The sequence below is a fragment of the Pseudorhodoferax sp. genome, assembly GCF_047601025.1.
Lineage (GTDB): Bacteria > Pseudomonadota > Gammaproteobacteria > Burkholderiales > Burkholderiaceae_C > Pseudorhodoferax.
In genome coordinates this window covers 5,229,543-5,416,728 of record NZ_JASGJZ010000001.1, presented here as the reverse complement: position 1 = coordinate 5,416,728, position 187,186 = coordinate 5,229,543, and the positions used below count along the sequence as shown (strand labels likewise).

The following is a 187,186-nucleotide window of genomic DNA, read 5'->3' as shown; positions in this document are numbered from 1 at the left end:
GCCTTCTTCGCCGAGCGCGAAACCGCCAAGATCCCCGAGGCCAAGGCCGCGGCGCCGCGCGCCATCGGCAAGATCGCCGTGATCGGCGGCGGCACCATGGGCGCCGGCATCACGGTGGCGGCGCTGGATGCGGGCCTGCCGGTGACCATGATCGAGCGTGATGCCGAGTCCATCGCGCGGGGCCAGGCCCATGTGGAGAAGGTCTACGACGGCCTGGTCGCCAAAGGCCGGATGACCGAACAGCGCAAGGCCGCCATCATGGCCCGCTACACGCCCAGCACCCGCTACGACGACATCGCGGACGTGGATCTGGTGATCGAGGCGGTGTTCGAGGACCTCGAGGTCAAGAAGGCCGTGTTCAGGGAGCTGGACCGCGTCTGCAAGCCCAGCGCCGTGCTGGCCACCAACACCTCGTACCTGGACATCGACGCGATCGCCGCCTCCACCTCCCGCCCGCAGGACGTGATCGGCCTGCACTTCTTCAGCCCGGCCAACATCATGAAGCTGCTGGAGATCGTGGTGCCGGCCCAGGTCGCGCCCGACGTGGTGACGACGGCGTTCGAGCTGGCCCGGAAGATGAAGAAGACCCCCGTGCGCGCCGGCGTGTGCGACGGCTTCATCGGCAACCGCATCCTGGCCGTGTACAAGCAGGCGGCCGACTACATCATGGAAGACGGCGCCAGCCCGTACGAGATCGACCAGGCCGTGCGTGCCTTCGGCTACCCGATGGGGCCGTTCCAGGTGACCGACCTGGCCGGCGGCGACATCGGCTGGGCCACGCGCAAGCGCCGCGCCGCCACGCGGGACCCGAAGGCGCGCTACGTCGAGGTGGCCGACCGCATCTGCGAGCGCGGCTGGTTCGGCCAGAAGACCGGGCGCGGCTTCTACCTGTATCCGCAGGGGGCCCGTACCGGCCAGCCCGACCCCGAGGTGCTGGCCATCGTCGAGGCCGAGCGCGTCCGCAAGGGCATCACCCCGCGCCGGTTCACGCCCGAGGAAATCATGCGCCGCTACATGGCGGCCATGGTCAACGAGGGCGCCAAGGTGCTGGAGGAAGGCATCGCCCTGCGCCCGCTGGACATCGACGTCACCTTCCTGTCCGGCTACGGCTTCCCGCGCTGGCGCGGCGGGCCGATGAAGTACGCCGACATGGTGGGTCTGCCGACGATCCTGGACGACATCCGCGCCTTCGCCAAGGAGGACCCGTTGTTCTGGAAGCCCGCGCCGCTGCTGGAGAAGCTGGTGGCCGAGGGCAAGGATTTCTCCAGCCTCAACCAGCCCAGGGGCTGAACCCCGAGCAACCCGCACCGCCATCCCCGACGCCCGGGGAGGGGGGTCTTCATCCCGATTTTCAAGGAACAGCTCCATGCGCCAGGCCGTCATCGTTTCCACCGCCCGCACGCCGCTTGCGAAGTCGCACCGCGGCGAATTCAACATCACCCCCGGTCCCACGCTGGCCAGCTTCGCGGTGCGCGCCGCGGTCGAGCGCGCAGGCATCGACCCGGCGCTGATCGAGGACGCCGTGCTCGGCTGCGGCTACCCCGAGGGCATCACCGGCCGCAACATCGCGCGCCAGGCGGTGATCCGCTCGGAGCTGCCGCTCAGCATCGCCGGCACCACGGTCAACCGCTTCTGCGCTTCCGGCCTGCAGGCCATCGCCATCGCCGCGGGCCGCATCGTGGTCGAAGGCGCGCCGGCCATGATCGCCGGCGGCGTGGAAAGCATCTCCGGCATCCGTACCCGCGAGGACGGCAATTCGGGCATGGACCCGTGGATCGTCGAGCACAAGCCCGCGCTCTACATGGAGATGATCGACACGGCGGACGTGGTGGCCCAGCGCTACGGCATCAGCCGCGAGGCGCAGGACCATTTCTCGGTCGAGAGCCAGCGCAGGACCGCCGAGGCGCAGCAGGCCGGCCGCTACGCCGAGGAAATCGTGCCCGTGACCACCACCATGGCGGTGAAGAACAAGGAGACCGGCGCGGTGACCCAGCAGCAGGTGACGCTCGACCGCGACACCTGCAACCGCGCCGGGACCACCTACGAATCGCTGGCCAGGCTGGAGCCGGTCAAGGGGCCCGGACGGTTCGTCACCGCGGGCAATGCATCGCAGCTTTCCGACGGCGCCAGTGCCTGCGTGCTGATGGAGGCCAAGGAGGCGGAGCGCCTGGGCCTGGCGCCGCTGGGTGCGTTCCGCGGCATGGCGGTGGCGGGCTGCGAGCCCGACGAGATGGGCATCGGCCCGGTGTTCGCCGTGCCCAAGCTGCTGGCGCGCCATGGCCTGAAGGTCGAGGACATCGACCTGTGGGAACTGAACGAGGCCTTCGCCTCGCAGTCGATCTATTGCCAGCAGCAGCTGGGCATTCCCGCGGAGCGCCTGAACGTGGACGGCGGTGCCATCTCCATCGGCCACCCGTTCGGCATGACGGGCGCGCGCCTGGCCGGGCACATCCTGCTCGAAGGCCGCCGGCGCAAGGCCGCGGGCCAGCCGGTGAAGTGGGGCGTGGTGACGATGTGCATCGCCGGCGGCATGGGCGCGGCCGGCCTGTTCGAGATCTTCTGAGAAAGGGCACGCCATGGATTTGCAGTTCACTGCCCAGGAACTGGCCTTCCGCGACGAGGTGCGCGCCTTCCTGAAGGCCAGGCTGTCGCCCGAACTGGCGCACAAGGTCAAGAGCGGCGAGATCCTGACCCGGCAGGAGATGACCGACTGGCACGCCACGCTCAACGAGCGCGGCTGGCTCGCCAACCACTGGCCCCGGGAATGGGGCGGCCCCGGCTGGAGCGCGGTCGAGAAATTCATCTTCGAGCACGAGTGCGCGCTGGCGGGCTCGCCGCGCATCGTGCCCTTCGGCGTGAACATGCTGGGGCCGGTGCTGATCAAGTACGGCAACGAGGCGCAGAAGAAATACTGGCTGCCGCGCATCCTGAACGGCGACGACTGGTGGTGCCAGGGCTATTCGGAACCCGGTTCGGGCTCCGACCTCGCCTCCGTCAAGACCACGGCGGTGCGTGATGGCGACCACTACATCGTCAACGGCCAGAAGACCTGGACGACGCTGGGCCAGTACGCCGACATGATCTTCTGCCTGGTGCGCACCAACAAGGAAGCGAAGGCGCAGGCGGGCATCAGCTTCCTGCTGGTGGACATGCGCACGCCGGGCGTGGAAGTGCGCCCCATCATCACCCTGGACGGCGAGCACGAGGTCAACGAGGTGTTCTTCACCGACGTGAAGGTGCCGGCGGAGAACCTCGTGGGCGAGGAGAACAAGGGCTGGACCTACGCCAAGTACCTGCTCACCTACGAGCGCACCAACATCGCCGGCGTGGGCTTCTCGGTGGCCAGCCTGGAGAAGCTCAAGGCCGTGGCCGGCCGCGTGTCGTGCAACGGCAAGCCGCTGTCGCAGGACCCGCTGTTCGCCGCGCGCATGGCCAAGGTCGAGATCGACCTGGAGAACATGAAGACCACCAACCTGCGCGTGATCGCCGCCGTGGCCGGCGGCGGCGTGCCGGGGGCGGAAAGTTCCATGCTCAAGATCAAGGGCACCGAGATCCGCCAGGAAATCCTGTCGCTCATCCGCCGCGCCATGGGCCCCTATGCCGCGCCCTTCGTGGAGGAGGCCATGCATGGCCGGAGCGCCGAGCCGCCGATCGGCCCCGAGGAGGCCTTCTCCGCCGCGGCCGCCTACTTCAACCACCGCAAGCTGTCCATCTTCGGCGGCTCCAACGAAATCCAGAAGAACATCATCTCCAAGATGATCCTGGGCCTGTGACCGGAATCAGGAAAGGCGTCAAGACATGAACTTCGAGCACACCGAAGACCGCCGCATGCTGGCGGACACCTTGAACCGCTTCGTCTCCGAGCAATACGGCATCGAGTCCCGCAACCAGCTGGCCTACGGCGAGGCAGGCCGCAGCCCCGGGATCTACGCGCAGTTCGCCGAACTGGGCGCCATCGGCGCGCTGTTTCCCGAAAGCGCGGGCGGCTTCGGCGGCGCGGGCTTCGACATCAGCGTGGTGTTCGAGGCGCTGGGCAAGGGCATCGTGGCCGAGCCGCTGCTGGGCGCGCTGGTCGTGGGCCAGGCACTGGTCGCCGCGGGCACGGAGGCGCAGAAGCAGAGGCTGCAAGACATCATCGCCGGTGGCGTGATCGCCGCGCTGGCGCACGACGAGCCGGGCAGCCACTATGAGCTGAGCAACGTGCAGGCCACCGCCGCCCGCGCGGGCGACGGCTGGGTGCTGAACGGCGCCAAGGGCGTGGTGGCCTTCGGCGAAAAGGCCGACCTGCTGCTGGTGTCCGCGCGCACGGCGGGCGGCCCGTTCGACACGGCGGGCATCAGCCTGTTCCTGGTGGACGGCAGCGCGGCGGGCATCGCCAAGCGCGGCTACCAGCGCTTCGAGGGCGGCCGCGCCGCCGAGCTGACGTTCGGCAACGTGCAGCTGCCCGCCGACGCGCTGCTGGGCGCCGAAGGCCAGGGCTACGCCGTGCTGGAGCGCATCCAGGGCTATGCGCTGCTGGCGCTGGCCTCGGAATCGGTGGGCGCGATGGACGTGGCCAAGCAGTTCACGCTGGAGTACCTGCAGACGCGCAAGCAGTTCGGCGTGGCCATCGGCACCTTCCAGGCACTGCAGCACCGCATGGCCGATGTGCTGCTGGAAGTCGAGCAGGCGCGCTCGGCGGTCATCAACGCGGCCGACGCCATCGACAACGCCGCAGGCACGGCGCGCGAGAAGGTGCTGTCCGCCGCCAAGTACACCGTGGGCTACGTGGGCACCAAGGTGGCGCAGGAGAGCATCCAGATGCATGGCGGCATCGGCATGACCTGGGAGTTGCCGCTGGCGCACTACGCCAAGCGCCTGGTGATGATCGACCACCAGTTCGGCGACGAGGACCACCACCTCGCCCGCTACATCGCATTGAGCCAGGAGAGCGGCGGCAGGCGTGCCGCCATGCACGACACGGAGGCGACCCAATGAGCACACCACCGCTGCTGTCCCGCCGTGAAGGGGCGGTGCTGGTCCTGTCCAACAACAACGTGGCGGCGCGCAATGCGCTGTCGACCGAGTTCTACGAGGCCCTCGGCGCCGCGCTGCGCGAAGCCGCGGCCGATCCGACGGTGGGCGCCATCGTGCTCACGGGCGAGGGTGGGCACTTCTGCGCCGGCGGCGACCTGCGCCAGCTCGCCACGCGGCGCGAGCTGCTCGTCGTGGAGCGGGTCGCCAAGGTCGAGGCCCTGCACGACATGATCCGCGGCGTGCGCGACTGCCCCAAGCCCGTCGTCGCGGCCGTGGAAGGCGCGGCCGCCGGTGCCGGCCTGTCGCTGGCGCTGGCCTGCGACATGCTGGTGGCCGCGCGGAACGCGGTGTTTTCGGTCGCGTACGTGAAGGTGGGCCTCACGCCCGACGCCGGCGCCACCGCATTCCTGTCCGAGTTCGTCTCGCGCCAGGTGCTGACCGAGCTGTGCCTGACCGGCGAGCGCATGAGCGGCGAGCGCCTGCACCAGCTCGGCCCCGTCAACCGCCTGGCCGAGCCCGGCCAGGCGCTGGCCGACGCGATCGCGCTCGCGCGGCAGATCGCGGACGGCCCCGAGCACGCCATGGCCCGCATCAAGCGCCTGTGCCGCGAGGCGCCGCGCAACACGCTGGAGCAGCAGCTGGACCTGGAGGCCCGCTGCATGCTGCTGTCACAGGAAACCGAGGAGTCGCGCGAAGGCATCGCCGCCTTCCTCGGCAAGCGCGCGGCCGACTTCACCCGCCTGCGCCAGCGCTGAACGCCAACCCAGCCAGGAGACTTCTGCATGACAAGTTCCAACGCAACCGACTTTCCCCTCGCAGGCGTGCGCGTGCTCGACCTCTCGCGCGTATTCGCCGGCCCGCTGTGCGGCCAGGTGCTGGCCGACTTCGGCGCCGAGGTCATCAAGGTCGAACACCCGGGCCGCGGGGACGACACGCGCGACTGGGGCATCCGCATCGGCAAGACCGAAACCACCTACTACAACAGCATGAACCGCAACAAGCGGTCGGTCACGCTGGACCTGCAAAGCCCCGAGGGGCTGCGCATCGTGCACGAGCTGCTGCCGCAGTGCGACGTGGTGATCCACAACTTCAAGACCGGCGGCGCTGAGAAGCTGGGCCTGGGCTACGAGCAGCTCAAGGCCCTGCGGCCCGATCTGATCTACTGCGCGGTCTCCGGCTACGACAGCAGCGGGCCCGAGGCCAAGCGCCCCGGCTACGACCTCGTGATCCAGGGCGAGGCGGGGCTGATGGCCTTGAACGGCGAGGCGAACACGCCGCCGTTGAAGTTCGGCGTGGCCGTGGTCGATCTGATGACCGGCATGTACGCCGCGCAGGCCGTGCTGGCCGCGCTGTTCCAGCGCGGGCGCACCGGCCAGGGCCGGCTGATCGAGATGGCGCTGTACGACTGCGGCCTGATGGTCACGGGCTACTACGGGCTCGACGCGCTCAGGCTCGGGCACGATCCCGAGCGCTACGGCAACGCCCATCCCTCCATCGTGCCCTATGGCATGTACGAGTCCGCCGACGGCCCGCTCATCATCGCCGTGGGCAACAACGCGCAGTTCGACAAGTTCTGCCGCAACGTCATCGAGCGGCCCGACATCGTGGAAGACCCGCGTTTCGCTACCAACGTCAACCGCGCCGCCAACCGGCTGGAGCTGACGCCCCTGCTGACCGCGCTGATCCGGACCTTTCCGCGCGACGTGCTGCTCGAACGCCTGACCAGTGCCGGTATTCCCTGCGGCAAGGTGGCCGGGCTGCACGAGGCGCTGACCAGCGAGCGCACGCGCCGCGGCCGCCTGGTGCAGGACATGCCGCACCCCGTCGTGGGCACCACGCCCGTGTTCGCGCCGCCCTACCGCCTGGACGGCCAGCGTCTGCCCATCCGCAACGCGCCGCCCACGCTGGGCGAGGGCACGCGCGAGGTGCTGCAGCAACTCCTCGCCATGAGCGACGAGCAACTGCAGGCCCTGCAGGCGCAGGGCGTGTTGACGCTGCCGCAGGGCTGATCGCCGGGACAACGGCCGCCGGCACGCGCAGTGCGATCGCCATGGCCTTTCGCTGATTCAAGGAGACTTTCATGGGCAATTCCCGACACAACCGCCGCGCCGTGCTGCAGGGCGTGGCCGCCTGGGGCGCCGCCGGCCTGCTGGGCCCGGCCATGGCGCAGACGGGCAAGACCGCCTGGCCGAGCAAGCCGATCCGGCTGGTCGTGCCGTTCAATGCGGGCGGGGCCACCGACATCATCGCCCGCAGCGTGGGCGAGGTCCTGGCCCGGCGCACCGGGCAGCCCGTGGTGGTGGACAACAAGGGCGGCGCGGCCGGCATCCTGGGCTCCGATGCCGTCGCCAAGGCGCCGGCCGACGGCTACACGCTGCTGCTGTCGCTCAGCACGTCCATGCTCATCAACCAGTTCCTCTACGCCAAGCTGCCCTACAACCCGCAGAAGGACTTCGCGCTGGTGTCCCAGATCGCGGCGGCGCCGGTCACGCTGGTGGTGCACCCTTCCGTGCCCGCCAGCAACATGAAGGAGTTGCTGGCCTACGTCAAGGCGAACAAGAGCAAGCTGTCCTACGGCTCCTGGGGCGTGGGCTCGTACGCGCACCTCGCAGGCTCGTACATGAGCAAGTCCATGGACGCCGACATGACCCACTCGTCCTACAAGGGCGAGGCGCCGATGATCCAGGACCTGATCGGCGGCCAGCTGCAGCTGTGCTTCTCCAGCGCGCTCAACACCAGGCCGTTCATCGAATCGGGGCGCTTGAAGGCCATCGGCGTGACCGGTCTGCAGCGCATGAAGATCCTGCCCGACGTGCCCACCATCCACGAGCAGGGCGTGACCGACGAGGCCTATTCCGTCTTCGGCTGGGTGGCCATGGGGGCGCCGGCGGGCACGCCGCAGGAGATCGTCGACGCGCTCTACGCGCATCTGCGCGAGATCGCCAAGGATCCCAAGGTGCAGGAGCGCATTGCCGGCGCGGGGTTCATCGCCATGATGAACAGCCCGCAGGAGTTCCGCCAGAACTACCAGCGCGATCTGCCCGTATGGAAGGCGCTGGTCGAGACCGCCGGCGCGCGGCTCGAATGAAGCCCTTTGCGCCGCTTTTTCCTTTCCAACCAAGGACGATGATGCCCATGCACTCCGTTTCCCTGGCGGCCGTCGCCTCGCGCCGCACCGTTCTCAGCCTGGCCGCCGCCCCGCTGCTGACCAGCCTGGCGGGCAGCGTCCTCGCCGCCGATGAGTGGCCGCAAAAGCTGATCCGCCTGGTCGTGCCGTTTCCGGCGGGCGGGCCCACCGACACGGCCTCGCGCATCGTGGGCCAGAAGCTGGGCGAGCGCCTGAAGCAGTCCGTGGTCGTGGACAACCGCGCAGGCGCTTCCGGCTCGATCGCGGCCGCGCAGATGGTCAAGACCCCGCCCGACGGCTACACGCTGATGATGCTGGCCACGCCCACGCTGCTGGCGCCGCACCTGTACAAGAAGGCGGGCTACGACCCGATCAAGGACTTCACGCCCGTGGCGATGATCTACGACCTGCCCATCGTCATCGTCGTCAATCCCAGGCTGCTGCCCGATGTGACCGACCTGCAGAAGTTCATCCAGTATGCGAAGGCGCAGAAGGTGCCGATGAACTACACCAGCGCGGGCACGGGCAGCTTCGGCCATCTGAGCATGGAAATGCTCAAGCAGGTGGGCGGCTTCGATGCGCAGCACGTGCCCTACAAGGGCAGCTCGCCGGCCATCACCGACACCATCGGCGGGCAGGTGCCCGTGATGTTTTCCGACCTGGTCGCCGCGCTGCCGCACATCCAGGCGGGCAAGCTGCGCGCCATTGCCGTGGGCTCGCCCCGGCGCGTGAGCGCGCTGCCCGAGGTCAAGACCATCGCCGAGCAGGGCGTCGAGGGCTACGAGGCGGTGTCCTGGGGCGGCGTGGTCGCGCCGCCCGGCACGCCCGCGGCCATCGTCCAGCGCGTGGCCGGCGAGATCAAGCAGATCCTGGCCGACAAGACGGTGCAGGACAAGATGCTGGGCGCGGGTGCCATCGCGCACTTCCAGGATCCGGCCGAGGCGGCCAAGCGCATCCAGCAGGACTACGCGCGCTGGGGCCAGCTGATCCGCGACAAGAACATCGTGGCCGAGTGAGGATGGCATGAGGACCCGCATCCGCGATGCTGCCGGGCGTCGAGCATCCCCTCATCCAGGGCGGCATGCACACGTGGGCTTGGCGGCGCTGGCTTCCGTGGTCTCCAACGCGGGCGGGCCGGGCATCGCCACGGGCCTGGCGCGGCGCATGCCCGAACTGCTCGCCAAGGAGATCGCGCGTTGCCGCGCGATGACGGACCAACCCTTCGGCGCGAACCTGGCCTTCCTGCCCGCGGGCACGCCCAAGGCCCGCGTGGATGAGCTTTCCGCCCACGTGGCCGAGATCGCCAAGGATCCCGAGATGATCGAGCGCATCGAGCGCATCGAGCGCATCGAGCGCATCGAGGGCGCGGGTTCCATGTCCATGATCAACGGCCCCGCGGCCTTTCGCGAGAATGATCCGCGCGACCTGCCCGTCCGGAAACCGCGGGTCGAACTGGCTGGCGCCAAGCCGGGCTGACGCGCGCCGCAGCCGGATTTCATCACCCAGGAGACAAACATGATCCATTCCCGACTCCAACGCCGCACCGTGGTGCAGGGCGTCGCCGCGCTGGCCTGCGGCTGCTTCATGGGCACTGCGGCAGCGCAGAACTTCCCCACGCGGCCCATCACCATCATCGTGCCGTTCTCGGCGGGCGGCACCACCGACATCCTCGCGCGCATCGTCGGCCAGGGCCTGACCACGGAGCTGGGCCAGTCCGTCATCGTGGACAACAAGCCCGGCGCGGGCGGCAACATCGGCGCGTCGCTCGCCGCCAAGGCGCAGCCCGACGGCTACACCCTGTTCATGGGCACGGTGGGCACGCACGCCATCAACCAGGCGCTCTACAAGAAGATGCCGTTCGACCCGGTGAAGGACTTCGCGCCGATCTCGCGCGTGGCCACGGTGCCCAACCTGCTCGTCGCGCACCCGAGCCAGCCGTTCAAGACCGTCAAGGAGATGATCGCCTACGCCAAGGCCCACACCGGCGACGTGACCTACGGCTCGCCCGGCTCCGGCTCGTCGCCGCACGTCTCCGGCGCGCTGTTCCAGAGCATGACCGGTGCGCAGATCACCCACGTGCCCTACAAGGGCAGCGCGCCCGCGATGAGCGACCTGCTCGGTGGGCAGATCGCCGTCATGTTCGACAACATGCCCTCGGCCATCCAGCACGTGCGCTCGGGCAAGCTGCGCCCCATCGCCGTGACCACGGCCAAGCGCTCGCCCGAGCTGCCCGACGTGCCCACCATCGCCGAGTCGGGCGTGCCCGGCTACGAGGCCACCTCGTGGTTCGGCATGTTCGCCCCGGCCGCCACGCCCAAGCCCGTGCTCGACAAGCTGCACGCCGCACTCTTGAAGGTGCTGGCCCAGCCCGAGGTGAAGAAGAAGATCGCCGAGCAGGGCGGCGACCCGGTGGCCGAGACGCCCGCGCAGTTCGCCGCCTTCATCCAGGCCGAGTCGGCCAAGTGGGGCAAGGTGGTCAAGGAGTCGGGCGCGTCCGCCGACTGACGGATCGCTGCCGATTCAATGGCTGCCGGCGATTGACGGACAAGCGCTGCGGCCTGGTTTTTTCACAAGGAGATCTCATGCAAGGTTCCGCCACGTTTCCCAGCCGCCGCGCCGTGCTGCAAGGCATGGCCGCCATGGGGGGCGCCTCGCTGCTGGGCGCCGCCGCGCAGACGGGCCAGTGGCCCTCCAAGCCGGTCCGCCTCATCGTGCCCTACAACGCGGGCGGCGGCACCGACATCATCGCGCGTGCCCTGGCCGAGCCCATGTCCAGGCTGCTGGGCCAGCCCGTGGTGGTGGACAACCGGGGTGGCGCGGGCGGCATCCTGGGCACCGACGCGGTGCTCAAGTCCCAGCCCGACGGCCATACGCTGCTGGTGGGGCTGGGGACCTCGATGATGGTCAACCAGTACCTCTACACCAAGCTGCCCCACGACCTGCAGAAGGACATGGCGCTGGTCACCCAGGTCGCCACGGTGCCCGTGGTGCTGGTCGCGCACCCTTCGGTGCCCGCCAGCAACATGAAGGAGCTGCTGGCCTATGTGGGAGCGAACAAGGGCAAGTTCTCCTACGGCTCCTGGGGCCAGGGCTCGCAGGCGCATCTCGTGGGTGCGTACATCAGCAAGTCTGCCAACGCCGACATGGGCCACGCGGCCTACAAGGGCGAGGCCCCCATGCTGCAGGACCTGATCGGCGGCCAGATTCAGTTCTGCCTTGCCAGCGTGTCCAGCAGCCGTCCCTTCATCGAGTCGGGCCGCCTCAAGGCCATCGGCCTGATCGGCCGCCAGCGCGTGCCGTCCATGCCCAACGTTCCTACGATCTACGAACAGGGGCTGACGGATGACCCGTACGCCCTCGTCGGCTGGATCGGCATGGGCGCGCCCGCGGGCATTCCCAAGCCCGTGCTCGACAAGCTCGCCGCGGTGATGGCCGAGGTCGCCAAGGACGCGAAGGTGCAGGAGCAGATCTTCAACATCGGCGGCGTCGCCGTGATGGCCGGGCCCGAGGCGTTCCGCACGGCCTACCAGGGCGACGTGCCCAAGTGGAAGGCGCTGATCGAGGCCGCCAACGTACGTCTCGATTGACGGCAAGGAGAGACGCACCATGAAGACCCGTATCACCGAACTGCTGGGCATCGAGCATCCCATCATCCAGGGCGGCATGCACTACGTGGGCCTGGCGGAGCTGGCTTCCGCCGTCTCCAACGCGGGCGGGCTGGGCATCATCACGGGCCTGACGCAGCGCACGCCCGAACTGCTCGCCAGGGAGATCGCGCGCTGCCGCGCGATGACGGACAAGCCCTTCGGCGTGAACCTGACCTTCCTGCCCGCGGTCACGCCGCCCGACTATCCGGGCTACGTCAAGGCCATCATCGACGGCGGCGTGAAAGTCGTCGAGACGGCGGGCAACAACCCGCAGCAGTGGCTGCCGGCGCTGAAGGAGGCCGGCATCAAGGTCATCCACAAATGCACCTCGGTGCGCCATGCGCTCAAGGCCGAGGCCATCGGCTGCGACGCCATCAGCGTGGACGGCTTCGAGTGCGGCGGCCACCCCGGCGAGGACGACGTGCCCAACTTCATCCTGCTGCCGCGCGCGGCCGAGGCGCTGAAGGTGCCGTTCGTCGCCTCGGGCGGCATGGCCGACGGTCGCTCGCTGGTGGCGGCCCTGGCGCTGGGGGCCGAGGGCATCAACATGGGCACGCGCTTCATCGCCACGCAGGAGGCGCCGGTGCACGAGAACGTCAAGCGCGCCATCGTCGCCGCCAGCGAACTCGACACGCGCCTGGTGATGCGCCCGCTGCGCAATACCGAGCGCGTGCTCACCAACAGCGCCGTGGAACGCCTGCTGCAGAAGGAGCGCGCGCTGGGCGCCGCCATCACCTTCCAGGACATCCTGCCCGAGGTGGCCGGCGTCTATCCGCGCATCATGCAGAACGGCGACATGGAGGCCGGCGCCTGGTCGTGCGGCATGGTGGCCGGGCTGATCCGCGACGTGCCCACCGTGCGGCAGCTGATCGATGCCATCATGGCCCAGGCCCGCGACATCATCGCCGGGCGCCTGGCCGGCACGCTGCACTGACGCGCCAGCGCCCTGGGGCAGGGGCGCTTCAGAACCCCTGCAGCTGCAGCGGCCAGGGCGTCTTGGCCCAGGCCGCGGCCTCCTCGCGCAGCAGGTGCACGGACTGCGGAAAGGCCTCGGCCCAGCCGGGGCGGCAGCCGAGGGTGCGCTGGGCCTGGCGCGGCTTGCCGCCGAGCTTCAGGCCCTCGACGTCGGGGTCGCGCCGGGCGTGGCACAGGATCACGGCCAGCCGCAGCGCCAGCAGCTGCTGGGCGAACGCCGGGTCGGCCAGCTCGGCCTCCAGCTTCTTCAGCTTGCCGCGGTGGCCCAGCACCAGCTGGCTCAGCCGGTGCAGCTCCGGCAGCGCGAAGCCGGGGGCGTCGGCGTTGTCCAGCACGTAGGCGCCGTGGCGGTGGTAGCTGCTGTGCGAGACCAGGAAGCCGATCTCGTGCAGCTGCGCGGCCCACAGCAGCTTGCGCTGCAGGCGGCTCGTCTCTTCTTGCGGACGGTTCAGGCTGGCCTGCAGCTGGGAGAAGAACTGCGTGGCCACCGTGGCGACGCGGCTGGCCTGGGCCGCGTCGGTGTCGAACTTGGCGGCCAGCCGGCGCACCGAGGCCGAGCGCACGTCGCTGTCGGCCGCGTCGCGCTCGACCAGGTCGTAGAGCACGCCGTGGCGCAGCGCGCCGTCGGCGGCCTGCAGCTCGCGGATGCCGAGCAGGTCGAAGATCGCCAGCAGCACGGACAGCCCGCCGCCGATCACCAGCTTGCGGTCGTCCTTCATGCCGTCGATGTTCACGCGCTCGACCGTGCGGGCCTTGAGCAGCCGCTCGCGCAGCCAGTCCAGCCCCTCGCGCGTGATCAGGCCCGGCGGGCCGCCGGCCGCGGCCAGCATGTCGGCGACCGCGCCGACCGTGCCGGAGGCGCCGTAGGCCGCGCTCCAGTGGCTTCGGTCGTAGGCCTGCAGCGCCTCGTCGAGCACGGCCTCGGCCGCGATCTTCGCCATGCGGAAGGCATCGGGCGTGAACTCGCCCTTGGGAAAGTAGCGCATCGACCAAGACACGCTGCCGACGCGGAACGACTCCATCAGACGCGCCTCGTAGCCCTGGCCCAGGATCATCTCGGTGGAGCGCCCGCCGATGTCGATGACCAGCCGGCGCTCGTCGGACTGCGGCAGCAGCCGCGACACGCCCTGGTAGATCAGCCGCGCTTCCTCGCGGCCGGAGATCACGTCGATGCGAAAGCCCAGGATCTCGTGGCCGCGGCTCAGGAATTCGTCGCGGTTGCGCGCCTCGCGCAGCGTCTGGGTGGCCACGGCCCGCGCCTGCGTCCGGGGGATGCCGGCCAGCCGCTCGGCGAAGCGGGCCAGGCAGTCCAGGCCGCGCTGCATGGCGTCGCGGCTGAGGTTGCGCGCCTCGTCCAGCCCGTTGCCCTGGCGCACCACCTCCTTGAGGTACTCGGTGCGGCGGATCTGGCCGTGGTCGAGCCGGCCGATCTCCAGCCTGAAGCTGTTGGAGCCCAGGTCCAGGGCTGCGAGGAGGGTTCCGTTCTGCATCGCTGGGGCGGCATCCTAGCACCGATGCTGCACCGCAGCGAGGCCCGGGCGGCCCGGCCCGGGGCGCGCGGCCGGCATGTCATGTTGCTGTCACACAAGCTTCTTAAATTTCCGGCCATCGCGGGTGGCATCCACCGCCCGGTCCCGCTCCCGGAGCACTCACCAGAGAGGTTTGCATGCCATCGATCACCCGTTACTCCACCGCCGGCCTGCTGGGCCTGGCCAGCCTGGCGTTCGCCGGGACCACCTTCGCGCAGGACGTGACCGGCGCGGGCGCCAGCTTTCCGGCGCCGCTGTACGCCAAGTGGGCGGCCGACTACCACAAGGCCTCCGGCACCAAGATCAACTACCAGTCCGTGGGCTCGGGCGCCGGCCTGAAGCAGATCGAGGCCAAGACCGTGGACTTCGGCGCCTCCGACGCGCCGCTGAAGGACGAGGACCTGGCCGCCAAGGGCCTGGTGCAGTTTCCGACCGTGATCGGCGGCGTAATCCCGGTGGTCAACATCCCCGGCGTCAAGGCCGGCGACCTGAAGCTCTCCGGCCAGGTGCTGGGCGACATCTACCTGGGCAAGATCACCAAGTGGAACGACCCGGCCATCGTGGCGCTGAACGGCGGGCTGGCGCTGCCCGACGCCCAGATCGCCCCGGTGCGCCGCGCCGACGGCTCGGGCACCAGCTTCCTGTTCACGAACTACCTGTCCAAGGTCAACGCCGAGTGGAAGTCCAAGGTCGGCGAGGGCACGGCCGTGAACTGGCCGACCGGCGCCGGCGGCAAGGGCAACGAGGGCGTGGCCGCCTTCGTCGGCCGCCTGCCCAACTCCATCGGTTACGTGGAGTACGCCTACGTCAAGCAGAACAAGATGACCTACGCGCTGCTGCAGAACGCGGCCGGCAAGTTCGTCGCGCCCGACGACGCGGCCTTCAAGGCCGCCGCCGCCGGCGCCGACTGGAGCAAGAGCTTCTACCAGGTGCTGACGAACCAGGCCGGCGACGCCGCCTGGCCCATCACCGGCGCGACCTTCATCCTGATGCACAAGAAGCAGGACAAGCCAGCCACCGCCGCCTCGGCGCTGCGCTTCTTCGCCTGGGCCTACAAGGACGGCGACAAGACCGCCGGCGACCTGGACTACGTGCCGATGCCGGCCAGCGTGAAGGCGGTGATCCAGAAGTCCTGGGAGCAGATCGCCGACGCCGCCGGCAAGCCGGTCGCGCAGGCGGCCAACTGAGGCCGGCGCCCCGACTGCCCGCCGAAACCCGAGCACGGCCGTGTCTTCTACACTTCCCGCCAACGGCGCTCCCTTCGACCTGGCCGGCAAGGGTGCCGGCGAAGGAGGTGGCCGCGCCATGACAACCCCCCCCCCCAAGAGGGCCCGCAGCGGCCCGCTGGCCGACCGGCTGTTCGGCTGGGCCGCCCAGGGCGCGGCCTGGCTGACGCTGGCGCTGCTGCTGGGCATCCTGCTGTCGCTGGTCCAGGGTGCCTGGCCGGCGATCACCAAGTACGGCCTGGGCTTCCTGGCCTCCACCACCTGGGACCCGGTCCAGGAGGAGTTCGGCGGCCTGGTCATGGTCTACGGCACGCTTGCCACCTCGATCATCGCGCTGGTGATCGCGGTGCCGGTGAGCTTCGGCATCGCGCTGTTCCTGACCGAGCTGTCGCCGGCCTGGCTCAAGCGCCCGCTGGGCACGGCCATCGAGCTGCTGGCGGCGGTGCCGTCCATCGTCTACGGCATGTGGGGCCTGCTGGTGTTCGGGCCCATCCTGTCGGCCTGGGTGCAGCAGCCGCTGCAGAAGCTGCTGGACGGCGTGCCCTACCTGGGCGCGCTGGTCTCGGGGCCTCCGGTGGGCATCGGCATCCTGTCGGCCGGCATCATCCTGGCGATCATGATCATCCCGTTCATCGCCTCGGTGATGCGCGACGTGTTCGAGGTTACGCCGCCGCTGCTGAAGGAATCGGCCTACGGCCTGGGCGCGACGACCTGGGAGGTGATGTCCAAGGTGGTGCTGCCCTACACCAAGGCCGGCGTCATCGGCGGCGTGATGCTGGGCCTGGGCCGCGCGCTGGGCGAGACCATGGCCGTGACCTTCGTGATCGGCAACATGAACCAGCTCGATTCGCTGAGCCTGTTCCAGGCCGCCAACTCCATCACCTCGGCCCTGGCCAACGAGTTCGCCGAAGCCGGCGCCGGCCTGCACCAGGCCGCGCTGATGTACCTGGGCCTGGTGCTGTTCTTCATCACCTTCGTCGTGCTGGCGCTGTCCAAGCTGCTGCTGGCGCGCCTGCGCAAGAGCGAGGGGGCCAAGTCGTGAGCACGGGAGAGATGCTGATCCGCAAGGCGGAATTCGATGCGGCGCGCCGCGCCCGGTACCAGCGCCGCAAGCGCGTCAACCAGGTCGCGCTGACGCTGTCGCTGGCGGCCATGGCCTTCGGCGTGTTCTGGCTGGTCTGGATCCTGTGGGAGACGCTGCGCCTGGGCATCGGCGGCCTGTCGCTGGCCGTCTTCACCGAGATGACGCCGCCGCCCAACGAGGCCGGCGGCATCGCCAACGCGCTGTACGGCTCGTTCCTGATGGTGCTGGTGGCGACCTTCGTCGGCACGCCGATCGGCATCCTGGCCGGCGTGTACCTGGCCGAGTACGACACCAAGGGCCCGCTGGCCTCGGTCACGCGCTTCGTCAACGACATCCTGCTGTCGGCGCCGTCCATCGTGATCGGCCTGTTCGTCTACGCGGTCGTGGTGTCGCAGATGCGGTCCTTCTCCGGCATCGCCGGCGCGATCGCGCTGGCGCTGATCGTGATCCCGGTGGTGATCCGCACCACCGAGAACATGCTGCAGCTGGTGCCGCCGGGCCTGCGCGAGGCGGCCTACGCGCTGGGCACGCCGAAGTGGAAGGTCATCATGAGCATCACGCTGCGCGCCGCGCGCGCCGGCGTCGTGACCGGCGTGCTGCTGGCCGTGGCGCGCATCGCCGGCGAGACCGCGCCGCTGCTGTTCACCGCGCTGAACAACCAGTTCTGGACCTCCAGCATGGGCGAGCCGATGGCCAGCCTGCCGGTCACGATCTTCAAGTTCGCGATGAGCCCGTACGAGAACTGGCAGCAGCTGGCCTGGGCCGGCGTGTTCCTGATCACCGTGGCGGTGCTGGGCCTGAACATCCTGGCCCGCGTGCTGACGCGCTCCAAGCAATGACCGCAATCCGAGAGAGAACCGACATGTCCGCAAGCATCGCCGCCCCCGTGGCCGAGCGCGCCAAGATCGCCGTGAAGGACCTGAACTTCTACTACGGCAAGTTCCACGCCCTGAAGGGCATCAACCTGGAGATCCCGGAGAAGAAGGTCACCGCCTTCATTGGCCCGTCCGGGTGCGGCAAGTCCACGCTGCTGCGCACCTTCAACCGCATGTTCGAGCTCTACCCCGAGCAGCGCGCCGAGGGCCAGATCCTGCTGGACGGCGAGAACCTGCTGGAAAGCAAGCAGGACGTGGCCCTGGTGCGCGCCAAGGTCGGCATGGTGTTCCAGAAGCCCACGCCGTTCCCGATGTCGATCTACGACAACATCGCCTTCGGCGTGAAGCTGTTCGAGAGCCTGTCGGCCACCGACATGGACGACCGCGTGGAATGGGCGCTGCGCAAGGCGGCGCTGTGGACCGAGGTCAAGGACAAGCTGAACCAGAGCGGCTCGGGCCTGTCCGGCGGCCAGCAGCAGCGCCTGTGCATCGCGCGCGGCATCGCCATCAAGCCCGAGGTGCTGCTGCTGGACGAGCCCTGCTCGGCGCTGGACCCGATCTCCACCTCCAAGATCGAGGAACTGATCACCGAGCTGAAGACCGAATACACGGTGGTCATCGTCACCCACAACATGCAGCAGGCGGCCCGCTGCAGCGACTACACGGCCTACATGTACCTGGGCGACCTGATGGAGTTCGGCGCCACCGAGCAGCTGTTCTTCAAGCCCAAGCGCAAGGAGACCGAGGACTACATCACGGGCCGCTTCGGCTGAGGAGCAGGACATGGCGGACAAGCACCTTTCCACCCAATTCGACGCCGAGCTCAACAGCGTCTCCAGCCGCGTCATGGAACTCGGCGGCCTGGTCGAGTCGCAGATCCGCAAGGCCATCTACGCGCTGGCGCAGTTCAGCACGGAAGTGGCCGACGAGGTCGAGCAGACCGAGCAGCGCGTCAACGCGATGGAGGTCGAGATCGACCGCGAGCTGGCGTCCATCATCGGCCGGCGCCAGCCGACCGCGCGCGACCTGCGCCTGCTGCTGGCGATCTCCAAGACCACCGCCAACCTGGAGCGCGTGGGCGACGAGTCCGCCAAGATCGCGCGCATGGCCAAGTCCATCGCCGAGAGCGGCGCGGCGCGCCAGCTGCCCACGCTGGACCTGCGCGTCTCGGCCGACCTGGCCTCGGGCCTGCTGCGCAAGGCGCTGGACGCGTTCGCGCGGCTGGACACGGCCGCGGCCGTCAGCATCCTGAAGGAGGACGACCTGATCGACCGCGAGTTCGACGGCTTCCTGCGCAAGCTCATCACCTACATGATGGAAGACCCGCGCACCATCTCCGCGAGCCTGGACCTGCTGTTCCTGGCCAAGGCGATCGAGCGCATCGGCGACCATGCCAAGAACATCGCCGAGTTCATCATCTACATCGTCAAGGGAGCCGACGTGCGCCACGTGAGCCTGGCGCAGGTCGAGTCGGCCGTCCAATGAGGCACATGCCCCGCGTCCTGATCGTCGAGGACGAGCCGGCCATCGCCGAGCTGGTGGCCGTGAACCTGCGGCACAACGGCTTCGCGCCGACCTGGGCCATGGACAGCGTGACCGCCCAGGCCGAGCTGGACGCGGTGCTGCCCGACGTGGTGCTTCTGGACTGGATGCTGCCGGGCGAGAGCGGGCTGTCGCTGGCGCGCAAGTGGCGCGCCGACCCGCGCACCAAGGCCGTGCCCATCATCATGCTGACCGCGCGCGGCGACGAGCACGACCGCGTGACCGGCCTGGACGCGGGTGCCGACGACTACATCGCCAAGCCGTTCTCGACCAAGGAGCTGCTGGCGCGCATCCGCGCGCTGCTGCGCCGGCGCGCGCCGGAGCAGGCCGGCGGCGCGGTGCAGATCGGCGCGCTGGTGCTGGACAGCGCCACGCACCGCGTGAGCCACGAGGGGCAGCCGCTGAAGATGGGGCCGACCGAGTTCAAGCTGCTGCACTACCTGATGCAGCACCCCGAGCGGGTGCACAGCCGTTCGCAGCTGCTGGACCGCGTGTGGGGCGACCACGTGTTCATCGAGGAGCGCACGGTGGACGTGCACGTCAAGCGCCTGCGCGAGGCGCTGGGCGCGGCCGGCAGCATGGTCGAGACGGTGCGCGGCGCCGGCTACCGCATCACGGCCCAGCCGGTGGCGCCGGCCGGCGGCCAGCGCGCCGCGCGGGCCGCGGCCTCGTCCTCGCCGGCGACCTGACGCCCGGGCGGGGCGGGGCCCGGCAGCCGCGACAATCGTGCCATGTGGCTGCGCATTCTGAGCTTCCTCGCCTTCCAGGGCGCCGGCGCCTTGGCCGGCTGGTGGATCTGGCACTGGCCCGGCGCCTGCGCCGGCGCGGTGCTGGGCGCGCTGGCCTGGTGGCTGGCGGACTTGGCGCGCGGCCTGCGGGTGCTGCGCCGGCTGCGCGACGGCGACCTGGCCGCGCTGCCGCGCATGCGCGGCCTGTGGGGCGAGGTGGCCGACCGGCTGCGCCGGCTGCAGCGCGGCCAGCAGCGCCGCATGGAGGACAGCGAGCGGCGGCTGCAGGACTTCCTGCAGGCGATCCAGGCCTCGTCCAACGGCGTGGTGCTGCTGGACGCCGAGGGCCGCATCACCTGGTGCAACGCCATGGCGTCCGCGCATTTCGGCATCGACATCGAGCGCGACCACGAGCAGCTGATCGGCAACCTGGTGCGTGACCCGGCGTTCGCCGCCTACTACGCGCATCCCGATCCGGCGCGCAACGCGGTGATCGCCGGCCGCGGCGACAGCGCCGGCCGGCCGGTGCGCCTGGCGGTGCGGCTGCATCCGTACGGCGAGGGGCGGCAACTGCTGCTGTCCAACGACGTGACGGCGCTGGAGCAGGCCGAGGCCATGCGGCGCGACTTCGTGGCCAACGTCTCGCACGAGATCCGCACGCCGCTGACGGTGCTGACCGGCTTCGTCGAGACGCTGCAGTCGCTGCCGCTGGACGAGGCCGAGCGCGGGCGCTACCTGGAACTGATGGCGCAGCAGGCCGCGCGCATGCAGACGCTGGTGCAGGACCTGCTGACGCTGTCGCGCATCGAGGGCAGCCCGCCGCCCCGCCGCGACGAATGGACGTCGGCCGCCGACCTGCTGGCGCAGTGCGAGGAGGAGGCGCAGGCGCTGTCGGCGCTGCTGACGGCCGGGCAGGGCGCGGCGCACGCGCTGCATTTCGAGGCGGCGCCGGCGCTGGCGCTGGCCGGCTCGCGCAGCGAACTGCTGAGCGCGGTGTCCAACCTGGTCAGCAACGCGGTGCGCTACACGCCGTGCGGCGGCAGCGTCCGCGTGGCGTGCCGCCGCCTGCCGGACGGGCGGGCCGAGTTCTCGGTGGCCGACACCGGCCCCGGCATCGCGCCGGAACACATTCCGCGGCTGACCGAGCGCTTCTACCGCGTGGACCGCAGCCGCTCGCGCGAGACCGGCGGCACCGGGCTGGGCCTGGCCATCGTCAAGCACGTGGTGCAGCGCCACGGCGCGGAGCTGCGCATCGACTCCACGGTGGGCCGGGGTTCGCGCTTCGCGATCGTGCTGCCGGCCAGCCGCGTGCGCAGCGGGCCGGCGGCCGTCAGCGCGCGCGCGTGATGCGCGCCAGCAGCGCCAGGAACACCAGCGCCGTCAGCGCCAGCGCCGCGGCGGCCATGATCCAGAACGCCGCCGCCGACTGCAGCGCCGGCCAGGGACCGAGGCCGCGGTAGGCCAGCGCATTGCCGCCGGCCAGCCCCAGGCCCCACAGCAGTACGCCGTAGACCGCCAGCGGCAGCAGCGTGACGCGGTAGCTGCGCAGCACGAACACGCTGACGGCCTGCAGCGTGTCCGCCAGGTGGTACAGCGCGACCCAGCCGAGCAGGCCGGCGGCGGCAGCGCCCACGGCCGCGCTGCCGGCGTAGAAGCGGGCGATCGGCTCGCGCAGCAGCGCCACGGCGCCGGCCAGCAGCAGCGCCGACGCCGCGGCCATCGCCAGGCCGGTGCGCAGGCTGGCGCGGGCGCGCGCGGCCTGGCCCTGGCCCAGCCACCAGCTCACGCGCGCGCTGGTCGCCAGGCCCAGCGACAGCGGCGACATGTACAGCACCGCCGCCAAGCTGGCCGCGACCTGGTGGCTGGCCAGCGCCACCGTGCCCAGCCGGGCGATCAGCAGCGCCATCAGCGTGAAGGAGGTCACCTCCACCAGCACCGCCAGCCCGGCCGGCACGCCCAGCCGCAGGAACTCGGCCAGCCGGCGCCAGGACGGCGGCTCCGGGCGCCGCCAGATCGCCAGCTCGCGGTACAGCGGCCGGGTGCGCAGCGTCCACCAGGCCACGCCCAGCATCGCGTACTGGACCGCCAGCGTGGCCCAGGCGCAGCCGACCGCGCCGCCGGCGGGCAGGCCGGCGCCGCCGAACGTGAACCAGACCGACAGCGGCAGCTTCAGCGCCAGGCCGCCGAGCTGCAGCCAGGTCACCAGGACCGGCTTGCCCAGCGCCTGGTTCAGCGTGCCGTACAGGCGGAACAGCAGCGCCGCCGGCAGTGCCAGCGCCAGCACCGCCAGGTACTGCGTGACCTCGCCGCGCAGCGCCGGCGGCACCTCGGCCCAGTGCAGCAGCGGCGCTGGCGCCAGCAGCGCGGCGCAGCCCAGCACCATGCAGACGAGGGCGACGTACAGCGACTGGCGCACCGACAGGCCGATCTCGGCGCCGCGGCCGGCGCCGTGCAGCTCGGCCCAGACCGGTAGCAGCGCCTGCAGCACGCCCATCAGGCCCACGAACACGCTGACGAACAGGGCCGAGCCGACCGACAGCGCGGCCAGCGCGGCATCGGAATGGCGGCCGGCGACCAGGGTGTCGGTCACGCCGAATGCCATCACCGCCAGCTGGCCGACGAACACGGTGCCGGCGTGCCGGGCGATCACCGACCCGTCGGAGCGCCCGGCAGCCGTGAATGGATCGCTCGCGCTCACGCCGGGGTGCGCCGGGCGACAGGCGTAGGCCGCCGTTTCGGCTCATGCCAGGGCAGGGACGGCAACGCCCGCATGGACGGCGTGCCCCGGCCCCAAGGGCGAGGCCCCGGGCCCGGCGATGGCGATGCCGGTGGACGTGCATCGGGGTCCCGCGTGGGCGTGAGGGATGCGTTCACAGCTTCCCAGCCATGCGCGGCCTCGGCGGTCATCGGCGGAATAGCAGCATGTTCTCGTCCTTGTCGGCCGGGCGGCGCACCGAGGCCACCAGTTGCCAGGGCTGGTTGCCGACCACGGCGCGCAGCGTGGGCAGGTCGTCCGAATGCACCAGCAGCCAGGGGCAGGAGGAGGGCTGGTCGGTGGCCGGGCGCAGGTCCATGCCGCCATGGAAGCGGAACGCGGCGATCTGCGCGCGCGTGAAGCCGTGGATCTCCACGCAGCCGGGGCTGTCCATCTGCGCCTGCACCAGCCGCACCAGCGGCGCGTAGCTGCGCGCGTAGTTCAGCGTCGGCAGGCCCAGCGTCATCAGCAGGAACCAGCACAGCGCCGTGCCGCCGGCCGGCAGCACCAGGCTCTTCCAGATCGCCGAGGGGTTGCGGCCCACGCGCCAGCGCACCAGCCAGATCCAGATGCCGGTGGCCGCGAGCGCCAGCACGAAGGCCAGCGGCGAGAACACCGGCACGAAGCCCGGCGCCAGCTTGAACACGTTGGCCGCCGGCTTGGCCGGCACGCCGGTCTGCAGCGAGATCCAGATGACCCAGATGGTGATCGCGCAGCTGGAGAAGAACAGCAGCGTGAACCAGTCGATCAGCGCGGCCACGCTGCGGCCGAAGGTCGGCAGCGCGAACGCGGCCAGCGCGGCCAGCGCCGGCAGGCCCAGCAGCAGCGCGCGGTCCGAGGGCGGGGCCAGCAGCGTGCCGCCCAGCAGCACCAGCAGGAACCACAGCGGCAGCGCGAAATGGCGCTGCAGCCGGCCACCCAGCAGCTGCGCGCGCCAGCGCCACAGCGTCCACAGCGCCAGCGGCCAGATCGGCCAGGTGAACCACAGCAGCAGCTTGCCCAGGCTGTGCCAGGTGCTCCATTGCGCGGCCGGCAGCGCCAGGCGCCACTGCCACAGGTCCAGCGCCGTGGCCAGTGCCGCCACGGCCAGCGCCAGCGCCAGCACCCAGGCCGCCTGGCGGCGGTGCTGCGCCGGCGTGTCGCCCTCGCCGCGGTCGATCAGGCAGACGGCCGCGCCGCCCGTGCCCAGCAGCAGCGCCACCGACGGCGCGCCGGACAGCGCCAGCCCGGCCAGCCCCGCGGCCACCGCCGCCATGGCCAGGCCGGTGCGGTAGGGCAGGGCCGACAGGCCGAAGAACAGCAGTGCGCCGCAGCCCAGCTGGGCCACGGCCGGCGAGGTCTCGTGCGACAGCTGGGCCAGGCCCATGCAGGCGATCAGCGCCAGTAGGCCACCGTCGGCCAGCGCGCGCGCGTAGTCGGCGGGCCGGGCCTCGCCGCCGAACGCGAAGGCCACCGGCTGCGCCTGGGGCGCCCGCGCGAGGTAGTAGACGCCGTACCACGTCGCGGCCAGCGCGATGGCCAGCAGCGCCATGAACGGGATGCGCGCGGCGAAGGCCGGATCGATCCAGGACGGCGCCAGCATCAGCGCCCAGGCGCCCAGCCAGTTCGGCAGCAGCACGCCCGGGTCGGGCTGGCCCATCAGCGTCGGGTTCCACCAGCTGGCGGTGCCGGCCGCCAGCTCGCGCATGGTGCCGAAGGACGCGACGTCGATGTTCTTCAGCGGGTCGCGGCCCACGAAGCCGGCCAGCACGTAGGCCGCGCACAGCAGCAGCAGCGCGCTGCGCGGCAGGCGGCGCACGCCGCTCTGGGGGACGATGGCGGGGCTGGGCTGGTTCACAGCGTCTCGGGCGGGCGGTCAGGATCGGGGCGTGGGCGGGCGTGAAAAAGGGCAGCGCGGTACACCGGGCTGCCCTGGGCCGAGGACGGCGGGGACGGTTTTACTTGGCAGCCGTCTTGCCGAAGCGGTTGCGGAAGCGCTCCACGCGGCCGCCCATGTTGTCCACCGACTTCTGCGTGCCGGTGTAGAAGGGATGCGATTCGCTGGAGGTATCGAGCTTGTACAGCGGCAGTTCGCGGCCGTCGTCCAGCTTGATGGTCTCGCGGGTGTTTACGCACGAGCGCGTGACGAACTTGAAGTTGTTGGACAGGTCCAGGAACACCACTTCGCGGTAGTTCGGGTGGATGCCTTCTTTCATGGGAGCTTCCTTCAGGTCAGCTGCGGCAGCCGTCGCGCGCCTTGCACGAACCGCTCGTGCAATCCAAAGCCCGGATACTTGCCGCGAAAAGCCGATGATTATCGCACAGGGCGGCCGATCAGCCGCCGCGGCGCATCATGTCGAAGAACTCGGAATTGTTCTTCGTCGCGCGCATGTTCTTGAGCATCAGCTCCATGGCCTCGATCTCGTCCATGTTGTACATGAACTGGCGCAGGATGCGGCTCTTCTGCAGGATCTCGGGCGCCAGCAGCAGTTCCTCGCGGCGCGTGCCGCTGCGGTTGAGCTGGATCGAGGGGAACACGCGCTTCTCGTACAGGCGGCGGTCCAGGTGGATCTCGCAGTTGCCGGTGCCCTTGAACTCCTCGAAGATCACCTCGTCCATGCGGCTGCCGGTATCGACCAGGGCCGTGCCGATGATGGTCAGCGAGCCGCCTTCCTCGACGTTGCGCGCCGCGCCCAGGAAACGCTTGGGCCGCTGCAGCGCATTGGCGTCCACGCCGCCGGTCAGCACCTTGCCGGAGGAGGGCACGACGTTGTTGTAGGCGCGCGCCAGGCGGGTGATCGAGTCCAGCAGGATCACCACGTCCTTCTTGAGCTCGACCAGGCGCTTGGCGCGCTCGATCACCATCTCGGCCACGTGCACGTGGCGCGCGGCCGGCTCGTCGAAGGTGGAGGCGATGACCTCGCCCTTGACCGAGCGCTGCATCTCGGTCACTTCCTCGGGCCGCTCGTCGACCAGCAGCACCATCATGTAGCTGTCGGGGTAGTTGGCCGAGATCGCGTGCGCGATGTGCTGCATCATCACCGTCTTGCCGCTCTTGGGCGGCGCCACCAGCAGCGCGCGCTGGCCTTTGCCGATCGGCGCGATGATGTCGATGATGCGGCCGGTGATGTTCTCCTCGCCTTTGAAGTTGTCGCGTTCCAGGCGCATCTGTTCCTTGGGGAACAGCGGCGTCAGGTTCTCGAACATCACCTTGTGCTTGTTGTCCTCGGGCTGGCGGCCGTTGACCTTGTCCAGCTTGTTCAGCGCGAAGTAGCGCTCGCCGTCCTTGGGCGTGCGCACCTCGCCTTCGATCATGTCGCCGGTGTGCAGGTTGAAGCGGCGCACCTGGCTCGGGCTGATGTAGATGTCGTCGGTGCTGGCCGTGTAGCTGGTGTCCGGGCTGCGCAGGAAGCCGAAGCCGTCGGGCAGGATCTCCAGCACGCCGTCCGCGAAGACCTGCTCGCCGGCGCGGGCGCGCTTCTTGATGATCGCGAACATCAGCTCCTGCTTGCGCATGCGGCCCGTGTTCTCGATCTCCAGTTCCTCCGCCTGGCGCAGGACTTCGGACACGTGCAGAGCCTTGAGTTCGTTCAGATGCATGGAATGACTCCGTCGGGGAGTTCTAGGGTGGCAGACGCGGGGGAGGTGGTGCGGACGAGGCGGGAATACGCCCTGGCACCGGATCGGACTGCCGGACCCCGAAGATGCTGGGGGGCGGCAGCGAACTGCAAGGATTATGACAGGAAAGAGCGCCTGTCCGGCATGGCGTGCGGCGCGAAGGCGCCGGGCCGGGCAGGCGCAGGAGACGGGATCAGGCCAGTTGCTGGTCGATGAAGGCGGTCAGCTGGGCCTTGCTCATGGCGCCGACCTTGGTGGCCGACAGCTCGCCGCCCTTGAACAGCATCAGCGTGGGGATGCCGCGGATGCCGAACTTGGCCGGCACGTCGCGGTTCTCGTCCACGTTCATCTTGGCGACCTGCAGCTTGCCTTCGTAGTTCTTGGCGACTTCGTCCAGGATCGGCGCGATCATCTTGCACGGGCCGCACCACTCGGCCCAGTAGTCCACGAGCACCGGCGTGCCGGACTTCAGCACGTCGGCCTCGAAACTGGCGTCGGACACGTTCTTGATCAATTCGCTGGCCATTGTTCGCTTCCTTTGTGGTGGAGATGGGACGGCTAAAGTCGCGGCATTGTGACAGAAACCAAGGGTCGGCGCGGGTCGCCGCAGGCTATGGAGGCCATTGAGAAATGGGGCTTTTTCGCCCGGAGTCGGGCATGACGGTGGCCGTGGTCGGCGGCGGTCCCGCGGGTCTGATGGCGGCCGAGCGGCTGGCCGGCGCCGGGGTGCCGGTGGACCTGTACGACGCCATGCCGTCGGTCGGCCGCAAGTTCCTGCTGGCCGGCAAGGGCGGCCTCAATCTCACGCATTCGGAGCCGGCCGGGCGCTTCGTCGAACGCTACGGGCCGCATGGCGCCGCGGTCGGCGCCTGGCTCGCGCGGTGCGATGCGCAGGGCGTGCGCGACTGGGCGCAGGGGCTGGGCATCGCCACCTTCGTCGGCACCTCGGGCCGCGTGTTCCCGGCGGACATGAAGGCCGCGCCGCTGCTGCGTGCCTGGCTGCACCGGCTGCGCACGGCCGGCGTGCGGCTGCACATGCGCCACCGCTGGACCGGCTGGACCGACGACGGGCAACTGCGCCTGGAGGCGCCGGGCGGCACGGTCGCGCTGCGGCCGGCGGCGACCGTGCTGGCGCTGGGCGGCGCGAGCTGGCCGCGCCTGGGCTCCGACGGCGCCTGGGTGCCGCTGCTGGCCGCGCGCGGTGTGGCGCTGGTGCCGCTGCAGCCGGCCAACTGCGGCTTCGACGTCGCGGCCACGCCGCGCGCGCCGGCCGGGGGCGGGTGGAGCGCGCATTTCGCCGAACGCTTCGCGGGACAGCCCTTCAAGTCGGTGGCGCTGCGCTGCGCCGACGGTGCGGGCGGCTGGTTCGTGCGCAAGGGCGAGTTCGTGGCCACGGCCACCGGCATCGAGGGCAGCCTGGTCTATGCGGCCTCCCGCCTGCTGCGCGAGCAGATCGCGCGCGACGGCCGGGCGCGCCTGTGGCTGGACCTGCTGCCGGACCGCACGCCCGAGCAGGTGCTGGCCGCCTGCCGCCATCCGCGCGGCGCGCGTTCGCTGTCCAGCCATCTGAAGAGCCGGCTGGCGCTGGACGGCATCAAGCTCGCGCTGCTGCACGAACTGCTGGCGCCCGGCAGCCTGCACGACCCGGCCGCGCTGGCCGGCGCGATCAAGGCGCTGCCGGTGCTGCTGGCCGCGCCGCGCCCGGTGGCCGAGGCCATCAGCACCGCCGGCGGCGTGGCGCTGGCCGCGCTGGACGAACACCTGATGCTCCAGGCCCTGCCGGGCGTGTTCTGCGCCGGCGAGATGCTGGACTGGGAGGCGCCGACCGGCGGCTACCTGCTGACGGCCTGCCTGGCCAGCGGCGTTGCCGCGGCCGAAGGCGTGCTGCGCTACCTGGGCCGCTGAACGCCGTGCCCGAGAATCCGGGCCGCCTATGCTCTCTTCCACCGCTTCGCGGCGCCTGCGCATCGCGGCCGCCGTCCTCGTCCTGGCCGTCCTGGCCTATGGCCTGTACCGCTGGGGCTTCGCGGCCGCGCCGCCGCCGGCCTACGTCACCGCGCCCGTCACGCGCCAGGACATCGAGGACACGGTGCTGGCCAACGGCACGCTGCAGGCGTTCCGGCAGGTCAGCGTCGGCGCCCAGGTCTCGGGCCAGGTCAAGTCGCTGAAGGTCCGGCTCGGCGACGAGGTGCGCGCCGGCCAGCCGATCGCCGAGATCGATTCCGTGCCGCAGCAGAACAAGGTCCGCAACGCCGAGGCGGCGCTGGCCAGCATCCAGGCACAGCTGGCGTCGGCCCGCGCCACGCTGGCGCAGAACGCGCTGACGCTGGGCCGCGAGCGCCGCATGCGCACCCAGGACGCGACCTCGCAGGCCAGCCTGGACGCGGCCGAGGCCGCCGCGGCCACCAGCCGGGCCAGCGTCGACGCGCTGGCGGCCCAGGTGGAGCAGGCCCGCATCACCGTCGATACCGCGCGCGTGGACCTGGGCTACACCCGCATCGTCTCGCCGATCGCAGGCCAGGTCGTGGCCGTGGTGACCGAGGAGGGCACGACGGTCAACGCCAACCAGACCACGCCGACCATCGTCATCGTCGCCCAGGTCGACACCATGACCGTGAAGGCCTCGATCTCCGAGGCCGACGTGACGCGCGTGCAGCCCGGCCAGCGCGTGTACTTCACGATCCTGGGCGAACCGGACCGGCGCTACGAGGCCAGCCTGCGCACCATCGAGCCGGCCACGGACGCGATCAAGAACAGCACCTCCGCCAGCGCGCTCGGCAGCACCGCCGGCACCACCGGCACCACGGCCAGCGCCACGGCGATCTACTACAACGGCCTGTTCGACGTGGCCAACCCGGAACGCGCGCTGCGCATCTCGATGACGGCCACGGTCTACATCGTGCGCGGCGAGGCCCGGGGCGCGCTGACGATCCCGGTCGGCGCGCTCGGCGCCCGCGCGCGCGACGGCACGCAGCAGGTGCGCGTGCTGGACGCCCAGGGCCGGCCGCAGCCGCGCCAGGTGCGCATCGGCATCGACAACCGCGTGCGCGCCGAGGTGCTCGAAGGCCTGCGGGAGGGCGAGCGCGTCGTGCTCGGCGATGCCGGGGCCTTGCCGGCCGGCCCGCGTTCCGGTCCGCCGCGCCTGTGATGGAGTCCGCCGACGCATCCGGCCGCGCGCCGCTGCTGCAGCTGCAGGGCGTCTGGCGCGAATTCCCGGCCGCCGACGGCCTGCTGGCCGTGCTGCAGGACATCGACCTGTCGGTCCACGCCGGCGAGATGCTCGCCATCGTCGGCCAGTCCGGCTCGGGCAAGTCCACGCTGATGAACCTGCTGGGCTGCCTGGACCGGCCCACGCGCGGGCGCTACCGCGTGGCCGGCCGCGAGGTCGGCCTGCTCGACGCCGATGCGCTGGCCGCGCTGCGGCGCGAGCATTTCGGCTTCGTGTTCCAGCGCTACCACCTGCTGGCCGAGCTCTCGGCCCAGGCCAACGTCGAGGTGCCGGCGGTCTACGCCAGCCGTCCGCGCGCGGCGCGTGCGGCCCGCGCGCGGGCGCTGCTGGCGCGGCTGGGCCTGGCCGATCGCGTCGCGCATCCACCCGGCAAGCTCTCGGGCGGCCAGCAGCAGCGCGTGTCGATCGCGCGGGCGCTGATGAACGGCGGCGAGGTGATCCTGGCGGACGAGCCGACCGGTGCGCTGGACACGCACGCCGGCGCCGAGGTGCTGGCCATCCTCGCCGAGCTGCATGCGCAGGGCCACACGGTGGTCATCGTCACGCACGACATGGGCGTGGCCGCGCATGCCGAGCGCATCGTCGAGCTGCGCGACGGCCGCATCGTCTCCGACCAGCCGACGCCGCGTGCCGGCGGCGCACGGCCGGCTGCGCGGGTGCCGCGCCCGGACAGCGCGCCGCGCGGCCTGCTGGGCGGCTGGACCGACCGGCTGCGCGAGGCGCTGCGCATGGCCTTGGTGGCCCTGGGCGCGCACAAGCTGCGCACGCTGCTGACGATGCTCGGCATCATCATCGGCATCGCCTCGGTGGTCTCGGTCGTGGCGCTGGGCGAGGGCGCACGGCGCAAGGTCCTGGCCGACATCAGCTCCATCGGCACCAATACCGTCGAGGTGTTCTCGGGCACCGGCTTCGGCGACCCGCGCGCCGCGCGCATCCAGACGCTGCTGCCCAGTGACGCCGATGCGCTGATCGGCCAGGGCTACGTGGACAGCGTGACGCCCAACGTGCAGACCGCCGCCACGGCGCGCCACCGCAACGTCGACGCCGCGGTGACGGTCAGCGGCGTGGGCGAGCAGTACTTCCGCGTCAAGGGCATGGCGCTGGCCGAGGGTACCGGCCTGGATGCCGCGGCCATGCGCGACCTGGCCCAGGTCGCCGTGATCGACGCCGGCACGCGCGACAAGCTGTTCCCGCAGGGCGAGGCGCTGGGCCAGGTGCTGCTGCTGGGCAGCATGCCGGTCACCGTGGTCGGCGTGACTGCGAGGAGCAGCGGCGGCTTCGGCCCCGGGCGCGACCGGCTCAACGTCTACGTGCCCTACACCACGGCGATGCGCCGGCTGATGGGCCAGCCCTACCTGTCCAGCATCACGGTGCGCGTGGCCGACGGCGTGCCGATGGCCGCGGCGGAGCAGGGCATCGGCCAGCTGCTGGAGCGCCGGCACGGACGCGTGGACTTCTACGTGCTGAACACCGACAGCATCCGCCAGACCATCGAGGCGACCACGGCCACGCTGGCGCTGCTGGTCGCGGCCATTGCCGTGATCTCGCTGGTGGTCGGCGGCATCGGCGTGATGAACATCATGCTGGTCAGCGTGACCGAGCGCACCGGCGAGATCGGCGTGCGCATGGCCGTGGGCGCGCGCCAGGGCGACATCCGGCAGCAGTTCCTGATCGAGGCGGTGCTGGTCTGCCTGGGCGGCGGCGTGCTGGGCATCGCGCTGGCGCTGGGCCTGGGGGCGCTGTTCGCGCGGTTCGCCGGCAGCTTCACGCTGGTGTTCTCGGGCACGGCGATGGCCGCGGCCTTCCTGTGCTCCACGCTGATCGGCGTGGTGTTCGGCTATCTGCCGGCGCGCAACGCGGCGCGGCTGGATCCGGTCGAGGCGCTGATGCGGGATTGAGGGGCCCGGCCGGGCGGAAAGTCTGGGGGAAAGGTGACGAGCCTTGACCCCGGCACTGGCTCCACAGTTAGGGCTGCTTGGTTCCCCACCTGACCCGGTTGGCCGCTTCACCATGCGGGAAGGCCCGTCGACGCGGATTGTAGCCCGTGCGGATGCGCCGTCCGGGCGGTTCGTAGAATGCGCCGATGTCCTATCTGGTCCTCGCGCGCAAATTCCGGCCCAAGACGTTCGGCGAGATGGTGGGACAGGAGCATGTGGTGCGTGCGCTGGAGAACGCGCTGACCAGCCAGCGGCTGCACCATGCCTACCTCTTCACCGGCACGCGCGGCGTGGGCAAGACCACGGTCTCGCGCATCCTGGCCAAGTCGCTGAACTGCCAGGGGCCGGACGGGCAGGGCGGCGTCACGGCCCAGCCCTGCGGTGTCTGCCAGGCCTGCACCGAGATCGACGCCGGCCGCTTCATCGACTACACCGAGCTGGACGCCGCGTCCAACCGCGGCGTGGACGAGGTGCAGATGCTGTTGGAGCAGGCGGTCTACAAGCCGGTGCAGGGCCGCTTCAAGGTCTTCATGATCGACGAAGTGCACATGCTCACGAACACGGCGTTCAACGCCATGCTCAAGACGCTGGAGGAGCCGCCCGAGTACCTGAAGTTCGTGCTGGCCACAACCGACCCGCAGAAGGTGCCGGTGACCGTGCTGTCGCGCTGCCTGCAGTTCAACCTGCGGCCGATGGCGCCCGAGACCGTGCACGAGCACCTCGCGCGCGTGCTGGCCAGCGAGAACGTGGCGGCCGACGAGGCGTCGCTGCGGCTGCTGGCACGCGCGGCGCGCGGCTCCATGCGCGATGCGCTGTCGCTGACCGACCAGGCCATCGCCTTCGGCGCCGGCCAGCTGCGGGAGGCGGCGGTGCGCCAGATGCTGGGCAGCGCGGACCGCAGCCACGTGCTGCGCCTGGTCGAGGCGCTGGCGGCCGGCGACGGCCGCGTGGTGGTCGAGACCTGCGAGGAACTGCGCCGCCAGGGCCTGTCGGCCGCCGCGACGCTGGAGGACATGGCCGCGCTGCTGCAGCGCATGGCCGTGCTGCAGGCCGTGCCCGGCCATGACGGCGGTGGCGATCAGGATGCGGCCGACGCCGCCCGCCTGGCCGCGCTGCTGCCGGCCGACGAGACGCAGCTGCTCTACAGCATCTGCCTGCATGGCCGCGCCGAGCTGGGCCTGGCGCCGGACGAATACGCCGGCCTGACCATGGTGCTGTTGCGGCTGCTGGCCTTCAAGCCGGCGCCCGGCGCCGCGGCTGAAAAAAAAACTCCGCATGACGGCGGCGAGCGGCTGAGGCCGGCGGCGCCCGTGCCGCCGGCACCGGCGGGGCGCGAGCCGGTGCAGGCGGGCGAGCGGCTGCGCGTGGTCGAGATGCCGCCGGTGCAGGTGCAGGCGCCCGCGCCGCGCGTGGCGCCCCCCCCGCCGCCGCCGCCGGCCGTGCAGGAGGTCGTCGCCGTCGCCGTGCGCGAGCAGCCCGAGCCCGGCGTGCGCGAGCAGCCCCGCGTGGCCGCCGCGGCGCGGCTGCAGCCCAGCGAGGAGGGCGACCTGTGGCATGAGACCGTGCGCCGGCTGATCGCGGCCGAGGCCATCAGTGCGCTGGCGCGCGAGCTGGCGCTGCAATCCCAGCTGGTCGCGCGCGATGGCGAGCACTGGATGCTGCGCGTGGAGCGCGAATCGCTGAACCAGCCGAGCGCGCGCGAACGCCTGCGCAGCGCGCTGGAGCAGGCCGGCCTGGGGACGCGGCTGACGGTCGAGGTGGGCGTCGTCAGCGACAGCCCGGCGCGCCGCAACGCGGCCTTCGCGGCCGAGAAGCAGCGCCTGGCCGAGGAGACCGTGCGCAACGACGCCTTCGTGCAGGCACTGGTGCGCGACTTTGGCGCCAAAATCGTCGCCAGCGGCATCAAGCCCCTCTGATTTCCAACTTTTCGTTTGCGGGAGTTTTCACATGTTCAACAAGGGACAACTGGCTGGCCTCATGAAGCAGGCCCAGGCCATGCAGGACAACCTGAAGAAGGCGCAGGAGGAACTGGCGAGCATCGAGGTCGAGGGCGAGTCCGGCGCCGGCCTCGTCAAGGTCGTCATGACCTGCAAGCACGACGTCAAGCGCATCACCATCGACCCCAGCCTGCTGGCCGACGACAAGGACATGCTGGAGGACCTGGTCGCCGCCGCCTTCAACGCCGCCGTGCGCAAGGCCGAGGAGACCAGCCAGGAGAAGATGGGCAAGCTGACCGCGGGCATGCCCGGCCTGCCGGGCGGCATGAAGTTCCCGTTCTGAGGCGGCGGCTGCCGCCGTGGCCGATTCCGGCTCCCTGCAGGCGCTGGTCCAGAACCTGCGCCGCCTGCCCGGCGTGGGCGCGAAATCGGCCGCGCGCATGGCGTTCCACCTGCTGCAGCACGACCGTGCCGGCGCCCAGGCGCTGGCCCGTGCGCTGACGCAGGCGGTCGACCAGGTGCGCCACTGCGCGCTGTGCCACACCTTCACCGAGTCCGAGATCTGCAGCACCTGCGCAGACCCGCGGCGCGATGCCAGCAAGCTGTGCGTGGTCGAGACGCCGGCCGACCAGTCGGCCGTGGAGCGCACCGCCGCGTACAAGGGCCGCTACTTCGTGCTGATGGGGCGGCTCAGTCCGCTGGACGGCATCGGCCCGCGCGAGATCGGCCTGCACGAGCTCATCGAGCGCGCCTGCGACGGCGTGGTCGAGGAGGTCATCCTGGCCACCAACTTCACGGCCGAGGGCGAGGCCACGGCCCATGCCATCGCGGCCGCGCTGAAGGCGCGCGGGCTCGCCGTCACGCGGCTGGCGCGCGGCGTGCCGGCCGGCAGCGAGCTGGAGTACGTGGACCTGTCCACCATCGCGCACGCGCTGGTGGACCGGCGTTGACGCCGGCAGGGGGTTTTCCTCTTACGTGCTTTCCCCGAAGGGGATGTTCCGGATGCCGGCCCGTGCGGCGCTGACTATGCTGCCCCGGATTCGTCTTCCTGTGCATCCATGCAGACGCCAGCCCCTCGCCGCCGCGGCCTCGTGGCGGCCGCCCTTGCCGGCGCCGCCTGCGTGGCGGCGCCGGTGCTGCTGCGCGCGCAGGAACGCCCCGAGCTGCCGCGGTTGACGCTGGCCGCGGGCCCCCTGTCCACCTGCTACTACCTGCCGCTGGCGATCGCGGAGCAGCTCGGCTACTTCCGCGCCGAGGGGCTGGACGTCGCGATCGGGGAGCACGCCAGCGGCGGCAGCGCGCTGCAGGCGGTGCTGCGCGGCGCGGCCCAGGTCGGCGCCGGTGCGTTCGAGCACGCGCTGCGGCTGCACGGCCGCGGCCAGACGTTCCAGGCCTTCGTGCTGCAGACGCGGGCGCCGCAGATCGCCGTGGGCGTGTCCACGCGCACGCTGGCGCGCTACCACGACCCGGCCATCTTGCGCGGGCGCAGCATCGGCGTGTCGTCGGCGGGCGCCTCCACGCAGCTGGTGGCGCGGCTGCTGCTGGCGCGTGCCGGCGTGGCGGCGGGCGACGTGCGGTTCGTCGAGGTGGGGACCGGCATGCAGGCGCTGCAGGCGCTGCGCGACGGCCGCCTCGATGCCATCAGCAACACCGAGCCGCTGATGACCATGCTGGAGCAGCAGGGCGACGTGCGCATCGTGGCCGACACGCGTTCGCTCAAGGGCTCGCACGAACTGTTCGGCGGTCCCATGCCCGCGGCCTGCCTGCATGCGCCGGCGGCCTTCGTCGCGGCCTATCCGGCCACCTGCCAGGCACTGGCCAGCGCCATCGTGCGCGCGCTCAAGTGGCTGCAGACGGCCGGGCCCGGCGACATCGTGCGCTCCCTGCCCGAGAACTACCTGCTGGGCGGCCGCGCGCTGTACCTCGCGTCGTTCCAGAAGGTGCGCGAGACCTTCTCGCCCGACGGGCTGATACCGGCGGAGGGCGGCGCGACGGCGCTGCGCGCGATGGCCCGCGCCGAGCCCGGCTTCGACCCGGGCCGGATCGATCCGGACAAGCTCTACACGAACTTGTTCGCCCGGCGGGCCAAGGAGCGCTTCAAGCTGTAGCGGATGGGCGGGTCGGTCCCAGGTCGCGCCTGCCTACGGCCTGTTAGGATCGTTTCGTTATCACCGTATGGAACGCAGCAGCCATGGCAAGAAGGCAGATGGGCACCACCGGCACCAGCGAGACGCGCGAGAATCTTCTGCGGCTTGCTGCCCGTACCTTCGGTACGCATGGCTATTCCGCGACCACGATGCGCAACATCGCCGAGCAGGCGGGCATCGAGGCCGCCAGCATCTACTACCACTTCCCCTCGAAGGAAGACCTCGTGGACGAGGTGATGGAGCAGGGCGGCGACCGCATCCTGCATTTCCTGAACGAGCAGCTCGATGCGCTCGATGCCGATGCCGATGCGGAAGCGCGCTTCCGGGCGGCCGTGCGCGGACAGATGGCCGGCATCGTCAAGCATGGCGACTTCGCGCTGGCCCACAGCCGGCTGCTGGGCCAGTTGCCGGACAAGGTGCGCGAGCGGCAGATCAAGCGGCGCGAACGCCATCAGCAACTCTGGAACAGCCTGCTGGAAGACCTGCGCGCGGCGGGCAGGCTGCGCGGCGACGTCGACATCCACCTGGCGCGCGTCATGATCCTGGGCGCCATCACGTCCATCCAGACCTGGTTCGATGCCCGCAAGGGGGCACTCGATACGGTCGCGGACCAGCTCTGCGACATGTTCTTCCACGGCGTGAGCCCGTACGGCCGTTAGCCGGCGCCTTTCCTTTCTTCTCCAGCGGTTGCTGCGTGTCCCGTCTCCATCCATCGAGGGGACAGGATGCCGGGCCTCTTCGACGCCCAGGAGGGCCGGGCGAGCGGTAAGGGTAAACCCCATGGATCGGGTGTCCGGTATCTGCCAAACTAACAATTGATAGTTAGATGACAACAGCGCGGCAGGCGCACTACTCCTTTCTTCCACCAACCTGAGGTAGACATGACCAAGCAGATGAAGCCCATCCGTTCCTTTCTCTTCGTTCCGGGCAACAAGGAATCGATGCTGGACAAGGCGGCCAACGCCAAGGCCGACGCACTGATCCTCGACCTGGAGGACAGCGTGCCGCCTGCGGAGAAAGTCGCTGCGCGGGCGCTGGTCGCGAGGAAGATCCCCGAGCTGCTCCAGCAGGGCCAGCGCATCTGGGTGCGCGTCAACCGCACGGCGCACATCTATGACCTGGACGACATCCTCGCCGTCGTGCAGCCCGGTGTGGAAGGCATCTACATCTCCAAGCCCTGGGGCCCCGAGGACGTGCACATGGCCTCGTGCATGATCGCCGAGGCGGAGACCCGCGCCAATCTGCCGCTCGGCTCCGTCGGCCTGATTCCGCTGCTGGAGACCGCGCGTTCGATGCAGCTGTGCTATGAGATCGCACAGATCCCGCGCGTCGTCGGCATCGTCGGCGCCACGGCCAAGAACGCCGACGTGGGCCGCGCGCTGAAGTACGTGTGGACCGCCGAGGGCCGCGAGTCCGAATACATGAAGTCCCGCGTGGTGATGGCCGCGCGCGCCGCCGGCAAGCAGCCCATCGGCGGCATCTGGCAGCAGATCAAGGACCTGGAAGGCCTGGCCAAGGCGTCCGCGTTCGACCGGCAGCTGGGCATGTCCGGCGAGCTGGCCCTGCATCCGATGCAGGTGGAGACCATCAACCGCACCTACACGCCGACGGCCGAGGAAGTCGCGTTCTACCAGGGCATGATCGACGCGCTGGAAGCCGCCCAGAAGCAGGGCCGCGCTTCGGTCATGTACGACGGCGAGCACATCGACATCGCCCACGTCAAGACTGCGCGCGACGTCATCGATCTCGCCAATTCGCTCAAGAGCTGATTCCCCCTTTCAACCACCAGGAGATAGACAAATGGCAGGCCTTTACTTCGAAGAATTCAAGCCCGGCATGGTGATCGAGCACGCCATCCGCCGTACCGTCACCGAGACCGACAACGTGCTGTTCTCGGCCATGACCTACAACTGCGCGCCGCTGCACATCGACGCCGAGTACAGCGCCAAGACCTTCTACGGCCAGCGCCTGGTCAACAGCATGTTCCTGCTGGCGCTGGTGGCCGGCATCACGGTGTACGAGACCACGCTGGGCACCACGCTGGGCAACCTGGGCTTCGGCGAGATCGCCTTTCCCAAGCCCACCTTCCACGGCGACACCATCCGCGTGGAAACCGAGATCCTGGAGACCCGCATCTCCAAGAGCCGCAAGGACTCGGGCATCGTCACCTTCAAGCACGTGGCCAAGAACCAGCGCGACGAGATCGTCTGCACTGCCGTGCGCACCGGCCTGATGATGCTCAAGCCCGCCGACAAGGCCTGATCGGCATCCCGCAAAGGAGACAAGCGATGGATTACCAACTCAGCCCCGAACAGCAGGCGATCGTGGATGCGGCAGAGCAGATCTGCGCGGACTTCCCGCTCGAGTACTGGCGCAACAAGGACAAGAACCACGAGTTCCCGCACGAGTTCTTCCAGGCGGTGGCCAGCGGCGGCTGGCTGGGCATCTGCATGCCCGAGGACGTGGGCGGTGCCAACCTGGGCGTGACCGAGGCGGCGCTGTTCATGCGCACGGTGGCCGAGTGCGGTGGCCAGGCAGCTGCCTCCACCATCCACATGAACATCTTCGGCCTGCAGCCGGTCGTGCACTTCGGCACCGACGAGCAGAAGAAGCGCTGGCTGCCGCCCTTCGCACGTGGCGAGAACAAGGCCTGCTTCGCGGTCACCGAGCCGGATACGGGCCTGGACACCACCAAGCTGAAAGTGGTGGCCAAGAAGCAGCCCGACGGCAACTACCTGATCTCGGGCAAGAAGGTCTTCATCTCGACCGCGCAGGTGGCCGACCACATGCTGATCCTGGCGCGCACCACGCCGATCGAGCAGGTCAAGAAGCACAGCGAGGGCCTGAGCCTGTTCTACACCAAGCTCGACCGCAAGTACGTGGACATCCGCGAGATCGACAAGCTCGGCCGCGCCGCGGTGGACACCAACGAGATGTTCATCGACAACCTGCCGGTGTCCAAGGATTCGCTGATCGGCGAAGAAGGCAAGGGCCTGTCGTACATCTTCCACGGCATGAACGCCGAGCGCGTGCTGGTCGCGGTGGAACAGGTCGGCATCGGCCGCGCCGTGCTCAAGCTGGCGACCCAGTACGCCAAGGAGCGCATCGTGTTCGGTCGACCCATCGGCAAGAACCAGGGCGTGCAGCACCCGCTGGCGCGCAGCTGGGCCGAGCTGGAAGCGGCGAACCACATGATCTTCGCGGCCGCCAGCCTGTACGACAAGGGCCTGTCCTGCGGCTCCGAGGCCAACGCGGCCAAGCTGCTGGCCTCCGAGGCCTGCATGAACGCTTGCCAGACGTCGATCCTGACGCACGGCGGCTTCGGCTACGCCAAGGAGTACCACGTGGAGCGCTTCATGCGCGAGGCCTGGATCGGCTACATCGCCCCTGTCACGCCGCAGCTCATCCTGTCCAACATCGCCGAGCGCAAGCTCGGCCTGCCCAAGTCGTATTGACTGGCGCCTGCCCGGCTTCTCCCGTGCAGGGGGAAGCCGGCCATGGCATCGGCCGCCGGCGCCCACGGTGCAGGCGATGGCGGCTCTGCGTTTGAGTACCTAGAAATCCGACCACATACACGGGACCGGGAGACAAGCATGTCAGCAAGCAAGCCCCTGGAGGGCATACGCGTTCTCGACTTGACGGTGGCGCTGGCGGGCCCGTACGGCTCGCTACTGCTGGGCGGGCTGGGCGCGGAGGTGATCCGCGTGGAGTCGCCCAGCGGCGGGGACATCGCCCGCAACAACCCGCCCTACGTGGACGACGGGGGCATTCACTTCGGCATCCGCCAGCCCGAGGACGTCTCGCTGTCCATCCTCAACCGCGCGCGCAACAAGAAGAGCATCACGCTGGACCTGAAGTCGCCGCGGGGCAAGGCGCTGTTCATGCAGCTGGCCTGCGAATGCGACGTGCTGATCGAGAACGCCAGCGAGGGCGCGATGGCCCGGCTCGGGGTGGACTACGAGAGCGTGCGCCAGGCCAACCCGAAGATCATCTACGCCTCGGTCAAGGCCTTCGGCGAGCCCAGCCCCTATCCCAAGCTCAAGGGCATGGACATCATCGTGCAGGCGCTGTCGGGCATCATGGACGTGACCGGCTTCGCCGACGGCCCGCCCACGCGGCTGGGGCTGCCGCTGGCGGACCTGATCGCGCCGCTGTTCGCGGTCAACGGCATCCTGTCGGCGCTGATCCACCGCGGGCGCACCGGGGTGGGCCAGCGCGTGCAGGTCTCCATGCTCGACTGCCTGGCCTCGCTGGTGGCCGAGGAGCATTTCGACGTCTACCTGAAGGAGGGCTACCCGCGGCGCTCGGGCAACTTCCTGGAGCGGCTCACGCCGTTCGGCGTCTACAAGACGCGCGACGGCTACGTGGCCCTGGTGGCCTTCCAGCCCGACTGGTTCAAGAACCTCACGCAGGCCATGGGCCAGCCCGATCTGGCGCAGGACCCGCGCTTTGCCGCGCTGGGGCCGCGCACCAAGAACTCGGTGGAGATCAATGCCGCCATCCAGGCCTGGATGCACCGGCATACGAGCGCCGAAGTCATCCATGAGCTGCAGGAGCTGCGCGGCGTGCCCTGCGCCCAAGTGCGCACGCCCGAGCAGGTGCTGGCCGATGCGTACCTGCACCAGCGCGGCGCCGTGGTGCCGCTGGAGCACCCGGGGTTGGCGGCCAGCGGCACCGTGGCCATGGGCATGGGGCTGCCGATCCAGTTCTCCGAATCGCCCGTGCACTTCGACCAGCCGGCCCAGGCGCTGGGCGCGGCCAACGAGGAGGTCTACCGCGGCCTGCTCAAGCTGTCCGAGGCCGAGCTGGCGCAACTGCGCGAGCAGGGAGTGATCTGAGCATGGCCGCCGCGCACGAACCCGCATCCGCATCCGCACACGGGCCTGCGCCCGCTCGCCAGGGCCCGCTGGCCGGCGTCAAGGTGGTGGAGATCGCCGGCATCGGCCCAGGCCCGCTGGCCGCCATGTTCCTGGCCGACCTGGGCGCCACCGTCATCCGCGTGGATCGCAAGGAACCCTCGGGCCTGGGCGCGCCCCGCCCCGTGCAGTTCGACCTGGGGCTGCGCAACCGCAAGTCCATCCGCGTGGATCTCAAGGACCCGGCCGCCGTGGAACTCGTGCTGGAGCTGATCGGCCAGGCGGATGCGCTGATCGAGGGCTTTCGTCCCGGCGTGATGGAGCGCCTGGGCCTGGGGCCGGATGCGTGCCTGGCGCGCAACCCGCGCCTGGTCTACGGCCGTGTCACCGGCTGGGGCCAGGACGGTCCGCTGTCGCAGGTCGCGGGACACGATCTGAACTACATCTCGATCACCGGTGCCCTGAGCGCCATGGGCCGCGCCGGCCAGGCGCCCACGCCGCCGATGAACGTGCTGGGCGACTATGCAGGCGGCTCGCTGTACCTGGCGTTCGGGCTGCTGGCGGGCATCCTGCAGGCGCGCAGCTCGGGCCGCGGCCAGGTGGTCGACGCTGCCATGGTGGACGGCGTGGCCTCCATCCTGACGGTGACCATGAGCCTGCACGCGGCCGGCATGCTGGGCAAGGAGCGCGGCACCAACCTGCTCGATACCGGCGCGCACTTCTACGAGGTGTACGCATGCGCCGACGGCAAGTACGTCAGCGTGGCGCCCATCGAAGGCAAGTTCTACCGGCTGCTGCTGGACAAGCTCGAACTGCAGGACCACCCGCTGCTGCAAAAGCAGATGGACCAGGCGCGCTGGCCGCAAGCCAAGCAGGTGCTGGCGGCCAAGTTCAAGGAGCGCACGCGCGACGAATGGACGCAGCTGCTGGGCGAACTGGACGCGTGCGTCGCGCCCGTGCTGGACTTCGACGAGGCGCCGCAGCATCCGCACATCCGCGCACGCGGCACGCTGACCGAGATCGACGGCGTCGTCCAGCCGGCGCCGGGGCCGCGCTTCTCGCGCACGCCCGCGGCACGGCCCGAGCCGCCCGCGCCCCTGAGCACCGACAACGCCGTCGCCGCGCTGCGGGACTGGCTGCCCCAGGCGCGCATCGAGTCTCTTCGTTCCCAGGAAACCTTCATCTAAGGAGGACAGCCATGATGCACAGACGTACCTTTGGCGGCGCGATGGCGCTGGCCGCTTTGACCGTGCTGGCCGGCCCTGCGGCGGCGGCGGATTTTCCCGACGGCAAGCCCGTGCGCTTCGTCGTCGCCACGGGGGCGGGTTCGGGCTCGGACCTCACTGCGCGCCAGATCGCGGCGGAGTTGCTCAAGAACTGGAATTCGCCGATCGTCGTCGAGAACAAGACCGGCGCGGGCGGCGTGATCGGCACCGATTTCGTGGCTAAGGCGCCTCCCGACGGCTACACGCTGCTGGCCACCTATGCGCAGCACTACACCAACCAGCTGGTGATGAAGACGCCCTACGACGCGGTGAAGGACTTCGAGCCCATCGCCCGCATCGCCAACTCCGCGCTGGTGATCTCGGTGGCGGCCAGCTCGCCCTACAAGACGCTCAAGGACGTGATCGAGGCGGCCAAGGCCAAGCCCGGCATCATCAGCTACGGCTCGTCGGGCAACGGCACGACCTCGCACATGGCGGCGGCGCTGCTCGCCAGCATGGCGGGCGTCCAGCTCAACCACGTGCCCTACAAGGCGCCGGGCCAGGTGGCGGTGGATGCGGCGGCCGGGCAGATCGACCTGAGCTTCAACGGCATGTCCACGGTGCTGCCCCTGATCAAGGGCGGGCGCCTGCGCGCGCTGGCCGTGACCACCGCGCAGCGTTCGCAGAGCCTGCCCGACGTGCCCACCGTGGCCGAGCTCGGCTACCCTGGCTACGAGGCGTCCTCGCCCATCTGGATCTTCGCGCCGCGCAACACGCCCCAGCCCATCGTGAACAAGCTCTCCGACGCCGTCACCAAGGCCGCCAAGGCGCCGGCCTTCAAGGAACTGTGCCTGAACCAGGGCCTGGAAGTGGACGTGCAGGACGCCGCCACGGCCAAGGCCGCCGGCCCCGGCGAACTGGAGAAGTGGCGCAAGCTCATGAAGGTCGCCGGCGCCAAGGCCGAGTGAGAGGGGAACGGCGTGACCACCACCCGCTTCTCGGAGGCGCAGGACGCGCTTGACCAGGCCGTGGCCGGCTGGAACCGCGCCGGCAGTTCCTGGAACGCCGACGCGCTGGCCGCCACCTATGCCGAGGACGGCCTGCTCTTCGGTGGCCGTCCCGGCCATTTCGTGGGACGCGAGGCCATCCGCGGCTACTTCGCGTCGTACGACGGCGTGATCCTCGCGGGCACCATGCAGATGTCCGACACCGAGTTGCGCGTGCTCGCTCCGGGGTGCGTGCTGGCGCAGGGCATGGTCGAATTCACCTTCACGCTCGCGGGCAACGAGCAGACGCGCTCCACGCTGCGCGCCACGCTGGTGCTCACGCAGGTGGCGGACGGCTGGCGCATCGCCGATCACCATTTCTCCACCATCCCTGCCGCGCCTCCGCTGGGCAAGGACTGATGCCATGGCCATGCAGAACGCGGATGTCGAGACGCTGCGGCGCCTGGTCTTCGGGCGTGCCACCTGCCGGGCCTATCTGCCCCGGCCGGTGCCGGAGGACGTGATCCGCAGCATCGTGGAAGTTGCCCGCGGTACCGCTTCGTGGTGCAACACGCAGCCCTGGGATCTGGTGGTCACGTCGGGCGGGAGCACCGACAAGTTCCGTGATGCGCTGATGGAGCAGGTGCGCCAGCATCCCGGGCTCGATGCCGACTTTCCCTTTCCGGACGCATACCGGGGCGTGTACCTCGACCGCCGCCGCAGGTCGGGCTTCCAGCTCTATGCGGCGCTGGGCATCGGACGCGAGGACAAGGCGCGGCGCGACAGCCAGTCGTTCGAGAACTTCCGTCTGTTCGGCGCGCCGCACGTGGCCATCGTCACCGTGCCGGGGGAACTGGGCACCTATGGCGCCGTGGACGCGGGCGGCTTCGTCAGCGCCTTCCTGCTCTCGGCGCAGGCGCACGGCGTGGCCACCACGCCGCAGGCGGCGCTGGCCATGCAGTCCGGGTTCATCCGCAGATACTTCGACATGCCCGAAGGGCGCAAGGTGGTGTGCGGCATCTCGTTCGGCTACGCCGACGCGCAGCACCCCGTGAACGGCTACCGCACCGAGCGCGCCGGGGTGGACGACATCCTGCACTTGGTTTGACATGAAGCCGCCCTCGCTGGGCGGCGTCACCGCGCGCGGCCGCCCGTTCCGCGGCTGCCGGAACCACCGCCTGCCACCGGTTTGATGCGATGCGGGTGGCACGCATTGCCATGGAGAACTGACATGCTGCAATCGCCCACGCCCGCGCTGCGGGTCGACGAACCGAGGCCGCAGGTGCGGCGCATCACGCTGAACCGCCCCGAGCGCATGAACGCGCTCGACGGGCCGACGCTGCAGGCGCTCAACGACGCGGTGCGCGACTGCGCGGCAGCCGAGGGCGCCGTCAAGGTGCTTGTCGTTCGCGGCAGCGGCCGTGCGTTCTGCGCCGGCAACGACCTCAAGTGGCTGGCGGGCGGCGTGCTCGCGGACCGCGCGGCGCACCAGCGCCACCAGGACCTGATGCAGGACACCTTCGAGCGACTGGAGTCCGCCCCGCAGATCGTGTTGGCCAGCGTCAACGGCTTCGCGGTCGCGGGCGGCTTCGAACTGGCGCTGGCCTGCGACCTGGTCGTCGCCGACGAGGCGGCGCTGCTCGGCGACGAGCACATCCGCCGCAACCTGCTGCCCAGCGGCGGCAGCTCGCAGCGCTTGCCGCGCCGGATCGGCCTGCATCGCGCGCTGTACTACCTCGTGACCGGCCGGCGCATGACCGGGCGGGAGGCCGAGGCCATGGGCCTGGCCGCACTGGCCGTGCCCGCCGCGGAACTGGAGGCGGCCACGCTGCAGCTCGCACAGGAGATCGCGACCGCGGACGCGCTGGCACTGGCTTCCATGAAGCAGATGGCCCGCCGCGCGCTGGAGCTGCCGCTGGCCGACGGGTTGCGCTACGAGCGCTGGATGCAGCACCGCTACCGGACGCAATCGCCGGCGCTGGAGGCGGGGGTACAGGGTTTTGCCGCCGGTTCGAATGGCTGATACTGATTGATACTGGACCTTCCTGCTGCGTTGTACGGAACGCGGGACATTGGTGTATTGACCGTGCGCCGCCGCGGCTCTTTCAATACAGCCCACATCGACCATCCGAAGGAGACTCCATGCGCCACGCGTTTTCCCTGCCCACCCTGATGAAGGCCGCTGCCGCGGCGTCCTTGCTGGCCGTCGCGCTGCCCGGTGCGGCGCAGACCATCAAGCTGGGCCTGTCGATCCCGCTGTCGGGCTCGGGCGCGAACTGGGGCAAGGGCTCCGAATGGATGTGCGCCAAGGCCGCGGAAGAGGTCAAGGCGCAGGGTGGCGTGAAGGTCAAGGGGCAGGTCCACAACTTCGAGTGCGTGGGCTACGACAACAAGTACAACGCTGCCGAGGGCGCCAAGGTGGCGCAGGCGCTGGTCGCGCGCGACGGGGTGAAGTACGTGGCCGGCAGCATCGGCGTGGCGCCGGCGCGCGCGCTGCAGTCGCTCACCGAACGGCGCGGCGTGCTGCTGTTCACCGCCGCCTGGGGCAACAGCATGAAGGGGCCGAAGTTCCCGCTGACCTTCTCGCAGATGAATTCGCCCAACGAGATCTCCGAGCCGCTGATCACCCACATCAAGAAGCTGCACCCCGACGTCAAGACCGTCGCCATCCTCAACCCCAACGACGCCACCGGCCAGGAGACCGAGAAGGTCGCCAAGGCCGCCTGGGAAAAGAACGGCGCGAAGGTGCTGGTGAGCGACTGGTACGAGCGCGGCACCAGCGAGTTCCAGCCCATCGCCGCCAAGCTCAACGCGGCCAAGCCCGACGTGGTCGATCTGGCCTCCACGCCGCCCGCCGATGCCGGGCTGATCTTCAAGGAACTCAAGGCGCTGGGCTGGAATGGCGTGAAGGTGGTCGAGGTGGGCACCGGCGCCGACGGGCTGCTGGCCACGGGCAAGGATGCGGTGGAAGGCGCCTACCTGGGCGCCGCCGTCAGCGTGGACAGCATGACGCCGCACCAGAAGTCGCTGGACGAGGGCGTGCGCAAGGCCACGGGCGAGGGCGTGAACGCCATCCAGATCGGTTTCTACGACGCCGTATGGGCCATCAAGGCCGCGATGGAGCAGGCCCAGAGCACCGATCCGGCGGACGTCGCGAAGGTCATGCCCACGGTGAAGTTCAAGTCCTTCTACGGCGAGACCGGCTTTGGCGGCAAGGACATCTATGGCAGCGACCAGCAGATGCGCCTGCCGGTGATCGTCACCCGGCTCGTCGGCACCTCGCTGCAAGAGGTGGGCCGGGTGCAGAAATAAGGCGCCATGCAGGACGTCTTCCAGCTGCTGTTCACGGCGCTGCAGATCAGCTCCGTGTACATCCTCTTCTCGCTCGGGCTGACCATCATCTTCGGCGTGCTGAAGGTGGTGAACTTCGCGCACGGGCAGTTCTTCACCTTCGGGGCGCTGGTGCTGTCGCTGGCGCTGGGCGCGCTGGCGCCGAGCCTGGGGCATGGCTGGGCGGCCTACCTGGTGGCCGGGGCCGCAGGGCTGGCGGCCTGCCTCGTGGCGGGGCTGGTGGTCTACCAGTTCGGCTTCAAGCGGCTGGAGCGCGACATGATCGGCTCCTTCATCCTCTCGGCCGGGCTGGTGCTGCTGTTCGAGGGGATCATGCTGGAGGTCTTCGGCGGCGCGGTGCGGCCCGTGCCGGCGCTGCTGGACGGCAACGTGCACCTGTGGGGCCTGACGGTGTCGAGCCAGCGGCTGGTGCTGCTGGTCTTCGCCGTGCTGCTCACCGCGGCCATCATCGTGCTGCTGCAGCGCACGCGCTTCGGCAAGGCGCTGCGGGCGGTCTCCATCGACCACGAGGCGGCCATGCTGCAAGGCGTCGCCTACCGGCAGATCGCGCTGTACGGTTTCCTGATGGCGACCGCCGTGGCGGCCGTGGCCGGCATGCTGATCGCGCCGGTGGCGGCCGTCACGCCCACGCTGGGCGACTCCTACCTCGTCAAGGGCTTCATCGCCGTGGTGGTCGGCGGCATGGGCAGCATCGTCGGCGCCATCGTGGGCAGCCTGCTGATCGCGCTGCTGGAGTCGTTCGTCGGTTTCTACTTCGACCCCTCGCTGGCCAACCTGGCGATCTTCGTGATCGTGATGGTCGTGTTGCTGGTCAGGCCGAAAGGGTTCTTTGGAAATGACTAAGGACGCACTGGGCATCGTCGCCGTCGCCTGCGTGCTGCTGGCTTGCGTGGCGTTCGGCAGTGGCTACATCGGCAGCCTGGTGGTCTGGATGGCCATCGCGGCGGTGACGGCGGCCAGCCTGCGCTTCGTGCTGCTGATCGGGGAACTGAACTTCGCGTCCGCGGCGTTCTTCGGCATCGGCGCGTACTGCACGGGCTATATCGCCAACACCGTGGAACTGCCCTTCGTGGTCACGCTCGCGCTCAGCAGCCTGCTGGCGCTGGCCGTGAGCATCGTGTTCGGCGGCATCACGCTGAAGGTGAAGGGGCCGTACTTCCTGCTGATCGGCTTCGCGTTCACCGAGGCGCTGCGCATCCTCTACACGCGCACCGATGCGCTAGGCGGCAACTCGGGCCTGGTGGGCATCTTCCCGCCGGCATGGCTGGAGCCGTACTACCAGTATTTCGCCACCGTGCTGTGCTTCGCGCTCGTCCTCGTGCTGCTGGCCATCGAGCGTTCCCACCTGGGCAAGATCTTCGTCGCCATCCGCGACAACGAGAACGTGGTGCGCAGCGTGGGCAACCGGGTGTTCTTCACCAAGGTGGTGTGCTTCGCGATCGCCTCGGCGGTGGCCGGGCTGGCCGGGTCGCTGCATGCCTTCGCCAACAACGTCATCAGTCCGCTGGACTTCGGCTTCATGCTCTCGACCTTCGCGCTGGCCTACCTCAAGGTGGGCGGCGAGGACAGCCCGCTCGGGCCCGTCGTGGGCGCGGTGCTGCTGGTCGGCATCGCCAGCTACGCGCAGAGCCTGGGCGGCAGCGAACACATCCTGTATGGGCTGGCGATCGTGCTGTCGGTGCTGTTCATGCCCAAGGGGCTGATGGGCCTGGCCGGTCCGCGGCACGCGGGCAAGGGGGGGCGGTGATGGCGCATGCCGACGACGTTCTCCTGTCGGGCCGCAACCTGTCCAAGCAGTTCAAGGGGCTGCTGGCGGTCTCGGGCGTGGACATCGACATCCGCGCGGGCGAGATCGTCGGCCTGATCGGCCCCAACGGTGCGGGAAAGAGCACCACGTTCAACCTGCTCAGCGGCTTTCTCGCGCCCACCACCGGCCAGCTCACGATCGCCGGAGCCGACATGACCGGCGCCACGCCCGAGCGCATCAGCCAGCAGGGCCTGGTGCGCACCTTCCAGCACGGCAGCTACCTGCCGTCGATGACGGTGCGCGACAACGTGCTGATCGGCGCCCTGGGCGGCACGCGCAATGGCCGCGTGCGCCATGCCGAGCAGGAGCAGGTGATCGACGAGGCGATCGCGCTGTTTGGCCTGTCCGGCCATGCGAGCGCGGTGGCCAAGAACCTGCCGCATGGCCTGCAGCGGCTGCTCAGCATGGCGATCGCTTTCGCGGCGCGGCCGAAGCTGATCTGCTACGACGAGCCGCTCACCGGCCTGAACCAGACCGAGGTGGCCGAGACGCTGAAGGTCTACCGCCGCCTGAAGGCGGAGTACGGCATGTCCATGCTGCTGGTGGAGCACAACATGCGCGCCGTGATGGCCATCTGCGACCGCATCTACGTGCTGCACCATGGCGAGATCATCTTCACCGGCACGCCCGACGAGGTGAAGGCCAGCGACGTGGTGCTCACCGCCTACCTGGGGGAAGCGCATGACCTCTGAGCACACCCTGGCCGTGCGCGACCTGTGCGTCAACTACGGTGCCGTGCCGGCCATCACCGGCGTCAGCCTGGAAGTGAAGGGCGGCAGCATCGTCAGCCTGATCGGCGCCAACGGCGCGGGCAAGTCCACGCTGATCAAGGCCGTCACCGGCCTGGTGAAGGTGCGCTCGGGCGAGGTGACGCTGGGCGGCAAGCCGCTCACCAACCGCGCGCCCAACGTGATCCTGGACCACGGCATCGCGCTGGTACCCGAGGGCCGGCGCCTGTTCGGCAGCATGACGGTGCAGGAGAACCTGGAGATGGGCGCCTATCGCATCCGCGACGCGGCCAAGCGCGCCGAGCTGTTCGACACCTGCCTGCATTACTTTCCCGACCTCAAGGCCAAGCTGCCCAGCGATGCCAGCTCCCTTTCCGGCGGGCAGCAGCAGATGGTGGCCGTGGCGCGTGCGCTGATGAGCGCGCCCAGCGTGCTGCTGCTCGACGAGCCGACCATCGGCCTGGCGCCGGCGTTCGTCAACGTCATCAGCGCGGTGGTGCGCGACGTGAACCGCCAGGGCGTCACCGTGCTGCTGGTGGAGCAGAACGCCGAGGTGGCGCTGCGCGTGAGCCACTACGCCTACGTGCTGGAGTCGGGCGCGGTGGTCAAGCACGGGCCGTCCGACGTGTTCCTGCACGACCCGGACATCAAGAAGGCCTACCTCGGGCTGTGAGATCCGGAGCCGCCTCAGGCCATCCGTACGTGGCGATGCATGCGTCTTTGTCGAAGCACGGAATGCGTGTGCCCCGGCATCGCGTGGCAGCAGGTTCGTCAAGAATCACTTGCCAAAGTTCTCCGCATGCCCGTGCATGCCGGCAGTCGTTTGGGCTCGCCGTTCTATTTCCGGAGGTTTTCCGATGATCCATCCTCTCTTCCCGCGTGCGGCTCTGGCTGGCACGGCATTGCCCGTCGAGGCGACGGTACGAGGCCCGGGCGCGCCGATGCCGGGGACGGCGTCTGCGGCGTTCGGCAGGACGCGGTCCCTGGTGGGGCTGGCCGGATCGAGGGGGGCATGCTGATGGCCCAGGATCTCGCCGCTTCCCTGCAAGCCCTGCTGCGCGCGGGCGACACGCTGTGGTGGGGCCAGGCCACGGCCGAGCCGCTGACGCTCACGCGCGCCGTCGTGCAGCATCGCCACGCGCTCGCGCAGGGCGGCCGGCTGCGGGTGTTCGTCGGCATCGGCAATTCCGACACGCTGCGGCCCGAGCAGGCCGATGCCATCGATTTCTTCGGCTACATCGCGGCCGGCGCGCACCGGGACCTGGCGAAGGCCGGCGTGCTGGACGCCTTGCCCAGCCACTACTCGCACCTGCCGGGGCTGATCCGCGCCGGCGTGCTGCCGGCGGACGTGGTGCTGCTGCAGGTCTCTCCACCCGACGCACAGGGCCGCTACAGCCTGGGCCTGGTGCATGAATACCTGACCGCCGCGCTGGAGAAGGCGCGCGTGGTCATCGGCGAGGTGAACCCGGACATCCCCTGGACGCACGGCAGCGTGCACCTGCAGGCCGACGACTTCGCCCTGCTGGTCGACGCCGAGCACCCGCCCATCGAGGCCGAACGGGCCGAACCCGGCGCCGTCGACCAGGCGATCGCGCGCCACATCGCCGCCCACGTGCAGGATGGCGCCACGCTGCAGGTGGGCATCGGCAAGCTGCCCGAGGCCGTGCTGTCCGCGCTGCACGGCCGGCGCGACCTGGGCCTGCACACCGGCGCGGCCGGCGATGGCGTCGTGGCCCTGGCCGAGGCGGGCGTGCTGACCAACGCGCGCAAGGGGCGCGATGCGGGCGTGAGCATCGCGGGCATCCTCATGGGCAGCGGGCGCCTGCGCCGCTGGGCGCATGGCAACCCCGCGCTGGCGCTGCGCGGCACCGACTACACGCACGATCCCGAGGTGCTGGCCAGCCTGAACCAGCTGGTGGCGATCAACGCCGCCATCGAGGTGGACCTGACCGGCCAGGTCAATGCCGAGGTCGCCGGCGGCGTGTACGTGGGCGGCGTGGGTGGGGCGGTGGACTTCCTGCGCGGCGCCGCGCGCAGCAAGGGCGGCCTGCCCATCGTGGCGCTGCCGTCGACCGCCAAGAGCGCGACGCGCATCGTGGCGCAGCTGTCGGGCCCCGTGAGCACGCCGCGCTGCGACGCTGGCCTGGTCGTCACCGAACACGGCGTGGCCGACCTGCGCGGCCAGCCGCTGTCGCGCCGCGTGCAGCGCATGCTGGACATCGCGGCGCCCGCGCATCGCGCCGAGCTGGAACGCCAGGCCCATGAACTGCTGCGCCGCTGCGGCGCGGCCTTCGGCTGACGGCCGGCACGGGAGCGTTCGGCGGTTGCCCTGCAAGGGCCGCAAGCCGGTTTGACGTCACGAACAAGGGAAATCCCATGCACTCCGCCATCCGCCGCAACCTTCTGGCCGCCACGGCCCTCGCTGCCCTGGGCGTCGGCACGGGCGCCCAGGCGCAGAACGAAACCATCCGGCTCGTCGTCGGCTACGCGGCCGGTGGCCCGGTGGACCAGACGGCGCGCATCCTGTCCCCGCTGCTGGCCAAGGAACTGGGCGCCACGGTGGTGGTGGACAACAAGGGCGGGGCGGGCGGCACGCTGGCCGGCGGCGAAGTGGCGCGCGCCCGGCCCGACGGCACCACGCTGTGGCTGGCTGCCAGCCCCACCGTCACCATCAGCCCGAACGTGATGCGCACGATGCAGTTCGATCCGGCCAGGGACCTGGTGGCCGTGGCGCCCGTCCTGAGCTACTACAACGTGCTCGTCGCCCATCCGGGCCAGCCCTACCGGAACGTCCAGGAGCTGGTCGCCCATGCCAAGGCCCATCCGGGCAGCCTGAGCTATGGCTCCTCGGGCGTGGGTTCGTCCAATCACCTGGGCGTGCTGCTGTTCGCCAAGCGCGCGGGCATCGAGCTGAACCACATTCCCTACAAGGGCAACGCGCCCGCCGTGGCCGACCTGATGGGCGGGCAGATCAGCATGATGATGGACATCGTGAGCACGGCGATGCCCCACATCCAGTCGGGCAAGGTGCGACCCATCGCCCTCATGGCGCCGCAGCGCAATCCCTCGCTGCCCGATGTGCCCACCTTTGCCGAGGCAGGACTGAAGGGGCTGGACATCGGCGGCTGGTACGGCGTCTACGCGCCCAAGGCCGTGCCTGCCGCGCAGGTGGAGCGGTTCAACAAGGCATTCGGCGCCGTGCTGGCGCAGCCCGGGGTGCAGGCCCGCCTGAAGGAGCTGGGCTACGAGCCGTGGAGCGGCCAGCCGGCCGTGCTGGCCGAGCGCGCGGCCAAGGAGCGTGCCACCTGGGCGACCGTGACCCAGGGCATCCAGGTGGATTGAAGCGATGGCTGAACGCATTCACGAGCTGCTGGACCGCTGGCTGGCCGAGGCGCCCGGGCGGCCCTTCATCCACCTGCCGGACCGTGCCCTGAGCTATGCCGACCTGGGCGCCATGGCCGATGCGCTGGCGCAGGAGTTGCGCGAAAGCGGCGTGCGCCGTGGCGACCGCGTGCTGGTCGTGGCCGAGAACTGCCCAGAGCACGCGGCGCTGCTGGTCGCCTGCAGCCGGGTGGGCGCGTGGTCCTGCGGCGTCAATGCGCGCATGGCGCCGGGCGAGGTCGATGCCTTCGCGGCCAAGGCCGATGCACGGGTGCTGTACTTCACGGCCGGCGTGTCGTCCGCCGCGGCCGCGCATGCCGCGCGCCTGGGTGCGCAGCCCTCGCGCGTCGATGGGCTGGTGCGCAGCGCCGTGCGCGCCGACGCGGTGGTGGAGCCCGAACCGCTGGCGAGCGACGTGGCGGCCATCATCTTCACCTCCGGCACCACGGGCGCGGCCAAGGGCGTGATGATGACCCACCGCGGCGTGCTGCACTTCGCGCGCGTGTCGGCCGAATCGCGCGCGCTCGGGCCGGGCGACAAGGTCTATGCCTATGCGCCCATGACGCACATCTTCGGCCTGGGCACGGTGCTGCTGGCCTCGCTGTACGCGGGCGCGTCGCTGGAGATGCGCCCGCAGTTCGACCCGGCCGAGCTGTTCGAGGCGCTCGCGCAGCGGGGCGTGAGCCAGGTGCAGGGTCCACCCGCGCTGTTCGCGCGCCTGCTGCAGTACTGTGCCGAGCGGGGCATCGACCAGCCCGTCGCGCCTTGCCTGCGCTACCTGTACGCGGGGGCCGGTCCGCTGGACATGGCACTGAAGCAGAAGGTCGAGGCGCTGTTCGGCCAGGCGCTGCACCACGGCTACGGCCTGTCGGAGTACGCGGGCTCGCTGCACGCGACGCGCCTGGGCGAGCGGCGGGAGGACACCAGCTCGGGCTACGCCTTCCCTGGCGCGGAGCTGCGCATCGTCGATCCGGCCACGGGCTGCGAGAAGCCCACCGGCGAGCGTGGCGAGATCTGGCTGCGCGGCGTGGGCCTGATGCCCGGCTACTTCCGCGACCCAGCGGCCACGGCCGAGGTGATGCGCGAAGGCGGCTGGTACGCCAGCGGCGATCTCGGCGAACTGCACGCCGACGGTGCGCTGTTCGTCGTGGGCCGGATCAAGGAGATGATCATCCGCTCGGGCTTCAACGTCTATCCGGGCGAGGTGGAGCAGGCGCTCAACCGCTTCCCGGGCATCCTGCGCTCGGCCGTCGTCGGCCAGAAGGAAGCCGACGGCAACGAGGCGGTGGTCGCCTTCGTCGTGCTGGACCGCACCACCGACCCGCCCGACGAGGCGGTGCTGCGCCGGTACCTGCGCGATCAGCTCGCGCCCTACAAGCGGCCCGCGCGCGTCATCCCCATCGACGAGCTGCCGATGAGCGCCAATGGCAAGCTCATGCGGCGGCAGTTGCTGGAGCGGCTGTAGCCGTCCCGTAGCCGAGTTCAGGGGGCGACGGTGAACTGCCCGTTCTTCACCGTGAGCACCAGCGCGCCATAGTGGGGGTGGCGGTCGGCATGGGTCCAGGTCCCGCTGGCCACCGGGACGGGCACGTTTTTGAGCCGCATGTAGGCGTCGCGCACTTTCTCGTGCGTGGGGTCGGGGCCGGCCTCCTCCAGCGTGGCCAGCATCACCTTGGCGAGCGAGTAGCCCATGGCGGCGTAGCTGTCCGGCTCGATCTTGTAGCGGGCCCGGTAGGCCGCGTCGAACGTCTTGTTCAAGGGCCGGTCCATGCCGGGCACGTACTCCGACACGGCGATGACGCCCTCGGCCGCCGGGCCGGCGACGCCGATGAACTTGGGCGAGGCGATGGCCAGCGAGCCGAGGATGCGCACCTTCTCGGGCAGGCCCGCCTGGCGCAGTTGCTTGACGATGTTGCCGGACTGCTCGGCGTAGCTGGTCAGGTACACCGCGTCGATGTCCATGGCCTTGAGCTTGGTGACGAGCGGCAGGAAGTTGGAGTCGCTGCTGACCACGGCTTCTTCGGCCACCACCGTGCCGCCGCCTGCCTTGAAGGCGTCGCGGAAGATGTTCTTGAACTCGATCAGGGCGTCGTTGGAGCGGTCGAACACCAGGGCCACCTTGCGCGCGGGCGTCTTTTCGAGCACGTACTTGGCGAGGATGGGGCCATCGACATCGGTGCCCTGGCGGAACTTCAGCGACCAGGGGCCGGCCTTGAGGATGTTGTCCGAGCCGCCGAGGCCCAGGAAGGGCACGCGCTTGTCGTTGAACAGCGGCGCCACGGCCAGGGAATCGGCCGTGGTGGTGGGGCCGAGCACCAGCAGCGCGCGGTCGCGGTTGATGGCCTGGTTGGCGAGGTTGATGGCCTGGCCCTTGTCGCTGCCATTGTCGCGCTCGATCAGGGCGATCCTGTTGCCGTGGATGCCGCCCTTGGCGTTGGCCTCGTCGACGGCCATGCGGATCGCTTGCTGGAAGATGGTGCCGGCGAATGCGACGGGGCCGGTCATGGCCTGGATCGAGACGATGGGCAGGTCGGCGGCCTGGGCGGCGGGGGCGATCGCCGTGGCCCAGGCCAGCAGGGCGCCTGCCGCGAGCTTGCGCCGGGAATGGGGGGCGCGTCGTGTCATGGTTGTCTCCTGGTTGGTTGGAAAGGAAAGCGAGGCGGCTCAGCGCCGCGCGTCCTGTAGCACCATGTCGGCGGCCTTCTCGCCGATCATGATGGCGGCCGCGTTGGTGGCGCCCGAGATGGGCGAAGGCATGACGGAGGCGTCGGCCACGCGCAGCCCGGTCAGGCCGCGCACGCGCAGCCGCGCATCGACCACGGCCATCGGGTCGCTGTCCGGCCCCATGCGCGCCGTGCCGTTGTGGTGGTAGACGGTGCCGCCGCGCTGGCGCGAGAAGGCCAGGATCTCGTCGTCGCTGCGCACGTCGTTGCCGGGGAAGACCTCATCGACGTAGTAGGGCGCGAAGGGGCGCGACTGCAGCACGGCGCGCGCCATCTTCACCACGGCCACCATGGCGCGCTGGTCGGACTCGTCGCTCAGGTAGTTGGGCTGCACCTCGGGCAGTTCGTCGATGTTCGCCGAGCGCGCCCGTACCCAGCCGCGGCTGTCGGGGCGCTGTTTGTGGCCGCCCAGCGTCATGCCCGGGTAGTGGTCGAGCAGGCCGGGCAGGCCCTCCTGGTAGCTGCCGGGCGTGAACGAGACTTGCAGGTCGGGCCGGGGCAGGCTGGCTTCGGAGCGGAAGAAGAAGCGCATCGGCACCGGCCCCATGGCGAGGATGCTGGGCCGGCCGACGAAGTACTTGGCGATTTCCCAGGCCAGCGGCAGGCCGCGCCCGCGCTCGTTGATGGTGGGCACGTCCTTGACCTTCACGGCGACGCGCAGGTTGAAGTGATCGACCAGGTTGGCGCCCACGCCGGGCAGGTGGGCCAGGGCCTGCACGCCGATGGATTGCAGGTGCTCCGCATCGCCGATGCCCGAGATCTGCAGCAGGCGCGGGGTGTTGAGCGCGCCCCCGCAGACGATGACCTCGCGCCCGGCGCGCACCTCGCGCTCGGGCGCGTCGGGGCCGCCGGCGCGGTAGCGCACGCCCACGGCGCGGCGGCCTTCGAGCAGCACGCGCGTGGCCGGGCTGTCGGTGCGCAGGTCGACGCGGCCCATCTTGAGCGCGGGATGCAGGTAGGCGCGCGCGGCGCTGCGGCGCTGCGGCAGCAGGCCGCGCGTGTCGATGATGAACTGCCAGGGGCCGACGCCGTCCTGCACCTCGGCGTTGGAGTCGGCGACGTGGGGATAGCCCAGGCTCTTGACCGCCTCGACGAACAGGTCGCACAGCGGGCCGGGTGTGATGGGATCGGTCACGATCATCGGGCCGCTCCTGCCGCGGTAGCGCTCGTCGGCGGGGCCGATGCGGGTTTCCGCCTTCTTGAAATAGGGCAGCACCTCCTCGTAGCTCCAGCCGGGGTTGCCGAGGGCGGCCCAGCCGTCGAAGTCGGCGCTCTGGCCCCGGTTGTGGACCATGCCGTTGATCGAGCCGGAGCCGCCCACCACGCGGCCCTGGGTCAGCTCGATGGTGCGCCCGTCGGTGCCCGGGATCGGGCCGCTGCGGAAGCGCCAGACCAGGCGGTCGTTGAACAGGTTCTTGATGTAGCCGGCCGGAATCCGGATGAAGGGGTTGGAGTCGGGCGGCCCCGCCTCCAGCACGCAGACCGTGTGGCCCGCCTCGGCCAGACGGCCGGCCAGCGCGCTGCCCGCGCTGCCCGCGCCGACGATCACGTAGTCGAAGGTGTCGCGCATGGTTCAGGCATCCAGGTTGAAGTTGATGGTCTTGAGTTCGGTGAACGCCTCGACCGTGGCCCAGCCGCCCTCGCGGCCCACGCCCGAGCGCTTGACGCCGCCGAAGGGCGCGTTGGGCGTGCTGGCGAAGCCGTTGACGCCGATGGAGCCACTGCGGATGGCGCGCGCGACGCGGAAGGCGCGGGTCACGTCGGTGGTGTAGACGCAGCCCGCGAGGCCGTAGTCGCTGTCGTTGGCGATGCGGATGGCCTCTTCCTCGGTCTCGAAGGGAATCACCGACAGCACGGGGCCGAAGATCTCTTCCTGCGCGATGGTCATGTCGTTGCGCACGTTGGCGAAGAGGGCCGGCTCCACCCAGTTGCCGCTGGCGAACTCGCCCCCGGGTGCCGTGCCGCCGGCCAGCAGCGTGGCGCCTTGCTGCTTGCCGCTCTCCACGTAGCCCAGCACGCGCGCCTGCTGGCGGCGCGACACCATGGGCGCGGAGGTGGTGGCGGGGTCGAACGGATCGCCGAAGCGCACCTTGTGCAGCTGCTCCTGCGCGTGGTGCAGGAACTCGTCCATGATGGAGCGGTGCACCAGCGCGCGCGTGGGCGTGGAGCAGACCTGGCCCGACAGGAAGGTGGAGCACAGCCCCATCAGCGCGTGGGCCGTGGCCTGCACGCTGCGCGTGTCGGGGAAGACCAGGGCCGCGCTCTTGCCGCCCAGCTCCAGCGACAGCCGCTTCATCGTCGGCGCGCTGGCCACCATGATCCGCTCGCCCGCCACGGGGCTGCCCGTGAACGTGATCTTGTCCACGTCCGGATGGGACGTCAGGGCCGCGCCCGTCTCGGCGCCACCGGTGACGAAGTTGAACACGCCGGGCGGCAGGTCGCTCTCGGCGACGATTTCCGCGAGCCTGCGCACGGCCAGGTTGGTCAGCTCCGACGGCTTGACGACCACCGTGCAGCCGCAGGCCAGCGCGGGCGCGACCTTCATCGCGAACGTCATCACCGGGCCGTTGTAGGGCAGGATGGCGGCGACCACGCCCACCGGGTCGCGGAAGGTCATGTACTGCATGTTCGACGCGCCGGAGTACTGCGGGAAGGTCTCGCCATTGAGCTTGTCGATCCAGCCCAGGAAATGGTCGAAGATGTCCGCCGCCGCCTTGGCGGACACGCGCGTGTTGCGGCTGAAGGTGTAGGGGATGCCGTTGTCCAGCGTCTGGAGCTTGGCGATGGCTTCCTCTTCGGCGTGGATGCGCTCGACGATGGGTTGCAGCAGGCGCTTGCGGTCCTGGGCGCGCATGCGCGGCCAGGGGCCTTCGTCGAAGGCCTGGCGCGCCGCCGCCACGGCTTCACGGACGCCGCGCTCGCCGGCTTCGGGGAAGCTCGTCAGGACCTGGTTGTTGCTGGGGTGGATCTGGTCGAAGCGCGGGCCGCTCCAGTCCAGCCACCGGCCGCCAATGAACAGGCGTCCGGGGCGCGGCCCCAGTGCATGCAGCACGCTCGCTACCGTATCGGTCATGGCTCGTCTCCTTGAACTGTTGGGCGGCCATTACATTCCCTACGCCGCCAGCGATGAAGACCGATGTGCTTATTGGCACGATAAGGAACGCTTATGCAAAGGCATAGATTCGAACGCAAGGGCGGGACGGGGCGCATCGACCTGAACCTGCTGCCCACGCTCCAGGCCATCCTCGAAGAGGGCAACCTGTCCAGGGCTGCGGTGGCGCTGGGGGTCAGCCAGCCCGCCATCAGCCAGAGCCTGAGCAAGCTGCGCGAACACTTCGGCGACGAGCTGTTCGTGCGCAGCGGCAAGGTGCTGCTGCCCACGCCGCGCGCGCTGGCGCTGCAGCCGATGGTGGCCCGCCTGCTGCGCGAGGCGGAGATGCTGTCACGCCCGCCGCAGGGGTTCGACCCGCGCACGGCCGACGTGGAGTTCATCGTCTGCCTGTCCGAGTTCGTGGAGTTCATGATGCTGCCGCAGCTGGCCGCCGAGTTCGCGCGGCACGCTCCCCAGTGCCGCATCCGCGGCATGCGCGTGCAGCACTCGCAGTTGCAGGCCCTGCTGGAGCAGGGCGACGTGGACCTGGTCATCGGCGCCGTCGCGGGAGCGGCGCCCTCGCTGCGCCAGCAGCGGCTGGCCGAGCACCGGCTGGTCTGCGTGGTCTCGGCCCAGGGGCAGTGGGCACGCCGGGCGCCCACCCTGCAGGACTACACCGAGGGCCGGCACGTGGCCGTGCACCGCACGGCGGACAACGTGGACATCATCTCGGAGCGCCTGACCCTCAAGGGCATCCGGCGCAACACAGTGGTCTCCGTCTCCAGCGACTTCGTGGCGGCCAGGACGGTGGCGCAGACCGATGCGCTATGCACCCTGCCGCTGTCCAGCGGTCAGCCGTTGACCAAGCTGTTCCCGCTGCGCCTGCACCCGCTGCCCTTCGACGCCGGGGTGTTCACGGCCCGCATGATCTGGCACGAGCGTTTCCAGAGCGACGCCAGCCACATCTGGCTGCGCAAGCTGGTGGAGAAGGCGTACAAGGGTTGGGTGCAGGAGGCGCAGGCCTAGGCATAGGCCGCCTGCATCGGGCAGGGGCGCCGGAGCTGCCGGCTCATGCCACCGATCGCCTGGAGGTGATGCCGCCGTCCACCGTGACGATGGTGCCGCTGGTATAGCTCGAGCGCGGCGAGGCCAGGTAGACGAACAAGTCGGCCACTTCCTCCACGGTGGCGGTGCGGCCCAGCGGGTAGGCCGCCAGCAGCTCGCCCGCGCGCGCCTCGTCGCCCAGCAGGCGGGCGGCGTGGTTGCGCATCACCTTGGCGATGCGCTCGGTGGCCACCGGGCCGGGGTTGACGCCGACCACGCGGATGCCGTCCTCCAGGCTGCGGCCGCCCAGCGCGCAGGTGAAGGCCATCAGCGCGGCGTTGCCGGTGGAGCCGGCGATGTAGTTGAAGTCGGGGTTCTGGCCGCCGTTGCCGATGTTGTTGAGGATCACGCCGCCGCCCCGTTCCTTCATGCGCAGATACATGGCGCGCGTGAGGTCGATGTAGCCGAAGACCTTCAGCTCCCAGCCGCGCCGCCAGGCCTGCGCGTCGACGTCCCACAGGTTGCCGCCCGGGATCGCACCGGCGTTGTTCACCAGCACGTCGACGTCGTTCGCGAAGGCGACGATCCGCTCGATCGCGCCGGGCTGCGTCATGTCCAGCGCCAGCACGTCCACCTGCACGCCATGCGCGGCGCGCAGGCCGGCGGCCAGGGCCTCCAGCTTGTCGCCCGAGCGCGCCACCAGCGCCAGGTGGCAGCCCTCGCGCGCAAAGGCTTTCGCCAGCCCTTCGCCGATGCCTTGCGATGCGCCGGTGACCAGTACGCGCCGACCGGCAAGCTTCATGTCCATCATGTTTCTCCCTCGCACTCTGCGTTGCACCGGCGCGGCTTCATGCGCCAACGTGCCGGGCCAGCATCGTTCCGGGCTTTGGCGCGGGTGTCAATGCGGGGCTGCGGAAAGCTGGCGACGCTGCGCTGGGTCGCCGTCGAGCCCGTGCCGCATTCGTACCATCCGCTGGCACGCTTCCCGCTGCAGCGAGTGGGGCCGGCGCCCGGGCCCTGGGGCCGCCGCGACGTTCTGAAGTACGGAACGCCTGGCTGCGGCCCATTGCCTGCGCGGGGGCGCATGCGGACCATGCGTCCGAACGTCCAGGAGACCTGCCCATGATCCACCGTCGCCATTTCACGCTGGCCGCTGCCGCCGGCATCCTGCCCCTGTGGGCGCAGGCCAGCACCTATCCCTCGCAGCCCGTGCGCGCCGTCGTCAGCAACGCGGCAGGCACCGGCACCGACATCACGGCCCGCTTCATGGCCGGCCAGCTGGCCAAGCGCTGGGGCGTGCCGGTGTTTGTGGAGAACAAGGCCGGCGCGGGCGGCGCGCTGGGCACCGACTATGTGGCCAAGGCCCCGCCGGACGGCACCAACATCCTGTTTTCCACCGGCGCGCACTTCGGCCTGCCGGTGCTCTACGACAAGCTGAGCTTCGACGCCAAGGCCGACTTCACGCCCGTGGCCTCGTTCGCGCAGGCGCCCATCGTGCTGTTCGTGCCGGCCGATTCGCCGTTCAAGACGGTGAAGGACGTGGTCGATGCCGCGAAGAAGGCGCCGGACAGCCTGAGCTACGCCTCGCCGGGTGCCGGCACCTCCTCGCACCTGGCTGCGGTGATGATGGCCCACCAGGCGGGCATCCTCATGCAGCACGTCCCCTACAAGTCGGCTTCGCAGGCGGCGCTGGAGGTGGCTTCCGGCCAGGCCCAGCTGGGCTTCAACGGCACGGGCGCGACACTGCCGCTGCTGCAGGCCGGCAAGATCCGCATGCTGGCCATCAGCAGCCTGAAGCGCTCGCCCTCGCTGCCGCAGGTGCCGACGCTGGACGAGTCCGGCCTGAAGGGCTACGAGTTCGTCACCTCCATCCTGGCCCTGGTCCGCGCGGGCACGCCGGCAGCCATCGTGGACACCATCGGCGCCGCGCTGACGGCTGCCGCGGGCCAGCCCGAGTTCCGCGAGCTGTGCAAGGCCCAGGGGCTGGACGTGGTGATCCAGGGCCCGGCGGAGCTGAAGGTTTCCGCGCCCAAGGAGTTCGACAAGTGGAAGCAACTGGTGGAGCTGGCCGGGCTGAAGCCCGGAGGCTGATACCGCGGAGCGCTGGCCCGGCGCTTGCCAGGCCGGCCAGGCGCGCTGCATTGGCCATGCACGCTGCCGACCGCATTGCGATGCAAGGTGCAGGGCGGACCTCGTCTGCGGCGACGGGATCTCGCCCTGCGCACCGGCCTCACGCCTTCTTGCGAACAGGCTCCGTCATCGGTTCGAAGTAGCAGGCATAGCGCGCCGCGGCCAGCGTCGGGCTGATGACCATGTCGGGCGTGTTGTAGCGCTCCTGGATGCCGTTGGTGACCACGTCCGGGCTCGCTGCATCGCATTCGTACAAGGCCAGGTAGTTCCACGGCTGCGGGCCGGAGCCGCGCTGCTGGTCGGTGCGCTTGTAGCGCTGGGCACTCACCACGCCGGGCACGCGCAGCACGTCCTGCAGGTGCTGCTCGGTGTACCAGCGGTTGAACTCGGCTTCGTCTTCGGGCGAGGTGGGGTTGGTGAGCACGACATAGGTGAACTTCATGGTGTATCTCCTTGCGGGTTGCGGTGGTTGAGGAAAAGGGAAGGGGGCTTACTTGGCCTCGGCGTCCAGCCAGGCCACCAGGCGGCGGATGCCTTCCTCGATGGAAACCTGCGGTTCCCAGCCGATCAGTTCCTTGGCGCGCTGGCGGCTGAAGTCCTGGCGCGGCACGCGCGGCAGGCGCAGCTTGGCGGGGTCGTCGAAGTACTCGGGCTCCAGGTCGGAGCCGCAGGCGCGGATGATGGTCTCCACCAGGCGCCTGAGCGACACGTCCACGCCGGCGCAGATGTTCATGCTCTGGCCGCTGGCGGCGGATTCCATGGCGAGCAGGTTGGCGCGCGCCACGTCGCCGATGTAGACGTAGTCCTGTACCTGCTCGCCCGTGCCTTCGATGCGCGGGCGCTGGCCCGCGCGCACGCGTTCCCAGGCTTCGATCATGCGCGTGGCGTCGAGCGCGCGGCGGTGCAGGCGCTCGCCGTACAGCGCCGAATAGCGCAGCGCCAGGAAGTCGAGTCCGTACTTCTGGTGGTACATGCGGCCCAGGCCCTCGCCCATGATCTTGGAGGCGCAGTACAGGATGACGGCCGGCGCCATGCCTTCCCAGCGCAGCGGCGAGGCTTCGGTGTTAGGCTCGTCGCCCGCCGCGCCATAGACGCCGACCGAGGAGCTGAACACCACCTTCTTCACGCCCTTGTGCCGTGCCGCCTCCAGCACGTTCTGCACGCCGCGCACGTTCACGTCCACGCCGGCCCAGGGGTCGGCCGCCATGGGGGCGCCCAGGAATCCGGCCACCGAGAAGATGCCGTCCGCACCCTCGAACACCCCTAGCAGTTCATGCAGGCGCGTCATGTCGGCGCGGACGAAGGCGCAGCGGCTGTCGGCCAGCAGGGCCGCGATGGTGTCGGGTGTGCCGAGCGAGAGGTTGTCGGCCAGCACGACTTCGCGTGCGCCGGCTGCCAGCAGTTGCTCGCCGATGTGCGAGCCCAGCAGGCTCGCGCCGCCGACGACGACGTACTTTCCGTTGGATAGCTGGGGCATGGTGTCTCCTTTCAGTGGTCAGGCAATGGATCGCGCCGCGAGGTGGTCCTCGCGGATCGCGGGCTGGATGTCGCGCGCGGACGGCGCGTCGCCGACGAGGTGCGGTCGCGGTACGTACCCGCGCCAGGCCTCGCAGATCTCGCTCCGTGGCGCCGGTAGCCGACCGGCACCACGGTGCCTGCGGGCGTGACTTCCGCGGCGCGCAGGCCGGCGGCCGGGGCCTCCAGCTTGTCGCCCGAGCGCGCCACCAGTGCCAGGTGGCGGCCTGCGCGGGCACAGGCTTGCGCCAGCCCCTCGCCGATGCCTTGCGATGCAGCGGTGATCGGTACGCGCCGGCCTGCGGGCCGGCGTGTCCGTCGTGGTCTCCTTGTCGATGCGCAGGGCACGGAAGGAGGGCACCCGCGCTGCTCCTGACACGGGACCGGGGCAGTCGCCCGTGCCACGTGCTGAAAGGCGCGGTTCGGCCAATTGGCGTCCTGCGCTCCATCGACGGCCATGGCAACCGCTACACCGTGTCCGAGAGAGAAAGTCATGTCGATGGAAAAATGACGATTGCTGGTGCCCGTGCACCGGTCGGGGCGATCCGGACCGGCGTACGCAGGGACGCGGGGGCGGCGGCACGGCCATCTGCCGGATCCGTCGGCCCTGGTTGAGCGCGGCGGCAGGCAATGAACGAGCTGATCGTCAACTCGCCGCATGGTCAGGCTCCCTGCCGCGGCCCGAGCGCCGGTGGGCGGTGACCTTCGTGGATCCGCAGGATCGTGACCAGGATCGCGCCGGCAAGAGCGAGCGTCATGAATGCCAGCAGTCCTGCCTTGGCAGCGAGGAACAGCGCGCCAATCTGCGGGCCGAGAAGGCCGCCAAAGCGGGCCACACCCACGCAGAATCCGATTGCGGACCCACGGCTCGATACCGGGTAGTGCGAGGCGATGATTCCATACATCAAAGCGGTCGAGCCGGTGATGCTGAATCCGGCGAAGAAAGCGGCGATGAAGATCGCGGCAGCCCCGAGTTCCCGCCCGAACGCCAACACGATCAACGACATCGATGCGAGGAGGAAGTACGGAATGATGGTGCGAGTCCCGCTACCTTGATCCGCGATGCGCGACCCCAGGTAGGTGCCGACGACGGCGCCGAATGACATGCATAGGAGGGCCCAGGTACCCTGCATGCCGACGAATCCCATTTCCGCGGTCATCGCAGGCAGCCAGGTGTTCGGCCCGTAGGTCAGCACCTGCTGGCAGAAAACGACGAGTGTGAAGATGATGGTCGCGACGATGTACTTGCGCGAGAGGACCATCTTGTAGCCGCCGGCTCCAGCGTCGTCCGAGAGCTTCTTCTCCGCGTACACGTCATCGGGGTTCACTCCCCACTCGTGAACGATTCTGAGCGCCTCTTCTTCACGCCCTTTGGCCATCAGGAATCCGGGTGATTCCGGCAGCCTGAAGATCATGATGGGGACAATGAGGAGGAACAGCGCCGCAAAGCCATAGACCACGCGCCAGTTTCCCAGCGGCACGCCAGCCGCGGCCGCGACCGCCAGCTCACTGGCCTTGGGGAGAACACTCAGCGCGATGATGGTCACGACAATGCTGCCGAAGGGGTAGCCGAGCAGGGCGATTCCGTTGTATGACTGACGGCGCTCCCGTGGCGCGAACTCTGCCACGAGCGAGATCACGGACGGCATCACCGATCCGAGAAAGATTCCCGAAGCGATCCGCAGCGCCCCGAACATGCTCAGGGAGGTGGCCAAGGCACAGGCACCGTTGAGCAGCGAAAACATGAGAAGACCGCTGATGATGGGAATCCGGCGGCCGATCCTGTCCGCGACCGGCCCGGAGATGATGAAGCCCACCATCATGGCGGCAAGCGTCGCACTATGGATGTTGGCGAGTGCCTGCCTGTTCGTGCCGAACTGGTGCATGAGTGACGGTAGCGTGGCACCGTAGATCGTCAGGTCGAAACCGTCGCCGAGCATCGTGAGGAAGCAAAGACCCAGGATGAACCCGGGTGTCCCCTTCTTTTTGATTTGAGATTTCATGGACGGGTTATCCCTTCTCATGGAAGAAATGGCAACTCAGGTGCGGGAGGCCCATTTCGATGACGCCGCATCGATGGGGAAGGCATCGCATCACGCCATGCATGATGCTGCGAGGTGGGAAGCGTCCAAGAAAGCACCCGAAAGTATGTTTGAGTGAAGTGCTCGAATATGTCGATGGGGTGCGGATGGGATCCATCTCAGCCCGCCATGTAGCCGCCGTCGACCACGAACTCGCTGCCAGTGGCATACGACGAGCGGTCGGACAGCAGCCAGCAGGCCATCTGCGCGATGTCGTCGGGCGAGGCGAGTCGACGTGCCGGAATCCGGGCCAGCAATGCGTCGCCGAGCTGGCGCTGAGCTTCCTTCATGAGGTTGGTGTCGGTGTACCCCGGGCAAAGCACGTTCGCCCGTATGCCCGATGACGCGTATTCGATCGCTGCGGTCTTGGTCAAGCCGACTACGCCATGCTTGGACGCCGCGTAGCCCGCTGTGGACTTGAACCCGGTGAGCCCCGCGAGCGAAGCCGTGTTCACGATGGACCCGCCGCCCTGCTGTTCCATCTGCGCCAGCTGAGCTCGCATGCACAGCCATACGCCCTTGAGGTTGACCGCGACCGCCAGGTCGAAAGCGGCTTCATCCCACTCTCCGACGCGGCGACCTTGTTGTCCGATCTGTCCCCCGGACACGCCTGCGTTGTTGAAGGCGCCGTCGAGGCGGCCATATGCGGCGACCGCGGCTTTGACGACGGCGTTGACCTCGTCACCCTTGGTCAGATCCGCGGCCACCGCCAGCACCGAGCCGCCGGCAGCCCGCACGGCCGCTGCTGTTGCCTCGACCGCCTCCTTGTTGACATCGGTGAGCACCACGCTGGCGCCTTCCGCGGCAGCCAACGAGGCGGTGGCCGCGCCGATTCCTCCACCGGCGCCTGTGATCATGATGATCTTGCCGTCGAGCATAGGATTAACCATTCAGAACCATCCTTTCAAGGTATTCGCGGCTTCAGCCGCATTTCTCTCCGTCATTCCCGCGACAGCGGGGGGCAGGATTCAGGCATCGGAATTCACAGGTTGCCGGCGCGCGGCTGGTCAGGCAGCCAATTGGTCGAGCACGACGGCCTTGGACTCCAGGAAGGCCTCCAGCCCGCCCTCGCCACCCTCGCGGCCTATGCCGGACTGCTTGAATCCGCCGAAGCCGATGGAGAAGTCGTAGCGCGAGGCGTTGTGGCCCACGGTGCCCGAGCGCAGCTGGCGCGCCACCTGCATGGCGCGCTCGGCATCGTGCGTGAACACGGCCGCGTTCAGGCCGTAGATGGTGTCGTTGGCCATGTCGATGGCGTGCTGCTCGCTGTCGGCGGCGATGACCGAGAGCACCGGGCCGAAGAACTCGTTGCGGGCCGCGAAGGAGCGGTTGTCGACATGCGCCAGCACCGTGGGCTCGAAGAAAAAGCCGCGCCCCGGCTGTTGGGGCCTGGCCCCGCCGGTGGCCAGCTGCGCGCCGTCGGCCAGGCTCTTGGCCAGCAGTTGCTCCACGGTCTCGCGCTGGCGCGCCGTGGCCAGCGGCCCCATGGTGGTGGCGCCGTCCAGCGGATCGCCCAGCACCATGCCGCGCGCGGCCGCCACCAGCGCCTCCACCATCGCATCGTGCTTGGCGCGCGGCACGATGATGCGCGTCAGGCTGGCGCACACCTGCCCGGTCAGGTAGCTGAAGTACGGCGCGCCCAGCGCCTTGGCGGCCGTCTCGACGTCGTAGTCGTCCAGCACCACGGCCGGCGACTTGCCGCCCAGCTCCAGCGTGCAGCGCGCCACGCGCTCGGCCGCCACCGCGCCGATGCGCCGGCCCGCGGCGGTCGAGCCGGTGAAGGTGATCTTGTCCACGCCCGGATTGCGCACCAGCGCCTCGGACACGTCGCGGTCGGCCGTCAGCATGTTGACCACGCCCGGCGGCAGCCCCACCTCCTGGCAGATCTGCGCGAACAGATAGCCCGAGCAGGGCGCCTCGGGCGAGTTCTTGATGATCACCGTGCAGCCGGCCAGCAGCGCCGGCGCCACCTTGTAGGCGATCAGGCCGGCCGGCCCGTTCCACGGCACGATGGCCACCGCCACGCCCACCGGCTCCTGCACCCGGTAGCCGCGGTGGCCGGTGACGGAGGTGACCGGCTCGACGAACGGATAGGTCTGCGCCATCGCCGAGTAGCGGCGGAACGCCCCGCTCAGGTACTGGCCCACGCGCGGCTGGGCGATCTTGTAGAGCACGCCGGACTCCACGCTCCAGATGCGGGCGAAATCATCGTTGAGCGCCTCCACGCGCTCGGCGATCCGGTCCATGTAGACGGCGCGCTCGGCCGGCGTCATGCGCGGCCAGGGGCCGTGGTCGAAGGCCTGGCGGGCGGCCTGCACGGCGGCGGCCACGTCGGCCTCGCCGGCCTTGGCCACGTGCGCGACGACTTCCTCGGTGGCGCAGTTGAGCACGGCGAAGCTCTCGCCGGTGGAGGGCGCCACCCACTGGCCGCCGATGAAGAGGGATTCGGCGTGGGGGATGTTCAAAGCCGGTTTCGTGTTCGCCATGGTTCAGTCTCCTTGTGATTCAAATTCCATTGCGGCGGTCATGCCGCGACCAGGCGCCGTCATGCCGACGGCGGCTATCGGGCGGGGCTCTGCTGTTGCACCACCCGCTTCCATTTGTCGATCTCCTTGCGGTTCATCTCGATGAGCGCGTCGCCGGCCAGTGGCAGGGGCTCCAGCGCGTTGGCGTCCAGCATCTCGGAGAAGGCCGCGGTTCTGTGCGCCTCGGCGAGGATCTTCTGCATCGCGTGCACGATCTTGGGCGGAGTGTTCCGGGGGAAGTAGGCAGCGAACCAGGCTGTCACCTCGTAGTCCCCGACACCTTGCTCCTGCATCGTGGGTATCTCGGGCAGCATGCTCGGGCGCGTCGGGCTGGTGGTGGCCACGCCGCGCACGCGGCCAGACTGCCATTGCGCGCGCGACGAGCCGAGGTCGATGAAAAACAGGTCGGTCTCGCCGGCGGCCAGGGCCGTCATGGCGGCTGCGACCGTCTTGTACGGCACGTTCAGGGTCTTGACACGCGCGGTGGTCTCGAACAGCTCGCAGGCCAGCCGGGTCGTCGTGGAGGCGCTGCCGCACGTGTACTTGCCGGGACTGGCTTTGGCTGCGGCAACGAGTTCCCCGGCGGATCTGAAGGGGGTACTGGGCCCCAGGTTCATGATCAGGCTGCCCTTGGCAATGCCTGTCAGCGCAGCGAAGTCCGTCAGCGGGTCGTAGGGCAGCTTGGGCATCAGCACGGGGTTGATCGCGTGGCTGGAGCTGCTGGTCACCAGCATGGTGTAGCCGTCGGCCGGCGAGTTCATGAATGTCTGGATGCCCAGCACCAGTTCCGCGCCGGGCCTGTTGTCGACCACCACGTTCAGCCCCGCCACGTCGGCCATGGCCTTGGCCTGAGCACGCGCCAGCAGATCGACGATGCTGCCTGCGCCCGACGGCGTGATGATGCGGATGGGGCGGGCGCGGTCGGGGTACGCCGCCTGCGCCTGCGCCTGCGCCTGCGCCTGCGCCGGACCGCCCGGCACGGCCATCGCCAGCGCTCCGAGCGCACCCAGCAGGGTCCTTCGTGCACGGTGCATCTGCTTCATTTCGTCCGTCTCCTCTTCGGGGTGGTGTGCTTCGTCACGGTTCGGCGTCATGCATCCAGGTTGATGCTGATGGTCTTGAGCTCGGTGAAGGCCTCGATGGCGGGCCAGCCGCCCTCGCGGCCGATGCCCGAGCGCTTGACGCCGCCCATGGGCGCATTGGGCGTGCCCGAGTAGCCGTTGATGCCCACCGAGCCGCTGCGGATGGCGTGCGCGGCGCGGAATGCGCGCGTGATGTCGGTGGTGTAGACGGTGCCGGTCAGCCCGTACTCGCTGTCGTTGGCGATGCGGACGGCTTCCTCCTCGGCGGCGTAGATGCGCTCGACGATGGGCTGCAGGATGCGCTTGCGGTCCTGCGCGGGCATGCGTGGCCAGGGGCCTTCGTCGAAGGCCTTGCGGGCTGCGGCGACGGCGAGGTTGACGCCATGCTCGCCCGCTTCCTCGACCGTGGTCATTGCCCGGTTGTTGACCGGGTGGATCTGCTCGAAGCGCGCGCCGCCTCCATCCAGCCAACGGCCGTCGACCAGCAGTCGGCCGGGGCGAGGGCGCAGCCTGGCGTGGACATCCATCAAGGTTTCGGTCATGGGAAGGGTCCCGTTGAATGGGGGAAAGAAGGCGTCGGGGGAGGGCGGGGCGCGGTTCAGCGAGGAGTCGCGCGGATCATGTCGGCGGCCTTCTCGCCGATCATCACGGCCGGTGCGCTGGTGTTGCCGGAGGTGATGCGCGGCATGACCGAGGCATCGGCCACGCGCAGCCGATCGATGCCGCGCACGCGCAGGCTCGGATCCACCACGGCGCCCGCGTCCACGCCCATCCGGCAGGTGCCCACGGGGTGCCAGGCGGTGGCGCCCTGGTTCCTGATGTGTTCCAGCAAGTCTTCGTCGCTGGTCACGTGCGCGCCCGGCGACTGCTCGCCGGCCACCCGGGCGGCCATCGGCTCGGTGGCCAGGATCTGGCGCATGCGCCGCATGCCGACGAGGAAGCGCCGCCCGTCTTCGGGATCGTCCAGATAACGGGGATGGATGGCGACGGGCTGCAGCGGATCGGCGGATCGCAGGTGCAGGTGACCGCGCGAGCGCGGTTGCAGCAGGACCACGGCGGCACTGATGCCGGGGAAGGCATCGACCGTGACGATGCCCTTGGGGTTGAAGTTGAAGGTCATGGCGCGCGAGACCAGCTGCAGGTCGGGTTGTTCGAGCTCCGGGCTGCTCCTGACGTAGGCCGACAGCGGCGAGGCCCCCAGCGCCAGGTAGCCTCTGCCGGTCAGCAGGTAGCGCAGTCCATGCCAGTACTTGCGCAGTCCGTTCAGGTCCTGGTTGTACGAGCCGCCGCGCGTGGTGCGCAGGGTGAAGGTGCCGAACCAGTGGTCGTGCAGGTTGCGGCCCACCTCGGGCGCATCCACGCGTACCGCGATGCCGTGCTCGTGCAGGTGCGCCGCCGGGCCGATGCCCGACAGCATCAGCAGTTGCGGGGAGTTGATGACGCCACCGGAAAGAACCACCTCGCGCGCGGCGGCGATGGTGCGGCGCTGGCCGCGGTGCTGCACCTCGATACCGGTGGCCTGGCGTCCTTCGATGCACACCTTCAGCGTCTGGGTGTCGGTGAGCACGGTCAGGTTGGGGCGGCCGCGCACGGGGCGGATGAAGGCGTCGTAGGCGGTCTGGCGGCGGCCTTCGTGGATGTTGAACTGCTGGTAGCCCACGCCTTCGTACGGCGGGCCGTTCAGGTCGCCGTTGGGCGGAATGCCGGTGCGCACCGCCGCCGCGATGAAGGCCTCGCTGGAGGGGTGGCGCAGCACGGGATCGCTGACGCGCCAGGGGCCGCTGCCGCCGTGGTTGGCACTGGCGCCTCGTGCGTTCGATTCCGAGCGCTTGAAGTAGTCGAGCACGCTGTTCCAGCCCCAGCCCGTGTTGCCCAGGCTTTCCCAATGGTCGTAGTCCCTGGGGTGTCCGCGCATGTAGACCATGCCGTTGATGGCGCTGGAGCCGCCCAGCACCTTGCCGCGCGGCCAGTAGACCTTGCGACCGTTGAGCGTGGGCACCGGCTCGGTGAAGTAGTTCCAGTTGAAGCGCTGGTGCAGGAACAGCCGCGCCATCCCGGCGGGGGTGCGGATCCAGAAGTCGTCCGCCGGCGGGCCCGCCTCGACGAGCAGGACGCGGATCGACGGATCCTCGGACAGGCGGCCGGCCACGGCGCACCCCGACGAGCCGGCGCCGACCACGATGTAGTCATGGGTTTCGATGTTCGCCATGGCGGACCCTCTTGTCGAAAGCGTCGGACGGCGCGCGTTCCCGCGGGAGGGTGGGCGCGCAGATGTCAGCAGAGCACAGCCGGGACTCAGGGCGCGGCGACGAACCTGCCGTCCTTGACGGTGAGGACGATGGCGCCGTAGGCCGGGATGCGATCCTTGTGGTTCCACAGCCCGGAGCCGACGACGATGGGCACGTCGCGCAACTTGTGGAAGCCCTCGCGCACGGCCTCGCGCGTGGGGTCGGGGCCGGCGGCCTGGAGGGCGGCCAGCCCGACCTGGGCGAGCGAGTAGGCCGATGCGGCCCAGTTGTCCGGCTCCACGCCCCAGCGCGCCTTGAAGCCGGCCTCGAACGCCTTGTTCATCGGGCGGTCCATGCCGGCGACGTAGTCCGACACGGCGATGGCGCCTTCGGCACCCGCGCCCGCCATGCTCAGGAACTTCTGCGTCACCATGGCGATGGTGCCGATGTAGCGCACCTTCTCGGGCATGCCCGCCTGGCGCAGCTGCACGATGATGTTGGCCGCCTGCTCGCCGTAGGTGGAGATGTACACCGCATCCACGTCCAGGGCCTTGAGCTTGGTCGCCAGGGGCAGGAAGTTGGCGTCGCTGCCGACGACGGCCTCTTCGGCCACGACGGTGCCGCCGCCGGCCTTGAAGGGATCGCGGAAGAAGTTCTTGTACTCGATCAGCCCCTCGTTCGTGCGGTCGTACACGAAGGCCACCTTGCGGATGGAGGTCTTCTCCAGCGCGTACCGGGCCGACAGCGGGGCGATGGCCGAGGGCGCCTGCTGGAACTTCATCATCCACGGGCCGGGCTTGAGGACGGCATCGGAGGTGGCGAAGCTCAGGCTGGGCGTCTTCTTGTCGTTGAACACCGGGGCCACGGCCACGCCGTCGGTGGTGGTGGAAGGGCCCAGCACCAGCAGCGCGCGGTCGCGGTCGATGGCCTGGCTGACGAGGTGGATCGCCTGGCCCTTGTCGCTGCCGCTGTCGCGCTCGACCAGGTTGATCTTGCGGCCATGGATGCCGCCCCTGGCGTTGGCCTCCTCGACCGCCAGGCGGATGCCCCTCTGGTAGCCCACGCCCGCGAAGGCCACCGGGCCGGTCGAGGACTGGATCGATACCACGGGGAGGTCCTGCGCCTGGGCGGCTGTGGCCATGACGGCGGCCAGCACAGCGGATGCGATGACGCGGGCTGGCCTTCGGCAGGCCTGTTGAAGGCGTTGCATCGGCGTGTCTCCTGTTCTTGTCCGAAAAATGCCCGGCTGCGGCGATCCCCGTGCCGCATGCCGGAGCGAGGCGGCGCGCTACGCGGGGATGTGGGTCGTCAAGGCCATCAGCATCGCCACATCGCACTCCCGGTCCAGGTCCATGACCGCATGGACGATCGCCTCTGCCGTGGAATGGGACACCACGCCTTCGGCGTTGCGGTGGAACTTGGCAATCAGTTCCTCGGTGGAGAGCAGGTTGCCGGGGTCCGGCGACGGGCTGCCCCTGGGATAGAGCCGCTCGGCCACGAAGGTCTGGCCGCGCGCCCGCACCTCGACGCGCGAAGGGCGGGCCGATGCGTGGGACGAGAGCGCCTTGACGTAGTCCGGGTGCACCCGGTGCCGGACCTTCTTCATCAGGCCGAGCACCGACGGACTGAACACGTGCCTGGGGTCCTGCCAGTCGCGGCCCAGCGGCAGGCGATGGGCGCCGATGGCCATGCCGTGCGCGATGCTGAACTGGCCATCGTGCACGTGCTGGATGTCCTGCGTCAGCCAGGTGGGCTTCTCCACGAATCCTTCCACCAGCAAGTCGATGCTCTCGATCTCCTCCGGACGGATGTCGTTCTTCTCCACGATCTCGGTCAGGCAGTCCAGCGGACCATGGAGGATGCGGCAGTGGGGATAGAGCTTGTAGAGCTGTTCGGAGACGAAGCCCCAGGTCTTGCCGAGGTCCGTGGTGATCCGTTCCGGCGCCCAGCGCTGGGTGCCGATGAAGCGCGCATAGCCATGCTCCGCGTCGTCCAGCAGTTGCACGTCGCCGCGATGCCGCAGCAGTCCCATGTGCGCGGCCATCATGGCGGACTGCACCAGGGCGCTGGCCATGGTGTATTTGATGGTCGTGCTGGGCGAATGGTGGAAGAAGGCCATCATCGACTGCACGGGGGAGATGTAGCCCGCGATGCTCAGGGAGTCCGCCAGCACGTCGGCGGATTGCCGCTGCAGCATGCCGATCGCCGCCGTGGCGCCGAAGATGGTGCTGCTGAAGCCGAACACCTTCGGGGTGTCGAGCTGGCCGTTCTTCATGTCGCGCAGGTAGTCCATGGCCTTGCCGAAGCGCCACGACATCTCGTGCGCCACGGCCACCGCACAGATGAGGTCACGGCCGGATGCGTCCGAGGTTTCTCCGACGGCGAGCGCCCCGGGGAGCACGTAGGGCGTCACGTGGCCTGGCGGCACGACGGCGTCCATGTCCAGGGCATTGATCAGTTCGCCGTTGGCGATGGCCGCGCCCAGCACGGAAGCGCGGTGCGGCGTGCCCATGATGGCGGCGTTGCCCTGGCCGGCGACCAGGCGGCCGTACTCGATGCCGATGCGGCCCTTGGGGTGCTCCACCGCCGCGAAGGCGCAGCCGATGGAATCGAGCACCAGACGCTTGACCTCGTCCACCACCGCGGCGGGAAGATCCTCGAAGCGCGTGCCGGTGCTGAACGCGGCCAGCTGCTCAATAATCGTGCTCATCCTTGTCTCCGTGCTGGATGGCTGTGATCCGCAGCCACCGGGTTGCTCATTTGCTGTGATTACATGCGCGAGGCCGGTGCGAAGAAACATGGCCACGCTTATGAATGGAATAAGTGCCACTTATGTCCAGGTACGCCTCCGAGAGCGCCACCCGATGAGCCGCATCGACCTGCACCTGGTGGCGACGCTGCAGGCCGTGCTGAAGACCGGCAGCGTCTCCAGGGCCGCGCTGGCGCTGGGTGTCAGCCAGCCGGCCATCAGCCAGAACCTGCGCAAGCTGCGCGCGCACTTCGGCGACGATCTCTTCGTGCGCAGTGGCCAGGGACTGCAGCCGACCTCGCGGATGCTGGCGCTGCAGCCCATGGTGGAACAGCTGGTGCGCGACCTGAAGATGCTGTCCCGACCGCCAGGGGCCTTCGATCCCGAAGGCGCTGAGCAGGAGTTCGTCATCTGCATGTCCGAAGTCGCGGAGTTCGTGGTGCTGCCCCGCGTCGCCGCCGAACTCGCGCGGCACGCGCCCCGATGCCGCATCCACGGCGTGCGCGTACACCATGCCCAGCTGCTCTCCATGCTGGAACGGGGCGAGGTCGACCTGGCCGCCGGCAGCCTGGCAGGGGCGGCCCCTTCGCTGCGCCAGCAGCGGCTGGCCGGCCACCGGATGGTCTGCATGGTGTCGGCCCGGGGCCGCTGGGCCGGCGCGCCGCCATCGCTGCAGGACTACGTGGATGGCCGGCACGTCGCCGTGCAGCGCGTCGCCGACAGCTTCGATCCTGTGTCGGAGCGGCTGCGCCTGCACGGTATCCGGCGCAACGCGGTGATCATCGTTTCCAGCGATTTCGTCGCGGCGAGAACCGTGGTAGAGACCGACGCGCTGTGCACCGTCGCCCAGGCCGTGGGCCAGCGGATGGCCGCGCTGTTCCCGGTCCGGCTGCAGCCGCTGCCGTTCGACGCCGGCCTGTTCCCAGTCCGCATGATCTGGCATGAACGCCTGCAGCACGACGCCAGCCACATCTGGCTGCGCAGCATGGTGGAAGCGGCCTACCGCGACTGGGTGCAGGGCAGGCCGGCATCCCGGCCTGCGGCACCATGACGTGCTGGCTGGCCATCGGCCGCCCGAAGCGCCGGGCCCAGCCGTCGCAGGTATCGACGCCGGACGCATCCGGGCTCAGGGGCTGCGAATTCGCCATCGCCATCCTGATCCCGGTACTTGGGCGGCAGCGGCGATCGCCGTGCCGGCGCCCTGGCCGGAAAACGGCCGGTGAATGCTGCGGCCGTTGCACTGCCGAATTGGGAGATAAAGAGTCCATGCTTGTAGGCGATACGATTTGCGATCATGTCCATCTTTAGGCCGGGAAATTCAAGTCGGCTGGGCCGTATCGATGGCAGCTTGATCGCCACGCTCCAGGCGATTCTGGATACCGGCAGCGTATCCAAGGCCGCGTTGGCACTGGGCGTCAGCCAGCCGGCCATCAGCCAGAACCTGCGCAAGCTGCGCGAGCACTTCGGTGACGAACTGTTCGTGCGCGGCGGCAGTGGGCTGCAGCCGACACCGCGCATGCTGGAACTGCAGCCCGTGGTCCAGCGATTGCTGCGCGACTGGGAAATGCTGTCGCGTCCACCCGAGGACTTCGATCCGAAGCGCGCGAGCATGGAGTTCGTCGTCTGCATGTCGGAGTTCGCCGAGTTCGCGGTGCTGCCCCCAGTGGCCGCCGAGTTCGCGCGGCATGCGCCGCAGTGCCGCATTCGCGGCGTGCGCGCACATCACTCGCGATTGCTGGTGATGCTGGAGCAGGGGGAGGCCGATCTGGCCGTGGGCAGCCTCGTGGGCGCCGTCCCATCGCTGCGCCAGCAGAGGCTGGCAGACCACCAGGTGGTCTGCATGGTGTCCGCACAGGGCCGCTGGGCTACGACCGCGCCGGGACTGCAAGACTATGTCGACGGTCGCCACATCATCGTCCAGCGGGCCTCTGACAGCATGGATCCCATCTCGGAGCGCTTGCGGCACGCAGGCATTCAGCGCAATGCGGCCATCACCGTTTCCAGTGACTTCGTCGCGGCCCAGGCCGTGGCGGAGACCGATGCGATCTGCACCGTGACCAGGGCGGCGGGCCGGAAATTGGCGGCCCTGTTCCCCGTCAGGCTGCAGCCGCTTCCTTTCGATGCAGGAGTGTTCACGGCGCGCATGATCTGGCACGAGCGTTCGCAGCGCGATGCCAGCAATATCTGGCTGCGCAAACTGGTGGAAGCCGCGTACCACGCATGGGCCAAGGCGCCAGAGATCGTCCAATCGCCGAAGTCATGAGCCATCGATCTGCACACGGTGCCTGATGCAGGGTGGGCCGTTCGATGACGGGTGTCATCCAGTCGAATGGAAAAGCCGCTGGGGCAGCGGGAATGCTCCGCATGCTGGCGAGCCAGACCATTGCGGGTTCATTCCGGCCTGCTCGATCAGGCGCCTGGCCTGGTCGAACGCCGCGTTGCCGTCGGTTCCTTGCGATCCACGCGGATGACGGTGGCGCCCAGGTCGGCCAGGAACATGGCGGCCAGCGGGCCTGGGCCGATGCCGGCGATCTCCACCACCTTGACGCCGGCCAGCGGGCCCTGGCGAGCGGGCGCAGGCCCGTGTGCGGATGCGGATGCGGGTTCGTGCGCGGCGGCCATGCTCAGATCACTCCCTGCTCGCGCAGTTGCGCCAGCTCGGCCTCGGACAGCTTGAGCAGGCCGCGGTAGACCTCCTCGTTGGCCGCGCCCAGCGCCTGGGCCGGCTGGTCGAAGTGCACGGGCGATTCGGAGAACTGGATCGGCAGCCCCATGCCCATGGCCACGGTGCCGCTGGCCGCCAACCCCGGGTGCTCCAGCGGCACCACGGCGCCGCGCTGGTGCAGGTACGCATCGGCCAGCACCTGCTCGGGCGTGCGCACTTGGGCGCAGGGCACGCCGCGCAGCTCCTGCAGCTCATGGATGACTTCGGCGCTCGTATGCCGGTGCATCCAGGCCTGGATGGCGGCATTGATCTCCACCGAGTTCTTGGTGCGCGGCCCCAGCGCGGCAAAGCGCGGGTCCTGCGCCAGATCGGGCTGGCCCATGGCCTGCGTGAGGTTCTTGAACCAGTCGGGCTGGAAGGCCACCAGGGCCACGTAGCCGTCGCGCGTCTTGTAGACGCCGAACGGCGTGAGCCGCTCCAGGAAGTTGCCCGAGCGCCGCGGGTAGCCCTCCTTCAGGTAGACGTCGAAATGCTCCTCGGCCACCAGCGAGGCCAGGCAGTCGAGCATGGAGACCTGCACGCGCTGGCCCACCCCGGTGCGCCCGCGGTGGATCAGCGCCGACAGGATGCCGTTGACCGCGAACAGCGGCGCGATCAGGTCCGCCAGCGGCAGCCCCAGCCGCGTGGGCGGGCCGTCGGCGAAGCCGGTCACGTCCATGATGCCCGACAGCGCCTGCACGATGATGTCCATGCCCTTGAGCTTGGGATAGGGGCTGGGCTCGCCGAAGGCCTTGACCGAGGCGTAGATGATCTTCGGGTTGGCCTGGCGCACGCTCTCGTAGTCCACCCCGAGCCGGGCCATCGCGCCCTCGCTGGCGTTCTCGATCAGCACGTCGCATCCGCAGGCCAGCTGCATGAACAGCGCCTTGCCCCGCGGCGACTTCAGGTCCAGCGTGATGCTCTTCTTGTTGCGCGCGCGGTTGAGGATGGACAGCGAGACGTCCTCGGGCTGGCGGATGCCGAAGTGAATGCCCCCGTCGTCCACGTAGGGCGGGTTGTTGCGGGCGATGTCCCCGCCGCTGGGCGACTCCACGCGGATCACCTCCGCGCCCAGCCCGCCCAGCAGTAGCGAGCCGTACGGGCCCGCCAGCGCCACCGTCAAGTCGAGAACGCGTATGCCCTCCAGGGGCTTGCTTGCTGACATGCTTGTCTCCCGAAACCGTGTTGTGCGATCAGCCTGCCAATACCGTATTGATGGCTGCTGACACTTTATTCATGGGCACTGCAGACCCGTCAGATGCCCGGCTCCCCTGCCCCGGCGGGGAAGCTGGGCATTCCGTTGTCAGTACGACTTGGGCAGGCCGAGCTTGCGCTCGGCGATGTTGGACAGGATGAGCTGCGGCGTGACAGGGGCGATGTAGCCGATCCAGGCCTCGCGCATGAAGCGCTCCACGTGGTACTCCTTGGCGTAGCCGAAGCCGCCGTGCGTCAGGATCGCGGTCTGGCAGGCCTGCATGCAGGCCTCGGACGCGAGCAGCTTGGCCGCGTTGGCCTCTGATCCACACGACAGGCCCTGGTCGTACAGGCTGGCCGCGGCCAGCATCATGTGGTTGGCCGCTTCGAGTTCGGCCCAGTTGCGCGCCAGCGGGTGCTGCACGCCCTGGTTCTGGCCGATGGGGCGGCCGAACACGATGCGCTCCTTGGCGTACTGGGTCGCCAGCTTGAGCACGGCGCGGCCCATGCCCACCTGCTCGGCGGCCACGAAGACGCGTTCCGCGTTCATGCCGTGGAAGATGTACTTGAGGCCCTTGCCTTCCTCGCCGATCAGTTCGTCCTTGGAGACCGGCAGGTTGTCGATGAACAGCTCGTTGGTGTCCACGGCAGCGCGGCCGAGCTTGTCGATCTCGCGGATGTCCACGTACTTGCGGTCGAGCTTGGTGTAGAACAGGCTCAGCCCGTCGCCATGCTTCTTGACCTGCTCGATCGGCGTGGTGCGTGCCAGGATCAGCATGTGGTCGGCCACCTGCGCGGTCGAGATGAAGACCTTCTTGCCCGAGATCAGGTAGTTGCCGTCGGGCTGCTTCTTGGCCACCACTTTCAGCTTGGTGGTGTCCAGGCCCGTATCCGGCTCGGTGACCGCGAAGCAGGCCTTGTGATCGCCGCGCGCGAAGGGCGGCAGCCAGCGCTCTTTCTGCTCGTCGGTGCCGAAGTGCACGACCGGCTGCAGGCCGAAGATGTTCATGTGGATGGTGGAGGCGGCTGCCTGGCCACCGCACTCGGCCACCGTGCGCAGGAACAGCGCCGCCTCGGTCACGCCCAGGTTGGAGCCGCCAGCCTCCTCGGGCATGCAGATGCCCAGCCAGCCGCCGCTGGCCACCGCCTGGAAGAACTCGTGCGGGAACTCGTGGTTCTTGTCCTTGTTGCGCCAGTATTCAAGGGGGAAATCGGCGCAGATCTTTTGCGCGGCGTCCACGATGGCTTGCTGGTCGGGGCTGAGTTGGTAGTCCATTTCGTAGTCTCCTGGAAGGTGAATCAGGCTTGGTTCGTGGGGCGAACCAGCATCAGGCCGGTGCGCACGGCGGTGCAGACGATCTCGTCGCGCTGGTTCTTGGCCACGTGCTTGAAGGTGACGATGCCCGAGTCCTTGCGGCTCTTGGAGATGCGGGTCTCCAGGATCTCGGTTTCCACGCGGATGGTGTCGCCGTGGAAGGTGGGCTTGGGGAAGGCGATCTCGCCGAAGCCCAGGTTGCCCAGCGTGGTACCCAGCGTGGTCTCGTACACCGTGATGCCGGCCACCAGCGCCAGCAGGAACATGCTGTTGACCAGGCGCTGGCCGTAGAAGGTCTTGGCGCTGTACTCGGCGTCGATGTGCAGCGGCGCGCAGTTGTAGGTCATGGCCGAGAACAGCACGTTGTCGGTCTCGGTGACGGTGCGGCGGATGGCGTGCTCGATCACCATGCCGGGCTTGAATTCTTCGAAGTAAAGGCCTGCCATTTAGGATATCTCCTTGGGTGTTGGTCTGTGTGTCAGGGTGCTGATCAGTTCTTGAACGATTCGGCGAGCTCGGTCATTCCTCGGTAGAAGGCGACTTCCTCGTCGGTGGGGCGGTAGGTCCGGCCGATGATTTCGATATGGGAGGGATGCAGCGCCGGCTCGCCACGCATGGCCAGTTGGCGGTCCGCGATCGAGGCTGCCTTGAGGACTTCGAGGTGATGCGCCATCTGCCCCATACTGCCAATGGACGGTTGGCCGGCAGCGCCTGCGGTCATCACGATGTTCTCGCCATCAAGGAATGGTTTCGCATTGGATGGGCCGCATGTGAAATGGGGGTGGTTGAATTGCTTTCCATCCACTTGCAAGCATCGTCCGAACGCAGAGCGGAAATGCGGGCGTGGTCTGCGCCGTGGCACAGGCGCTCAATCTCCGCCGAGCCATAGGGTCCCACTGGTGTTCGGAAGGAAGGCGATGGACTGATTCCTGGATATGCTCCATGCTTGTCTCCGGGTGGATGGCCTCGTGTATATCGACCATGCGAATCGTTGGCGTCTATTACATGCGCAACCCTGGCGGGGAAAAAGATGGCGTTGCTTATGCGGAAAATAAGCTGTGGTTATGCCGTCCGACCGACAGGCCAGAAAAGGTTCTTCGTCATTTCCTGTGGAACCAGATTCCATGCGCGTTCGAGCACGTGGTGGCGTCGCCAGGCATGGCCGGCTCGAAGGAAGTAGGTGCGCGGGCTCGCCCATGCGCAGATGCTGACCATGGAAGGTCGCCGCGTTCCTGCGCTCTGCGGGCAGCGCCGTGCCTGGCGTGCGGCAGCCAGCCGTTCATGGCCCTGCGAGGGCGTTGCAGCGGTGCTCGAATCCGTCGCTGCCGAGCTGCCGAGCTGCCGAGCTGCCGCATGGGCCCTGGTGCAGCCCCGTTTTCGGCCGGGGTCAAGGCCGGCGCCTCTGCTTCACGGCCTGCGCCGTCGTCGGCAACGCGGCGGGCACCGGCACCGACTTCACAGCCTTCCATGCCCTAGGCGTTCGGCAGGTGGAAGCGGCCGGTGGGGCCGGCCGGGTTGAGGCCCTGGCGGCGGATGCCGCTGCGGAGCGCTGGCGGCGTGAACACCGACGGGCAGCGCGAGGTGTCGGGTCTGAAGGTCGGCGCCTCGGAAGCCGAGCCGTTCTGGACCGAGCGCCTAGCGCAGCCTGAACCGGCGCGGCCTGCGCGGGGTCAAGCTGCTCATCAGCGACAGCCACGAAGGCATCAAGGCGGCCGCCTCCAAGGTCCTGAAGGCCACCTGGCAGCGCTGCCGCGTGCACTTCATGCGCAACGCCCTGGCGCACGCCGGCAAGACCCAGCGGCGCATGGTCTCGGCGGCCATCGGCACGGTGTTCGTGCAGGAGTCTGCCGAGGCGGCCCGGGCGCAGTGGAGATCGGTGGCCGGTCAACTACGGGACAAGTTCCCCAAGCTCAGTGCCGTGATGGACGAGGCCGAGAACGACGTGCTGGCCTTCATGACCTTCCCGCGGGCGCACTGGACGCAGATCTACAGCACCAATCCGCTGGAGCGGCTCAATGCCGAGATCAAGCGGCGCACCAACGTCGTGGGCATCTTTCCCAACGACGCGTCCATCGTGCGCCTGGTCGGCGCCATGATGCTCGAGCAGAACGACGAGTGGTCGCTCAACCGGCGCTACATGCAACTTGAAGGCCTGCAGGCCCTGAGCGACACTGCCCCCACTCGGCTGTCCGCTGTGGCTCGCTGAGTACCGTGCATCTCAGCCTTGTCCGGGCTGTGGACCTACACCACGGGATGGGACGCGACCGCATCGGGCGCTAGCAGCACTGCACACCGCCCTGATGAGCCAGCGAATGAACTGGGTGCTCGACGCCGACATCCGTAGCCTCTTCGACTCGGTTGACCACGAGTGGCTGATGCGGATGGTGGTACACAGGATTGCCGATCCGCGCATTCTGAGACTGATCAGGATGTGGCTGGAGGCTGGCGTCTTCGAGAGCAATGAGTTGCATGAAACGCAAAGGGGAACACCTCAAGGCGAGGGCATCAGCCCGTTGCTGGCCAACATCTTCCTGCACTACGTGCTCGACCTCTGGGTCCATCAATGGCGGCGGCGTCACGCGCGCGGCCGTGTGAGCATCGTGCGCTACGCCGACGATTTCGTGACGGGATTTGAGAGCAAGGCCGATGCGGAGAAGATGGTGGTCGAACTGAAGGTCAGGCTGAACCAGTTTGGCCTGACGTTGCATGAGGAGAAGACTCGGCTGATTGCCTTCGGGCGCCTGACGGCGCTTGCCTGTGCTAGAGCCGGTTTGCCAAGACCCCGTACGTTCGCCTTCCTGGGTTTCACACACTACTGTGGATGGACAAGGGACGGGCGATTCATCGTGAAGCACAAGACGCAGAGCAAGCGCATGACTCGCAAGTTGAACGAGCTTCGCCGTGACGCGTGGCGCCGCATGCATGCCCCCCTGACGTACCAGCATCGCTGGTACGTCAGCGTGCTGCGCGGCCACTGCGCGTACTACGGCATGCCACACAACTGGCGATCTCTAGCCGGGTTCCGGCAGGCGCTGCGACGGATCTGGTTCACCTGTTTGCGACGACGCAGCCAGCGATCTCGCAGCGCAGGATGGGACTGGTTTGACGCAGTGACAGCGCGCTACCCTCTGCCATCGGTGCGGATCACTCGTTCTTGGGCACAGCAACGTATATGACGCGTCAGACCTTCGGGAAGAGCCGAGTGCGGGAAAGCCGCATGCTCGGATCTGTGAGGGCGAAGCCGAATGGCCTAGCTACTCGACCGTGATCGGTCGGCCCGGCTACCGGCTCGTCTTGAACCCCTGCGTCGCAGCCCAGGCGGCCACGTCGTCGCGGCGGATGGCGGCGGCCATGAGTTGGGGGAAGGCGTCGGGGGTGCAGGCGAACGAGGGCACGCCCAGGGCGGCCAGCTTGGCGGCCAGCTCGGCGTCGTAGGCGGGGGCGCCTTCGTCGCTCAGGGCCAGCAGGGTGATGAACTGCACGCCGGACTCGACCAGCTCGTTGGCGCGGCGCAGCAGGCCTGATTCGACGCCGCCTTCGTACAGGTCGGAGATCAGCACCAGGATGCTGTTGCGCGGCTCGCTGATCAGGCCCTGGCAGTAGCCGACGGCGCCGTTGATGTCGGTGCCGCCGCCCAGTTGCACGCCGAACAGCACGTCCACCGGGTCGTCGAGCTGGTCGGTCAGGTCGACCACCGCGGTGTCGAACACCACCAGCTTGGTGGAGACGGCCGGCAGGCTGGCCATCACCGCGCCGAAGATGCTGGCGTACACGACCGAGTTGGCCATGGAGCCGCTCTGGTCGATGCACAGGATCACCTCGCGCTGCGGGCGGCGCGCCTTGCGGCCGTAGCCGATCAGCGTCTCGGGCACGATGGTCTTGTACTCGGGCTGCCAGTGGCGCAGGTTGGCGCGGATGGTGCGGTTCCAGTCGATCTCGGCGTGGCGTGGGCGGCGGTTGCGCTGGCTGCGGTCCAGCGCGCCGGCCACGGCGCTGCGCATGGGTTCTTCCAGCCGTTTCATCAGCTCGTCGACCACCTTGCGCACCACCAGGCGCGCGGTGGCCTTGGTGTTCTGCGGGATCACCGAGCCCAGCGAGATCAGGTCGGCCACCAGGTGCACGTCGGGCTGCACGTTGTCCAGCATCTCGGGCTGCAGCAGCAGCTCGCGCAGGTTCAGGCGCTCCATGGCGTCGCGCTGCATCACCTGCACCACCTGGCTGGGAAAGTACTTGCGGATGTCGCCCAGCCAGCGCGATACGGTGGGTGACGAGTTGCCGCGCCCGCCGGTGCGGGATTTGCGCGCGCCGAGCTGGCTGTCTTCCTCGTACAGCGCGGCCAGTGCCTGGTCCATCTCCTGCAGGCGGCCGGCCACGCCGCCGCAGCTGATGTCGGCCGGGCTGCCCAGCACCATGCGCCAGCGTTGCAGGCGCGTGGTGGGTGGCAGCTCCTGGGCCGGGTCCTGGTCGGGTGAGGCGGTCGAGGTCGCGTCGCTCATGGGTTATCCATGGTGGATGCTTCTGAAGAAAAGGCCAAGCCCAGCAACTGGCCGAGCACCGGCAGGGCGAGTGCGGCGCGCGGTTCGTCCCAGGGCGGGGTTTCGTCGCCGGCCGGCGCGGGCGCCATGGCCACGGCGGTGGCGGCGCCCGGGCTGGGCGAGCGCTTGACCTTCTCACCCAGGCGCTGGCGGTCGTGCTTGCTGAAGTCGGAAAAGCTGCGCCGCACCAGCGGCAGGATCTGCGCGAACTGCGCCTCGCCCAGCTGCGTGAGCCAGGTGTCCACCGCGCCCGAGATGGCGTCGTCGTGCAGCAGCACCAGCGCCTGGCGGTTCAGGAAGCCGTCCAGCCAGGCGGCCACGTCCATGGGCGCCACGCCCAGCGACAGGTTGCGGTTGAACTGGGCCACGGCCTCGCCGCTGCCCAGCAGGTGCTCGTCCAGCAGCAGGCGGCAGGCCATGCCGCGCAGCCGGGCCGCCGCTGCGTCGCCCACGGCCAGGCTGCGCAGCGCGGCGCGCCAGGCCTGGCCGGCGTCCTGTGCGGGCTCGTCGTCGTCACCGTTGCCGCTGTCGTCACGGCTGTTGCCATCGCCGTCGCCGCGCAGGCGCAGCGCCTCGTGCGCGGCCAGCACCTTGGCCTGCATGGCGGCGGCGGCGTCCTCGTCCATGGCCATGCAGGCCACGGGCAGGGCGATGGCGGCACGCAGCGCCAGCGAGTCGATCACCGTGGCCAGCAAGGCGGTGTCGGTCTGGCGCACGCTGCCGTAGCGGTAGACGCTGGCCAGCGGCGGCAGGGCCTGCAGCAGCTGGGCCACGTCGCCGGTGGTGGCGGCGCGCTCGGCCAGCGTGGCGATCAGGGCTTCGACCAGCGCGGGCAGGTCGGCCAGCAGCGCATCGTCGATGGCCTGGGCGATCTGGGGCAGCGGCGTCTCGGGCGTCAGGCTGGCGCGCAGCCGGGCCGTGGCGGCCTGGGCCACGGTGGCGCCGTGCACGCTGGCCTCGATGATGCGCACGGCCAGCTCGGGCGCCCATTGCAGTTGCCAGCTCTCGCGGAAGGTGCCGCGGCTGCGCTGGGCATCGCGCGCCTGCGTGCCCCAGGCGATGCCCAGCAGCCGCAGCCGGTGCAGGAAGTGGCTGCGCGCCAGGTCGGTGTCCTTGCGCAGGTCCAGCGCCAGCAGCTTGGCGGCCGGCTCGGGCTTGAGGCGCAGGGTTTTCTGCTGCTGCTCGATGTCGCGTTGCAGCGGCACCTGGGGCACGTCGGCGGGCACGGCGCCCAGCACGTCGCCCACGGTCAGCTCGTGCTCGATCAGGCGCAGCGGCGCGCTCTCGCCCATGCAGATCACCGTGCCGATGGCCTCGTTGATCTCCTGCAGCCCTGGCGTGGGCTGGCCGCGCAGGGCGGCCAGGCTCTCGGCCAGGCGCGTGGCCTCGATGACGTGGGCGCTGGAGCAGTCCAGGTCCTTGCTGCGCAGCAGGCGCGCCACGCGCGTCAGCCAGCCGGCGGTGCGCAGGGTGGCGGCGCTCGCCGTGCTTGTGCCGGCTTCTCCGTCTGGCGCCGGCAGGTGGGGCCGGTGGCATTGCCACAGGTGCTCGTACCAGCCGGGTGAGGTGACGCCCGCGCCGTAGCCGCTGCTGCTGGCCAGGTTGCGGTAGGTCCACGGCGCCCAGGTGGCCTGCACCTTGGCCTTGGGCAGGCCCTTGAGCAAGGCGGCGTCGGCCTTGGCCGTGACGCTGGCCTTGAGCGCCGGCACGTGCCAGGCGCCGCAGACCACGGCAATGCGCTGGTGGCCGGCCTTCAGTGCTTCGCGGATGCACTGGCGCATCCAGGCCTCGCGCAGCGCCTCGCGGCGGGCATAGGCCTCGCCGCGCCAATGCCCGTTGTCCTGCGCGCTGTCCTGGTCGATTTCGGCGCGCACGGCCGTCATGGCCTCGGTGATGCCTTCGAACAGGGCCTCGCTGTCGCCGCGCTCTTCCACCATGCGGTTCCACCAGCTTTCGCCGTCCTGGAAGCCGGCGGCATGGGCCAGCCAGTCCAGCGGGTCGCGCAGCGTGTCATCGGGGGTGAGGTCGGCCTCGTCGTGGTGATCCTCGCCTTCCTGCGCGTTCTTTTTTTCCTGTGCCCTTGCTTGTTCCAGCTGTTCGCGCCGCTGCATTTCCAGCGCCATCGCGTGGGTCTGCGGCAGGTCGATGAAGCGCGTGGCCACGCCCTGGCGGCTGGCCCATTGCAGCGCCTGCCATTCGGGCGAGAACTCGGCAAACGGGTAGAAGGCCGCGTGGCTGGGCTCGTCCTGCCGGTAGACCAGCATGGCCACCGGCGGGCGCAGCTCGGGGCTTTGCAGCATGGGCAGCAGCGCCTCGCCCTCGGCCGGGCCTTCGACCAGCAGGCAGTCGGGCTGCCATTGCGCCAGCGCCGCCAGCAGGCTGCGCGCGCAGCCCGGGCCGTGGTGGCGGATGCCGAAGAAACGCAGTGCGTCGTCGCTCATCGGCTTACAGCTGCTCGCGGCAGGCCCGGTACAGGTCTCTCCAGTCGCTGCGTTCCTTGACCACGGTCTCCAGGTATTCCTTCCACACCACGGTGTCCTGCACCGGGTCCTTGATGACCGCGCCCAGCAGGCCCGAGGCCACGTCGGCCGCGCGCAGCACGCCGTCGCCAAAGTGGCCGGCCAGCGCCATGCCGCTGTTGATGACCGAGATCGCCTCGGCGGTGGACAGCGTGGAACTGGGCGACTTGACGCGCACGGTCTTGCCGTCCTCGGTCTGGCCGCTGCGCAGCTCGCGGAAGATCTGCACCACGCGGCGCACCTCCTGTAGCGCGGGCGGCTCGGCCGGCAGCTGCAGCGCGCGGCCCTGCTCGGTCACGCGCTTGGTGACGATCTGCACCTCCTCGTCCTGCGAGGCCGGCACCGGCAGCACCACGGTGTTGAAACGGCGCTTGAGCGCGCTCGACAGCTCGTTGACGCCCTTGTCGCGGTTGTTGGCCGTGGCGATGACCGAGAAGCCCGAGACCGCCTGGAACTCGGTGCCCAGCTCGGGCACGGGCAAGGTCTTTTCGGACAGCACGGTGATCAAGGTGTCCTGCACGTCGGCCGGGATGCGCGTCAGCTCCTCGATGCGCGCGATCTTGCCCAGCCGCATCGCGTTGACCAGCGGGCTGGGGATCAGCGCCTTGTCGGACGGGCCGTGGGCCAGCAGCTGCGCATAGTTCCAGCCGTAGCGCAGTTGCTCCTCGCTGGTGCCGGCCGTGCCCTGGATCAGCATCGTCGAGTCACCGCTGACCGCGGCCGACAGGTGCTCGGACACCCAGGACTTGGCCGTGCCCGGCACGCCGTAGAGCAGCAGCGCGCGGTCGGTGGCCAGGGTGGAGACGGCGATCTCCATCAGGCGCGGGTTGCCGATGTACTTGGCGCTGACCTCGAAGCCGTTGGAGAGCTTGCCGCCCATCAGGTACTGCAGCACGGCCCAGGGCGAGAGCTTCCAGTTGGGCGGGCGCGGACGGTCGTCCACCTTCTGCAGGGCGTCGAGTTCTTCGGCGAATTGCTGTTCGGCGTGTTGGCGCAGGACTTGGCTCATGGTGTGTCGGGCTCGGATTCAGGAAGTCAGGGGTTCAGTGTCTGGTGCAGGGCAAGGCGCAACTCGACGCTGCGCTCCAGCCGGACGCGCAGGCGCTCGTCGTCCCAGGGCCGGTGCCGGGCGCGCACCAGCTTGTCGTGCTGTTCGGGCGTGAGCGTGGCGGGCGTGTCGGCTTCGGGCGCCACGGGCCTGGCCTGGCGCCACAGCTGCGCAAAGCGCGGCAGCGTGCCGGTGTCGAGCCGGCGCGCACAGGCCAGCAGGGCCTGGTCGGCCTGGTAGCCGTACCAGTTGCCGGTGGCCTGGCCGCTGCCCGCCGTGGCCCGGCCGATTTCATCGACCAGGCGAGCGGACAGCGCGGGCGAGAGCCGTGCCGCGGCCGGCAGGCCGTTGTCGATGCCCAGGATGGTGTCGACCAGGCGGCCCTTGTCGCGCTCGACCTGGGCCAGCCACACGGCCTCGCGCTGCGCGGGGGTGAGCTGGGCCAGCAGCGTGGCCGACGCGGCCTCGGCCTGCGCATTGCGCTGCATGCCCAGCAGCAGCTGCAGCCAGCCCTCGCCCTCGTCGCGCTGGAAGCGGCTCTGGTAGCCCAGCGCCGCCAGCCAACCCTGGCGCAGCGAGGTTTTCCAGTCGCTGCGGCCGCTCCATGCCCACAGCTCGGCCGGCGTCTTGCCCAGGGTCCGGGTCCAGAAGCCGAGGGGTGCCAACTCGGCGAACTGCTGCAGCCACCAGGCCTTGACGCCGGCCGTGACGCCCCTGAACCATGAAGGCGGCTGCAGCGTGATGCCGTCGCGCTCCCAGTCCTGCAAGCCTTCTTCGGGCGGCTCGATCGTCCAGTCGTCCTGGGCGTTCTTGGTCAGCACGGATTTCAGCCAGTTGCCGATGCCCGTCTTCTCGTGGCGGGTGAGCATGGGCAGCAGCCAGCCGGTGATGCGCTGGCAATGGGCGCTGCCGGGCAGGCAGGACAGCAGGCGCGCGGCGGCGTCGCGCACGTCCTTGCTGCGGTCGGACAGCAGCTTGTCCAGCAGCGGTTCGTCGTCCATCGACAGGCCTTGCGCCAGCGCCTGCACCATCGGCAAACGCTCCTTGGCGCCCAGCTCCTTCAGGCTGGCCTCCAGGCGTGCTCGGGCCTTGGCCGGGTCGGCCTCGCGCTCGCCGTGCAGCAGGGCCACGCGCTGGTCCAGCGAGCCTTCCTGCCACACCTGGTCGGGGTCGGCGGTTTCCTGCACGCCGTGGGCATAGCCCCATGGCGGGTTGAGCGCGGCCAGCCAGCGCCCGCGCTCGCCCAGCACCGGCGTCAGCCAGGGGCGCAGCGCGACGGACTGGCGCCCCTGCTCCAGCGCCTCGACCAGCATGCCGTGGGGCAGGCGCAGCCCGGCCCGGTCCAGTGCCGCGCACATCGGGGCCAGCAGGTCCTGCGGGCCGTCCTGCAGCACCTCGCGCATCAGGGCCAGCAGGCGTGCGTCCTCGGGCTCGGGGCGCGTCTCGGCCGGGGCGGGCGGTGCCGCCTGCGCGGCCGGGACGGGCTGCGGCGCCCAGCCCGCGCGCTCCAGTACGGCGGCGACGGCGCTGGCGCGCAGCAACTGCTCGGCGGGCGAACTGGCGGGTGCCGTGAGCGCGGCCCGCAACGCCCGCTCGCTGGCCGGCGCTGAACCATCCACGCCCTGCATGAAGACCTGCGGCACGGGCAGGCGATCCGCGCCCACCATGGCCGATTGCTGCAACGCAGCCCAGATTCGTCCACTGTTCATCGGTGCACCTTCGGGCCTGCGGCCCGGTCCCTCCGGGAGGGAATCAGCCCCTTCGGGCGGCCGGGCGGTGCTCATGCGACCTCGCTGCGGTGATGCCAGATGCATTGCCGCGTGCCGGCGGCATCGCCTGCATCGGCCTGCCAGGCGCTGAGCAGGCGCCAGCTGCCGCCGTGCCCCCGGCCGATGTCCCATTCGCCAAACAGCAGCATGGGCGCGCCGCCGGTCAGCGCCAGCAGGTGCCAGGCCTCGTCGTCGTCGATGACGGCGGGCACCGCGCCTGGCGGGTCGGCCCAGATCGCCCACCATTGCCCGTCGGCAAACCGCAGCCCGGCTTGTGCGCCCCACAGCGGCTGCACGGCCTGCAGCGGGTTGGCGGCGATGCGCCGGCCCAGCTGCTGCAGGGGCTGCTCAATGGCCAGCGGCACGGCGCCGGCCGGCAGCAGGCCCTCGGCATTGCCCTGGGCCGCGATGGCCCGCAGCGGCGCCTGGCCCGGGTAGAAATGCAGCGCGCAGCCATAGGCCCGGCCCGCCAGCCACACCGTGTCGAAACCGCGCCCGCCCTGCGAATAGTCGAGCACCAGCGCCGTGCGGCCCGATTGCACGCCCTGCAGCCAGACGCGGCGCTCCAGCAGGCGGCCTTCGCGTTCCATCGTGCGCAACCCGGCCACCAGCCACACGTCCATCAGCGGCTCGCCCTGCGCCTGCACCTCGGCCTTGTCCAGCGGCCAGCCCAGGGCCGCCATCAGGTCGGCCTTGACCGGCGCGGGCAGCGCATCGCGGCGCTGCACGGCATCCACCACCAACTGCCAATGGCCCAGCTGTGCCAGCAGGTCCCGCGGCCAGCCGGGATGGCCATCCACCAGCGCCCAGGCGTCCTTGATGCGGGCCGACATGCCGCCGGCCTGGGCATCCACCATGCGCGCGGCCATGTTGTGCCACTGGGCGCGGGCCTGGGCATCACCGGCCAGGTTGGCCAGGCCGCCGCGCACCATGTCCTGCAGCCACAGCGACAGCTCCTGCATGCCGGCGGCGGCCTTGTCCCAGCGCTTGTCCTCGCGCCGGGCCTGCTGCCGGGCGATCGTTTCAGGGTCGGGCGGGGGCGCGGCGGCGATGGCCGCGGCCTTGGCCTCTTTCTGCTCGGCCTTCTGCTGGCGGCCTTGCAGCCATTGGCTCACCCAGGCGGGCGGCTCGCCTGCCTCGGGCACCTGCCCGTTGGCGCGCAGCAGCATCAGCGCCAGCCCGTGCTTGCAGGGAAACTTGCGGCTGGGGCACGAGCACTTGAAAGCCGGCCCGCCCAGCTCGACCTGGGTTTGGTAGGGCTTGCTGCCGCTGCCCTGGCACTCGCCCCAGACCGCCACCCCGTTGCTGCCCACGGTGGGCCATTTGGCGATCGATTGCAGCCCCTTGGCCGCCTTGGCGGATGCCGCGTCCGGCGCCAGCGCCAGCACCTCGGCTTCAGTTGCGAACACGCTCGACACCGACGCTCCCTCGTTGATTCTTCTTCTGCGCCGGCCCGTCGGATGCCCCGCCTGCAGCGCGGCGTGGAGACTACCAGCTTGGCGCGGCCCGCCGTGCCGGCAGCCCTGAAAAATTCGACGAGGAACGGATTGATTCATCGCCTTCCGCGCCGAAGCCCCCCGGGGGGGGGCACTGCCCGCCGTGCGCTCGGCGGTCGCCCTAGTAGCCGAAGGCGATCAGCCGCTCGCGCAGGGCCTGCAGCGACTTGCGCACCCGCGCGATCTCCGCCGGGGTGCAGGCGGCCAGCACCTCGTCCGTCAGGGCTTCGACCGCCTTCGCGGCCCGGGTGTACACGGCGCGGCCGGGCGGCGCGATGCGCACCAGCACCGAGCGGCCGTCGTGCTCCGCGGCGGTGCGCTCGACCCAGTGGCGCTCCTGCATGCCGTGCAGGATGCGGGTGAGCCGCGTGCGCTCGTAGGCGGTCCACTGCGCCAGCGCCTGCATCGTCTGCGGCCCCTGGTGCACCAGCGTGCCCAGCGTGCGCCATTCGGTGTTGAGCAGCCCCAGCGGGCGCAGCACCTCGTTGATGGCCCGGTCGCGCCGGTACACCACCTGGGTGCACAGAAAGAAGATGTGGTCCTCGAGCTCCATCGCATGGGCGCCCTCCCTGCCGGCGCCGTGCGGCCACTGTAGCGCTCCCGCCAGATGCGTGCAATTTCACGCATGGGCACATTCCTTGCACGGCCGATGCCGACGACGTGACCAGCCCAGGGTTCGCGTTCCGCGGCGGTGCATGCGTACCCGCCGTGGGGCGGCGAGATTGCCCCGCAGCGGCGGCGCCATTCCTCTGTTGCTTTCCACTTTCCTGGAGAACCCTGGCATGAACGACACCGCTGCCTTCCTCGCCGCGCTGGGCGACGTCCCCGCCATTTCCGACCCCGACATCGTGCGCCGCAGGAGCCGCGACATGACGGCCAACTTCAGCCCCGTGATGAAGGACGACGCGCTGGCCCACGTGGCCGACGTGATCGTGCGGCCGCGCGACAAGGCCGACGTGCTGCGCATCGCCTCGGCCGCGGCGCGCAGCCGCATGCCGCTGGTGATGCGCGGCGGCGGCACCTGCAACTTCGGCCAGGGCATCCCGCTCGCGGGCGGCGCGATGGTGGACATGACGGGCCTCGCGCGCGTGCTGTGGCAGCGCCCCGGCAGCGTGCGTGCCGAGGCCGGCGCGCGCCTGGCGGCCATCGACGAGGCCACGCGGCCGCAGGGCTGGGAGCTGCGCATCCATTCGTCGACCAAGAAGGTCGCCACCATCGGCGGCTTCGTCGGCGGCGGCCACGCGGGCGTGGGCAGCTGCGCCTGGGGCATCCTGCGCGACCGCGGCAACATCCTCGGCCTGGAGGTGGTGAGCGTGGAAGAAGAGCCGCGCGTGGTGCAGCTGCGCGGCGACGACGTGAACCGTGTGCACCACGCCTATGGCAGCAACGGCATCATCACCGAGCTGGAGATGCCGCTGGCGCCGGCCTGGCCCTGGCGCGAGGCGGTGGTCGTGTTCCCCGAGTTCATGACCGCGGTGCGCTTCTCGCACGCGCTGGCCACCAGCGACGGCATCCCGAAGAAGCTCGTCAGCGTGATGGGCGGCCCCATCTACCGCATGATGCGCGTGCTGCGCCCCTACGGCCGCGACGACTGCGACGGCCTGGTGCTGGCGATGGTGGCCGCGCCCTTCATGGAAGCGTTCCAGGCGCTGGTCAGGGAGTTCGGCGGCTGCATCACCAGCGACGCGCCCGAGGCCGAGGGCCCCTACCGCATCCCGATCTACGAGATGAGCTGGGGCCACACCCGCATGCATGTCAACCGCGAGCATCCGGAGGTGATCAGCAACGTGGGCCTGTACCTGGACCCGGACCTGGTGGGCGCCATCGGCCGCAGCCACCAGCGCTTCTCGCACATGCTGGGCATGCACTTCGAGGCCAAGCGCTTCGACGGCAAGCTCAGCTTCCAGGGCTCGCCCTTCTTCCGCTACGAGAGCGAGGCGCAGCTGGCCGAGGTGATGCGCGGCATGGCCGAGGACGGCGCGATGGTCGCCAACAACCACACCTTCCTGGTCAAGGAGGGCGGCATGAAGTCGCTGGACGACGCCGATGCCGCCTTCAAGCAGGCCATGGATCCGCACGGCCTGATGAACCCCGGCAAGCTGCGCTTCGATGCCGCCGCCGCCAAGGAAAGCACCGGCGGCGCGCTGCCCAGCGGTGGCTGGCGCTTCCGCGGCAAGGACGCGCGCGAGCGCGACGAGGCCGCCGTCGCCTGACCGTCCCTGCGCACTGCTTCCCATGAAAGGAACCGCCATGAACACCGCTTCCGGCAAGCCATCGCTCACGCGCCGCAAGGTGATCGCCGCCTTCGGCGGCGTGGCCGCCGCGTCCCACATGCCTGCCTTCCTGCCGCGCGCCACGGCGCAGGGGCTGACCCGGGTCAGCGTGCAGTCCGGCTGGCTCGCGCAGGCCGAGCACGGGGGCTTCTACCACGCGCAGGCCACCGGCATCTACCGCGAGCATGGCCTGGACGTCGAGATCCGGCCCGGCGGCCCGCAGGTCAACGTGGTGCAGCTGTTCGCGGCCGGCACCTGCGACTTCGCCGACGTGGACGGCTTCCGCGCCTTCGGCTTCGCGCAGGACAAGATCCCCGCCGTCGCCGTGGCCGCCTTCTTCCAGAAGGACCCGCGCGTGCTGATGTCGCATCCCGGCATGGGCAACGACACGCTGGCCGCGCTGAAGGGCAAGCCGCTGATGGTCGCCACCACCGGGCGCCAGACCTACTGGCTGTGGCTCAAGGCCAAGTTCGGCATGACCGACGACCAGCTGCGCCCCTACGCCTTCAGCCTCGCGCCCTGGCTGGTGGACAAGCAGACCACCGTGCAGGGCTACGTGACCAGCGAGCCCTTCGCCGCGCGCAAGGCGGGCGTGGAGCCGGTGGTCCACCTGCTGGCCGACCAGGGCTTCGACAACTACGTCGGTGTCACCATCGCGCCGCCCAGGACGATCAAGGAGCGGCCCGAACTGGTGCAAGCCTTCGTGGACGCCACCGCCAAGGGCTGGGCCGGCTACCTCAACGGCGACCCCTCGGCCGCCAACGCCATGATCCAGAAGCACAACCCGCAGATGGGCAGCGACACCATCGCCTACGGCATCGCGGCGATGAAGAAGTACGGCATCGTCGAGACGCCCGAGACCAAGGCCAAGGGCATCGGCACCATGAGCGAGGAGCGCTGGAAGAGCTTCTACGATGCGATGGTCGCCGTCGGCGCGCAGAAGCCCGGGCTGGACCTGCGCCAGCTCTACACGATGCAGTTCGTCGCCAACCGCAGGACCCCATGACGCCAGACCGCATGACACCGTCCTTCTTCACCCCGCCCGGCGCGGCGGGCGGGCGCTACGTGCTGCGCCGCGTGCGCGCGCCGCGCTGCCTGATCGACGACCCCGTCGCCGCCAGCCTGCGGCCGGCCGGCGACGGCGACCTGGTGGCGCTGGACCTGGCCATCGCGGACGGGCGCATCGCGCAGATCGCGCCGGCCGGCGCCACCGACGCCGCGCGCGGCCCGGACCTGGACGACTCGCTCGTGCTCCCCGGCTTCGTGGACCTGCACACGCACCTGGACAAGGGCCACATCTGGCCGCGCCAGGCCAACCCCACCGGCGACGGCGCGGGCGCCGCGCGGGCCACCATGCAGGACCGCACCGCCAACTGGAACGCCGAGGACCTGCGCCGGCGCATGGACTTCGCACTGCGCACCGCCTATGCCAAGGGCGTGGTGGCGATCCGCACGCACCTCGATTCGCAGTCGCCGCAGGCCGAGATCTCGTACCCCGTCTTCCGCGCCATGCGCGAGGCCTGGGCCGGGCGCATCGCGCTGCAGGTGTCGTCGATCACGCAGGTGGACGTGTTCCTGCGCGAGGAGGGCGTGCGCCTGGCCGACATCGTTGCCGAGAGCGGCGGCAACCTCGGCTGCGTCACCAAGTCGCAGGCCCACCCGCAGGAGCCCGTGCCGCCCGAGATCGACGAGGCCATGGTGCGCCTGTTCCGGCTCGCGGCCGAGCGCGGGCTCGACGTGGACCTGCACGTGGACGAATCCACCGACCCGCGCGCGCGTTCGCTGATCCGCGTGGCGCAGGCGGCGATCAAACAGGGCTTCCAGGGCCGCATCCTCTGCGGCCACTGCACCGCGCTGGCGCTGCAGACCGACGAGGTCATCGCCCAGACCCTGGCCGCCTGCCGCGAGGCCGGCATCGCCATCGTCAGCCTGCCGACGGTGAACATGTACCTGCAGGACCGCAGCCTGGACGCCACCCGCACCCCGCGCTGGCGCGGCGTGACGGTGCTGCACGAGATGAAGGCCGCGGGCCTGGAGGTGGCCGTGGCCGGCGACAACTGCCGCGACCCCTTCTACGCCTACGGCGACCACGACATGCTCGACACCTACACCCAGGCGGTGAAGATCCTGCACCTGGACCACCCGTTCGGCGACTGGATCCGCGCCGCCAGCGCCACGCCGGCGGCCATCATGGGACTGGAGGGGCGCGGCGTGCTCAAGGCCGGCATGCCGGCCGACCTGATGGTGCTGCGTGCGCGCAGCTATTCCGAGATGCTGGCGCGCCACCAGTGGGACCGCACCGTGCTGCGCACGGGCCGGGCCATCGACACCACGCCGCCGGACTATCGCGAACTGGACGACCTGGTGCGCGTGGACTGAGCGTGCCGCCTCGCTCCGGCAGCGACCGCGCCCCCTGTTGCCGGAGGGGGGGGCTCGAAGGCCTTTCGTCACGAACACGCCAGCCCGAGCGCCATCCGGCAGAAGCGCAGGACCTCGGCGGTCAACCGTTGGCGGGTCGTCTTCGACGGCGCGACGATCTCCTCGTCGACGGCGCCATGGAAGCCTCCGAACAGCATCGCAGCCATCAGGCGGGGATAGGGCGCCGTCCATGCGCCGTTTTGCGCCCCGTCCGCGATCAACGTCGCCAGGTGCCGGGTGATCGGGTTGTCGTGCTGCATGCGGCGGCTCGACGGGCGGAACTCGTGGAACACCAGATCGTGCAGCGCGAACTGGTCCAGGTAGCCGTCGACGGCCGCCTCCATCCAGGCTTCGAGCCGGCCGCTCCAGTCGTCCGGCGCGCAGGCGGCCACCGCACTTTCCAGGCGTTCATGGAACTTCACGACGAAGCGTTCCCGCAGCGCCCGCAGCACATCGTCCTTGGTCTTGAAATGGAAGTAGAACGTGCCCTTGGCGACGCCGGCCTGGGCGACGATCTCGTCGACGCTGGTGGCGTCGAAGCCCTTGTCGAGGAACAACGCCTGCGCGGCATCCATCAGTTCCTCGCGGCGGACGACGGCCGGCTTGGTGCGCGGGCGCGTGGTGGCTGGGGCAGCGGCTGTGGCGGGGGGCATCGTGGGCTGGCTGGCGGAGTGCTGGCTGACCGGTGGAGCCCGATCAGGGCGGGGATGGGTGGGGCCGATTTTCGCCGAGGATGCGCCGCAGCCGTTCGGCGGCCGCGTCGCGGCGCCAGGTGGAGGCGGGCGCGGCGACCCGCTCCAGCCAGTCCAGCGCGTCGTCGATGCCGCCGAAGGCCTGCGCCGGCACGCCGAACAGCTTCTCGGCGTTCATGCGGCGCACCGGCGCGAGCTGCTCGGGCGGCACAACGGTCGCCATGGCGGTCACTTGCGCCTGCAGGCGCCCGGCGTTGGCCTGCAGCCAGGCCTTGGCGCCGCGGGCGGCACCGTCCGGGTGGGCGAGGGCCGCGGCGTCGGCGAACACGCGCAGGGTCGCGAAGCGCTCGCCGCGGTCGAGCCAGTGGTTCCATTCGGCCAGGAAGGCGTCGTGCTCGGCCAGCGTGCTCGGGCCGCGCGCGACGCTGAGGACCAGCGGCCAGTGGGAGAGGTCATGGCGGATCATTGGAAGACTCCTGTGGAAGAAACCAGAGCGGCATAGAGGCCGCCGCGCGCCAGCAGCTCGTCGTGGCGGCCCTGTTCGGCGATGCGCCCGCCATCGAGCACGGCGATGCGGTCGGCGGCGCGGATGGTGGACAGGCGGTGCGCGATGACGAGCACCGCGCGCTCGCGCCGGATCGCGTCCATCGCCGCCTGCAGCGCACGTTCGCTCTCGGCGTCCAGGCTGGCGGAGGCCTCGTCGAGCACCAGGATCGGCGCGTCGACCAGCAGCGCCCGCGCGATCGCGATGCGCTGGCGCTGGCCGCCGGAGAGGCGGGCGCCGCGCTCGCCGCAGACCGTGGCGTAGCCCTGGGGCAGGGCGGCGATGAAGTCGTGGGCCTGTGCCAGCCGCGCGGCGCGCTCCACCGCCTCCGTCGGCGCGTCCGGCCGGCCCAGGCGGATGTTGTCGGCCACCGTCTCGTCGAACAGGTGCACGTCCTGCGGCACGTAGGCCACCAGTTGGCGCAGCGCGGCCAGCGGCAGCTCGCGCAGGTCGCGGCCGCCGATGCGGATATGGCCCGCCCCGACATCCCAGAAGCGCAGCAGCAGGTTCGCGCAGGTGCTCTTGCCGGCGCCCGAGCGGCCGACCAGCGCCACGGTCTCGCCGGGCCGGATCGTCAGATCGATGCCGCTCAGCACCGCGCCCCGGCCGCCTTCGCCGTAAGCGAAGCCGACCTGCTCGAAGCGCACGGTGGTGTCCTGCGCCCGCGCGGCGCGTCCCTGGTCGGCGACGGCCGGGCGCTGGTGGAAGATCGCCAGCACGCGCGCCGCGCCGGCACGCAGCTCGCCCAGCTTGCGTGCGGTCTGCGTCACCTCCGCGATGGGCAGCAGCGCGCCGCCGGCCAGCACGATCACCAGCGGGAGAAGGGCCAGTTCGAGGCGGCCGCCGGCGGCGAGGGCGCCGCCCACCAGCGCGGCCGCCAGCACGGCGAGCGCGGTGAGGACGTCGATGGCGGCATGCTCGAGCCCGGCCCGCAGGCCATAGCGCCGCTGGGCGGCGGCGAGCGCCCGCGTGCCCGCCATGAGCCGGGCCAGGGCATCGCGGGCGCGGCCGAAGATGGCGAGTTCCCGCTGGCCCTGGATCATCTCCACGGTTTCGGCGTTGAGCCGGCCCAGTCGCTCCATCACCGCGCGGCCCTGCTCGCCGGCGCGCCGGGCGAGCCAGTACGGCACCGAGGCGACCAGCAGCAGGAAGGGCAGCAGCGCCAGCGCCGCCAGCGGGTGGATCGCCAGCAGGGCCAGGAGGGCGCCCAGCGGCACCAGGGTGGCGGCGACGTAGTCGGCCAGCGTGTGCGCGTAGAAGAACTCCATCAGCTCGGCATCGCCGGTGGCGACCGAGGCGAGCTCGCCGGTGCGCTGGCCCAGCACGTAGCCGGGCGCGGCGCGCTCCAGCCCGTCGTAGATGCCGACCTGCAAGGTCTCGATCAGGGCGAAGGCGAAGTCGTGCGAGACGAAGGCCTGCCACCAGCGCGCTGCCGCCGTGACGGCCACCGCGAGGCCGAGGCCCCAGAAGCCGGGCAGCAGGCTGGCCGGCGCGGCGCCCGTCACCGCCTGGCCGACCAGCCAGGCACCCAGGCCCATGCTGGCCAGCGTGCCCGCCTGCGCGGCGATGCCGGAGAGGATCGTGAGCACGAGCAGGCCGCGCTGGCCGCGCACCAGGCGGATCAGCCCGAGCAGGCCGCTCCGGGAGCCGTCGGCGGCGCTCTCCGTCCGTGGCGCGGTGGCCAGGGTGGTGTCGGTCATGCGGCTTCTCCCGGCACGCGCATCAGGCGGGCATAGAGGCCTTCGGCGCCCGCCAGGCTGCCGTGGTCCCCTTGCTCGACGATGCGGCCCGCATCGAGCACGAGGATGCGGTCGGCGCGGCGGATGGTAGACAGGCGGTGGGCGATCACCAGCGTCGTGCGCCGGCCGGCGAGGGCGGCCAGCGCCTGCTGGATCGCCTGCTCGCTGGCGGCGTCGACGCTGGAGGTGGCCTCGTCGAGCAGCAGGATCGGCGCGTCCTTCAGCAGCGCCCGCGCGATCGCCAGGCGCTGGCGCTGGCCGCCCGAGAGCCGGGCGCCGCGCTCGCCGACCGGCGTGGCGTAGCCCTGCGGCAGGCCCTGGATGAAATCGTCGATATGCGCGGCCCCCGCGGCGGCGCGGATCTCGTCCAGCGTCGCGCCCGGCTTCGCGATGCGCAGGTTGTCCTCGATGCTGCCGTGGAACAGGAAGGTGTCCTGCGACACCACGCTGACGAGCGAGCGCAGCGCGTCCAGGTCCAGCGTGCGGATGTCGGTGCCGCCGATGCGTATGCAGCCGCCCGCAGGGTCGAAGAAGCGCAGCAACAGCGCGATCACCGTGGATTTCCCGGCGCCCGACGGGCCCACCAGCGCGACGAACTCCTTCTCGCGCACGGCGAAGGAGACGGAGGAAAGCGCCGGCGCTTCCCCCTTGCCGTAGGCGAAGTCCACGTTCTCGAAGGCGATGTCGCTGCGCGCGGGCAGCGCCGCCGGCCGGCCGGGCCCGCGCACGTCGGGTGTGGCCTCCAGCAGGGCCGCGATCGGCGCCACCGCCCCGCTGGCCGACCAGGCGGTGTGGAACTCCCGCTCCAGCCGATCGAGCGGCCGGAAGGCTTCTCGGGCGAGGAACAGCGTCAGGAAGAGCGCGAAGGGCGCCAGCTCGCCAGCCGCGGTGCGCCAGGCGTTGAACGCGAGCACGAGCGCGATACCACCCAGCGAAATGAAGCCGGTCAGGCCGGTGCGCGCCAGCGACACCGTGAGCGTGGCCATCGACGCGCGGCGCAGGTCGGCGGCGCGCCGGGCCAGGACGGACCGGCGCCGCGCCGAGGCATCGAAGGCCTTCAGCGTGACGATGCCCTGCAGGCTGTCGAGCAGGTAGGCGCCGAACGCGCCCATCGCAGCGAAGACGCCGGACGACGTGGGCATGCGCCAGCGCAGCCACAAATGGTCGGCGACCGGGAACGCGGCGACGAACGCCGCCAGCAGCAGGGCGGACTTCCAGTCCACCCAGGCCAGGCACAGCAGCACGCCCGCGCAGCCGAAGACCGCGACGAAGACGGCCGGCAGGTAGCGGCTGTAGTAGCTCTCCAGCGCCTCCACGCCCGCGACGATCGTCGCCTGCAGGTCGCCGGTCCGCCGGTGCGACGACAGGCCGGGGCCGAGCTCGACCAGGCACGACAGCAGCCGCTGGCGCAGATCTTCCTTCGTGCGCTGGGCGACACCCTGGGCCACGACCTCGGCCAGCCACACGAGCACGCCGCGCACGGCGACCACAGCGGCAAAGGCCGCCAGCCAGCCGGTCGCCCGGCGCAGCGGCGAGCCCGCCAGCAAGGCCGCCAGGGCCAGCGACACGAACACGCCCTGCAGCACATGGCAGGCCGTGGCGAGCAGCCCGACGGTGGTGGCGAGCACGACCCGCCAGCGTGCGACGCCAGCCAGTTGCAGCAGGGGACGGTTCATCGGTACGTGCTCCCGGAGTGAAGTGTTCATTATCGACTGACCGTCGGTCATATTCAAGCGGCGACTGAATTTGGCCGGCTCGAGCGGTACTGGCGCTGGTGTTCGCGGCGCCATGGCAGAGGCAGGCGTGGTCGACGGCCCGTCATCGCCCGTGTTCGCAGAAGGGCTGGGTTCGCGCCCGCGCCCCAGGGCCGCTGAATGCGGCTTCGAGTGCGGCGGTGCCTGGTATCCGGCCTTGTCGGGCGCCGCAGCGCGGACAACTTGCCGGTGCTCGGCGGCAACAGCCGCACCTGGATCGTGGTGCCGCCGGGCGTGCGCGACGCTGGCATGCCGCCGCGCCAGCGCGCTGGAAAATCCTTCGACCGGTGAGGGGGAGGGCGAGTCGATGGGCCCGTCGCCCGCAGGCCAGCGGCGCGGCCCAGGGCCTTGCGCGGCGCTGGCCGCGCACGTTCCATGACGCATGGCCCGAGGGCCTCCCTACCAGGCGCAGCGCACCGCGACCGGCCCTGTTCGGAAGAAGCAGTAATAATAATTCTTATTATTCTTTTTTCATGCTACTTTTTTCTGGCGATCGGGCGGCAATGCAGAACACCATGGACGCGATCTACCGCGAACACCACGCCTGGTTGCTGCAGTTGCTGCGGCGCAAGCTGGGATGCTGCGATCGTGCTGCCGATCTTGCGCACGACACGTTCGAACGCCTGCTGCGCCAGCAGGGCCAGGTGCTGCCGGCATTGCGCGAGCCCCGGGCCTACCTGCGATCGGTCGCGCAGCATTTGGCCGTCAGCCACTATCGCCGGCAGGCCGTGGAACAGGCCTACCTGCAGGCCGTAGCCGCACTGCCCGAGGATTGCGTGCCGTCGCCGGAGACCCAGTTGGCCATCGTCGAGGCGGTGCAGGCCGTCAGCCGGATCCTCGACGGCCTCAACGACCGCACACGACGAATCTTCCTGCTGTCGCGCCTGGACGGGCTGAGCCACGCGGAGATCGCCCAGGCGCTGGGCATCTCGCCCAAGGCCGTGCAGAAGGCCGTCTCCCGGGCGCTGCAGCATTGCTACGTGGCGGTCTATGAGCACGCCTGAACCGGAGGGCCATCCATTCGCCTTGCACGCGGCCTCGGCGGCACGGCAGCAGGAGGGCGAGGCCCTGCCGCCGGCCGTCGTGGGCCAGGCCGCAGACTGGATGGCCCGCCTGCAGTCTGAGGCCGCGACTGCCGCCGACGCCCGGGACTGCCAGGCCTGGCGTGCCGCCGACCCCCGCCACGAACTGGCCTGGCAGCGCCTGGCGGCGCTCGACCACGACCTGCAGCGCAGCCTGCCGCACGACGGGTGGAGTCCGGTGTCGGCCGCCGTGGCGCGGGAGACCCTGCGCGAACTCGTCCGGCGGCAAGCCCGCCGCAAGTTCAATGGATGGACGCTGGGCCTGACCGGCGCGGCCGTGTCCGCCTGGATGCTGCGCGGACATACGCCCTGGCCGCGTTTGGCCGCCGATCTGCAGACCGCGACCGGCGAGACGCGGGCCGTGGTGCTGGACGACGGCACCCGGCTGCACTTGTCCAGCGCGGCCGCGGTGGATCTGCGCTTCACGCCGCGTGAGCGCCGGATCCTGCTGCATGCCGGAGAAATCCTCGTCGACTCCGGGCACGACCCGGCGGGGCGGCCGCTGCAAGTCGTCACGACCGAAGGCACGGCCACTCCATTGGGTACCCAGTTCACGGTCAGTCGCCATGGCGCCGCCGTCACGCAGGTGTCGGTGCTGGCCGGGCATGTGCGGCTGCAGCCGCGGGAAGCCGGGTTGCCGTTGATGCTGCAACCCGGACAGCAGGCCGGTTTCGACCGGTACCGTGTCGTGCAGCCGCCGGCGCCGGTTCTCCCCGGTACGGGTGCCTGGGCCGAGGGCATGCTGGTGGCCGAGCGCCAGCGCCTGGATGCCTTCCTGGCGGAACTGGCGCATTGGCGCCGGGGCGTCCTGCGCTGCGATCCTGCGGTCGGCCCCTTGCGTGTCACCGGCAGCTTTCCGCTCGCCGACACCGATCGCGTGCTGTCCATGCTGGCGCACATCCTGCCAGTGCGCGTCGTGTACCGCTCGCGCTGGTGGGTGACGGTGGCGCCGGCCTGATCCGCGTACCCGGCCAGAGAAAAAACAAAAAAGAGGGGGGGGAGATCAGCGCGTCCTGCGCGTCATACACGGTAGCAGGACACAGCCCACTCGCGTCGTCATGGCGCTGCGCAGCGTTGCAGCGGTCAGCCACTGTCCTTCCATGTCTGTATTTGCCGGAGGACCGTTCGTTCATGACCCGCCGTTTCGCCCCCTTGTGTTCCAGGCCCAAGGCTTCGCAGCCACCCATGCCGGCGTTGCTGGCGGCCGCGGTGCATGCAGCCGTACTCGGCGCCACGGCCGGCACGGCCTGGTTGTTGCCCGCCGGGCCGGTTCATGCCCAGACCGAGAATCTGCGCGTCTACGAGATTCCCGCGGGCCCGCTGGACGAGGCGATCGGCCGCTTCGGCCGGGCGGCGGGGCTGCTGCTGGCCGCGGACCCCCAGCTCACTTCCGGGCTGCGCAGCCCGGGCTTGCAGGGGCGCTACGCCGTCGAGCAGGGGCTCGCCCGGTTACTTGCCGGCACGGGTCTCGAAGCCGTGCGTACCGCGGATGGGGGCTATGCACTGCGGCGCGTGCCGGTCGCGGCATCGTCCGGGCCGGGCATCGGCACGCCCGCTCTGCACGAGATCCGCGTGACGGCGACGGCGGAAGACCAGTTGCTCCAGTCGCTGGGCGTGTCCATCATCACGCAGGAAGACCTGGAGCGCCGTCCGCCGGCCAACGACCTGGCCGAGATCCTGATGACCCAGCCCGGGGTCAGTTTCTCGGGCGCCAGTTCCGTCGGTGCCTACGGCAACCAGCGCGAGATCGATCTGCGCGGCATGGGCGCGGAGAACACCATGATCCTGGTCGACGGCAAGCCGGTGCAGTCGCGCCAGGGCGCCATCACGCGCCGCACGGGCGACCGCGACACCAGCGGCGACACCAACTGGGTGCCGCCCGACCAGATCGAGCGCATCGAAATCATTCGCGGCCCGGCGGCAGCGCGCTACGGCTCGGGTGCCTCGGGTGGCGTGGTGAACATCATCACCAAGAAGCCGACCGGCACGCTCACGGGCTCGGTGACGACCTACCTCAGCAAGCCCGAGAGCAGCCTGGAAGGCCATGGCACGCGCCGCCTCGGCTTCAACCTCGCCGGGCCGATGTCAGAGAACCTGTCGTTCCGCCTGTACGGCAACGTGGCCAGGACCGACGGCGACAAGCCGACCATCAACGGGGTGCTCGACGATGGTTCCCCGAACTGGGTGGCTGGCCGGGAAGGGCGCCGCAACCGCGACCTCAACGGCTTGCTGCGCTGGGATCTGACGCCTCACCAGGTCCTCGAGTTCGAGGCCGGCTTCAGCCGCCTCGGCAACCGCTACGCCGGCGACACCTCCAACACCACGCCGTCCGGCGCGGCGGCCGAACTGCTCGGCGAGTGGGCCGAGCGCGGCGCGGAGACACGCCGTGTCTACCGGCAGAACGCCTCGGTCACGCACCGCGGGGACTGGGGGGACGTGGGCAAGTCGCGCGTCATCTTCCAGTACGAGAACTCCCGCACCGTCAATTGCCGCCAGGGTGCCAGCGGCATGGGCGAGGGCAACTGCGGCACGGCCGGCGCGCTGCAGAACTCGGACATGGACAACTACTTCCTCAACGGCGAACTGAACACGCCGCTGAAGCTCGGCGGCCTGGACCAGGTGCTGACGACCGGCATCGAGCTCCGGAGGATGAAACTGCTCGACGACAACGCGCTGCTGTCCACGGCGACGCCCCCTGAGTTCGTCGAGATGAAGAGCAACACGACGGCCTTCTATGTCGAAGACAACATCGGCATCGGCGACGCGCTGATCCTGACGCCGGGCCTGCGCTTCGACCACCACAGCCAGTTCGGCAACAACTGGAGCCCAAGCCTGAACGCGACCTACGCGCTGGGTGACGGTTTCACGCTCAAGGGCGGCATCGCGCGTGTCTTCAAGGCGCCGACCCCCTACCAGACCTCGCCGTTCTACGCATCCGGCCTGGGCGGCGCATGTCCGTACAACGGCCTCGGTCTCGATCCCGATTCCTATGACTGCACCGTGCGTGGCAATCCCGCGCTGAAGCCGGAGATCAGCGTCAACCAGGAAATCGGCGTGGCCTGGGATGGCCGGCGGGGCTGGAATGCCAGCCTGGCCTACTTCCGCAACGACTACAAGAATCGCATCATCGCCGAAGCCCTCAGTGGATTCGACGTCGATCATCCGATCGACTTCGAATGGCGCAATTCCGGCAAGGCCCTGGTGCATGGCCTGGAAGGCAGCTTCAGCGTGCCTTTGCTCGGCCCCAACGGAAACCAGCTCAGGCTGCTGAACAACCTGACCTGGATGTTCAAGAACATCAACAAGGACACCGGGCAGCCGCTGTCCGTCATCCCGAAGTACACGCTGAACAGCACGCTGGACTGGCGCGCCACCGACCGGTTCTCGATGCAGCTGACGTCCACGCTCTACGGCCGGCGCAAGCCGCGCACGATGAGCTACCACGGCTACCGGATGGTGGGTGATGCGCTGCGCCAGCGCGGGTCCTACGTGTTGCTCGGCCTCAGCGGCACCTACGAGATCAACAAGACCCTCCGGCTGGGCTTGGGGGTCAGCAATCTGTTCGATCGCCAGATCAAGCGCGCGGCCCGCCTGGCGGCGGGCAACGTGGCGAGCGGTGATCCGGACTCCCGGGTCATTTCCACCGGCGCAGGCGCCTTGACCTACAACGAGCCGGGCCGTGCCTATTACCTGACCCTCACGGCGTCGTTCTGATGGTCCAGGCCCATCCATCCATGGAGCGGGGCGCGCGCTTCTCCGGCACGCCGCCGCACGATATGGCCGGCTATATCGCCGACGCTGAATACCCTCGGCATTTCTTCCGCGAAACCATGCCGCTGTGGCTGGCGTCGGTGGCGACGGCCATCGGCCGGCGCGCGCCGGACCTGGCGGTGCCCTACACCTGGCTGGAACTGGGCTGCGGCAGCGGGCTGGGCGCCGTACTCGCGGCCGCCACCAATCCGCTGGGGCGATTCATCGGCATCGACGCCAATCCGCGCGCCATCGAGCGCGCCCACGCGCTCGCTGCATCTGCGGGCGTGCCCAACGCACAGTTCCTCGGCCTTGGCTTCGAGCGGGCCGCGGGCGTGGACGGGCTCGGTCTGCCCGCGTGCGACTTCATCGTCGTGCATGGCGTCTATTCCTGGATCGGCCCCCGGCAGCGCCTGGCGATCCGCACATTGGTGCGGCAGCACCTCAAGCCAGGCGGCATCCTGTACCTCGGCTATCTCAGCCAGCCGGGATCGGCGTCGTTCGCTGCGGCGCAGCGCATGGTGCGGCTGCACACGCAGGACCGTCCGGGTTCCAGCGCCGCGAAGGCGCGTGACGCCATCGCGCTGCTGCATCGCATGGCGCATGCCGGCTTGGGCTATTTCCAGGATGTCCCGAGTGCTTTGGCGAACATTCCCGCCGCCGACAGCCTGGACGAGGAGGGGGCCGCCTACCAGGCCCATGACCTCCTCAACCGGCACTGGGATGCCTTGCACGTCTCCGACGTGATGGAGGATTTCGCAGCGGTGGACTGCGAGTTCATCGGCAGTGCGGCGCCCTACGAGAACATTGACGATGCCTCCCTGCCCGAACGCGGCTCGGTCCTGTTGCAGCAGTTGCGGGCGCAAGGCGCCACGAGCGCCGAAGTCGAGACCTTCAAGGACCTGGCGCGCAACCAGGTCTCGCGCGCCGACCTCTATCAGCGCCGCCATCCGGACGGCAACGTGCTGGGCGAGCAGCAGCATCGCCGAGCACTGCTGGCGCAGCGCGTCTGCCTGCTGCCGGACGCGCCTGGCGAAACCGTGCCGGCGCAGGGAACCTTGACCTTCCAATCACGCATCGGCCCTGTCGGGCTGCCGATGCAGCACGTCGCCCCGCTGTTGAACGCATTGCAAGGCGGTTCGCGGAGCTACGCCGAACTGGCGCAATTGCCGGCCTATGCCGCCCAGCCCGGGGCGATCAACAGCCTGCTGCAGATGCTCGCCTGGGCCGGCTGGCTGCATTTCGTCCGGCCGGATACCGCACGCGGCGTCGCCGCCGGCAGCGCGGCAGGCCGCTTCAACGAGGCGCTGGACAAGCTGCCCAAGCCCTACAACGGAGCGATTCGCGCCCACGGCCCGATCGGCTCGGCCTTCCGCATCGCGGACAAGCCGCCGAGTGGACATTCGTTGCAGCGCATGTCCTGAGTTCCGCCCGCCTCCTGCGACCGAAGGAGGTGCCCGCTTCCATTTCTTCTTCGAAGACATCCATGCGACAGATCTATCCATTCCGTTCGCTCCGACGGGCCCGTGTGGCCGCAGCGGCCTGCATGCACCGGCCGCAGGCGCATCCCGGGCCGAGGCGTGCTTCGGCGCGCCCGGTGCGGACTTCCATGGGCGCGTGAGCGCCGCCGGCGGCGTCGACTCGCCGATTTCTCCTTCATCCGCGCGGCCGAAGCCGTGCCGGTTCATCCGATTCATTCGTCAAAGAGGCACATCCATGTCATCAGCATTTGCCCGTTTCCCCGTCAGGCGCTCCGTCGCCGCGGTCAGCCTTGCCTTGTCGGCGTTGCCGCTGGCGGCCCAGCAGAGCAGCGAAGGCGGAAGCCTGCAGGAGATCCGCGTGCTGGGCACGGCGGAGGAAGAACTGCGCCAGTCGCTCGGCGTGTCCGTCATCACGGAGGAAGACCTCGAGCGCCGGCCGCCCGCCAACGACCTCGCCGAGATCCTGCGTACCCAGCCCGGCGTCAACCTGACCGGCAACAGCGCTTCCGGCAGCTACGGCAACCAGCGGCAGATCGATCTGCGCGGCATGGGGCCCGAGAACACGATGATCCTGATCGACGGCAAGCCCGTGCTGTCGCGCAGCGGGGCGATGATGCGGCGCAGTGGTGAACGCGATACGCACGGCGATACCAACTGGGTGCCGCCGGACCAGATCGAGCGCATCGAGATCATCCGCGGCCCGGCGGCAGCGCGCTACGGCTCGGGCGCGGCCGGCGGCGTCATCAACATCATCACGAAGAAGCCCGGGGACAAGCTCGCGGGCGGCATCACGCTGTACAACAGCGCCGTGGACGGCGGCGGCGACACGCGGCGCCTGGGCTTCCATGCGTCCGGGCCGCTGGGCGGGAACCTGGCTTTCCGGATCTATGGCAACGTCGCCAAGACGGACGGCGATCCCGTCACCGCCAACGTGGACGAGGAGGGCGACTTTCTTGCCGCGGGCCGCGAGGGCACGCGCAACCGCGATCTCAACGGCCTGCTGCGCTGGCAGCTCACGCCGGACCATGTCGTCGAGTTCGAGGCTGGCTTCAGCCGCCAGGGCAACATCTACACCGGTGAATCGGTCACTGGCGTGACCGATCCCGGATCGGACTCCGTTTCCGCGCAGTTGATCGGCTCCGAAGTGCGCCGTGTCTACCGCCAGACGGGAGCGGTCACGCACCGCGGCAAATGGGGCGAGCTCGGCGATTCGCGCACCACGCTGCAGTACGAGAGCACCCGCACGGCCAACTGCCAGAAGGGCACGGCCGGCGGCGGCGACGGCAACTGCAACTCCCTGACGGTTTTCCCCGTCTCCGAGTTGAACAACACCTTCCTGAACAGTGAGCTCCATACCCCTGTCCAGCTGTTCGGCCTGGGTCAAGTGCTGACCAGCGGCTTCGAGTTCCGCCAGGAAAAGCTCAAGGACCCCAACGTGGCGGCATGGGACCAGAGTGCCGGCGAAGCCAAGACCTTCGCGCTGTATCTGGAAGACAACATCGGCGTGGGCGACGATCTGATCGTGACGCCCGGCGTGCGCGTGGACCACCACGATCAGTTCGGCAGCAACTGGAGCCCGAGCCTGAACGCCACGTACCACCTGTCGCCGGAATGGAGCATCAAGGGCGGCATCGCACGCGTCTTCAAGGCCCCCAACCTGTACCAGCTCAACCCCGGCTACCGCTGGAGCAGCATGGGCAACGGCTGCGGCGGCCTGGGCCAGTGCGAGATCGTCGGCAATCCGAACCTGGATCCCGAGATCAGCGTGAACCACGAGCTCGGCGCGGCTTGGAGTCCGCAGAACGGCTGGGCGGCCAGCGTGGCTTACTTCCGCAACGACTACAAGAACAAGATCGCCACCGATCTGGTCAACCTGGAGCGCAATCCGGTCAACGGCCTGATGACCACGCGCTGGCTGAACGGCGGTGCGGCGCTGATCCACGGCCTGGAGGGCAGCCTGACGGTGCCGCTGCTGGGCGAGTCCGGCCGGCACCTGAAGCTGATCAACAACTTCACCTGGATGTTCAGCAACAACGGGAAGCAGAGCGGCCAGCCCGTCTCCATCATCCCGAAGTACACCGTCAACAGCACGCTGGACTGGACCGTGAACGACAAGCTTTCGGCCCAGCTCACGGCGACCTTCTACGGCCGGCAGAAGCCGCGAACGAACAACACGTCCTTCAGCAACCAGCCGGCCACGCAAGCCGGCCTGACCGAAGTGGCCTCGTACACCATGGCCGGCTTGAGCGGCAGCTACCGGTTCGACAAGAACAACCGGCTGAGCTTCGGTGTCACCAACCTGTTCGACAAGATCATCACGCGCAAGTCCAACAGTACGGGCAATGCCGGTGCGGCGACGTACAACGAGCCGGGCCGCGGCTACTACGTCAGCTTCACCAGCGACTTCTAGCGCTTTCGCAGCCGGGCCGGGCCCGGCGCCTCGGGGCCTGCGGGCCCGTCTTCCGAGCGCCTGCGCTCATCCCCAAGGAGAACCATCGTGAGAACACCGATATTGTCCCGCCGCACCTTCACCGCAGCCCTGGCCCTGAACGCGCTCACGGCCGGCGCCTCGTCCGCGCAGGCCATTGGGCCCGCCAGGAAGGTCGCAGCGCTGAACCTGGGTGCGCTCGACACGCTGGACGCCCTGGGCGCGGCGGTCGCCATCGTGCCGGCGCCGCCCGCCGGCGAGTCCACGGCCCGCTGGCCCAGGCACCTGCTCGCCAAGTATGCGCACGAGCGGTACGTGAAGCTGGTCTCCGGCCGCGCCGAGGAGGGCCAGCCCAATCCGCAGGTGCAGCAACTCGCGGCGCTCAAGCCCGACCTCATCGTCTCCGGTGGGCGCGGGCGCGGCAGCTCGACCGATGCGTTCAAGGCCATCGCGCCGGTCGTCGAACTGTCGATCGACAACGCACGCTTCGTGGAGAGCGTTGCCCGGAACCTCGTTGCGCTGGGTACTGCCCTCGGCCAGGAAGCGCTGGGTCGCAACCATGCCGATGCGTTGCGCGCCTGGGTACGTGCTCTGCACGCGAGCGCGGCCGGGCAGGGCACGGGACTGGTGATGTTCAACGTCGGCAACCGCGTAATGCCCCAGCAGGCGGATGCGCGCTTCGGCATGCTGTACGAGCTGATCGGCATCCGCTCCGTCCTGACGCCGGCCGACGGCGCGGGGCTGAGCAGCGGCAGGCCGCCGGCCAATCGCGCCGCCGCCACGGACGACCCCGCCGCCAAGGCCGCCGCCGATGCCGAGCAGAAGACGCGCCAGGCGGCCGAGGCCAAGTACCTCGCCGACGTGATGGGGCGCGAGCCGGACTGGCTGTTCGTGGTGGACCGCAACGCTGCATTCGGCGAGCCCAAGGCGGCCGAGACCATGGCTGCCACGCCGGTCGTCGCCAACAGCCGGGCCTGGAAGCAGAAGAAGGTCGTATTTCTCGACCAGGACGGTGCCAGCTGGTACTTGATGGCTGGCAGTCTGGGCCTGCTGGAGAGCAGTTTGCGCCAGGTCGAAGCAGCGTTCGCCCGGCACGCCCGGTAGCGGAGTGCCGCGGGACCCTGGTCGCCGCGGCTCTATGAGCGCATTGCAGAGGTTGCACCGTTGGCCGGTGATGTCACCCGGCTCGCCGGCTCTCTCGTAGAATCATTCGCGATTGGGAAGTATTTTCATTTGTGTTTCGACGCCAGCATCGCTTTGTATCCACGCGTCCTTCTACCTTTATCCAGAACTCCATGTCCGTGCACACTCACCGCGATGAGCCGCATTTCCCCTACGCGCCGCTGACGCGCCTGATCCGCCACGGCCTGAGTGCCGGCCTCGCCATCGCGGCAGCAGGCGCCTCGGCCCAGGCGGTTTCCACGGACGCCAAGTTGAACGAAGTCACCGTCTCCGACCAGGCCGAGTCCATTGGCGGGCTGCAAAAAACCTATTCGGGAGGCCAGTTCGCTCGCGGTGGCGACCTGGGCATCCTGGGCCGCACCGATCTCATGAACGTGCCGTTCAGCACGACCAACTACACCCTGGAGCTGATCGAGAACCAGCAGGGCCTGACCGTCTCGGACGTGGTCATGAACGACGCTTCCGTGCGCACGCTGCAGGCGCGCGGCGGCTACGGCGAAGACTTCCAAATCCGCGGTTTCGGCGTCTCTGCGCGCGACACCAGCTTGAACGGCCTGTACGGTCTGGTCCCGTCCACCCGCATGCCGCTGGAGGTGATCGAACGCGTCGAGGTGCTCAAGGGCCCCGGCGCGCTGACCAATGGCGTCGGTCCGAACGGCAGCGTGGGCGGCAGCATCAACGTCGTGACCAAACGCGCGGGCGACGCACCGCTGACCCGGCTGACCGCCACTTACATGGGCAAGGCCCAGTTCGGCGCCCACCTGGACGTGGGCCGTCGCTTCGGCGAGGACAACCAATGGGGCGTGCGTGCCAACGTGGTCTGGCGCAACGGAGAAGGCAATATCGATGGTGGCCGTCAGCGCCTGGACCTGGGTTCGCTGGGCGTGGACTACACCGGCGCCCGCCTGCGCTGGTCCGCAGACCTGCTGGCTTCCAGCGGCAAGACCACGGAGTTTCGCCCGCAGAGCGCCTTCCGCGCGGGCATCACGCAGGTCCCGGCCGTGCCGGATGCCCGCACGAACTGGAATCCTGGCACGGTGCTGACAGACGAGGCCAAGACCGCGATCACGCGCGTCGAGTACGACATCGACGACAGCACCGTGGTCTACGGCGGCATCGGTTACAGCGATGTCTCCAGCGACCAGAACTTCCCGACGGCCGTGACGAGGCCGCAGGATCTGCGCATCGACTCGCAGGGAAACTTCTCGGTCAACAACGGCTACTACGACGAATACAACAAGACGACGTCCGGCGAAGTCGGCGTGCGCACGCGCTTCAAGACCGGCAGCGTCGGCCATACCGTGGTGGTCTCCGCGAACCGCATGGGGCGGGAAAGCGGTTACTTCTACAAACTGACCACGGCCCCTGCCAGTTCCAACATCTATAACCCATCGCCCCTGCCGACGATCACATTCCCGCGTCTTGCGCCCACCAAAACCGGCGAGCTGGTGCAATCCAGCTTCGCGGTGGCCGACACGCTGGCGTTCGTCAACGACCGCTTTCTCGTCACCTTGGGCCTGCGCGACCAGACCATCCACCAGAAGGCCGAGACCGGTGCCACTAGCTACAAGGCCGATGCCGTCACGCCGCTGGTCGGCCTGGTGTTCAAGCCGGTACAGAACGTTTCGGTGTACGGTAACTACACTGCGGGTCTGAATGCCGGTGGCGTCGCCGGGGCCAGCACGGCCAATGCTGGCGAAGTGTTCGCGCCGCAGAAGTCCAAGCAGTACGAGGTCGGCGTGAAAGCCGACTGGGGTCGCCTGATCACCCAGGCGGCGCTGTACCAGATCAAGCGTCCGAACGCGATGACCGATCCGGTTACCAACATCTACAGTTTCGGTGGCGAGACGCGCAACCGCGGCCTGGAGCTGACGGCCTATGGTGAAGTCCAGCGTGGCCTGCGCGTGATGGCCAGCGCCGCGTTCAACGATGCCAAGCTTACCCGGACGCAGGGTGGCATGAACCAGGGCAAGGACGCCAATGGCGTGCCGGACCGCACTTTCAACCTGGGCCTGGACTGGGACCTGCCCTGGGTGCCGGGCCTGAGCCTGAACGGCCGCGTGATCAACACGTCTGCCATCTACTATGACGCCGCCAATACGCTGCGCATGCCGAGCTGGACGCGCGTGGATATCGGTGCGCGCTACGCTACCAAGCTGGCCAACAAGCCCGTGGTGTTCCGGGCCAACTTGGAGAACGTGGCCGACAAGGCCTACTGGGTGACAGCCTCGGGTTATACGACCGTGGGCGCTCCTCGCACGCTGATGCTGTCGGCCCAGGTGGACTTCTGACTCGACGCTGCGCGGGAGAGTGCCGGTGTGGAGCCGGTTTCGCCTCCTGTCGGACAGGCCGGCGCTGACACGGAAGAACCGCGTCAGCGTTGATCCGGGAAGCTATGCAGGGCCCGGCGGTGAGGCGGGGTGGCTTCGAGGCTCCATCCCCGCATGCCACCGCAGTGCCTCGATCACCAGGGCGAGCGCCGGCGCGATCTGCTTGCGGTTCGCGTAGTACAGGTGGTAGCCGGGGAACGATGGCCACCAGTCCTCCAGCACGGGCACCAGCCGGCCGGCGTCGATGTGCGGCTGCAGGATGTCCAGGGGCACGAAGGCGAAGCCCAGCCCGTCCAGCGCCGCCTGCAGCATCAGGAAGGTGTTGTTGAATGTGGCCTGGCCGCCCACGCGCACGTTGACGGCCCGCCCGGCCTTCTGGAACTCCCAGGCGTACAGGCCGCCGTGCGTGGGCAGCCTCAGGTTGATGCAATGGTGTTCCGTGAGATCGTGGGGCGTCCGCGGCGGCGTCCTGCCCGCCAGATAGCCGGGTGACGCCGCCACGGCCATGCGCAGGTCGGGCGCGATGCGCACGGCGACCATGTCCTTGTCCACGCGGTCGCCGCTGCGCACGCCCGCATCGAAGCGATGGGCCGCGATGTCCGTGAACGCATAGTCCACGCTGAACTCGACGTGGACGTCGGGGTAGTCCTTGAGCAGCGGCAGCAGCCGCGGCCAGAGCACGGTGGAGATGGCGTGGTCGTGCGCCGTGATGCGCACCGTGCCGGCGGGCTTGTCGCGCAGGGCGCTGAGCGAGCCCAGTTCCAGTTCGATCTCGTCGAGCCGGGGTGCCACCGCGTCCAGCAGCCTCGCCCCGGCTTGCGTGGTCGACACGCTGCGGGTGGTGCGCGTCAGCAGCCGCACGCCCAGGCGGGCTTCCAGGGCCAGCATCGCGTGGCTCAGCGCCGAACGCGACAGCCCCAGCTGCGCTGCGGCGCGGGTGAAGCTGCGCTCGCGGGCCACGGCCACGAAGGCTTGCAGGTCGTTGAGGTTTTCCTTCGTCATTGGTGAGTGCCTTGCACCATCGTATGTCGATCTTGCGATCTTCTCAGTCAATGGGAGGCGCCCTACAGTTCCTCGCAGACCATCTGGCCTGTGCAGGCGCCGCGTTCTCGCAGGCTTTTCGGCGATCGGCAGGCCGCGGCCGACCCAGGAGTTCCGTGCCGGCACGGAGCGCGCGGGGGAAGCGGCCACGCCGGGCAACGCCCGCCTCGAACACGGAAAGGAAACACCATGGAACTCAAACGCGCCGGCTCCCAATCCTCCCTGAAAGGGCCTGCCGAGTGGTTCACCGGCACGGTGCGCATCGACCCGCTGAACAATCCGCCCCCGCCGGCGCGCGTGTCGTGCGCCGCCGTCACCTTCGAGCCGGGCGCGCGCACGGCCTGGCACACCCATCCGCTGGGCCAGACGCTGATCGTCACCGCCGGCTGCGGCTGGACGCAGTGCGAGGGCGGGCCCATCGTCGAGATCCGCGCCGGCGACGTCGTCTGGTGCCCGCCGGGCCACCGGCACTGGCACGGCGCTTCGCCCACCACCGCCATGACGCACATCGCCGTCCAGGAGGCGCTGGACGGCAAGAACGTCGAGTGGATGGAGCAGGTCACCGATGCACAGTACAACGCCCGTTGAGCGCCGTGGTGCGCGCCGCAGCACCGCCGCGCTCGCCGTGGCGCTGGGGCTGGCCGCCGGACCGAGCCAGGCCGCCCACGCACAGGAAACCCGACCGATGAACCCAGTTCCAGCCAGCGCGTCCAGCGCTTGCGACACCCTCACAGCCCGCCAGCAAGCCATCGTGCCCATTGCCGCCTTCGCCGCCGCAGGCGACATGGCCGGACTCGATGCCGCCCTGAACCAGGGGCTGGACGCCGGCATGACGATCAGCGACGCGCGCGAGATCCTGGTGCAGCTCTACGCCTACGCCGGCTTTCCGCGCAGCCTCAATGCGCTGGGCGTGCTGGTGAAGGTGCTGGAGGCACGCCGGCAGCGCGGCATCCAGGATGCGCCCGGCCGCGAACCCAGCCGCGCCATCCCGAAGGGCGATGCGCTGCTGGCCGCCGGCACGGCCAACCAGACCCGGCTTTCGGGTGGGCCGGTCGGCGGGCCGCTGTTCGACTTCGCGCCCACGGCGAACGAGTACCTGCGCACGCACCTGTTCGGCGACATCTTCGAGCGCGACAACCTCGACTGGCCAAGCCGCGAACTGGCCACCGTGGGCATGCTGTCGGCGCTGCCCGGCGCCGAGCCGCAATTGCAGGCGCACATGAAGATCGGCATGAACGTGGGCCTGACGGCGGGGCAACTGCGCCAGCTCGCCCAGGTGCTGGGCGAGCGCGTGGATGCCGCGGCCGCCAGCCGGGCACGCGAGGCGCTGGAGCGGCATCTGGCGACCCTGCCTGCGGAGAAGCGATAGCCATGCAGGCCGCCATGCCGTACGGGCCGCGCGAGATCCGTCTCGAGGAATGTCCCGCCCACGCCGTTCCCCAACCCGCCGATGCCATCGCGCGCATCGCCGCCACCTGCGTCTGCGGCTCCGGCCCGTGGCCGTGCCCCGCGGCATCGAGCCTATGGATGGGCGCCGCGCCAACACGGCGCTGCTGATGCCGTGATGCCGCCGGAGCCAGGCCTTGCATCCACGCACGGACCGGATGCCTTGGCGCCAGGGGAGCAGCGCCGCGCGCTGGCGACACTGATCGCGGCCCTCCTGGGGTTCTTCGTCATCACGCTGGACGCCGTCGTGGTCAACGTGGCGCTGCCCACGCTGGCCCACGACCTCGGCGCCGGCGTGGACGGCCTGCAATGGGTGGTGGACGGCTACACGCTGATGTTCGGGGCGCTGCTGCTGTCGGCCGGGGCGCTGGCCGACCGCATCGGCGCACGCCGGGCCTTCGGCATGGGGCTGGCGGTCTTCGTGCTGGCTTCGATCGCGTGCGGATGGGCGCCTTCGCTGCCGGTGCTGGTTGCTGCGCGGCTGGCGCAGGGCATCGGTGCGGCGGCGATGATGCCGGCGTCCATGGCGCTGGTCCGGCAGGCGTATCCCGACCCGATCCGGCGCGGGCAGGCGGTGGCCTGGTGGGCGATGGGCGGTGCGGTGGCGGCCACCTCCGGCCCGGTCATCGGCGGCTGGCTGGTGTCGCTGGACTGGCGCTGGATCTTCTTCGCCAACCTGCCGGTCGGCCTGGCGACCCTGGTGTTCCTGGCGCGCACGCCGGCGTCGCCGCGCCGTTCCGTGCCCTTCGATGCGGTGGGGCAGGCGACGGCCGTGCTCGCCATGGGTGCGCTGGTCTACGGAGCCATCGAGGCCGGCGTGCAGGGGCTTGGCGCCAGGCCGGTGCTGGCGGCCTTCGCGCTGGCGCTGCTGGCATTGGCCGCCTTCGCCGGGTCGCAGCTGCGCGGGGCGCACCCCATGGTGCCCGCAGGCCTGCTGGCGCCCCGCAACGCCCGCATTTCCATGGCGGTGGGCTTCACCTTCATGGTCGGTTACTTCGGCCTGCCGTTCGTGATGAGCCTGTACCTGCAGCAGCAGCGCGGCCTGTCGGCGCCGCAAACCGGCGTGGCTTTCCTGCCGATGATGCTGGTCGGCCTGGTGCTCACGCCGTTCAGTGCGCGCCTGGTGCGCCGCTTCGGCGCGCGCGCCATGATCGTGTGCGGCCTGGTGAGCATGGCGGCCGGGCTGGTGGCCGTGGCGGCGCTGCCGGCCACGGCGCCGGTGACCTGGATCGCCGCATGGATGGTGCTGGTGGGCCTGGCCGGGCCCTTCGTCGCGCCGCCGGTGACGGCGGTGTTGCTGGCCAGCGTGCCAGGCGCGCTGGCGGGCACGGCCAGCGGCGTGTTCAATACCAGCCGGCAGGTGGGCGGCGCGCTGGCGGTGGCGGTATTCGGCGCGCTGCTGGCGCAGGCGCCCAGTTTCATGGCGGGGATGCGCATCAGCCTGCTGCTGGCGGCTGGCCTTGCGCTGGTCACGGCGGCGATGGGCATGCGCCTTCAGCCGTCCGCTTCTCTGCCGCGCCGGGCCTGACGGGACGCGCGCGCCGCGTGGTCCCTCCTGCGGCAGGAAATGGACAGGCTCCCCATGCGGTGGTTCGGCGCGTCCATGCGATCACGCATGCGCTGCGGATTGGCGCGCGGTGGCGATCGTCAGCACGGCGCAGCCCACCAGCAGCATGGCGCTCGCGATGAACGTGCTGCGGTAGCCGCTGTGGTCGAACAGCAGCCCGCCCACGGTGGAGCCCAGCGCGATGGACATCTGGACCACCGCGACGAACAGGCCGCCTCCGGCTTCGGCATCCTCGGGGAACACCTGGGCGATCCAGGCCCACCAGCCCACGGGCGCCGAGGTGCCGGCCAGGCCCCACAGCGCGAGCAGCGCGACGACGACGGTGGTCCAGCCGCCGAAGGCGACCAGAGCCAGCGCGGTGGCGGCCATCAGCAGCGGGATGACGACCAGCGTCCGGTAGAAGCGGCGTTGCAGGACACTGCCGATGAGCGCGGTGCCGGCAAAGCCTGCCGCGCCGATCACCAGCAGGATCAGCGAGATCGAGGCCCCATGCACGCCCGTGACCGTTTCCAGGAAGGGCCGCACGTAGGTGAACAACGAGAACTGCCCCATGAACAGCAGGCTGCCGGCCAGCATGCCCACGGCGACGCCCGGATGCCCGAACAGGGTGAACACCTTGAACACATGGCCGATGCCAGGGGCGCGTGCCGCAGCGGGCATCGAGGGCAGCGTCCTCCACAGCCAGGCCAGTGCGATCAGCGACACCGGCACCAGGCACAGGAACGCGCCGCGCCAGCCGATGACGGTGCCGAGGTACGCGCCCAGCGGCGCGGCCACCACCGTGGCGAGCGCGTTGCCGCCGTTGACGATGGCCAGGGCACGCGGCACGTCGCGTGCCGGCACCAGCCGGATCGCCGTGGCCGCCGACATGGACCAGAAGCCGCCGACGACCACGCCGATCAGCGCCCGGCCCAGCATGTAGGTGGCGTAGTTGGGCGCCAGCGCGACGATCGCGCCGGACACGCCCATCGCCGCCGTCAGCCCCAGCAGCAGTGTCTTGCGGTTGAGGCCGCCGGCCAGCGCCGAGATGAACAGGCTGGTGAGCACGGCGAAGGCGCCCGAGACCGCGATGCCCTGGCCGGCCCGGCCTTCGGTGACGCGCAGGTTGCTTGCCATGGGCGTCAGCAGGCTGACGGGCAGGAACTCGGAGGCGATCAGCGCGAAGGCGCAGGCGGCCAGGGCGAACACGCCGCTCCAGGAGGTCGGCTTTTCCTGGGGGGCGTCGATGGCGGCGGTGGTCATGGGATGCTTGTCTTGCGGCGCAATAGGAAACGCCGCGCCATCCGCTGGGGCAGGCGCGGTCAGGAATGCGAGCACGAGGGGCGCGCTCGGCGCACCCCGGTGGCCGGCGGCTCTACGCCGGCGCGGCCAGGTTCTTCCGGAAGAACGCCGCCAGCGTGTCGAACGGGATCTTGTCCAGCCGGTCGTACAGGTCTACGTGGACGGCGCCCGGAACGATCACGAGTTCCTTCGGCTCGGCCGCCGCCGCATGGGCGGTTTCGCTGAAGTAGCGCGAGTGCGCCTTCTCGCCGTGGACCAGCAGGATCGGCCGCGGCGAGATCTCCCGGATGTGGGTGAGGATCGGCAGGTTCATGAACGGCAGCGGCGTGGTGACCGTCCAGGCGTTGCCGGAGTTGACCGCGCGCGGGTGGTAGCCGCGCGGCGTGCGGTAGTAGTCGGCGTACTCGACCAGGAACTGGGCCTCGCCGCCCTTCAGTGCGTTATAGGGTGGCTGGTAGGCCGGGGTGCCGTTCTCCGCATCCTTCCAGCGCTGCCGGCTCAGTTGCTCCAGCGTCCGCGTGCGCTGTTCCTGGGTCATGCTGTCGTCGTAGCCCTTGGACATGACGCGCGTCATGTCGTACATGGTGCTGGCAACCACGGCCTTGATGCGCTTGTCCACTGCCGCGGCGCTCAGCGCCATGCCACCCCAGCCGCAGATGCCGATGATGCCGATCCGCTCGCGGTCCACGTTCGGCAGCAGGCCCAGGCAATCGACCGCGGCGCTGAAGTCCTCGACGCTGATGTCGGGCGAGGCGACGTTGCGCGGCTCGCCGCTGCTCTCGCCGGTGTAGGAGGGGTCGAAGGCCAGCGTGACGAAGCCGCGTTCGGCCATGGTCTGCGCGTGCAGGCCGGAGGATTGCTCCTTCACCGCACCGAACGGGCCGCCGACCGCGAGTGCCGCGAGCTTGCCGCCGGCGTTCCTCGGCTGGTACAGGTCTCCCGCCAGCGTGATGCCGTAGCGGTTCTTGAAGATGACTTTCCTGTGGTCGACCTTGCCGCTCCGGGGGAAGGTCTTGTCCCACTGGGTATCTAGCGTCGGCTGCGGCTGCGCCACGGTCCGGCCCGCGGCAGCGGCGCCGACGCCCAGGGCGGCGATCCCGGTGCCGGCCGCTTTCAGCATGGTGCGGCGGCCGGCATCGGCAGCATCTGGCGCGGCGATGCCGCTGCTCGTCTCGATGTTCCTGGTCATGGTGGATATTCCTTTCAGAAGGGGGCGCTGCGGGAGGCGGCTCAGGGCGCCGCGCGTTCGATCCGCACCCGGTAGGGCCCGGGCCGGGACAGGATGGACAGGCCGCCGTCGACCTTGCCCAGCGGCAGCAGGCCGCGCGACCAGGCGCGCGGCTCGATGAAGATCGCCAGGTTGCCCCAGGGGGCGTAGTGGGTCAGTTCGCCGGCCACGGGCGCCATGCCTTCGGGCGCGCCCTGGGTGGACAGCTGGCGCGGCAGGTCGGACACGCGCTCGATGCGGTCGTAGTCGGTCATCGTCAGGGACAGCGGCAGCAGCGACGCGAAGTCCCTGGCGGTGGCGTTGTCGTACAGCGTGGCGGTGGCGACCTGCGCTCCGACGGTCAGGCGAATCTGCATGGTGGGTTCCTTCGAGGGCGCGGGGGCCGCGCCAGCCGGCGCCTGCGCGGCCGAACCGGCGGGGGCGCACGCCGCCCGTCCGAGGAGCGCGCCGGCCAGCAGCGCCAGCGTTCCGCGCCGTGCCTGGCGCCTGGAGAGGGGAATGGACTGCGGCATGCCTCGTATCTTCCGCACAGGAGGCCACCCTGACTAGCTAATGGATGCTTAAAGGCCTTATAAGATCAGCTAATCAGAATTTGAGGAATCCAGGAGCGACCGGACCATGGCCAGAGGCAACCTCAACGACCTCCTGTACTTCGTCACCATCGCGCGCGAAGGCAGCTTCACGCGCGCCGCGGCCCAGCTGGGGGTGACGCAATCGGCATTGAGCCAGGCCATCCGCGGCCTGGAGGCGCGGCTGCAGATCCGGCTGCTGACCCGCACCACGCGCAGCGTCTCGCCGACGGCGGCGGGCGAGCGCCTGTTGAATGCCATCGGCCATCGGTTCGACGAGATCGCGTCCGAGCTGGATGCGCTGACCGAACTGCGCGACAAGCCCTCGGGCACCGTGCGCATCACCTGCGGCGACAACGTGCTGCACACGATCCTGTTGCCCAGGCTGGCGCCGGTGCTGCGCGAGTGCCCGGACGTCACGCTGGAGTTCGACGTGAACTACGGCTTGCGCGACATCGTGGCCGACCGCTTCGATGCCGGCGTGCGCCTGGGCAGCACGATCGACAAGGACATGATCGCGATTCCCATCGGTCCGCCGCTGCGCATGGCGGTCGTGGCGTCGCCGGCGTACCTGGCGCAGCATCCGGCGCCGAGGACGCCCCATGACCTCACGGCGCACAGCTGCATCAACCAGCGCATGCCCACGTCGGGCGGGCTCTACGTGTGGGACTTCGAGCGCAAAGGGCGCAAGCTGAACGTGCGGGTGGACGGACAGCTGATCTTCAACACCGCCCAGCCCCAGGTGGATGCGGCGCTGGCGGGGCTGGGCGTCACGCTGCTGCCGGAAGACGAGGTGATGGCGCATGTCGAGGCGGGCCGCCTGGTGCGGCTGCTGGAGGACTGGTGCCCCGCCTTCGCGGGCTACCACCTCTACTACCCGAGCCGCCGGCAGCCTTCGCCGGCGTTCGCGCGGGTGGTCGATGCGCTGCGCTTCAGCGAGAAGCCGTGAACGCATCGCGCACGCCCACGCGCGGCTCCCGATGAGCGTCCACCCGCATCACCATCGCCATCGCCGTGCCCGGGGCCTCGCCCTTCGGGCCGGGGCACGCCAGGCCGCATGCGGGCGTTGCAGTCCTTGCCCTGGCAACCCACCCGGGCGGTGGCCTGCGCCACGCCTGTGGTCCGGCGCACCCCACCGTGGGCGCGATCGATGCATCCACCGCTTCCGGGGCCAGGCCGGGCAGGGGGCGGATCGACGCTGCATCCGGGGATGCGGGGCGGGCGCCGCGCCCGCGACGCACGCCGCCCGCAAGGATCGGCCATCGGCAAGACAATCGCCCCGTCCGTTCCTGACGCGGGTCAGGCGGGCCAAGTCCCACCGTTGCGCCGCATGCCCACGCCTTCCACCCCTTCGACTCCGTCCGACCACGCGTCGTTTTCACTGTGGCGCATCGCCGTTCCGGCCTTCGGCCCGTCGCTGCTGTTCGGGCTGGGCGAGGGCGCCATCCTGCCCATCGTTCCGCTCACGGCGCGCGACCTCGGTGCCTCGGTCCCCATCGCGGCGCTGATGGTGGCGCTGATCGGCATCGGCTCGCTGCTCAGCAACATCCCGGCGTCGCTGATCACCATGCGCTGGGGCGAGCGCTGGGCGATCGTCGCCGCGGGCGTGTGGAGCGGCCTGGGCATGCTCCTGTGCGTGGGCACCTCGCACCTGGGGCTGTTCGCCGCGGGCTGCTTCATGGTGGGCATGTCGCAGGCCGTCTACAACCTGGCCCGCCAGAGCTACATGACCGAGGCGGTGCCCCTGGCCTACCGGGCGCGGGCCCTCTCGACGCTGGGCGGGGTGATGCGCATCGGCATGTTCGGCGGCCCCTTTCTCGCGGCGGCCGCCGTGCACGCATTCGGGCTGGCGGCCGCCTACTGGGTGGGCATCGCCGCCGTGCTGGGCGCGGCGCTCGTCGGCGCGCGCATCCCCGATCTGGAGGCGCCGCCGCCAGCGACCGGCCAGGCGGCACCGGCCTCGACCACCATCCTCTCGACGCTGCGCGACCACCGCCGCGTGTTCCTTACCCTGGGCCTGGGCGTGCTGCTGGTCAGCGCGGTGCGCGCATCGCGCCAGGCCGTGATCCCGCTGTGGGCCGACCACCTCGCCCTCGCGCCGTCCACGGCATCGCTGGTCTACGGCCTGGCCGGCGGCGTGGACATGCTGGTGTTCTACCCGGCCGGGAAGGTGATGGACCACAAGGGCCGGCGCTGGGTCGCGGTGCCATCGATGCTGATCATGGGGCTGGCGATGCTGATGATGCCGCTGACCTCCGGCGTCACCACGCTGCTGCTTGCCGCGCTGGCCATCGGCTTCGGCAACGGCATCGGCTCGGGGATGATCATGACCATCGGCGCCGACCATTCGCCGCGCCACGGCCGCGCGCATTTCCTCGGCGTGTGGCGGCTGATGTCGGACATCGGCTCTTCCAGCGGCCCGGCACTGCTGTCCTTTCTCGCGGCCAGCCTGTCGCTGGGCGCGGGCATCGCCGTCACCGGGCTGATCGCGTTCACCGCGGCGGCGGTTCTGGCGTACTGGATTCCGCGCTAGCCGGCACACCTCGGAACGACAGAACGCGCATGGCGCGGCGCACGGGGAACAAGGCTGGACGGCAGGCGCGTGCAGGATGCCGACCGCTACTGGCGGCCCGTTCTCGTGAACCGATAGAACAGGTTGGGTTCCGAAATGATGTAGATCGAGTCGTCGGGCCCGATGGAAATTCCTTCGGGCTGGGGCACCTTCTGCTTGAGCCCGCCAATGCCGGGCCAGAGCGGCAATACGCCGAGGAGCGTGCCCTGGCGTGAATACTCGGTCACGGCCGCGGATTCTTCGCTCAGGACCAGCAGATTGCCGGTGCGGGAATGCGCGGTGATGGAGGCCAGGTCGCTTCCCAGCGTGCCGAGCCATGCGGAGGGGCTCCAGTCATGCACCTGCAGCGTGGGCATCTGGGTGCCTCCTCGCTGCGCCAGGCCGTTGACCATCAGCACGCGCCGCGGCCACTTCTCGTTCACCACCAGCAGTTCGGCCCGCGATTCGTCCCAGGAGACGCCTTCGAATCCGAAGTTGTGCAGATGGCTGAAATCCAGGGGAAGGCGGGTGGTGTCCACGGGCGTCACCGTGCCCTCGCCCGGTCGAATGCTGACCCAGTGCAGGCGGTTGTCGGACTCGTCCGCAATGACGAACATGTCGTCCTCGACGTGGGCAATTCCTTCGGGGTCCTTGATGGTGGGCAAGGGAACCAGGCGCAGCAGCTGCCCGTCGAGCGACAGCTCTGCCAGTGCAGGCGGGCGATTGATGACGGCGAACAGGCTGCCAGTCTTCTGGCTGTACGTCAGGCCCGATGCATTGGCGCTCAATCCCCGGATCGGCCGCGCTTCGATCGCGACGCGATAGGCGTGCAGATCGAGCTCCGGACCCGCGGGCGCTCGCTGGGTGTCAGCGCTGGTGATCCAGTAGAAAGCAATGCGCGCCAGGTCCAGATAGCCGATCGCCACGAGTGATGCGACAGCCAGGGCAAGGGCGAGCCAGCGCATGGCCCGGGCGAAGGACCATGGCATGGCGCGGGGCGAGACGGGCATGTCTTCGGCCTGGAGCCCCGCGCCTCGGGTCGTGCGCCTTACAGCGCGGCGTCCTTGAGCTTCTTCAGTGCGCGGGCCTTGATGCGCACCGTCGCCGGCTTGGCGGCGAATACCTGTTCTTCCTTGGTGAACGGGTTGATGCCCTTGCGCTTGGGCTTGGCCGGCACCTTCTGCACGTCGATCTTGAGCAGGCCGGGCAGCACGAACGCGCCAGCGCCCTTCTTGTGGACGGAGCCGAGGACGGCGGCTTCGAGCGCGGCCAGCACCGCCTTCACCGACTTGGGCTCGACGCCGGATTGCTCGGCGAGGTGGGCCGCCAGCGCCGACTTCGTGAACGTTTCCTTGACCGGCTTGACGGTCGCTGCCGCCGGCTTGGCGGCAGGTGCGGGCTTCGCGGCCTTCTTGGCGGCGGGTGCGGGCTTGGCGGGCTTCTTTGCAGTTGCCATGGATCACTTTCCAGGTGTCGTTGTGAAGAAAAGGGGGCTCGGCCCCCGCGCGGATTCTAGAGAAGGTGCTTCTTCGGTCCGCTTGGGCAGCATGCACCGTCAACGCGGCTGCGCAGCGGCGGCTTCGGCGGGAGGTGCCTTCCTGCCCCGGCCCCCTGCGTGGATGGCCTCGCGGGATTCCCTTGCGAGCCGTTCCCGCTGCTCGATCGGGAAGCTCGTCAACGCCCGGATCCTGGCCGGCATCTGCGCCCGCGACGGTACGTAGAGGAAGAATCCCGGGAACGGCCCGCATCGGGGCGCCAGCACCCGCACCAGCGAGCTATCCGCCAGCTGATGGCGCACGCACAGGTCGATGGGCTGCACCAGTCCCGTGCCCTGCTGCGCGCCGCGCGGCCTGCTCGCGCCGTCGTTGAACACGGCGTTGCCCCGTGGCTCGAACACCACCGTGCGACCTTCGGCGTCCGGCGAGGTGAACGACCAGCGGTCGATCGTGCCGCTGGAGGGAAAGCGCGTCGTGCGTCATGCTGTCCGCCGTGCTGCGGTGGAACGCTCCCGTCAATGCCGTGCAGCAGGCCGAAGTCTCGGCGGCCGTCGGCGAACCCGGGATGGACGCCAGCGAGGCGCTGCGCCAGTTGATCGAGTTTCTCGGCATGCCACGTTCGCTTTCGGCGATCGGCATCAGGCAGGATCAGTTTCCAGCCATTGCCGAGCAAGCCATGGGCACGGCGTGGGTGCCCTGCAATCCGCGCCGGATCTCGGGCCCGTCCGAGATCGAGCAGATCTTGAAGCTCGCTGCATAGATCGATCGGACGGGCGGGCGGCGCATCGCCCTGTTGGGAAAGGCCCGCGAAGTCGCGCATCCACGCTTCGTGGCGCGCAGTTCGGCGCTGGATTCCCGAAGAGCATTCCTGGCGGTGTGGCGGGTCCGGCGCGCGCCGGGGTTGCCGGCGGCGAAGCTGCCGTCCCGCATCGGGCCTGATGCTTGCGCGAAGGCATTTCTTCGCAGTGTCCGAAACGCTGCTTCGAAAAACCCCAGTTGAATCGGGCGCTGCACGCTCCTACGCTTGGCCGACGGTTCGCCCACGGAGGCTGGCCCGGACCCGTTCCTCAATTCCATGGAGACACAATGTTCAAGAAAGCAATCACCTGTCTGGCCGGCGGCGCGCTGCTGGCGGCGGCGGGCGCGGTCCATGCCTTTCCCGACAAGCCCATCACCATCATCGTTCCCTTCAGTGCCGGCTCCGGCACGGACGTGAACGCGCGCGATTTCGCACAGGCCCTGGCAGGGCAGGTGAAGCAGCCCGTCGTGGTCGAGAACCGCCTCGGCGCGGAGGGACTGATCGCCGCGAACGCCTTGCTGAACGCCCCGGCCGACGGGCACACGCTGATTTTCACCAGCAGCTCGCTGTCGGTGCTCGATCCCCTGATGAAGAAGAACCTGCCCTACGATCCCGCGCGGGACTTCGCGCCGGTGTGTGGCGTGGCGCGGATCCCCGTCGTGCTGGCCGTGCCGGCGTCGAGTTCCTTCAAGACGGCGGGTGAGGTGGTCGCCGCCGCCAAGGCGCAGCCCGGCAAGTTCAGCTTCGCGCACAGCAGCGCCGCGTTGCGCCTGTCCGGCGAGCTTTTCACCCAGACCGCCGACATCAAGATGCTGAGCGTTCCCTACAAGTCGACCGTGACGGCGCTCACGGACCTGGCTGGCGGCCAGGTCGACACGATGCACATCGACATGGCCGGCGGCCTGCCGTTCTTCCAGAGCGGCAAGATCCGGCCGCTGCTCATCGCCGGCGAGCAGCGCAACAAGGTGCTGCCCGACGTGCCTTCCGCGGCCGAGGCAGGCCTGCCGGACTACCGGCTGCTGCCGTGGTTCGGCGTGTTCGCGTCGGCCAAGACGCCGCCGGCCGTGCTCCAGCAGGTGCGCGAGGCGGCCGAACAGGCCTTGAGGAAACCGGAGATCACGGGGGCTCTGGAGCGGCGCGGCCTGGATCCTTTCCATCTGTGCGGCGAGGCGCTGGGCAAGTACCAGCAGGACGACATCGCGCTGTCCCGGCAGGTCGTGAACAAGGCCGGCATCGTGCCCCAGTGAGAGGCGGCCGGTGGTGGGCTCATGCGTCCACCACCCACTGCAGCAGCGCGTAGGGCGGGTCGGCGTCGGGGTGCTGCTCGAATCGCCCCCGGACCCTGGTGCCGATGTCCACGCGCTGGCGCGGATCTCCCAGCAGGTTGCCGACCATGCGCACGTTCCCGGCGCCCGGAAGCTCCACGACGACGACGAGATAGGGCACGTGGCCCTGCACCGCGCGGTGGGTCGCGTGCCAGACGCGCGTCCAGCTGTAGATCACGCCCGTGGGCTCGACTTGCTGCCAGCCGGGCGAGAAGGCGTGGCAGGCATGGCAGATCCATTCCGGACCCCATTGGAAGGTGCCGCAGGCCTCGCAGCGCTGCACCAGCAGCTGGCCGGCGCGCAGGCCTTCCCAGAACGGCGCGCTGAGTCCGTCCGGCTCGGGCACGGGAATGGGAAGGCCTTCCGGGAGGTAGCTGGCTTCGTGTGTCACAGCGTGCTCTGCGCTCCGTAGACGATGGTGCTGACCGGCGTGACCATCGGGCCGGCCGCCACCAGCGCGACTTCGGCGTCCGCCACCTGGTTGGGCGACTGGCCGCGGATCTGGCGCACGGCTTCCAGGTGCAGTTCCATGCCGTGCATGTAGCACTCCGCGAGGTTGCCGCCGCTGGTGTTCAGCGGCAGCTTGCCGCGGCCCGCGATCAGGTTGTCGGGCACGAGGAATTCATTGGCCTCTTCGGGGGCGAAGAAGCCATGCTCGGCCAGGCTCATGAGCACGCCGCCGGTGAAGTTCTCGTAGCACTGCACGACGTCCACGTCCGCCGGGCCAATTCCCGCCATGGCGTACAGGTGCGGCGCGACGCTGCCGAAATGCGCGCTGCCGTAGCTGGGTCCGTTGGCGGCCGCGGCGGCCGCGCGGTAGGGCCCCCCGGCCGCGGCACCCAGCACGTAGGCGGGCGGATGGCGCTGCTGCCGCGCGCGCTCGGCACTGACGAGGACGATGGCGGCGGCGCCGTCGTTCTCCATGCAGCAGTCGTACAGGTGGTGCGGCTCCATGATCCAGCGCGAGGCGTCGTAGGTGGCGGCGTCCAGCGGCTTGCCGTACATCACGGCGCGCGGATTGGACTGGGCGTGGTGGTAGGACGCCAGCGCGATGGCGCGCAGGGCCTCCTGGCGTACGCCGTGCTCGTGCATGAAGCGCATGGCTTTCATGGAGTAGCGCTGCCCGGGCGTCATGGCGCCGTAGGGCATCTGGTAGGCCATGTCCCCGGATACGGTGCGCTCCGTGGCGCCGATGCGGCCGTAGCGCAGGAACTGTCCCTGCGCCAGGCCGCGGAACACCACCACGCAGTCGGCCATGCCGGTGGCCACCGCCGCCGCCGCGTTGGCCACGGCCGCGGAGCCGCCGCCACCGCCGCCGCCCCACTGGAGGTTCGAGAAGCGCAGTTCCCGGATGCCGAGGGCGGCCGCCAGCCGCGGCGGCGCGGCGCGCTCGTCGTGGAACGAAGAAAAGCCGTCGATCTCGCGCGGGTCGATGCCCGCATCGGCGCATGCCGCCAGGATGGCCCGCAGCGTGAGCTTGAATTCCGGCTCGGGGGCCTGGCCGTGCCGGTAGTAGGTCGTCTCCCCGATGCCGACCACCGCAGCCTTGCCACGCAGCGTTCTTGCCTGCCTGGACACTGCAGTGTCCGTGCCGGGCGGGTGCTGCGCGGTGCTCTTCATCGCGTTTCCTCTTGGAGCAGGGAGTCTGTCGTCCCATCGTGGCCTGTCGCCGCCATCCCTGTCCAGGCGGTGGCGCGGTCGTTCCGTACTTCGGGGATGCCGGCGTTCGTCGCACCCGGGGGCATCCAGGATGCGGTCTGGATCTCGTGGCGCGTGCATGCCTCGGCAGGGAAGCGTCGCCGTGGCCTCGGCCTGTTCGCGCGTTCGTCCGACCAGCGGCGCCGGGCCCCGACGTGGCCTGCCCGGCAGGAATCGAACCTGCGACCCACAGCTTAGAAGGCTGTTGCTCTATCCGACTGAGCTACGGGCAGTGCTGTGCTGGCGCCGTTCCTTGTGGCAGCGTTCGGCTGCGCTTGCGGAGCGCTCCGCAAGTTCCAACTTGGCGGAAGGCCGCGATCATAGCGTCGTCACCTCGCCGCCGGTGCGCGGTGGCGGTGCGTGCGTTCAGTCCGTCCAGGCGCCGCGGATGGGCCGGCCGAAGTGGGCCAGGACGGCGATTAGGCAGATCTCGATGGACACCGACCAGTAGATGTGCCCGAGGATCTCGCTCCACAGCTCGTAGCCGTTGAGGTTCCACAGCCAGCCCGGGGCACCGCTGGCGTAGACCGGGTTCCGGAAGCCCAGCAGCGGGATCAGGAAGCCGTGCATGACCACCGTGATGACCAGGCCGAAGGCTGCGCCGTACCACAGGCGCACGCGCGGCCAGCAGGCCGATGCAAGCACGTACACGAAGGCGAAGGCGAAGCTGAACAGCCAGTGGTAGAGCGTGACCGCACCGGCGACCTTCACGCCCTGGTACATGTAGTCCAGCGAATGCGAGTTGATGCCCAGCCACCCCAGCCAGGCATCGATGTGAGCGCCCGGTGGCGAGACCTCGCCCGGCACGCGCGGCGGCATGTTGACCTCGGAGCCCCATTTGACGAGCGAGCTGATGAAGCCCCCGACGAGGGTGCCCCAGATCAGGACCTGGCGATCGACCTTGTTGTTCAGCATGTACCGTTTCCTCCCTGAAAAAGCCCTTGCCCGCCAAGGGCCGGCCTGCGATTGAACCCGAGTCGTCCGACGGCGCGGTGACATGGCCGCAATGGCCATGCTGGCGACGCGTCCGGCCGCGACGAGGAGGACGCGCAGCGCGGGTGTTTCGCACCACTTCGCGACGGACATTTGACATCCGCCGCCGCCGGCCCCTAGACTTGCGCCCGCTCCGGGGTGCACGTATGGCGTGCTGAGATGGCGGACCTGACCGCCGGAACCGCGAACTTGATCTGGTTAGTACCAGCGTAAGAAGAGCTGCAGTGCCGAGAGGACTGCGCGCAACCGCCCAAGGGCGGGCGCGTGCTTGCATTCTCCCGGCGCGATGCGGAGCAATCCATCCACCCCGAGGAGATTGCCCGCATGAATGCCCCCGACCGCGCCGCCCCGTTCGCCGAGCTGCTGGCGCTGACGCGCGAACCCTTTCCCGCCTCCCGCAAGGTCTATCTCGAAGGTTCGCGCGCCGACCTGCGCGTGCCGCTGCGCGAGGTGCTGCTGACCAACGGCGAGCGCATCCACCTGTACGACACCTCCGGCCCCTACACCGATCCGGCCGCCGCGATCGACGTGCGCCGCGGCCTGCCGGCGCTGCGCGCGCCCTGGCTGGACGGCCGCGGCGACACCGAGTCCTACGAGGGCCGCGTGCGCCAGGCCCTGGACGACGGCGGCAAGGACGACGCGCGGCTGGCCGCGCTGCGCGCCGAGGCCGCCGCGCTGCAGCGCCGGCCGCGCCGCGCCCGGGCGGGCGCCAACGTGACGCAGATGCACTACGCGCGCCGCGGCATCGTGACGCCCGAGATGGAGTTCGTCGCGCTGCGCGAGAACGGCCGGCGCGAGTGGATGGCCGAGTACCTGGCCGACGCCGGCCGCGAGCGCCGCCTGGCCGGCAACCCGCTCGGGGCGGCGCTGCCCAAGGGCCCGATCACGCCCGAGTTCGTGCGCGACGAGGTGGCGCGCGGGCGCGCCATCATCCCGGCCAACATCAACCACCCGGAGGTCGAGCCGATGGCCATCGGCCGCAACTTCCTGGTCAAGATCAACGCCAACATCGGCAACTCGGCCGTCACCTCCAGCATCGAGGAGGAGGTCGAGAAGCTGGTCTGGGCGATCCGCTGGGGCGCGGACAACGTGATGGACCTCAGCACCGGCCGCAACATCCACACCACGCGCGACTGGATCGTGCGCAACAGCCCGGTGCCGATCGGCACGGTGCCGATCTACCAGGCGCTGGAGAAGGTCGGCGGCGTGGCCGAGGACCTGACCTGGGCGATCTTCCGCGACACGCTCATCGAGCAGGCTGAGCAGGGCGTGGACTACTTCACCATCCACGCCGGCCTGCGCCTGCCGTTCATCCACCTGACGGCGGACCGCATGACCGGCATCGTCTCGCGCGGCGGCTCGATCATGGCCAAGTGGTGCATCGCCCACCACCAGGAGAGCTTCCTCTACACGCACTTCGAGGAGATCTGCGAGATCATGAAGGCCTACGACGTGAGCTTCTCGCTCGGCGACGGCCTGCGCCCCGGCTGCGCGGCCGACGCCAACGACGAGGCCCAGTTCGCCGAGCTGCGCACGCTGGGCGAGCTGACGCAGCTGGCCTGGAAGCACGACGTGCAGACCATGATCGAAGGCCCCGGCCACGTGCCCATGCACATGGTGCAGGCCAACATGGACGAACAGCTGAAGCACTGCCACGAGGCGCCGTTCTACACGCTGGGCCCGCTGACGATCGACATCGCGCCGGGCTACGACCACATCGCCTCGGCCATCGGCGCGGCCATGATCGGCTGGATGGGCACGGCCATGCTGTGCTACGTGACGCCCAAGGAACACCTGGGACTGCCGGACCGCGAGGACGTCAAGCAGGGCATCATCGCCTACAAGATCGCCGCGCACGCGGCCGACGTGGCCAAGGGCCACCCGGGGGCGCGGGCGCGCGACGACGCGCTCTCCAAGGCGCGCTTCGAGTTCCGCTGGGCCGACCAGTTCAACCTCGGCCTGGACCCGGACACGGCGCGCGAGTTCCACGACGAGACGCTGCCCAAGGACGCCAGCAAGGTCGCGCATTTCTGCTCCATGTGCGGACCCAAGTTCTGCTCGATGAAGATCACGCAGGAGGTGCGGGCCTATGCGTCGCAGGGCATGGCGGCCAAGTCGGCGGAGTTCAAGGCGGCCGGCGGCGACCTGTACGTCCCGATCGCGAGGGCCTGACATGCGCATCGGCATTGCCGGCGCCGGCCTGCTGGGCCGGCTGCTGGCCTGGCAGCTGGCACGGCGCGGCGCGCGCGTGGCGGTGTTCGACGCCGCGCCGGGTCCGGCCCCGCAGTGGGATGCGCGCGGCCCGGCCGCGTTCAGCGCGGCCGGCATGCTCAGCCCGCTGGCCGAGCGCGACCATGCCGACGCGCGGGTCGCGGCGCTGGGCTGGCGCTCGATCCCGCTGTGGCAGGGCATCGTCGAGGCGCTGGCGCCGCCGCGGCGACCCGGCGGCGAGCAGCGTCTTCCGGGTGGGGCGGACGGCCGCGGGGTGTTCTTCGCGGCGCGCGGCAGCCTGCTGCTGGCGCACCGCGCCGACTTCGGCAGCGCGCAGCGCGTGCTGGCGCGGCTGGCCGGCGACCCGCACGCCGCGCCGCAGCCGCTGGACGCCGCCGCGCTGGCGCGACTGGAGCCGGCGCTGCCGCCGCCCGCGCACGCCTGGCTGCTGCCCGGCGAGGGCCAGATCGACCCGCTGGCCGCCATGGCGGCGCTGCAGGCGCAGGCCGAGGGCGTGCAGTGGCACTGGGGCCGTGCCGTCGCGCAGGCGCTGCCCGGCCAGCTGCGGTTCGCCGATGGCGCGCGGCAGGACTTCGACTGGGCGATCGACGTGCGCGGCCTGGGCGCGCAGGACGCGCTGCCGCTGCGCGGCGTGCGCGGCGAGACGGCCTGGCTGCACGCGCCCGGCCACGGCCTGACGCGGCCGCTGCGGCTGCTGCACGCGCGCCACCGCGTCTACCTGGTGCCGCGGCCGGACGACCTGGTGTTCGTCGGCGCCACCGAGATCGAGAGCGAGGACCGCTCGCCGGTCTCGCTGAAGAGCGCCGTCGAGCTGATGAGTGCCGCGCACAGCGTGCTGCCGGTGCTGGCCGAGGCCCGCATCCTGCGGCTGGACCGGCATCTGCGCCCGGCGCTGCCGGACCATCTGCCGCGCATCGCGCAGGAGGATGGCCTGCTGCGCATCAACGGTCTGTTCCGCCACGGCTGGCTGATGGCGCCGGCGCTGGTGGAAGACGCGCTGGCGCTGCTGCCGCTGGAGGAGCCGGCATGAACGAGGCGGCACTGCCGATCCAGCTCGACGGCCGCCCGCACGCGGTGCCCGCCGGCAGCACGCTGGCCGAGCTCGTGGCCGCGCTGGGCCACGCACCCGGTGCCGTGGCGACGGCCGTCAACGGCGAGTTCGTCGCGCGTGGCCTGCGCGACCGCCCGCTGCGCGAGGGCGATGCCGTCGTGCTGTTCCAACCCATCGTCGGAGGATGAATCCATGACCGCGGACGATTGCTGGCAGGTCGCCGGTACCGAACTCGCGAGCCGCCTGCTGCTCGGCACGGCCGGCTATCCCTCGCCCCAGGTGCTGGCCGAGGCCATCGCCGCCGCCGAGACCCAGGTCGTGACCGTGGGCCTGCGGCGCGCGCTGGCTGCCGGCGGCGACAACGGCTTCGTCGCCATCGTGCGCGAGGCCGTGCAGCGCCGGCGCGCGCGCCTGCTGCCCAACACCGCCGGCTGCCGCACCGCGCGCGAGGCCGTGCAGCTGGCCTGCATGGCGCGCGAGCTGTACGACACGCCCTGGCTCAAGCTCGAGGTCGTTGGCGACGAGCACACGCTGCAGCCCGATCCGTTCGAGCTGCTGCAGGCCGCGCAGCAGCTGGTGCGCGAAGGCTTCGTGGTCTGGCCCTACTGCACGGACGACCTGGTGCTGTGCCGCCGCCTGCTCGATGCCGGCTGCCCGGTGCTGATGCCCTGGGGCGCGCCGATCGGCTCGGGCCAGGGCCTGCTGAACCCGTTCGCGTTGCGCACGCTGCGCGAGCGGCTGCCGGGTGCCACGCTGATCGTCGACGCCGGCATCGGCGCGCCTTCGCACGCGGCGCAGGCACTGGAATTGGGCTTCGACGCGGTGCTGCTGAACTCCGCCGTGGCCCAGGCGCGCGACCCGGTCGCGATGGCCGGCGCCTTCCGCGACGCGGTGCGCGCCGGCCGTGCGGCCTGGCGCGCCGGCGTGATGGCGCGCCAGGACTTCGCCGTGCCGAGCACGCCGGTGGGCGGCGAGCCGCTGCTGGTCGGAGGTGCGCCATGAACGTGGTCTGGAGCATCGCCGGGACCGACAGCAGCGGCGGCGCCGGCCTGGCCGCCGACCAGCGCGCGATCGACGCGTTCCCCGACACGCATTTCTGCGGCGTGGTGGCGGCCGTCACGGCGCAGAACTCGCGCGCCGTGACGCAGGTCGCGCCCATGCCGGTGGCGCTGATCGACACCCAGCTGCAGGCGCTGGCCGACGACATGCCGGCGGACGCGCTGAAGACCGGCCTGCTGTGCGACGCCGGCCAGATGCGCAGCGTGGCCGCCTGGACGCGCCGGCTGCGCGAGCGCCGGCCCGGCTTGCCGCTGGTGGTGGACCCGGTGCTGGGCGCCAGCAGCGGCGCCACCTTCGCCGACGACGCGGCGGTGCAGGCCTACCGCACGCACCTGTTGCCGCTGGCCACGCTGATCACGCCGAACCGGCGCGAGGCCGCGCGGCTGCTGGGCCGCCCGGCGCTGCGGCGCGAGGAGCTGCCCGAGGCGGCCGAGGCGCTGCGCGCGCTGGGCCCCGAGGCCGTGTGCATCACCGGCGGCGATCCGGCGGACGCCGGTGCCGACGAGCAATCCCTGGCGCTGGACTGGCTGGACAGCCCGCACGCGCGCGGCTGGCTGGCGCTGCCGCGCCTGGGCTCCGGCAACACGCATGCCACGGGCTGCACCTTCGCCAGCAGCGCCGCGGCGGCGCTGGCGCGCGGCTTCGTCGCGGCCGACGCGGCGGTGCTGGCCAAGATGGCGGCCACGCACGCGCTGCGCCACGGCCATGCGGCCGGCCGCGGGCCGGGCCAGGTGCTGGCGCGACCGGGTTTCCATGCCGATCCCGCGCTGCTGCCGTGCCTGAGCTTCGGCGACCAGCCGGTGTTTGCGCCGGAGCGCGCCGCGCCGGGCGGCGCGCCGGGCCTGTACGCCATCGTCGACAGCGCCGCGCGCGTGCAGGCGGTGCTGGCCGCCGGCGTCCGCACCGTGCAGCTGCGCATCAAGCAGCCGGCCGGGGCCGACGCCGGCTGGTACCGGCAACTGGAGGAGGCGGTGCGCGCTGCCAGCGCGGCCTGCCGCACGGCCGGCGCCCGGCTGTTCGTCAACGACCACTGGCAGCTGGCCATGGCCTGCGGCGCGCACGGCGTCCACCTGGGCCAGAGCGACCTGCAGGCGCTGGCCGAGGACGAGCGCGCCGCGCTGGCCACCAGCGGGCTGGCGCTGGGCGTCAGCTCGCACAGCCTGTGGGAACTGGCGCGTGCGCGCGGCCTGGCGCCGGCCTACATCGCCTGCGGCCCGGTCTGGCCCACGCTGACCAAGGCCATGCCCTGGCGGCCGCAGGGGCTGGACAATCTGCGCTGGTGGGTGGCCATGGCCGGCGCGCCGGTGGTGGCCATCGGCGGCATCCTGGAGCCGCGGCAGATCACGCAGGCGGCCGAGGCCGGCGCCGACGGCGTGTGCGTGGTGCGCATGCTGGGCGCGCAGCCGGGCGAGACGGTGCCGGCGATGCAGGAAGCGCTGGCGCGGGCCGTGCCCCGGCCGCAGCCCGATCGCGCATCCCTCGGCTGGCCGCGGCCCAGCCTGCCGGTGCCGTGGTCGGCACGACCGCTGGAAGCGGCAGCCGGGTGATGTCGACAACAAGGAAAAGCAAGTGCTGGTACGGGGAGGCGGCCGTTTTCGGCAATGGCGGAGCAGCTCCGGATGGATGCGTCGCACAGTCGATCAATTCCAGGGGGCGGCCAGCATTTGCCTGTGTTCCGGCCAGTCGACTGCCGTTTCTGGGATGACCGCGGGGCGGCGCCTGCCGGCGCGCACCGCAGCGCCGGCAGCGCGGTCGCGCCGCCGTCCGGCCAGTTCTTGCGTCGCGGGTGGCCGGCCCGGTGCGGCCGGGCGCCGGGGCTCCGGCGTCAGCGCTCGGCTTCCACGATGCGCATCAGCGCCTCGCGGTCGCGCACGATCAGGCCGGCCGGCTCGATGCGGATGGCCTGTTCGCGCTCCATGGTCTTGAGTTCCTGGTTCACGCGCTGGCGCGAGGCGCCGAGCAACTGGGCCAGTTCCTCCTGCGCCAGCTGCAGGCTGATGCGGATCTCGGCGCCGTTGTCCAGGCTGGGCACGCCGTAGCTGCGCACCAGGTGCAGCAGCTGCTTGGCCAGCCGCGCGCGCAGCGGCAGCGTGTTGAGGTCTTCCACCAGGCCGAGCAGCAGCCGGATGCGGCGCCCCTGCAGCCACATCAGCGCCTCGTACAGCTCGGTGTGCGCGGCCAGGATCTTGCGGAAGTCCGCCCGCGCGACGCAGACCATGGTGGTCGCGCCATGGGCGTAGACGTCGTGCGTGCGGCGGTCGCTGTCGAAGAAGGCGGTGTCGCCGAACCAGATGCCGGGCTCCACGTAGGTCAGCGTGATCTGCTTGCCCGACAGCGAGGTGGAACTGACGCGCACCGCGCCCTTGGCGCAGGCGACCCATTCCTCCGCCACGTCGCCGCGCGCGGCGATCAGTTCGCCGTCCTTGTACCGCCTGACGTAGGCGCAGCGCAGGATGTCGTGCCGCAGCGAGGGGGAGAGGGACGAGAACCAGCGTCCGGCGTTGATCGCCTCGCGCTCGTCGATGGTCAGGATGGGCTCGTCCATGGCCGTCGCGCGGGCGTGCCTAGGCTTGCGGGGCCGGCGGGCGCGCGAGGAAGTCGGCCAGGGCGGCGCCGGCGTCCGGGTGGTGCAGGTTGGTCACGAAGAGGTCGCGCTCGCGCGCGAGCTGCTGCGGCAGCGTCGCGCCGGCGGCTTCGGCCAGCAGTTCCTTGCAGCCGGCCAGCGCCTGCGGGGCGCGGGTGTTCAGCTCCCCGGCGAGCGCGAGGGCCTGGGCCAGCGCGGTGCCCGGCGCGCACAGGCGGTTGACCACGCCCAGCAGGTGCAGGCGCTCCGCCGGCAGCCGGGTGCCCTGCATCAGCAGCTCGGCCGCGAGCTGGCGGGGCAAGGCGCGCGCCAGCTGCCAGCTGGCGCCGGCGTCCGGCGTCAGGCCCAGGCGGCTGCAGGCCATGGCGAACCGGGCGTCGCGTGCGGCCACGATGAAGTCGCAGGCCAGCGCCAGCGCGAAGCCGGCATCGGCGGCAACGCCCTCGACGGCCGCGATGACCGGCTTCGGGAAGCTGTGGATCGACTCGATCCAGCTGTGCAGGCTCTCGGTCAGCGCGACCTGGTGCGCCGCGCTTTCGCGCCGGCTGGCCTGCAGCTTCCGCGGATCGTGGCCCAGGCTGAACAGCGGCGCGGCGCCGGCGATGACCACGCTGGCCACCTCGGCGCTGGAGCCGGCCACGTTCAGCGCCTCGATGCCGGCGGCGCACAGATCGGGTCCCAGCGCGTTGTGGCGCTCCGGGTGCGACAGCGTCAGCACCAGCGTGGCGCCTTCGCGGGTGCTGAGCAGGGCGGCAGGCATGGCGCGGCGGGCCGGTTCAGCCTTCTTCCTGCAGCAGGCTCAGGCCGATCGCGCCGCGCCGGCGCAGCCAGGGGCTGGGGCGGTAGCGCGGGTCGCCGTAGACGGTCTGCAGGTTGAACAGCACTTCCAGCACGTTGGTCGGCCCGTAGCGGTCGCCCATGGCCAGCGGCCCGAGCGGGTAGCCCAGGCCCAGCGTGACGGCCAGTTCCAGGTCGCGCGGCGAGCAGATGCGCTGCTGGCAGATGTCGGCCGCGATGTTGACGACGGTGGCCACCACCCGCTGCGTGACGAAGCCGCCGCTGTCGCGGATCACGCTGACCGGCTTGCCGTCGCGCGCGAACAGCGCGTGCGCGGCATCGCGCATGTCCGTGCGCGTGGCCGGGTTGGTGGCCAGCACGCGCCGGCGGGTGGCGCCGTCGTCGATCAGCAGGTCGATGCCGACGGTGCGGGCCGGGTCCAGCCGCTCGACCACGGCGACGGTGGTGACGTCGAAGCCCAGCGGCGCCACCAGCGCCAGCGCCTCCATCGATGGCGACTGGCCGGTCTCGATGCGCGCGCCCAGCTTCTTGAGCAGCCGCAGCAGCTCGGCCCGGCGCGCGGCGCGGGTGGACACCCAGACCGGCGGCAGCTGCGCGACCTGCGGCACCGGCGGCTCGGGCGGCATCTCGGCCACGCCGCCGGCGTAGCGGTAGAAGCCTTCGCCGACCTTGCGGCCGTAGACGCCGCCGGCCACGCGCTGCGCAGCCAGCGCGCTGGGCCGGTAGCGCGGTTCCTCGTAGTACTGGCGGTAGATCGACTCCATGACCGGATGGGAGACGTCCAGCCCGGTCAGGTCCATCAGCTCGAACGGGCCGAGCTTGAAGCCGGCCTGGTCCTTCAGGATGCGGTCGATCGTGGCGAAGTCGGCCACGCCCTCGCCGACGATGCGCAGCGCCTCGGTGCCGTAGCCGCGGCCGGCGTGGTTGACGATGAAGCCCGGCGTGTCGGCGGCCTGCACCGGCGTGTGGCCCATCGCCTGCGCGTACTGCATGAGCCCGGCGCAGACGGCCGGGTCGGTCTTCAGGCCGGCGACGACCTCGACCACCTTCATCAGCGGCACCGGGTTGAAGAAGTGGTAGCCGGCCAGGCGCCCGGGGCGCTGGAGCGCGGCGCCGATCGCGGTGATCGACAGCGAGGACGTGTTGCTGGCCAGCACGGCGTCGGCGCGCACGATGGCTTCCAGTTCCGCGAACAGCCGCTGCTTGACGTCCAGCCGCTCGACCACCGCCTCGATCACCAGGTCGCAGTCGGCCAGATCGGACAGCGTGTCGGCCAGGACCAACGCGGCGCGCTGGCGTTCCCGCTGCGCTGCGTCCAGCCGGCCCTTCTCGTGCAGCCTGTCCCATTGCGCGAAAACGGCCTCGCGGGCTCCGGCGGCGGCCTGCGGCTGCAGGTCGTGCAGTTTGACCGTGCTCCCGGCCTGTGCTGCAATTTGCGCGATTCCTCGGCCCATGGCGCCGGCTCCGACGATGCCGACGACGCGATATGCTTTGACCATCGGTCGATTATTACCTGCGGATCAGCATGCTATGGTGCGCCAATGACGCGTAGAAAGACACCGTGAAACTCGGCAACAAGCTGGTGGGCCTGGTGCTGTTGGGGGCAGCGGCAGGCAGTTCTGCAATGACGCTGGGCCGCGCACGTGGCAACGTGGTGCTGGGCCAGCCCTTGAGCCTCGCGATCGAGATCGGCGTCAACGCCGCGGACGAGGCGTCCTCGCAATGTTTCCGCGCCAAGGTGTTCCATGGCGACCGGGCGATCGACCCGGGCCGCGTGCGCGTGGTGGTGCAGCCGCCCGATGGCGGCTCCGGCAGCGCGGTGCTGCGGCTGCGCTCCAGCGCGGTGGTCGACGAGCCGGTGGTCGGCGTGGTGCTGCAGGCCTTGTGCGGCACCGGCGGCACGCGGCGCTACGACTTCCTTCCCGAGTTCCCGGCCGACCTGGTGGCCGCGCAGGCCCCGGCGGCTGTTGCGCCGGTACCACCGGTGCCGGCGCCGTCCGCTGCACCGGCTGCGCCACCCGTCGCGGCGCGGACTGCACCGGCGCCCGTCCCCGCGCCGCCGGCTGCGGCCGTGCCGCGCAAGGCGGCGCCCGTGGCGGTCCGCACCGCGCCTGCGAAGGCGGAACGCCAGGCGCCCCCCAGGGCCGTGGCGCGTGCGAAAGCGCCGGCAGCCGAGTCACCTGCCGCGCTTGGAGCCGCCGGCATCGCCGATGCCGGCGGCACGCCGCGGCTGACGCTGGACGCACCGCTCGCCCGCCAGGCCGGTTTGCAGCCCAGTCCGGCGCTGCCCGGCGCACCGGCCGACCCGGCCGCGGCCGCGCGCGAGGAGGCGGCCGCGCTGTGGCGCGCAATGCAGCTGACGCCCGAGGAGATCGTGCGCGAGTGGAAGCGGATGGACGCGCTGGTGGCCCAGGCCGCGGCGCGCGCCGCCCAGTCGGCGCAGCCCGGCGCGGCGGAGCGCGAACTGCGCGCGCGCCTCGAAGCGGCCGAGCGCCGCCTCGACGAGTCCGAGCGCGGCCGCGTCGACATCCTGCTGCTGTACGGCCTGCTGGCGCTGCTGCTGCTGGCCATCGGCCTGGCCGCGTACTTCTGGCAGCGTGCGCGCAACGCGGCGCTGGCAGCGCACTGGAGCGTCCAACCGACCGCGCCGTCCGCGCCGGTGCCGCTGGAGACCGGGCGCGACGCGCCGTTCACCTTCAAGCCGGCGGCCGTGGCCAGGTCCTCGATGGCCGACGAGTTTTTCGACAGCGAGCCGGCGTCCGCCATGGGCGCCGCCAAGCCCTCGGTGCAGGACGGTCGTGCCGGCAGCAGCACCGTGTTCGCGCAGAGCGCGCGGCCAATACCGGCGCCGGCCATCGTCTCGCGGCCGGTGCGGCCGGACGAGTTCTTCGACGTGCACCAGCACGCCGAGTTCTTCATTTCGCTGGGCCAGTACGAGCAGGCGGTCGAGGTGCTGGAGCAGCATCTGCGCGAACACGACGACATGAGCCCGCTGGGCCTCCTGGAATTGCTCGGGCTGCACCACCGGCTCGGACGGCAGGACGGCTACAACGCCGTGCGCAAGCGCTTCGAGGCGCGCTTCAATGCCCACCTGCCGAGCTTCGCGGCCTTCCACGACGAAGGGCTGGGCTTGGAAGAGTACCCGGCCACGCTGCTCAGCATCGAGACGGCGTGGGGCGAGGCGCGCGTGCTGGACACGATCGAAGCCAATCTGCTGCGCCATCCCGGCGATGCCAGCCGGCCTCTGGATCTGGCGGCGTACCGCGACCTGCTGCTGCTGTACGGTGTTGCCCAGGCCATCGCCATGCCGGCCGGCCAGGAGCGGACGCCGTCGAGCTTCGGCGGGCTGGGCGTGGGCGAGCCGGTGGCGCACGCGCAGCCGGCGCGGCCGGAACCACCGCCGGTGCCGGTGCCCGCCTTGCCGGAACTGGACCTCGAACTGGATCTGGTGCCGGAGTCCGGCCCGACGCCGCTGCGGCACGGCACCGACCACGACACGATGGCCAGCGTGCCGCTGGACCTGGACCTGTCGGACTTCGACGACCTGTCGGCGTCCGCGCCGTCGCCGCTGGCTTCGGTCGACATCGACCTGGCGCAACTCGACCTGGATGCCGTCCCGGCTTCCGCACCCGTCGCGGCGCCTCCGCCGGCCAAGCCCGAACTGGACAGCGGGATGATCGCGTTCGACCTGTTCGATCCCACCACCGAGGCGCAGATCGCGCCGAAGTCCACGCGCGGCTCCAGCCTGTAGGCTGGTGGCTGGTGCAGCGTCAGCGCCGGACTTGCAGTGCGCCCGGGTTGACGATGTTGGTCGGCGTGCCGCGGATGTAGTTCACCACGTTGTCGAAGGCCGCGCTGAAGTACATCTCGTAGCTCTGCAGTTCCACGTAGCCGATGTGCGGCGTGCAGATGCAGTTCTCCAGGCGCAGCAGCGCGTGGCCCTGCAGGATGGGTTCGCTCTCGAACACGTCGACGGCCGCCATGCCGGGGCGCCCGCGGTTCAGGCCGGCCAGCAGGGCGTCCGGCTCGATCAGTTCGGCGCGCGCGGTGTTGACCAGTATCGAGGTCGGCTTCATGCGCGACAGATCGTCGAGCCGGACGATGCCGCGCGTCTCCTCGTTCAGGCGCAGGTGCAGCGACAGCACGTCGCTCTCGGCGAACAGTTCGTCCTGCCCGGACGCCACGTGGTGGCCATCGGCCCGCGCCCGCTCGCAGGAGCCGGCGCGGCCCCAGACCAGCACGTGCATGCCGAAGGCGCGGGCGAAGGTACTGACGATCTGGCCGATCCGGCCATAGCCGAAGATGCCCATCGTGCGTCCGCGCAACACCGTGCCCAGCCCGAAGTTCGGTGGCATGGAGGCGGTCTTCATGCCGGACTGCTGCCAGACGCCGTGCTTGAGGTTGCCGATGTATTGCGGCAGCCGGCGCGCAGCGGCCATGACCAGGGCCCAGGTCAGCTCGGCCGGCGCCACCGGCGAGCCCACGCCTTCGGCCACGGCCACGCCGTACTCGGTGCAGGCCGCCACGTCGACGTGCGGGCCGACGCGGCCGGTCTGCGCGACCAGCTTGAGCCGCGGCAGCTTCTCAATCAGGGCGCGGTTCAGGTGCGTGCGTTCGCGGATCAGCACGATGATGTCGGCATCGCGAAGCCGTACGGACAACTGGCCCAGGCCCTTGACGGTGTTGGTGTAGACCTTGGCCGCATAGGGTTCGAGCCTTGCGGCGCAGTCGAGCTTGCGCACCGCGTCCTGGTAGTCGTCGAGGATCACAACGTTCATCCGGGCATTGTGCCTCGCGGCCGCTCGTTGCTCGGCCCCGAAGGGGGCAGGCGCGGGGGGCTTCAGTGCCGCGGTGCCTCGGCTTCCGCAGCGGCCAGGCGGTCCAGTTCGGCGCAGACGTCGGCCATGCGGCCCGAAATGACCATGCGGCCGGCGGCGTTGCGCGCCTGCTGCGGCTCCAGCACGCGCAGCACCCGCAATGGCCGCACGGTGGCGCTGGCAGGACGCCGCGCCGGCCGGCGGCGGCGCAGCCGCGTGGCGAGCCGCCGCGGGCTCCACTCCTCGATCCAGGCTTCGAGCCGTTGCGGCATGGCCTGCACCAGTCGTGCGGCCGCCAGCATTGCGATTCCCATGTCGTACTCCTTCCACGCCAGCGGGTGGATTGGGGCAGGATTGGTTGAACGAGTGCAGCCCCAGGGTGGCCGCGCACCTGCGCAGCCGACGCCCGCCACCTGGAGACTGCGGTACGCAGGCCGGGGAGGCCTACATCAGCATGGTGTTGCGGATCAGGCCGACCGCCAGGCCCTCGATCTCGAACGGTTCGCCGGGCTGCACGACGATGGTCGGATAGTCCGGGTTCTCGGGATGCAGTTCGATGCCGTCTTCGGTGCGCTTGTAGCGCTTGACGGTCACGTCGTCGCCCAGCCGCGCGACGACGATCTGGCCGTTCTTGGCGTCCCGGGTGGCGCGCACGGCCAGCAGGTCGCCGTCCATGATGCCGGCGTCGCGCATGGACATGCCACGTACGCGCAGCAGGTAGTCGGGCTTGTGCTGGAACAGGCTGCTCTCGACGTAGTAGGTCTGGTCCACATGCTCCTGCGCGAGGATGGGCGAGCCGGCGGCCACGCGGCCGACCAGTGGCAATGCGAGCTGGGCCAGTTCCTGCAGCGGCAGGGTGAATTGCTTGGCGCGGCGCTCGTTGACCGAACGCAGCATGTCGCCGCGCAGCCGGATGCCGCGCGAGGTGCCGCTGACGAGCTCGATGACGCCCTTGCGGGCCAACGCCTGCAGATGTTCCTCGGCGGCGTTGGCCGACTTGAAGCCGAGCTCGGCCGCGATCTCGGCGCGCGTCGGTGGCGCCCCGGTGTTGGCGATGGCAGACTGGATCAGCTCCAGAATCTGCTGCTGGCGGGCTGTGAGCTTGACGGGCGATGCGGTGGCGGAAGCGTCTGGCATGGCAGTTCCTTGGGCTGGAAGGTCTGTTGAAATTTCCAGTATCTGTATTTTTAATCAGCTTTTTTGTTTATGCAAGCTTCCGATGCGAATGCGCCGCAGCTGGTGGTCCTGGGGACGGGCGGCACCATCGCCGGCCTCTCGTCGCGGCCCGGGGACAACCTGGGCTACCGCGCGGCCCAGGTGGACGTGGCGCACCTGCTGGCCGGCGTGCCGGCGCCCGCGGGCACGGTGGTGGTGGCCGAGCAGGTCGCGCAACTCGACAGCAAGGACATGGATGGCGACACCTGGGGCCGGCTGGCCCGGTGTTGCGCGGATTGGCTGGCACGGCCGCGGGTTTTGGGCATCGTGGTCGCGCACGGCACCGACACGCTGGAGGAGACGGCGTACTTCCTGCAGTGCGTGCTGGCGCCGGTCAGGCCGGTGGTGCTGACCTGCGCGATGCGGCCGGCCGACGCGCCGATGCCGGACGGTCCGCAGAACCTGCGCGACGCGCTGGCCGTGGCCGCGACCGCCGGCGCGCGCGGCGTGACGGCCGTGTGCGCCGGTGTCGTCCATGCCGCGGCGGACGTGCGCAAGCTGCACGGCTACCGGCTCGACGCCTTCGGCTCCGGCGATGCGGGGCCGCTGGGCTACGTGGAGGAGGGTCGGCTGCGCCGGCTGCGCGACTGGCCGGTGGCGCAGGGAGCTTGCGATGTGGCGCGGCTGCCGGCCGAGGGCGCGCCCTGGCCGCGTGTCGAGATCGTGACCAGCTATGCCGGCGCCAGCGGCGCCATCGTGGATGCGCTGGTGCGCGACGGCGTGCAGGGGCTGGTGGTCGCCGCGACCGGCAACGGCACCGTGCACCGGGCGCTGAACGACGCGCTGGAACGCGCGCGATCGGCCGGTGTGCGCGTGCTGCGCGCCAGCCGCTGCGACCAGGGTCGTGTCATGGGGCCGCAGGAAGGCGCGCTGCCAGGCGCGGATGCGCTGTCGCCGGTCAAGGCGCGCATCCGGCTGGTGCTGGAACTGCTGGGCGGCTGATCAGGCCGACAGGGCGGCCAGCGCGCGGGCGGTGATCTCCTCCACGCTGCCGGTGCCGTCGATCTTGCGGTAGCGCGGCGCGCTGGCCGGATCATTCTTGGCCCACTGGGTGTAGTAGTCGATCAGCGGACGCGTCTGCGCGCTGTAGACGTCCAGGCGCTTGGTCACCGTGGCCTCGCTGTCGTCCTCGCGCTGCACCAGCGGCTCGCCCGTCACGTCGTCGCGTCCTTCGACCTTGGGCGGGTTGAACTTGACGTGGTAGACGCGGCCGGAAGCCGGGTGCGAGCGGCGCCCGCTCATGCGTTCGACGATGGCGTCGAACGGCACGTCGATCTCCAGCACGTAGTCGAGCTTGACGCCGGCGGCCTTCATCGCGTCGGCCTGCGGGATCGTGCGCGGGAAGCCGTCGAACAGGAAGCCGTTGGCGCAGTCCGGCTGCGCGATGCGCTCCTTGACGAGGCCGATGATGATGTCGTCGCCGACCAGGGCGCCGGAATCCATGACCGACTTGGCCTGCAGGCCCAGCGGCGTGCCGGCCTTGACGGCGGCGCGCAGCATGTCACCCGTGGAAATCTGGGGAATCCCGAACTGTTTGCAGATGAATGTGGCTTGCGTGCCTTTGCCGGCGCCGGGTGCGCCCAACAGAATCAGTCTCATGGAAGTCCTCGGAATGCTTGTATGTCAGCGGCAGCGCTGACGGCGCGCAGGCCGTCGCAAGTGCTTCTGGCGGCAAAGGATAGCATGCAGGCTTGGGCGCCTGCGCGCGCCGCAATAGTTCGTCAAAACAGCTGGCGCACCCGCTCCAGGTCCTGTGCGGTGTCCACGCCGGGGCCGGGCGCATGGTCGGTCACGTGCACCGCGATGCGGTGGCCGTGCCACATGGCGCGCAGCTGCTCCAGCGCCTCGGTCTGCTCGATCGGCGCCGGCGGCAGGCCCGGAAAGCGGCGCAGGAAGCCGGCGCGGTAGCCGTAGATGCCGACGTGGCGCAGCGGCGCCGGCGCGACGGGCAGCGACGGCACGCCGCCGGCGTTGCCGTCGCGCCACCATGGGATCGGCGCGCGGCTGAAATACAGCGCGTAGCCCTGTGTATCGCAGACCACCTTCACCACATTGGGATTGCGCAGGTCGTCCACGCTGTCGATTGCATGGGCCGCGGTGCTCATGCTGGCCGCGGGTGCGGCGTGCAGCAGGCCGGCCACGGCGTCGATCAGCGGCGGATCGATCAGCGGCTCGTCGCCCTGCACGTTGACGACGAGGTCCTCGCCGTCCAGGCCGAGCAGCGCGCAGGCCTCGGCCAGCCGGTCGCTGCCGGAGGCGTGGTCGTCGCGCGTCAGGATGGCTTCGACGCCGTGGGCGGCGCAGGCCTCCAGGATCTGCGGGCTGTCGCAGGCGACGACGGTGCGCCGGGCCTGCGACTTCAACGCCCGCTGCGCCACGCGCACGACCATCGGCGCATCGCCGAGCGCGGCCAGCGGCTTGTTCGGCAGCCGCGTGGAGGCCAGCCGCGCCGGGATCAGGACGGTGAACGGCGCCATCAGAGTTCCAGTTCTTCGTCGCTGAGCGTGCGGGCCTCGGTCTCCAGCAGGATCGGGATGCCGTCGCGGATCGGATAGGCCAGCCGGGCGCTGCGCGAGACCAGTTCCTGGCGCTCGCGGTCGTACTGCAGGGGGCCTTTGGTCACGGGGCAGACCAGCAGTTCGAGGAGCTTGCTGTCCATGGGCGGAGGAGGTCGGAGAGTCGAAAGCGGCTATGGTACCCGCGGGCCTGCGGGACGCAGCGCGTGCAGCCGGGCGTCGATCGCCTGCAGCGCCGCGGCGTCGAGCGCCACCTCCAGCGGCACGGCCCAGGCCTGCGGATGCCGGGCCCAGAGCTTGACCGCGTCCTTGGTCGTGCACAGCCACAGTGCCGGCGCGCCGGCCGGCGGTTGCCAGCGCTCGAAATCATGGTGGTCCGGCAGCGGCAGTTCCTGGATCCGGCGCAGGCCGGCCGCGCGCAGCATCGCGAAGAAGCGCTCGGGATGCGCGATGCCGGCCAGCGCCAGCACCGGCGTGTCGGCCAGGTCGGCCAGCGCCAGCCGCGCGCCGTCCGCCCGCTGCGTGCTGGCGGCCAGGCGCCGGCGTGCCCGCGCGCCGGCGAAGGCCGGATGCTCGCCCGTGTGCAGCACCAAGTCGGCCGGCCGCGGCCAGGGCTCGCGCAGCGGGCCGGCCGGCAGCAGCCAGCCGTTGCCGGTGCCGCGGTCGTCGAACACGCAGATCTCCAGGTCGCGTGCCAGCGCCAGATGCTGCAGGCCGTCGTCGCAGACCAGTAGTTCCGTCGCTGGGTGGCGCGCCAGCAGGGCCAGGCCGGCCTCGGCCCGGCGCGCGGCCACGAACACCGGCACCCGGCAGCTGCGCTGGATCAGCGCCGGCTCGTCGCCGACTTCCTGCGCGGGGCTGTCCGGCAGCACTTCGCGGCAGTCCGTGGTGCTGCGGCCGTAGCCGCGCGAGAGCACGCCGACGCGCCAGCCCTGCGCGCGCAGGTGCTCGACGAGGGCGATGGTCACCGGCGTCTTGCCCGATCCTCCCGCCACCACGTTGCCGACCACCAGCACCGGCACCGGCAGCCGCGTGCCGGACAGCCAGCCGCGCCGGTACAGCCAGCGGCGCAGCCCGGAGACGGCGCCGTAGAGCAGGGACAGCGGCCACAGTGGCCAGGCCAGCCGGCGCGACTGCCACAGCCGCGGGACCAGGTCGGACAGCCAGCCGCGCACGGCGCTCGCGACCGGCGGTCAGGTGCCCGACGCCGAACGCTGCGTCGCGAACGTGAGCTGCTGCAGCCCGGCGCGGCGTGCGGCGTCCATGGCCGTCACCACGGCCTGGTGCGGCGTGCTGGCGTCGGCGCTCACGACGATCACCGCGTCCCGTGCGCCTTCGGCCGCCGTGCGCAGCGCAGCGGCCAGGGCGTCCACGTTGCGCGTGTCCATCGGCCGCCGGTCCACGGCGTAGCGCCCGTCGGCCGCGATCGCCAGCACGATCTCGCGCGGCCGCTCGCGCTGCGGCTCGGCATTGGCCAGCGGCAGGCGGATCTGCAGCTCGGCGTACTTGCTGTAGGTCGTGGACAGCATCAGGAAGATCAGCACGACCAGCAGCACGTCGATGAACGGGATCAGGTTGATCTCCGGCTCTTCCCGGACGCGGCGGCGGAAGTTCATGTCAGTGTTCCACGGCGCCGGCGCGCCACCTGCAGGGCATGCAACCGGGCCGCGAGCAGCGGTTCGAACGGCCGCGGAGCCGGTTATGCCAGCGGACGCCGTGGACGGGCCTTGCCCGGCCGCAGGCGTCGCCCTCTTTGAGGGTGGCGAAGCGCGCAGCGCGGAGACTGGGGGTGTTCATTTCAACCGGCGCGGCGCAGGCCGTTCAGGTGCCGCGCGAATTGGTCCGAGGCCAGTTCCATCTGCAGCAGGTAGTCGTCGACCCGGGCGCGGAAGTAGCGCCAGAAGATCAGCGAGGGAATCGCCACCATGAGCCCGAACGCGGTATTGTACAGCGCCACCGAGATGCCGTGCGCCAGCTGCGCCGGATCACCCGAGGCGCCGCCGGCCGCGCCCGGCTGCGCGGCGAAGATCTCGATCATGCCGATCACGGTGCCCAGCAGGCCCAGCAATGGCGCGGCCGAGGCAATGGTGGCCAGCGCCGTCAGGTACTTCTCCAGCCGGTGCGCGACCGCGCGGCCGGCCGCTTCGATGGTCGCGCGCAGGTCGCTCTCGGTGCAGCGGGGGTCGGCGTTCAGCGCGCGCAGCCCGCTGGCCAGCACCTCGCCCAGCGCCGAGCTCTGCGCCAGGCGGGCGACGATGCCGGGGTCGGGCACCGTGCGCTGCGACACGGTGATCGCCTCGTCCAGCAGTTGGGGCGGCACGATCCTGCGCGGGGTCAGGTTGACGAAGCGTTCGATGATCAGCGCCAGCGCCAGGATCGAGCAGGCGATCAGCGGCCAGATCGGCCATCCGGCGGCTTGTATGATCGAAAACAACAGTAGTTCCCCTCTGGCAATGGATCGCGCTGCGGATTATGGCCCAGCGTTTATTCGCTTGGCTTTCGCCCGAATCGCCAGCAGCCGGCACCATCTTCCGCCTTGGTTCCACGCTCCACCTTCCTCACAGAAGTTGTGGATAACTTTGTGGAGAAAGCGCTTTGAAACGGCTGGCGTCCAGGATTGGCGCGGTTCCGTGACAGTTCGATGAAGAATTGAGCAGGAAAAAGACGATTGAAATCAATGTTCTTCGACATACATGCTGGCGCTGCGAGCCGCATGGCGGCTGATCGTCCCGCGGGCGGGTGTGCTGTGGAGTATTCGATTCCTGCATGCCGTGGCGCGAACCGGCGTGGGGATTGCGCGCGATGCTGACGGCCGCTCCGGCGCCCTCCGTCTGGGAGGTCGGCGCGCTGTGCCGCGCGGTGGCCGGCGTGCTGGAGCGCCAGTTCAACCCGGTGGCTGTGCGCGGCGAGGTGTCGGGCTTTTCGCGCGCCGCCAGCGGGCACTGCTACTTCCAGCTCAAGGATGCGCAGGGCCAGCTGCGCTGCGCGATGTTCCGGCGCGCGGCGGCGCTGCTGGACTTCTCGCCGCGCGACGGCGACCAGGTGGAGGTGCGCGGGCGGCTGGCCGTGTACGAGCCGCGCGGCGACCTGCAGCTGGTGGTCGAGAGCCTGCAGCGCGCCGGGCAGGGGGCGCTGTTCGAGCAGTTCCTGCGCCTGAAGGCGCGGCTGGAGGCCGAGAGCCTGTTCGATCCCGCGCGCAAGCGCCCGCTGCCGCTGCTGCCGCGCGGCATCGGCCTGGTCACGTCGCCCGGGGCGGCGGCGCTGCACGACGTGGCGACGGCGCTGCGGCGCCGGCTGCCGCACGTGCCGGTGCTGCTGGCGCCGGCGCTGGTGCAGGGCGCCGAGGCGCCGGTCGACCTGGTGCGGGCGCTGGAGCGGCTGTACGCCGTGGCGCGCGCGGGCGACGCGGCCATGCCGCTGGACCTGATCCTGCTCGTGCGCGGCGGCGGCGCCATCGAGGACCTGTGGGCCTTCAACGACGAGGCGCTGGCACGGTGCATCGCGCGCAGCCCGGTGCCGCTGGTCAGCGGCGTGGGCCACGAGACCGACTTCACCATCGCCGACTTCGTGGCCGACCTGCGCGCGCCCACGCCCACGGCCGCGGCCGAGCTGGCGGCGCAGCCGCGCGAGGTGTGGCTGGGGGCGCTGGAGCGCATGGCCGACCGGCTGCGCGATGCGGCCGGCCGCCAGCTCGATGCGCGGGCGCAGCGGCTGGACCAGGCCGCCGCCCGGCTCGGCAGGCCATCGCAGGCCGCCGGCCGCCAGCGGCTCGCGCTGGAGCGGCTGGCGCAGCAGCTGCAGCACGGCCTGCGCACGCAACTGGCGCAGCAGCACCATGCACTGGCGCTGCGGCAGCCGCGGCTGGCGCAGGCGCTGCAGCTGCGCGTGCAGCGTGCGCACGAACAGCTGGCGCATGCCCAGCGCGTGCTGGAGCTGCTGGACCCGCGCGTGGCGCTGCAGCGCGGCTATGCCTGGCTGAGCGACGCGCGCGGCCAGGCCATCTCCAGCGTGGCGCAGCTGCAGCCGGACGATGCGGTACGCGCCGTTCTGGCCGACGGTGAGGCCGATCTGCGGGTGCTGCAGCGACGTCGCGTTTAATTCCTACAATGCCGCGTCGCCGCTGGCGCCATCATGGTTTCTTTCACCCCACGAGGACAAAACAATGGAACACAAGCTGCCCCCCCTGCCGTATCCCATCGACTCCCTGGCCCCCCACTACTCCCAGGAGACGCTGGAGTATCACCACGGCAAGCACCACAACGCCTACGTCGTCAACCTGAACAACCTGCAGAAGGGCACGGAGTTCGAGAACATGGCGCTGGAGGAGATCGTCAAGAAATCCAGCGGCGGCATCTACAACAACGCGGCCCAGATCTGGAACCACACCTTCTTCTGGAACTGCATGAAGCCCAATGGCGGCGGCGAGCCCTCGGGCAAGCTGCTGGAGGCGATCAACGCCAAGTGGGGCAGCTACGCCGCGTTCAAGGAAGCCTTCGTGAAGTCCGCCGTGGGCAACTTCGGCTCGGGCTGGACCTGGCTGGTCAAGAAGGCCGACGGCAGCGTGGACATCGTCAACACCGGCGCCGCCGGCACGCCGCTGACCACCGCCGACAAGGCGCTGCTGACGGTCGACGTCTGGGAGCACGCCTACTACATCGACTACCGCAACCTGCGGCCCAAGTTCGTCGAGACCTTCCTCGACAAGCTGGTCAACTGGCAGTTCGCCGAAGCCAACTACGCCTGATCGCGCGCCGCATCCGGCGCAGCACGCCCCGCCTCGCGCGGGGCGTTTTCGTTCCGGGCGGTGCCGCGTCAGCGCTCCGGCTGGAACGGCGGACCCGCCAGCCGCGTGCCCGCCTTGATGCCCTTCTTCGAGAACCAGCCCTGGTTCATCTCCAGCACGAAGCGCACCGGCCGGGTGGAGCAGTGCGATGCAGTGGTCTGCGGCTGCATGTCCACCAGGTTCACGATGGTGCCTTCGTCGTCGACGAAGGCCGCCGTCAGCGGCAGCGGCGTGTTCTTCATCCAGAAGCACTGCACGGCCGGTTCCTCGAACGCGAACAGCATGCCTTCGTGCTGCGGCATCTGCCGGCGGTACATCAGGCCGATCTGGCGCTGCAGCGGGGTCGCGGCCACCTGCGCGTCGATCCGGTACATGCCGGTGGCGAGCTGGGTGCGCGGCAGGTCGAGCTGCGGCTCCTCCTGGGCCGCGGCGGCGCCGGCGAAGGCGATGGAGAGCAGGGCAGCGAGAAGGCGGAACGCGCGCATGGGAAACCGGTCGTCGGAGCAGCGGAAGCCGCCATTGTCCACGCGACGGCACCCTTAGAATCGCGCCGCCTTTTTTCGCCGGCCAGCTCCTGCCCGCGCCGCGCCCCTCTGCCTCCACCGCTCCCCGGAACCGTCGCCGCCATGCCCTACCAGCACATCCAGCCGCCCGTCCAGGGCCGCAAGATCACCGTCAACGCCGACCATTCGCTGAACGTGCCCGACGAGCCCGTCATCCCGTTCATCGAGGGCGACGGCGTCGGCGTGGACGTCACGCCGGTCATGCGGCAGGTGGTGGACGCCGCCGTCGAGCGCGCCTACGGCGGCGGGCGCCGCATCCGCTGGATGGAGGTCTTCGCCGGCCGCAAGGCCACCCGCGTCTACGGTCCGGACGTCTGGCTGCCCGAGGAGACCGTGGCCGCCGTGCGCGACCACGTGGTCTCGATCAAGGGGCCGCTGGACACGCCGGTCGGCGGCGGCATCCGCTCGCTGAACGTCACGCTGCGCCAGGCGCTGGACCTGTACGTCTGCCTGCGCCCGGTGCGCCACTTCGCCGGCGTGCCGTCGCCGCTGCGCGAGCCGGAGAAGACCGACATGGTCATCTTCCGCGAGAACTCCGAGGACATCTACGCCGGCATCGAGTTCCCGGCCGGTTCCGAGCAGGCGGCGCGGCTGATCGACTTCCTGACGCGCGAGCTGGGCGTGCACGGCATCCGCTTTCCGGCGACCTCGGGCCTGGGCATCAAGCCGGTCTCGCGCGAGGGCACGGAGCGGCTGGTGCGCAAGGCCGTCCAGTACGCGATCGACCACGACCGCCCCAGCGTGACCCTGGTGCACAAGGGCAACATCATGAAGTTCACCGAGGGCGCGTTCCGCGACTGGGGCTACGCGCTGGTGCAGCGGGAATTCGGCGCCGAGCCGATCGACGGCGGCCCGTGGTGCCGCCTGGCGAACCCGCGCACGGGCCGGCCGATCGTGGTCAAGGACGCGCTCACCGACGCCTTCCTGCAGCAGATCCTGATGCGCCCGGCCGAGTACGGCGTGATCGCCACGCTGAACCTGAACGGCGACTACCTGTCCGACGCCGCGGCCGCGCAGGTCGGCGGCCTCGGCATCGCGCCCGGCGCCAACCTGTCGGACACCGTGGCCATGTTCGAGGCCACGCACGGCACCGCGCCCAAGTACGCCGGCAAGGACTACGTGAACCCCGGCTCGCTGATCCTGTCGGCCGAGATGATGCTGCGCCACCTGGGCTGGAAGGAGGCCGCGGACCTGCTCATCCGCGCCATGGAAGGCGCCATCCGCTCCAAGCGCGTGACCTACGACTTCGCCCGGCTGATGGAGGGTGCGACCCAGGTGAGCTGCTCCGGCTTCGGGCAGGCGACGGTCGCGGCGATGGACGAGTGATCCGTCGGGCCTCGCGCCGGCGGCGGGCGCCGCTGCGCAGCGGCGCCCCCGGCACGGGTCATGGCCCGGTGGTCAGGTCTTCCAGCAGGGTGTCGGCCAGGGCTTCCTCGGCGATGGCCCGCCCGTGCCGGCGCATGGCGGGGGCCAGCGCTGCATCCCAGCGCGCCTCGGCGTCAGGGCCAGCCAGGGCCAGGCCCGATGCGGTGGCTTGGTGCGCGGCGGCTTCGTAGCGGGCCGAGTCCATGCGCCAGGGCGTCGCGCCGGCGTACGTCAGCAAGTGGTTGACGATGCGCACGCCCGCCCAGTCGAAGTCGGCGTGGCAGCGCAGATGGGCGCCGGCGCGGCCGAGCTGCTCCAGCAGGCTGCGCTGGGCCGCCGCCGGCATGCCGTCGGTGCAGACCAGTGGGGCGCCGTGCGTGCCGAGCCGCTCCGCGGCGATGGCCAGCAGGTTGGGGTTCTCGCACACGAAGACCGGGCGGCCGGCCACGGGCCAGTCCGGCCGCTGGCGCAGCAGCCAGCGCAGCGACAGGTAGGCCGGTTCCCCGCAGAGCCAGGGCGCGGCGTCCAGGTGGCGCGGCACGGGCAGGTTCAGCACCAGCACCGGGCGCGCGAGTTCGTTGACCAGCACGCCGGCGCGGGCCCAGACGTCGCGGATACGCTCTTCCTGGGGCGGGGTGTCCGGCTCGGCGGCCAGAGCATCCGCTGACGCCTCGCCATGCCGCCAGGCCGCCAGCACCAGGGTGGCTGTCGGCCGCCCCGCATCGAGGGCGTGGGCATCGCCCAGGGCCAGCGCGGCCAGCTGCGAACGGGGCAGGCCCGCGGCCGGCAGCCGGGCCAGCACGGCGCCGGCCTGCGTCAGGAGGTCTTCCGCCGCCACCGGGTCCTGCCGGGCCAGGCGCTTGAGCAGGCCGAGGCCGGTGGCGGCCTGCAGCCAGGCGCCGAGGCGCGGGTCGCGGCCCGGTCGCGTCTGCACCGCCGCCCAGGCGGCCTGCGCGGCGGCGCGTTCGGCGGTGGCATCGGCGATGGGACCGTCCAGGCGCTCCAGCGCCGCGCGCAGCGAGTCCGCGAGGCCGGCGGCCTGCAGCCGGGCCTGGAGGTCGGCCAGGTCCAGCCGCAGCGAGCGCGCCGGCCTGGCCGGGCGCCCGCTCAGCAGTGCCAGCGCTTCCTGCTCGTGGGCTTGCAGCCGGTCGAGCAGCAGCCTGCCGCCGTCCGTGCCGCCGCGCTCGTAGTGGCGCCGCAGCCGCTGGCGCAGCGCCGCCAGCGCCGGGCCGCCCAGCAGGCGCTGCAGCCGCGGGTCAGGCGCCGTCGCCATGCCCGGATGCGGAGGGCGGGAAGCGTCGGTCCGGGTCGTCCTCGCGGCGGCGCGCGCGGCCGTCCCAGACCCAGCGCGAGACGTGCACCGCGTCCACGCCCTCGCGGCGCTGCAGCTGCGCGATCGCCACGCCGGGCAGTTCGGCCGAGCAGGCCCATTCGCGCTCGCTGGTGATGACGAAGTCCAGGTCGAACTCGCGCACCAGCGCCCAGCAATGGGCGCGCGCGCCGTCGTCGATGCCGGCGAAGGCCTCGTCCAGCAGCACCAGCCGCGGCGCCTGCGCGCTGCCGGCCTGGCTGTAGAAGCTGGAGACGGCGGCGAACAGCGGCACCGTCAGGCCCAGCGCGCGCTCGCCGCTGGAGGCGGGGCCGGACAGCGGGCGCCACTGCCCGTCCTGCCAGCGCTGCACGCGGAAGCGGTGCCAGCGGCGGTAGTCCAGCGCGCGGGCCAGTTGTTCCTGCAGGCTGCCGCCTTGCTCCACGTCTGCCCGGCTGCGCTCGGCCGCGATGCGCTGCTGCAGCATCTCGCCGACCACGCGACGGTCCTGCGCGGTCCACAGGTCGGCGCTGGTGTTGAGCAGGCGCTGGCGCGCGGCGTCCAGGCCCACGGGCGCGCCATCGGCCCCTTCGGGCAGCGTCTCCCACTTCAGCCGGAAGCGCACGCCGGTGGAGGTGGGCCGCTTGTGCAGTTCCTCGTTGACGGCGTTCACCTGGGCGTCGGCGTCGCGCAGCAGTTTCTGCACCGCGGCGGCGATCTCGGCCTCCAGGTGGTTTTCCAGCACCTCGCGCTCGCCGGCGGTCAGCAGCTCGCGGCGCTGCGCGATCTCGCCGGCCAGCCGCAGGCCGAGCTGGTCGGGCCGCTCGGGCCGGTTCTGATAGACGATGTGCACCACCAGGCCGTAGTCGCTGGTCTCGGCCTGGGCCTGGTGGCTGAGCGCGGCCAGCGCGCGGCCGAGCTCGGTGTAGTCCTGCGAGACCAGCGACTGCACGCGGCTCCAGGCCTCGTCGTCGTCCTTCACGGCCGCGAGTGCCTGTTCGGCGCGGCGGGCGAGCGTCAGCGCGGGTTCGATGGTCCACGGCACGCCCAGCGGCGGCACCTCGGCATCGGGCATCGCCGTGGCCAGCAGCCCGGTGGCGGCGAAGCCCTGCAGCTGCGCCACGGCGTGCTGGCGCGCGGCAGCGCGCTCGTCCAGCGTGGCGGCGGCGTCGTGGCTGCGCTGCTCGGCCTTGGCGCGGGTTTCGCCGGCGACGCGGCGCGCTTCGTTGTGCAGGCGCTGCTGCGCCTCGCCGTCCTGCACCGCGGCGCGTGCCTCGGCCAGGCGGTGGCGCACGGCCTCGACTTCCGCGCCGATCGACTCGCGCAGCGTCTGCCACTGGATGCGCGCTTCGTTGGCCAGCAAGCTGCGTTCGGCCGCCTGCTCGGCGGCCTGGCGAGCCGCATCCTCGGCTTCCTGCTCGCGTTCCAGCTGCTGCCGGTGTTCGGCCATGGCGTCGCGCAGGTCGCGGGCCGCGTTCGCCAGCGCGTGCACCAGGTCGCCGAAGGCTTGCAGAGACCCGGCGACGGCCTGCAGCGCCGCGCGCGTGGCGGGCAGGGCCATGTCGGCGGCGTCGCGCGCCAGGGTCTGCCGCGCCTGCTCCCAGGCGTCGGCCGCGTCGCGCCAGCGGCGCTCGGCGTGGTCCAGCCGCTGGCGCGCGGCTTCGTACTCCCGCGCGCAGGCAGCGGCCTGCGCATGGGCGCTGCGCAGCGCGTCGTCGCTCGGGGCGTCCTGCCATTCCTGCGCGGCCTGCCGCCGGTCGCCGTCCAGCCGCGCCAGCGCCAGCTGCAGCGCGGCGCCCTCGGCGACCAGTTCGGCCAGGCGCTCGGCGATCTGCGCCAGCCGCCGCGTCCGGGCGGCGGCGCGCGCGGCGTAGCCGATGAATTCGGCGCGCGGCTTGGCCCAGGCGCCGGCCAGCGCGCCCAGGCGGAAGCGCCCGTCCGGCGCCAGCCAGGCCTCGGCCCCGGGGTCATCCTGCAGGCCGCAGGCCACGCCTTCGAGCAGGCGCTGCACCTGCTCGGGGGCGACGGCGGCCGTGGCCTCGGGCGCGGCCTGCAGCCAGCCGGCCAGTGGCGCGGCCTGCGGCGGCCGCGCCAGCCACTGCGCATCGTGCGGCAGCGGCGTGCCGTCGGCGCCGAGCAGCGCGCCCTCGGGCGTGACCCAGGCGTCCAGCAGGCCGGCGGCCTGCAGCGCGGCTTCCAGGCCGGCGCGCTCGGCGTCGGCGACCTGCGGCTGGAAGTCGACCAGCTGCCACAGTGGCGCGCCGGCGCGGCCGCTGCGCGCGGCCTCGGCGCGCCAGTGCGGCGCGGGCGGCTGAGCGTCCTCGCCGCGCTCCAGGCGCGCGCGTTCGGCCAGCAGCGCCTGCTGTTCCTCCTCCAGCACCGCTTGCCGCGCATCCAGCGCGGCCTGGCGCTGCGCCAGCCGCTGGGCGGCGGCCTGCTGGGCCTGCGCCAGCGCGGCGCGCGCCGGGTTCTCGCCGTCGAGGCTGCGGCTCCACAGGGCCAGGCCGTCCAGCACGGCAGCGGCGTCGTCCGGCCGCAGCTGGCGCAGCCCGTCCAGGTGGTTCTGCCAGGCGTCCAGCAGCGCTTGCGCCTGCTGCGCCACGGCGTCGTCGGCCGCGGCGCGGCGCTCGGCGGCGTCGTCGGCCTGGTCGCGGCACAGGTCGTGCTGTTCCTGCGCGTGCGCATGCACGTCGGCCGCGCGCTCGGCGGCGTCGCAGCGTTGCAGCAGCAGGTCGACCTGCTCGCGGCGTGCGCCGGCGGCGCGGCGCAGCGCCTGCCGCGCCGTTTCCAGGGCCAGCGGCTCCAGCGTGCCGGCTTCGGCGCCGGCCAGTGGGCTGGCGGCCAGCGCGTCGGCCAGGCCGGCGCCGGCGGCGCCTTGCGCGGCGTCGCCGCGCTGCGCGGCCAGCACGCGCCCGGCCTGCTCGGCACGCTCGGCGCGTAGCCGGCTGGCCTGCCGTTCGCGGGCCAGGCGGTGCTCGGCCTCGCGCCGCGCCTGCTCGGCGCGGGCGGCGTCGTCCGCGCGGCGGCGGGTGTCGCGCTCGGCGGCCTCGAGCTGCCGCGCGCTGGCCATCGCGGGATCGTTCTGCAGCGCTTCCAGGCGCATGCGCGCGGCGGCCAGCGCAGCCTCGGCTGCGCCCAGCTGCGCGATGGCGGCGGCTTCGGCGGCCTGGGCCTGCTGCAGCGCCTGGCGGCTGTCGTTGACCTCGCGGCTGGCACTGTCGAAGCCGGTCTGCGCGCTGCGCAGCGCACGCGCCTGCCGGCGCGCCTGGGTGGCGGCATAGCGCTGGTAGCGCTGGCTGAACTGGCCGATGGCGCGCTCCAGCGCCTCGTACTCGGCCAGTTCGCGGCGGTAGGCCTCCAACTGGTTCAGCGCCTCGGCGACGTCGGCCAGCAGGTCGATGGGCAGCGGCGGCAGCGCTTCGGTCAGCGCCTGCGACAGGCTGGATTCGTCCGGCTTCTTCGACAGCTGCGGCTGGCGCAGCTGGATCAGCGTGTCCATCAGCGCGGCGTAGCGCGTGGGGCCGAGGTGGAACAGCCGCTCGTCGACGGCGCGGCGGTACTCGGTGGCGTTCGGAAAGAGCTGGCCGCCCAGCGGCTCCAGCGCGTCGCGCAGGCGTTCGCGCGTGAGCACCACGCGGGTCGGGCCGATCAGCCACAGGTCCTGCCCGACGCGGCCGTGCTCCATCAGGAAGAACCAGCTGTCGACCGACGCGCGCGCGGCCGCCGCCGCGAGGCCGCAGCCCAGCGTCAGGTAGTGCGGTGTGCCGTCGCCGTCGACGCGGCCGAACTCGATCCAGGCGTAGCCGGTGCGGCGTTCGTGGCGGCCCAGCAGCAGGTTCCAGGCCATCTTCTTGGCCGGGTCGCCGTCGGGCTCGATGCGCGAGGACTTGAGGTTGGCATCGAGCAGGAAGGGCAGCGTCAGCGACAGCACCTTGGACTTGCCGGTGCCGTTGTTGCCGCGCAGCAGCAGGTGGCCGTCGCGGAACCAGAATTCCTCGCTGTCGTAGTGGAACAGCTCGACCAGGCCCAGGCGCAGCGGTTGCCAGCGCGCCAGGGCGGGTTCGGGCAGGTGGGGGCGGGGGGGCTGGGACATGTCGGGTCAGAACAGCGTGTCCTGTGTGGGCGGGGCGGCCGCGGCGCGGATCTCGGCATCCCCCAGCGCGAAGCGGGCCAGCGCCGGCAGCGGCTGCACCCGGCCATCGACCAGCGCGACCAGGCGCAGCTGCGCCAGCCGTTCCAGCGCGGTGCGGGCCAGCTCGTGCTCGGTGCCGGACTCGCGCGCGGACTTGCGCCAGTAGCTGCCGAAGCGCTGGCGGGCCTCGGCCAGGAAGGCGGCGACGTCGGCCGGCGTGCTGGCCGGCGGCGATGCACCCGCGCGGCTCCGGCCGGCCAGGAACTCGGCCACCAGCAGCGTGGCATGGGCTTCCGTGCCTTCGGCCGGCATGGCCACGTCGGTCAGCGCGCCGTCCTCGTCGACCAGGGCCAGGCCCTCGGCGCGCTGCTCGGCGGCCAGGCCGGTGGCCTCGCACAGGCGCAGGGCCATCGTGCCGCGCTGGTTGGCGAAGTAGGCGCGCTGGGCGTCGTCGAGCGTATCCAGATAGAGCACCGGATCGTCCAGCAGCCGGCGCGCGAGCTGGTGGCGCAGCGCGGTGCGCAGGCCTTCGTCGCTGTCGGGCACGTGTTCGGCGACCAGCGACGCGAGGCGTTCGTCCAGCGTCACCGGCATTTGCCCGGCCGGCCAGGTGGACGGGCCGCGCATGGCGGCCAGCATGCCGGCCAGCACGCGGCGCTGCACGTCGTACAGCGCGTCCGCGCCGTCGCCGCCGGCCGCGGCCTCGCGCACGAAGCCTTCTTCGTCGCCGGCCACGCGCTGCAGCACGCCCAACGCCAGCAGCGTGCGGCACACGGCCACCAGCTCGCGCCGCTCGTGCGCGGCCGTCAGGGTGAAGGCGAAGCCGCGCGACTGCAGCGCCGGTTCGGCCGCCAGCGCCAGCAGCCGGTCGCCCAGCAGGCGCAGCGTGATCTGCGCCTCGGCGCGCTCGAGCACCGCGCAGGCCAGGCACAGCAGCACGTAGCGGCGGCGCTCGTAGCCGGGCAGGCCGCGGGTGGCGTCGTCCAGGTCGGCCGGGCGCTTGTACAGCCGGGCGCAGTCGCGCTCGATGTGCAACGGCCAGCCGGCCTCGCGCGCGAACCAGGTGCGCAGTTCGTCGGCATGGCGGCGCACGGCGGTGAAGTCCTCGTGCGCCGGCGTCATCAGCGGCGTCATCAGCAGCGCGCGCAGCGCCTGGCGGCGCTCGTCGTCGCGGTGGTGCTGCTGCTGGCGGGCGATCTGGCGGGTATCGGTCATGCGTCCTCGTCCACCAGGGCGATGGTCAGCAGGTGGTCGCGGCCGGCGAGCCTGCCGGCCGGTGTGCAGATCTCGGCCCGGCTGCCGGCGGCCAGGGGCTGCAGCCGGATGCGCAGCAGGCCGTCGCCGCTGAGCCGCTCGACCGGCGTCCCGGGGCCGGCCTGCGCGGCCAGCGCTTCGCCGAGCAGTGACAGGAACAGGCCGAAGGCGTGCGGGTCGAGTTCGCCCAGTTCGGACAGCTTCACCGGCCGGCCCGTGGCCAGGCGCCGGCGCGCGGCCTCGATCTGCGCGTGCTCTTCCTGCAGCTGCGCGGCCAGCAGCCGGCGCGCCTCGTCGCGCACCTGCACCTGCGGCAGCGCGCCGCGCGGCGCGGCTTCGCCGTACATGCGCAGGCGCGGGTGGATGCACAGCGGTGGCGCCTCAGCCCAGGGCGTGCTGGCCGGCAGGTCCTCGGCGCCCGGCTGCAGCGCCGGGTTCAGCGCGAAGTGGCGCGCGGGCTGCAGCGCGAAGGCCGCGCGCGCCAGCCGGTGCGTCTGCGCATCGTCGGTGCAGGCGGCGAACCAGTGGGCCAGCACCCGGAAGTCGGCCGAGCGGTCGCTGCGTCCGCTGCGGCGTTCGTTCAGCGCGGCGATGGCGGACAGCAGCTGCGGAATCGCGGCGCGCGCCTTGGCGCGCAGCAGTTCGGCCTGCGGCGGGTCGTGGCGGTCGGCGACGAACCAGCGGCGCAGGCCGCGCCAGCGCTCGCGCCAGGCCAGCAGGCCGCGTGTCTGCACGTCGCGCTGTTCGTCCTCGTCGCCGGGCGCCGCGTCGCGTGCCTCGCGCTGCACGGCCAGCCACAGCAGCGTCTCGATGCGTGGCGCCAGTGCCAGGATGCGCTGCGCGATGCCGCCGGAGCGGCCGACCAGGTCGCCGATGAAACGTTCCAGGTAGTCGATCAGCCGGCGCTTGTAGGCGACGACGGCCTGCGCATCGGCCTGCTGCAGCTCCACGCTGCGCGCGATGCCGGCCATGAAGGCCTGGGCGTTGTCGGCCAGGCTTTCGAACACGCGCACCAGGTCGCGCAGCGTGGCGTGCACCTTGGCGGCGTCGGGCGCGTCCTCGGCGGCCAGCGCCTGCAGGGCTTCGAGCCGGTGCGCGATGTCCTCCAGCGCCACGGTCTGCAGCTCGGCGCGGCGCGAGAGGGTGCGCGCAAAGGTCTCCAGCGCCGTCTCTACCGCTTCGCCGCCCTGCGACAGCCGGTACAGGAACTTGGCACGGTAGAAGTCGGCGATGCTGGCCACGCGCGTGGTGTCGGGCTGCGATTCGAGGTTGCCCCAGTCGGTGAGCTGGTTCAGCGCGAGCTGCAGTTCCTCCAGCCGCGGCGCGGCGGGCAGCGCCTGCCAGCGACCTTCGGCCAGCACCTCGTCGGGCCGCAGATGCAGGCGGAACTGGCGCTTGGCGGCCGCGAAGACGTCCATCACCGCGCGGTACAGCACGGCCTTCTCGGCGCTGACGTGGCGAAACAACTCGGCCTGGGCGCCGGAAGGACGGCCGGCCTGCGCCATCCCCGGGCTCACTCGGCGCGGATGTTGCCGGCCTGCACGACCCGGCTCCACTTGGCCACTTCGTCGGCGACGAAGCGCGCCGCATCGGCCGGCGTGCCGGGCACCGCGGTGTTGCCGGTGGCGGCGAAGCGCTCGCGCACCTCGGGCAGCGCCAGGATGTGCTGCACCTCGCGGTTCAGCCGCTCGGCCACGGCCGCGGGCAGCCCGGCGGGGCCGGCCAGCCCGGTCCAGGACTGGGCGACGACGCCCGGCTGGCCGGCCTCGGCCATGGTCGGCAGCTCGGGCAGCAGGTCGTTGCGCTCCGGGCTGGTCACGGCCAGGCCGCGCAGCTTGCCGCCCCGCACCTGGGCGCCGGCGGCCGTGGCGTTGACGAACAGCAGGTCCACCTGGCCGCCGATCAGGTCGGTGATGGCCGGCGCGTCGCCCTTGTACGGCACGGCGTTGAAGTCGATGCCGGCGGCCTGCTTGAGCAGTTCCATCGACATGTGGCCCGACGAGCCGATGCCGGTCAGCGCGAAGTTGATCGACTTCGGCCTGGCCTTGGACATGGCCACCACGTCGGCCACGCTCGCGCCCTTGAACGCCGGCGAGGCCAGCAGCACGTTGCCGGCGCGCGTGATCATCGCGACGTGGGTGAAGTCCTTGCGCGCGTCGTACTTCACGTTCGGATTCACCAGCTGGTTGATGGCGTGCGTGCCGGGCCCGGTGACGACCAGCGTGTAGCCGTCGGCCGCCGCCCGCGCCACCTGCTCGGAGCCCAGCGAGCCGTTGACGCCGGGCCGGTTCTCCACGATGACCGGCTGGCCCAGCCGCCGCGCCAGTTGGTCGCCGATCAGCCGGCCGATCACGTCGGTCTGCCCGCCCGGCGGGAAGGGCACGACCACGGTGATCGGCTTGCCGGGGTAGGGCGCCTGGGCCAATGCCGCGGGGGCGCAGCCCGCGGCCAGCAGCAGCGCCAGCGCGCTGCGGCGCTGGGGGAACGACGGTCGGTGCATCGGATGTCTCCTGGGAATGGCTGAGGCGCGGACCATAACCCACCGGTGCCCGCTCCTCAGCGGCCGAGCTGCCGCAGGTGCCGGGCCAGCGTGGCGTGCGACAGCTCGCCGATGCGTGCGTCCACCAGGCGGCCCGCGCCGTCGAAGAAATAGGTCGTCGGCAGCGCCCGGTGGCCGAACGCCTGGCCGGCGCTGGCCTTGGGATCGAGCAGCAGGTTGCGCAGGTTCAGCTGGCGCGCGGACAGGTACTGCAGCACGCGGGCCGCGCTCTCGCCCTGGTTGATGAAGACCACGTGCACGTCCGGCCGCTGCGCCTGGGCCTGCTGCAGCACCGGCATCTCGCGCTGGCAGGGCGGGCACCAGGTGGCCCAGAGGTTCAGCACCACCGGCCGGCCGCGGAAGGAGCGCAGGTCCACGCTCCGCCCGTCCGCGGTGGCGAGCTGCAGCGCCGGCAGCGTGCGCTCCTGGCGCAGGCCGTGCCATTGCAGCGCCAGCGAGCCCGCCAGCCACAGCCCGCTGGCCAGGGTCAGCGCCGCCAGCACCGGCCGCCGCGCGGGCCGGCGCGGCGGCACCAGCGCGGCCGCGGCGAGCCAGCCGCCGACGATGCCGGCGACCGGGCTCCAGCCGCCGTCGCGCAGGTCCAGCACGTCCAGCGGCTGCGCCAGGTAGGCCTCGCGGTAGCTCCAGACGAAGGCCAGCCGCGCGCACAGCAGCGAGATGCCGAGCAGCCACCACAGTTGCGCGTCCACCGCCACGCCGTGCCGGCGCCCCAGCCGCTGGCCGAGCATGAAGCCCAGCAGCACGGCGCCGAGCAGCAGCAGCGGCGCGGCCGGCAGCACCAGCGGGCCGAGTTGGAGGCTCAGGTCCATGCGGGGGCGTGGCTGCCGGGCGGCATCGACGGGCGGCGGTAGCCCACGGTCGCACGGCCCAGGCGGACGGCGGGGCGCACCGCGCACAGCAGGCCGAAGCCGGAGTCCGCCGTCGCGAGGAAGGGCGCGCGGTCCGGTGGCACGGCCTGCAGGCCATGGGGCACGCGCGGCAGGCCGCGCAGCCACTGCGCGGTCTGCGCCAGCGAGACCTGCACGTGCCAGCTGCCGCCTTCGCGCTGCTGGCGCCACAGCGCGGCCGCCGCGCCGAAGACCATCAGGTAGCCGGTCGCCTGGTCCAGGATCTGCATCGGCAGCGCGCGCGGCATGCCGTCGCCGGCGGCCTCGCCCTCGGCCTGGTTGAAGCCCATGGCGGTCTGCAGCAGGGAGTCGAAGCCGCGCCGCGCGGCCCAGGGGCCCTGCGCGCCATAGGCCGTCAGCGAGACGCAGACCAGGCCTGGCCGCAGCGCGGCCAGCACCTCGGGGCCCCAGCCCAGCGCGGCCAGGCCGCCGGGCCGGTAGCCCTGCGAGAACACGTGCGCGCCGGCCAGCAGGGCGCGCAGCTGCGCCTGGCCCTGGTCCGTGCGCAGGTCCACGTGGGCCGAGCGCTTGCCGCGGCTGGTGTCGGCGATGGCCTCGATGTTGGGCAGGTGCGGGCTGTTGACCAGCAGCACGTCCGCGCCGAGCGCGGCCAGCGCCCGGCCGCCGACCGGGCCGGCCAGGATGCGCGTGAGGTCCAGCACGCGCACGCCGTCCAGCGGCGGGGCGTCGCCGGCCAGGGGCGGCAGCGCCAGCGGCGGCGCTTCGCCGATGCGGGTGATCGTCAGCAGCGGCTGCGCGGCGACGGCCTGCGCCTGCGGCGTGGCGTCCCATTGCGCGAAGCTGCGCAGTGCGCTGGCGACCAGGCCGCGCTCGGCCGTGGCCTGCTCGAAGTCCAGCGCGCGCCAGCCCAGCAGGGCCTGCTCGGCATCGGCGCGCCGGGCGCGGGCCGGTTCCAGCCCCAGCAGGCGCAGCGCGCCGTCGCGGTGGTGCGCGAAGTTGGCATGCAGCCGCACATGGCCGTCGGCGCAGCGGTACAGGCCCGAGAAGACGTCCCACTGCGCCGGCACGCGGCCGTCCAGGCTGAACCAGCCGCTGCATTCGGTGGCCGCGTGCGCCATGTCGATGGCGACCTGCTGGCGGGCGATGCCGCGCGCCTGGCCCAGTTCGCAGGCGGCCAGCGCCGCCGCGGCCATGCTGGCCTGGGCCGCGGTGCCGACGGCGAAGGAGGAGGGGAATACCGGGTCCTGCCCGGTCAGCGCGAGCTGGGTGAGCGCCTCGGCCGGGAGCGCGGCGAGGCGCCAGATCGCGGCGGCGGTGTCGTGCGCGTCCATGCTCAGGGGGCGTGAATGAAAGGACTCACAAGAAACGGCGTCAAGCTACAGGCCATCGCACCCTAGTGGTGCAAACGTTAGGGCTGTAACGCCTGCGGGCAGACTGACGGTTCTCGACTCGAGAGTAAAAGCCCTTGACCGGCGATAGAAATGGGGACTGGTGGTCACATAGAGCACATGCATCGTTGAGAAATTGAAAAATCTTAGCGTGCGTTCGAGATCTTTCTTCATTGATTTTCAAGCAATCTGGCGCTTGCCGAGAGGTGTATCATGTCGCCTTTCAATAGCTCCAAAGAAGGATTCCTTGTGATTAAAAAGCAACTCCATTGCATTAAAGCAACGTTATTTATTCTATTATCTGTTTTTTGTTCCTCGGTTATTTCCGAGCCGACATCCAATGCTGTAACTTTAACATATGTCCGGCCATATGCTGTTGGTGATGTGGTTTTTATAGGGGCAAATATGCCTGCCGGATCTTTTTGTAGTTATCCATTTTTCTCAATAAATATCTCGACAAATTCTGGAAAGGCGATGTATGCGGCGGCATTGGTTGCGTTGTCTCAGAAGAAATATGTTTATATTGAAATCAATGAATGTGGAAATGGAGAGGCTGGTTCGAACTTGGTTCAGTCGATTTATGTTTTGTACTGAATGATCTCTGTCGTCATGATTAATTTCCGGCGTGTTCTCTTGTTGCCGATGGTTTTTGTTTCTATTTGGTTGGAGTGTTCGGCGCAGACGAATGATTTATTAATATACATACCGAATCTCTTTCCGCCTGCTGCTGAGTCTGTTAACTCTGATCCAGAGGGCGCAGGTACGTCGACTGGGGGTGTCAGCGCTGAAACTGCGGCTTCGGCGTTAAAACCTGACTCAACAGTAAAAGTTCCAATGCTTCAAAATGCAGTCAAAGGTGCTCCTCCGCCAACAAGCGTTCCGAAAACTTCATATGACTGGCCGGCGTGTAGGGTTTGTTATGGAGGGGCGCCGTGATTTCTAGAAGGGTTTTGAGAATTTTAACTATATACATTGGGGTGACTGGATCTAATGCCTATGCTCTCGGGGCTGTAAGTCGCTCGTGCTCAATGAGTGAATTAAATACGGTATTGAGCGATACGACGCGTACGGCAATGCTGTTGCTATTCAAGGCAATAAGTCAGATGTCCGTTGAAGAGTACAAGAAAATTTCTTCTGAGGCAAAAACGAAGCAAGCACTGAATTGGTGGGCATTGGAGTCAGTGACAACTGACTACTTTGCTGATAGATACTTTTTGTTTGCAAAAACCAAGGCATTAAAATTGGCTTATGAGAGTCCTGTGAGTAGTCGAGATGATAGATGGAGCATAATTCTTGAGGCTACTAGCCAGGGGTGGAAAAATGAATCAATAGATCCCGCGTTGCTGAATGATCCAATTTTGGCAAGGCATGTGACGAACAGAAAGTGGTTGCGCTCTGCGAGAGCTGGACATGAGTCAATTTTTCAGAAAATATCCCCAAAAAATCCCGGACTCTTGGATAATATAGTTGTGTATGGGCAGCATTGGTATTACGATCCGATTTCTGGTTTTACTGGGCATCTGAGTGATACTAGGGCGTATAATTGTAACTTGCTAAATTGGGGGGTTTGGGATCGATGATTGTAAATCGCATCATATTAATATCTGCTTTGAGTTCCATGTCGGCTATGGCTCAGAACTCTATATCGAAAGAGCCGCCGCCATTTTCTGTTTCTAAGCAGGAAACAATTATGGGAGGAGGTGCAAAGGTATCACAGGTCCCTGTTAGGGATGGGAGATTTCGGACGGTTGTTGCGCCAAGAAAATATCTTGATGCACAAGAAAAAATTCGGCGACATGCTCGACTGCCTAAAGATGGTGACTTGGATACGCCAAGATTTTGTGAGTGTAAGCTTGATGCCGTTGTTAATGAAACTCCTAATAGGACAACTTTTTTCTTGACGCCAAGCGCCGCAGCTCCGATAAGCTCTTATATGGTTACTATATGGAGATATAAGTTGGATGGTGCAACGGTTGATGCCAAGGGGGCGATTCTGAATGCAAAAATAAATAATTCCGCTGGAAATTTTAGCTTAGTGAGATCGGATGATGATTCTGGAGAGATATTAAAATTAAGCTGGATAAAAGATAACTCTGAGAATAATTCGTTTATGATTGAAATTGTTGCGACACTTTCTGATTTGACGCCATTGGGAAAGAAAAACGCATCGATTATTTTGGACGACGCAGCAACAAAACTTGACAAAATGCTTCGGTAGGCTGTTTGTTCAAAGCTGGCGCCGCAGCGCCTCGAAGAACAGCTCGGACTGCAGCCGCTCGCCCAGCGTCTGCGCGCAGACGTGCGCGACGAGGGCCGGATCGGCCCGCCGCAGCGGCCGGCCGGTGGACTGCGCCAGCACCTGGGCCATGCAGGCGCGCTCCAGGTAGTAGAGGTCGTCGTAGGCGTGGTCGATGCGCGCGGCGCAGACCACCACGCCGTGGTTGGCGAGGAAGCCCACGTCCGACCGGCCCAGCGCGCGGGCGATGCGCTCGCCCTCCGCGGCGTCCAGCGCCAGGCCGTTGTAGACCGGATCGATCGCCACGCGGCCGTGGAAGCGCATCGCGTTCTGCGACAGGCAGGTGTCCAGCATGCCGTCCGCGGTCAGCGTCAGCGCGGTGGCGTACGGCATGTGCGTGTGCAGCACCACGGCCTGGCCGCACAGCCGGTGCACCGCGGCGTGGATGAACATGGCCGTGGGCTCCACCGGGTGCCGGCCGGCCAGCCGTTCGCCGTGGGCGTCGACCATCACGATGTCGCCGGCCTGCACCTCGGCCCACAGCAGGCCGCGCGGGTTCAGCAGGAAGCGGCCGCTGCCGTCCGGCAGCTCCACGCTGAAGTGGTTGCAGACGCCCTCGGCCAGCCCGTGGTGGGCCGCGGCCCGCAGCGCCAGCGCCAGGTCCTCGCGCAGCTGGCGCACGGCGGGATGGTCGAAATCGTCGGAATGGTGCATGGGGGGCTCCGGTGCGGTCGTGGGGGCTCCGACGATAGCGAATCCGGCGCGGGTGCGGGCGCACCGGGCCGGACGGAAGTGCCTCCTCCATGGCCGGAGCGTGGACATTGCCGCCGCCAGGGCCGCTCGCTAGAATGAATCGGCAGGAGATGGCATGCCTCCTCTAACCGCCCGTCAGGGCTGATGATGCCTACCAAGCTCAAGGCGAGCGCGGTAGGCATTTTTCGTTTCTGGTTCGCTCGGTGCCCACCCGCTCCACGTTTGCGAAGGAGCCGGATGTGAACGGATCACCACGCTTTCCAGGCCCCGGGGACAGGGCCGCCGGCAGCGAGCCGCCGCGCAGCGGGCGGCGCGGCGCCGCAGGCCGGCACGGCCGGGAGCAGCGGCCATGACCGGCTGTTTCCTGCGCTTCTATGTGCACGAGGACCAGCGCATCCACCACACGCTGCTGTGGGAATGGCTGCTGCAGCAGGCGAACAGGCTGGGCATCCGGGGCGGTTCCGCGTTCCGGGCGATGGCCGGCTTCGGCAGCCACCACGTCCTCTACGAAGACCATTTCTTCGAGCTGGCCGGCACCCTGACCGTGGAGGTCGAGTTCATCGTCACCGACGAGGAAGTGGAACAGCTGCTGGCGCTGCTGCGGCGCGAGAGCGTCCGCGTGTTCTATGCACGCATCCCGGCGGTCTTCGGCGTCATCAACCCGAAGGAGGGCGATCCGGCGAACGGCGGCGTGCCGCCCCGGGAGGGCCCGCCATGACCGGGATCTGGGCCCAGGCCGCGCTCTGGCTCGCGCTGGCGCTGATCGCCACCTTGCTGTCCATCTGGCTGAAGGTCGCCACGGCGCTGTCGGAGATCGTCGTCGGCACCATCGCGCAACTGGTCATCGGCGCGTTGCTCGGGAGCACGGTCCTGGCGGGCGATGCCTCCTGGCTGCAGTTCCTCGCCGGCGCGGGGGCCATCGTGCTGACGTTCCTGGCCGGGGCCGAGCTGGACCCGGTGGTCTTCAAGCGGCAGTGGAAGGAGGCCTGCGCCGTCGGGTTCATCAGCTTCCTGGTGCCGTTCCTCGGCTGCGCGGCCGTCGCGCGCTTCGCGCTCGGCTGGTCGGTCCCGGCGAGCTGGCTGGCTGGCATCGCGATGTCCACCACCTCGGTGGCCGTCGTCTACGCGGTCATGCTGGAGTTCGGGCTCAACCAGACGGACTACGGCAAGACGGTGCTGGCCGCGTGCTTCGTGACCGACCTGGCCACCGTCGTCGCGCTGGGGCTGCTGTTCGCGCCGTTCAGCGTGCGCACGCTGGTGTTCCTGGGCGCCGGGGTCGCCGTCTTCGTCGTGCTGCCCGTCGTCACGCCGTGGTTCTTCCGGCGCTTCGGCGGCCGGCCGTCGGAACTGGAGGCCAAGTTCCTGATGCTGTGCCTGTTCGGCATGGGCGCGCTGGCCACCTGGGCCGACAGCGAGGCGGTGCTGCCCGCCTACCTGATCGGCATGGTGCTGGCCGGCACCGTCGGCAAGGACCATGTGCTGGTGCGGCGGCTGCGCACGCTGACCTTCGGGCTGCTGACGCCGTTCTACTTCATCCGCGCGGGCTCGCTGGTGTCGATCCCCGCCCTGGTGGCGGCGCCGGCGGCGATGCTGGTCCTGCTCGTGGCCAAGATGGCCGCCAAGATCGTCGGCGTGTATCCGGTCACGCGGGCCCACCGGGCGCCGCGCGGCGAGGCCGCGTACACGACGATGCTGATGTCCACGGGGCTGACCTTCGGCACGATCGCCGCGCTGTTCGGCCTGTCGCACGGCGTCATCACCCAGGCCCAGTATTCGGCGCTGGTCGCCACCGTCATCCTGAGCGCCGTCGTGCCGACGCTCGTCGCCAATGCCTTTTTCCTGCCGCGCCACCTGATCGGCACCGCGCCGGCGCAGCCCGATGGCGCCGCCGCCATCGGCGGAGAAGGCGGCGTTCCCGCGAGGAGAGCCTCATGATCCACAGGATCCTGCTCGGCCATGACGGGTCGGCATCGGCCGACCAGGCCTACCGCTTCGCCGTCGACCTGGCCCTGCGCTACGGCGCCGAGCTGCATGTGCTGGTGGTCGCCCGGCCCCCCGACTTCGGCGACGAGGTCGAGGCGCAGGCCGCCATCGAGGACGCGCAGCGCCGCTACCACCGCGTGCTGTCGGCGCTGAAGCTGCGCCTGGCCAACGACGGCGTCGACGCGCAGGCCCATCTGGTCGTCGGGCATCCGGCCGAGCAGCTGGTGCGCCATGCGGAGCAGCATGCCGTCGACCACATCGTCGTCGGCCACCGGGGGCATACGCTGTTCGAGCGCTGGCTGATCGGCTCGGTCGCCCGGCAGGTCGTGGCCTACGCGCCCTGCGCCGTCACCGTCGTCCGGCAGGGCGATGCGCGGGCCCGCCGTGCCGCGGCTCAGGCCGGCGCCGCGGCGGCGCCGAAGACCTGCGCGTAGAGGTCCTGGCCGAAGCTGGTCGACAGCGGTTCGCCCACGGCCAGCTGGAACGAGCGGGCGCCGTCCTCGCGCCGCCCGGCGCGCAGGAACAAGGCGTCGGCCCGGCGCTGCGCCGCGAGCCGGTGCGCGAAGTCGAACAGGTGCGTCACGGCGATCACCTTGATGCGCCGCGCGCTTAGCGCGTCCACGGTCTGGCGCGCGATCTCCGATCCTTCGCGCTCGTTGGTGGAGGCGAAGGATTCGTTGGAGAGGAACAGGCAGCCCGGCCGGATGGCGCCGGCGATCCCGCTCAGCCGCGCCAGTTCCTCGTCCAGCTTGCCGCTCTTGAGCGAGGCATCCTCCTCGCGCTTGTAGTGCGTGAACAGGCCGGTGCAGCGTTCGCCCGCATAGGCCCGGGCGCAGACGAACATGCCAGCCTGCATCATCAGCTGTGCGAGGCCGCAGGCCCGCAGGAAGCTGGACTTGCCGCCCTGGTTTGCGCCCGTCACCACGATGAGGCCGTGTCCGTCCGCCGCCACCGTGTTGCCGACGACCGCCGGCCCCATCTGCAGCACCAGGCAGGCGTCGCGCAGGTCCGCGCAGCTGAACTGCAGGGAGCCTGTCTCGGCCATGCCGGGCAGGCACCACGGGGCCTGGGCGGCCGCCAGTTTCTCGTGGAGATGCAGGCAGGTCACGTAGAAAGCCAGTTCCGTGCGCAGCATCTGGAAGAAGCCCAGCACGTGGTCGCAGGACTGCGCCAGCGCGTTGGCCACCAGGTTGACGCCGCGGTCCTCGATGTCGCCGAGCATGCGCGCGCCGGCTTCGTCCCGTTCGTGCAGCTGGAAGCCGAACTGCGGCGGCCCCCGATGGAACCACCGCTCCCACAGCGGCGGCTTCTCGGGCGGCTGCCGCAGCACATGGCCGATCCCTTCGTTGCCGCGGCCGAGCGATGCGCTGATCAGCACGCCGCCCTCGAACCGCAGCGCCTGCAGATGCCGCTGCACGGTGGCCAGGTAGCCGTCGTCGCACTCGGCGCGCAGCATCGCGAAGAGGGCGCTGAATCCTGGCGACCCGAAGGCCCTGCCTTCGCGCTCGGCGAAGAGGCGCAGCTTGCGCAGCATGCCCGCGAAGAACTGCATGACGTCGACCGTGCTGCGCAGGATGCCGCTCGGGTAGTTCATGAATGCGCCGAACCAGAACTTGCGGCGTCCTTCGATCGCGTCGACCGCGAGGGCGTAGAGCGTACGTACTTCCTGCGGATGGGCGAGCGCGTCCGCCAGGACCTGCTGGCGATGGCGCACGGTCGCCGCGTCGTTGCCGGGGGCGAGCAGGATGGCCTTGCGCGCGACCTCGCGCAGGAAGTCGTCCTCCCCCGCCATGGCCGTCCAGAGCGTCGGCAGTTCGAGATCCTGGGACAGCGTGTCGGCGTGGCCGGGAACGGGCTGCTCGCCGTCGAAATCCCGGTCCGGATGCATCAGCAAGGCTTTCATGGCGGAATGCGCTCCTTCAGCCAGGCGCCGGTGACGTGGTACTTCTCGGCGATCGCCAGCGCGTGCGCCAGGCCGTCCGCCGCGCGCCGTTCGAGCTTGAAGCTGCGTGCCGCGGGGGCCGCCGGGTCGATGGCGGCGACCATGCTGACCACCTGGGGCGAGAAGCTCGCCAGCTCGTCCAGGAAGGTCACGCACACGGCGAGGGCGTCGAGGCGGGACAGCCGCTCCAGCATCTCGTGGCCGAGGAACAGCGCGTCCTGCAGGGTCGTGGACGAGAAGATTTCGTTGATCACCACGATCGAGTCCGGCGTCGCCCGGGCCAGGATGTGCTGCATGCGCACCAGGTCGTCGTGCAGCTTGCCGCGCAGGTTGCGGATGTCCTCCTCGCGCTCGAAATGCGAGAACAGGCGGTCGAACAGGAACAGCCGGGCCCGCCCGGCCGGTACCGGGCAGCCGAGGCCGGCCAGCCAGTGCAACTGGCCGAACATGCGCGCGAAGGTCGTCTTGCCGCCCTGGTTGGGGCCCGTGACGACGATCATGCGCTCGGTGCCGTGCAGCTCGAAGCCGTTGCAGACGACGGCCTCGCCCTGTGCCAGCAGGCGGCGCGCCAGCGCCAGGTCGAAGGCGGCGCGCACCTCGATGTCCTTGGTGGCGTTCGACACGTCCGGGTAGCAGAACGCCAGGCCGGCACGCCGGAACGGCGCGATGAAGTCCAGCCAGCCGATGTAGAAATGGATCTCGCGGTCGAAGCGTTCGACCTGCGGGTCGATGAAGACCGGGTGCTCCGCGCGGAATGCCGACAGGGCGCCGAAGACTTCCGGGTTCAGGTGCGCGACGCCGTCCAGCACCTGCGCCTCGATGTGGTTCAGGCCCACCGTGACCGGCAGCCTGGCGAGGTAGTCCTTCACCGTGCCGCGGCGGAACTTGGCGAAGGTCCGCTCGATCTCGGCGGTGTAGTCCGGCTCGCCGGCATAGCGGCGCACCGAGACCCGGGAGCCGGCGATCGTCACGGTATAGGTGATCGCGGCCAGGTCGCGCTCCAGTTGCGCCGCCTGCGCCATCAGGCGCGTGAAGGGCGCGGACCCGGCATAGCCCGCGACGTATCCGCGCCACCGCCGCAGGCCGCGCGAGCACAGCGCCAGCGGCGCCAGCTCGCGGTGCAGCGTGGCGACGGCCTCGCCGTAGCGCCGGACCGCCTCCAGGTGCCAGCGGTTGCACTCGTGCACGTTGTGTCGCTGGGTCGCCAGCGGCAGCTGCTGGCGCATGTGGCGCAGCCGCTCGGTGAATCCGCGCACGGCGGCCATGACTTCCGGCTGCTCCAGGTCGCGCATCACCTCCTGCCGGAAGACGATGGCGTCCTCGGACCGCAGGCTGGCATGGAAGAAGCCGGCGAGGTCGTGCTCCTGCCAGGGCGCGGCGACGGCCTGCACGATCTGGTCGAGCCCGAGGTCGTGAAAGCAGTCCGGCGGCGCCGGTGCGTGCGGGCCGGCGCCCGCTTCGCCCAGGATGCTCTCGAACCTCGCTTCCATGGACGATGCGGGGATCGGTGCAGGCATGCTGCCTCCTGGGGGTGCCGGCGGCGGCTACGTCTTCCGAGACGGCTGCGGATCGGAAGGCGGTGGCGTGCCGATGACGCCCAGTTCCACGGGCACCTTGATGTAGAACAGAGCGAGTTTCTCGCCGGCAAGATGGTCCAGGAGGCGCTGCGCGTCCGCTTCCTCCAGCGCGAAACCGACCTCGATCGGCAGGTCGCCCGCCAGCTCGAAGAAGTGCTCCTCGTGCAGGTGGCCGTGCCGTCCATAGCCGGCGATCGCCCGGAAGGCGGTGCCGCCGTGGATGCCGATGGCCTTGGCCTGTTCCAGCAGCCATTCGTAGGCGAGGACGCCGTGGTGCCGGGTCTTCTCCTGCACATAGAACTTGAGATAAATGCCTTGCATGGGGACGCTCTCCGTATCAATGCGTTGATTGCCGGGCTTCAGCTGCGGATCAGCAGCCAGTGGGCCAGGAAGATGCCGGCGCCGGTCAGGAGCAGGGAGCCGCCGAGGTGCAGGCTTGCGGCGCCGAGTGCCCACGCGTATTCGTGGCGGCCGATGAGCGTGACGACTTCGACGGAGAAGGTCGAGAACGTCGTCAGGCCGCCCAGGAAGCCGGTGATCACGAGGAGCCGGAATTCCGGCGGCAGTCCCGAATGGTGGTTGAAGTAGGCGCTCGACACGCCGACCAGTAGGCCGCCGATCAGGTTGGCCGAGACCGTGCCCATCGGGATGGTGGGAAAGATCGGGTTCAGCAGGATGCTCAGCCACCAGCGCAGCAAGGCCCCCAGGCCCGCGCCGCTGAAGACGGCAAGAATGGCGAGACCGCTCATGTTCTTCTTTCTGGTGCTCGAATGCATCCGGCGCAGGGCCGGTGGACGGCGCGCGCGAGAGCCGGGGCCGGTGAGGCCCGTGCCGGCATCGCGCGGCCGTGCGAGACGGCGCGCACCCGCGATGCCGGGGCAGCCGGCGTGTTCCGTGCAGCGTGATGGCCCATGCGCATCGCGGCGACTCCAGTGCGTCAGAAACACCTGGCCGGCGAGCGCCGCAGTCGACAACCCACAGCGTCCCTCGTCCAGGGCCTGTAGGCATCATCAGCCGAATGGCGGTTTCCCTGGCATTGCGCCGAGGGTGGAGGCATGCCATCTCCAGCGCGTCAGTATAGCCATCCGGGCCGTTCTCGCATGCTTGGCGGGCGCCTGCCTCGGGTCATTGCGCAAGGCCGATGCGGCTGCGGAACGCGTGTATAGTGCCCGCCGGGAGATGGCGTTCCTCCTTCCGACACAACCGCAGCCGCTCTAGCGCTGCTGATGACGCCTACAGAAACCTGACCTGCGTCGGGGCTGTAGGCGTTCGCGTTCACATCCTTGGCATGGGTCAGCCCGATCGATTCGAGCAGCGAATGACCCATGCGCAGATATCTTCGTCGTCCTGAACAGCTCGAGCTGCTGCCGTCCCTCGGCAAGTGGCTCGTCATCGCGAGCGTCGTGGCCGCCCTGGCGGGCAGTGCCTCCGCCTTCTTCCTCGTGTCGCTGGACCGCGCCACCGCGTGGCGCGAGGCCCATCGCTGGATCATCTGGCTGCTGCCGCTGGCGGGGCTCGGCGTCGGCCTGGTCTACCACCTGCTGGGCAAGCAGGTGGACGGCGGCAACAACCTCATCATCGACGAGATCCACGATCCCAAGAAGGTCGTGCCGCTGCGCATGGCGCCGCTGGTCCTGGGGGGAACGGTCGTCTCCCACCTGTTCGGCGCCTCGGTCGGCCGCGAGGGGACCGCCGTGCAGATGAGCGGCGCGCTGGCGGACCAGCTCACCCACGTGTTCCGCCTGAAGCACGAGGACCGCCGCATCGTGCTGATGGCCGGCATCAGCGCCGGCTTCGCCGCCGTGTTCGGCACGCCGCTGGCCGGGGCGGTGTTCGGGCTGGAGGTGCTGGCCATCGGCCGCATGCGCTACGACGCGCTGTTCCCCTGCGTCGTGGCCGCGATCGTCGCGGACCAGGTCTGCCTGGCGTTCGGCGTCCACCATACCCACTACATGGTTCCCGAGGTCGTGCCGATCGGCGCCTGGAGCGTGCTGGCCGTGGTGCTGGCCGGCATCGTCTTCGGCCTCGTCGGCGCGGTGTTCGCGACGGCGGCGCACCAGCTGGGCGCGCTGGTGAAGCGGCGGATCGCCTATGCGCCGCTGCGGCCCTTCGTGGGCGGCGTGGTGATCGCCACCGCGGTCTGGGCGCTCGATGCCTACCGCTACATCGGCCTGGGCATTCCGGACATCGTGCGTTCGTTCCAGGAGCCCATGCAGCCCTGGGACTTCCTCGGCAAGCTCGTCTTCACGGTGCTCTCGCTCGGCACGGGGTTCAAGGGCGGGGAAGTGACGCCGCTGTTCTACATCGGGGCGACTCTGGGCAATGCGCTGGCGCCGCTGCTGCATCTGCCGTTCCCGATGCTGGCGGGCATCGGCTTCGTCGCCGTGTTCGCCGGCGCGGCGAACACGCCCATCGCGACGACGCTGATGGCGATGGAGCTGTTCGGCGCGGAGATCGGCCCCCTGGCGGCCATCGGCTGCATCACCGCCTACCTGTTCTCCGGCCATACCGGCATCTACCACGCGCAGCGCCTGGGCCGCAGCAAGCACGGCAAGCACCGGCACGCGGTCCCGGAGGAGCTGCGCATCGCCGACCTGGCGCACTTCCGCAAGCAGAAGGTCGCCGTCGGGGCGGAGCCGCCTGCGGCGCCGGCGCCAGGCGGTCCGGAGGCAGCCGCCATCCCCGGGAAGGAGGTGCATCGATGACCCCCAGATCCCGCCAGCAGCTCGCCGCGCTGCGCCTGTACTTTCCGGTCGCGACCAGGGCCAGGGCGACGCGCTTCTGGCATCACCTGAGCGCCCCGGCGCTGGCGCAGCACCTGCTGAAGGCCGCGCAGGACGCGAAGCTGCTGCAGGCGATGCTGCACCCGGTCAGCTCCGGCTACCTGCCGGGCGGGCGGATGTCGCACCACCATCCGGAGCTGAACGGCATGCGGCACCCCCAGTGCCTGGAACTGCTGGACAGCGAGCATCGCCTGCGCGACTTCATGCACCAGCACGCGGAGGAACTGCGCAAGGTGCACGCGGTGCTGTTCCTGTGCGAACTGCCGCTCGACCACCCGTGACCGGCGACGATTTTCAGCAGCCCCCAAGGAGACCGACCATGCCGTCCTCTGGCATCCAGACCATCCACGCGCGCGAGATCCTGGACTCGCGCGGCAATCCGACCCTCGAGGTCGACGTCCGGCTGAAAGGCGGCGCGTCCGGGCGCGCGGCCGTGCCCTCCGGCGCGTCGACCGGCGTCCACGAGGCGGTCGAGCTCCGGAACGGCGACTCCCCGCGCTTCGGCGGCAAGGGCGTGCGCACGGCGGTGTCCCACGTCAACAAGGGCATCGCGGCGGTGCTGCATGGCCTGGACGCCTGCGACCAGGCCGGCATCGACCAGGTGCTGGTCGAGTTCGACGGCACGCCGAACAAGGCGCGACTCGGCGCCAACGCGATCGTCGGCGTGTCCCTCGCGGTGGCCCGTGCGGCGGCGCAGGCCTGCGGCCAGCCGCTGTTCCGCCATCTCGCGGGCGCCCGGGCCCTGCGCATGCCGGTGCCCATGTTCAACGTCCTCAACGGTGGCGTCCATGCGAACTGGCAGGGCCCGGACTTCCAGGAGTTCATGATCGCCCCGGTGGGCGCCGAGAGCTTCTCCGAGGCGTTGCGCTGGGGGGCCGAGATCTACCACCGCCTGCGCGCGGTCCTGAAGGAGCGCGGCCATTCCACGGCGGTCGGCGACGAAGGCGGCTTCGCCCCGGCGCTCCGGCGCAACCGCGATGCGGTCGAGTTCATCCTGGCGGCGATCGAAGGCGCGGGCTACCGGCCGGGCGAGCAGGTGGTGCTCGCGCTCGACCCCGCGTCGAGCGGCTTCTTCGCCGACGGCCTCTACCACCTGCGCAGCGAGAGCCGCCAGGTCACGGCGCAAGAGCTGGTCGGCCTGTACGAGGAGTGGGTCGCCAGGTACCCCATCGCGGTGCTGGAGGACGGCCTGGCGGAAGACGACTGGGCCGGCTGGCGCCGGCTGAACGAGCGGCTCGGTGCCCGGATCGAGCTGGTCGGCGACGACCTGTTCGTGACCAACGTCGAGCGCATCGAACGGGGCATCCGCGAGGACGTCGCCAACGCCGTGCTGATCAAGCCCAACCAGGTCGGCACGCTCACCGAAACCCGCGCCGCCGTGGACATGGCCTACCGGGCCGGCTGGGGCGCGATGGTGTCGCACCGCAGCGGCGAGACGGTCGACAGCTTCATCGCGGACCTGACCGTCGCGCTCGGCACCGGGCACCTGAAGACCGGCGCGCCCTGCCGCGGCGAGCGCGTCGAGAAATACAACCAGCTCATGCGCATCGAGGAGGCGCTGGGCAGCGACGCCCACTACGCGGGCCGCGCGGCATTCGTACGGTGAGAAGGAAAGGAGCACCCCCATGACCAGGATCATCCTCGCCCGCCACGGGCACGTCGACTGGATCGCGCCCGAGCGGTTCCGGGGCCGGGCGGAACTGCCCCTGTCGCGGCTGGGCGAACGCCAGGCGGAGGCGCTGGCACGCCGGATCGCGCAGAGCTGGAAGCCGGACGCCGTGCACACCAGCCCGCTGTCGCGCTGCGTGCGGACCGGCGAGGCGATCGCCCGGGCGACCGGCGCGCCGGCCCGGGTCCTGGACGACCTGGCCGACATCCACTACGGCCAATGGCAGGGACTGGCCCACGACGAAGTCCGCGCGCGCTGGCCCGGCGAACTGCAGGCGTGGTTCGCCACGCCCGACCTGGCCGCGATCCCGGGCGGCGAGACGCTGGCCGAGGTGCTGGTCCGCTCCTCCCGGGTGCTGCAGGCGGTCCTGCGCCGGCACCGCGGCCAGACGGTCGTCCTGGTGGGGCACGACAGCATCAACCGGGTGCTGCTGCTGCAATGCCTCGGGCTGCCGCTGGCCCGTTACTGGCGGATCAGGCAGGAGCCGTGCTGCGTGAACGAGATCGTGGCGGAGGGCGGCGAGTTCACCCTGCACCGGATCAACGAGACGCACCACACGCTCGGACTGGACGCCGAGGCGGCATGACGCGCGCGGCCGCCCCGCACGCGGGCGGTCACTTGCCAGCCGGGCCGGCGTCCGGCACGTAGATGATTTCCCCGCTGTCCAGCCGGTAGGCCGTGCCGACCCGCTGGCCCTGGCGGGCGCTGCCGCCATCGGCCGGGGCCTGGCCGGCCACGTAGCGCGAGACCTTGCCGCCTTCGCGCGTGATGATCTCCATGTCGGGCTGGCCCGGGTTCTTGACCACGGTGAAGTCCTTGGCCGTGAGCATGTCGGCGATGCGCAGGTTGGAGACCAGCGCGATCATCAGCGCCAGCGCGAACACCAGGGCCACGTCGAACAGGTTGATCAGGAAGCCCATCGGGTCCATGTCGTCGCTGTCGGCGCCCAGGCCGCCGCGCAGCAGGGAGCGGCGCCGGCTCATGCCGGGCCTCCCCGCAGGCGGGCGCTGACGAACTCCAGCAGCGACAGGTCGTCCATGGCCCAGCGCTGCGCGGCCTGGTGCAGCAGGAAGCCGATGGCACCGATCACCAGGCCCACCACGGTGGTGGCGAAGGCCACCTCCATCTTGCGCGCCAGCACCGCGATGTCGCCGGCGGCCAGCGCCACCAGCGCCGGCCCGAGCGGGATCAGCGTGCCCATCAGGCCCAGCAGCGGGCCGATGCGCGTCATGGTGCGCAGCAGTGCCAGCCGGCGGTCGGCCGCCAGTTCGAACTCGGTCACCACGCGCTCGTGCCAGGCCGCGTCGGCGGGCGCCTGGCGCAGGGCGTCCAGGGCCTGGCGCAGCGCGTCGGCACGGCGCGGGCTGGCGCGCGTCAGCAGGTCCAGCAGCTCCCCGGCGGGCACGGTGGCCAGCGCGCCGGTGCCGCGCGTCCGGCGCAGCCGGTCGCTCCAGCGGCCGTAGAAGTCGCCCAGCGCAAGCAGGCCGCGCGCCAGCAGGTACAGGATGGCGACCACCACCGGCACCTGCAGCGCGGTCGAGATCCAGGAGAGGGTTTGGATGAGGGATTCCATGAGGTGTGCGTGCTTGGAAAGGAATCAGCGCCGCCGCTGCGCCAGCCAGCCCAGCGCGGCCAGCGCGGCGGCCACCGCGGCGACGATGGCCAGGCGGCCGCCCCACAGCGGCACCGGGTCGATGGCGGCCCGCAGGGGCGGCCGCGCCAGCCACAGCCCGGCCACGGCCTGTGCGCCGTGCAGGCCCACGCGCAATGCGCAGCGCGTGGCGCCGTCGGGCAGGGCCTGGCGCAGCAGCGCCGTGGCCGCGGCCAGCAGCGCGGCGAAGCCCAGCGCGCAGAGCCAGGCCAGCGTGGCGTAGTCCCAGCCGTCGACCCACAGCATCACCGCCACCTGGGCGAAGAACAGCGCCAGCAGCGCCGATGGCGGCGGCAGCCAGCCCAGCCAGCGCCATCCGCGCGTGGCCTGGCCTTGCGCCTGCCGCACGGCCTGGCTGCCGAACAGCAGGGCCTCGGCCAGCAGCAGCGCCGCCAGGTCCTGCCGCCGCTGCGGCGACGCGGCCCAGCGCAGGATCTCCGCCGTGCTGGTGCGGCTGGCCAGCTCGCCGGAGGCGGCCAGCGCGGCCACCACGGCGAGCGCCATCGCCCATTGCAGCGGCCGGGGCCATGCCGCGGCCTGCAGGGCGGCGAGGGCGAGGCAGCAGGCGGCCAGCGCCAGCAGCACGCTGCCGTCCGTGCTCATGCCCGGCTTCCCGGGCCGGCATGGCGGCGGCGCAGCCAGAGCACCAGCGCCGCCAAGGCCAGCAGCGCGCCGAGCAGCACGGCCACGGCGGAAGCGCCGGGGCGCAGGGCCAGTGGCGCGTCGGGCCGCGCGGCGCCGGGCTCGCGGCCGGGCTCGGCGTTCCGGCCGGCGGCTTGCCTGGTGTCGGGCGCTGCATCGGTCTTGCGCAGCACCGTGGCCTTGGCGGTGTCGACGGACGGGCCCTGGTTGGCGGCCTGCAGCGCCTCGTCGTAGGCCTGGCGGCGCTCGGCCTCCAGGTGGGCGGCGATGAAGCCGCGCAGCGCGGCGTTGTCGTTGACGAACTCGGTGCCGCTGGCGCCGAAGCGCGCCACCAGGCCGGCGTGCAGCTGCGCCACTTCGCGCAGCCGCGCGTCGCCGGGCTGCCAGTAGCCCTTGCGCGCGGTCTCCAGCATCACCGCCGTCATCTCCTGCAGCGCGTAGGGGTTGGCGCGCTCGAAGAAGGCGTGCACGCCCAGGCCGCGCGCATCGCGCACGTAGGTGTCGGCGAGCGCGTCCCACAACTCGGAAGGGATGGCGGAGGGCCGCGTGACGTTCCAGCCGTAGAGGTTGCGGAAGGTCTCGGCGAACACCTCGGCCGAGGAGGCGCCGCCCCTGGCCATGGCCTCGATGTAGGCCGGGTTCAGCACGGTGGCGCGTGCCTCCACGGCGATCGCCGCGCCGGCCTCGCGCACCGTGGGCCGCGCGGCGTTGCGGAAGTCGCTGAAGTAGGCGGCCGGCTCCTGGCCGGTGACCTCGCGCACCGCCAGGTTCAGCCCGCCCATGAACTCGTAGACGTGGTCCAGCGAGATCGGGCCCCAGGTGTTGGACGACAGCGGCTGCATCACCACCTGCGTGCCGGCCAGCGCCGCCTCGAAGGCGCCGGCCTGGTAGGCGCCCCACAGGTCGCCGTCGCCGAAGGCTGCACCCATGTTGGAGAGATAAGTTTTGGCGACCTCGGAGCGGTCCTGCCAGCGGTCGCCGGCCTCGACCATGCCCATGATGCCGGTACCGTAGTTGCCGTTGACGCCGCCGAACACGCGCACGGCCGAGAAGCGCCGCGCGTCGGCGGGCGAGGCGCCGCGCTCCTTGAGCTGCCGCTCCACGGCCTGCACGCCCTGGGCGACGGCGTTGTCCTGCTCGCGCGCCTGCGCGGCCAGGGCGACGGCCTGGTTGATCAGGCCCAGCCGCGAGGCCGCCAGGTCGCGCAGCTGGCCCGAGGTCTGCACCACCACGTCGACGCGCGGGCGGCCCAGTTCCTCGCGCGGGACCAGGCGCAGGCCCGACACGCGCCCGAACGGGTCGCGCACCGGCGACACGCCCAGCAGGTACAGGATCTGCGCGATGCCGGTGCCCTCGGTGTGGATGAAATCGCCGGCCCACAGCGTGAAGGCCACCTTGGCCGGCCATTGGCCGCCATGCGCGGCGCGGTGCTGGGCCAGCATCTGGTCGACGAGCTGGCGCGCCACGGTCCACGCCTGCTCGGAGGGAGTCTTTTCCGCATCGATGGAAAACAGGTTGCGGCCCGTGGGCAGCGCCAGCGGGTTGATGAGCGGATCGCCGCCCGAGGACGCTTGCGTGAAGCCGCCCGCCAATGCGTTGGTCAGCGCGGCCAGCTCGCGCGCCGGGCTGTCGGCCAGCTGGCCGCGGTAATGCGGGATGGCCTGCACGCGCTCGCGCAGCGTCAGCACGGCCTGGGCGAAGCGGCGCTCGCCTTCGGCGCGCTGGTCGGCCCGGCGCTCCAGCGCATGCGTGAGCAGGGCGATGCCGGCGGCCGCGGGCTGCCGGCGCGCCTGCCAGGGCGCGCCCAGCTCGGGCGCCTGCTGCCAGAAACGCAGCGCGGCCAGCAGTTGCGTTTGCGCGGAAGCATCCAGGGCGTCCACGCGCCGTGCGGCCACCTGCGCGTCCGGCGTGGCCTCGGCGGCCTGCAGCGCGCCTGCGTGCTCGCGCGCCTGGGCCTGCAGGGAGTTACGGGCGCGGCGGGCTTCGGAGTCGACACTGGCCTGGAGTTCCGGCTCCGACAGCCAGCCCAGGACCTTGCGGCGCAGGGGCTCGCTCTGCATGGCCGACAGCAGCGGTTTCACGTCGGGGCCGGCGGCGATCTCCAGCGCCTCGGCCATGGCCGGGATGGCCTTGGCCACGGTGCGCGCGGTCTGCAGGGACTCGGGGTCCAGCGAGCGCAGCGCATGCCTGAGCTTCTGGTCCGAGCGCAGGCTCTCCAGGAACTCGCGCTTCTTCGGGTCGGCCAGCGCGCGCGCCAGGTGCTGGCGCAGCGCGGCTTCGTCGACGGCTGCGCCGGCACTGCGTGGGGCGGCGCGCGATGCGCCCAGCGCGATGAAGCCGCGCACCAGCTCGTCGTCACTGGGCTGGCGCTGCGCCGCCGCCCAGGCTTCGGCGCGCCGCAGCTCGTCGGGCTTGACGGCCTGCGCCAGCACCTTCTCGTCGCCGGGCCGCCCCGGGGTGGAAAGCGCCCCCGCGGGGGGCTGCGGACCATGCGAGGCGGGGAAGCGTGGGGGCCCGGCCTCGGCCGCATCGCCGCGCTGCGCCTGTGCGATCAGCGCCTCGGCGCGCGGGCGGTAGGTGCGTGCCAGCCACGCCGAACGGTCGAGCTGCTCGCGCCGCACCGTGCCGCGCGCCACGTCCAGCTCGGCCAGCGCCTGCACCAGCGCGTCCAGCCCCATCAGGCGCGCCGTGGTGTCCAGCGCCTGCGGCGCGTAGGGCGTGCCCAGCGTGTACAGGCCCTCGGTGATGCGCGCGTCCTCCACGGTCTCCATGTGGTCGGCCAGGCGCGCCAGCTGCTCGTCGCTCCAGGGCGTCTGCGCGTCGAGCGACAGGTCGCGGTGCAGGCCCAGCGCCACGGCCTGGCGCTGGATGTCCTGCGCGTACTGGTGCCGCAGGGCCGGGCTGTCGGCGGCGTCCCAGGCCTGCAGCCGGTCGGCGAGCTGCTTGTGGCCGGACTGCGCGCCGCCTTCGCGCAGCGGCGGCGTCAGGTGCGAGACGATGGTGGCGTAGCTGCGGCGCTTGGCGACCATGGCCTCGCCCACATTGCCCATGGTGTAGAGGTAGACGTGCGGCACGCCGCCGATCAGCGCGTCAGGCCAGTCGCGGTCCGACAGGGCCACCTGCTTGTGCGGCGTGAATTCCAGGCTGCCGTGGGTGCCGAAGTGCATCACCACGTCGGCGCCGAAGACCTCGCGCGTCCACAGGTACGAGGCCACGTAGGGCCAGGGCGGCGCGAGCCGGGTGCCGTGCACGAGCCTGAAGGTGTCCTCGCCCGCGCCGGGCAGCGGCTGCGGCAGCAGCACCACGTTGCCCAGTGGCACGCGCGCGACGGCGACGCGGCCCCCGGCGCCTGTTCCATCGCTGAGGTAGGCGCCCGGCGCGGGGCCGAACTGCCGGGCGACCTGGTCGCACAGCAGTTGCACGATCTGCTTGCCGCACCAGCCGTTCAGCTGCGCGGCGCTGACCCAGGCCGGGTCGGCATCGCGCAGGAAGCTGGCGAAATCGCCCTTGGCGTAGGGGCCGATGTTGGGGCCGCGCGCTTGCAGCAGTTGGGCGAAGCCGGCCTCGGTGGCAGGCAGGCCGTCCACGCGGTAGCCGTCGGCCCGCAGGCGGCGCAGCAGCGCGTAGAGCGAGGGCACCACCTCCAGGTCGCCGGCCGTCAGCGCGCTCTGGCCCGGGCCCTTGTAGTAGTAGATGGCGAGCTTCTTGTCGGCATTGGCCTTGGCCTTGTGCGCCACGGTGCGCTGCACCAGGCTGGCGAAGCGCTCCGGCCGCCCGGGCAGCGCGCGGAACACGCGCAGGCCGTCGTCGCCGCGGAACTGCGCGGCGACCGCCATCGGCGTGGTCGCGCCGTCGATCTCGGGCAGCGTGACCGACATGGTGAGCAGCCCGCCGTCGAAGCTGCGCTGGTCGGCCAGCCATTCATCGGCCTCGGTGAACACGCTCACCGGTGCGAACAGCGGGATGTTGCGCGCGGCCAGCCACTGGCGCGCCTCGTCGGCCTGGCCCAGGGTCAGCCGGCCGTGCGGCATGTAGACCACGGCGGCGGGGTCGGCCTGCTGCAGGAAGGCCAGCCGCTGGCGGATGGCGGCGACCGGCACGACCTCGAAGCCGAGCGCCTCCAGGGCGCGGATCATCGCGTCCACGTGGTCGCGGTTGGCGTTGAAGGGGCCGGGCACGCTGGTCAGCAGGGCCACGCGCGGGCGGCCCGGCTTCCAGCCCGGCTGTGTGTGCAGGTACTGCTCGAAGCTGGCGAAATCGGCGAACACCGCGTCGTCGGCCAGGTGGAAGAACACGTCCTGCGGCATGGGCTGCGGCGGCTGCACGTCGCCCGCGAACAGGCGCTTGCCGTCGAGCGCGCGGCGGGCGTAGGTCAGCAGCCGTGCATAGTTGGCCGGCCCGCCGCCGCGCAGGTAGCCGGCCACGGCGTCGAGGTCGGCGCCCTTCAGGGTGGTCAGCAGGTCGTGCTGCGGGTTGGTGGCGCCGTCCACGTAGACGGGCGTGCCGGCCGCGCCCGCGGCGCGCAGCTGCTGCGCCTGCGCGTCGTCCAGCTTCAGGCCGCGGCCGAAGACCAGCACCAGGTCGTGGCGCCGGGCCTTGCCCAGTTCGCCCAGCGGCAGCACGCGCGCGCCGGCGAAGGCGCCGGGGCTGGCCTGGATGATGCGCGCGGCCTGGAATTCCGGGTAGTTGACCAGCGCGACCCGCGTGGGCGCCAGCCAGGCGATCCAGCCCAGCCCCAGCGCGGCCAGCACCGCCAGGGCCAGCAGGCCGGCCAGCGCCATGCGCCAGCGCCTGGATGCCGGCCCGGGGCCGCTTCGTTCCACCATCTTCAACGCTGTCCTCCCATCATGAATGTGATGTTGTAACATCCATTGTTTTTTGTGATGTTATAACAATTGACGACCCGTCGATTGCAGGCAGGAGGGAGAGTCCATGGTGCGTTCGATGCGGCTGCACGCCGCGGTGCTGGGGGGATTGGCCGGGCTCGCCGGCGCGGCGGCGCGGGCGCAGCCGGCCGAAGAAGCGCAGGGCGGGCCCGCGCTGCCGTCCGTCGCCGTCACGGCGACGCGCCAGGCCACGCCGGCGCTGACCACGCCGGCCACGGTCTCGGTGATCGGCGAGGCGCAGCTGCGCGAGAACCTGGTGACGGACTTCGGCGAGCTGTTCCGCGACGAGCCCGGCATCGCCGTCAAGCGCGAGGCGCGCGGCCGCGGCGGCGAGGCCGGCATCGAGGTGCGCGGCATCGGCGGCCAGCGCCTGGCCATGCTGCTCGACGGCGTGCGCCTGCCCGGCGGCTACGTGGCGGCCGGGGCGAACCTGGGCCAGCTGAAGCTGGACCCGCTGTCGCTCGGCCGGGTCGAGGTGCTGAAGGGGCCGGCCTCCGGCCTGTACGGCAGCGACGCGCTGGCCGGCGTGGTGCTGTTCCGCACGCTGTCGCCGGAGGATTTCCTGGATGCGTCCGCGCGCGCCGCGGGCTCCGCCGCGGTGGGCTACGACGGCCTGGACGACGGCCGCTGGGGCAGCGCCAGCCTGGCCTTCCGCGCCGGCGCGGCGCGCAACCTGCTGTCGTTCTCGGCCCGCGACGGGCACGCGCCGAAGAACCATCCGGACAGCGCGCTGCATCCCGACCCCCAGGACACGCGGCAGCGCAACCTGCTGTTCAAGTCGGTGCTGGACGTCGCCCCGGGCCACGCGCTGACGCTGACCGGCGAGCACTACGAGCAGACCATCCGCACCGACCAGCGCTCGCTCGTCGGCCCCATCGCCGGCGGCACGCGCATCACCGGCAGCCGGGCGGACGACCTCAGCCGGCGCGACCGGCTGGGCCTGGCCTACCGGTACGCCCCCATGGGCGCCTGGTTCGACACCCTGACGGCGCAGGTCGACCGCCAGCACAGCCGCAGCGACGAGCGCACCCACGACACGCGCCAGCCGCCGGGCGCCGCGCCGGCGCTCGTGCGCGACGCCCGCATGGCCTACCGCGAGCCGCAGTGGTCCGGCAACCTGCAGGTCGACGGGCACGCCGGCACCGGCGCCGTCGCCCACCGCTGGGTGGCCGGCGTGGACCTGCTGTCCAAGTCCATCGGCCAGTACAACGAGGCCGGGCAGCGCACTGCCGCGGGCGGCGGCGCCACCAGCGTCATCGACGGCGAGGTCTACCCGCGCCGCACCGCGCCCGAGACCGACGTGCGCGCCATCGGCCTGTTCGCGCAGAACGAGATGGCCTTCGGCGACGGCCGGCTGCGGCTGACGCCCAGCCTGCGCTACGACCACTACCGCATCGCGCCCCGGCCCGACGCGCTGTTCGCCAACGCCAACGTGGCCGGCAGCACGCCCGTGGGCATGTCCGAGGGCGCGTGGACGCCGCGGCTGGGGCTGAGCTACGAGTGGCGCCCGCGGCAGGTCGTCTATGCCAACGCCGTGACGGGGTTCCGCATGCCCACGCCGGACCAGCTCAACCGCGTGGGGCAGGTGGCCGTGGCCACCTTCATCCACGACTTCATCCCCAACCCCGACCTCAAGCCCGAGCGCAGCCGCGGCGTGGAGCTGGGCCTGCGCGGCGAGGCCGGCCTGGGCACGTACGAGCTGGCGGCCTTCTACAACCGCTACACGGACTTCATCGACACGCAGATGATCGCCTACATCCCGCCCGGCCAGAGCGGCGGCCCGCGCGCGATCCGGCGCTTCCAGTCGCGCAACATCGGCGAGGTGGAGATCTACGGCATCGAGGCCAAGGGGCAGATGCCGGTCGGCCAGTGGTTCGGCGCGGCCGACCGCTGGCGCCTGGTTGGCGCCATGCAGTGGTCGGTCGGCAACGACGAGAGCGCCGGCCAGCCGCTGAACAGCGTCCAGCCGGCGCGGCTGGTGGCCGGGCTGCGCTGGGACGAGCGTGGCGGGCGCTTCGGCGGACAGTTCACGGGCCATTTCGTGGCCGCCAAGCGGCGCGTCGACGAGGCGCTGGCGCAGACCGGCCCGACGGCGCCCGTGCCGCTGAAGACGGCGGGCTACGCCCGCTTCGACCTGACCGGCTACTGGCGCATCGGCCGGCAGGCCACGCTGAACCTGGCCGTCCACAATCTGTTCGACCGCCAGTACTTCGACTGGCCCGCCGTCAGCGGGCTTTCCGGCAACGATGCACGGCTGGCGGCCTACACCGCGCCGGGGCGCACCGCCTCGGTCAGCCTGCGGGTGGACTTCTGAAACGCCCGCGCGGCCGCCGGCGAACCTGCAGGCGGCCCGGACAGGCACCGGCGCGCCGGGCGTCCCGGCCGGCCGCTCGCCGTGCCGGCGGCGGGCGGCGCGTCACGGCCCCGTGTCCTGCGGCACGCAGTAGCCGACGCCGCGCACCGTGTGGATCAGGCCTTCGCCGAGCTTCCTGCGCAGGTGGTGCACGTAGACCTCGATCGCGTTGCTTTCCAGCACCTGGTCCCAGCGGTACAGGCGCGCCTCGATCTGCTGGCGGGACAGCACCCCGGGGCTGGCTTCCAGCAGCGCCAGCAGCACGCCGAACTCGCGCGCGGACAGGTCCACCGGCTCCCCGCCGATGCGCACCTGGCGCCGCGCCGGCTCCAGTTCGAGGCGCCCGTACCGCAGCACCGGCTGCGGGCGGCCGGCGGCGCGGCGGCACACGGCGCGCATCCGCGCCGCCAGCTCCAGCCCGTCGAACGGCTTGATCAGGTAGTCGTCGGCGCCCAGGTCCAGGGCCTCGATCCGTGCGGGCAACTGGTCGCGGGCCGTCATCACCAGGACGGGCGTGGCCGGATCGGGCAGCCGGCCCGCCGGCGACAGCCGCAGCTGCTTCAGCAACGACGATCCGTCGCCGCCGGGCAGGCCGAGGTCCAGCAGGACCGCGTGGAACGGCGCGGCCCGCAGCGCGGTCCAGGCCTGGGACAGGCCCGGCGCCCATTCCACGGCCCAGCCGTTCTGTCCCAGGATGGCGGACAGGCCCTGTGCAATCCCCGCATCGTCTTCCACAACCAGTGCGCGCATCCCGTGATTTCCCCGGGGGGCGCTTAAGCGCGTCTTAAGTGGGGCGGCCGAGGCTGGCGCCCGCCATGCCTGCCCGTTCGCCCTGGAAAGCTCCGCTCGCCCTGACCCTGCTGCTGGTAGCCGTCGCCGTGGCCTGGGACCTGTCCGGACTCGACCTGGCGCTGGCGCAGCGCATGGGATCGCCGGCAGGCTTCGCGCTGCGCGAGGACTGGTGGCTGCGCCGCGTGCTGTACGACGGCGCGCGCTGGCTGGCGTGGGCGCTGGGCTGCGCGCTGGTCGTCGGCGTGGCCTGGCCGTTCGGCCCGCTCAGGCGGCTGCCGTTCGAGCGGCGCCTGCAGCTGGCGGTCTCCAGCCTGCTGGCGCCGGCGGTGGTGGCCCTGATCAAGTCGTCCAGCCATACCAGCTGTCCCTGGGGCCTGGCCGAGTTCGGCGGCATCGCGCGCTACCAGTCGCATTGGACCGGCTGGTTCGTCGACGACGGCGGGTCGGGCCGCTGCTTCCCGGCCGGCCATGCCAGCGCGGGCTTCGCCTACGTCGCCGGGTGGTTCGCGCTGCGGCGCGACCTCCCGCGGTTCGCGCGCGGGTGGCTCGCGGCGTCCCTGCTCGGCGGCTTGGCGCTGGGCCTGGTGCAGCAGCTGCGCGGTGCCCACTTCATGAGCCACACGCTGTGGGCCGCGTGCGTCTGCGCCATCGTCGGCTGGGCCATGGATGCCGCGTTCTCGGCATGGCGGGGCCAGCGCTAGCCGTGCCGGGGCGTTGCCCGCCCGCACCGCAGGATGTTCCGGCGATTAAGCACTCTTTAAGCCCGGCCGCGGATGCTGGCGGCATGCGAGCCCATCGAGACCACCAGCCGGCGCCTGCCGGCCAGCCTCGCGCCGCACTACTCGCGGTGCTGTTCCTGGCCGTCTGCCTGCTGTGGTTCGCCAGCCTGGGAACCCGGGCGCTGATCACCCCGGACGAGGGTCGCTACGCCACGCTGGCCTGGGAGATGGCCCGCAGCGGGGACTGGGTCACGCCGCGCCTGAACGGCCTGCTGTATTTCGAGAAGCCGGCGTTCCAGTACTGGATCGGCGGCATCGCCTTCCGGCTGTTCGGCGTCTCCGAGTTCACGGCGCGGCTGTGGCCCGGCACGGCCGGGTTCCTGTCGCTGCTGGCCGTCGCGTTCACCGCCTGGCGCCTGTGGGGGCGGCAGGCCGGCATCCGCGCCTTCGCGGTCGCCGCCTCGACCACCTGGATCGCGGCCAATAGCCACTTCCTGTCGCTCGACACGGGGCTGATGCTGTTCCTGACGCTGGTGCTGTGCGCGGTGCTCCTGGCCGACGGGGACGCCGCCATCGATCCGCAGGTGCGGCGCCGCTGGATCTGGCTCGCGTGGGCGGCCATGGCGGGCGCCGTGCTGAGCAAGGGCCTGGTGGGCGTCGTGATCCCCGCGGCCGTGCTGGCGATCGTCAGCGTGTGGCGCCGCGACGCGGGGCTGGTGCGGGGCATGCACTGGGGCTCGGGCCTGCTGATCTTCGCGGCGTTGACGGCGCCGTGGTTCGTGCTGGTCTCGCTGCGCAACCCCGAGTTCGCGCGGTTCTTCTTCATCCACGAGCACTTCGCGCGCTACACCTCCGAGGTGCATCGGCGGACCGGCGCCTGGTGGTACTTCGTGCCCATCCTGCTGGGCGGCATGCTGCCCTGGACCGGCGCATTGCCCTGGCTCGGGCGCGCCGCGGGCTCGGCGCCCGGCGGAACGCGGGTCGGCAACCAGGACATCCTGGTGGCGTGGTGCGCCTTCGTCTTCGTGTTCTTCAGCGCCTCGGGCTCCAAGCTGCCCTCGTACATCCTGCCGATGTTCCCGGCGCTGGCGCTGCTGGTGACGGCCCGGCTGCAGGACGCCAGCCCGGCCGCGCTCGGGCGGCACCTGGCCGGCCTCGCGGTCCTCTGGGGGCTGCTGTTGCTCGCTTCCACGCAGTTCGCGCGGTTCACGGCATCCGGCGATGCGCGGGAACTCCTGGCGCCGATGGCATGGGCGGTCCGGGCCGGAGCGGTGGTCTTCCTGGCGGCGGCCGCGGTGGCGGCCTGGCAGCTGCGCCGCGGCGGCGCCACCGCCGCGGTGCTGGCCGTGGCGGCCGGCCACCTGCTGGCCATCACGCTGGTCATGCAGTCGCACGACGCCTACGGCCGCCGGCTCAAGAGCGCCGCGCCGCTGGCGGCCAGCGTGCGCCGGGAGATCGGCGCGGACGACCCGGTCTTCGCCGTCCGCTCCTACGACCAGACCCTGCCGTTCTACCTCGCCCGCCACGTCGTGCTGGTCGACTACCGCGACGAGTTCGCGCTCGGCCAGTCGATCGAGCCCGGGCGCTGGATCCCGACGCTCGACGCGTTCGTCGACCGGTGGCAGTCCCTGCCGCAGGCGGCGGCC

At 70.5% G+C, this 187,186-nt stretch carries 162 protein-coding genes, 1 tRNA gene, 1 other RNA gene, 3 pseudogenes and 4 riboswitches (1 of these 171 running past the window's edge); of the genes and pseudogenes, 90 read left to right on the top strand and 77 right to left on the bottom strand.

Annotated elements, in window-relative coordinates:
* The 12 genes and pseudogenes from QM782_RS24940 to QM782_RS24885 form a co-directional block, all read left to right on the top strand.
* Positions 1 to 1,290: 3-hydroxyacyl-CoA dehydrogenase NAD-binding domain-containing protein (locus QM782_RS24940; protein ID WP_415205552.1), on the top strand; the 1,290-nt coding region annotated here is incomplete at its 5' end.
* 76 nt (positions 1,291 to 1,366) lie between these two features.
* A complete protein-coding gene (locus tag QM782_RS24935) occupies positions 1,367 to 2,563 on the top strand; it encodes an acetyl-CoA C-acyltransferase (RefSeq protein ID WP_415205551.1) in 1,197 nt (398 codons plus the stop codon).
* Between the two features lie 13 nt (positions 2,564 to 2,576).
* Positions 2,577 to 3,773: an acyl-CoA dehydrogenase family protein gene (locus QM782_RS24930; protein WP_415205550.1), complete on the top strand. Its 1,197-nt coding sequence runs from the start codon at positions 2,577 to 2,579 to the stop codon at positions 3,771 to 3,773.
* Positions 3,774 to 3,798: 25 nt separating this feature from the next.
* Entirely contained in the window at positions 3,799 to 4,977 is a 1,179-nt protein-coding gene (locus QM782_RS24925) for an acyl-CoA dehydrogenase family protein (protein WP_415205549.1), read from the top strand.
* A complete protein-coding gene (locus tag QM782_RS24920; RefSeq protein WP_415205548.1) occupies positions 4,974 to 5,771 on the top strand; it encodes an oxepin-CoA hydrolase, alternative type in 798 nt (265 codons plus the stop codon). The genes QM782_RS24925 and QM782_RS24920 overlap by 4 nt, the downstream gene beginning before the upstream one ends.
* Before the next feature lie 27 nt (positions 5,772 to 5,798).
* Positions 5,799 to 7,025, top strand: a complete 1,227-nt coding sequence (locus tag QM782_RS24915) for a CaiB/BaiF CoA transferase family protein (protein WP_415205547.1) — start codon at positions 5,799 to 5,801, stop codon at positions 7,023 to 7,025.
* Positions 7,026 to 7,096: 71 nt separating this feature from the next.
* The gene (locus QM782_RS24910; RefSeq protein ID WP_415205546.1) at positions 7,097 to 8,104 is read left to right on the top strand and encodes a Bug family tripartite tricarboxylate transporter substrate binding protein; all 1,008 of its coding nucleotides are present in this window, start codon (positions 7,097 to 7,099) and stop codon (positions 8,102 to 8,104) included.
* Positions 8,105 to 8,151: 47 nt separating this feature from the next.
* A complete protein-coding gene (locus QM782_RS24905) occupies positions 8,152 to 9,159 on the top strand; it encodes a Bug family tripartite tricarboxylate transporter substrate binding protein (RefSeq protein ID WP_415205545.1) in 1,008 nt (335 codons plus the stop codon).
* A 7-nt stretch (positions 9,160 to 9,166) separates the two neighbouring features.
* Positions 9,167 to 9,619: pseudogene (locus QM782_RS24900) on the top strand (nitronate monooxygenase).
* Positions 9,620 to 9,658: 39 nt separating this feature from the next.
* A complete protein-coding gene (locus QM782_RS24895; RefSeq protein WP_415205544.1) occupies positions 9,659 to 10,648 on the top strand; it encodes a Bug family tripartite tricarboxylate transporter substrate binding protein in 990 nt (329 codons plus the stop codon).
* A gap of 77 nt (positions 10,649 to 10,725) precedes the next feature.
* A complete protein-coding gene (locus QM782_RS24890) occupies positions 10,726 to 11,730 on the top strand; it encodes a Bug family tripartite tricarboxylate transporter substrate binding protein (protein ID WP_415205543.1) in 1,005 nt (334 codons plus the stop codon).
* 19 nt (positions 11,731 to 11,749) lie between these two features.
* On the top strand, positions 11,750 to 12,724 hold the full coding sequence (locus QM782_RS24885; RefSeq protein WP_415205542.1) for an NAD(P)H-dependent flavin oxidoreductase: 975 nt from the start codon (positions 11,750 to 11,752) through the stop codon (positions 12,722 to 12,724).
* Between the two features lie 28 nt (positions 12,725 to 12,752).
* Here QM782_RS24885 and QM782_RS24880 read toward each other — a convergent pair whose 3' ends face one another.
* On the bottom strand, positions 12,753 to 14,255 hold the full coding sequence (locus tag QM782_RS24880; RefSeq protein ID WP_415205541.1) for an exopolyphosphatase: 1,503 nt from the start codon (positions 14,253 to 14,255) through the stop codon (positions 12,753 to 12,755).
* Positions 14,256 to 14,431: 176 nt separating this feature from the next.
* Between QM782_RS24880 and pstS the strand changes: the two genes are divergently transcribed.
* From pstS to phoR, 7 genes are all read left to right on the top strand, one after another.
* Positions 14,432 to 15,481, top strand: a complete 1,050-nt coding sequence (gene pstS, locus QM782_RS24875; RefSeq protein WP_415205540.1) for a phosphate ABC transporter substrate-binding protein PstS — start codon at positions 14,432 to 14,434, stop codon at positions 15,479 to 15,481.
* Between the two features lie 118 nt (positions 15,482 to 15,599).
* Entirely contained in the window at positions 15,600 to 16,562 is a 963-nt protein-coding gene (pstC, locus tag QM782_RS24870; protein ID WP_415205539.1) for a phosphate ABC transporter permease subunit PstC, read from the top strand.
* Positions 16,563 to 16,573: 11 nt separating this feature from the next.
* Positions 16,574 to 17,443, top strand: coding sequence for a phosphate ABC transporter permease PstA (gene pstA, locus QM782_RS24865; protein WP_415205538.1), 870 nt, complete (start codon positions 16,574 to 16,576; stop codon positions 17,441 to 17,443).
* A gap of 23 nt (positions 17,444 to 17,466) precedes the next feature.
* The gene (gene pstB / locus QM782_RS24860; RefSeq protein WP_415205537.1) at positions 17,467 to 18,252 is read left to right on the top strand and encodes a phosphate ABC transporter ATP-binding protein PstB; all 786 of its coding nucleotides are present in this window, start codon (positions 17,467 to 17,469) and stop codon (positions 18,250 to 18,252) included.
* A gap of 10 nt (positions 18,253 to 18,262) precedes the next feature.
* Positions 18,263 to 18,964 carry a phosphate signaling complex protein PhoU gene (gene phoU / locus QM782_RS24855; protein ID WP_415205536.1) on the top strand — a complete coding sequence of 234 codons (702 nt, stop codon included), beginning with the start codon at positions 18,263 to 18,265 and terminating at the stop codon, positions 18,962 to 18,964.
* Positions 18,961 to 19,710: a phosphate regulon transcriptional regulator PhoB gene (gene phoB, locus QM782_RS24850; RefSeq protein ID WP_415205535.1), complete on the top strand. Its 750-nt coding sequence runs from the start codon at positions 18,961 to 18,963 to the stop codon at positions 19,708 to 19,710. The genes phoU and phoB overlap by 4 nt, the downstream gene beginning before the upstream one ends.
* 42 nt (positions 19,711 to 19,752) lie before the next feature.
* Positions 19,753 to 21,096 carry a phosphate regulon sensor histidine kinase PhoR gene (phoR, locus tag QM782_RS24845; protein ID WP_415205534.1) on the top strand — a complete coding sequence of 448 codons (1,344 nt, stop codon included), beginning with the start codon at positions 19,753 to 19,755 and terminating at the stop codon, positions 21,094 to 21,096.
* Here the strand turns inward: phoR and QM782_RS24840 are convergent.
* The 5 genes from QM782_RS24840 to trxA form a co-directional block, all read right to left on the bottom strand.
* Positions 21,080 to 22,447, bottom strand: coding sequence for an MATE family efflux transporter (locus QM782_RS24840; RefSeq protein ID WP_415205533.1), 1,368 nt, complete (start codon positions 22,445 to 22,447; stop codon positions 21,080 to 21,082). The genes phoR and QM782_RS24840 overlap by 17 nt on opposite strands.
* A 205-nt stretch (positions 22,448 to 22,652) precedes the next feature.
* Complete coding sequence (locus QM782_RS24835; RefSeq protein ID WP_415205532.1) at positions 22,653 to 24,341, bottom strand: hypothetical protein; 1,689 nt, start codon at positions 24,339 to 24,341, stop codon at positions 22,653 to 22,655.
* 100 nt (positions 24,342 to 24,441) lie between these two features.
* Positions 24,442 to 24,699 (bottom strand): type B 50S ribosomal protein L31, encoded by a 258-nt coding sequence (locus QM782_RS24830; RefSeq protein ID WP_415205531.1) that lies wholly within the window; start codon positions 24,697 to 24,699, stop codon positions 24,442 to 24,444.
* A gap of 118 nt (positions 24,700 to 24,817) precedes the next feature.
* Entirely contained in the window at positions 24,818 to 26,083 is a 1,266-nt protein-coding gene (rho, locus tag QM782_RS24825) for a transcription termination factor Rho (RefSeq protein ID WP_415205530.1), read from the bottom strand.
* 211 nt (positions 26,084 to 26,294) lie between these two features.
* Positions 26,295 to 26,627, bottom strand: coding sequence for a thioredoxin TrxA (gene trxA, locus QM782_RS24820; protein ID WP_415205529.1), 333 nt, complete (start codon positions 26,625 to 26,627; stop codon positions 26,295 to 26,297).
* Positions 26,628 to 26,758: 131 nt separating this feature from the next.
* Between trxA and QM782_RS24815 the strand changes: the two genes are divergently transcribed.
* Genes QM782_RS24815 through QM782_RS24805 form a run of 3 tightly spaced genes read left to right on the top strand, consistent with a single transcriptional unit; the run spans position 26,759 to position 31,228 of the window.
* Positions 26,759 to 28,006: a TIGR03862 family flavoprotein gene (locus QM782_RS24815; protein WP_415205528.1), complete on the top strand. Its 1,248-nt coding sequence runs from the start codon at positions 26,759 to 26,761 to the stop codon at positions 28,004 to 28,006.
* Positions 28,007 to 28,034: 28 nt separating this feature from the next.
* A complete protein-coding gene (locus tag QM782_RS24810; RefSeq protein WP_415205527.1) occupies positions 28,035 to 29,249 on the top strand; it encodes an efflux RND transporter periplasmic adaptor subunit in 1,215 nt (404 codons plus the stop codon).
* On the top strand, positions 29,249 to 31,228 hold the full coding sequence (locus tag QM782_RS24805) for a MacB family efflux pump subunit (RefSeq protein ID WP_415205526.1): 1,980 nt from the start codon (positions 29,249 to 29,251) through the stop codon (positions 31,226 to 31,228). The genes QM782_RS24810 and QM782_RS24805 overlap by 1 nt, the downstream gene beginning before the upstream one ends.
* A gap of 32 nt (positions 31,229 to 31,260) precedes the next feature.
* On the opposite strand, the gene ffs is transcribed toward QM782_RS24805, so the two are convergent.
* Positions 31,261 to 31,357: signal recognition particle sRNA small type (gene ffs, locus QM782_RS24800), an RNA gene on the bottom strand.
* 56 nt (positions 31,358 to 31,413) lie between these two features.
* Here ffs and dnaX point away from each other — a divergent pair.
* The 22 genes from dnaX to QM782_RS24690 all read left to right on the top strand — a co-directional run bounded on the left by dnaX (position 31,414) and on the right by QM782_RS24690 (position 53,130).
* Positions 31,414 to 33,183, top strand: a complete 1,770-nt coding sequence (gene dnaX / locus QM782_RS24795) for a DNA polymerase III subunit gamma/tau (RefSeq protein WP_415205525.1) — start codon at positions 31,414 to 31,416, stop codon at positions 33,181 to 33,183.
* Between the two features lie 31 nt (positions 33,184 to 33,214).
* Positions 33,215 to 33,547, top strand: a complete 333-nt coding sequence (locus tag QM782_RS24790; RefSeq protein ID WP_415205524.1) for a YbaB/EbfC family nucleoid-associated protein — start codon at positions 33,215 to 33,217, stop codon at positions 33,545 to 33,547.
* A gap of 16 nt (positions 33,548 to 33,563) precedes the next feature.
* Positions 33,564 to 34,154 carry a recombination mediator RecR gene (gene recR, locus QM782_RS24785; protein ID WP_415205523.1) on the top strand — a complete coding sequence of 197 codons (591 nt, stop codon included), beginning with the start codon at positions 33,564 to 33,566 and terminating at the stop codon, positions 34,152 to 34,154.
* A gap of 108 nt (positions 34,155 to 34,262) precedes the next feature.
* On the top strand, positions 34,263 to 35,312 hold the full coding sequence (locus tag QM782_RS24780) for an ABC transporter substrate-binding protein (RefSeq protein WP_415205522.1): 1,050 nt from the start codon (positions 34,263 to 34,265) through the stop codon (positions 35,310 to 35,312).
* An 83-nt stretch (positions 35,313 to 35,395) separates the two neighbouring features.
* Positions 35,396 to 36,010 carry a TetR/AcrR family transcriptional regulator gene (locus tag QM782_RS24775; protein WP_415205521.1) on the top strand — a complete coding sequence of 205 codons (615 nt, stop codon included), beginning with the start codon at positions 35,396 to 35,398 and terminating at the stop codon, positions 36,008 to 36,010.
* A 222-nt stretch (positions 36,011 to 36,232) separates the two neighbouring features.
* Positions 36,233 to 37,120: an HpcH/HpaI aldolase/citrate lyase family protein gene (locus QM782_RS24770; protein WP_415205520.1), complete on the top strand. Its 888-nt coding sequence runs from the start codon at positions 36,233 to 36,235 to the stop codon at positions 37,118 to 37,120.
* Between the two features lie 31 nt (positions 37,121 to 37,151).
* Positions 37,152 to 37,613, top strand: coding sequence for a MaoC family dehydratase (locus QM782_RS24765; RefSeq protein WP_094437690.1), 462 nt, complete (start codon positions 37,152 to 37,154; stop codon positions 37,611 to 37,613).
* Positions 37,614 to 37,639: 26 nt separating this feature from the next.
* Positions 37,640 to 38,806, top strand: a complete 1,167-nt coding sequence (locus QM782_RS24760; protein WP_415205519.1) for an acyl-CoA dehydrogenase family protein — start codon at positions 37,640 to 37,642, stop codon at positions 38,804 to 38,806.
* A 138-nt stretch (positions 38,807 to 38,944) separates the two neighbouring features.
* On the top strand, positions 38,945 to 40,189 hold the full coding sequence (locus QM782_RS24755; protein ID WP_415205518.1) for a CaiB/BaiF CoA transferase family protein: 1,245 nt from the start codon (positions 38,945 to 38,947) through the stop codon (positions 40,187 to 40,189).
* Between the two features lie 2 nt (positions 40,190 to 40,191).
* On the top strand, positions 40,192 to 41,394 hold the full coding sequence (locus QM782_RS24750; protein WP_415205517.1) for a CaiB/BaiF CoA transferase family protein: 1,203 nt from the start codon (positions 40,192 to 40,194) through the stop codon (positions 41,392 to 41,394).
* 11 nt (positions 41,395 to 41,405) lie between these two features.
* Positions 41,406 to 42,380: a Bug family tripartite tricarboxylate transporter substrate binding protein gene (locus QM782_RS24745; protein ID WP_415205516.1), complete on the top strand. Its 975-nt coding sequence runs from the start codon at positions 41,406 to 41,408 to the stop codon at positions 42,378 to 42,380.
* Positions 42,381 to 42,392: 12 nt separating this feature from the next.
* A complete protein-coding gene (locus tag QM782_RS24740; RefSeq protein ID WP_415205515.1) occupies positions 42,393 to 42,818 on the top strand; it encodes a YybH family protein in 426 nt (141 codons plus the stop codon).
* 4 nt (positions 42,819 to 42,822) lie between these two features.
* Positions 42,823 to 43,506, top strand: coding sequence for a nitroreductase (locus QM782_RS24735; RefSeq protein ID WP_415205514.1), 684 nt, complete (start codon positions 42,823 to 42,825; stop codon positions 43,504 to 43,506).
* A gap of 123 nt (positions 43,507 to 43,629) precedes the next feature.
* The gene (locus QM782_RS24730; protein WP_415205513.1) at positions 43,630 to 44,421 is read left to right on the top strand and encodes an enoyl-CoA hydratase/isomerase family protein; all 792 of its coding nucleotides are present in this window, start codon (positions 43,630 to 43,632) and stop codon (positions 44,419 to 44,421) included.
* A 119-nt stretch (positions 44,422 to 44,540) separates the two neighbouring features.
* Positions 44,541 to 45,710, top strand: coding sequence for an ABC transporter substrate-binding protein (locus QM782_RS24725; protein ID WP_415205512.1), 1,170 nt, complete (start codon positions 44,541 to 44,543; stop codon positions 45,708 to 45,710).
* A gap of 6 nt (positions 45,711 to 45,716) precedes the next feature.
* Positions 45,717 to 46,592, top strand: a complete 876-nt coding sequence (locus QM782_RS24720; protein ID WP_415205511.1) for a branched-chain amino acid ABC transporter permease — start codon at positions 45,717 to 45,719, stop codon at positions 46,590 to 46,592.
* Positions 46,585 to 47,496, top strand: a complete 912-nt coding sequence (locus QM782_RS24715; RefSeq protein WP_415205510.1) for a branched-chain amino acid ABC transporter permease — start codon at positions 46,585 to 46,587, stop codon at positions 47,494 to 47,496. Before QM782_RS24720 ends, QM782_RS24715 begins: the two co-directional genes overlap by 8 nt.
* On the top strand, positions 47,496 to 48,248 hold the full coding sequence (locus tag QM782_RS24710; RefSeq protein ID WP_415205509.1) for an ABC transporter ATP-binding protein: 753 nt from the start codon (positions 47,496 to 47,498) through the stop codon (positions 48,246 to 48,248). The genes QM782_RS24715 and QM782_RS24710 overlap by 1 nt, the downstream gene beginning before the upstream one ends.
* On the top strand, positions 48,238 to 48,957 hold the full coding sequence (locus tag QM782_RS24705) for an ABC transporter ATP-binding protein (RefSeq protein WP_415205508.1): 720 nt from the start codon (positions 48,238 to 48,240) through the stop codon (positions 48,955 to 48,957). The genes QM782_RS24710 and QM782_RS24705 overlap by 11 nt, the downstream gene beginning before the upstream one ends.
* Before the next feature lie 345 nt (positions 48,958 to 49,302).
* Positions 49,303 to 50,583 carry an acetyl-CoA hydrolase/transferase family protein gene (locus QM782_RS24700; RefSeq protein ID WP_415205716.1) on the top strand — a complete coding sequence of 427 codons (1,281 nt, stop codon included), beginning with the start codon at positions 49,303 to 49,305 and terminating at the stop codon, positions 50,581 to 50,583.
* Positions 50,584 to 50,660: 77 nt separating this feature from the next.
* On the top strand, positions 50,661 to 51,626 hold the full coding sequence (locus QM782_RS24695) for a Bug family tripartite tricarboxylate transporter substrate binding protein (RefSeq protein ID WP_415205507.1): 966 nt from the start codon (positions 50,661 to 50,663) through the stop codon (positions 51,624 to 51,626).
* Positions 51,627 to 51,630: 4 nt separating this feature from the next.
* Entirely contained in the window at positions 51,631 to 53,130 is a 1,500-nt protein-coding gene (locus QM782_RS24690; protein WP_415205506.1) for a class I adenylate-forming enzyme family protein, read from the top strand.
* Positions 53,131 to 53,147: 17 nt separating this feature from the next.
* On the opposite strand, the gene QM782_RS24685 is transcribed toward QM782_RS24690, so the two are convergent.
* From QM782_RS24685 to QM782_RS24675, 3 genes are read right to left on the bottom strand one after another with little or no spacing between them, the layout of a single operon-like run.
* On the bottom strand, positions 53,148 to 54,290 hold the full coding sequence (locus QM782_RS24685) for an ABC transporter substrate-binding protein (protein WP_415205505.1): 1,143 nt from the start codon (positions 54,288 to 54,290) through the stop codon (positions 53,148 to 53,150).
* Between the two features lie 39 nt (positions 54,291 to 54,329).
* On the bottom strand, positions 54,330 to 55,958 hold the full coding sequence (locus QM782_RS24680; protein WP_415205504.1) for a GMC family oxidoreductase: 1,629 nt from the start codon (positions 55,956 to 55,958) through the stop codon (positions 54,330 to 54,332).
* A 3-nt stretch (positions 55,959 to 55,961) separates the two neighbouring features.
* Positions 55,962 to 57,461 carry an aldehyde dehydrogenase family protein gene (locus QM782_RS24675; RefSeq protein WP_415205503.1) on the bottom strand — a complete coding sequence of 500 codons (1,500 nt, stop codon included), beginning with the start codon at positions 57,459 to 57,461 and terminating at the stop codon, positions 55,962 to 55,964.
* A gap of 93 nt (positions 57,462 to 57,554) precedes the next feature.
* On the opposite strand from QM782_RS24675, the gene QM782_RS24670 reads away from it, so the two are divergent.
* On the top strand, positions 57,555 to 58,505 hold the full coding sequence (locus tag QM782_RS24670; RefSeq protein ID WP_415205502.1) for a LysR family transcriptional regulator: 951 nt from the start codon (positions 57,555 to 57,557) through the stop codon (positions 58,503 to 58,505).
* 43 nt (positions 58,506 to 58,548) lie between these two features.
* Here QM782_RS24670 and QM782_RS24665 read toward each other — a convergent pair whose 3' ends face one another.
* On the bottom strand, positions 58,549 to 59,331 hold the full coding sequence (locus QM782_RS24665; protein WP_415205501.1) for an SDR family oxidoreductase: 783 nt from the start codon (positions 59,329 to 59,331) through the stop codon (positions 58,549 to 58,551).
* 314 nt (positions 59,332 to 59,645) lie between these two features.
* Between QM782_RS24665 and QM782_RS24660 the strand changes: the two genes are divergently transcribed.
* Positions 59,646 to 60,614, top strand: coding sequence for a Bug family tripartite tricarboxylate transporter substrate binding protein (locus tag QM782_RS24660; protein WP_415205500.1), 969 nt, complete (start codon positions 59,646 to 59,648; stop codon positions 60,612 to 60,614).
* 139 nt (positions 60,615 to 60,753) lie between these two features.
* Here QM782_RS24660 and QM782_RS24655 read toward each other — a convergent pair whose 3' ends face one another.
* From QM782_RS24655 to QM782_RS24610, 10 genes are all read right to left on the bottom strand, one after another.
* Entirely contained in the window at positions 60,754 to 61,095 is a 342-nt protein-coding gene (locus tag QM782_RS24655) for a hypothetical protein (RefSeq protein ID WP_415205499.1), read from the bottom strand.
* 48 nt (positions 61,096 to 61,143) lie between these two features.
* The gene (locus QM782_RS24650) at positions 61,144 to 62,130 is read right to left on the bottom strand and encodes an NAD-dependent epimerase/dehydratase family protein (RefSeq protein ID WP_415205498.1); all 987 of its coding nucleotides are present in this window, start codon (positions 62,128 to 62,130) and stop codon (positions 61,144 to 61,146) included.
* A gap of 700 nt (positions 62,131 to 62,830) precedes the next feature.
* Positions 62,831 to 64,171, bottom strand: a complete 1,341-nt coding sequence (locus tag QM782_RS24645) for an MFS transporter (protein WP_415205497.1) — start codon at positions 64,169 to 64,171, stop codon at positions 62,831 to 62,833.
* 197 nt (positions 64,172 to 64,368) lie between these two features.
* The gene (locus tag QM782_RS24640; RefSeq protein ID WP_415205496.1) at positions 64,369 to 65,127 is read right to left on the bottom strand and encodes an SDR family NAD(P)-dependent oxidoreductase; all 759 of its coding nucleotides are present in this window, start codon (positions 65,125 to 65,127) and stop codon (positions 64,369 to 64,371) included.
* A 129-nt stretch (positions 65,128 to 65,256) separates the two neighbouring features.
* The gene (locus tag QM782_RS24635; protein ID WP_415205495.1) at positions 65,257 to 66,735 is read right to left on the bottom strand and encodes an aldehyde dehydrogenase; all 1,479 of its coding nucleotides are present in this window, start codon (positions 66,733 to 66,735) and stop codon (positions 65,257 to 65,259) included.
* A gap of 74 nt (positions 66,736 to 66,809) precedes the next feature.
* On the bottom strand, positions 66,810 to 67,868 hold the full coding sequence (locus QM782_RS24630; RefSeq protein ID WP_415205494.1) for a Bug family tripartite tricarboxylate transporter substrate binding protein: 1,059 nt from the start codon (positions 67,866 to 67,868) through the stop codon (positions 66,810 to 66,812).
* Positions 67,865 to 68,398, bottom strand: coding sequence for an aldehyde dehydrogenase family protein (locus tag QM782_RS24625; RefSeq protein WP_415205493.1), 534 nt, complete (start codon positions 68,396 to 68,398; stop codon positions 67,865 to 67,867). The genes QM782_RS24630 and QM782_RS24625 overlap by 4 nt, the downstream gene beginning before the upstream one ends.
* Before the next feature lie 56 nt (positions 68,399 to 68,454).
* The gene (locus tag QM782_RS24620; RefSeq protein WP_415205492.1) at positions 68,455 to 70,065 is read right to left on the bottom strand and encodes a GMC family oxidoreductase; all 1,611 of its coding nucleotides are present in this window, start codon (positions 70,063 to 70,065) and stop codon (positions 68,455 to 68,457) included.
* 86 nt (positions 70,066 to 70,151) lie between these two features.
* The gene (locus QM782_RS24615) at positions 70,152 to 71,225 is read right to left on the bottom strand and encodes an ABC transporter substrate-binding protein (protein WP_415205491.1); all 1,074 of its coding nucleotides are present in this window, start codon (positions 71,223 to 71,225) and stop codon (positions 70,152 to 70,154) included.
* Between the two features lie 147 nt (positions 71,226 to 71,372).
* Positions 71,373 to 72,794, bottom strand: a complete 1,422-nt coding sequence (locus QM782_RS24610) for an MmgE/PrpD family protein (RefSeq protein WP_415205490.1) — start codon at positions 72,792 to 72,794, stop codon at positions 71,373 to 71,375.
* Between the two features lie 154 nt (positions 72,795 to 72,948).
* On the opposite strand from QM782_RS24610, the gene QM782_RS24605 reads away from it, so the two are divergent.
* Together QM782_RS24605 and QM782_RS24600 are read left to right on the top strand one after the other, a co-directional pair.
* Positions 72,949 to 73,884, top strand: a complete 936-nt coding sequence (locus QM782_RS24605; protein WP_415205489.1) for a LysR family transcriptional regulator — start codon at positions 72,949 to 72,951, stop codon at positions 73,882 to 73,884.
* Between the two features lie 297 nt (positions 73,885 to 74,181).
* On the top strand, positions 74,182 to 75,096 hold the full coding sequence (locus QM782_RS24600) for a LysR family transcriptional regulator (RefSeq protein WP_415205488.1): 915 nt from the start codon (positions 74,182 to 74,184) through the stop codon (positions 75,094 to 75,096).
* 176 nt (positions 75,097 to 75,272) lie between these two features.
* Here the strand turns inward: QM782_RS24600 and QM782_RS24595 are convergent.
* From QM782_RS24595 to QM782_RS24575, 5 genes and pseudogenes are all read right to left on the bottom strand, one after another.
* Positions 75,273 to 75,455, bottom strand: a pseudogene (locus tag QM782_RS24595) (CoA transferase); the annotation flags it as partial.
* Between the two features lie 2 nt (positions 75,456 to 75,457).
* Positions 75,458 to 76,702, bottom strand: a complete 1,245-nt coding sequence (locus QM782_RS24590; RefSeq protein WP_415205487.1) for a CaiB/BaiF CoA transferase family protein — start codon at positions 76,700 to 76,702, stop codon at positions 75,458 to 75,460.
* A gap of 138 nt (positions 76,703 to 76,840) precedes the next feature.
* A complete protein-coding gene (locus QM782_RS24585) occupies positions 76,841 to 78,007 on the bottom strand; it encodes an acyl-CoA dehydrogenase family protein (protein WP_415205486.1) in 1,167 nt (388 codons plus the stop codon).
* Between the two features lie 23 nt (positions 78,008 to 78,030).
* Positions 78,031 to 78,492: a MaoC family dehydratase gene (locus QM782_RS24580; RefSeq protein WP_415205485.1), complete on the bottom strand. Its 462-nt coding sequence runs from the start codon at positions 78,490 to 78,492 to the stop codon at positions 78,031 to 78,033.
* Positions 78,493 to 78,536: 44 nt separating this feature from the next.
* On the bottom strand, positions 78,537 to 78,770 hold the full coding sequence (locus QM782_RS24575; RefSeq protein WP_415205484.1) for a hypothetical protein: 234 nt from the start codon (positions 78,768 to 78,770) through the stop codon (positions 78,537 to 78,539).
* An 824-nt stretch (positions 78,771 to 79,594) separates the two neighbouring features.
* Here QM782_RS24575 and QM782_RS24570 point away from each other — a divergent pair.
* Together QM782_RS24570 and QM782_RS24565 are read left to right on the top strand one after the other, a co-directional pair.
* Positions 79,595 to 80,252 (top strand): annotated as a pseudogene (locus QM782_RS24570) (IS256 family transposase); the annotation flags it as partial.
* Positions 80,218 to 81,222, top strand: coding sequence for a reverse transcriptase domain-containing protein (locus QM782_RS24565; protein WP_415205715.1), 1,005 nt, complete (start codon positions 80,218 to 80,220; stop codon positions 81,220 to 81,222). The pseudogene QM782_RS24570 and the gene QM782_RS24565, both read left to right, overlap by 35 nt.
* A 105-nt stretch (positions 81,223 to 81,327) precedes the next feature.
* Here QM782_RS24565 and QM782_RS24560 read toward each other — a convergent pair whose 3' ends face one another.
* The 6 genes from QM782_RS24560 to QM782_RS24535 all read right to left on the bottom strand — a co-directional run bounded on the left by QM782_RS24560 (position 81,328) and on the right by QM782_RS24535 (position 89,966).
* Positions 81,328 to 82,542 (bottom strand): vWA domain-containing protein, encoded by a 1,215-nt coding sequence (locus QM782_RS24560; protein ID WP_415205483.1) that lies wholly within the window; start codon positions 82,540 to 82,542, stop codon positions 81,328 to 81,330.
* A complete protein-coding gene (locus tag QM782_RS24555) occupies positions 82,539 to 85,022 on the bottom strand; it encodes a DUF5682 family protein (RefSeq protein WP_415205482.1) in 2,484 nt (827 codons plus the stop codon). Before QM782_RS24555 ends, QM782_RS24560 begins: the two co-directional genes overlap by 4 nt.
* A 4-nt stretch (positions 85,023 to 85,026) precedes the next feature.
* Entirely contained in the window at positions 85,027 to 86,109 is a 1,083-nt protein-coding gene (locus QM782_RS24550) for an ATP-binding protein (RefSeq protein WP_415205481.1), read from the bottom strand.
* Between the two features lie 26 nt (positions 86,110 to 86,135).
* Positions 86,136 to 87,857: a DUF5691 domain-containing protein gene (locus QM782_RS24545; RefSeq protein WP_415205480.1), complete on the bottom strand. Its 1,722-nt coding sequence runs from the start codon at positions 87,855 to 87,857 to the stop codon at positions 86,136 to 86,138.
* Between the two features lie 71 nt (positions 87,858 to 87,928).
* Positions 87,929 to 89,335, bottom strand: a complete 1,407-nt coding sequence (locus QM782_RS24540) for an SWIM zinc finger family protein (protein ID WP_415205479.1) — start codon at positions 89,333 to 89,335, stop codon at positions 87,929 to 87,931.
* A gap of 199 nt (positions 89,336 to 89,534) precedes the next feature.
* Positions 89,535 to 89,966, bottom strand: coding sequence for a MarR family winged helix-turn-helix transcriptional regulator (locus QM782_RS24535; protein ID WP_415205478.1), 432 nt, complete (start codon positions 89,964 to 89,966; stop codon positions 89,535 to 89,537).
* A gap of 229 nt (positions 89,967 to 90,195) precedes the next feature.
* Between QM782_RS24535 and QM782_RS24530 the strand changes: the two genes are divergently transcribed.
* The 3 genes from QM782_RS24530 to QM782_RS24520 are packed head-to-tail and all read left to right on the top strand — an operon-like array spanning position 90,196 to position 94,065.
* Positions 90,196 to 91,626: an FAD-binding oxidoreductase gene (locus QM782_RS24530; RefSeq protein WP_415205477.1), complete on the top strand. Its 1,431-nt coding sequence runs from the start codon at positions 90,196 to 90,198 to the stop codon at positions 91,624 to 91,626.
* 37 nt (positions 91,627 to 91,663) lie between these two features.
* Positions 91,664 to 92,692 carry an ABC transporter substrate-binding protein gene (locus tag QM782_RS24525; RefSeq protein ID WP_415205476.1) on the top strand — a complete coding sequence of 343 codons (1,029 nt, stop codon included), beginning with the start codon at positions 91,664 to 91,666 and terminating at the stop codon, positions 92,690 to 92,692.
* 11 nt (positions 92,693 to 92,703) lie between these two features.
* The gene (locus QM782_RS24520; protein WP_415205475.1) at positions 92,704 to 94,065 is read left to right on the top strand and encodes a cytosine deaminase; all 1,362 of its coding nucleotides are present in this window, start codon (positions 92,704 to 92,706) and stop codon (positions 94,063 to 94,065) included.
* A gap of 68 nt (positions 94,066 to 94,133) precedes the next feature.
* Here QM782_RS24520 and QM782_RS24515 read toward each other — a convergent pair whose 3' ends face one another.
* Genes QM782_RS24515 through QM782_RS24500 form a run of 4 tightly spaced genes read right to left on the bottom strand, consistent with a single transcriptional unit; the run spans position 94,134 to position 98,755 of the window.
* Positions 94,134 to 94,757 carry a TetR/AcrR family transcriptional regulator gene (locus tag QM782_RS24515; RefSeq protein ID WP_415205474.1) on the bottom strand — a complete coding sequence of 208 codons (624 nt, stop codon included), beginning with the start codon at positions 94,755 to 94,757 and terminating at the stop codon, positions 94,134 to 94,136.
* 43 nt (positions 94,758 to 94,800) lie between these two features.
* Positions 94,801 to 95,262: a hypothetical protein gene (locus QM782_RS24510; protein WP_415205473.1), complete on the bottom strand. Its 462-nt coding sequence runs from the start codon at positions 95,260 to 95,262 to the stop codon at positions 94,801 to 94,803.
* A complete protein-coding gene (locus QM782_RS24505) occupies positions 95,259 to 97,040 on the bottom strand; it encodes an ABC transporter ATP-binding protein (protein ID WP_415205472.1) in 1,782 nt (593 codons plus the stop codon). The genes QM782_RS24510 and QM782_RS24505 overlap by 4 nt, the downstream gene beginning before the upstream one ends.
* A complete protein-coding gene (locus QM782_RS24500) occupies positions 97,037 to 98,755 on the bottom strand; it encodes an ABC transporter ATP-binding protein (protein WP_415205471.1) in 1,719 nt (572 codons plus the stop codon). Before QM782_RS24500 ends, QM782_RS24505 begins: the two co-directional genes overlap by 4 nt.
* A 593-nt stretch (positions 98,756 to 99,348) precedes the next feature.
* Here QM782_RS24500 and QM782_RS24495 point away from each other — a divergent pair.
* The 7 genes from QM782_RS24495 (at position 99,349) to QM782_RS24465 (ending at position 111,047) form a co-directional block, all read left to right on the top strand.
* Positions 99,349 to 99,837: a sigma-70 family RNA polymerase sigma factor gene (locus QM782_RS24495; protein ID WP_415205470.1), complete on the top strand. Its 489-nt coding sequence runs from the start codon at positions 99,349 to 99,351 to the stop codon at positions 99,835 to 99,837.
* A complete protein-coding gene (locus QM782_RS24490) occupies positions 99,824 to 100,873 on the top strand; it encodes a FecR family protein (protein ID WP_415205469.1) in 1,050 nt (349 codons plus the stop codon). The genes QM782_RS24495 and QM782_RS24490 overlap by 14 nt, the downstream gene beginning before the upstream one ends.
* A 227-nt stretch (positions 100,874 to 101,100) precedes the next feature.
* A complete protein-coding gene (locus QM782_RS24485) occupies positions 101,101 to 103,629 on the top strand; it encodes a FepA family TonB-dependent siderophore receptor (protein ID WP_415205468.1) in 2,529 nt (842 codons plus the stop codon).
* A complete protein-coding gene (locus QM782_RS24480; RefSeq protein WP_415205467.1) occupies positions 103,629 to 105,089 on the top strand; it encodes a methyltransferase regulatory domain-containing protein in 1,461 nt (486 codons plus the stop codon). Before QM782_RS24485 ends, QM782_RS24480 begins: the two co-directional genes overlap by 1 nt.
* Before the next feature lie 292 nt (positions 105,090 to 105,381).
* Complete coding sequence (locus QM782_RS24475) at positions 105,382 to 107,556, top strand: FepA family TonB-dependent siderophore receptor (protein ID WP_415205466.1); 2,175 nt, start codon at positions 105,382 to 105,384, stop codon at positions 107,554 to 107,556.
* Between the two features lie 87 nt (positions 107,557 to 107,643).
* Positions 107,644 to 108,678 carry an ABC transporter substrate-binding protein gene (locus QM782_RS24470; protein WP_415205465.1) on the top strand — a complete coding sequence of 345 codons (1,035 nt, stop codon included), beginning with the start codon at positions 107,644 to 107,646 and terminating at the stop codon, positions 108,676 to 108,678.
* 191 nt (positions 108,679 to 108,869) lie between these two features.
* Positions 108,870 to 111,047, top strand: coding sequence for a TonB-dependent receptor (locus tag QM782_RS24465; RefSeq protein ID WP_415205464.1), 2,178 nt, complete (start codon positions 108,870 to 108,872; stop codon positions 111,045 to 111,047).
* 102 nt (positions 111,048 to 111,149) lie between these two features.
* On the opposite strand, the gene QM782_RS24460 is transcribed toward QM782_RS24465, so the two are convergent.
* Positions 111,150 to 112,088 (bottom strand): LysR family transcriptional regulator, encoded by a 939-nt coding sequence (locus QM782_RS24460; protein WP_415205463.1) that lies wholly within the window; start codon positions 112,086 to 112,088, stop codon positions 111,150 to 111,152.
* A 228-nt stretch (positions 112,089 to 112,316) separates the two neighbouring features.
* Here QM782_RS24460 and QM782_RS24455 point away from each other — a divergent pair, with 228 nt between their 5' ends.
* The 3 genes from QM782_RS24455 to QM782_RS24445 all read left to right on the top strand — a co-directional run bounded on the left by QM782_RS24455 (position 112,317) and on the right by QM782_RS24445 (position 115,101).
* Positions 112,317 to 112,715 carry a cupin domain-containing protein gene (locus tag QM782_RS24455; protein WP_415205462.1) on the top strand — a complete coding sequence of 133 codons (399 nt, stop codon included), beginning with the start codon at positions 112,317 to 112,319 and terminating at the stop codon, positions 112,713 to 112,715.
* 97 nt (positions 112,716 to 112,812) lie between these two features.
* Positions 112,813 to 113,496: a carboxymuconolactone decarboxylase family protein gene (locus tag QM782_RS24450; RefSeq protein WP_415205461.1), complete on the top strand. Its 684-nt coding sequence runs from the start codon at positions 112,813 to 112,815 to the stop codon at positions 113,494 to 113,496.
* Between the two features lie 240 nt (positions 113,497 to 113,736).
* Complete coding sequence (locus QM782_RS24445) at positions 113,737 to 115,101, top strand: MFS transporter (RefSeq protein WP_415205460.1); 1,365 nt, start codon at positions 113,737 to 113,739, stop codon at positions 115,099 to 115,101.
* Between the two features lie 81 nt (positions 115,102 to 115,182).
* On the opposite strand, the gene QM782_RS24440 is transcribed toward QM782_RS24445, so the two are convergent.
* The 3 genes from QM782_RS24440 to QM782_RS24430 all read right to left on the bottom strand — a co-directional run bounded on the left by QM782_RS24440 (position 115,183) and on the right by QM782_RS24430 (position 118,005).
* A complete protein-coding gene (locus QM782_RS24440) occupies positions 115,183 to 116,382 on the bottom strand; it encodes an MFS transporter (protein WP_415205459.1) in 1,200 nt (399 codons plus the stop codon).
* 112 nt (positions 116,383 to 116,494) lie between these two features.
* The gene (locus tag QM782_RS24435; protein ID WP_415205458.1) at positions 116,495 to 117,610 is read right to left on the bottom strand and encodes an alpha/beta hydrolase; all 1,116 of its coding nucleotides are present in this window, start codon (positions 117,608 to 117,610) and stop codon (positions 116,495 to 116,497) included.
* A gap of 41 nt (positions 117,611 to 117,651) precedes the next feature.
* Positions 117,652 to 118,005: a cyclophilin-like fold protein gene (locus tag QM782_RS24430; RefSeq protein ID WP_415205457.1), complete on the bottom strand. Its 354-nt coding sequence runs from the start codon at positions 118,003 to 118,005 to the stop codon at positions 117,652 to 117,654.
* 262 nt (positions 118,006 to 118,267) lie between these two features.
* Here QM782_RS24430 and QM782_RS24425 point away from each other — a divergent pair, with 262 nt between their 5' ends.
* Complete coding sequence (locus QM782_RS24425) at positions 118,268 to 119,167, top strand: LysR family transcriptional regulator (protein WP_415205456.1); 900 nt, start codon at positions 118,268 to 118,270, stop codon at positions 119,165 to 119,167.
* Positions 119,168 to 119,548: 381 nt separating this feature from the next.
* On the top strand, positions 119,549 to 120,751 hold the full coding sequence (locus QM782_RS24420; RefSeq protein WP_415205455.1) for an MFS transporter: 1,203 nt from the start codon (positions 119,549 to 119,551) through the stop codon (positions 120,749 to 120,751).
* Between the two features lie 86 nt (positions 120,752 to 120,837).
* Here the strand turns inward: QM782_RS24420 and QM782_RS24415 are convergent, their stop codons facing one another.
* The 3 genes from QM782_RS24415 to QM782_RS24405 form a co-directional block, all read right to left on the bottom strand.
* A complete protein-coding gene (locus tag QM782_RS24415) occupies positions 120,838 to 121,779 on the bottom strand; it encodes an SdiA-regulated domain-containing protein (RefSeq protein ID WP_415205454.1) in 942 nt (313 codons plus the stop codon).
* Positions 121,780 to 121,817: 38 nt separating this feature from the next.
* A complete protein-coding gene (locus tag QM782_RS24410) occupies positions 121,818 to 122,225 on the bottom strand; it encodes an HU family DNA-binding protein (protein WP_415205453.1) in 408 nt (135 codons plus the stop codon).
* Between the two features lie 99 nt (positions 122,226 to 122,324).
* Complete coding sequence (locus QM782_RS24405; protein WP_415205452.1) at positions 122,325 to 122,642, bottom strand: hypothetical protein; 318 nt, start codon at positions 122,640 to 122,642, stop codon at positions 122,325 to 122,327.
* Positions 122,643 to 122,746: 104 nt separating this feature from the next.
* Between QM782_RS24405 and QM782_RS24400 the strand changes: the two genes are divergently transcribed.
* On the top strand, positions 122,747 to 123,025 hold the full coding sequence (locus QM782_RS24400; RefSeq protein ID WP_415205451.1) for an iron-containing alcohol dehydrogenase: 279 nt from the start codon (positions 122,747 to 122,749) through the stop codon (positions 123,023 to 123,025).
* 182 nt (positions 123,026 to 123,207) lie between these two features.
* Positions 123,208 to 124,311, top strand: coding sequence for a Bug family tripartite tricarboxylate transporter substrate binding protein (locus QM782_RS24395; RefSeq protein WP_415205450.1), 1,104 nt, complete (start codon positions 123,208 to 123,210; stop codon positions 124,309 to 124,311).
* A gap of 19 nt (positions 124,312 to 124,330) precedes the next feature.
* Here the strand turns inward: QM782_RS24395 and QM782_RS24390 are convergent, their stop codons facing one another.
* From QM782_RS24390 to QM782_RS24375, 4 genes are all read right to left on the bottom strand, one after another.
* Positions 124,331 to 124,735, bottom strand: coding sequence for a Zn-ribbon domain-containing OB-fold protein (locus QM782_RS24390; protein ID WP_415205449.1), 405 nt, complete (start codon positions 124,733 to 124,735; stop codon positions 124,331 to 124,333).
* Between the two features lie 41 nt (positions 124,736 to 124,776).
* Positions 124,777 to 126,009, bottom strand: a complete 1,233-nt coding sequence (locus QM782_RS24385; protein WP_415205448.1) for a thiolase C-terminal domain-containing protein — start codon at positions 126,007 to 126,009, stop codon at positions 124,777 to 124,779.
* Between the two features lie 234 nt (positions 126,010 to 126,243).
* A tRNA-Arg gene (locus QM782_RS24380) sits at positions 126,244 to 126,320 on the bottom strand.
* Positions 126,321 to 126,453: 133 nt separating this feature from the next.
* Positions 126,454 to 127,002, bottom strand: a complete 549-nt coding sequence (locus QM782_RS24375; RefSeq protein ID WP_415205447.1) for a YagU family protein — start codon at positions 127,000 to 127,002, stop codon at positions 126,454 to 126,456.
* A 202-nt stretch (positions 127,003 to 127,204) separates the two neighbouring features.
* Positions 127,205 to 127,313, top strand: a riboswitch (TPP riboswitch).
* Positions 127,314 to 127,404: 91 nt separating this feature from the next.
* Here QM782_RS24375 and thiC point away from each other — a divergent pair.
* The 5 genes from thiC to thiD are packed head-to-tail and all read left to right on the top strand — an operon-like array spanning position 127,405 to position 132,969.
* The gene (gene thiC / locus QM782_RS24370) at positions 127,405 to 129,252 is read left to right on the top strand and encodes a phosphomethylpyrimidine synthase ThiC (protein WP_415205446.1); all 1,848 of its coding nucleotides are present in this window, start codon (positions 127,405 to 127,407) and stop codon (positions 129,250 to 129,252) included.
* 1 nt (position 129,253) lies between these two features.
* A complete protein-coding gene (locus QM782_RS24365; protein WP_415205445.1) occupies positions 129,254 to 130,342 on the top strand; it encodes an FAD-dependent oxidoreductase in 1,089 nt (362 codons plus the stop codon).
* Positions 130,339 to 130,551 (top strand): sulfur carrier protein ThiS, encoded by a 213-nt coding sequence (thiS, locus tag QM782_RS24360; protein WP_415205444.1) that lies wholly within the window; start codon positions 130,339 to 130,341, stop codon positions 130,549 to 130,551. The genes QM782_RS24365 and thiS overlap by 4 nt, the downstream gene beginning before the upstream one ends.
* A gap of 4 nt (positions 130,552 to 130,555) precedes the next feature.
* The gene (locus QM782_RS24355) at positions 130,556 to 131,365 is read left to right on the top strand and encodes a thiazole synthase (RefSeq protein WP_415205443.1); all 810 of its coding nucleotides are present in this window, start codon (positions 130,556 to 130,558) and stop codon (positions 131,363 to 131,365) included.
* Positions 131,362 to 132,969 carry a bifunctional hydroxymethylpyrimidine kinase/phosphomethylpyrimidine kinase gene (thiD, locus tag QM782_RS24350; protein WP_415205442.1) on the top strand — a complete coding sequence of 536 codons (1,608 nt, stop codon included), beginning with the start codon at positions 131,362 to 131,364 and terminating at the stop codon, positions 132,967 to 132,969. Before QM782_RS24355 ends, thiD begins: the two co-directional genes overlap by 4 nt.
* Positions 132,970 to 133,247: 278 nt before the next feature.
* Here the strand turns inward: thiD and QM782_RS24345 are convergent, their stop codons facing one another.
* From QM782_RS24345 to QM782_RS24335, 3 genes are read right to left on the bottom strand one after another with little or no spacing between them, the layout of a single operon-like run.
* A complete protein-coding gene (locus tag QM782_RS24345; RefSeq protein ID WP_415205441.1) occupies positions 133,248 to 133,967 on the bottom strand; it encodes a Crp/Fnr family transcriptional regulator in 720 nt (239 codons plus the stop codon).
* A gap of 19 nt (positions 133,968 to 133,986) precedes the next feature.
* Positions 133,987 to 134,766, bottom strand: coding sequence for an oxepin-CoA hydrolase, alternative type (locus tag QM782_RS24340; RefSeq protein ID WP_415205440.1), 780 nt, complete (start codon positions 134,764 to 134,766; stop codon positions 133,987 to 133,989).
* 16 nt (positions 134,767 to 134,782) lie between these two features.
* On the bottom strand, positions 134,783 to 136,303 hold the full coding sequence (locus QM782_RS24335) for a 3-hydroxyacyl-CoA dehydrogenase (RefSeq protein ID WP_415205439.1): 1,521 nt from the start codon (positions 136,301 to 136,303) through the stop codon (positions 134,783 to 134,785).
* Between the two features lie 62 nt (positions 136,304 to 136,365).
* Between QM782_RS24335 and QM782_RS24330 the strand changes: the two genes are divergently transcribed.
* A complete protein-coding gene (locus QM782_RS24330) occupies positions 136,366 to 138,555 on the top strand; it encodes a hypothetical protein (protein ID WP_415205438.1) in 2,190 nt (729 codons plus the stop codon).
* Between the two features lie 19 nt (positions 138,556 to 138,574).
* On the opposite strand, the gene QM782_RS24325 is transcribed toward QM782_RS24330, so the two are convergent.
* The 3 genes from QM782_RS24325 to lexA form a co-directional block, all read right to left on the bottom strand.
* A complete protein-coding gene (locus QM782_RS24325) occupies positions 138,575 to 139,582 on the bottom strand; it encodes a D-2-hydroxyacid dehydrogenase family protein (RefSeq protein ID WP_415205437.1) in 1,008 nt (335 codons plus the stop codon).
* Between the two features lie 62 nt (positions 139,583 to 139,644).
* Complete coding sequence (locus QM782_RS24320) at positions 139,645 to 139,935, bottom strand: hypothetical protein (protein WP_415205436.1); 291 nt, start codon at positions 139,933 to 139,935, stop codon at positions 139,645 to 139,647.
* A 130-nt stretch (positions 139,936 to 140,065) separates the two neighbouring features.
* Positions 140,066 to 140,758, bottom strand: a complete 693-nt coding sequence (gene lexA, locus QM782_RS24315) for a transcriptional repressor LexA (RefSeq protein ID WP_415205435.1) — start codon at positions 140,756 to 140,758, stop codon at positions 140,066 to 140,068.
* 69 nt (positions 140,759 to 140,827) lie between these two features.
* On the opposite strand from lexA, the gene QM782_RS24310 reads away from it, so the two are divergent.
* Positions 140,828 to 141,778, top strand: a complete 951-nt coding sequence (locus QM782_RS24310) for an asparaginase (RefSeq protein WP_415205434.1) — start codon at positions 140,828 to 140,830, stop codon at positions 141,776 to 141,778.
* Here the strand turns inward: QM782_RS24310 and adk are convergent, their stop codons facing one another.
* From adk to QM782_RS24280, 6 genes are all read right to left on the bottom strand, one after another.
* Entirely contained in the window at positions 141,779 to 142,435 is a 657-nt protein-coding gene (gene adk / locus QM782_RS24305) for an adenylate kinase (RefSeq protein WP_415205433.1), read from the bottom strand.
* Positions 142,436 to 142,557: 122 nt separating this feature from the next.
* Positions 142,558 to 143,313, bottom strand: coding sequence for a 3-deoxy-manno-octulosonate cytidylyltransferase (gene kdsB, locus QM782_RS24300; RefSeq protein WP_415205432.1), 756 nt, complete (start codon positions 143,311 to 143,313; stop codon positions 142,558 to 142,560).
* A complete protein-coding gene (locus tag QM782_RS24295; RefSeq protein ID WP_415205431.1) occupies positions 143,313 to 143,495 on the bottom strand; it encodes a Trm112 family protein in 183 nt (60 codons plus the stop codon). The genes kdsB and QM782_RS24295 overlap by 1 nt, the downstream gene beginning before the upstream one ends.
* A 30-nt stretch (positions 143,496 to 143,525) precedes the next feature.
* Positions 143,526 to 144,527 carry a tetraacyldisaccharide 4'-kinase gene (gene lpxK / locus QM782_RS24290; protein ID WP_415205430.1) on the bottom strand — a complete coding sequence of 334 codons (1,002 nt, stop codon included), beginning with the start codon at positions 144,525 to 144,527 and terminating at the stop codon, positions 143,526 to 143,528.
* An 18-nt stretch (positions 144,528 to 144,545) separates the two neighbouring features.
* Complete coding sequence (locus QM782_RS24285) at positions 144,546 to 144,968, bottom strand: ExbD/TolR family protein (protein ID WP_415205429.1); 423 nt, start codon at positions 144,966 to 144,968, stop codon at positions 144,546 to 144,548.
* 182 nt (positions 144,969 to 145,150) lie between these two features.
* Positions 145,151 to 145,786, bottom strand: a complete 636-nt coding sequence (locus QM782_RS24280; protein WP_415205428.1) for a MotA/TolQ/ExbB proton channel family protein — start codon at positions 145,784 to 145,786, stop codon at positions 145,151 to 145,153.
* Between the two features lie 368 nt (positions 145,787 to 146,154).
* Here QM782_RS24280 and xseA point away from each other — a divergent pair, with 368 nt between their 5' ends.
* The gene (gene xseA / locus QM782_RS24275; protein WP_415205427.1) at positions 146,155 to 147,450 is read left to right on the top strand and encodes an exodeoxyribonuclease VII large subunit; all 1,296 of its coding nucleotides are present in this window, start codon (positions 146,155 to 146,157) and stop codon (positions 147,448 to 147,450) included.
* Positions 147,451 to 147,514: 64 nt separating this feature from the next.
* Positions 147,515 to 148,096 (top strand): superoxide dismutase, encoded by a 582-nt coding sequence (locus QM782_RS24270; RefSeq protein WP_415205426.1) that lies wholly within the window; start codon positions 147,515 to 147,517, stop codon positions 148,094 to 148,096.
* 68 nt (positions 148,097 to 148,164) lie between these two features.
* On the opposite strand, the gene QM782_RS24265 is transcribed toward QM782_RS24270, so the two are convergent.
* Positions 148,165 to 148,620 (bottom strand): DUF192 domain-containing protein, encoded by a 456-nt coding sequence (locus tag QM782_RS24265; protein WP_415205425.1) that lies wholly within the window; start codon positions 148,618 to 148,620, stop codon positions 148,165 to 148,167.
* Between the two features lie 141 nt (positions 148,621 to 148,761).
* On the opposite strand from QM782_RS24265, the gene icd reads away from it, so the two are divergent.
* Entirely contained in the window at positions 148,762 to 150,024 is a 1,263-nt protein-coding gene (gene icd / locus QM782_RS24260) for an NADP-dependent isocitrate dehydrogenase (RefSeq protein WP_415205424.1), read from the top strand.
* Positions 150,025 to 150,082: 58 nt separating this feature from the next.
* On the opposite strand, the gene QM782_RS24255 is transcribed toward icd, so the two are convergent.
* The 7 genes from QM782_RS24255 to QM782_RS24225 form a co-directional block, all read right to left on the bottom strand.
* Positions 150,083 to 151,336 (bottom strand): TIGR02679 family protein, encoded by a 1,254-nt coding sequence (locus QM782_RS24255; protein WP_415205423.1) that lies wholly within the window; start codon positions 151,334 to 151,336, stop codon positions 150,083 to 150,085.
* A complete protein-coding gene (locus QM782_RS24250; RefSeq protein ID WP_415205422.1) occupies positions 151,320 to 155,465 on the bottom strand; it encodes a TIGR02680 family protein in 4,146 nt (1,381 codons plus the stop codon). Before QM782_RS24250 ends, QM782_RS24255 begins: the two co-directional genes overlap by 17 nt.
* Positions 155,466 to 155,471: 6 nt before the next feature.
* Positions 155,472 to 156,719, bottom strand: a complete 1,248-nt coding sequence (locus QM782_RS24245) for a TIGR02678 family protein (protein ID WP_415205421.1) — start codon at positions 156,717 to 156,719, stop codon at positions 155,472 to 155,474.
* Positions 156,716 to 158,176: a TIGR02677 family protein gene (locus QM782_RS24240; RefSeq protein WP_415205714.1), complete on the bottom strand. Its 1,461-nt coding sequence runs from the start codon at positions 158,174 to 158,176 to the stop codon at positions 156,716 to 156,718. Before QM782_RS24240 ends, QM782_RS24245 begins: the two co-directional genes overlap by 4 nt.
* A 95-nt stretch (positions 158,177 to 158,271) precedes the next feature.
* Entirely contained in the window at positions 158,272 to 159,258 is a 987-nt protein-coding gene (locus QM782_RS24235; RefSeq protein ID WP_415205420.1) for a Bug family tripartite tricarboxylate transporter substrate binding protein, read from the bottom strand.
* A gap of 56 nt (positions 159,259 to 159,314) precedes the next feature.
* Complete coding sequence (locus QM782_RS24230) at positions 159,315 to 160,127, bottom strand: prolipoprotein diacylglyceryl transferase family protein (RefSeq protein ID WP_415205419.1); 813 nt, start codon at positions 160,125 to 160,127, stop codon at positions 159,315 to 159,317.
* Positions 160,118 to 161,497 carry a CoA transferase gene (locus tag QM782_RS24225; RefSeq protein WP_415205418.1) on the bottom strand — a complete coding sequence of 460 codons (1,380 nt, stop codon included), beginning with the start codon at positions 161,495 to 161,497 and terminating at the stop codon, positions 160,118 to 160,120. The genes QM782_RS24230 and QM782_RS24225 overlap by 10 nt, the downstream gene beginning before the upstream one ends.
* A 270-nt stretch (positions 161,498 to 161,767) precedes the next feature.
* Between QM782_RS24225 and QM782_RS24220 the strand changes: the two genes are divergently transcribed.
* The 3 genes from QM782_RS24220 to QM782_RS24210 all read left to right on the top strand — a co-directional run bounded on the left by QM782_RS24220 (position 161,768) and on the right by QM782_RS24210 (position 163,772).
* Entirely contained in the window at positions 161,768 to 162,148 is a 381-nt protein-coding gene (locus tag QM782_RS24220) for a hypothetical protein (protein ID WP_415205417.1), read from the top strand.
* Positions 162,149 to 162,486: 338 nt separating this feature from the next.
* On the top strand, positions 162,487 to 163,134 hold the full coding sequence (locus QM782_RS24215; protein WP_415205416.1) for a hypothetical protein: 648 nt from the start codon (positions 162,487 to 162,489) through the stop codon (positions 163,132 to 163,134).
* A 38-nt stretch (positions 163,135 to 163,172) separates the two neighbouring features.
* Positions 163,173 to 163,772, top strand: coding sequence for a hypothetical protein (locus QM782_RS24210; RefSeq protein WP_415205415.1), 600 nt, complete (start codon positions 163,173 to 163,175; stop codon positions 163,770 to 163,772).
* Positions 163,773 to 163,781: 9 nt separating this feature from the next.
* On the opposite strand, the gene QM782_RS24205 is transcribed toward QM782_RS24210, so the two are convergent.
* Entirely contained in the window at positions 163,782 to 164,504 is a 723-nt protein-coding gene (locus QM782_RS24205; RefSeq protein WP_415205414.1) for an aldolase, read from the bottom strand.
* A 136-nt stretch (positions 164,505 to 164,640) separates the two neighbouring features.
* Positions 164,641 to 164,704, top strand: a riboswitch (Fluoride riboswitch).
* A 188-nt stretch (positions 164,705 to 164,892) separates the two neighbouring features.
* Between QM782_RS24205 and QM782_RS24200 the strand changes: the two genes are divergently transcribed.
* The 3 genes from QM782_RS24200 to QM782_RS24190 are packed head-to-tail and all read left to right on the top strand — an operon-like array spanning position 164,893 to position 166,960.
* Positions 164,893 to 165,261: a DUF190 domain-containing protein gene (locus tag QM782_RS24200; protein WP_415205413.1), complete on the top strand. Its 369-nt coding sequence runs from the start codon at positions 164,893 to 164,895 to the stop codon at positions 165,259 to 165,261.
* Positions 165,258 to 166,478 (top strand): cation:proton antiporter, encoded by a 1,221-nt coding sequence (locus QM782_RS24195; RefSeq protein ID WP_415205412.1) that lies wholly within the window; start codon positions 165,258 to 165,260, stop codon positions 166,476 to 166,478. The genes QM782_RS24200 and QM782_RS24195 overlap by 4 nt, the downstream gene beginning before the upstream one ends.
* Positions 166,475 to 166,960 (top strand): universal stress protein, encoded by a 486-nt coding sequence (locus QM782_RS24190; RefSeq protein ID WP_415205411.1) that lies wholly within the window; start codon positions 166,475 to 166,477, stop codon positions 166,958 to 166,960. The genes QM782_RS24195 and QM782_RS24190 overlap by 4 nt, the downstream gene beginning before the upstream one ends.
* Here the strand turns inward: QM782_RS24190 and QM782_RS24185 are convergent.
* The 4 genes from QM782_RS24185 to crcB are packed head-to-tail and all read right to left on the bottom strand — an operon-like array spanning position 166,921 to position 170,794.
* Positions 166,921 to 168,429, bottom strand: coding sequence for a MutS-related protein (locus QM782_RS24185; protein WP_415205410.1), 1,509 nt, complete (start codon positions 168,427 to 168,429; stop codon positions 166,921 to 166,923). The genes QM782_RS24190 and QM782_RS24185 overlap by 40 nt on opposite strands.
* A complete protein-coding gene (locus QM782_RS24180; protein WP_415205409.1) occupies positions 168,426 to 169,985 on the bottom strand; it encodes a MutS-related protein in 1,560 nt (519 codons plus the stop codon). The genes QM782_RS24185 and QM782_RS24180 overlap by 4 nt, the downstream gene beginning before the upstream one ends.
* A 27-nt stretch (positions 169,986 to 170,012) precedes the next feature.
* Positions 170,013 to 170,366, bottom strand: coding sequence for a DUF190 domain-containing protein (locus QM782_RS24175; RefSeq protein ID WP_415205408.1), 354 nt, complete (start codon positions 170,364 to 170,366; stop codon positions 170,013 to 170,015).
* 38 nt (positions 170,367 to 170,404) lie between these two features.
* A complete protein-coding gene (crcB, locus tag QM782_RS24170; protein ID WP_415205407.1) occupies positions 170,405 to 170,794 on the bottom strand; it encodes a fluoride efflux transporter CrcB in 390 nt (129 codons plus the stop codon).
* A gap of 245 nt (positions 170,795 to 171,039) precedes the next feature.
* A riboswitch (Fluoride riboswitch) is annotated at positions 171,040 to 171,120 on the bottom strand.
* A 91-nt stretch (positions 171,121 to 171,211) separates the two neighbouring features.
* A riboswitch (Fluoride riboswitch) is annotated at positions 171,212 to 171,288 on the top strand.
* A gap of 82 nt (positions 171,289 to 171,370) precedes the next feature.
* On the opposite strand from crcB, the gene QM782_RS24165 reads away from it, so the two are divergent.
* The 4 genes from QM782_RS24165 to QM782_RS24150 are packed head-to-tail and all read left to right on the top strand — an operon-like array spanning position 171,371 to position 175,083.
* Positions 171,371 to 172,750 (top strand): voltage-gated chloride channel family protein, encoded by a 1,380-nt coding sequence (locus QM782_RS24165; protein WP_415205406.1) that lies wholly within the window; start codon positions 171,371 to 171,373, stop codon positions 172,748 to 172,750.
* On the top strand, positions 172,747 to 173,109 hold the full coding sequence (locus QM782_RS24160) for a hypothetical protein (protein WP_415205405.1): 363 nt from the start codon (positions 172,747 to 172,749) through the stop codon (positions 173,107 to 173,109). Before QM782_RS24165 ends, QM782_RS24160 begins: the two co-directional genes overlap by 4 nt.
* Before the next feature lie 38 nt (positions 173,110 to 173,147).
* Positions 173,148 to 174,434 carry a phosphopyruvate hydratase gene (eno, locus tag QM782_RS24155; RefSeq protein ID WP_415205404.1) on the top strand — a complete coding sequence of 429 codons (1,287 nt, stop codon included), beginning with the start codon at positions 173,148 to 173,150 and terminating at the stop codon, positions 174,432 to 174,434.
* Positions 174,435 to 174,453: 19 nt separating this feature from the next.
* A complete protein-coding gene (locus QM782_RS24150) occupies positions 174,454 to 175,083 on the top strand; it encodes a histidine phosphatase family protein (protein ID WP_415205403.1) in 630 nt (209 codons plus the stop codon).
* Between the two features lie 28 nt (positions 175,084 to 175,111).
* On the opposite strand, the gene QM782_RS24145 is transcribed toward QM782_RS24150, so the two are convergent.
* From QM782_RS24145 to QM782_RS24130, 4 genes are read right to left on the bottom strand one after another with little or no spacing between them, the layout of a single operon-like run.
* On the bottom strand, positions 175,112 to 175,480 hold the full coding sequence (locus QM782_RS24145) for a DUF2149 domain-containing protein (protein ID WP_415205402.1): 369 nt from the start codon (positions 175,478 to 175,480) through the stop codon (positions 175,112 to 175,114).
* The gene (locus QM782_RS24140) at positions 175,477 to 176,070 is read right to left on the bottom strand and encodes a MotA/TolQ/ExbB proton channel family protein (RefSeq protein ID WP_415205401.1); all 594 of its coding nucleotides are present in this window, start codon (positions 176,068 to 176,070) and stop codon (positions 175,477 to 175,479) included. The genes QM782_RS24145 and QM782_RS24140 overlap by 4 nt, the downstream gene beginning before the upstream one ends.
* 24 nt (positions 176,071 to 176,094) lie before the next feature.
* A complete protein-coding gene (locus tag QM782_RS24135) occupies positions 176,095 to 176,751 on the bottom strand; it encodes a hypothetical protein (protein WP_415205400.1) in 657 nt (218 codons plus the stop codon).
* A complete protein-coding gene (locus QM782_RS24130) occupies positions 176,748 to 181,571 on the bottom strand; it encodes a cobaltochelatase subunit CobN (RefSeq protein WP_415205399.1) in 4,824 nt (1,607 codons plus the stop codon). The genes QM782_RS24135 and QM782_RS24130 overlap by 4 nt, the downstream gene beginning before the upstream one ends.
* A gap of 151 nt (positions 181,572 to 181,722) precedes the next feature.
* Here QM782_RS24130 and QM782_RS24125 point away from each other — a divergent pair, with 151 nt between their 5' ends.
* Entirely contained in the window at positions 181,723 to 183,990 is a 2,268-nt protein-coding gene (locus QM782_RS24125) for a TonB-dependent hemoglobin/transferrin/lactoferrin family receptor (RefSeq protein ID WP_415205398.1), read from the top strand.
* Between the two features lie 102 nt (positions 183,991 to 184,092).
* On the opposite strand, the gene QM782_RS24120 is transcribed toward QM782_RS24125, so the two are convergent.
* Complete coding sequence (locus tag QM782_RS24120; protein WP_415205397.1) at positions 184,093 to 184,779, bottom strand: response regulator transcription factor; 687 nt, start codon at positions 184,777 to 184,779, stop codon at positions 184,093 to 184,095.
* Between the two features lie 65 nt (positions 184,780 to 184,844).
* Between QM782_RS24120 and QM782_RS24115 the strand changes: the two genes are divergently transcribed.
* Complete coding sequence (locus QM782_RS24115; protein WP_415205396.1) at positions 184,845 to 185,522, top strand: phosphatase PAP2 family protein; 678 nt, start codon at positions 184,845 to 184,847, stop codon at positions 185,520 to 185,522.
* Positions 185,523 to 185,605: 83 nt separating this feature from the next.
* A protein-coding gene (locus tag QM782_RS24110) for a glycosyltransferase family 39 protein (protein ID WP_415205395.1) crosses the window boundary here: on the top strand, positions 185,606 to 187,186 show its 5' portion. Its footprint extends 99 nt past the window's final position; only the first 1,581 of its 1,680 coding nucleotides appear in the window; the start codon lies at positions 185,606 to 185,608; the stop codon falls past the right edge of the window.

Bases quoted from the DNA above. Each gene is read 5' to 3' on its own strand.
- QM782_RS24885 (WP_415205542.1), top strand. From the start codon at position 11,750: ATGAAGACCCGTATCACCGAACTGCTGGGCATCGAGCATCCCATCATC.
- QM782_RS24490 (WP_415205469.1), top strand. From the start codon at position 99,824: ATGAGCACGCCTGAACCGGAGGGCCATCCATTCGCCTTGCACGCGGCC.
- QM782_RS24235 (WP_415205420.1), bottom strand. From the start codon at position 159,258: ATGCACCGACCGTCGTTCCCCCAGCGCCGCAGCGCGCTGGCGCTGCTG.
- QM782_RS24920 (WP_415205548.1), top strand. From the start codon at position 4,974: ATGAGCACACCACCGCTGCTGTCCCGCCGTGAAGGGGCGGTGCTGGTC.
- QM782_RS24220 (WP_415205417.1), top strand. From the start codon at position 161,768: ATGTCGCCTTTCAATAGCTCCAAAGAAGGATTCCTTGTGATTAAAAAG.
- QM782_RS24690 (WP_415205506.1), top strand. From the start codon at position 51,631: ATGGCTGAACGCATTCACGAGCTGCTGGACCGCTGGCTGGCCGAGGCG.
- QM782_RS24710 (WP_415205509.1), top strand. From the start codon at position 47,496: ATGGCGCATGCCGACGACGTTCTCCTGTCGGGCCGCAACCTGTCCAAG.
- QM782_RS24640 (WP_415205496.1), bottom strand. From the start codon at position 65,127: ATGCTCGACGGCAAGATCATCATGATCACAGGCGCCGGTGGAGGAATC.
- QM782_RS24930 (WP_415205550.1), top strand. From the start codon at position 2,577: ATGGATTTGCAGTTCACTGCCCAGGAACTGGCCTTCCGCGACGAGGTG.
- QM782_RS24460 (WP_415205463.1), bottom strand. From the start codon at position 112,088: ATGACGAAGGAAAACCTCAACGACCTGCAAGCCTTCGTGGCCGTGGCC.
- QM782_RS24880 (WP_415205541.1), bottom strand. From the start codon at position 14,255: ATGCAGAACGGAACCCTCCTCGCAGCCCTGGACCTGGGCTCCAACAGC.
- QM782_RS24365 (WP_415205445.1), top strand. From the start codon at position 129,254: ATGCGCATCGGCATTGCCGGCGCCGGCCTGCTGGGCCGGCTGCTGGCC.
- QM782_RS24230 (WP_415205419.1), bottom strand. From the start codon at position 160,127: ATGGACCTGAGCCTCCAACTCGGCCCGCTGGTGCTGCCGGCCGCGCCG.
- QM782_RS24725 (WP_415205512.1), top strand. From the start codon at position 44,541: ATGCGCCACGCGTTTTCCCTGCCCACCCTGATGAAGGCCGCTGCCGCG.
- phoU (WP_415205536.1), top strand. From the start codon at position 18,263: ATGGCGGACAAGCACCTTTCCACCCAATTCGACGCCGAGCTCAACAGC.
- QM782_RS24620 (WP_415205492.1), bottom strand. From the start codon at position 70,065: ATGGCGAACATCGAAACCCATGACTACATCGTGGTCGGCGCCGGCTCG.
- rho (WP_415205530.1), bottom strand. From the start codon at position 26,083: ATGCATCTGAACGAACTCAAGGCTCTGCACGTGTCCGAAGTCCTGCGC.
- QM782_RS24780 (WP_415205522.1), top strand. From the start codon at position 34,263: ATGCAGACGCCAGCCCCTCGCCGCCGCGGCCTCGTGGCGGCCGCCCTT.
- QM782_RS24760 (WP_415205519.1), top strand. From the start codon at position 37,640: ATGGATTACCAACTCAGCCCCGAACAGCAGGCGATCGTGGATGCGGCA.
- QM782_RS24555 (WP_415205482.1), bottom strand. From the start codon at position 85,022: ATGAGCGACGACGCACTGCGTTTCTTCGGCATCCGCCACCACGGCCCG.
- phoR (WP_415205534.1), top strand. From the start codon at position 19,753: ATGTGGCTGCGCATTCTGAGCTTCCTCGCCTTCCAGGGCGCCGGCGCC.
- QM782_RS24250 (WP_415205422.1), bottom strand. From the start codon at position 155,465: ATGTCCCAGCCCCCCCGCCCCCACCTGCCCGAACCCGCCCTGGCGCGC.
- QM782_RS24385 (WP_415205448.1), bottom strand. From the start codon at position 126,009: ATGAAGAGCACCGCGCAGCACCCGCCCGGCACGGACACTGCAGTGTCC.
- QM782_RS24165 (WP_415205406.1), top strand. From the start codon at position 171,371: ATGCGCAGATATCTTCGTCGTCCTGAACAGCTCGAGCTGCTGCCGTCC.
- QM782_RS24745 (WP_415205516.1), top strand. From the start codon at position 41,406: ATGATGCACAGACGTACCTTTGGCGGCGCGATGGCGCTGGCCGCTTTG.
- QM782_RS24915 (WP_415205547.1), top strand. From the start codon at position 5,799: ATGACAAGTTCCAACGCAACCGACTTTCCCCTCGCAGGCGTGCGCGTG.
- kdsB (WP_415205432.1), bottom strand. From the start codon at position 143,313: ATGGCGCCGTTCACCGTCCTGATCCCGGCGCGGCTGGCCTCCACGCGG.
- QM782_RS24665 (WP_415205501.1), bottom strand. From the start codon at position 59,331: ATGGACATGAAGCTTGCCGGTCGGCGCGTACTGGTCACCGGCGCATCG.
- QM782_RS24650 (WP_415205498.1), bottom strand. From the start codon at position 62,130: ATGCCCCAGCTATCCAACGGAAAGTACGTCGTCGTCGGCGGCGCGAGC.
- QM782_RS24225 (WP_415205418.1), bottom strand. From the start codon at position 161,497: ATGGACGCGCACGACACCGCCGCCGCGATCTGGCGCCTCGCCGCGCTC.
- phoB (WP_415205535.1), top strand. From the start codon at position 18,961: ATGAGGCACATGCCCCGCGTCCTGATCGTCGAGGACGAGCCGGCCATC.
- QM782_RS24755 (WP_415205518.1), top strand. From the start codon at position 38,945: ATGTCAGCAAGCAAGCCCCTGGAGGGCATACGCGTTCTCGACTTGACG.
- QM782_RS24265 (WP_415205425.1), bottom strand. From the start codon at position 148,620: ATGCGCGCGTTCCGCCTTCTCGCTGCCCTGCTCTCCATCGCCTTCGCC.
- lexA (WP_415205435.1), bottom strand. From the start codon at position 140,758: ATGCCAGACGCTTCCGCCACCGCATCGCCCGTCAAGCTCACAGCCCGC.
- QM782_RS24670 (WP_415205502.1), top strand. From the start codon at position 57,555: ATGCAAAGGCATAGATTCGAACGCAAGGGCGGGACGGGGCGCATCGAC.
- QM782_RS24515 (WP_415205474.1), bottom strand. From the start codon at position 94,757: ATGCCCCCCGCCACAGCCGCTGCCCCAGCCACCACGCGCCCGCGCACC.
- QM782_RS24895 (WP_415205544.1), top strand. From the start codon at position 9,659: ATGATCCATTCCCGACTCCAACGCCGCACCGTGGTGCAGGGCGTCGCC.
- QM782_RS24765 (WP_094437690.1), top strand. From the start codon at position 37,152: ATGGCAGGCCTTTACTTCGAAGAATTCAAGCCCGGCATGGTGATCGAG.
- QM782_RS24645 (WP_415205497.1), bottom strand. From the start codon at position 64,171: ATGAAATCTCAAATCAAAAAGAAGGGGACACCCGGGTTCATCCTGGGT.
- QM782_RS24150 (WP_415205403.1), top strand. From the start codon at position 174,454: ATGACCAGGATCATCCTCGCCCGCCACGGGCACGTCGACTGGATCGCG.
- QM782_RS24770 (WP_415205520.1), top strand. From the start codon at position 36,233: ATGACCAAGCAGATGAAGCCCATCCGTTCCTTTCTCTTCGTTCCGGGC.
- QM782_RS24475 (WP_415205466.1), top strand. From the start codon at position 105,382: ATGTCATCAGCATTTGCCCGTTTCCCCGTCAGGCGCTCCGTCGCCGCG.
- QM782_RS24625 (WP_415205493.1), bottom strand. From the start codon at position 68,398: ATGACCGAAACCTTGATGGATGTCCACGCCAGGCTGCGCCCTCGCCCC.
- QM782_RS24440 (WP_415205459.1), bottom strand. From the start codon at position 116,382: ATGACCACCGCCGCCATCGACGCCCCCCAGGAAAAGCCGACCTCCTGG.
- icd (WP_415205424.1), top strand. From the start codon at position 148,762: ATGCCCTACCAGCACATCCAGCCGCCCGTCCAGGGCCGCAAGATCACC.
- QM782_RS24560 (WP_415205483.1), bottom strand. From the start codon at position 82,542: ATGAGCGACGCGACCTCGACCGCCTCACCCGACCAGGACCCGGCCCAG.
- QM782_RS24120 (WP_415205397.1), bottom strand. From the start codon at position 184,779: ATGCGCGCACTGGTTGTGGAAGACGATGCGGGGATTGCACAGGGCCTG.
- QM782_RS24255 (WP_415205423.1), bottom strand. From the start codon at position 151,336: ATGGCGACGGCGCCTGACCCGCGGCTGCAGCGCCTGCTGGGCGGCCCG.
- QM782_RS24925 (WP_415205549.1), top strand. From the start codon at position 3,799: ATGAACTTCGAGCACACCGAAGACCGCCGCATGCTGGCGGACACCTTG.
- QM782_RS24375 (WP_415205447.1), bottom strand. From the start codon at position 127,002: ATGCTGAACAACAAGGTCGATCGCCAGGTCCTGATCTGGGGCACCCTC.
- QM782_RS24325 (WP_415205437.1), bottom strand. From the start codon at position 139,582: ATGAACGTTGTGATCCTCGACGACTACCAGGACGCGGTGCGCAAGCTC.
- QM782_RS24335 (WP_415205439.1), bottom strand. From the start codon at position 136,303: ATGGTCAAAGCATATCGCGTCGTCGGCATCGTCGGAGCCGGCGCCATG.
- QM782_RS24175 (WP_415205408.1), bottom strand. From the start codon at position 170,366: ATGCAAGGCATTTATCTCAAGTTCTATGTGCAGGAGAAGACCCGGCAC.
- QM782_RS24790 (WP_415205524.1), top strand. From the start codon at position 33,215: ATGTTCAACAAGGGACAACTGGCTGGCCTCATGAAGCAGGCCCAGGCC.
- QM782_RS24810 (WP_415205527.1), top strand. From the start codon at position 28,035: ATGCTCTCTTCCACCGCTTCGCGGCGCCTGCGCATCGCGGCCGCCGTC.
- QM782_RS24615 (WP_415205491.1), bottom strand. From the start codon at position 71,225: ATGGCCACAGCCGCCCAGGCGCAGGACCTCCCCGTGGTATCGATCCAG.
- QM782_RS24160 (WP_415205405.1), top strand. From the start codon at position 172,747: ATGACCCCCAGATCCCGCCAGCAGCTCGCCGCGCTGCGCCTGTACTTT.
- QM782_RS24465 (WP_415205464.1), top strand. From the start codon at position 108,870: ATGTCCGTGCACACTCACCGCGATGAGCCGCATTTCCCCTACGCGCCG.
- QM782_RS24415 (WP_415205454.1), bottom strand. From the start codon at position 121,779: ATGCCCGTCTCGCCCCGCGCCATGCCATGGTCCTTCGCCCGGGCCATG.
- QM782_RS24195 (WP_415205412.1), top strand. From the start codon at position 165,258: ATGACCGGGATCTGGGCCCAGGCCGCGCTCTGGCTCGCGCTGGCGCTG.
- QM782_RS24495 (WP_415205470.1), top strand. From the start codon at position 99,349: ATGGACGCGATCTACCGCGAACACCACGCCTGGTTGCTGCAGTTGCTG.
- QM782_RS24700 (WP_415205716.1), top strand. From the start codon at position 49,303: ATGGCCCAGGATCTCGCCGCTTCCCTGCAAGCCCTGCTGCGCGCGGGC.
- QM782_RS24675 (WP_415205503.1), bottom strand. From the start codon at position 57,461: ATGACCGATACGGTAGCGAGCGTGCTGCATGCACTGGGGCCGCGCCCC.
- QM782_RS24320 (WP_415205436.1), bottom strand. From the start codon at position 139,935: ATGGGAATCGCAATGCTGGCGGCCGCACGACTGGTGCAGGCCATGCCG.
- QM782_RS24505 (WP_415205472.1), bottom strand. From the start codon at position 97,040: ATGACCGACACCACCCTGGCCACCGCGCCACGGACGGAGAGCGCCGCC.
- QM782_RS24355 (WP_415205443.1), top strand. From the start codon at position 130,556: ATGACCGCGGACGATTGCTGGCAGGTCGCCGGTACCGAACTCGCGAGC.
- QM782_RS24425 (WP_415205456.1), top strand. From the start codon at position 118,268: ATGGCCAGAGGCAACCTCAACGACCTCCTGTACTTCGTCACCATCGCG.
- QM782_RS24695 (WP_415205507.1), top strand. From the start codon at position 50,661: ATGCACTCCGCCATCCGCCGCAACCTTCTGGCCGCCACGGCCCTCGCT.
- QM782_RS24480 (WP_415205467.1), top strand. From the start codon at position 103,629: ATGGTCCAGGCCCATCCATCCATGGAGCGGGGCGCGCGCTTCTCCGGC.
- QM782_RS24400 (WP_415205451.1), top strand. From the start codon at position 122,747: ATGCTGTCCGCCGTGCTGCGGTGGAACGCTCCCGTCAATGCCGTGCAG.
- QM782_RS24815 (WP_415205528.1), top strand. From the start codon at position 26,759: ATGACGGTGGCCGTGGTCGGCGGCGGTCCCGCGGGTCTGATGGCGGCC.
- eno (WP_415205404.1), top strand. From the start codon at position 173,148: ATGCCGTCCTCTGGCATCCAGACCATCCACGCGCGCGAGATCCTGGAC.
- pstB (WP_415205537.1), top strand. From the start codon at position 17,467: ATGTCCGCAAGCATCGCCGCCCCCGTGGCCGAGCGCGCCAAGATCGCC.
- QM782_RS24580 (WP_415205485.1), bottom strand. From the start codon at position 78,492: ATGGCAGGCCTTTACTTCGAAGAATTCAAGCCCGGCATGGTGATCGAG.
- pstC (WP_415205539.1), top strand. From the start codon at position 15,600: ATGACAACCCCCCCCCCCAAGAGGGCCCGCAGCGGCCCGCTGGCCGAC.
- QM782_RS24530 (WP_415205477.1), top strand. From the start codon at position 90,196: ATGAACGACACCGCTGCCTTCCTCGCCGCGCTGGGCGACGTCCCCGCC.
- QM782_RS24205 (WP_415205414.1), bottom strand. From the start codon at position 164,504: ATGCACCATTCCGACGATTTCGACCATCCCGCCGTGCGCCAGCTGCGC.
- QM782_RS24145 (WP_415205402.1), bottom strand. From the start codon at position 175,480: ATGAGCCGGCGCCGCTCCCTGCTGCGCGGCGGCCTGGGCGCCGACAGC.
- QM782_RS24685 (WP_415205505.1), bottom strand. From the start codon at position 54,290: ATGACACGACGCGCCCCCCATTCCCGGCGCAAGCTCGCGGCAGGCGCC.
- QM782_RS24485 (WP_415205468.1), top strand. From the start codon at position 101,101: ATGCCGGCGTTGCTGGCGGCCGCGGTGCATGCAGCCGTACTCGGCGCC.
- QM782_RS24190 (WP_415205411.1), top strand. From the start codon at position 166,475: ATGATCCACAGGATCCTGCTCGGCCATGACGGGTCGGCATCGGCCGAC.
- QM782_RS24610 (WP_415205490.1), bottom strand. From the start codon at position 72,794: ATGAGCACGATTATTGAGCAGCTGGCCGCGTTCAGCACCGGCACGCGC.
- QM782_RS24750 (WP_415205517.1), top strand. From the start codon at position 40,192: ATGGCCGCCGCGCACGAACCCGCATCCGCATCCGCACACGGGCCTGCG.
- QM782_RS24655 (WP_415205499.1), bottom strand. From the start codon at position 61,095: ATGAAGTTCACCTATGTCGTGCTCACCAACCCCACCTCGCCCGAAGAC.
- QM782_RS24430 (WP_415205457.1), bottom strand. From the start codon at position 118,005: ATGCAGATTCGCCTGACCGTCGGAGCGCAGGTCGCCACCGCCACGCTG.
- QM782_RS24140 (WP_415205401.1), bottom strand. From the start codon at position 176,070: ATGGAATCCCTCATCCAAACCCTCTCCTGGATCTCGACCGCGCTGCAG.
- QM782_RS24125 (WP_415205398.1), top strand. From the start codon at position 181,723: ATGGTGCGTTCGATGCGGCTGCACGCCGCGGTGCTGGGGGGATTGGCC.
- QM782_RS24455 (WP_415205462.1), top strand. From the start codon at position 112,317: ATGGAACTCAAACGCGCCGGCTCCCAATCCTCCCTGAAAGGGCCTGCC.
- QM782_RS24435 (WP_415205458.1), bottom strand. From the start codon at position 117,610: ATGACCAGGAACATCGAGACGAGCAGCGGCATCGCCGCGCCAGATGCT.
- QM782_RS24935 (WP_415205551.1), top strand. From the start codon at position 1,367: ATGCGCCAGGCCGTCATCGTTTCCACCGCCCGCACGCCGCTTGCGAAG.
- QM782_RS24775 (WP_415205521.1), top strand. From the start codon at position 35,396: ATGGCAAGAAGGCAGATGGGCACCACCGGCACCAGCGAGACGCGCGAG.
- QM782_RS24270 (WP_415205426.1), top strand. From the start codon at position 147,515: ATGGAACACAAGCTGCCCCCCCTGCCGTATCCCATCGACTCCCTGGCC.
- QM782_RS24630 (WP_415205494.1), bottom strand. From the start codon at position 67,868: ATGACGCCGAACCGTGACGAAGCACACCACCCCGAAGAGGAGACGGAC.
- QM782_RS24420 (WP_415205455.1), top strand. From the start codon at position 119,549: ATGCCCACGCCTTCCACCCCTTCGACTCCGTCCGACCACGCGTCGTTT.
- QM782_RS24605 (WP_415205489.1), top strand. From the start codon at position 72,949: ATGAGCCGCATCGACCTGCACCTGGTGGCGACGCTGCAGGCCGTGCTG.
- QM782_RS24310 (WP_415205434.1), top strand. From the start codon at position 140,828: ATGCAAGCTTCCGATGCGAATGCGCCGCAGCTGGTGGTCCTGGGGACG.
- QM782_RS24520 (WP_415205475.1), top strand. From the start codon at position 92,704: ATGACACCGTCCTTCTTCACCCCGCCCGGCGCGGCGGGCGGGCGCTAC.
- QM782_RS24680 (WP_415205504.1), bottom strand. From the start codon at position 55,958: ATGCGCGACACCTTCGACTACGTGATCGTCGGCGCGGGCAGCGCGGGC.
- thiD (WP_415205442.1), top strand. From the start codon at position 131,362: ATGAACGTGGTCTGGAGCATCGCCGGGACCGACAGCAGCGGCGGCGCC.
- QM782_RS24590 (WP_415205487.1), bottom strand. From the start codon at position 76,702: ATGTCAGCAAGCAAGCCCCTGGAGGGCATACGCGTTCTCGACTTGACG.
- QM782_RS24500 (WP_415205471.1), bottom strand. From the start codon at position 98,755: ATGAACCGTCCCCTGCTGCAACTGGCTGGCGTCGCACGCTGGCGGGTC.
- QM782_RS24805 (WP_415205526.1), top strand. From the start codon at position 29,249: ATGGAGTCCGCCGACGCATCCGGCCGCGCGCCGCTGCTGCAGCTGCAG.
- xseA (WP_415205427.1), top strand. From the start codon at position 146,155: ATGCTGACGGCCGCTCCGGCGCCCTCCGTCTGGGAGGTCGGCGCGCTG.
- thiS (WP_415205444.1), top strand. From the start codon at position 130,339: ATGAACGAGGCGGCACTGCCGATCCAGCTCGACGGCCGCCCGCACGCG.
- QM782_RS24635 (WP_415205495.1), bottom strand. From the start codon at position 66,735: ATGGCGAACACGAAACCGGCTTTGAACATCCCCCACGCCGAATCCCTC.
- QM782_RS24410 (WP_415205453.1), bottom strand. From the start codon at position 122,225: ATGGCAACTGCAAAGAAGCCCGCCAAGCCCGCACCCGCCGCCAAGAAG.
- QM782_RS24890 (WP_415205543.1), top strand. From the start codon at position 10,726: ATGCAAGGTTCCGCCACGTTTCCCAGCCGCCGCGCCGTGCTGCAAGGC.
- QM782_RS24585 (WP_415205486.1), bottom strand. From the start codon at position 78,007: ATGGACTACCAACTCAGCCCCGACCAGCAAGCCATCGTGGACGCCGCG.
- QM782_RS24525 (WP_415205476.1), top strand. From the start codon at position 91,664: ATGAACACCGCTTCCGGCAAGCCATCGCTCACGCGCCGCAAGGTGATC.
- QM782_RS24130 (WP_415205399.1), bottom strand. From the start codon at position 181,571: ATGGCGCTGGCCGGCCTGCTGGCCCTGGCGGTGCTGGCCGCGCTGGGG.
- pstS (WP_415205540.1), top strand. From the start codon at position 14,432: ATGCCATCGATCACCCGTTACTCCACCGCCGGCCTGCTGGGCCTGGCC.
- thiC (WP_415205446.1), top strand. From the start codon at position 127,405: ATGAATGCCCCCGACCGCGCCGCCCCGTTCGCCGAGCTGCTGGCGCTG.
- dnaX (WP_415205525.1), top strand. From the start codon at position 31,414: ATGTCCTATCTGGTCCTCGCGCGCAAATTCCGGCCCAAGACGTTCGGC.
- QM782_RS24210 (WP_415205415.1), top strand. From the start codon at position 163,173: ATGTCGGCTATGGCTCAGAACTCTATATCGAAAGAGCCGCCGCCATTT.
- pstA (WP_415205538.1), top strand. From the start codon at position 16,574: ATGCTGATCCGCAAGGCGGAATTCGATGCGGCGCGCCGCGCCCGGTAC.
- QM782_RS24550 (WP_415205481.1), bottom strand. From the start codon at position 86,109: ATGAGCCAAGTCCTGCGCCAACACGCCGAACAGCAATTCGCCGAAGAA.
- QM782_RS24340 (WP_415205440.1), bottom strand. From the start codon at position 134,766: ATGCCTGCCGCCCTGCTCAGCACCCGCGAAGGCGCCACGCTGGTGCTG.
- QM782_RS24245 (WP_415205421.1), bottom strand. From the start codon at position 156,719: ATGACCGATACCCGCCAGATCGCCCGCCAGCAGCAGCACCACCGCGAC.
- crcB (WP_415205407.1), bottom strand. From the start codon at position 170,794: ATGAGCGGTCTCGCCATTCTTGCCGTCTTCAGCGGCGCGGGCCTGGGG.
- trxA (WP_415205529.1), bottom strand. From the start codon at position 26,627: ATGGCCAGCGAATTGATCAAGAACGTGTCCGACGCCAGTTTCGAGGCC.
- QM782_RS24910 (WP_415205546.1), top strand. From the start codon at position 7,097: ATGGGCAATTCCCGACACAACCGCCGCGCCGTGCTGCAGGGCGTGGCC.
- QM782_RS24705 (WP_415205508.1), top strand. From the start codon at position 48,238: ATGACCTCTGAGCACACCCTGGCCGTGCGCGACCTGTGCGTCAACTAC.
- QM782_RS24180 (WP_415205409.1), bottom strand. From the start codon at position 169,985: ATGCCTGCACCGATCCCCGCATCGTCCATGGAAGCGAGGTTCGAGAGC.
- QM782_RS24200 (WP_415205413.1), top strand. From the start codon at position 164,893: ATGACCGGCTGTTTCCTGCGCTTCTATGTGCACGAGGACCAGCGCATC.
- QM782_RS24730 (WP_415205513.1), top strand. From the start codon at position 43,630: ATGCTGCAATCGCCCACGCCCGCGCTGCGGGTCGACGAACCGAGGCCG.
- QM782_RS24295 (WP_415205431.1), bottom strand. From the start codon at position 143,495: ATGGACAGCAAGCTCCTCGAACTGCTGGTCTGCCCCGTGACCAAAGGC.
- adk (WP_415205433.1), bottom strand. From the start codon at position 142,435: ATGAGACTGATTCTGTTGGGCGCACCCGGCGCCGGCAAAGGCACGCAA.
- QM782_RS24285 (WP_415205429.1), bottom strand. From the start codon at position 144,968: ATGAACTTCCGCCGCCGCGTCCGGGAAGAGCCGGAGATCAACCTGATC.
- QM782_RS24185 (WP_415205410.1), bottom strand. From the start codon at position 168,429: ATGAAAGCCTTGCTGATGCATCCGGACCGGGATTTCGACGGCGAGCAG.
- QM782_RS24240 (WP_415205714.1), bottom strand. From the start codon at position 158,176: ATGGACGTCTTCGCGGCCGCCAAGCGCCAGTTCCGCCTGCATCTGCGG.
- QM782_RS24345 (WP_415205441.1), bottom strand. From the start codon at position 133,967: ATGGACGAGCCCATCCTGACCATCGACGAGCGCGAGGCGATCAACGCC.
- QM782_RS24715 (WP_415205510.1), top strand. From the start codon at position 46,585: ATGACTAAGGACGCACTGGGCATCGTCGCCGTCGCCTGCGTGCTGCTG.
- QM782_RS24510 (WP_415205473.1), bottom strand. From the start codon at position 95,262: ATGATCCGCCATGACCTCTCCCACTGGCCGCTGGTCCTCAGCGTCGCG.
- QM782_RS24830 (WP_415205531.1), bottom strand. From the start codon at position 24,699: ATGAAAGAAGGCATCCACCCGAACTACCGCGAAGTGGTGTTCCTGGAC.
- QM782_RS24905 (WP_415205545.1), top strand. From the start codon at position 8,152: ATGCACTCCGTTTCCCTGGCGGCCGTCGCCTCGCGCCGCACCGTTCTC.
- QM782_RS24735 (WP_415205514.1), top strand. From the start codon at position 42,823: ATGGCCATGCAGAACGCGGATGTCGAGACGCTGCGGCGCCTGGTCTTC.
- QM782_RS24450 (WP_415205461.1), top strand. From the start codon at position 112,813: ATGAACCCAGTTCCAGCCAGCGCGTCCAGCGCTTGCGACACCCTCACA.
- QM782_RS24115 (WP_415205396.1), top strand. From the start codon at position 184,845: ATGCCTGCCCGTTCGCCCTGGAAAGCTCCGCTCGCCCTGACCCTGCTG.
- QM782_RS24545 (WP_415205480.1), bottom strand. From the start codon at position 87,857: ATGAACAGTGGACGAATCTGGGCTGCGTTGCAGCAATCGGCCATGGTG.
- QM782_RS24720 (WP_415205511.1), top strand. From the start codon at position 45,717: ATGCAGGACGTCTTCCAGCTGCTGTTCACGGCGCTGCAGATCAGCTCC.
- QM782_RS24135 (WP_415205400.1), bottom strand. From the start codon at position 176,751: ATGAGCACGGACGGCAGCGTGCTGCTGGCGCTGGCCGCCTGCTGCCTC.
- QM782_RS24535 (WP_415205478.1), bottom strand. From the start codon at position 89,966: ATGGAGCTCGAGGACCACATCTTCTTTCTGTGCACCCAGGTGGTGTAC.
- QM782_RS24660 (WP_415205500.1), top strand. From the start codon at position 59,646: ATGATCCACCGTCGCCATTTCACGCTGGCCGCTGCCGCCGGCATCCTG.